Annotated in this window: 240 protein-coding genes, 4 pseudogenes, 1 riboswitch and 1 other annotated feature (2 of these 246 only partly in view); of the genes and pseudogenes, 89 read left to right on the top strand and 155 right to left on the bottom strand. The window is 41.3% G+C overall.

Translation table 11 applies throughout. The annotated features are described in order from the left end of the window. Positions 1-507 carry the 5' portion of a peptidase T gene (gene pepT / locus ABC361_RS16615; protein ID WP_413074967.1) on the bottom strand. The gene continues 723 nt to the left of window position 1, outside the view, so 507 of the gene's 1,230 nt are visible here — the first part of the coding sequence; it begins with the start codon at positions 505-507; its stop codon lies beyond the left edge, outside the window. Positions 508-719: 212 nt separating this feature from the next. After that, positions 720-930 (top strand) — a binding site (T-box leader). Positions 931-1,218: 288 nt separating this feature from the next. On the opposite strand from pepT, the gene thrS reads away from it, so the two are divergent. Next, positions 1,219-2,397, top strand: coding sequence for a threonine--tRNA ligase (thrS, locus tag ABC361_RS16620; protein WP_413074968.1), 1,179 nt, complete (start codon positions 1,219-1,221; stop codon positions 2,395-2,397). 22 nt (positions 2,398-2,419) lie between these two features. On the opposite strand, the gene ABC361_RS16625 is transcribed toward thrS, so the two are convergent. The 7 genes from ABC361_RS16625 to ABC361_RS16655 form a co-directional block, all read right to left on the bottom strand. Beyond that, positions 2,420-3,100, bottom strand: a complete 681-nt coding sequence (locus tag ABC361_RS16625) for an ABC transporter ATP-binding protein (protein WP_413074969.1) — start codon at positions 3,098-3,100, stop codon at positions 2,420-2,422. Further along, entirely contained in the window at positions 3,097-4,179 is a 1,083-nt protein-coding gene (locus ABC361_RS16630) for an ABC transporter permease (RefSeq protein WP_413074970.1), read from the bottom strand. The genes ABC361_RS16625 and ABC361_RS16630 overlap by 4 nt, the downstream gene beginning before the upstream one ends. Before the next feature lie 68 nt (positions 4,180-4,247). Further along, a complete protein-coding gene (locus ABC361_RS16635) occupies positions 4,248-5,627 on the bottom strand; it encodes a sensor histidine kinase (protein WP_413074971.1) in 1,380 nt (459 codons plus the stop codon). After that, positions 5,624-6,301 carry a response regulator transcription factor gene (locus ABC361_RS16640; protein ID WP_413074972.1) on the bottom strand — a complete coding sequence of 226 codons (678 nt, stop codon included), beginning with the start codon at positions 6,299-6,301 and terminating at the stop codon, positions 5,624-5,626. The genes ABC361_RS16635 and ABC361_RS16640 overlap by 4 nt, the downstream gene beginning before the upstream one ends. Before the next feature lie 118 nt (positions 6,302-6,419). Next, positions 6,420-7,307, bottom strand: a complete 888-nt coding sequence (locus ABC361_RS16645) for a carbohydrate ABC transporter permease (RefSeq protein ID WP_413074973.1) — start codon at positions 7,305-7,307, stop codon at positions 6,420-6,422. After that, complete coding sequence (locus ABC361_RS16650; protein WP_413074974.1) at positions 7,288-8,169, bottom strand: carbohydrate ABC transporter permease; 882 nt, start codon at positions 8,167-8,169, stop codon at positions 7,288-7,290. The genes ABC361_RS16645 and ABC361_RS16650 overlap by 20 nt, the downstream gene beginning before the upstream one ends. Positions 8,170-8,228: 59 nt before the next feature. After that, positions 8,229-9,509, bottom strand: a complete 1,281-nt coding sequence (locus ABC361_RS16655; protein ID WP_413074975.1) for an ABC transporter substrate-binding protein — start codon at positions 9,507-9,509, stop codon at positions 8,229-8,231. Between the two features lie 201 nt (positions 9,510-9,710). Here ABC361_RS16655 and ABC361_RS16660 point away from each other — a divergent pair, with 201 nt between their 5' ends. Together ABC361_RS16660 and ABC361_RS16665 are read left to right on the top strand one after the other, a co-directional pair. Further along, complete coding sequence (locus ABC361_RS16660) at positions 9,711-10,607, top strand: AraC family transcriptional regulator (protein ID WP_413074976.1); 897 nt, start codon at positions 9,711-9,713, stop codon at positions 10,605-10,607. Positions 10,608-10,793: 186 nt separating this feature from the next. Continuing rightward, entirely contained in the window at positions 10,794-11,849 is a 1,056-nt protein-coding gene (locus ABC361_RS16665; RefSeq protein ID WP_413074977.1) for an acyltransferase family protein, read from the top strand. 23 nt (positions 11,850-11,872) lie between these two features. On the opposite strand, the gene tenA is transcribed toward ABC361_RS16665, so the two are convergent. The 17 genes from tenA to ABC361_RS16750 form a co-directional block, all read right to left on the bottom strand. Next, entirely contained in the window at positions 11,873-12,544 is a 672-nt protein-coding gene (gene tenA, locus ABC361_RS16670; RefSeq protein ID WP_413074978.1) for a thiaminase II, read from the bottom strand. A 73-nt stretch (positions 12,545-12,617) separates the two neighbouring features. Beyond that, positions 12,618-12,720: riboswitch (TPP riboswitch) on the bottom strand. Between the two features lie 80 nt (positions 12,721-12,800). Next, the gene (locus tag ABC361_RS16675) at positions 12,801-13,580 is read right to left on the bottom strand and encodes an SDR family NAD(P)-dependent oxidoreductase (protein WP_413074979.1); all 780 of its coding nucleotides are present in this window, start codon (positions 13,578-13,580) and stop codon (positions 12,801-12,803) included. A gap of 110 nt (positions 13,581-13,690) precedes the next feature. Continuing rightward, the gene (locus ABC361_RS16680) at positions 13,691-14,896 is read right to left on the bottom strand and encodes a thiolase family protein (protein ID WP_413074980.1); all 1,206 of its coding nucleotides are present in this window, start codon (positions 14,894-14,896) and stop codon (positions 13,691-13,693) included. Continuing rightward, positions 14,883-15,734, bottom strand: coding sequence for a 3-hydroxyacyl-CoA dehydrogenase family protein (locus ABC361_RS16685; RefSeq protein WP_413074981.1), 852 nt, complete (start codon positions 15,732-15,734; stop codon positions 14,883-14,885). Before ABC361_RS16685 ends, ABC361_RS16680 begins: the two co-directional genes overlap by 14 nt. Then, the gene (locus tag ABC361_RS16690; protein WP_413074982.1) at positions 15,731-17,848 is read right to left on the bottom strand and encodes an acetate--CoA ligase family protein; all 2,118 of its coding nucleotides are present in this window, start codon (positions 17,846-17,848) and stop codon (positions 15,731-15,733) included. Before ABC361_RS16690 ends, ABC361_RS16685 begins: the two co-directional genes overlap by 4 nt. After that, complete coding sequence (locus ABC361_RS16695) at positions 17,838-19,019, bottom strand: acyl-CoA dehydrogenase family protein (protein ID WP_413074983.1); 1,182 nt, start codon at positions 19,017-19,019, stop codon at positions 17,838-17,840. Before ABC361_RS16695 ends, ABC361_RS16690 begins: the two co-directional genes overlap by 11 nt. A 175-nt stretch (positions 19,020-19,194) precedes the next feature. After that, positions 19,195-20,247 (bottom strand): Gfo/Idh/MocA family protein, encoded by a 1,053-nt coding sequence (locus ABC361_RS16700; protein WP_413074984.1) that lies wholly within the window; start codon positions 20,245-20,247, stop codon positions 19,195-19,197. Further along, the gene (locus tag ABC361_RS16705) at positions 20,244-21,689 is read right to left on the bottom strand and encodes an NAD-dependent succinate-semialdehyde dehydrogenase (RefSeq protein WP_413074985.1); all 1,446 of its coding nucleotides are present in this window, start codon (positions 21,687-21,689) and stop codon (positions 20,244-20,246) included. The genes ABC361_RS16700 and ABC361_RS16705 overlap by 4 nt, the downstream gene beginning before the upstream one ends. Positions 21,690-21,706: 17 nt before the next feature. Beyond that, the gene (locus ABC361_RS16710; RefSeq protein ID WP_413074986.1) at positions 21,707-22,729 is read right to left on the bottom strand and encodes a zinc-dependent alcohol dehydrogenase; all 1,023 of its coding nucleotides are present in this window, start codon (positions 22,727-22,729) and stop codon (positions 21,707-21,709) included. Beyond that, positions 22,726-24,048 (bottom strand): MmgE/PrpD family protein, encoded by a 1,323-nt coding sequence (locus ABC361_RS16715; protein ID WP_413074987.1) that lies wholly within the window; start codon positions 24,046-24,048, stop codon positions 22,726-22,728. The genes ABC361_RS16710 and ABC361_RS16715 overlap by 4 nt, the downstream gene beginning before the upstream one ends. A 15-nt stretch (positions 24,049-24,063) precedes the next feature. Then, on the bottom strand, positions 24,064-25,353 hold the full coding sequence (locus tag ABC361_RS16720) for an MFS transporter (protein WP_413075793.1): 1,290 nt from the start codon (positions 25,351-25,353) through the stop codon (positions 24,064-24,066). A 128-nt stretch (positions 25,354-25,481) separates the two neighbouring features. Beyond that, positions 25,482-26,045 (bottom strand): NADPH-dependent FMN reductase, encoded by a 564-nt coding sequence (locus tag ABC361_RS16725; protein WP_413074988.1) that lies wholly within the window; start codon positions 26,043-26,045, stop codon positions 25,482-25,484. A gap of 24 nt (positions 26,046-26,069) precedes the next feature. After that, entirely contained in the window at positions 26,070-27,164 is a 1,095-nt protein-coding gene (locus ABC361_RS16730; RefSeq protein ID WP_413074989.1) for an LLM class flavin-dependent oxidoreductase, read from the bottom strand. Between the two features lie 149 nt (positions 27,165-27,313). Beyond that, positions 27,314-27,703 (bottom strand): PaaI family thioesterase, encoded by a 390-nt coding sequence (locus ABC361_RS16735; RefSeq protein ID WP_413074990.1) that lies wholly within the window; start codon positions 27,701-27,703, stop codon positions 27,314-27,316. A 4-nt stretch (positions 27,704-27,707) separates the two neighbouring features. Beyond that, a complete protein-coding gene (locus ABC361_RS16740) occupies positions 27,708-29,138 on the bottom strand; it encodes an aldehyde dehydrogenase family protein (RefSeq protein ID WP_413074991.1) in 1,431 nt (476 codons plus the stop codon). Between the two features lie 9 nt (positions 29,139-29,147). Further along, complete coding sequence (locus ABC361_RS16745; RefSeq protein ID WP_413074992.1) at positions 29,148-29,924, bottom strand: enoyl-CoA hydratase/isomerase family protein; 777 nt, start codon at positions 29,922-29,924, stop codon at positions 29,148-29,150. 137 nt (positions 29,925-30,061) lie between these two features. Further along, positions 30,062-31,966 carry a sigma 54-interacting transcriptional regulator gene (locus ABC361_RS16750; RefSeq protein ID WP_413074993.1) on the bottom strand — a complete coding sequence of 635 codons (1,905 nt, stop codon included), beginning with the start codon at positions 31,964-31,966 and terminating at the stop codon, positions 30,062-30,064. Positions 31,967-32,189: 223 nt separating this feature from the next. Here ABC361_RS16750 and ABC361_RS16755 point away from each other — a divergent pair, with 223 nt between their 5' ends. The 4 genes from ABC361_RS16755 (at position 32,190) to ABC361_RS16770 (ending at position 36,158) form a co-directional block, all read left to right on the top strand. Then, a complete protein-coding gene (locus tag ABC361_RS16755; RefSeq protein ID WP_413074994.1) occupies positions 32,190-33,944 on the top strand; it encodes a thiamine pyrophosphate-binding protein in 1,755 nt (584 codons plus the stop codon). Positions 33,945-33,960: 16 nt separating this feature from the next. Further along, the gene (locus ABC361_RS16760; protein ID WP_413074995.1) at positions 33,961-34,773 is read left to right on the top strand and encodes a sugar phosphate isomerase/epimerase family protein; all 813 of its coding nucleotides are present in this window, start codon (positions 33,961-33,963) and stop codon (positions 34,771-34,773) included. Positions 34,774-34,899: 126 nt separating this feature from the next. Then, positions 34,900-35,991 carry a response regulator aspartate phosphatase gene (locus ABC361_RS16765; protein ID WP_413074996.1) on the top strand — a complete coding sequence of 364 codons (1,092 nt, stop codon included), beginning with the start codon at positions 34,900-34,902 and terminating at the stop codon, positions 35,989-35,991. Next, positions 35,988-36,158, top strand: a complete 171-nt coding sequence (locus ABC361_RS16770; RefSeq protein WP_413074997.1) for a hypothetical protein — start codon at positions 35,988-35,990, stop codon at positions 36,156-36,158. The genes ABC361_RS16765 and ABC361_RS16770 overlap by 4 nt, the downstream gene beginning before the upstream one ends. Positions 36,159-36,216: 58 nt before the next feature. On the opposite strand, the gene ABC361_RS16775 is transcribed toward ABC361_RS16770, so the two are convergent. The 5 genes from ABC361_RS16775 to ABC361_RS16795 all read right to left on the bottom strand — a co-directional run bounded on the left by ABC361_RS16775 (position 36,217) and on the right by ABC361_RS16795 (position 42,620). Next, on the bottom strand, positions 36,217-37,869 hold the full coding sequence (locus ABC361_RS16775; RefSeq protein WP_413074998.1) for a BCCT family transporter: 1,653 nt from the start codon (positions 37,867-37,869) through the stop codon (positions 36,217-36,219). 215 nt (positions 37,870-38,084) lie between these two features. Further along, positions 38,085-39,149, bottom strand: coding sequence for a dual-specificity RNA methyltransferase RlmN (rlmN, locus tag ABC361_RS16780; RefSeq protein ID WP_413074999.1), 1,065 nt, complete (start codon positions 39,147-39,149; stop codon positions 38,085-38,087). 184 nt (positions 39,150-39,333) lie between these two features. Beyond that, positions 39,334-40,275 carry an NAD(P)-dependent oxidoreductase gene (locus ABC361_RS16785; protein WP_413075000.1) on the bottom strand — a complete coding sequence of 314 codons (942 nt, stop codon included), beginning with the start codon at positions 40,273-40,275 and terminating at the stop codon, positions 39,334-39,336. 16 nt (positions 40,276-40,291) lie between these two features. After that, the gene (locus ABC361_RS16790) at positions 40,292-40,948 is read right to left on the bottom strand and encodes an MOSC domain-containing protein (RefSeq protein WP_413075794.1); all 657 of its coding nucleotides are present in this window, start codon (positions 40,946-40,948) and stop codon (positions 40,292-40,294) included. A gap of 10 nt (positions 40,949-40,958) precedes the next feature. Then, a complete protein-coding gene (locus ABC361_RS16795; protein WP_413075001.1) occupies positions 40,959-42,620 on the bottom strand; it encodes an FAD-binding dehydrogenase in 1,662 nt (553 codons plus the stop codon). Between the two features lie 291 nt (positions 42,621-42,911). Between ABC361_RS16795 and ABC361_RS16800 the strand changes: the two genes are divergently transcribed. The 4 genes from ABC361_RS16800 to ABC361_RS16815 are packed head-to-tail and all read left to right on the top strand — an operon-like array spanning position 42,912 to position 46,843. Next, positions 42,912-43,370, top strand: a complete 459-nt coding sequence (locus ABC361_RS16800) for an RNA polymerase sigma factor (RefSeq protein WP_413075002.1) — start codon at positions 42,912-42,914, stop codon at positions 43,368-43,370. Positions 43,371-43,372: 2 nt separating this feature from the next. Then, a complete protein-coding gene (locus ABC361_RS16805) occupies positions 43,373-44,551 on the top strand; it encodes a hypothetical protein (RefSeq protein ID WP_413075003.1) in 1,179 nt (392 codons plus the stop codon). A gap of 13 nt (positions 44,552-44,564) precedes the next feature. Further along, complete coding sequence (locus ABC361_RS16810; RefSeq protein WP_413075004.1) at positions 44,565-45,887, top strand: MFS transporter; 1,323 nt, start codon at positions 44,565-44,567, stop codon at positions 45,885-45,887. Positions 45,888-45,931: 44 nt separating this feature from the next. Continuing rightward, positions 45,932-46,843, top strand: a complete 912-nt coding sequence (locus ABC361_RS16815) for a ketopantoate reductase family protein (protein ID WP_413075005.1) — start codon at positions 45,932-45,934, stop codon at positions 46,841-46,843. Positions 46,844-46,896: 53 nt separating this feature from the next. Here ABC361_RS16815 and ABC361_RS16820 read toward each other — a convergent pair whose 3' ends face one another. The 4 genes from ABC361_RS16820 to ABC361_RS16835 form a co-directional block, all read right to left on the bottom strand. Beyond that, positions 46,897-48,327: a four-carbon acid sugar kinase family protein gene (locus ABC361_RS16820; RefSeq protein WP_413075006.1), complete on the bottom strand. Its 1,431-nt coding sequence runs from the start codon at positions 48,325-48,327 to the stop codon at positions 46,897-46,899. Then, the gene (garR, locus tag ABC361_RS16825; protein WP_413075007.1) at positions 48,327-49,229 is read right to left on the bottom strand and encodes a 2-hydroxy-3-oxopropionate reductase; all 903 of its coding nucleotides are present in this window, start codon (positions 49,227-49,229) and stop codon (positions 48,327-48,329) included. Before garR ends, ABC361_RS16820 begins: the two co-directional genes overlap by 1 nt. Positions 49,230-49,318: 89 nt before the next feature. Continuing rightward, positions 49,319-50,683, bottom strand: a complete 1,365-nt coding sequence (locus ABC361_RS16830; protein ID WP_413075008.1) for a GntP family permease — start codon at positions 50,681-50,683, stop codon at positions 49,319-49,321. Positions 50,684-50,733: 50 nt separating this feature from the next. Then, positions 50,734-51,579: a MurR/RpiR family transcriptional regulator gene (locus ABC361_RS16835; RefSeq protein WP_413075009.1), complete on the bottom strand. Its 846-nt coding sequence runs from the start codon at positions 51,577-51,579 to the stop codon at positions 50,734-50,736. Positions 51,580-51,739: 160 nt separating this feature from the next. Here ABC361_RS16835 and ABC361_RS16840 point away from each other — a divergent pair, with 160 nt between their 5' ends. The 6 genes from ABC361_RS16840 to ABC361_RS16865 all read left to right on the top strand — a co-directional run bounded on the left by ABC361_RS16840 (position 51,740) and on the right by ABC361_RS16865 (position 57,884). Then, complete coding sequence (locus ABC361_RS16840) at positions 51,740-52,573, top strand: class II fructose-bisphosphate aldolase (RefSeq protein ID WP_413075010.1); 834 nt, start codon at positions 51,740-51,742, stop codon at positions 52,571-52,573. Between the two features lie 95 nt (positions 52,574-52,668). Continuing rightward, positions 52,669-54,180, top strand: a complete 1,512-nt coding sequence (locus ABC361_RS16845) for a spore germination protein (RefSeq protein ID WP_413075011.1) — start codon at positions 52,669-52,671, stop codon at positions 54,178-54,180. A gap of 17 nt (positions 54,181-54,197) precedes the next feature. Then, positions 54,198-55,397 (top strand): Ger(x)C family spore germination protein, encoded by a 1,200-nt coding sequence (locus ABC361_RS16850; RefSeq protein ID WP_413075012.1) that lies wholly within the window; start codon positions 54,198-54,200, stop codon positions 55,395-55,397. Continuing rightward, positions 55,397-55,618 carry a hypothetical protein gene (locus ABC361_RS16855; RefSeq protein ID WP_413075013.1) on the top strand — a complete coding sequence of 74 codons (222 nt, stop codon included), beginning with the start codon at positions 55,397-55,399 and terminating at the stop codon, positions 55,616-55,618. Before ABC361_RS16850 ends, ABC361_RS16855 begins: the two co-directional genes overlap by 1 nt. Then, positions 55,615-56,721 carry a GerAB/ArcD/ProY family transporter gene (locus ABC361_RS16860; protein ID WP_413075014.1) on the top strand — a complete coding sequence of 369 codons (1,107 nt, stop codon included), beginning with the start codon at positions 55,615-55,617 and terminating at the stop codon, positions 56,719-56,721. Before ABC361_RS16855 ends, ABC361_RS16860 begins: the two co-directional genes overlap by 4 nt. A 2-nt stretch (positions 56,722-56,723) precedes the next feature. Further along, positions 56,724-57,884: a GerAB/ArcD/ProY family transporter gene (locus ABC361_RS16865; RefSeq protein WP_413075015.1), complete on the top strand. Its 1,161-nt coding sequence runs from the start codon at positions 56,724-56,726 to the stop codon at positions 57,882-57,884. Between the two features lie 42 nt (positions 57,885-57,926). Here ABC361_RS16865 and ABC361_RS16870 read toward each other — a convergent pair whose 3' ends face one another. From ABC361_RS16870 to ABC361_RS16890, 5 genes are all read right to left on the bottom strand, one after another. Beyond that, the gene (locus ABC361_RS16870; RefSeq protein ID WP_413075016.1) at positions 57,927-60,527 is read right to left on the bottom strand and encodes an ABC transporter permease; all 2,601 of its coding nucleotides are present in this window, start codon (positions 60,525-60,527) and stop codon (positions 57,927-57,929) included. Next, positions 60,524-61,207 (bottom strand): ABC transporter ATP-binding protein, encoded by a 684-nt coding sequence (locus ABC361_RS16875; RefSeq protein ID WP_413075017.1) that lies wholly within the window; start codon positions 61,205-61,207, stop codon positions 60,524-60,526. The genes ABC361_RS16870 and ABC361_RS16875 overlap by 4 nt, the downstream gene beginning before the upstream one ends. An 82-nt stretch (positions 61,208-61,289) precedes the next feature. Further along, positions 61,290-62,288: a sensor histidine kinase gene (locus ABC361_RS16880; protein ID WP_413075018.1), complete on the bottom strand. Its 999-nt coding sequence runs from the start codon at positions 62,286-62,288 to the stop codon at positions 61,290-61,292. Further along, on the bottom strand, positions 62,288-62,971 hold the full coding sequence (locus ABC361_RS16885) for a response regulator transcription factor (RefSeq protein WP_413075019.1): 684 nt from the start codon (positions 62,969-62,971) through the stop codon (positions 62,288-62,290). The genes ABC361_RS16880 and ABC361_RS16885 overlap by 1 nt, the downstream gene beginning before the upstream one ends. A 161-nt stretch (positions 62,972-63,132) precedes the next feature. Next, positions 63,133-64,179 carry a serine hydrolase domain-containing protein gene (locus ABC361_RS16890; protein ID WP_413075020.1) on the bottom strand — a complete coding sequence of 349 codons (1,047 nt, stop codon included), beginning with the start codon at positions 64,177-64,179 and terminating at the stop codon, positions 63,133-63,135. 109 nt (positions 64,180-64,288) lie between these two features. On the opposite strand from ABC361_RS16890, the gene ABC361_RS16895 reads away from it, so the two are divergent. Beyond that, on the top strand, positions 64,289-64,747 hold the full coding sequence (locus ABC361_RS16895) for a GNAT family N-acetyltransferase (protein ID WP_413075021.1): 459 nt from the start codon (positions 64,289-64,291) through the stop codon (positions 64,745-64,747). Between the two features lie 76 nt (positions 64,748-64,823). Here ABC361_RS16895 and ABC361_RS16900 read toward each other — a convergent pair whose 3' ends face one another. Both ABC361_RS16900 and ABC361_RS16905 read right to left on the bottom strand, forming a co-directional pair. Further along, positions 64,824-67,796: a beta strand repeat-containing protein gene (locus tag ABC361_RS16900; protein ID WP_413075022.1), complete on the bottom strand. Its 2,973-nt coding sequence runs from the start codon at positions 67,794-67,796 to the stop codon at positions 64,824-64,826. Positions 67,797-67,943: 147 nt separating this feature from the next. Beyond that, entirely contained in the window at positions 67,944-68,567 is a 624-nt protein-coding gene (locus ABC361_RS16905) for a TetR/AcrR family transcriptional regulator (protein WP_413075023.1), read from the bottom strand. Between the two features lie 166 nt (positions 68,568-68,733). On the opposite strand from ABC361_RS16905, the gene ABC361_RS16910 reads away from it, so the two are divergent. After that, complete coding sequence (locus tag ABC361_RS16910) at positions 68,734-70,206, top strand: MDR family MFS transporter (protein ID WP_413075024.1); 1,473 nt, start codon at positions 68,734-68,736, stop codon at positions 70,204-70,206. Between the two features lie 227 nt (positions 70,207-70,433). Next, positions 70,434-71,174: a DUF2087 domain-containing protein gene (locus ABC361_RS16915; RefSeq protein ID WP_413075025.1), complete on the top strand. Its 741-nt coding sequence runs from the start codon at positions 70,434-70,436 to the stop codon at positions 71,172-71,174. Positions 71,175-71,180: 6 nt separating this feature from the next. Here the strand turns inward: ABC361_RS16915 and ABC361_RS16920 are convergent, their stop codons facing one another. Beyond that, complete coding sequence (locus tag ABC361_RS16920) at positions 71,181-71,570, bottom strand: DoxX family protein (RefSeq protein WP_413075026.1); 390 nt, start codon at positions 71,568-71,570, stop codon at positions 71,181-71,183. 300 nt (positions 71,571-71,870) lie between these two features. On the opposite strand from ABC361_RS16920, the gene ABC361_RS16925 reads away from it, so the two are divergent. Further along, on the top strand, positions 71,871-72,314 hold the full coding sequence (locus ABC361_RS16925; RefSeq protein ID WP_413075027.1) for a VanZ family protein: 444 nt from the start codon (positions 71,871-71,873) through the stop codon (positions 72,312-72,314). 71 nt (positions 72,315-72,385) lie between these two features. Then, the gene (locus ABC361_RS16930) at positions 72,386-73,081 is read left to right on the top strand and encodes a metallophosphoesterase family protein (protein ID WP_413075028.1); all 696 of its coding nucleotides are present in this window, start codon (positions 72,386-72,388) and stop codon (positions 73,079-73,081) included. A gap of 51 nt (positions 73,082-73,132) precedes the next feature. Here ABC361_RS16930 and ABC361_RS16935 read toward each other — a convergent pair whose 3' ends face one another. Then, on the bottom strand, positions 73,133-73,432 hold the full coding sequence (locus tag ABC361_RS16935) for a hypothetical protein (protein ID WP_413075029.1): 300 nt from the start codon (positions 73,430-73,432) through the stop codon (positions 73,133-73,135). A 289-nt stretch (positions 73,433-73,721) separates the two neighbouring features. On the opposite strand from ABC361_RS16935, the gene safA reads away from it, so the two are divergent. Then, positions 73,722-74,348, top strand: coding sequence for a SafA/ExsA family spore coat assembly protein (gene safA, locus ABC361_RS16940; RefSeq protein ID WP_413075030.1), 627 nt, complete (start codon positions 73,722-73,724; stop codon positions 74,346-74,348). A gap of 92 nt (positions 74,349-74,440) precedes the next feature. Then, positions 74,441-74,872 carry a hypothetical protein gene (locus ABC361_RS16945; protein ID WP_413075031.1) on the top strand — a complete coding sequence of 144 codons (432 nt, stop codon included), beginning with the start codon at positions 74,441-74,443 and terminating at the stop codon, positions 74,870-74,872. Positions 74,873-75,195: 323 nt separating this feature from the next. Here the strand turns inward: ABC361_RS16945 and ABC361_RS16950 are convergent, their stop codons facing one another. After that, the gene (locus ABC361_RS16950; protein ID WP_413075032.1) at positions 75,196-75,912 is read right to left on the bottom strand and encodes a hypothetical protein; all 717 of its coding nucleotides are present in this window, start codon (positions 75,910-75,912) and stop codon (positions 75,196-75,198) included. Positions 75,913-76,042: 130 nt separating this feature from the next. On the opposite strand from ABC361_RS16950, the gene ABC361_RS16955 reads away from it, so the two are divergent. The 3 genes from ABC361_RS16955 (at position 76,043) to ABC361_RS16965 (ending at position 78,155) form a co-directional block, all read left to right on the top strand. Further along, positions 76,043-76,855: an MBL fold metallo-hydrolase gene (locus tag ABC361_RS16955; protein ID WP_413075033.1), complete on the top strand. Its 813-nt coding sequence runs from the start codon at positions 76,043-76,045 to the stop codon at positions 76,853-76,855. Between the two features lie 77 nt (positions 76,856-76,932). Further along, positions 76,933-77,430, top strand: a complete 498-nt coding sequence (locus ABC361_RS16960) for a L,D-transpeptidase family protein (protein WP_413075034.1) — start codon at positions 76,933-76,935, stop codon at positions 77,428-77,430. An 80-nt stretch (positions 77,431-77,510) separates the two neighbouring features. After that, the gene (locus tag ABC361_RS16965; RefSeq protein WP_413075035.1) at positions 77,511-78,155 is read left to right on the top strand and encodes an SGNH/GDSL hydrolase family protein; all 645 of its coding nucleotides are present in this window, start codon (positions 77,511-77,513) and stop codon (positions 78,153-78,155) included. Positions 78,156-78,193: 38 nt separating this feature from the next. Here the strand turns inward: ABC361_RS16965 and ABC361_RS16970 are convergent, their stop codons facing one another. Further along, positions 78,194-78,466, bottom strand: coding sequence for a hypothetical protein (locus ABC361_RS16970; RefSeq protein WP_413075036.1), 273 nt, complete (start codon positions 78,464-78,466; stop codon positions 78,194-78,196). 62 nt (positions 78,467-78,528) lie between these two features. Then, positions 78,529-79,461 carry an acetamidase/formamidase family protein gene (locus ABC361_RS16975; protein ID WP_413075037.1) on the bottom strand — a complete coding sequence of 311 codons (933 nt, stop codon included), beginning with the start codon at positions 79,459-79,461 and terminating at the stop codon, positions 78,529-78,531. 199 nt (positions 79,462-79,660) lie between these two features. On the opposite strand from ABC361_RS16975, the gene ABC361_RS16980 reads away from it, so the two are divergent. Next, entirely contained in the window at positions 79,661-80,011 is a 351-nt protein-coding gene (locus ABC361_RS16980) for a VOC family protein (RefSeq protein WP_413075038.1), read from the top strand. A gap of 37 nt (positions 80,012-80,048) precedes the next feature. Here the strand turns inward: ABC361_RS16980 and ABC361_RS16985 are convergent, their stop codons facing one another. Beyond that, positions 80,049-80,660 carry a hypothetical protein gene (locus tag ABC361_RS16985; protein ID WP_413075039.1) on the bottom strand — a complete coding sequence of 204 codons (612 nt, stop codon included), beginning with the start codon at positions 80,658-80,660 and terminating at the stop codon, positions 80,049-80,051. A gap of 298 nt (positions 80,661-80,958) precedes the next feature. Between ABC361_RS16985 and ABC361_RS16990 the strand changes: the two genes are divergently transcribed. Continuing rightward, positions 80,959-81,162 (top strand): cold-shock protein, encoded by a 204-nt coding sequence (locus ABC361_RS16990; RefSeq protein ID WP_035395033.1) that lies wholly within the window; start codon positions 80,959-80,961, stop codon positions 81,160-81,162. A 45-nt stretch (positions 81,163-81,207) separates the two neighbouring features. On the opposite strand, the gene ABC361_RS16995 is transcribed toward ABC361_RS16990, so the two are convergent. From ABC361_RS16995 to ABC361_RS17035, 9 genes and pseudogenes are all read right to left on the bottom strand, one after another. Next, positions 81,208-81,975 carry a nucleotidyltransferase domain-containing protein gene (locus ABC361_RS16995; RefSeq protein WP_413075040.1) on the bottom strand — a complete coding sequence of 256 codons (768 nt, stop codon included), beginning with the start codon at positions 81,973-81,975 and terminating at the stop codon, positions 81,208-81,210. A gap of 75 nt (positions 81,976-82,050) precedes the next feature. Beyond that, a complete protein-coding gene (locus ABC361_RS17000) occupies positions 82,051-82,596 on the bottom strand; it encodes a pentapeptide repeat-containing protein (protein ID WP_413075041.1) in 546 nt (181 codons plus the stop codon). A gap of 1,206 nt (positions 82,597-83,802) precedes the next feature. Beyond that, a pseudogene (locus ABC361_RS17005) lies at positions 83,803-84,223 on the bottom strand (peptidoglycan recognition protein family protein); the annotation flags it as partial. A 304-nt stretch (positions 84,224-84,527) separates the two neighbouring features. Beyond that, complete coding sequence (locus ABC361_RS17010; RefSeq protein WP_413075042.1) at positions 84,528-85,082, bottom strand: tetratricopeptide repeat protein; 555 nt, start codon at positions 85,080-85,082, stop codon at positions 84,528-84,530. 62 nt (positions 85,083-85,144) lie between these two features. Then, the gene (locus ABC361_RS17015; RefSeq protein ID WP_413075043.1) at positions 85,145-87,166 is read right to left on the bottom strand and encodes a copper-translocating P-type ATPase; all 2,022 of its coding nucleotides are present in this window, start codon (positions 87,164-87,166) and stop codon (positions 85,145-85,147) included. 85 nt (positions 87,167-87,251) lie between these two features. Continuing rightward, positions 87,252-88,604, bottom strand: a complete 1,353-nt coding sequence (locus tag ABC361_RS17020) for an amino acid permease (RefSeq protein ID WP_413075044.1) — start codon at positions 88,602-88,604, stop codon at positions 87,252-87,254. Positions 88,605-88,714: 110 nt separating this feature from the next. After that, positions 88,715-88,936, bottom strand: coding sequence for a hypothetical protein (locus ABC361_RS17025; protein WP_413075045.1), 222 nt, complete (start codon positions 88,934-88,936; stop codon positions 88,715-88,717). Between the two features lie 123 nt (positions 88,937-89,059). After that, a complete protein-coding gene (locus ABC361_RS17030) occupies positions 89,060-90,433 on the bottom strand; it encodes a 5'-nucleotidase C-terminal domain-containing protein (RefSeq protein ID WP_413075795.1) in 1,374 nt (457 codons plus the stop codon). Between the two features lie 48 nt (positions 90,434-90,481). After that, a pseudogene (locus ABC361_RS17035) lies at positions 90,482-91,816 on the bottom strand (bifunctional metallophosphatase/5'-nucleotidase); the annotation flags it as partial. A 1,089-nt stretch (positions 91,817-92,905) separates the two neighbouring features. Here ABC361_RS17035 and ABC361_RS17040 point away from each other — a divergent pair. The 4 genes from ABC361_RS17040 (at position 92,906) to ABC361_RS17055 (ending at position 95,787) form a co-directional block, all read left to right on the top strand. Continuing rightward, a complete protein-coding gene (locus tag ABC361_RS17040; protein WP_413075046.1) occupies positions 92,906-93,703 on the top strand; it encodes a lytic polysaccharide monooxygenase in 798 nt (265 codons plus the stop codon). Between the two features lie 158 nt (positions 93,704-93,861). Continuing rightward, positions 93,862-94,245 carry a hypothetical protein gene (locus ABC361_RS17045; RefSeq protein WP_413075047.1) on the top strand — a complete coding sequence of 128 codons (384 nt, stop codon included), beginning with the start codon at positions 93,862-93,864 and terminating at the stop codon, positions 94,243-94,245. A 68-nt stretch (positions 94,246-94,313) separates the two neighbouring features. Further along, positions 94,314-94,889 carry a TetR/AcrR family transcriptional regulator gene (locus ABC361_RS17050; RefSeq protein ID WP_413075048.1) on the top strand — a complete coding sequence of 192 codons (576 nt, stop codon included), beginning with the start codon at positions 94,314-94,316 and terminating at the stop codon, positions 94,887-94,889. A gap of 136 nt (positions 94,890-95,025) precedes the next feature. Continuing rightward, the gene (locus ABC361_RS17055; protein WP_413075049.1) at positions 95,026-95,787 is read left to right on the top strand and encodes an SDR family oxidoreductase; all 762 of its coding nucleotides are present in this window, start codon (positions 95,026-95,028) and stop codon (positions 95,785-95,787) included. A 63-nt stretch (positions 95,788-95,850) separates the two neighbouring features. Here the strand turns inward: ABC361_RS17055 and ABC361_RS17060 are convergent, their stop codons facing one another. From ABC361_RS17060 to ABC361_RS17085, 6 genes are all read right to left on the bottom strand, one after another. Next, a complete protein-coding gene (locus tag ABC361_RS17060; protein WP_413075050.1) occupies positions 95,851-96,333 on the bottom strand; it encodes a GNAT family N-acetyltransferase in 483 nt (160 codons plus the stop codon). Between the two features lie 18 nt (positions 96,334-96,351). Then, positions 96,352-96,759, bottom strand: coding sequence for an NUDIX hydrolase (locus ABC361_RS17065; RefSeq protein WP_413075051.1), 408 nt, complete (start codon positions 96,757-96,759; stop codon positions 96,352-96,354). A 3-nt stretch (positions 96,760-96,762) separates the two neighbouring features. Beyond that, entirely contained in the window at positions 96,763-97,749 is a 987-nt protein-coding gene (locus tag ABC361_RS17070; RefSeq protein WP_413075052.1) for a phosphotransferase family protein, read from the bottom strand. An 87-nt stretch (positions 97,750-97,836) separates the two neighbouring features. Beyond that, a complete protein-coding gene (locus ABC361_RS17075; RefSeq protein WP_413075053.1) occupies positions 97,837-99,063 on the bottom strand; it encodes an MFS transporter in 1,227 nt (408 codons plus the stop codon). A gap of 61 nt (positions 99,064-99,124) precedes the next feature. Next, complete coding sequence (locus ABC361_RS17080; RefSeq protein ID WP_413075054.1) at positions 99,125-99,697, bottom strand: DUF2087 domain-containing protein; 573 nt, start codon at positions 99,695-99,697, stop codon at positions 99,125-99,127. Between the two features lie 73 nt (positions 99,698-99,770). Beyond that, on the bottom strand, positions 99,771-100,667 hold the full coding sequence (locus tag ABC361_RS17085; RefSeq protein WP_413075055.1) for a DUF2268 domain-containing putative Zn-dependent protease: 897 nt from the start codon (positions 100,665-100,667) through the stop codon (positions 99,771-99,773). Between the two features lie 387 nt (positions 100,668-101,054). Here ABC361_RS17085 and ABC361_RS17090 point away from each other — a divergent pair, with 387 nt between their 5' ends. Both ABC361_RS17090 and ABC361_RS17095 read left to right on the top strand, forming a co-directional pair. Further along, positions 101,055-101,279 carry a hypothetical protein gene (locus ABC361_RS17090; RefSeq protein ID WP_413075056.1) on the top strand — a complete coding sequence of 75 codons (225 nt, stop codon included), beginning with the start codon at positions 101,055-101,057 and terminating at the stop codon, positions 101,277-101,279. A gap of 249 nt (positions 101,280-101,528) precedes the next feature. Continuing rightward, positions 101,529-102,428, top strand: coding sequence for an EamA family transporter (locus tag ABC361_RS17095; RefSeq protein ID WP_413075057.1), 900 nt, complete (start codon positions 101,529-101,531; stop codon positions 102,426-102,428). Between the two features lie 14 nt (positions 102,429-102,442). On the opposite strand, the gene ABC361_RS17100 is transcribed toward ABC361_RS17095, so the two are convergent. The 6 genes from ABC361_RS17100 to ABC361_RS17125 form a co-directional block, all read right to left on the bottom strand. After that, positions 102,443-102,898, bottom strand: a complete 456-nt coding sequence (locus tag ABC361_RS17100) for a GNAT family N-acetyltransferase (RefSeq protein WP_413075058.1) — start codon at positions 102,896-102,898, stop codon at positions 102,443-102,445. A gap of 143 nt (positions 102,899-103,041) precedes the next feature. Next, positions 103,042-103,719: a hypothetical protein gene (locus ABC361_RS17105; RefSeq protein WP_413075059.1), complete on the bottom strand. Its 678-nt coding sequence runs from the start codon at positions 103,717-103,719 to the stop codon at positions 103,042-103,044. Between the two features lie 4 nt (positions 103,720-103,723). Then, a complete protein-coding gene (locus ABC361_RS17110; protein ID WP_413075060.1) occupies positions 103,724-104,812 on the bottom strand; it encodes an ABC transporter ATP-binding protein in 1,089 nt (362 codons plus the stop codon). A gap of 8 nt (positions 104,813-104,820) precedes the next feature. Further along, positions 104,821-105,564, bottom strand: coding sequence for a carbohydrate ABC transporter permease (locus ABC361_RS17115; protein ID WP_255225408.1), 744 nt, complete (start codon positions 105,562-105,564; stop codon positions 104,821-104,823). A 153-nt stretch (positions 105,565-105,717) separates the two neighbouring features. Then, a complete protein-coding gene (locus tag ABC361_RS17120) occupies positions 105,718-106,623 on the bottom strand; it encodes a carbohydrate ABC transporter permease (RefSeq protein ID WP_099303866.1) in 906 nt (301 codons plus the stop codon). 62 nt (positions 106,624-106,685) lie between these two features. Beyond that, positions 106,686-108,008, bottom strand: a complete 1,323-nt coding sequence (locus tag ABC361_RS17125) for an ABC transporter substrate-binding protein (RefSeq protein ID WP_255223953.1) — start codon at positions 108,006-108,008, stop codon at positions 106,686-106,688. A gap of 249 nt (positions 108,009-108,257) precedes the next feature. On the opposite strand from ABC361_RS17125, the gene ABC361_RS17130 reads away from it, so the two are divergent. Beyond that, on the top strand, positions 108,258-109,217 hold the full coding sequence (locus ABC361_RS17130) for a bile acid:sodium symporter family protein (RefSeq protein ID WP_413075061.1): 960 nt from the start codon (positions 108,258-108,260) through the stop codon (positions 109,215-109,217). Positions 109,218-109,326: 109 nt separating this feature from the next. Continuing rightward, positions 109,327-110,058, top strand: coding sequence for a polysaccharide deacetylase family protein (locus ABC361_RS17135; protein WP_413075062.1), 732 nt, complete (start codon positions 109,327-109,329; stop codon positions 110,056-110,058). A 36-nt stretch (positions 110,059-110,094) separates the two neighbouring features. Here ABC361_RS17135 and ABC361_RS17140 read toward each other — a convergent pair whose 3' ends face one another. The 10 genes from ABC361_RS17140 to ABC361_RS17185 all read right to left on the bottom strand — a co-directional run bounded on the left by ABC361_RS17140 (position 110,095) and on the right by ABC361_RS17185 (position 120,205). Then, positions 110,095-111,198 carry a D-alanyl-D-alanine carboxypeptidase family protein gene (locus ABC361_RS17140; protein WP_413075063.1) on the bottom strand — a complete coding sequence of 368 codons (1,104 nt, stop codon included), beginning with the start codon at positions 111,196-111,198 and terminating at the stop codon, positions 110,095-110,097. 130 nt (positions 111,199-111,328) lie between these two features. Beyond that, positions 111,329-112,072: a class B sortase gene (gene srtB, locus ABC361_RS17145; protein ID WP_413075064.1), complete on the bottom strand. Its 744-nt coding sequence runs from the start codon at positions 112,070-112,072 to the stop codon at positions 111,329-111,331. 20 nt (positions 112,073-112,092) lie between these two features. Continuing rightward, positions 112,093-112,869 (bottom strand): ABC transporter ATP-binding protein, encoded by a 777-nt coding sequence (locus ABC361_RS17150; protein WP_413075065.1) that lies wholly within the window; start codon positions 112,867-112,869, stop codon positions 112,093-112,095. Beyond that, entirely contained in the window at positions 112,856-113,839 is a 984-nt protein-coding gene (locus tag ABC361_RS17155) for a FecCD family ABC transporter permease (RefSeq protein ID WP_413075066.1), read from the bottom strand. The genes ABC361_RS17150 and ABC361_RS17155 overlap by 14 nt, the downstream gene beginning before the upstream one ends. After that, positions 113,836-114,738 (bottom strand): heme ABC transporter substrate-binding protein IsdE, encoded by a 903-nt coding sequence (gene isdE, locus ABC361_RS17160; protein ID WP_413075067.1) that lies wholly within the window; start codon positions 114,736-114,738, stop codon positions 113,836-113,838. Before isdE ends, ABC361_RS17155 begins: the two co-directional genes overlap by 4 nt. A 14-nt stretch (positions 114,739-114,752) precedes the next feature. Further along, positions 114,753-117,137, bottom strand: coding sequence for an NEAT domain-containing protein (locus ABC361_RS17165; RefSeq protein WP_413075068.1), 2,385 nt, complete (start codon positions 117,135-117,137; stop codon positions 114,753-114,755). Between the two features lie 19 nt (positions 117,138-117,156). Beyond that, positions 117,157-117,843, bottom strand: coding sequence for a heme uptake protein IsdC (gene isdC / locus ABC361_RS17170; RefSeq protein WP_413075069.1), 687 nt, complete (start codon positions 117,841-117,843; stop codon positions 117,157-117,159). Positions 117,844-117,879: 36 nt separating this feature from the next. Then, positions 117,880-118,209 (bottom strand): heme oxygenase, encoded by a 330-nt coding sequence (isdG, locus tag ABC361_RS17175; RefSeq protein ID WP_413075070.1) that lies wholly within the window; start codon positions 118,207-118,209, stop codon positions 117,880-117,882. Between the two features lie 66 nt (positions 118,210-118,275). Then, on the bottom strand, positions 118,276-119,280 hold the full coding sequence (locus ABC361_RS17180) for a FecCD family ABC transporter permease (protein ID WP_413075071.1): 1,005 nt from the start codon (positions 119,278-119,280) through the stop codon (positions 118,276-118,278). Further along, on the bottom strand, positions 119,273-120,205 hold the full coding sequence (locus tag ABC361_RS17185; protein WP_413075072.1) for an ABC transporter substrate-binding protein: 933 nt from the start codon (positions 120,203-120,205) through the stop codon (positions 119,273-119,275). The genes ABC361_RS17180 and ABC361_RS17185 overlap by 8 nt, the downstream gene beginning before the upstream one ends. 339 nt (positions 120,206-120,544) lie before the next feature. Here ABC361_RS17185 and ABC361_RS17190 point away from each other — a divergent pair, with 339 nt between their 5' ends. After that, positions 120,545-120,997, top strand: a complete 453-nt coding sequence (locus ABC361_RS17190) for a flavodoxin (protein ID WP_413075073.1) — start codon at positions 120,545-120,547, stop codon at positions 120,995-120,997. A 42-nt stretch (positions 120,998-121,039) separates the two neighbouring features. Here the strand turns inward: ABC361_RS17190 and ABC361_RS17195 are convergent, their stop codons facing one another. Together ABC361_RS17195 and ABC361_RS17200 are read right to left on the bottom strand one after the other, a co-directional pair. Then, on the bottom strand, positions 121,040-121,378 hold the full coding sequence (locus ABC361_RS17195; protein ID WP_413075074.1) for a cupin domain-containing protein: 339 nt from the start codon (positions 121,376-121,378) through the stop codon (positions 121,040-121,042). A gap of 19 nt (positions 121,379-121,397) precedes the next feature. Continuing rightward, the gene (locus ABC361_RS17200; protein ID WP_413075075.1) at positions 121,398-123,590 is read right to left on the bottom strand and encodes a type IA DNA topoisomerase; all 2,193 of its coding nucleotides are present in this window, start codon (positions 123,588-123,590) and stop codon (positions 121,398-121,400) included. Between the two features lie 414 nt (positions 123,591-124,004). Between ABC361_RS17200 and ABC361_RS17205 the strand changes: the two genes are divergently transcribed. Beyond that, entirely contained in the window at positions 124,005-124,472 is a 468-nt protein-coding gene (locus ABC361_RS17205; protein ID WP_413075076.1) for a hypothetical protein, read from the top strand. A 163-nt stretch (positions 124,473-124,635) separates the two neighbouring features. On the opposite strand, the gene ABC361_RS17210 is transcribed toward ABC361_RS17205, so the two are convergent. Then, a complete protein-coding gene (locus tag ABC361_RS17210; protein WP_413075077.1) occupies positions 124,636-125,526 on the bottom strand; it encodes a YitT family protein in 891 nt (296 codons plus the stop codon). A gap of 147 nt (positions 125,527-125,673) precedes the next feature. Continuing rightward, positions 125,674-126,009 (bottom strand): DUF1904 family protein, encoded by a 336-nt coding sequence (locus tag ABC361_RS17215; protein WP_413075796.1) that lies wholly within the window; start codon positions 126,007-126,009, stop codon positions 125,674-125,676. A gap of 505 nt (positions 126,010-126,514) precedes the next feature. On the opposite strand from ABC361_RS17215, the gene ABC361_RS17220 reads away from it, so the two are divergent. The 5 genes from ABC361_RS17220 (at position 126,515) to ABC361_RS17240 (ending at position 132,550) form a co-directional block, all read left to right on the top strand. Then, entirely contained in the window at positions 126,515-127,057 is a 543-nt protein-coding gene (locus ABC361_RS17220) for a hypothetical protein (protein ID WP_413075078.1), read from the top strand. Positions 127,058-127,125: 68 nt separating this feature from the next. Next, positions 127,126-128,223, top strand: a complete 1,098-nt coding sequence (eutH, locus tag ABC361_RS17225) for an ethanolamine utilization protein EutH (RefSeq protein WP_413075079.1) — start codon at positions 127,126-127,128, stop codon at positions 128,221-128,223. 412 nt (positions 128,224-128,635) lie between these two features. Then, a complete protein-coding gene (locus ABC361_RS17230; protein ID WP_413075080.1) occupies positions 128,636-129,631 on the top strand; it encodes a LacI family DNA-binding transcriptional regulator in 996 nt (331 codons plus the stop codon). A gap of 30 nt (positions 129,632-129,661) precedes the next feature. After that, positions 129,662-131,068 carry a sucrose-specific PTS transporter subunit IIBC gene (locus ABC361_RS17235; RefSeq protein WP_413075081.1) on the top strand — a complete coding sequence of 469 codons (1,407 nt, stop codon included), beginning with the start codon at positions 129,662-129,664 and terminating at the stop codon, positions 131,066-131,068. A gap of 18 nt (positions 131,069-131,086) precedes the next feature. Further along, positions 131,087-132,550: a glycoside hydrolase family 32 protein gene (locus ABC361_RS17240; protein ID WP_413075082.1), complete on the top strand. Its 1,464-nt coding sequence runs from the start codon at positions 131,087-131,089 to the stop codon at positions 132,548-132,550. 51 nt (positions 132,551-132,601) lie between these two features. Here ABC361_RS17240 and ABC361_RS17245 read toward each other — a convergent pair whose 3' ends face one another. Then, complete coding sequence (locus ABC361_RS17245) at positions 132,602-133,087, bottom strand: FixH family protein (RefSeq protein ID WP_413075083.1); 486 nt, start codon at positions 133,085-133,087, stop codon at positions 132,602-132,604. 304 nt (positions 133,088-133,391) lie between these two features. Here ABC361_RS17245 and ABC361_RS17250 point away from each other — a divergent pair, with 304 nt between their 5' ends. Then, complete coding sequence (locus ABC361_RS17250) at positions 133,392-134,273, top strand: cation diffusion facilitator family transporter (protein WP_413075084.1); 882 nt, start codon at positions 133,392-133,394, stop codon at positions 134,271-134,273. A 63-nt stretch (positions 134,274-134,336) separates the two neighbouring features. Here ABC361_RS17250 and ABC361_RS17255 read toward each other — a convergent pair whose 3' ends face one another. Together ABC361_RS17255 and ABC361_RS17260 are read right to left on the bottom strand one after the other, a co-directional pair. Further along, positions 134,337-135,110: an SDR family NAD(P)-dependent oxidoreductase gene (locus ABC361_RS17255; RefSeq protein ID WP_413075085.1), complete on the bottom strand. Its 774-nt coding sequence runs from the start codon at positions 135,108-135,110 to the stop codon at positions 134,337-134,339. Between the two features lie 164 nt (positions 135,111-135,274). Continuing rightward, positions 135,275-136,474, bottom strand: a complete 1,200-nt coding sequence (locus ABC361_RS17260) for a GTP-binding protein (RefSeq protein WP_413075086.1) — start codon at positions 136,472-136,474, stop codon at positions 135,275-135,277. Between the two features lie 281 nt (positions 136,475-136,755). On the opposite strand from ABC361_RS17260, the gene ABC361_RS17265 reads away from it, so the two are divergent. Then, a complete protein-coding gene (locus tag ABC361_RS17265) occupies positions 136,756-138,936 on the top strand; it encodes an anthranilate synthase component I (RefSeq protein ID WP_413075087.1) in 2,181 nt (726 codons plus the stop codon). 57 nt (positions 138,937-138,993) lie between these two features. Here ABC361_RS17265 and ABC361_RS17270 read toward each other — a convergent pair. After that, positions 138,994-139,395, bottom strand: a pseudogene (locus ABC361_RS17270) (DUF2500 domain-containing protein). 264 nt (positions 139,396-139,659) lie between these two features. On the opposite strand from ABC361_RS17270, the gene ABC361_RS17275 reads away from it, so the two are divergent. Then, entirely contained in the window at positions 139,660-140,997 is a 1,338-nt protein-coding gene (locus tag ABC361_RS17275; protein ID WP_413075797.1) for a hypothetical protein, read from the top strand. A gap of 49 nt (positions 140,998-141,046) precedes the next feature. Here ABC361_RS17275 and ABC361_RS17280 read toward each other — a convergent pair whose 3' ends face one another. Further along, positions 141,047-142,129, bottom strand: a complete 1,083-nt coding sequence (locus ABC361_RS17280) for a citrate/2-methylcitrate synthase (protein ID WP_413075088.1) — start codon at positions 142,127-142,129, stop codon at positions 141,047-141,049. Between the two features lie 110 nt (positions 142,130-142,239). Here ABC361_RS17280 and ABC361_RS17285 point away from each other — a divergent pair, with 110 nt between their 5' ends. Next, positions 142,240-143,115, top strand: coding sequence for a LysR family transcriptional regulator (locus ABC361_RS17285; protein WP_413075089.1), 876 nt, complete (start codon positions 142,240-142,242; stop codon positions 143,113-143,115). Between the two features lie 37 nt (positions 143,116-143,152). Here ABC361_RS17285 and ABC361_RS17290 read toward each other — a convergent pair whose 3' ends face one another. The 3 genes from ABC361_RS17290 to ABC361_RS17300 form a co-directional block, all read right to left on the bottom strand. Beyond that, positions 143,153-144,367 (bottom strand): MFS transporter, encoded by a 1,215-nt coding sequence (locus ABC361_RS17290; protein WP_413075090.1) that lies wholly within the window; start codon positions 144,365-144,367, stop codon positions 143,153-143,155. Between the two features lie 381 nt (positions 144,368-144,748). Beyond that, on the bottom strand, positions 144,749-145,465 hold the full coding sequence (locus ABC361_RS17295; RefSeq protein ID WP_413075091.1) for a class I SAM-dependent methyltransferase: 717 nt from the start codon (positions 145,463-145,465) through the stop codon (positions 144,749-144,751). A gap of 12 nt (positions 145,466-145,477) precedes the next feature. Continuing rightward, positions 145,478-145,975 (bottom strand): GNAT family N-acetyltransferase, encoded by a 498-nt coding sequence (locus tag ABC361_RS17300; protein WP_413075092.1) that lies wholly within the window; start codon positions 145,973-145,975, stop codon positions 145,478-145,480. Between the two features lie 91 nt (positions 145,976-146,066). Here ABC361_RS17300 and ABC361_RS17305 point away from each other — a divergent pair, with 91 nt between their 5' ends. Further along, on the top strand, positions 146,067-146,354 hold the full coding sequence (locus ABC361_RS17305; RefSeq protein ID WP_413075093.1) for a hypothetical protein: 288 nt from the start codon (positions 146,067-146,069) through the stop codon (positions 146,352-146,354). Positions 146,355-146,456: 102 nt separating this feature from the next. Continuing rightward, the gene (locus ABC361_RS17310) at positions 146,457-146,609 is read left to right on the top strand and encodes a hypothetical protein (RefSeq protein WP_413075094.1); all 153 of its coding nucleotides are present in this window, start codon (positions 146,457-146,459) and stop codon (positions 146,607-146,609) included. A gap of 73 nt (positions 146,610-146,682) precedes the next feature. Here the strand turns inward: ABC361_RS17310 and ABC361_RS17315 are convergent, their stop codons facing one another. The 3 genes from ABC361_RS17315 to ABC361_RS17325 form a co-directional block, all read right to left on the bottom strand. Beyond that, positions 146,683-147,096: a DUF6841 family protein gene (locus ABC361_RS17315; RefSeq protein ID WP_413075095.1), complete on the bottom strand. Its 414-nt coding sequence runs from the start codon at positions 147,094-147,096 to the stop codon at positions 146,683-146,685. 163 nt (positions 147,097-147,259) lie between these two features. Next, positions 147,260-148,156 carry a sulfurtransferase gene (locus ABC361_RS17320; protein ID WP_413075096.1) on the bottom strand — a complete coding sequence of 299 codons (897 nt, stop codon included), beginning with the start codon at positions 148,154-148,156 and terminating at the stop codon, positions 147,260-147,262. A gap of 162 nt (positions 148,157-148,318) precedes the next feature. After that, a complete protein-coding gene (locus ABC361_RS17325; protein WP_413075097.1) occupies positions 148,319-149,086 on the bottom strand; it encodes an SDR family NAD(P)-dependent oxidoreductase in 768 nt (255 codons plus the stop codon). Between the two features lie 128 nt (positions 149,087-149,214). Between ABC361_RS17325 and ABC361_RS17330 the strand changes: the two genes are divergently transcribed. Beyond that, entirely contained in the window at positions 149,215-149,736 is a 522-nt protein-coding gene (locus ABC361_RS17330; protein ID WP_413075098.1) for a type 1 glutamine amidotransferase domain-containing protein, read from the top strand. Between the two features lie 46 nt (positions 149,737-149,782). Here the strand turns inward: ABC361_RS17330 and ABC361_RS17335 are convergent, their stop codons facing one another. From ABC361_RS17335 to amaP, 12 genes are all read right to left on the bottom strand, one after another. Then, entirely contained in the window at positions 149,783-150,460 is a 678-nt protein-coding gene (locus ABC361_RS17335) for a hypothetical protein (protein WP_413075099.1), read from the bottom strand. A gap of 22 nt (positions 150,461-150,482) precedes the next feature. Next, entirely contained in the window at positions 150,483-151,163 is a 681-nt protein-coding gene (locus tag ABC361_RS17340) for a hypothetical protein (RefSeq protein ID WP_413075100.1), read from the bottom strand. Beyond that, entirely contained in the window at positions 151,160-152,029 is an 870-nt protein-coding gene (locus ABC361_RS17345; protein WP_413075101.1) for an ATP-binding cassette domain-containing protein, read from the bottom strand. The genes ABC361_RS17340 and ABC361_RS17345 overlap by 4 nt, the downstream gene beginning before the upstream one ends. Beyond that, positions 152,026-152,400: a GntR family transcriptional regulator gene (locus ABC361_RS17350; RefSeq protein WP_413075102.1), complete on the bottom strand. Its 375-nt coding sequence runs from the start codon at positions 152,398-152,400 to the stop codon at positions 152,026-152,028. The genes ABC361_RS17345 and ABC361_RS17350 overlap by 4 nt, the downstream gene beginning before the upstream one ends. Before the next feature lie 468 nt (positions 152,401-152,868). After that, positions 152,869-153,843 carry an HD-GYP domain-containing protein gene (locus ABC361_RS17355; RefSeq protein WP_413075103.1) on the bottom strand — a complete coding sequence of 325 codons (975 nt, stop codon included), beginning with the start codon at positions 153,841-153,843 and terminating at the stop codon, positions 152,869-152,871. 187 nt (positions 153,844-154,030) lie between these two features. Beyond that, entirely contained in the window at positions 154,031-155,140 is a 1,110-nt protein-coding gene (locus tag ABC361_RS17360) for a CAP domain-containing protein (protein ID WP_413075104.1), read from the bottom strand. Between the two features lie 287 nt (positions 155,141-155,427). Beyond that, entirely contained in the window at positions 155,428-155,613 is a 186-nt protein-coding gene (locus ABC361_RS17365; RefSeq protein ID WP_413075105.1) for a hypothetical protein, read from the bottom strand. Positions 155,614-155,662: 49 nt separating this feature from the next. Then, positions 155,663-156,922: an MFS transporter gene (locus tag ABC361_RS17370; protein ID WP_413075106.1), complete on the bottom strand. Its 1,260-nt coding sequence runs from the start codon at positions 156,920-156,922 to the stop codon at positions 155,663-155,665. A 66-nt stretch (positions 156,923-156,988) separates the two neighbouring features. Continuing rightward, positions 156,989-157,591, bottom strand: a complete 603-nt coding sequence (locus tag ABC361_RS17375; RefSeq protein WP_413075107.1) for a TetR/AcrR family transcriptional regulator — start codon at positions 157,589-157,591, stop codon at positions 156,989-156,991. A 118-nt stretch (positions 157,592-157,709) separates the two neighbouring features. Beyond that, positions 157,710-158,177: an Asp23/Gls24 family envelope stress response protein gene (locus ABC361_RS17380; RefSeq protein ID WP_413075108.1), complete on the bottom strand. Its 468-nt coding sequence runs from the start codon at positions 158,175-158,177 to the stop codon at positions 157,710-157,712. A gap of 26 nt (positions 158,178-158,203) precedes the next feature. Then, positions 158,204-158,413, bottom strand: a complete 210-nt coding sequence (locus tag ABC361_RS17385; protein WP_099303940.1) for a DUF2273 domain-containing protein — start codon at positions 158,411-158,413, stop codon at positions 158,204-158,206. A gap of 11 nt (positions 158,414-158,424) precedes the next feature. After that, the gene (gene amaP, locus ABC361_RS17390) at positions 158,425-158,970 is read right to left on the bottom strand and encodes an alkaline shock response membrane anchor protein AmaP (RefSeq protein ID WP_099303942.1); all 546 of its coding nucleotides are present in this window, start codon (positions 158,968-158,970) and stop codon (positions 158,425-158,427) included. A gap of 206 nt (positions 158,971-159,176) precedes the next feature. On the opposite strand from amaP, the gene ABC361_RS17395 reads away from it, so the two are divergent. Further along, positions 159,177-159,407 carry a hypothetical protein gene (locus tag ABC361_RS17395; protein WP_413075109.1) on the top strand — a complete coding sequence of 77 codons (231 nt, stop codon included), beginning with the start codon at positions 159,177-159,179 and terminating at the stop codon, positions 159,405-159,407. Positions 159,408-159,459: 52 nt separating this feature from the next. Here the strand turns inward: ABC361_RS17395 and ABC361_RS17400 are convergent, their stop codons facing one another. The 3 genes from ABC361_RS17400 to solA all read right to left on the bottom strand — a co-directional run bounded on the left by ABC361_RS17400 (position 159,460) and on the right by solA (position 162,179). After that, on the bottom strand, positions 159,460-159,876 hold the full coding sequence (locus tag ABC361_RS17400) for a YhjD family protein (RefSeq protein ID WP_413075110.1): 417 nt from the start codon (positions 159,874-159,876) through the stop codon (positions 159,460-159,462). 114 nt (positions 159,877-159,990) lie between these two features. After that, on the bottom strand, positions 159,991-160,974 hold the full coding sequence (locus ABC361_RS17405; RefSeq protein WP_413075111.1) for an aldo/keto reductase: 984 nt from the start codon (positions 160,972-160,974) through the stop codon (positions 159,991-159,993). 68 nt (positions 160,975-161,042) lie between these two features. After that, complete coding sequence (gene solA / locus ABC361_RS17410; protein WP_413075112.1) at positions 161,043-162,179, bottom strand: N-methyl-L-tryptophan oxidase; 1,137 nt, start codon at positions 162,177-162,179, stop codon at positions 161,043-161,045. A gap of 145 nt (positions 162,180-162,324) precedes the next feature. On the opposite strand from solA, the gene ABC361_RS17415 reads away from it, so the two are divergent. Continuing rightward, positions 162,325-163,365, top strand: coding sequence for a choloylglycine hydrolase family protein (locus ABC361_RS17415; protein ID WP_413075113.1), 1,041 nt, complete (start codon positions 162,325-162,327; stop codon positions 163,363-163,365). 291 nt (positions 163,366-163,656) lie between these two features. Here ABC361_RS17415 and ABC361_RS17420 read toward each other — a convergent pair whose 3' ends face one another. The 7 genes from ABC361_RS17420 to ABC361_RS17450 form a co-directional block, all read right to left on the bottom strand. Beyond that, entirely contained in the window at positions 163,657-164,064 is a 408-nt protein-coding gene (locus tag ABC361_RS17420; RefSeq protein WP_413075114.1) for a GNAT family N-acetyltransferase, read from the bottom strand. 57 nt (positions 164,065-164,121) lie between these two features. After that, positions 164,122-164,871, bottom strand: a complete 750-nt coding sequence (locus tag ABC361_RS17425) for a class I SAM-dependent methyltransferase (RefSeq protein ID WP_413075115.1) — start codon at positions 164,869-164,871, stop codon at positions 164,122-164,124. 184 nt (positions 164,872-165,055) lie between these two features. Next, positions 165,056-165,883: a GNAT family N-acetyltransferase gene (locus tag ABC361_RS17430; RefSeq protein WP_413075116.1), complete on the bottom strand. Its 828-nt coding sequence runs from the start codon at positions 165,881-165,883 to the stop codon at positions 165,056-165,058. Between the two features lie 49 nt (positions 165,884-165,932). Then, complete coding sequence (locus tag ABC361_RS17435) at positions 165,933-166,832, bottom strand: Ppx/GppA phosphatase family protein (RefSeq protein ID WP_413075117.1); 900 nt, start codon at positions 166,830-166,832, stop codon at positions 165,933-165,935. 17 nt (positions 166,833-166,849) lie between these two features. Continuing rightward, complete coding sequence (phnE, locus tag ABC361_RS17440; RefSeq protein WP_413075118.1) at positions 166,850-167,647, bottom strand: phosphonate ABC transporter, permease protein PhnE; 798 nt, start codon at positions 167,645-167,647, stop codon at positions 166,850-166,852. Then, positions 167,644-168,414 (bottom strand): phosphonate ABC transporter ATP-binding protein, encoded by a 771-nt coding sequence (phnC, locus tag ABC361_RS17445; RefSeq protein ID WP_375079416.1) that lies wholly within the window; start codon positions 168,412-168,414, stop codon positions 167,644-167,646. Before phnC ends, phnE begins: the two co-directional genes overlap by 4 nt. Continuing rightward, complete coding sequence (locus ABC361_RS17450; protein WP_375079417.1) at positions 168,414-169,310, bottom strand: PhnD/SsuA/transferrin family substrate-binding protein; 897 nt, start codon at positions 169,308-169,310, stop codon at positions 168,414-168,416. Before ABC361_RS17450 ends, phnC begins: the two co-directional genes overlap by 1 nt. Before the next feature lie 260 nt (positions 169,311-169,570). Here ABC361_RS17450 and ABC361_RS17455 point away from each other — a divergent pair, with 260 nt between their 5' ends. After that, positions 169,571-170,767 carry an MFS transporter gene (locus tag ABC361_RS17455; protein WP_413075119.1) on the top strand — a complete coding sequence of 399 codons (1,197 nt, stop codon included), beginning with the start codon at positions 169,571-169,573 and terminating at the stop codon, positions 170,765-170,767. A gap of 24 nt (positions 170,768-170,791) precedes the next feature. Here the strand turns inward: ABC361_RS17455 and ABC361_RS17460 are convergent, their stop codons facing one another. Further along, positions 170,792-171,670: an oxidoreductase gene (locus tag ABC361_RS17460; RefSeq protein WP_413075120.1), complete on the bottom strand. Its 879-nt coding sequence runs from the start codon at positions 171,668-171,670 to the stop codon at positions 170,792-170,794. A 150-nt stretch (positions 171,671-171,820) separates the two neighbouring features. Here ABC361_RS17460 and ABC361_RS17465 point away from each other — a divergent pair, with 150 nt between their 5' ends. Further along, positions 171,821-172,342 carry a TetR/AcrR family transcriptional regulator gene (locus ABC361_RS17465; RefSeq protein ID WP_413075121.1) on the top strand — a complete coding sequence of 174 codons (522 nt, stop codon included), beginning with the start codon at positions 171,821-171,823 and terminating at the stop codon, positions 172,340-172,342. Here ABC361_RS17465 and ABC361_RS17470 read toward each other — a convergent pair. The 7 genes from ABC361_RS17470 to ABC361_RS17500 all read right to left on the bottom strand — a co-directional run bounded on the left by ABC361_RS17470 (position 172,339) and on the right by ABC361_RS17500 (position 176,403). Beyond that, positions 172,339-172,734 (bottom strand): GNAT family N-acetyltransferase, encoded by a 396-nt coding sequence (locus tag ABC361_RS17470; protein ID WP_413075122.1) that lies wholly within the window; start codon positions 172,732-172,734, stop codon positions 172,339-172,341. The genes ABC361_RS17465 and ABC361_RS17470 overlap by 4 nt on opposite strands. Then, positions 172,731-173,351, bottom strand: coding sequence for a putative glycolipid-binding domain-containing protein (locus ABC361_RS17475; protein WP_413075123.1), 621 nt, complete (start codon positions 173,349-173,351; stop codon positions 172,731-172,733). The genes ABC361_RS17470 and ABC361_RS17475 overlap by 4 nt, the downstream gene beginning before the upstream one ends. Further along, positions 173,320-173,790 (bottom strand): GNAT family N-acetyltransferase, encoded by a 471-nt coding sequence (locus ABC361_RS17480; protein ID WP_413075124.1) that lies wholly within the window; start codon positions 173,788-173,790, stop codon positions 173,320-173,322. Before ABC361_RS17480 ends, ABC361_RS17475 begins: the two co-directional genes overlap by 32 nt. 19 nt (positions 173,791-173,809) lie before the next feature. After that, positions 173,810-174,310 carry a DNA topology modulation protein gene (locus ABC361_RS17485; RefSeq protein ID WP_413075125.1) on the bottom strand — a complete coding sequence of 167 codons (501 nt, stop codon included), beginning with the start codon at positions 174,308-174,310 and terminating at the stop codon, positions 173,810-173,812. Between the two features lie 53 nt (positions 174,311-174,363). Next, a complete protein-coding gene (locus ABC361_RS17490; RefSeq protein ID WP_413075126.1) occupies positions 174,364-175,419 on the bottom strand; it encodes a transglutaminase-like domain-containing protein in 1,056 nt (351 codons plus the stop codon). Positions 175,420-175,448: 29 nt separating this feature from the next. After that, the gene (locus ABC361_RS17495; RefSeq protein ID WP_413075127.1) at positions 175,449-175,739 is read right to left on the bottom strand and encodes a hypothetical protein; all 291 of its coding nucleotides are present in this window, start codon (positions 175,737-175,739) and stop codon (positions 175,449-175,451) included. A gap of 85 nt (positions 175,740-175,824) precedes the next feature. Continuing rightward, positions 175,825-176,403, bottom strand: coding sequence for a hypothetical protein (locus ABC361_RS17500; RefSeq protein ID WP_413075128.1), 579 nt, complete (start codon positions 176,401-176,403; stop codon positions 175,825-175,827). A 466-nt stretch (positions 176,404-176,869) separates the two neighbouring features. Here ABC361_RS17500 and ABC361_RS17505 point away from each other — a divergent pair, with 466 nt between their 5' ends. Together ABC361_RS17505 and ABC361_RS17510 are read left to right on the top strand one after the other, a co-directional pair. Continuing rightward, positions 176,870-177,709, top strand: coding sequence for an aminoglycoside phosphotransferase family protein (locus ABC361_RS17505; RefSeq protein WP_413075129.1), 840 nt, complete (start codon positions 176,870-176,872; stop codon positions 177,707-177,709). Positions 177,710-177,773: 64 nt separating this feature from the next. Further along, complete coding sequence (locus ABC361_RS17510) at positions 177,774-178,964, top strand: UDPGP type 1 family protein (protein ID WP_413075130.1); 1,191 nt, start codon at positions 177,774-177,776, stop codon at positions 178,962-178,964. A 42-nt stretch (positions 178,965-179,006) separates the two neighbouring features. Here the strand turns inward: ABC361_RS17510 and ABC361_RS17515 are convergent, their stop codons facing one another. Together ABC361_RS17515 and ABC361_RS17520 are read right to left on the bottom strand one after the other, a co-directional pair. Further along, a complete protein-coding gene (locus ABC361_RS17515) occupies positions 179,007-179,258 on the bottom strand; it encodes a hypothetical protein (protein ID WP_413075131.1) in 252 nt (83 codons plus the stop codon). Positions 179,259-179,590: 332 nt separating this feature from the next. Then, entirely contained in the window at positions 179,591-179,956 is a 366-nt protein-coding gene (locus ABC361_RS17520; RefSeq protein WP_413075132.1) for a hypothetical protein, read from the bottom strand. Between the two features lie 190 nt (positions 179,957-180,146). On the opposite strand from ABC361_RS17520, the gene ABC361_RS17525 reads away from it, so the two are divergent. Beyond that, positions 180,147-180,674, top strand: a complete 528-nt coding sequence (locus tag ABC361_RS17525) for a GNAT family N-acetyltransferase (RefSeq protein WP_413075133.1) — start codon at positions 180,147-180,149, stop codon at positions 180,672-180,674. Between the two features lie 60 nt (positions 180,675-180,734). Here the strand turns inward: ABC361_RS17525 and ABC361_RS17530 are convergent, their stop codons facing one another. Further along, entirely contained in the window at positions 180,735-181,451 is a 717-nt protein-coding gene (locus ABC361_RS17530) for a 3-ketoacyl-ACP reductase (RefSeq protein WP_413075134.1), read from the bottom strand. Between the two features lie 124 nt (positions 181,452-181,575). Here ABC361_RS17530 and ABC361_RS17535 point away from each other — a divergent pair, with 124 nt between their 5' ends. Further along, positions 181,576-182,205, top strand: a complete 630-nt coding sequence (locus tag ABC361_RS17535) for a LysE family translocator (RefSeq protein ID WP_413075135.1) — start codon at positions 181,576-181,578, stop codon at positions 182,203-182,205. Between the two features lie 38 nt (positions 182,206-182,243). Here ABC361_RS17535 and ABC361_RS17540 read toward each other — a convergent pair whose 3' ends face one another. Next, positions 182,244-183,434 carry an RtcB family protein gene (locus tag ABC361_RS17540; protein WP_413075136.1) on the bottom strand — a complete coding sequence of 397 codons (1,191 nt, stop codon included), beginning with the start codon at positions 183,432-183,434 and terminating at the stop codon, positions 182,244-182,246. Positions 183,435-183,848: 414 nt separating this feature from the next. On the opposite strand from ABC361_RS17540, the gene ABC361_RS17545 reads away from it, so the two are divergent. Next, on the top strand, positions 183,849-184,565 hold the full coding sequence (locus ABC361_RS17545; RefSeq protein ID WP_413075137.1) for a Type 1 glutamine amidotransferase-like domain-containing protein: 717 nt from the start codon (positions 183,849-183,851) through the stop codon (positions 184,563-184,565). 39 nt (positions 184,566-184,604) lie between these two features. Here ABC361_RS17545 and ABC361_RS17550 read toward each other — a convergent pair whose 3' ends face one another. Next, the gene (locus ABC361_RS17550; protein ID WP_413075138.1) at positions 184,605-185,552 is read right to left on the bottom strand and encodes a ring-cleaving dioxygenase; all 948 of its coding nucleotides are present in this window, start codon (positions 185,550-185,552) and stop codon (positions 184,605-184,607) included. An 84-nt stretch (positions 185,553-185,636) separates the two neighbouring features. Here ABC361_RS17550 and ABC361_RS17555 point away from each other — a divergent pair, with 84 nt between their 5' ends. Next, positions 185,637-186,251: an alpha/beta hydrolase gene (locus ABC361_RS17555; protein WP_413075139.1), complete on the top strand. Its 615-nt coding sequence runs from the start codon at positions 185,637-185,639 to the stop codon at positions 186,249-186,251. After that, a complete protein-coding gene (locus tag ABC361_RS17560; protein ID WP_413075140.1) occupies positions 186,248-186,688 on the top strand; it encodes a MarR family winged helix-turn-helix transcriptional regulator in 441 nt (146 codons plus the stop codon). Before ABC361_RS17555 ends, ABC361_RS17560 begins: the two co-directional genes overlap by 4 nt. Positions 186,689-186,726: 38 nt before the next feature. On the opposite strand, the gene ABC361_RS17565 is transcribed toward ABC361_RS17560, so the two are convergent. Continuing rightward, positions 186,727-186,954 carry a hypothetical protein gene (locus ABC361_RS17565; RefSeq protein ID WP_413075141.1) on the bottom strand — a complete coding sequence of 76 codons (228 nt, stop codon included), beginning with the start codon at positions 186,952-186,954 and terminating at the stop codon, positions 186,727-186,729. A 141-nt stretch (positions 186,955-187,095) separates the two neighbouring features. Continuing rightward, a complete protein-coding gene (locus ABC361_RS17570; RefSeq protein ID WP_413075142.1) occupies positions 187,096-187,407 on the bottom strand; it encodes a hypothetical protein in 312 nt (103 codons plus the stop codon). Between the two features lie 155 nt (positions 187,408-187,562). Between ABC361_RS17570 and ABC361_RS17575 the strand changes: the two genes are divergently transcribed. Beyond that, positions 187,563-188,816, top strand: coding sequence for an MFS transporter (locus tag ABC361_RS17575; protein ID WP_413075143.1), 1,254 nt, complete (start codon positions 187,563-187,565; stop codon positions 188,814-188,816). A gap of 11 nt (positions 188,817-188,827) precedes the next feature. Here the strand turns inward: ABC361_RS17575 and ABC361_RS17580 are convergent, their stop codons facing one another. Next, complete coding sequence (locus ABC361_RS17580; protein WP_413075144.1) at positions 188,828-189,121, bottom strand: hypothetical protein; 294 nt, start codon at positions 189,119-189,121, stop codon at positions 188,828-188,830. Between ABC361_RS17580 and ABC361_RS17585 the strand changes: the two genes are divergently transcribed. Beyond that, positions 189,115-189,528 carry an NUDIX hydrolase gene (locus ABC361_RS17585; protein WP_413075145.1) on the top strand — a complete coding sequence of 138 codons (414 nt, stop codon included), beginning with the start codon at positions 189,115-189,117 and terminating at the stop codon, positions 189,526-189,528. The two genes, ABC361_RS17580 and ABC361_RS17585, sit on opposite strands and share 7 nt — an antisense overlap. On the opposite strand, the gene ABC361_RS17590 is transcribed toward ABC361_RS17585, so the two are convergent. Then, complete coding sequence (locus tag ABC361_RS17590) at positions 189,525-189,704, bottom strand: DUF4177 domain-containing protein (protein WP_413075146.1); 180 nt, start codon at positions 189,702-189,704, stop codon at positions 189,525-189,527. The genes ABC361_RS17585 and ABC361_RS17590 overlap by 4 nt on opposite strands. A gap of 215 nt (positions 189,705-189,919) precedes the next feature. On the opposite strand from ABC361_RS17590, the gene ABC361_RS17595 reads away from it, so the two are divergent. Further along, positions 189,920-191,113 (top strand): multidrug effflux MFS transporter, encoded by a 1,194-nt coding sequence (locus ABC361_RS17595; RefSeq protein WP_413075147.1) that lies wholly within the window; start codon positions 189,920-189,922, stop codon positions 191,111-191,113. On the opposite strand, the gene ABC361_RS17600 is transcribed toward ABC361_RS17595, so the two are convergent. From ABC361_RS17600 to ABC361_RS17620, 5 genes are all read right to left on the bottom strand, one after another. Continuing rightward, entirely contained in the window at positions 191,110-191,850 is a 741-nt protein-coding gene (locus ABC361_RS17600) for a DUF5694 domain-containing protein (RefSeq protein ID WP_413075148.1), read from the bottom strand. The two genes, ABC361_RS17595 and ABC361_RS17600, sit on opposite strands and share 4 nt — an antisense overlap. A 197-nt stretch (positions 191,851-192,047) precedes the next feature. Continuing rightward, the gene (locus ABC361_RS17605; RefSeq protein WP_413075149.1) at positions 192,048-192,353 is read right to left on the bottom strand and encodes a hypothetical protein; all 306 of its coding nucleotides are present in this window, start codon (positions 192,351-192,353) and stop codon (positions 192,048-192,050) included. 111 nt (positions 192,354-192,464) lie between these two features. Continuing rightward, the gene (locus ABC361_RS17610) at positions 192,465-193,226 is read right to left on the bottom strand and encodes a GTP pyrophosphokinase (RefSeq protein ID WP_413075150.1); all 762 of its coding nucleotides are present in this window, start codon (positions 193,224-193,226) and stop codon (positions 192,465-192,467) included. Positions 193,227-193,338: 112 nt separating this feature from the next. Beyond that, positions 193,339-193,998, bottom strand: coding sequence for an ABC-2 transporter permease (locus tag ABC361_RS17615; protein ID WP_413075151.1), 660 nt, complete (start codon positions 193,996-193,998; stop codon positions 193,339-193,341). Next, on the bottom strand, positions 193,995-194,852 hold the full coding sequence (locus ABC361_RS17620; protein ID WP_413075152.1) for an ABC transporter ATP-binding protein: 858 nt from the start codon (positions 194,850-194,852) through the stop codon (positions 193,995-193,997). The genes ABC361_RS17615 and ABC361_RS17620 overlap by 4 nt, the downstream gene beginning before the upstream one ends. A gap of 177 nt (positions 194,853-195,029) precedes the next feature. Here ABC361_RS17620 and ABC361_RS17625 point away from each other — a divergent pair, with 177 nt between their 5' ends. Together ABC361_RS17625 and ABC361_RS17630 are read left to right on the top strand one after the other, a co-directional pair. Beyond that, entirely contained in the window at positions 195,030-195,254 is a 225-nt protein-coding gene (locus tag ABC361_RS17625) for a hypothetical protein (RefSeq protein WP_413075153.1), read from the top strand. 265 nt (positions 195,255-195,519) lie between these two features. Further along, positions 195,520-196,605, top strand: coding sequence for a response regulator aspartate phosphatase (locus tag ABC361_RS17630; RefSeq protein WP_413075154.1), 1,086 nt, complete (start codon positions 195,520-195,522; stop codon positions 196,603-196,605). Between the two features lie 148 nt (positions 196,606-196,753). Here the strand turns inward: ABC361_RS17630 and ABC361_RS17635 are convergent, their stop codons facing one another. The 4 genes from ABC361_RS17635 to ABC361_RS17650 form a co-directional block, all read right to left on the bottom strand. Then, entirely contained in the window at positions 196,754-197,533 is a 780-nt protein-coding gene (locus ABC361_RS17635; RefSeq protein WP_413075155.1) for a class I SAM-dependent methyltransferase, read from the bottom strand. Positions 197,534-197,824: 291 nt separating this feature from the next. Then, on the bottom strand, positions 197,825-198,154 hold the full coding sequence (locus ABC361_RS17640; protein WP_413075156.1) for a hypothetical protein: 330 nt from the start codon (positions 198,152-198,154) through the stop codon (positions 197,825-197,827). A 154-nt stretch (positions 198,155-198,308) separates the two neighbouring features. Beyond that, on the bottom strand, positions 198,309-198,518 hold the full coding sequence (locus tag ABC361_RS17645; RefSeq protein WP_413075157.1) for a 2-hydroxymuconate tautomerase family protein: 210 nt from the start codon (positions 198,516-198,518) through the stop codon (positions 198,309-198,311). Then, positions 198,499-199,662, bottom strand: coding sequence for a YbfB/YjiJ family MFS transporter (locus tag ABC361_RS17650; RefSeq protein WP_413075158.1), 1,164 nt, complete (start codon positions 199,660-199,662; stop codon positions 198,499-198,501). Before ABC361_RS17650 ends, ABC361_RS17645 begins: the two co-directional genes overlap by 20 nt. Positions 199,663-199,809: 147 nt before the next feature. Between ABC361_RS17650 and ABC361_RS17655 the strand changes: the two genes are divergently transcribed. From ABC361_RS17655 to ABC361_RS17665, 3 genes are read left to right on the top strand one after another with little or no spacing between them, the layout of a single operon-like run. Then, complete coding sequence (locus tag ABC361_RS17655) at positions 199,810-200,670, top strand: LysR family transcriptional regulator (protein WP_413075159.1); 861 nt, start codon at positions 199,810-199,812, stop codon at positions 200,668-200,670. Continuing rightward, positions 200,671-201,180 carry a GNAT family N-acetyltransferase gene (locus ABC361_RS17660; RefSeq protein WP_413075160.1) on the top strand — a complete coding sequence of 170 codons (510 nt, stop codon included), beginning with the start codon at positions 200,671-200,673 and terminating at the stop codon, positions 201,178-201,180. A gap of 13 nt (positions 201,181-201,193) precedes the next feature. Continuing rightward, positions 201,194-201,589, top strand: coding sequence for a GNAT family N-acetyltransferase (locus ABC361_RS17665; RefSeq protein WP_413075161.1), 396 nt, complete (start codon positions 201,194-201,196; stop codon positions 201,587-201,589). Positions 201,590-201,599: 10 nt separating this feature from the next. On the opposite strand, the gene ABC361_RS17670 is transcribed toward ABC361_RS17665, so the two are convergent. Both ABC361_RS17670 and aroA read right to left on the bottom strand, forming a co-directional pair. Next, positions 201,600-201,800 (bottom strand): hypothetical protein, encoded by a 201-nt coding sequence (locus ABC361_RS17670; RefSeq protein WP_413075162.1) that lies wholly within the window; start codon positions 201,798-201,800, stop codon positions 201,600-201,602. A gap of 102 nt (positions 201,801-201,902) precedes the next feature. Continuing rightward, positions 201,903-203,249, bottom strand: a complete 1,347-nt coding sequence (aroA, locus tag ABC361_RS17675; RefSeq protein WP_413075163.1) for a 3-phosphoshikimate 1-carboxyvinyltransferase — start codon at positions 203,247-203,249, stop codon at positions 201,903-201,905. Positions 203,250-203,338: 89 nt separating this feature from the next. Here aroA and ABC361_RS17680 point away from each other — a divergent pair, with 89 nt between their 5' ends. The 7 genes and pseudogenes from ABC361_RS17680 to ABC361_RS17710 form a co-directional block, all read left to right on the top strand. Beyond that, entirely contained in the window at positions 203,339-204,217 is an 879-nt protein-coding gene (locus ABC361_RS17680) for a LysR family transcriptional regulator (RefSeq protein WP_413075164.1), read from the top strand. A 73-nt stretch (positions 204,218-204,290) separates the two neighbouring features. Further along, positions 204,291-205,343, top strand: a complete 1,053-nt coding sequence (locus ABC361_RS17685) for a 2,3-butanediol dehydrogenase (RefSeq protein ID WP_413075165.1) — start codon at positions 204,291-204,293, stop codon at positions 205,341-205,343. A gap of 102 nt (positions 205,344-205,445) precedes the next feature. Beyond that, on the top strand, positions 205,446-205,685 hold the full coding sequence (locus ABC361_RS17690) for a hypothetical protein (protein WP_413075166.1): 240 nt from the start codon (positions 205,446-205,448) through the stop codon (positions 205,683-205,685). Between the two features lie 51 nt (positions 205,686-205,736). Continuing rightward, a complete protein-coding gene (locus ABC361_RS17695) occupies positions 205,737-205,985 on the top strand; it encodes a GlsB/YeaQ/YmgE family stress response membrane protein (protein WP_413075798.1) in 249 nt (82 codons plus the stop codon). A gap of 174 nt (positions 205,986-206,159) precedes the next feature. Beyond that, positions 206,160-207,023 (top strand): hypothetical protein, encoded by an 864-nt coding sequence (locus ABC361_RS17700; protein WP_413075167.1) that lies wholly within the window; start codon positions 206,160-206,162, stop codon positions 207,021-207,023. A 73-nt stretch (positions 207,024-207,096) separates the two neighbouring features. Then, positions 207,097-207,396, top strand: a complete 300-nt coding sequence (locus ABC361_RS17705; RefSeq protein ID WP_413075168.1) for a hypothetical protein — start codon at positions 207,097-207,099, stop codon at positions 207,394-207,396. 369 nt (positions 207,397-207,765) lie between these two features. Then, positions 207,766-208,035: pseudogene (locus tag ABC361_RS17710) on the top strand (NADPH-dependent FMN reductase); the annotation flags it as partial. Positions 208,036-208,096: 61 nt separating this feature from the next. Here the strand turns inward: ABC361_RS17710 and ABC361_RS17715 are convergent. From ABC361_RS17715 to ABC361_RS17740, 6 genes are all read right to left on the bottom strand, one after another. Further along, entirely contained in the window at positions 208,097-209,002 is a 906-nt protein-coding gene (locus tag ABC361_RS17715; protein WP_413075169.1) for a DUF6612 family protein, read from the bottom strand. A gap of 174 nt (positions 209,003-209,176) precedes the next feature. Next, positions 209,177-209,833 (bottom strand): class D sortase, encoded by a 657-nt coding sequence (locus ABC361_RS17720; protein WP_413075170.1) that lies wholly within the window; start codon positions 209,831-209,833, stop codon positions 209,177-209,179. Positions 209,834-210,023: 190 nt separating this feature from the next. Beyond that, entirely contained in the window at positions 210,024-210,860 is an 837-nt protein-coding gene (locus ABC361_RS17725) for a C40 family peptidase (protein ID WP_413075171.1), read from the bottom strand. A gap of 271 nt (positions 210,861-211,131) precedes the next feature. Continuing rightward, on the bottom strand, positions 211,132-212,025 hold the full coding sequence (gene galU / locus ABC361_RS17730; RefSeq protein WP_413075172.1) for a UTP--glucose-1-phosphate uridylyltransferase GalU: 894 nt from the start codon (positions 212,023-212,025) through the stop codon (positions 211,132-211,134). Between the two features lie 390 nt (positions 212,026-212,415). Continuing rightward, positions 212,416-213,528: an NADH:flavin oxidoreductase gene (locus tag ABC361_RS17735; RefSeq protein ID WP_413075173.1), complete on the bottom strand. Its 1,113-nt coding sequence runs from the start codon at positions 213,526-213,528 to the stop codon at positions 212,416-212,418. Between the two features lie 221 nt (positions 213,529-213,749). Next, positions 213,750-213,935, bottom strand: coding sequence for a hypothetical protein (locus ABC361_RS17740; RefSeq protein ID WP_413075174.1), 186 nt, complete (start codon positions 213,933-213,935; stop codon positions 213,750-213,752). Between the two features lie 776 nt (positions 213,936-214,711). Between ABC361_RS17740 and ABC361_RS17745 the strand changes: the two genes are divergently transcribed. From ABC361_RS17745 to ABC361_RS17760, 4 genes are all read left to right on the top strand, one after another. After that, positions 214,712-215,737, top strand: a complete 1,026-nt coding sequence (locus ABC361_RS17745) for a YcjF family protein (protein ID WP_413075175.1) — start codon at positions 214,712-214,714, stop codon at positions 215,735-215,737. Positions 215,738-215,808: 71 nt separating this feature from the next. Continuing rightward, entirely contained in the window at positions 215,809-216,123 is a 315-nt protein-coding gene (locus tag ABC361_RS17750; RefSeq protein WP_413075176.1) for an ArsR/SmtB family transcription factor, read from the top strand. Positions 216,124-216,220: 97 nt separating this feature from the next. Further along, the gene (locus tag ABC361_RS17755; protein ID WP_413075177.1) at positions 216,221-216,652 is read left to right on the top strand and encodes a DMT family transporter; all 432 of its coding nucleotides are present in this window, start codon (positions 216,221-216,223) and stop codon (positions 216,650-216,652) included. A 12-nt stretch (positions 216,653-216,664) separates the two neighbouring features. Beyond that, on the top strand, positions 216,665-217,135 hold the full coding sequence (locus ABC361_RS17760; RefSeq protein ID WP_413075178.1) for a DMT family transporter: 471 nt from the start codon (positions 216,665-216,667) through the stop codon (positions 217,133-217,135). Here ABC361_RS17760 and ABC361_RS17765 read toward each other — a convergent pair. Next, positions 217,132-218,112: a tRNA dihydrouridine synthase gene (locus tag ABC361_RS17765; protein ID WP_413075179.1), complete on the bottom strand. Its 981-nt coding sequence runs from the start codon at positions 218,110-218,112 to the stop codon at positions 217,132-217,134. The two genes, ABC361_RS17760 and ABC361_RS17765, sit on opposite strands and share 4 nt — an antisense overlap. A gap of 261 nt (positions 218,113-218,373) precedes the next feature. Here ABC361_RS17765 and ABC361_RS17770 point away from each other — a divergent pair, with 261 nt between their 5' ends. Both ABC361_RS17770 and ABC361_RS17775 read left to right on the top strand, forming a co-directional pair. Continuing rightward, positions 218,374-218,547, top strand: a complete 174-nt coding sequence (locus tag ABC361_RS17770; protein WP_413075180.1) for a hypothetical protein — start codon at positions 218,374-218,376, stop codon at positions 218,545-218,547. Further along, the gene (locus ABC361_RS17775) at positions 218,547-218,726 is read left to right on the top strand and encodes a hypothetical protein (RefSeq protein ID WP_413075181.1); all 180 of its coding nucleotides are present in this window, start codon (positions 218,547-218,549) and stop codon (positions 218,724-218,726) included. The genes ABC361_RS17770 and ABC361_RS17775 overlap by 1 nt, the downstream gene beginning before the upstream one ends. Positions 218,727-218,764: 38 nt before the next feature. On the opposite strand, the gene ABC361_RS17780 is transcribed toward ABC361_RS17775, so the two are convergent. Next, complete coding sequence (locus ABC361_RS17780) at positions 218,765-220,405, bottom strand: BCCT family transporter (protein WP_413075182.1); 1,641 nt, start codon at positions 220,403-220,405, stop codon at positions 218,765-218,767. Positions 220,406-220,879: 474 nt separating this feature from the next. Further along, a complete protein-coding gene (locus tag ABC361_RS17785; RefSeq protein ID WP_413075183.1) occupies positions 220,880-222,430 on the bottom strand; it encodes a BCCT family transporter in 1,551 nt (516 codons plus the stop codon). 451 nt (positions 222,431-222,881) lie between these two features. Between ABC361_RS17785 and ABC361_RS17790 the strand changes: the two genes are divergently transcribed. Continuing rightward, positions 222,882-223,028: a lmo0937 family membrane protein gene (locus ABC361_RS17790; protein ID WP_413075184.1), complete on the top strand. Its 147-nt coding sequence runs from the start codon at positions 222,882-222,884 to the stop codon at positions 223,026-223,028. A 238-nt stretch (positions 223,029-223,266) separates the two neighbouring features. Here the strand turns inward: ABC361_RS17790 and ABC361_RS17795 are convergent, their stop codons facing one another. Then, positions 223,267-223,401 carry a hypothetical protein gene (locus ABC361_RS17795; protein WP_413075185.1) on the bottom strand — a complete coding sequence of 45 codons (135 nt, stop codon included), beginning with the start codon at positions 223,399-223,401 and terminating at the stop codon, positions 223,267-223,269. 172 nt (positions 223,402-223,573) lie between these two features. On the opposite strand from ABC361_RS17795, the gene ABC361_RS17800 reads away from it, so the two are divergent. The 3 genes from ABC361_RS17800 to ABC361_RS17810 all read left to right on the top strand — a co-directional run bounded on the left by ABC361_RS17800 (position 223,574) and on the right by ABC361_RS17810 (position 226,113). Continuing rightward, positions 223,574-223,948: a hypothetical protein gene (locus ABC361_RS17800; RefSeq protein ID WP_413075186.1), complete on the top strand. Its 375-nt coding sequence runs from the start codon at positions 223,574-223,576 to the stop codon at positions 223,946-223,948. 63 nt (positions 223,949-224,011) lie between these two features. Further along, a complete protein-coding gene (locus ABC361_RS17805; protein WP_413075187.1) occupies positions 224,012-225,274 on the top strand; it encodes a hypothetical protein in 1,263 nt (420 codons plus the stop codon). Positions 225,275-225,396: 122 nt separating this feature from the next. Further along, the gene (locus ABC361_RS17810; protein ID WP_413075188.1) at positions 225,397-226,113 is read left to right on the top strand and encodes a dihydropteridine reductase; all 717 of its coding nucleotides are present in this window, start codon (positions 225,397-225,399) and stop codon (positions 226,111-226,113) included. A 44-nt stretch (positions 226,114-226,157) separates the two neighbouring features. Here ABC361_RS17810 and ABC361_RS17815 read toward each other — a convergent pair whose 3' ends face one another. Beyond that, positions 226,158-227,510, bottom strand: coding sequence for a GntP family permease (locus ABC361_RS17815; protein ID WP_413075189.1), 1,353 nt, complete (start codon positions 227,508-227,510; stop codon positions 226,158-226,160). A 45-nt stretch (positions 227,511-227,555) separates the two neighbouring features. Further along, a complete protein-coding gene (locus ABC361_RS17820) occupies positions 227,556-228,692 on the bottom strand; it encodes a glycerate kinase family protein (protein ID WP_413075190.1) in 1,137 nt (378 codons plus the stop codon). Positions 228,693-228,861: 169 nt separating this feature from the next. Here ABC361_RS17820 and ABC361_RS17825 point away from each other — a divergent pair, with 169 nt between their 5' ends. Beyond that, positions 228,862-229,959 (top strand): CdaR family transcriptional regulator, encoded by a 1,098-nt coding sequence (locus ABC361_RS17825; RefSeq protein ID WP_413075191.1) that lies wholly within the window; start codon positions 228,862-228,864, stop codon positions 229,957-229,959. Between the two features lie 222 nt (positions 229,960-230,181). Further along, positions 230,182-230,686 carry the 5' portion of an SDR family NAD(P)-dependent oxidoreductase gene (locus ABC361_RS17830; protein WP_413075192.1) on the top strand. It continues 212 nt past the right edge of the window, so 505 of the gene's 717 nt are visible here — the first part of the coding sequence; its start codon is at positions 230,182-230,184; its stop codon lies beyond the right edge, outside the window.

Genomic DNA, 230,686 nt, shown 5'->3' on the forward strand with positions numbered 1-230,686 from the left:
AGCAACGCGAATCTTCCCGTGTTTTATTGATGGGTTATCGATCAAATATTCCATCGCCGTCATAATTTCCGCAATGCCTGCCTTGTCATCAGCACCCAGTAAAGTCGTTCCGTCTGTTGTGATAAGCGTATGGCCCACATAATTTTTCAGCTCTGGAAATTGACTCGGAGATAACGTCACATTCTCGTTTAACGGAATATCGTTGCCATCATACTGTTCATGGACAAGTGGGTTAACCCCTTTTCCTGTAAAATCTGTTGCCGTATCGACGTGGGCAAGAAAACCAATAGTTGGTACATCTTTGTCTGTATTCGCTTCAAGGGTTGCCATTACATAACCATTATCATCCATCTCAACATCCGTCATGCCAATGTCGATTAATTCATTTACGAGTACTTGTCCGAGTTCAAGCTGCCCTTTAGTCGTCGGAACCACGCTACTTGCTTCTGAAGATTGTGTATCTATTTTTGCATAACGTGTTAAACGATCAATTAACTTCTGCTTCATTTTTTAACTTCCTTTCAAGCTTTTCTCCTATTATAGCAAATTCCATTTTATTCGTAGATTGTTTTTACTTGAGTCCATTTCATCAATTAAGTTAGATGCGGACATGACTGCTACTATTTGTTATGACCTTCCTTCAATTAGCACAAAATGATCGATTTTTATGAAAAGACTTGCTTTTTATTGTCAAAATTCTTATACTACTAAGAACTATACAAGAAGCACTGATGAGGACAAGACGTTCCGTTCCACTTTTTACTAGAGAAAAAAGGGCTTAGGCTGGAACCCTTTTAAAAAAGACGTGACGTTACCACCTCTGAGCTAGCATAGGGACAATCTATGCTCGGTCTAACCGTTATCGATTGAAGCGTGCAAAGATTAATTTTGCAAATGTAGGGTGGAACCGCGACCACATTCGTCCCTTAAGAGGGATGAGTGTGGTCTTTTTTTTATATGAAAAAAGCATGAAAGAGGACATGTGATAAAAGGAAGAATGCGTTACAGAGAATGAGGCATGAGCTGAGAGCCTTGTCGCCAGCCTTTTAGCATACCACCTTGGAGCTGGTATAGGGACAATCTATACCCGGGAGACCGTTATCGTAATGAAGACAATTGCATGCGCAATTAATTGAGGGTGGAACCATGACCACATCGTCCCTGTTCTATAGGGGATGGTGTGGTCTTTTTTATTTAGAATCATAAGGAGGAACAAACATGAATTCACACAAATCACATCAAGATATCGCAAAAGAAATGGATCTATTTGTCACAGTAGAAGAAGCTCCTGGGATGCCCTTCTTCTTACCAAATGGTATGGTGATCCGCAACGAATTGGAGCAATTTTGGAAAGACCTTCACGCTAAAAATGGGTACGAAGAGGTCAAAACACCCCTGTTATTGAAGCAACATTTATGGGAACAGTCAGGGCATTGGGCTCATTATAAAGACAATATGTATTTTTCTGAAGTTGATGGCCAAGCATATGCGATTAAACCTATGAGTTGTCCTGGCGCATTGCTTATTTATAACCAAAAACGAAGAAGTTATAGCGACCTACCCATTCGTTATGCTGAGCTTGGTCACGTGCATCGCTATGAAAAATCGGGGTCTTTAAACGGCTTGCTGCGTGTTCGCTCCATTACACAAGACGATGCGCATATCTTCGTTCATAAAGATCAAATCGAAGCGGAACTCATTCGTATTCTCGACCTTGTTCATCAAGTGTATAAAACATTTGGTTTTGACTACCGTGTTGAGCTATCTACTAAGCCTGAGAAAGCGATGGGAGACGCGAATCAGTGGGATCACGCGGAAGCTGTTCTCAAAAACGTTTTAGAGAAACAAAGGATTTCGTACGTCATTAATGAAGGCGATGGTGCTTTTTATGGCCCCAAAATCGACTTTCATATTACGGATTCGAGAAGTCGAAGTTGGCAATGTGGAACGATTCAATTAGATTTCCAAATGCCGGAGAAGTTTGACTGTCTCTTTAGCAATAATCAACAACAACTCAAACACCCTATTCTCATTCATCGTGCGATTTACGGTTCTGTTGAGCGATTTATGGCGATTCTAATTGAGCATTATGAAGGACGGTTTCCATTCTGGCTTGCACCTGTACAAGTCGAGATCTTACCCATTCATGAATCACAACATGAATATGGAGCAATGGTCTTAACACGTTTGAAGGAAAAAGGCATTCGAGCACGGTTAAACGTAAAAAATCAATCGTTTGGTGCCAAAATCCGTGCATCACGCATGAATAAAACACCCTATCGAATTATCATTGGAAAGGAAGAGATCGACCAACAACAAGTAACGTTGCAAGACCGAGATGGCCAGCAACGATCTCTACCACTAGACGATTTGCTACCTGCATTGGGGCAAGAGTGAGGGATAAAAAAGACGAGCAACTTCAGCTCGTCTCTCTTATCCGCCCATCTTCTAAATGGATGACCCGATCACAATGATCAAACATGCGTTGGTCGTGGGTAATCATAATAGCTGCTTTCCCCTTTTCCTTTACTTCAGATGAAAGGGTTTGTACAATTTCTTCTGCTCGCTTTGCATCAAGGCTAGCTGTCGGTTCATCTGCTAGAATAAACGCTGGGTCATTCATCCATGCCCGTGCAATTGCCACACGTTGTTTTTCTCCGCCGGATAACTGTATCGGATATTGCTTCAAACGATGACTTAATCCTAAACCGTCAAGAAGAGAGCGAGCTCGTTTTTTCGCTTCAGCTTTATCCATTTTTGCTAGTTTGGCTACATACAATAATTGGTCTTCTACTTTTAAAAAAGGAATGAGGTGTGCAGATTGGAATATAAACCCAATTTGAGTCAACCTCACATGGCTTCGTTCTTTCTCACTAAGCTTCGTGAGAGAGCGACCATTTATCGCCATCTCCCCACTACTTGGAGAAAGAAGGGCACCAGCAATGGAAAGCATTGTACTTTTCCCAGAACCTGATGGACCGGTTATACAGATCAACTCACCAGCCTTTACCTCTAAAGAGATGTCTTTTAATACATCCACTTTCCCCTCGCCTTCACCAAACGATCGTGTAATGCCATTAAATTCTATCATTGTACTCATTCTTGTCCTCCTCCAATCGCTTTTAACGGATCGATCTTCATCACTTTTACAATTGACAGAAGAGATCCGATCATGGCAACACCAAAGAACAACAAGGCAAGCAATCCAATTAATTCAACATCTAAGTGAAATGGCAAACCTTGCGGTAAAAGACTTCCTACAAGTAATGTTACGCTTATGCCTAGACCAACACTTATAAAGGATAGAACAATGACCTGAAGAAAGACGGCCGTTGCGAGTTGGCTTGATTTCGCTCCAATGGCTTTTAAAATTCCAAACTGCGTCAATTTTTGAATGGTAATGACATAGAAAAACGCAGCTAACACAAATGCCGAGATAATAAAGAGAAACACAATCATCATGGTGAGCGACCCTTGTTCCGCACTATAGCCAGGAATACCAGATAGGACATCGTCATGCGTAACGACTTCAGCTGATTCTAGCTGTCTCGTTAAATCTTCCGCTTCCTCACCGGACGTTGTCGGTAAGATATAGGCACTCACTGTGAACGCATCGCTCCTTCCCATTTCAATCCAATCCTCTTCCGAAACATGTAAAATAGGCGAATGACCAAAACGTTGGTTTTCTGAGAATCCTGTTATTACAAATGTCATGTCACTACCAGAGTCAATGACAGTTGAACCAACGTCGAACCCTTCTTCTTTAAGTGATTTATCCGCAATGAGTTCCCCAGTTTCTTTTGGTTGTTCACCTTCTACAACGTCAGGAAACCAAACGCTGTCTTGAGAAAAAGACATGAACGCAATATCTGCTAACGCCTCTTCACCATCTTCAATTTGAGCCATATGGATGCCAAGTTTTTCAGCATCTTCACTAAATGCTTCAATAGTTTCTTGGTCCGTTTTTTCTATAAGTGAACGGGTTAATTGGTAATCGGCTTCTTCGTCCACTACAAAGGAATCTGTATTCATATTCATAATACCTGCTGCATTATCAGCAGCAAGTCCTTGTGCTAGACCTGATACAAACAAGACTAAAAAGGAAAGCAAGAACATGATTAGGGCAACGAGGGCATAACGGAGCCGTGCATACATCAGTTCTTTTATCGCTAAAAACATATCATCACTTCTTTCTTTGTTTGATATGCTTACCTTACTGCGCCATTATGAATGGAACATGAACACGTCTATACCTTTTTACGTGGTAAGCGCACAATGAATGTTGTTCCAACACCTTTCTCACTTGTCACATCAATCATCCCCCCATGTCGTGTGACAATTTCATGGACAATGGCTAATCCGAGCCCATTGCTTTCTTTTTTACTCGTTCTTGACTGATCCTCTTTATAAAATCGTTCAAAAATCTTAGGAAGCGCCTCTGGTGAAATGCCTTCTCCATTATCTTCAACCTTGACGATTACATCTTGGTCTTCTTGGTAACCATTGATACGAATGGTCCCTTCAGGTTTTGAAAATTTCACCGCATTCGTAAACAGATTTAACCACACTTGGTAAAGCAGCTGTTCATCCCCCTCTACGATAAGCGATTCAGCGAAGTCTGTTTGAACAAATAACTCTTTCTCTCGCCACCTAAAAGCATGGGTACGAACAATATCCATCCACTGCTCGGCCACACGGCACTGATTCCTATTTAGTTCTCCATGTTCAAGAGAAGCTAACGTCAAAAGCTGCCTACTTAAACTTGATAATCGCTTACTTTCCAATTCAATCTGTTCAACATATTGCTTCCGCTCAAGATCTGTGCGCTCCTCATGTTTTAACGCGTGGGTCATTCCTTGAATTGTCGTTAAAGGGGATTGAATCTCATGCGATACATTTGCAACAAATTCTCGTCTAAGACGTTCCTGACGTTCAATTGTTTGGGCCATTGAGGAAAAATGATTCGCTAATTGGCCTATCTCATCTTTCCGTTTTGTCGGCAATTCCAATTCGAATTCTGCCTGCTCCATTTTCTTTGTTGCCCTTGTTAATTGCTCTATGGGCGCAACAAGGTATCGTGTTGATACAAATACGACTAATACACTAAACAACAGAATAAATACAACTAAAACAGCTAAAAATGAGCGAAATTCTCCTAATTGCTGTTCCACATTTGGACGAAGAAAAAGCGCAGCCATATCATCTTCGAATAGGACTGGAACACCGACTGTATTTCTTAATTCATTATTAAAAAAACCTGTTACAAACAATTGCCCAGACGTTTCCCCAACTCCGTTGTACGTTTGCCCTAACATCACACGCTGAACATCGGATGTAGGTAATTGTTCATCTCGAAACGAACCACCATAAAATTGAGGCTCCTCACCATCAACAAACAACGCCATCTGATAGCCAAGTTGTCCAATATGATTCAGATATTGTTCATCAGACGTCAGGTTCTCTTCTAGAAAGCGTTGCACTTCTTCTGCCACTTCCGTTATTCGTTCACTGTTTTCTGGTTTAAGATAGAGTTGATAGTATACATTTGTTAATACGAACGAAAATAAGCTGCTCAAAGCCATCACGCCAATGATTGTTAGCACGACACGCACATAAAGGGATCTCAAGAATGCACCTCCAGTTTATAGCCAACACTTCTTACCGTTTGAATCGTAAAGCCCGCATTTTTTTCTTTAAACCGACTTCGCAATCGCTTGATATGCACATCAACCGTTCGTTCGTCTCCATCAAAATCAATTCCCCAAACGCGCTCAATCATTTGTTCACGGGTAAACGTTCGGCTAGGATGTGCTGCTAAATAATGAAGCAGTTCAAATTCCTTTAGCGGCAGCATCAGCACCGATTGATGAAGACGAATTTCATAACTTGACGTATCAATGATGACATTCCCTACTTGTATCGCTTCTTGTTGTTCTTTTTGGTACCGTCTGAGCAAAGCCCGAATCCGAAATAACAGCTCTTTTGGTTCAAATGGTTTTGTGACATAATCATCGGTTCCAGCTAAAAATCCCTTTGTCTTGTCTTGTAGCTCTGATTTAGCCGTTACCATTAACACAGGGATATCATAAAATGAGCGAATTTCTTCGCACAATTCATACCCATCCATGTTTGGCATCATGACATCGACAATGGCTAAGTCAATGGGTTGTTGCGCTAGCACATCCAGTGCTTCTACTCCATCACCGGCTTCTAGGACATCATAGTGATGTTCGCTTAAATCTTTCTTCATGAACGCACGAATTGTTTGATCATCATCAACAAGTAAAATTTTTTCGTTCATTCTTTATTCCTCCAACAAATCATACTCTCCTTACTATTGCCAACTCCCTCTAAAAAATCAAGTGACAGAAAAAAGCTCATCGACTTTACTAAGTCGACAAGCTTTGCAATCGGTTGCACTATCCTTTTACCCCTGTAAGAGCAATACCTTCAATAATTTGTCTTTGTGCAAAGAAATAAATAATGAGCACAGGTACAACCGAAATGGTTGCCCCAGCCATCAATAATGGCCACTGCGTCACGTAAAGCCCTTTAAACATTGCGAGTAAGAGCGGCACTGTAAAGAGTTCAGTACTACTTAAGAACGTTAATGGCTGAATAAAGTTATTCCATATTCCAATGAAAGAGAAAATCCCGAACGCCGCAAGTGCTGGCTTAATTAATGGCAACATGATTCTCAAGTAAATAAAAGCTGGATTTGCACCGTCCATCACTGCAGCTTCTTCCATTTCTTTCGGAATACCAAGCATAAACTGTCTAAGAAGAAAGACACCAAAGGCATTAAACAGCGCGTTTGGAACAATAATTGATAGGTGCGTATTGACCCATCCTAAGCTATCAAGGATTAAGTAAAGAGGAATAAGCGTTACTTGCATCGGTACCATCATTGTTGCAAGAAAGGCTATAAACAGGAATTTCGATCCCGGAAATTTCAATTTCGCGAACGCATACGCCGCCATTGAACACGTAATGATCTGGCTCACCACAACAATCGTTGAGATATAAAAGCTATTCCAATACGCCCGACCAAACGGCATTGCCGTTAACGAGTCTGTGAAGTTGCTCCACATAACGGGATCTGGAATAATCGTCGGCGGAACTGAAAACATTTGTTCAAATGATTTTAAACTACTCAGTCCCATCCAGATAAAGGGCCCTGCCATTACAAGTGAACCAATAATGAGCGCAAGATGGAGAAGAATGCGAGATGGTCGTAGCGTACGCTTCTTCTTATGTTGTACAGGAGGTTGCGTGTTTGGTTGCGTATTATCTGCCGCCGTCTTCATAATGCACCCACTTTCTAGAAACCGTAAACTGAATTAGCGTAAAGATTAAAATGATGACAAATAAAATCATTGCTGCGGATGTACTTGTGCCAAACGAGCTTCTCGTAAAGGCTTCATCAAAAATGTGGAGGACGAGTGTGTAACTGGCGTTTCCCGGTCCCCCTTGCGTCATCACATAGGCTTGGTCAAACACTTGGAACGAACCAATGACCGTCATGATGGCTACAAAAAACGTTGTTGGTGATAGCAGCGGCATCGTAATATTTTTAAACTTTTGCCAAGCAGACGCACCATCGATTTCTGCTGCTTCATAGTAGCTTCTGGAAATGCCTTGTAAACCAGCTAAGAAGATGACCATATTCGTCCCAAGTCCCCACCAAATACTTAGCATCGCGATAGAAGGAAGAACAAAGCGACGATCGGTTAACCAGTTTGGACCTTCAATACCTACTGCCGCTAACATTTGATTAATCAAGCCGAAATCTCCATTCAAGAGCCACATCCAGATGACCGCTATTGAAACGGAGCTAGTGACAACCGGCATAAAGAAAAACATCCGATAGAAATCTTTGCCCTTTACTTTATTTAGAGCAAGTGCAGACAGAAGAGCCGCTGCAATCCCACCTGGTATGACGATTAATGAATAAATGGTTGTGTTTCGCATAGCGGCACGAAAATTGCTATCTTGAAACTGAGTAATATAATTTTCTAATCCAACAAACGTCCGTTCACCGAACCCATCCCACTGCATGAAACTGATTCCAAAGGCAAACATGAGCGGGAGCAAAGAAAAGAGAATCATGCCAATCATTTGTGGTGCAATAAACGCGTATCCCCACCATTTCTCTCGTTTTGTAAACAACACGGCCCCTCCTTTTAAAAGAAGGAGGAGAATCACTCTCCTCCACTTTTATTCTCTATTTAGTCTAAATCAAGCGCTTCTTTCGCTTTCGCTGTGGACTGTTCTAACGCGTCCGTTGCATCAATATCCCCAAGCATCATTAGCTCATAAATATCTTCCAAGTCTTCATTTAGACCTGGGGAAGTAAACTCTAAATCAATGACTCGACCAACGCCACGCGCGTCCAGCAAGTATTGCCCGTGTTCTGGGCGATCTTGATTCAGAACAATCTCATCGATTCCCTCAACAGAAGGAACGGCATTTCCTTCACCGTCTAATCGCACTTCTTGCCCTTCAGTTGACGTGTAGTATGAAATAAATTTCTGCGCTTCCTCAACGTGATCTGAATTAGAATTCACCGCCATGTATGCAGTGGCAATTGCTGCTGTTTCAAGTTGTTCCCCTGTATTTGATGGAAATGGGATGTAGTCAAACTCAAGACTTGAATTTAAAAACATCGGCGTTAACCAGCGACCTGCAGAGACAAAGCCCACTTGCCCTGACATGAACATGGCTTCTATGCCTTGCCCTTCAGGCATGGTTCCAGCATACGTAAAGTTGCCTTCATCGACCATTTCATCTACAAATTCAAATGCTTCTTTCGTATTTGGATCAGTATCCGCCACAATTGAATCCGCGTCTGCAAACTGCCCGCCATTTGTCCAAATCCAGTTAATCATCGCCACATGCCCGCTCTCCTGCATATAGCCATGGTTCCCTGCTTCATTTAACTGACCTGTCACTTCCGCAAAGGTATCCCAGTTCCACTCGCCATTTTCGTAATACTCTTGTGGCGATGTAATGTCATTTTCCTCTAAGAGTGCTTTATTGTAATAGAGCAAGAATGGGTTACAGTCAACTGGCAAGCCATAGATGACGTCTTCGTCTCGTGAAGCTCCCCATATATCATCTGTAAACTCATCTTCCGTTACAAAGGATTCATCTGTTTCCATAAATTCTGATAACGGTTCAATCGTTCCATTCGCCATCAAGGTCGAAATATTCTCTGCCCCCACATAAAACACATCAGGCGCCTGACCACCTTGTAAACGGGTTGTTAAAGTCTGAAAATAGCTATCGTTTGGTAAACCAGTTAACGTTACTTCAATGTCGTCTTGCATCTCGTTAAACGCATCGACCGCTCGATTATATACGTCTAACTCTGCTGGATTCCCCCAAGCTGAAAACGAAAGCTGCACGACGTCCCCATCGCCACCTGTGCCTGAAGAACCAGAGCTACAACCTGCCATTACAGACATCGCTACCGCTGATACGAAGCCAATACCAAAGATTTTTTTCATTTTTTTCACTCCCCCGATTGATTGAAAACGTTTACAAGTTGTACTATTGAAAAAACAGAGAAAACGTTTGCCCTTATCTCTAAAACTTCTTCATACTTTTATTATAAATCAGCGAGAAACGAATCGATTCTGGAATATTTTTAAGGATAAGGGTAATTTTTTGCGGTCTATACCATAATCACATCAAAGGAGGTAGTTCTTTTGGATGATAAATCGTCCTTTATTAGAGGTTCGCATTCGTTCACGTTTCAGTTTTTACCTGAAACCGGCTTGCTTAGCTTATGGAACATTGGTTGGGAAGTAAGAACAGACCCCTCTTACTATTGGGATGGTCGGACTAGGCTTGTGGATCATAACACGTTAATTTTCCAATACACAATTTCAGGAAAAGGCATATTAGAAATCAATAATCAAACCTATACGATTAATCAGCATGAAGCATTTATTATTTCCGTTCCTGGTAATCATCGCTACTATTATCCAAAAGATGCGACAGAACCGTGGGAGTTTATTTATATTGCCTTACAAGGACCAACTGTAGAAGATATCTCAACACGCTTAACGAAAGAAACAGGACCTATTGTCGAGCTATCTCCAGACTCCTATTTAATTCGATCGCTTTTTTCTATTTACAATGAAACGAAAGCCGATCGACTTCGAGATCCTTACCAAGCCGCAGCACATGGCTATCAATTTTTACTCGAATGTTTTCGGACACTACACACAAACACACCAAAAGGCGACTCTTATTATTATCAACAAGCGTTCGCTTACATCGAATCAAATTTTCATAAGCAGATTTCGTTAGATGATGTTGCTGAACAAATCGGGGTGTCACGCTATAGCCTAACACGATTATTTAAGAAACAAACAGGCGCTACGCCGATGGAATTTGTTCGCGAACTTCGCATTCGGAAAGCGTGCGCAATGTTAATTCATACAAGTCGCCCTATCAAAGACATTTCGTGTGAAGTCGGCTTCCTTGACGTGAATTATTTTCATAAAGTATTTAAACGCTATACCGGATCAAGTGCTAGTTTTTTTCGGAAAAAAGGAGATTTCTCACAAATTTATTTGCGGAAAACAAGAGGAGAATAAGATTACAAAGATAACAAATGAGTGTCTTTTTTCGTAATACTCTTCAAAAATAACGGCAAAGCGCGGTGAACTAACCGCATGTTCATAAAGGTCTGTGTAAAGTTCTTTGAATCCCTTCTCACTAGTCTTTTTTCACGTATACTAGCTTTTACAACACAAGAGACGACGTAAAGGCGGTGTACGAAAATGGACAAACGGATTCATTGGATCGATGCGGCAAAAGGGCTCGGGATCATCTTGGTTGTAATGAGTCACGCACCGATGAACCCCGAATTAAAAGCATTTTTGTTCGCATTTCACATGCCATTATTCTTTTATTTATCCGGGGCCGTATTTAAACCGAGTAACCAATCACCAGTGACATTTATAAAGAAAAAGGCGAGGGGACTGTTGTTACCTTATTTTCTTTTCTCTGCCATGACCTATCTCACGTGGTTTCTCATCTTTCGTCATTTGTCGTTTACACCTGGCGAAAATGTAGACCCTTTAAATCCTTTCGCAGGGATCTTTCTTTCAACACCTGAGAATTATCAATTAACCTACAATCCGGCCATTTGGTTTCTAACATGTTTATTTTTAGTCGAACTTTTATTCTTTTTCTATTATCGCGTAAGTCGTGGCAAATGGATTGGGTTATTTCTACTAACCGCAGCAGGCTTGGGCTATGCTTCAACTTTCTTTACCTTTGCATTACCTTGGAATGGGTTCGTTGCGTTGTCAGCAGTTGTCTTCTACGGACTTGGTTTTTTAACAAAACATTTGTGGAAAACTTTTTCTTGGAAAGTGGTAATCCCACTATCCACTGCCCTGTTCACGCTTATGTACCTCATTCAATCTGTTAATGAGCGAATTGATATGCGCGGGAATATACTTGGTGAACCATACGTGTTTTACCCAGCTGCACTACTAGGAATGATTGCATTTCTATTGTTTATCCAAAAGGTACAGCACTCAAAAGGCCTATTATTCTTAGGATCAAATTCAATTGTCATCTTGCTTGTGCATATGCCTATTCTGAATACAGTTCGAGCCGCTATGCATTATGGACTCGGTGTCAATCTCGACACCGCGAATACTCTTCCTTGGACGTTATTATTTACAGGCTTAACGCTTGCTTTGACAATTCCGTTTATTTATTTCTTCAATAAACACCCGTGGTTCCTAGGAAAAAAACAGCCAAAAGAAGCCAAAGCGAAACGAACATCGCCACGTATCTCTCTACACGAAAAAGCCGTCCCATAATGTAGGGACGGTTTTTTATCTCCTTATTCAACGGGCCAACTCTCTTGTTTATACGCCATATCCCAAAACATATATTCATAACGGCTCGTATTCATAAAGATTGCTTCTAAGCGATTAAGCTCTTCTTCTGACTTAGAATCAGCAAGGGCATCTAGTGTCTCAATAAGCCAGTCTGCAATTTGACCAAATTCATCTGAAGAATACATGCGTACCCATTCTCCGTAATATTCATGATCTAAGGCGCCTGGAATTTTTGCCAACTCAAGGCCAATTTCGTAATAATTCCACGCACAAGGTAAAATGGAAGCAATCAGTTCTGCTAACGATCCTTTTTGCGCTTCCGCTAGCATCGCACTGCTATATGCTAACGTAACAGGTCCAGGAACGGTAGCTTCTAGCTCCTCGCGACTAACGCCCAGTCGCTCAGCATATGAACGGTGTAGTTCCATTTCCGTATTCAGCGTTTCATCTAATGCGGCAGCAAAACCGGACATGGTCTTTAGATCAGGGGCGAGCACCGTGCCCATCGCCATGACTTTCGCATACTCAATTAAATACTTATAATCTTGTTTCAACCAATGTTGAAACGCTTCTTTCGGCAATGTACCGTGACCAATTCCTTGGACGAAAGGATGGTTATGGCTAGCCGTCCATACAGCATCCGCGTGTTGACGAATTCGTTGCGTAAATGACATAAAATCGCTCCTTTAAGCTTCATTTAAAAAACCACTTTCTTTGATTAGGAAAGTGGCTTCACGTCATTGATGGACGAGCTAGCATACACTTCCCTACGCTAGTTCAAACTAGATCAGGTGATAAGGGTTAAGGTCTACTGCCTCTCTCAGCCAAAATGGCACCCCTAGTGGTCTTTTATTCTCTTTCTACTATCATAGATGAACGACAAACTTTGTGCAAGAAGGACGTCCATCGTTCTCCTAGCAAAAAACAAGCCTAGCGCATGACGCTTCCGCCAGAAATTTTAACAGACTCCCCTACGATATTTTTGGCTGCATCGGTTAAGAGATAAATAATCGTGTTGGCTACTTCTTCAGGTTCTGTAATTCGACCAGACGGCAAGTTTTGTTCAACTTCATTTAATTGTTCCTCATAAGAACGGCCGTTTTGCTTCGCTTTTCGCTCAATTGCACCTTTGCCCATCTCTGTATTAACAAAACCTGGACAAACAGCATTGACGCGTACTTGATTTTCAATCGCTTCTAGCGCAAATGATTGCGTAAACCCAATTAAGGCAAATTTACTACCTGCATAAGCAGAATTTCCATAGGTTCCTCTTAAACCAGACAGCGACGATACATTCACAACCGCTCCTTCTTGCTCTTGTTTCATCGATTGATAGACTTTCTGGGTTAAAAGAATAAGAGAGGTAAAGTTTGTATGCATGATGCTTGTCATCGTCTCTTCGTCCAACTCTTCCACAATCGCTCCACCGCTCATCCCAGCTGAGTTCACCAGTCCAAAAATCGGACCATGTTTCTTGATGGCTTTTTCAACGAGTTGGTTACGCTCATCTTCTACATTTAAATCTGCTGGAACGATCAAGATGTCTTGATATTCTTTTTGTAGTGCGTTTAATTTCTCTTCGTTTCGACCAGTAACCGTTACGTTAGCGCCTAGTTTAGTCAGTGTTTTAGCCGTTGCTGCACCAATACCACCAGTAGCTCCTGTTACCAAGATATGTTTGTCCTGTAACACGTCATTTGCAAAAACCATTCTGTCGTCACTCCTCGATTCATCTTTTGTTCTCTAATAACCGTTTCAGCTTCTTCTTAAACGAATGAACTTCATCTGGTAAGCTCATAACAAAAGAGAGTCCCTAATGATTAGGAAACTCTCTCAATAATGGTGCTTATTCCAAGCCCTCCCGCGATACAGAGTGAGATGAGGGCATACGTTCCTTGTCTTCTCACTAATTCATGCAGAGCTTTTGTTAATAAAATTGCCCCCGAAGCTCCAATTGGATGACCTAATGCAATCGCTCCGCCGTTTGGATTTAAACGCTCATCATCCATTTTCATTCCCCACTCATGTAAAACCGCAAGGGCTTGCGCAGAAAATGCTTCATTCAATTCAATTACATCTAAGTTTTTAAACGTTAAACCCACCTGCTTTAAGGCTTTAGCTGTTGCTGGAACAGGACCCAGTCCCATCTCTTTTGGAGAGACCCCTGCCGCTGCTTGTGCGATAATTTTTGCTCTTGGTTTGGCTGATAATTGCGTTAATCCCTTTTGTGATGTTAATAAAATCGCAGCAGCTCCATCGTTCCGACCTGAGCTATTGCCCGCCGTCACTGTGCCACCTTTTTTGAAGACAGGCTGTAAGGTTGCCAATTTCTCAATCGGCGCTAGGCGTGGATGCTCATCTTCAGAAAAGAGCAGTGTGTGCTTCTTTTGCTTTATTTCAACAGGTGTAATCTGAGACTGAAACCGTTCTGCCTCAATCGCACGGGCTGCTTTTTTTTGACTAGAATACGCAAACAGATCCTGATCTTCGCGGCTAATCCCATACTTTTCTGCTAAGGTTTCTGCAGTAAAGCCCATCGTAAATTCACCGTACTGCTCTTTTGGCTGTGACCGTGGCTGACTCTCCGTGTTCGGATCTAGCAATACGCCATTGCCTGCCCCTAACCCGAAACGAGCACCACGCAGATAGTATGGAGCCGTACTCATACTTTCAACCCCACCAGCAACAACAACATCTGCAAGCTGACTCATAATTTGCTGGGCCCCACTATTTACTGCTTGAAGCCCTGAACCACATTGCCTGTGAATTGTGTAAGCTGGAATCGCTTCAGACCAACCTGCTTTTAACAGCCCTATCCTTGCTATATTCGGCGAATCAGTACTTTGTTTTCCTTGACCGACAATGATTTCGTCGATGGCATCTAACTTTCCATCCACTCTTTTGACAAGCGACTCAAGCGTGTGGGCAAGCAATTGATCATCGTAATGTTGGGCTAGCGAGCCGCCTATTTTCCCAATAGGGGTTCGAACAGCTTCCACAATGTAAACGTCATTACCTTTCGTCATACGTATAAAACCCCCTTCCAGACTTTCGGCCAAGCCTTCCTGCTTTAACGTACTTGACGAGGAGGGGACACGGACGATACGTTTCCCCGAGTGTTTCATATAAATAAGTCATATTTCGCAAGCGTGTATCAAGCCCGACTAGATCGGCTAATTCTAATGGTCCCATTGGGTGATTTAAACCGAATTTCATCGCTTTATCCACATCTTCTACAGACGCAACACCTTCCATGACAAGATTCATTGCTTCATTACCGATTAGTCCATTCATTCGACTTGTCACAAAACCTGGAAACTCGTTCACCTCCACTGTCTCTTTGTTCAGGCCTTCTGCCACTTGTTTCACTTGCGCAAACGTCTCGTCTGACGTATCCAGCCCTCGTATAATTTCCACAAGCTTCATTTTGTGAGCAGGATTAAAGAAGTGCATCGCAATGCATTTTTCTGGACGCTCGGTTTGTGCGGCAATTTCTGTTGGACTCATGGTTGATGTATTTGTTGCAAGAATCGCTTCTTGTTTGCAAAATCGATCAAATTGTTGGAAGAGCTTTATTTTTAATGCGATATCTTCAAGAACGGCTTCAATCACGAGGTCGGCATTCCTGCATGCTTCTTCTAACGAAATCGTATACGTAACACGCCGAATTAATCGCTGTGCATCTTCTTTTGATACCTTCCCTCGCTGCAACGCTTTCTCTGCTTCAATTGCGATAAACTGCTCCGCATCGGTTAACGCTTGATCTGATTGATCGGTGATCATAACGGGAAATCCATGCTGAGCGGCAGTATAAGCAATACTTCTGCCCATGACACCTGCACCAACAATTGTTACTTGTTTCATTTGCTATTCCTCCGTTTCGCTTCAACCAAGCCACGTTCTACGACATAACGCATCACGTTTACAACTCGCTCTGGTGTGGGATAAACGGGAAATTGATGTTTTTGATAAAGCGACATTGCCTGAGGGGCAATCATGTCCGCACCCAATCGACCAACGACAATCGGTTTATTCGTTAATTCAAATACATCTAGGATGGCTTGTGCAATGACGGTTGCACCTGGATCGGCATTCGTGGTTAACATCACAATCACCGCGTCAATGTCAGGATCATTTGCTAGCGCTTTCAATACTTGTTTAAACATTTCTGGTTTCGCAATGACCTCAGCAGTCACATCAACTGGATTTTGTGGGGAACCAAAAACAGGAATTAGCGAACGAATTTCTTCCATTGATTGGGTTAAGATCGGAACTTCTAGATGCTTTTGCGCGCATAAATCTGCAATAACGCTACATGCTCCACCAGATGCGGTCATAATCCCAATTCGATTCCCTTTCGCTAGGGGCTGAATAGCAAGTGCGCGGGACACATCGATCAAATCATCAATTTGCTGCACACGAAGGATACCATGCTTCTTAAAAAATGAGTCATACACATCGTCATCTCCAGCAATTGAACCAGTATGAGATTGAACTGCCCGCTTTCCTACATCCGATTTCCCCGTTTTGTAGATTAATACTGGTTTGTTGGCGTCCGCCGCCTTCTTAGCAGCTTCTTCAAACGCAGGTCGATTTTTCAACCCTTCCATAAAAGCCGTAATGACTGAGGTTTGTTCATCCTCTGCTAATTCTTCAATAAAATCGGCTATAGACAAATCGGCTTCATTGGCAACACTAATCCATCGACTAAACCCTGCCCCTTGCTCCCAAGCTCTGCTTAACAATGCACTTCCCATCGCCCCACTTTGGGAAATAAAGGCGACACTTCCTCCACGCTTTACATTTGATTCAAGTGCAGCACCGAAAGCTGTATAGACGTGGAGATCTGGGCTTGCAATGCCAATGGAATTAGGTCCGAGCAGACGGATGCCTCCCTGTCTAGCAAGAGCAAGAACGTCTTCCTGCAGCTGCTCACCTTTTTCCCCTACCTCCGCAAAACCAGAAGAATAAATAATCGCTGCTTTTATCTTTTTTTCTATACATTGTTTCATCACGTCTGGTACAAAAGAGGCAGCAACAATGATACAAGCTAAATCAACTTGTTCATGAATCGCCGTTAATGATGGATACGCTTTATACCCTTTAATTGAGTCTGCTTTCGGGTTAACTGGGTAAAGCTCACCTTTATATCCATTTTCCACAATGTAGCGGAATAATCGTCCTCCATTTTTCTTTTCATCTGTTGAAGCACCAATGACTGCAATCGATTGGGGATTAAGCATTTGCTGTACGCCATCGCGAGACTGGACTACGTGTTGAACGTCTAGATTTGATCCGAATCGAATACGCACATCACAAATTGTACCCTTATGCGCTGTGAACTTTACGGGATTCAAATCCAATTCTTCTAAGTTTGGATAATCCGCTACGAGCCGATTAATCGCTAAACAAATAGTCTTTAACTGCTGAAATGGAATACCCGCTTGTTGCCGATAACCGGCTAGCAATTCATAGCCCTTTAACTCTTGCACCATGTCGTCAACCTCTTCTTCCGTAACAGGTAACATTCGCATGGAATAGTCTTTTAATAATTCAACGAGGGTGCCCCCCATGCCAATCATTAATTGATGACCAAAAACCGGATCCTGCTTCACACCAATTAACAATTCGATTTCCCCTTGTGCTAGTGATTGGATCAGTACACCATCAAGAACGACATTCGAATCGTATGTTTTTGCATTACGCTCGATCTGCTTATACGCTTCATGGAGTTGGGTTGGATTTTGAACACCGACTTTCACAATTCCTGCTTCTGTTTTATGCGTAATCTCTCTAGACATCCCTTTGAGTACAAGTGGATAGCCAATCTCATTTCCCGCTTGGACTGCCTCTGAAGGTGTCTTTGCCAAAACAGAAGAAGGGAGCGGAAACCCATACTCCCTTAAGATTTTCCCTCCTTCAAATTCCGTTAAAAACTCACTGCTTTTGCTTGTATCAATCATTTCCTTATTTGGCACCGACTTTCTCACCTCCAGATTGCTTGTTTCGCTGACTGAACCGCATGCCAAACACTTCTTCAGCAATTTTATTTTTCAGCATTTCTGGGGTGCCTCCAGCAATCATCCAGCCACGTACTCGACGGAAAATATACTCAAGTGGATAGTCTGTTGAATAGCCATACCCTCCAAAAATTTGTACCGCTTCATGGGCAACTTCAAAAGCCGATGTGTTAATAAACGATTTTGCCATTGAAGCGTCAAGAGGACTAACCTCTCCTTCGTCTGCATTTGTCGCTGCGCGATATAAAAGCAAACGCCCTGCTTCTAGCTTCATTTTCATCTCAGCAACTTTCCACTGAATCCCTTGAAATTCAGCAAGTGGACGACCAAACTGCTTTCGTTCCTTCGCGTGTTCAACCGCTAAGTCAAACGCCGCTTGCGCTAACGCCAGCGAGCGAGCAGTATTGCCCATACGTTCGATATTAAAGGTTGAAAACAAACGTTTAAAACCATTGTCTGGAATTAAAATATTGCCCACATCGACTTCACAGTCTTCAAAATACAGCGCACAGTGCTCCTCTCCAGACATATGCGTTTCCGTTTTACCTACAGTGAAACCAGGGGCATCCCGTTCAACTAGAATAGCACCAGAACTTTTTACATCATCCCCAAAGCGCACCCATACAACATAATAGCTATTATGCGGGCCGTGGGTATTAAACACTTTTGAACCATTGATGATGACTTTATCCCCTTTTACTTCTGCTTTTGTTTGTAGATCCGTTGTAGCTGAGCCTGCATTCGGTTCTGACATCGCAACAGAAATGAGCTTCTCACCAGCCAAAATGCCAGGTAAAACTCGTTTTTTCAACTCTGGCGATCCATATGCAGCTAATTGTTTAATTGCCCCAAAATTTCCGACTTGCAACATATCAGCAGTGCTTGGGCACACTTTCGCCACTTCTTCCATGACAATGATTGACTCCATTAAGCCCATGCCTTGACCACCATCTTCAACAGGTAAATTCATGCCCATTAAGCCATGATCAGCCAGTGCTTTAGCATTCTCCCAAGGGACTTCATGATTGTGTACCCACGTATACGCTTTTTCAGCAAACTTCTCTTTTGCAAAGTTTTTCGCCCATTTTTGCAATTCCACTTGATCTTCTGTTAATTTAAAATCCATCATACTCGCTCCTTCTACTTACAAATTTTCTTCATGTCTATTTAGAAGCAAGAAGTATGCCAACCTGATGTAAAGCAGTTCACCAACTCTTTTCAGAGTGCGCAAGCTACCATTCGTTCATTTTATTAACGAATCGTTTCTCTTTCGTACTCTATTTTTTATCAACATCAAACGTGTTCTATTCTTGAACATACGTTTTATTTTTCAACGCTATGGTTTGTTTTAACGCGGCAGATTGTTGAATGGTTAGCAAGACTTCCAGTGTTGCTAGCGCGTCTTCACCTGTTATAATCGGCTGGACCTCGTTTTCAATCACGTCTAAGAAATGATTCCATTCCGCAAAGAAGGGATCATTTTTCTCAACGGAATGCGTCTGTTTTTGTAATGGATGGGCCCACCCATATGCATCATCGCTATACGAATAATGTTCCATGCTTGGAAAAGAAATACTTCCCTTTGTGCCAAAAAAAGCGTAGCAATCAGCTTCGTGATGGTAAAAGCGATCATTTTCGTTCAAATTGAGATCGTACGCCCAAGGCGCCGGAATCCCATCTGTAATAAAATAGGTCACAGTTGCTCCGTCTTCAAGTTCCAGCAAGATGGAGGCTGAATCCTCAACTTGGTTGCCTCGAATCCGATTCCGGCTGGCGGCATAAACATTCGTAACTTCTTGCCCAGTAACAAAACGCAGCGTATCAATATCGTGAATGCTATTAATTAATAGGGGACCCCCACCCTTTTCGATTCGCCACGATTCATTGAAATACGCTTTATCTTTGCATAACGCACATGTCATCGTTACCGCTACAAGTTCACCAATTGCTCCATCTTGTATCAATCTGCGCATTTCAAGAACATTTTCAGCTAAGCGACGATGGTGACCGACGAGCAAATGAACGTGATGACTTTTGCATAGATCAATCATGGCCCTTCCTTCTTCTATCGTTGGAGCAATAGGTTTTTCAACAAGAACATGAATACCGAGCTTTGCACACGCTTCAACTGCTTCAAGATGGAGCTGATTAGGCAATGTAAGAATTGCACCATCGAGGTGGTTTGTTTGTAGAAGCTGCTTATAATCTGAATAGATCGGCACCCCAAGCTCGTTCGCTCTCTGAATCGATTGTTCATCATTGCCAGCTACAGCAACGAGCTTCACCCGGTCTGATTGAACCATTTGACTGGCAAACGTATAGCCGTGATTTAATCCAAGAACAGCGACTCGCATCATAGTTGATCACCATCACTTGAATGAATTTTTATCGCCACAGAAATAAATTTTTCTTCTACATACTCGTCAATGCCGTGACCACCTTCTCGGCCTAACCCACTCTCCTTCAATCCTCCAAAAGGAGCTTCAACAGTCGATGGTGTGGGATCATTAATCCCAACAATGCCATATTCAAGTTGTTCTGAAAGTCGGTACATTCGAGATAAGTCGTTTGTATAAGCGTATGAGGCAAGACCGAAATCAAGATGATTCGCTTTGTCGATCACTTCTTCTTCTGTTGAAAAACGCATCAGGGGTGCGACAGGACCAAACGTTTCATGAACTAAAATGTCCATTCCTTCTTTTACATCCGTTAGGACAGTTGGCTCATAATAGGCACCATTTGCGTACTTTCCTTCTGTTAATTTCCGACCTCCGATTTTAACGGTCGCCCCTTTTTCACGTGCATCCTGTACTTGTTCATCGACCTTTTGAACAGCGTCGTGGTTAATAAGTGGACCAATGCGGCTGCCTTCCTCAAAACCATTGCCTACTTTCAAAGCCTTGACTTCTTCTAGAAAGCGCGTTTCAAACGCATCATATATACCGTCTTGAATGTAAATTCGGTTTGCACACACACATTGTTGCCCAGAGGAGTTAAATTTTATGGTCAATGCCCCTTTTACAGCTAAGTCGAGATCTGCATCATTAAATACAATAAAAGGAGCGTGCCCTCCTAGCTCCATTGATAAGCGCTTCACGGTTTGTGCAGAATCTCGAATCAACTTCTTGCCAACCTCTGTCGAACCAGTGAATGATAGTTTTTTGATTGTACGGCTTTCCATCATCGTGTTTGAAAGTTCACTTGCTGGACCAATGATTAAGTTAACAACACCTTTTGGCACACCGACTTCAGCTATAATTTTCAGCAACTCAATCGCACTACACGGAGCTTGAGAAGAAGGGCGCAAGACAACGGTACATCCCGCAGCAAGAGCAGGAGCTAGCTTTCTAGCAATCATTGAAAGTGGGAAATTCCAAGGCGTGATGGCACCAACAACACCGAGTGGTTGCTTGATTACATGCAGGCGCTTACCTGCTTCTGCCGAAGGGATTGTCTCGCCATACACCCGTCTCGCTTCTTCAGCAAACCACTTGAAAAACGTGGCTGATTTCGCTACTTCCCCTCGGGCATTTGCTATTGGCTTGCCCATCTCACTACAAATTACTTGCGCAAGCATTTCCTTTCGTTCTTCAATACTTGCTGCAACACGCTCTAAATACTGCGCGCGCTCAACGGCTGGTTTTTTTGACCATATCGCAAACGCTGTTTCAGCTGCATCAATTGCCATAAGCGTTTCTTCTTTTCCTACTAAACCAACTGTGCGGTAGACTTCACCACTTCCAGGATTGCGTACATCTAACGTTTGATTCGTTTCAATCCAATCGCCGTTTATAAACATGGTCTCTCTCCTTCTATTTAAAATTCAATTTGTACTTTTAATGTTGTAGGCGAAACTTGCATGCGTTGAAACCCTTCAGCCAGTTGCTCCAATGTGAGTCGATCTGTAATAAGCGGAGCCAGATCAAATTGTTTTTGCGCGACTAGCTCAATGGCCTCTTTAAAATCTTGATGGGTGTAGGCCCTCGTACTTTTTATCGTTAACTCTCGGTTTTGCATCGCCAATAAATCAACCGGAGCAGGTTCTTTATATAAACTAATGACAAGTATCGTTCCTTGCCGTTTGATAATTCGTGTCATTTGCTTTGCTGTATGAACCGTTCCAGCAGCTTCAAATACAACATCCGCACCAAATCCGTTTGTATCCGCTAGAATCGCTTCTTCAACATCTCTTTGCTTAGCGTCAATGGTAAGAAAGCCAAGATCGTTCGCTACTTTTAAACGATAGTCATTAATTTCTGATACATACACCTTTTCAGCACCCGCTTGCCTTGCCGCCATTGCTAGTAGCAATCCTATTGGACCGCCACCAAGCACAACGACAACATCACCTTGTGCGACATTCGCTTGTTTAACGCCTCGAACGGCTACAGCAACCGGCTCCATTAAAGCAGCTTCATCACTAGGCATTTCTTGCGGAACCGGGTAAACCGCTTCGATTGGCGCAACCGCATACTCTGCAAATCCACCGTTTTGTTCAATTCCTATGACTCTTGAAGACAAACAAACTTGCGTCTCCCCTTTCATGCATAGCGGACATGTTCCACAGCCTAACATTGGTTGAATAATAACTTTCTGACCAATATTAATAGAAAGGCTCGGGTCTTTTTCTACGATAACCCCGCAAAATTCATGCCCCATTACGAGAGGAGGTTTTATACGATGAGCCATTTTCCCAAGATAAATCGCTAAATCCGTTCCACAAAGACCTGCATGCAAAACTCTTATGAGCACTTCACCTTTGCCAATAACAGGGCTTGATATCGACTGTTTAGTGATTTCCTTTCCAGTAAATAAAGCTGCATCCATTTCTGTCTTCATTTCCTCACTCCTTCAAGCTGATAATGTCCTTTTGAAATTTGTGCAATGAGTTGATTCACTCGTTCTAATCCAAGAGTTGGCTCACATTGAATCCGTAGTTTTTCTTCCAGCTCCGTTGTCGAGATCGGGTTACTCGGCTCTCCTAATGGTTGCCTGACACGACATTCCAGCCGTTTTCCATTTTTCAACTGAATCGTCACAATAGCCCCACGTTCTTCCGGGTAAGTGGCTTGCGCTTCTTCATCCACAAAAACGGAAATGTTTTTCATAAGAAGTTTTCCATTAGCGGATAGATTAGCGGGGATCAACGCCTCCACCGTTATCGTCGATGATTCACAAGCCGCTGCGACTACGAAAGGTAAACTCATCTGCGCATCTAACAGTGTGGTACAAGTAGTATGGTCGTGACAGCTGGCGATTTCATACACACCGACTTCTATTGAACGAATCTGTTCAATAGAGAAAGCCTCTCTCTTTTTCAGTTCAAAGACAGCGTCGATCGCTGAATGCAGATGGCGGCAGCACGGATACGGTTTAAAATAAACTTCATGGATCTTCCACTCTTGCGAACCACTCGTTGTTTGTTGTTTCCCATTTCCAAACACACGGAAAAAACCATTCTCATTTTCAAATCCAGTCTTCGGTCCCGTAAGTCCAGCTTTGGCTAAACCAGCAGCCACAATGCCATCACGGGCAGCTTGACCAGCATGGATCCGCTTGACCTCGGTTCCACTTCCTAAAAAAGCGAATGTCCCACCAGCAAAACTAATCGCAATGGTAAGCGCATGCTCTAGCTCTTCCGCGTTATATGACTGTAAGACACCGACTGCTGCACAAGCCCCAAACAGACCAGCCACCGACGTATTGTGATAGCCCTTTTTTCTCGACGATGGATGGATGGTTTCTGCTACATGAATGCACGTTTGGTATCCAGCGATAATAGCGCTTTGTAAGTGCTCCGCTGACACGTCTTCTTGAGAAGCAACTGCCAACAGAGCAGAAAGAACAGGTGCCCCCGGATGAACCGAACCTTTTGTATGGCCATCATCTAAATCAAGCGCATGAGCAGCTGTTCCATAAACAAATGCAGCTTCACTAGGAGGAAGCGTCAGGTCTGAGCCAACGAGCTCACATTTTCCTGATATGCCACTCTTGCGGTAATAATGTTGGACTTGCTGTACGACATCTGTATTTAATCCGGGGATGAGTGCAGCATAATAATCAAGAACAACACGATTAACCTGCTCCCTCATTTCCTTTGAATGATTCTCACGACAGATGTCGCTTATCTGATCCGCTAATTGTTTTGCAAAACTCATTTGATCGAATCCTCTCTAACTCGTTTTTTGCATCCGTTCCTGTTCTGCTTTCCAATTGGCAGGCGGTCTAACGAAGAACATTAAGAACATTCCGATAAAAGCAATGCCAGCTGCGACGAAAAACATTGAATTATAGCCGTATAAAGCGACTAAAATACCTGTAGCTGTCGGAGCAATAATACTGGCAGATGTTATAATTCCATGCGTTAATCCACTAAACGTCCCAACGGTTCTTTTAGAAGAAGCATCAAGTACGATTGACCAATATACAGCTTGCGGCAACGAATTAATCGCGTTTCCAATTGACATGAGTGCCAACACAACCCATGCATTTGGAGCAAATGGAATAAAAACAAAGCAAATGGCTGTTAAAAGCATACTTGTGATAATGACACCAGGCTTTGCAATTTTGAAGCTACCTGTTTTCTGCAATAAATACTGGGATAGCTTTCCACCTAAAAAGACTGTAAAGACGGCCCCGACCCACGGGATCATACCGACATACCATAATGAACGAAGCTCAAAGCCATACATTTGCTGAAGATAAAGCGGTGTCCAAGTTAAGATAAGAAAATTAATGTAGTTAAAGCCGAAAAAAGAAGCCGCATTTAAAACAAGAGAAGGATGTTTAAAAAATTCAAACCAGGCTGTCTGTCCTTTTTGAACGTCTTCAGGCTCTTCCTCCACCTGGTCTTTTCGAATAATTGCTAGCTCTTCTTTTGACACGTAGCGATTATCTTCAGGCATATCTGTAAACAATTTGTTCCAAACCACAACCCAAATCAATCCAATTACACCAAGCGTAATAAACATCCAGCGCCAATCTGCAATGGATAGTAATCCAACTGCAACAGGGGCTGTTAACATTGCACCTAATGGAGTTCCGATTAACCCAACTCCTACGTAGAAGGTACGGTCTTTTGTTGGAATCCAGTTCGCAATTGTCCTGTTCATATTGGCATACACAGGGCCTTCTGCTAGACCAAACAACACTCGACATAGTGCAAACCCAGCTACTGCTGAACCAAATAGCCATACCCCAATTTCTCCGGCAAAGGCTGTTGCGATTGCAAGTAGAGACCATGATGTACAAGCAAAAATCCAGACAAATTTTGGTCCTTTCTTGTCAGCTAGGGCACCACCTAAAAACGTCCCTACGATATAGCCATAACCAAAAAACCCTAAGACATAGCCCCAGTCAGACGCAGACAGATTAAATGCATTCATAATCGGCTCTGCAGCGTAAGCAAGCGCACCACGATCAATGTAGTTAACAGCAATGATAAAAACCATGACACTCATCATAATTTTCCGGTAAGCAATTTTTCGATTCACTACGCTTCCCCCTACGCCTTGTTAGCGCTTACAAATTTTGCATTTCTTTCACTTCTTTTTTCTAGAACTCTCGTCGATACGAGAGCTCTAGATGCGATTTACGTTTGCAACAGGGACGACTGACGTTTTTCTCCCATAGTTGATTGCATAAAAACGAGCTCATCAGCCAATCGGTCAATGCGGATTAACACGTCTGGGTCGACTACTTGATTCATGTCGTCAAAATGTTCACTATTTGCATAAATATAGCTTGGTGCTGTGAATGCACGGAAGTACCCTGCGATCGGCTTTAATTGATTTTCAATAACTAAATAGTGTTGATACGTACCTGCAGTTGCTATGAATCCCATCACTTTATAGCGAAATGCGGATACAGGCGCTAAGTCAAAAAGATTCTTCAGCGCACCAGTCATCGATCCTTGAAAAATGGGTGTGCCAATTAAAAAGAAATCTGCTTCACAAATACGTTGAATGACATCTTTTGTGTCCCCTTCATACGTACTAGGATCCCGACCATCGCAGAAATCAAGTTGATAGTCTTTAAGATTTAGAATCTCAGCTTCTACTTCTGGGTGTTCTTTTTGGATTCGATCCACTGTTTTCTTTATCATCGCTAATGTTTTTGATCCTGTAATCGTGCCCGATATCGCTAAAAGCTTCATGATTGTCCACTCCCTTTTTACAGATTAAATCGTGACTTTTCGTTGATGCTTCATACGTGGCACAACTTCTTCTTTCAGTAGACGAAGAGAATGATTGAATTTCTCCCGATCGGGTCCGTAATCATAACCAGTAACAAGCAATGTGCCAAATCCTCCGGAAGCTTCATACAATGTATCTAGCTTCTTTGCAACGGTTTCAGGTGAACCTACATACCAGTAATGGTCAATTAAATATTCTGCTGTTACGTCTTCATCAGCAACGCTGTCATCGTGTTTAAACTTAGATAACATTTTTCCTTTTTGATACAAATAAAAGAAATATTCATTAAATGAACGACCCATCATGCCATTGAGCGCCAAATCTTTCGCCTCTTCATCTGTATCAGCTACAAGAACATGATGAGCCACTTTCCAATCGTCTCGATTAGCTGTTTTCCCACTTGACGCAGCTCCTTCTTCAACCGATTCCCAGTGAGACGCGATGCTTCTTGGCGTGACATTTAAGCTCATTGGTAAAAAGCCGTATTGTCCTGCAAGTTTTAACGTACTTGAATTAGCACTAGATCCTGCAACTCCAATCGGTGGATGAGGAGTTTGATAAGGTTTAATATGCAAGTCAAGTAATCCGTTTAAAGCAGGCTCAGGTCGACTAGCTCCCCAATACTTACCTTTGTAACTAAAAGGCTTTTCCTCCGTCCAAATCTTAAACATAATCTCAAGGGATTCTGCCATCATTTCCCTATGTTCACCAGCTTTGCCGTCCACATTGTACATTTGCCAATCTGTCGGGACTGCTCCTGGCGCTACCCCAACCATTAATCGTCCTTTTGCTAAATGATCTAAATACGCTAAACGCTGCGCTAGTTCAACTGGATGATGATATGGCAATAAATGAGCACCTGCTGCTAATTTGATTTGATTTGTTTGCATTAGCGCTTGTGCAATAACAAGGTCAGGAGAAGGAATCGGCTCCCATTTCGCTGTATAATGCTCACCAATCCAAGCTTCTTCATATCCTAATTGATCCGCAACTTTAATCATATCAAGCACCGTTTCTGTTGCTTCATAAAGTGTTGCCCCGGGATCTACTGTTGGCATTAAAAATAATCCTACTTTCATTTTCGCGTCCTCCTTCTTATTCCTACCGAATTACGTATCTTCTTGCAAGACTTATGCCAAACCATGATCACCTTATTTAAGGGAGTCATAGAATGAGTAAGCGTCCATTATTAAAACGCTTACATAATCTACTGTACAAAATGTTAACTTCACGTTCCAAGTAACTTGTAGGTGGCTTTTCCGTATACAACCATTTGTCCTGTTTCATCAAAAATTTCTGCTGTTCCAAACGCGATTGAGCGGCTCTTATGAACGAGACTGCCTTTTGCAACGAGATACGTTCCTTTTCCAGGTTTTAAATATGACACGTCGAGATCAACGGTCGCCGCTGCTTGATCTTCTGACAAAGTCGAGCGAATGGCTGAACCGACTGCCGCATCAATTAATGTTGCCAATACACCACCATGAGCAGAACCACGCCGTTGCAGAAGCTCACCTTTTAAGGGCAGCTCAAGTACAGCTTTTCCGTCTCCGAGTTCTTTTTCTACCATCCCAAGATAATCCCAAAATGGACTCATTCCTTTTTCTGTTTTTCTCATGACGTTACTCCTCTGCATGATACACAATCATTTTGTAGTCCACCATTTCTTGGATCGCATAACGTGGACCTTCTTTTCCAATCCCACTCTTCTTCACGCCACCGTAAGGAAGGTGATCTAAACGGTAATTGGATGTATTATTAATTTGCACACCACCAACATGTAGTGCAAGCGATACTCGGTGTGCAAGCGCTAATTGATTTGTAAAAAGACCAGCTTGCAAGCCATAAGGGGAAGCATTTACTTGTTCAATCACGTCGTTAATATCGGTATACGTTAATAGACAAATGACCGGCCCAAAGACCTCTTCACAAACAACGCGACTATCAATAGGAGGATCAACGAGTACAGTCGGCTTCACTTGCGCGCCACTCGCTTCACCGCCAGATAAAAGCGTCGCACCGCCGTCTTGCGCTTCATGAATCCATGTTAAGATCCGTTCTGCTGATGCTGGAGAAATTAGCGTTCCTACGTCTGTTTTTGCATCCATCGGATCTCCGACTCGAAGCGTACGAATTTCTTTTTCGACCTCTGTTAAAAAGACGTCCTTCACGTTTTCGTGAACATAGATACGCTGCACTGATATACAGCTTTGACCAGCGTTACTAAACCCTGTGCGCACGCATTGTTTTGCAGCTTTTTCAATAGGTGCATCATCATGCACGATCGTCGCTGCATTTCCACCAAGCTCAAGAAGAACTTTCTTTATACCGGCAACTTTACAAATTGCTTCGCTTGCCGGAACACCACCTGTAAATGAAATTAGTGATACTTTATCGCTTTTGACAATCTGCTCTCCAACTTGAGCGTCACCAAATAATAGGGCAACTCCATTTTTAGGAAACCCAGCTTCAAGAAGGATGTGAATCAGTTCTTTTGCAATACGAGGCGTTTGTTCAGCAGGCTTATAAACAATCGTATTTCCAGCTGCAAAAGCAGGACCGATTTTATGGCAAGCTAAATTAAGCGGCGCATTAAACGGGGTAATGGCAGCAATTGTCCCAACAGGTACTGGATACGTCGATACATAGCGTTGTTCGCCTCTCGTCGAGACATCTCCAGACATGGTTTCTCCAACAAGTCGATTGGCTTCTTCAGCAGACAATCGAAACGTTTCAACCGAACGGCTTACTTCATCCATACTGTTTTTAAGCGCTTTACCTGTTTCCATTGTAATAATTTCTGCTAATGAGGATTGATTCTCATTTAATAAACGAGCTACCTCCATTAAAATCCGATAGCGTTCATGAGTTGGGAGACTAGCGACTTCCCCTTGTGCATTCTGTAGTGTTGTTAGCGCGAGCTCTACATCCTCTCGACTTGCATAATAAAAATTGGACGTTCGTTCACCTGTGTATGGATTCAGTTGTTCCACACATTTCCCTTTTGAATCTGAGCTCCATTTGCCTGCAATAAACGAGTACAAGTTCATCATTTTCTCTCCCTATCGATTAAAGACCGGAAATCGTTTTTCTTTAAAAGCTTGAACACCTTCTAAATGATCCGTTGTGTTTCTTAGCATGACGTGCGCCATTTTTTCTTGCTCCATTATTTGTGCAAATGCTTCTTGATGTAGTTGGTTCATAATGAGTTTTGATTGGGCAAACACGTCTCTCGGACCCTCAACAAGCGCTTTCGCCAACTCATACGACACGTGTTTACCTGAACCATCCTCTACTAGTTCATTAACCATCCCAAGTTGCGAAAACGTTTCTGCCGACCATGATCGATTGCCCCACAATAGTTCTTTCGCTTTCCACGGACCAACTTGCTGGCATAAATGATAGTGTAGCCCTAAATCAGCTACGAGCCCTACTTGTTTAAATGAAAAGTGAAAGGTCGTGCTCTTTTCTGCTACCACTAGATCACATGCCAAGGCAAGGCTAACGCCTGCACCTGCAACTGGCCCGTGCACCAAAGCAATCACTGGCTTTTCTAATGACTGAATGAAATCAATGATTGCTATTGATTGATTCATATTTTCGTTGATCCCTTTTTCGCTATACGGAGCTTCCATCGCTTTGACGTCTCCACCAGCACAAAATCCTTTTCCATTTCCAGACAATACAATTACTCGAGTTTCTTCACACGCTTTCACCTCTAAAAGCGCTTCTTGAAGTTCTTGCTTTAATTCCAGCGTCAATGCATTTCTTCGACTCGGATCATTTAATTGGATAAACCCTATGCCATCACTTTTCTTTACAATGATTCTTTTACTCATAGGAACCTCCTTTACAATCGTCTCTTAATTGGAATTGCAAGTTTTGTGCCAAAGAAAAATGCACGTACCTATGCACCTGCACTTCATAAGATGTTTCGTTTTTAATCACCACCGTTCAATATCTGAACATTATTGCTTTATTCATGTGGTTCATTCAATTTTTTCCATAAAGTCGTTCGGCTTATCTTTAGCTTCTCAGCAACAACGGTTCGGTTTTGTTTATATTTACTAAGCATCCAATCAATAATCTGTCGTTCCATTTGATCCATTGACCCTTCGTCTAACACCACATCTCCCTGTTGCCGATTTTCCTGTTCACTTTCTCCTCCCGTTTCATTTAGAACATCCTTCATAAAAGCAGACTCATTCGTCGAGTATTTTAAACGAATTGCTAATCGCTCCAATACATTCTCAAGCTGCCGTATGTTACCTGGCCAATGATACGACTGCAAAAATTCTTGCAGTTGTTTTGATAACTGCTTCCAACTGATGCGCTCTTGTCGCTGCTGGAGTAGGTAATCCACTAGTACTGGTATGTCTTCTTGCCGCTGTCGGAGTGCAGGTAGTTCCAAACGGAGAACACCAATTCGAAAGTATAGATCAGAGCGGAATGCACCCTCGTTAACTAATTCCCAAAGATTTTTATTCGTTGCTGCTACAACACGAATATCGACAGGCACCATTCGATCTCCACCTAATCGCATCACTTCTTTTTCTTGTAACACTCTTAAGAGTCGTGCCTGTAAATTCGGTTCCATTTCCCCAATCTCATCTAAAAAAATGGTTCCTTTATGAGCAAGCTCAAATACACCTTGTCTTCCACCTTTTTTCGCTCCTGTAAATGCCCCCTCAACATAGCCAAACAATTCACTTTCGAGTAACGTTTCAGGTAAAGCGGCACAATTAATGGCCACAAACGGTCCATCTTTTCTGGAGCTCGCGTTGTGAATCCCTTGCGCAACTAACTCCTTCCCTGTGCCACTCTCGCCGTAAATTAAGACCGTCGAATTCGCTGCAGCATATTGCTCCGCCAGTTGGACGATATCATTCATTTGCTCCCCTTTGTATTGAATATCTGCCAAAGATACTTTCGCTACGAGCCCTTTTTTATGTAGATCACGACGGATTTTACTTTCGAGTTCTTGAATTTGATGAATTTCTTGGCACGTGACCACCGTCCCGACTCGTTGACCATTTACAAAAACCGCTTCATGTTGAACGAGTAATTTCTCAAACGTCATTCTTCCTTGACCAATGTACAAATCTTCTTTTTCTAAAAGTGTGCGTAGTGGCTTACACGTAATTTGCTGAGGCTGTTTTTTAAGAAGTAAATGTGCTTTCACACCAAAGATTCGCTCTGCAGCTGGGTTGCATACTTCGATTTCCTTTTGCTTATTTAAATAGAAAATCCCCTCTTCTGACACATGTACGACTGCATTTAAGCGTTCGGTATTTTCTTTTATCGTGTAAGAATTCTCTGCAGCTTGTTTGGCTCGTAAAAATGAACGGCGAATGGTCCGTTCACTTGTAATAATGTGCATACTCTTCATGCCATACTCACTAGCAAGCTGTTTCACACGGATTCCACCACCAACAATGACATCCATGCCCATTTCTTTTGCTACTTCAATTTGCGCCAGCAACGTTTCTTGCGTGGTATACGGGAGCAAGGTGACGTTGAACCCGATCATTTTTTCAATCTTCTCAAAGTTGAACTGGAACCCGGGCTCTTCAAAATTAATATAGCAAATCTTTTCGCCTTCTTTTTTTGCTTGAAGAAACGATTGGATTAAGTCAAAATCGCTGGATTCACTATAAATAAGCGGTACGTTTACAACGTTCGCCAACATTTTTGCCGTACCAGCACGACTAATTACCACATCATAACTTCCGTTCGCCAGCAATTCTTGTACAGGCTCTACCGCTTCATCTAAGACGCCTTCCACGACCGTTACATTGTATTGTAATTCTCTAGCAAGCCGGTGAATCATTTCCGTCATTTCTGGATAACCCGACGTCATAATCATTCTAAACTCATTCATCTACATACCTACCTCACTCATTGAACGTTTAATAAGTTAAGATTAACGCAAATAATCAAACTTTTCATCGGTTTTTGCCATTTTTTAAAAAACGTCGTTTGATTTTTAAACAACGTGAACGGTTTGTAAGTGAAATATGAACAAATGATTCTCAATCTGTAGACTAATTCGTTGGCATGAACATTGCATTCATAAAATCATCTTACCTATGGAGGGGTTACCAATGCAAAACGTTGCAGAGTGTTTAGTTAGTGATTTAGAGAAAAGAGGGGTATCCCACATCTTTGGGTTATGTGGCCATACAAATATTGCTGTTCTTGCCGCACTTGAACATTCTTCCATTCGCTTCATTAGCACGACACATGAACAAATAGCGGCACATATGGCTGATGGGTACGCTCGATCCTCTCATCAAGTTGGTGTCGTCCTTACTCACGTCGGGCCTGGATTAACAAATGCAGCTACAGCAGTAGCCACTGCAGCGTTAGATTCCACACCACTTCTCGTTCTTTCAGGTGATATTCCCAGTCATTTCTATGGAAAAAACCCACACCAAGAAATTAATTTACATCACGATGCTTCTCAACATGAAATTTTCCGACCGTTTGTTAAACGAACATGGCGAGTCGAAAAACCAGAGCAGCTACCTGCCATACTTTCAAAAGCTTACCAGCTTGCTCAATCTGGAAAACCAGGACCCGTCCTCATTTCCGTCCCGATGGATATCTTCTCTGCGCCGATGTCGGAAGATTTATTCGCTACTCACCATACGCCAGGTTTACCTCCAGCAAAACCTAGCTTGTCCACATCGACCGCACAAGAGATTCTTACAACTTTAAAAGCAGCAAAAAAACCATTACTATTCGCTGGAGGAGGCGTCATTGCAGCTCAAGCTACCAATGAGTTGAAAGCGCTTGCTGAACACTTGAATATTCCCGTTGTCCATAGCGCAATGGGCAAAGGCAGTTTACCTGATGACCATCCACTATCTGCAGGGTTAACAGGATTTTGGGCACCACCTTTTGTGAATGCGATGTGTCTTGAAGCGGACGTCATTTTCGCCTTAGGAACTCGCTTTAAAGAAGCCGATTCAAGCTCGTGGAAAGAAGGCGTCACGTTTGATTTTTCCAAAACAAAACTTATCCAAATCGACATAGATTCACAGGAGTTAGGACGTAATCACCCTGTTCATATCGGTGCCGTTGCAGATATGAAAGAATCACTCAAGCAAATCGTAGAGCTCGCAAACAATCAACCAAGCGAATTCGATCATTCACATCGGGAAATCACGTTTATTGCGCACGAAAAAGAGCGGTTTTATGAAGAAAATACTGAACACCTTATGAGCAATGATTTTCCCATGCGCCCACAACGAATCTTAGCAGAAGTTCGTCACTGTTTACCGAAAGACGGGTTTATTACAACCGATGTTGGCTGGAACAAAAACGGTGTTGGCCAACAGTTCCCTATTTATACTCCAGGCACTGTCTTAACACCAGGAGGATTTGCCACAATGGGATTTGGCTCCCCTGCCGCCTTAGGAATTAAAATTGCCCATCCAGAGCGAGTCGTCGTTTCATTAGTCGGTGATGGCGGGTTTGGACAAAATCCCTCGTGTTTAGCAACCGCTGTTCAAGAAAACATTCCGATAATCTGGATTGTGATGAACAATCAATCGTATGGGGTCATTGCCGGCTTACAAAAAGCTCATTTCAACACCACCCATGGTACGATGTTTGAAAAAAATGGCGAGCCCTATTCACCTGATTTTGTTGCACTGGCAAATAGTTATGGGGTTGAAGGCTGTAAAATTCAATCAGCAGAGGATTTTAAACCCGCTTTAGCAGAAGCGATTGCTAAACAGGTCCCGTTTCTCATTGATGTCGCAACCATGAATATCCCTACTCCAACATCAGGTCATTGGGACATTATGGACATTTATTCGCCTGGGGAAAAGAAAAGTCATAGCGCTTTATAGAAGGAGGAACTAAGGAATGAAACCACGTTTTTCACTTGCCCATCTGACTGTATTACACTATTCACCACCAAAGATGATTGAGTTGGCTGCACGAGCTGGCTTTGATTATGTCAGTTTAAGACCAATTGCATTAGGTACTAAAAACGAACCCGTCTACCCACTTGCAACAGATCGAACCTTGTTTAACAATACAAAACAAGCCCTTCAATCAACCGGTTTAAAATTGCTTGATATTGAAATGGTTCGAATTTATGAAGGAGTGGATGTGACGCACTATTTACCTGCGTTTGAAATTGCAGCAGAACTAGGCTGTAACCACGTGTTAACAACTGTTCAAACGACAGATGAGGATTTTGCTGTTGAAGCTCTGCATACACTATGTGAATTGGCAAAGCCCTTTAATCTAACATTAGATGTTGAATTTATCACTTGGTACGAATTAGGGACGCTCACTCAGGCAGAATCAGTCATTCGAAAAGTAAATCATGAAAGATGCGGACTCCTTATTGATACGCTTCACTTTCATCGATCACACACCAATTACGATCATCTCGCTTCTCTACCAAAAGAATGGTTTCATTATGCTCATCTATGTGACACAAGGGGTCCAACACCAACCATAAAAGAAGACCTAATTTATACCGCTCGCGAAGACCGCCTCTTTCTAGGACAAGGGGACATACCACTCCAGAAAATCATACAATCCTTACCGGACATTCCATACTCCCTCGAAATCCCTAATAAACAGCGTATGCATGAGCTTGGGGCTGAATTATATGTGAAGCAATGTTTAGAGTCAGCCCATCAACTTTTCAACGAGATCTTGTAAACCGACTGGTCAACTGACCAGTCTTTTTTATGCGAAATGTTGGGAAATATCTGTCTTTTGTTTTCAATGTGGCTTTTTAACGGTATACTATCATAAACCAACCGATCAGGAAGGGAGCTTGACCACATGTCACCGTCCGTAGCCGCACCAGAAGTTGGAGCTAAAATTGTTGAATGGTATAGCTGCATTATCACGTACGATCGTGAGCAAGCAATTTTACTAAAACATGACGTTCAACGGATGATGAACCGAATGAATCATGATGATAAAGTGATCGCTTATTTTGAGCTCGTTAACTTCCGCCATGAACTCTTTATAGAAGCTGACGGGGAGCAGAAACAATTTGCTGAACTTGAATTAGCGGAGAAAGCAACAGATGAATACATGCAGTTCATGTACTACTTCATGTATGGCCAAAACGAATTTCATAATGGCAGGTATAAATCAGCTGTTCGCTCATATAAAATAGCAGAAAGACTTTTAGAGCAAGTACCTGACCAAATTGAAAAAGCAGAGTTTTATTATCGCTCAGCGATTAGCTATTACCGCGTTGACCAGTACATCTTTGCCGTTTCCTATTTTGAGCAAGCACTTGAAATTTTCGAGAAAAATTCAGAGTATGAAGAAATTGTTCTTAATATCTATATTTTTTTAGGAGGCATTAGCACAGAACTCTATAAGTTTGAAGAAGCGGAGAACGTTTTGCAAAACGCCCTCAGGCATGCAAAAGCGTATCCAGTGACAAGGGCTTTACTCTTACGCATATTAGGTTTAAATCGTGTGAAACAAAATCAACCAGATCAAGCGATTTACTATTTTGAAGAAGCATTAACGATTGATGAACATAAACAATCCGCTATCGGAGCTAAAACGGAATATAACTTAATCAATGTTAAGTTAAAAAAGAAACCTTCTAACAAGAAAAATCATGCACAATTAGAAAAAATTGCAGAAAAAGTCGCTTCACTAAAGATGACTGAATATGTAATTCGTTGCGAAGTAAGCTTGGGACTTTATGTTCTAGACGACCTTGAACAAGTGAATAAAGGGTTAGAAGAATTAGAGAAACAAGAGCTTTATTTTGAAGCTTCCGAATTAGCTGAGGAAGTTGTAGATGTCTATTCTGAAAAAGGTGAATTTGAAACTGCACTGCATTACATGAGAATGGCACATCGAATGCGCATTCATCAATCTTGCATAGGAGTTGAACAAGAATGAAAAAGAAACTAGTAGGTATCATCGCTTTAGGTATGGCAGTATCCATCGGTAGCTTTAATTTAGATGCAATCGAATCAGCAGATAAAGCTGATGGACGCTCTGTTCCAGCTCATGACAAAGCTGACGGACGATCCGTTACACCATTAGACAAAGCTGACGGCAGATAAAAAAAGACGTATCTCTAAATTAGAGATACGTCTTTTCTTCTGTATAGCTGAAACAGTGTCACTTCTTCTCGTTCTCTGTATTTCCCTCTTCTTCCTCACCAGCAAAGTCTTGTTCCTCGGGCATGGTTTTATCGAATTCTTCTTTCATTTCTTCTAGCTCTTGATGAGATTCTTCTTGATATTCTGGGTCCCACTCTCTGTGCTTGCTTTCTAGTTTCAGAATATCGTATTCACTGCTTAACGCTTTTAAAAGCGAGATACACATTAAGATTACGATAAACACAAATGGGAAAGCGGCAATTAACATAGCCATTTCTAAAGCTTGTAATCCTCCAGATAACAGAAGTGCTGCAGCGGTTCCTGCCAGAATAAGACCCCAAATCAATTTCACTTTTAAGGTCGGATTTAAACGACCGCCAGATGTCAACATGCCTAGTACAAATGTGGCAGAGTCTGCTGAAGTAATAAAAAATGAAGAAATTAGTAGAATGGCAATCCCCATTACAACCGGTGCCATTGGATACGATTCTAAAAAGGCAAATAAAGCTACTTCATTTCCTTGTTCATTCATTAAATTATAAATTTGCCCACCAAGGTCAGCGTCCATTTCCATTCCAGCTACACCAAATATTGAAAACCAAAGTGCGCTAAATAGAACAGGCACTGCTGTCACACCTAAAACAAATTCACGAATGGTTCGACCGCGCGAGACCCTCGCAATAAATGTCCCTACAAAAGGCGCCCAACCAATCCACCAAGCCCAATAGAATAACGTCCAAGCATCTAGAAACTCTCGTTCACCCGTAAAGGCATTCATGCCGAGCGTCATACTTGGTAAATTTTGAACGTAATTCCCTAGGGTTGTTGTGAACGATTCAATCATTTGAATTGATGATCCTAACACAAACACAAATGCCATTAAAGCAATGGCAACAACGATATTTGTCCAGCTTAGATACCGAATTCCTTTGTCTAACCCAGTAATAGAAGAGATTAAAAATAAAACCGTTACAACAGCAATGACAATTAGATTCACTGTCGTTGTATTGTCAATTCCTTCAAAACTAAAGCTTAAACCGGCTGTGATTTGGGAAGCCCCAAGTCCAAGTGAAGTGGCGATTCCAAAAACCGTTGCAAATACAGCCAACACGTCAATACTATGACCAATTCCACCTTGGGCGTGCTTCCCAATTAACGGTGTAAATGCGGAAGAGATTAAAGCAGGTGCTTGATGCCTAAATTTAAAATAAGCAAGTGTTAGTGCTACAACCGCATACGTAGCCCATGGATGAAACCCCCAGTGAAACAATGTATACATCATGGATTGCTCAGCTGCTTGAATGGTTTCACCCTCTGCGTTTGGTGGACTATAAAAATGGGTTAACGGTTCAGTGACACCGAAAAACACAAGCCCTACACCCATTCCAGCGGTAAATAAAAACGCAAACCATGTAAAATAACTATATTCCGGTTTTTCATCGGGTTTCCCAAGCTTAATCTTCCCGAATGGACCAAAGATTAAAAAAATCGCTAAAAGAACAAAAGCGGTTGTTGCAATTATGTAAACCCAGCCTAGATTTGTAGAAATAAAGCCATCCACTATTCCTAGAACACTTTCAACATTACTCGGAAAGAATACGCCCCATAGAATAAAAACACTGGATATCGCCAATGAAACCCAGAAAACTAATGTCAATGAACTTTTCTTCAACTATACTCCTCCTTAGGTATTTCGCCTTACTGAATCGACAAAATCCTTAATAGACTTAGTTACCTTTTCCTCATTTTTCGGAATCTAAACATATTTTTCTGCAATTCCGTCAATTTTAATTTGAAGATCAGACGGGAAAGCCCCAAGGTAACCTAAGTGTGCAAACAAGAAAAAAGCCTGTCGAATTTCCTCGACAAGCTTCTTGTTACATCGTTTTATCCGACACGTTTCTTCTCTTGTTTGCTTCGTAGTTGTCCACATGCCGCATCAATATCGGTTCCTTGTTCTAAGCGAACGCCACAGTTAATGCCTTTCTTCTTAAGCGTTTGGAAAAATTCTTGAATCGCTTCAGGCTCACTACGCTGGTATTGACCATGTTCATCAACTGGGTTATAAGGAATTAGATTCACATATGAAAGGTGACGCTTTTCCCCGATTAATTCTGCCAATTGAAGGGCTTCTTCCTTATGATCGTTCACATCTTTGATAAGAATGTATTCATACGTAACTCGACGATTGGTTTTATCCAAGTAGTAGTTTACCGAATCCATTAGCTTCTCAATTGGGAACGCTTTGTTGATTTTCATGATCTTCGAACGTAATTCATTATTTGGTGCGTGAAGCGAAACAGCTAAATTCACTTGGCTCTTAAGATCTGCAAATTCTTTAATCTTATGAGCAAGACCACTCGTTGAAACAGTGATATGGCGCGCTCCAATGGAAAGACCTTTATGGTCTTTTACAATGTCTAAGAAGTCCACTGTATTATCGAAGTTATCAAACGGCTCACCGATGCCCATCACGACAATATGGCTCACGCGCTCTTCATTTTTCCGTTCATCAAGGAAAAGCTGTACGTTCATAATTTGCTCGACAATTTCTCCACTTGTAAGATCTCGATTCTTTTTCAAAAGCCCGCTCGCACAGAAGCTACAGCCAATATTACAGCCTACTTGTGTCGTGACACATACAGAAAATCCGTACTTGTGCGTCATCAAAACAGTCTCAATTAAATTCCCATCATTAAGCTGGAATAAAAATTTCACTGTACCATCTTTTGACTCTTGACGGATATGCTCTTTTAGCGAACCGAACACAAAATGCTCTTCTAATAAAGAAACCGTCTCTTGATTTAAATTCGACATTTCTTTAAAACTTGTTACACGTTTCCTATAAAGCCAGTCCCACACTTGGGTCGCTCTGAATTTTTTATGGCCCTGCTCAACAAACCAGTTAGATAATTTCTCTATTGTCAGACCATAGATTGATTGCTTTTGCATATGATCCCTCTTTTCTACATTTCTTTTTTCCATATATATGAATCCAAAAACTCGGTAAATTAAATACGTTCTACAATCCTTTATTCTATCACACTTATCATAAAAAAGAAAAGAAAGATTACACAAAAAATCTTGATGAGGGTCAACTCATCAAGACCGGTATTCATACACGAGATTGATTCTCTTAGATAACAGGGGTTAACGCTTCGCCTTTTTCTAAATAGAAGATGATATTAGTAGCAGCAAGTTTTGCCATTTCATCCCGTGTTTCAACGGTTGCATTCCCAATATGAGGTGTTAAAACAACGTTTGGTAATAATTTTAATTCGTCATGAATGTGTGGTTCAAACTCAAAAACATCTAACGCCGCACCTGCGATTTCTTTGTTTTTAAGTGCTTTTACTAATGCTTCTTCGTGCACAACCGGACCTCTTGCAAGGTTTAAGAGCACGGCTTGCTTTTTCATTTTCTTAAATGTAGTCTCATTAAATAAATGATAGGTCTCATCGGAATAGGCTGTATGTATAGAAAGGACGTCTGCTTCTTCAACTAATTGATCAAACGAGCGATACTGAGCCCCAAGCGTATTGTCTTTTTCCGTACGAGCGGTGTAAAGGATATTCATTCCAAACGCTCGCGCTCTCTCTGCAACGGCTTGACCAATTTTGCCAAAACCTACAATTCCGAGCGTTTTTCCTTTTAATTCTCTCCCTAAGAAAAAGAGCGGGGCCCAGCCATTGAATCCTTCTGTGCGGCAGAGCTGATCGCCTTCTGGAATTCTCCGCATTAAGCCGAGCATTAAACCTAATGTTAATTCAGCAGTAGCGTCAGTGGATACCTTCGGTGTATTCGTCACAACAATGCCGTTTTCTTTCGCAGCTTCAAGATCAATGTTATCAAACCCTGCACCATAATTTGCAATAATCTTCAGTTCTGGCGCTGACTCGATCACTTTTCTTGAAACTTTTGTGGAGAGTGGACAAAGCAATGCCGTTGCGTCTTTTACACCATTTATTAATTCTCCTTCACCAATAACGTTTTCACCATGGTATACATGAACAACATAATCCTGTAATACACTGTATCCAATAGCCGGTATTTCACCTGAAATAAATATCCGTGTCATGATGCTCCCTACTCTCTCATCGTTGTTGTTTTAATCGATCAATGCGTTTAGCTAAGCGCCTTTTCCAATCAGCCGCGAGTGGTTCAATAGATGCAATCTCTTCCATTGCAAGCCAATCCTCATTTGCGAAATACACATGGTTACAAGCAAGGACGGACTTTCTTTGGGCATGCTCTTCAAGTAATTTAATGGATGAGGTCGATGAAATATAGCCTTCTTCGAGCACACGAGCTAAATAACCTGTAAATCCTGTTTCAATCGTTCGCTTCAAGAGCGTATCTGCTTGTGTATAGTTGTCAATCGTGCTACAAGGGATTCGCCCTTGAGTAATTTGAATCACTGCTTCTCCAATTTTATACACATTCCCAATGTATACTTTTTCCTCTAACATATTCGTTACGGTTAAATTCTCTCCAAACGCTGCGTTTGGAAGTGGACGATGAAGCTCTTTTTCCCACTGTGGATAATGTTCTTGTGGATAAAAACAAACTGCTCGGTCAAGACCGCCATGATTTTTTTTATCCCCAACACCATCGCCTTTAAAGCCGTCTTTCGTTAAATAGACACGCTCTACTTGCGTTTTCTTTATTCCAGTCACCAGTGGTTTCTTCATGGACCCTTGTTTTAATTCTTGCGGTAAGCCTGTGGACAATGCACTAATCTCCATCACAATTCAGCCCCTTTTATTCTTGAGTTAAGATCGCTTCTGCGGCAACTTTTCCAGTAAATAAACACCCTCCTAAAAACGTTCCCTCAAGCGCTCGATAGCCATGAACACCTCCACCGCCAAAACCTGTCGCTTCGCCAACTGCATAAAGTCCTTCTATTCGTTCACCTTCTTCACTTAACACTTGAGCCGAATCATTTGTTTGTAGACCTCCTAATGTTTTTCGGCTTAACAGATGGAGTTTCACTGCAATTAACGGACCATTTTTTGGATTAAGGATTTCGTGAGGCTTTGCTACACGAACAAGCTTATCCCCAATTGAATGACGTGCATGGCGGATCCCCATAATCTGAGCGTCTTTAGTAGAAGAATGACGCAAGCCGAGATCTCTTGCGTATATCTGTTGGTAAATATGGTTCTCATCTAGAAAAGGGCCTTCTCCAAGTTGATTCATTTTGTGAACAAGATTCTGAATGGAGTGTGCCGTAATAAAATCTGCTCCCTTATCAATAAACGTTTGGACGGGAGCTGTAGGTCCTGGTAAAAGGCGCTTCAGCACTTTTTTCAAACTTTTCTCTGTCAGGTCTGGATTTTGTTCTGACCCTGATAATGCAAACTCTTTTTCAATAATCTTCTTTGTGAGAATAAACCATGAATAGGAATATCCTGTTTTTTGAATCGCTTCCAATGTGGAGAGCGTATCGTAACCTGGAAAATCTGGCGAGGGAAAGCGATTTCCGTTTGCGTCAAGCCAAATGGATGAAGGGCCAGGCAAAATACGAATGCCATGCTTGTCCCATACCGGTTCAACGTTTTGTATCCCCTCTGTATAATGCCACATTCTATCTCGATTGACGAGTCGTCCTCCAGATTTTTCAGTAATTTCAAGCATTCTTCCATCAACATGAGCAGGAACTCCATGAATCATATTTGTTGGTGGTTGCCCTAACCGACTTGGCCAGTATTGCCTAATTTGGTCAAGATTCCCGCCAATTCCTCCGCTCGCCACGACGGTTGTTCGAGCAAAAGATTCAAATGGCTCAATTTCCTCACGATTGCTTGCTTCTCCTCGATTAGCCGTCGATGACCGCAAGATCTGTCCAGCAACCCCTACGATCCTTTTCCCTTCTCGTAAAAGTTGGTCCACACGATGTCGAGGCGCATAGTGAATCTGCTGCTTTTTTCTATACTGAACGAATTTCTCTAAGAATGGTGCTAGGATACCAGGTCCCGTTCCCCAAACAATGTGAAACCTCGGTACCGAATTTCCATGACCTGTGGCAAGACTGCCTCCACGTTCTGCCCAGCCGACAACTGGAAAGAAACGAATTCCTAATGTTTTTAGCCACTGTCTTTTTTCATACGTTGCAAATCGCACGTACGCTTCAGCCCATCTCTGGCCCCAATAATCTTCACTTTGCTTCGACCCTAATCGGTCAAATTCAGCCGAACCCAGCCAGTCCTGCCAAGCCAAGTCGTAAGAATCCCGGATACCTAACCTTCTCTGCTCTGGCGAATTCACGAGAAACAAGCCACCAAATGACCACCATGCTTGTCCACCTAACGATGATTCTGGTTCTTGATCAACGACCAAGACCACCTTGCCGCGATCTGCTAATTCGGTTGCCACGACTAAACCGGACAAGCCTGCACCAATTACAATTGCATCATAGTTCATCCATCTTCACCTCTCTTCATTCAATACTCCATGACGAAAGAAAACTCCTGTAAAATAAAGCGTGAGTCCATTCCCCATTATTCCAATTTGATGCGAAAATGACGTACAATCTATGTAATATGGCGAATGCCACAAAAACAATATTGCTGTTTTCATTCGTAAAAATAACTACCACTACTTATGATGAAATTCATTGCGTAATGACCTTTTTTCGAAAAATTTAACATATTCCCAACAGTTTCGCTTAGTCAAACGTTATCTTCATGAAAAACGCTACGAGAGGAGGCAGCAATGTTTGACATTCACCACCATCCATTAGAGCAAGATATTCGACCGTTTGCTCTATCCATAGCAGTAAATAGACACGAAGCGGAAGATTTAATGCAATATGCGTGGGAAAAATCACTCCACGTTTTGGACTTATCTGATTGGCCGTATTACAAACAAAAAGCTTGGTTTTATCGCGTGATGAAAAATCACCTCATTGATATACGACGAAAAGATAAACGACAAGCAGCACTTAGTGAAGGTGATGAACCTGTGTTTTTACCAACAGAATTTCATACGTTCGAAATAATGGATCTCCTAGACAACCTGTCTCCAACCCAAAAAAACATAGTATTTAAACGCTATTGGCTCGGATTCACAAGCTTAGAGATTGGAAGAGAGTTAGAAATTCCTGCTAGTACCGTGCGCTATCAATTAACAAAAGCCGTTCAACGACTAAGAGACCTTTTAGAGGAGGAATAATAATGGGAAGAACAATAGGAAATGTGGCATTGCTTGATCTTACAGAGGCTACAGAGGAAAGTATTGCTTCAATAACTCATATTAAAAATGTTGCACTCTTGCTTTACACTGCTGAAACCGCCTCACTCGTGCCGAAGCTCTCCATCGGGAACCTCGCGCAGTCACTTAAAATTAAAGAAGATATGCAAGTCATAAATGGTTACCTAACAGTGGATAATCAGTATCTCGAACACGCAAAAATTAATCAAGTTGTGATTGTGAATGGATTGCTTGTATTTAAAGACGATATTCAATTCGAAACAATTAAGAAATCAACTTGTGCGTTTATCGTTAATGGCGTCGTTTACGCACCTACTTCGTTAAGAGGAGCCGTTGCACCACTTATTACAAAGCAATCAGGTACAACCTTAGGATACAGTGGACCAGAACCAAAAATTATCTCAGGCACCACACATTTAACGACTGAATTCGTAAAAGGCTTGCCAGATCAAACCACTTTATTATGTAACGGAAAAGTAATGGTAGACGAAAGCCTGGATATAGACGTCTATCGTAAAAAACTGGATATGCTATTTGTTAACGGAAAAATAGAATTATATGAACATCATGTATCAACTTTACTCGCAAACGCAACTGTAAATGGAACAACACACACGATTCCGACAAACTTTAAACGCTTAGAAAAGACGTTTCACCTTTCTAATCGGTCCATTAAACGTTTTAAGCAAGCGAACGTATACACGGCCACACCATTAATCTTTGAAAAAGACGTGACACGAGATTCACTGGATCAAGCATTCACTTCGATTCACTCTCATTCTTTTATCTTTTGCCACGAAGAAGTTGAGGATTTAATCTATGAGAAGCTTGATCGTTTTGAAACAGATGTCTATACCTATTCTGATCAATTTTTGTTTATCGAAAAAGAAACATGGCATCAAGAACGATTCTCGCAGCTAAAATTACCAACCACCATTCTAGTAAATCAACACTTAACGATTGAACATCCTATTTCTTCTCAACACATTCATAATCACTCGATTATTTTATTAGGTGACATGACTGTTCACGATCAAGAGACAAAAGCTGTCTTTCAACAAGCGCTAGTTGAAAACAAGGGACGAATTCAATGCGCGACAGACGTTCAAGAGAATACAAACTACGCAGAGTTAAGTCTCTAGAGGGGGAATATCAATGCATCCCCCTCATGACCATAATGATTGCCTTCGTAATGAGGCATATGCAAACAATCTAGCAAGAGGGATACAGACTAACAGCCAACCAGATTCAATCTGGCAAATCCGTGGCTATCGTTCCCTTTTTACGTCGTATAGTATCTCAGTTACAGGCCAGTGGTTTGATTCCATCGCCATCATGGTCATCTTTGCTTATGTTTGGCAATCAAGTCCAATTTATCTTGGCTTCATCCCATTTGCCTTAGCTTTGCCTCAAGTCCTTTTTTCACAATTGGTTGCTCCGTTAACACGTCGTTTCAATAAACTACGCATAATGGCGTTTGCAGACATCCTAACCGCTTGCTTTACCATAGGACTGTTCTTTTCACCACACCCTTGGTTTGCCTTATTGTTTCTGGCGTTACGTAGCACGGTCAATGTCGTGCACTTCCCAATTCAACAAGAACTAGTTCGACAGCTCGTCCCAGAACCTTTACGGTTAAAAGCGGTAACATGGAATGGTTTAGTAAGCCAAGGTGCAAAAATTATCGTCCCGTTTGTTGGTGGGTTGTTTCTAACGATCGTCGCTCCACAAACCTTACTGTTACTTAATGCGGTCGCGTTTGTCATTTCAGCTTTTATTCTCTTTTCCATCCAACACCTCTTTCAAGACCAAATGAAAAAGACGCTCTCTCCATCCACAAAACCGATTTTTAAAGAACTTCGCGCTGGGTGGACGACATTGTTTTCCCATCCCGTTTTAGTTGTCTTATTTAGTCTTTTAGTTGTTGGCCTCTTCTGCGTACAATTTGTTGATTCGCAGTTTCCAATCCTCTTTAGAGAATTAGCACCTACTGAACCTCAACGATTAACTTGGGTCATATCAGCTATTGGCATTGGTGCCGTTACGATTATTTTCATCCTAAACAAATTTAAACAGATGAATCATTTCTTTGCATGGATCAGTTTGGCACAAGCGCTCATTGCCGTGGCTTTTATTGGTTTTAGCTTCCTACAGCCAAGCAGCCCACTTTTCTTCTTTTTAGGGCTTGGATTTATTTGCGGTATTGGCACAGGGATCTCTATTACAACAATCAATTACGCGATTCAAACCATACCTGCAGACGAGGATGTTGCCACGATTGCTGGGATTTCCCAATCCTTATCTAGCCTTGTTATTATTGTCGCTCCACTTACTGGTGGCTTCCTTACTTCCATACTAGGCGTTCAAGTGATGTTTGGCTTATCCGGGCTCTTTTTAATCATCAGCATGATCCTTCCGTTATTTTTAAATATAAAAAAGACGTCAAAATCCCCTTCACATCCGCAGCAGATAAGGTAATTGTTGCGGCTTTCCTTTATACTAAGATGGAGAGGAGCGTGCTTATGCGAATATTAACAGTTGGAGCAGGCGGTGTTGGTGGCTATTTTGGTGCAAGACTTGCTGAAAAAGGCGAGGATGTCACGTTTTTAGTTAGAGAGAAAAAGAAAGCACGTCTTTTAGAAACAGGGTTAAAGGTTGAAAGTATTCATGGCAACATCGAACTTACCCCCTCATTACTTACGACAAGTGAGCATGCAGAACCATTTGATCTTATTTTATTTACAACGAAATCGTATCAATTGCAGCAAGCGATTGAAGATGTTCGTCCATTTGTAGCCGAACATACATTACTCTTACCTTTGTTAAACGGCGTTGCCCATTACGAAATTTTAGACCAAGCGTTTGGACAAAACGTGATTGGTGGGCTTTGCTTTATTGAAAGCGCTGTCGATTCTGATGGGACGATTCAACAAACAAGCCAAGTGCATCGACTAGTGTACGGGAGTAGAACAGCACACCAAGAACAAAAGGTAGAAAAACTGTATAAACATCTTTCTGGAACAAACGCAGAATTTACGCTTTCCACTAAAGTAGATCAAGAAATTTGGCAAAAGTACCTTTTTATTACCGTCGCTTCAGGAATTACATCCCTTTTCCGTTCAAGCATTGGTCCGATTCGCGCATTTGAAGAAGGCAAATCATTTATTCGTAGACTGTTAACTGAGTGTACAACCATTATGAAAGCGGAAGGTGCACCATTGCCTCCAACCATTATCGCCGACCATATGCACACCTTTGAATCAGTTGGATATGACATGAAATCATCAATGCTTCGCGACATGGAACGTCGCTCCACAACAGAGGCGGATCACCTTCAAGGTTATTTAGTCGAGAAAGCCGCTAAACACGATATGGACACCCCTTCATTAATAGCGGTTTTCACGAATCTTCGCCTTTATGAGAATCAGCTGTAGGATTTTATAGCAGACAAAAAAAGACATGGGAACCCCCCCATGTCTTCTTCACCTTATTCTTTTCCTTCTAAGATCGCAACAGCTTCTTTTAATGTTTCTGGTTGCCCAACGTTTCCTGGGAAAATTACATAGGCTTTTCCAGGAAACTTACTTTCTTGTCCAGTTTTCCAAACAGGGATGCCCGGTTTAATTTGTCCAGCCACTTCTGCTCGAGAAACATGTAAACCAACGGTTCCAATACTGCTTGATGTAATGCCACCTTTTGCAACGATATAACTTGGTTCTACTTGCAAATCACGGACGATACTTGTTACCGCATCAGAAATTTTCACTGATTGCTTTAACTCTTCTTCTTGCATATTGTCACCAAGGTCTAGGCGTTCACGACGTGTGTAGTACACAACAGACTCACCGTTTTTAATCGCTTCTTCACAAGCTAATCGCACACGTTTTGTTTCGTGGGCAAACTTCTCGTCATCTTGAACGAGATGAACATCAAACTCAATGCCTTTTACAAGACCGCTCTCTAACAAATGTTGAAGTTGCTCTGTTGTTTTCTTCACATGAGAGCCTACTGCAATTAACCCACCATGGTTTCCTTTTGTTACCATATCATCTCTTTTTAAAAGCGGTTTATCTGCAATACCACCAATAACTTTTGTAAATGCCGCAGCACTGCGGGCCATGTAATGCTTGCCTTGTTTTAAAGCTTGCATAAATGCAATCGTAAACACTTCTACATCTTCATAACCTACTGCATTAACAACAATCTTTTGGAAGTCACTTGCTTCAAGTAATTGCGTAGTAATTTTTTCAATCGCAACATTTCTTAAGTCTTCGAGTGAGATATAGATCGTATTCTCTTTCGTAAACCGACCTTCTGTTTTTTCTTCAATGTACTCACCTAAGTGAGACGAAGCAAAACCGAATGTGCGATCATTAGCAAATTCTGTTTCCCCTGCCGGAATCAGTTCTTCCCCACTTTGCACATAGTGAACGTTATCTATGGTAAAGCGTCCACCCTCTTTGAAGAACGGCATAATAATTTCGCCATCAAAACGCTTATGACCCATTGCTTCAATTGTTGTTTTTAACGTTTCCGTTTCTAATGGAAAATGCCCTCGTAACGTTGAATCTCCACGGCTGATGAGTACATACGGTGTGTCTTCTTCATCTGCTACTTCTTGTACACGCTTGGCAATGTCTTCGTGACACGCTTTCGTTTCTGTTTCTGTGAATCCACGTGAGTTCGTTAAAATAAAGAACATGGACTTGTCCTCTTGAAAACCAGATTGAATCGACTCTTTCGTCCAATCTGTAAAAACCGATACACCGTGAACCGTTTGAATACCAGTCGGGTCATCGTCTAATACAACAATTTTGTATGGTGAGCCTTCCTGCTCTTTCTTCAACAATGATTGAATCTCTTCTCTATTAACTGCTTTAATGCCTGCAAATGTTTCTTCTGCGTGTAAATGTTTCATTATTGGTCCTCCTTGCGTTGCACGATTACATTCGCCATTTTCTCGTAGTGTTGCACGATTCCACCGTGATCAATTGCCTGTTTTCCATCGGCACTTAAGGAATGGAAGATTTCTAAAAGTTGGCTTGAAAGTGGCAGCGGTACATGCATCTCGTGTGCCGTGTTCATCACGTTTGTTAAATCTTTCATATTAATATCAATGCGCCCACCTGCAACAAAATTACGATCAAGGATCATTGGAATTTTTGCGTCCATCACCGTACTTCCAGCCAGACCACCTCGAATGGCTTGATACATTTTCTCAATATCAATTCCAGCTTTTGACGCTAGCACAAGCGCTTCGGAAACAGCTGCAATATTAAGGTTTACAATGATTTGGTTTGCTAACTTTGCTGTCGTTCCACAGCCAGAGTCACCTACAAGCACAATGTCGGTTCCCATCGCTTCTAGAACTGTTTTTGCTTGAGCAAATACTGCTTCTTCACCGCCAACCATAATAGCAAGGGTACCGTCAATCGCTTTAGGCTCTCCACCACTTACAGGAGCATCTAAGAAGTGCACCCCTTTTTCAGCTGCATGTGTTGCCATTTGCTTCGAATCAACCGGTGATACAGAACTCATATCAACTACGATTAATCCTTCTTCTGCGCCTTCAATCACGCCATTTACGCCAAATACAGCCGCACGGACATGCTCACCTTTAGGAAGCATTGTAATGATGACATCGCTACTTTCCGCCACTTCTTTTCCTGTTGAAGCAGCTGTCGCTCCTTCAGAAGCAATCAAATTGACTGCATCTTGATTTAAGTCAAAAGCTGTTACTTGAAAGCCAGCTTTAATTAAGTTACGAGTCATTGGCATCCCCATAATGCCTAATCCAATAAATCCTACGCGTTTTTTCATGTTTTTCTCCACCTTATCGTTATTCTACTTTTTCTCTATTAGGAAACCTGGAAAAAACCAACTATTGTAGTCGGTTTTTCCATTTTGTTTTATAGTCCTGGTAAGAAACCAGAGATTGCACTTAGTAAGAAGATGAATACAAGTGCTGTCACACCTGCAACAAAACCACCTAAACTCCATACTCGTAATGTTTCAGAAACCGTTAAGCGACCAAATTTTGATACGACCCAGAATCCGGAATCGTTTGGTAAAGAAAGTCCAATACCGCCGGCACAAATAGCAAGTCCAAGAAGAACTGGTGATACACCTAACTCAATTGCCATCGGCCCCAAGATACTTGCCGTTGTGACAAGAGCAACAGTAGCGCTTCCTAGAGACGCTCTTAGAATTTGTGCGAATAAGAATCCTAGTAGTAATGCTGGCATGTTTAATCCTTGCATAAGATTAATCAGTAAATCACCAAGTCCTGTTTCTTGTACCACTCGGCCGAACGCACCACCAGCACCTGTAATTAGGACAACCATACCAGATGCTTCAAAAGCTTGACGGAACACAGTCGATGTCGATTCTTTTATATATTTAGGTAATACGAACATCGCCACAATAACACTGATCAAGAGTGCCATGTTTTTGTCACCTACGGTAGCGAATAAAGTAGGCAACCATTGATCTTGCGCATCAGCAAACACAACATTATTCATTAATGTATTTGACAAAATCAACACAATAGGTAATGCAAGCATGGCATATGCAAGCCATGTTGGAATTTCACTCGAAACCGCTGTGTCAACGTTCTCTATATCTTCAATCGCGTCATCCAAACGATTGCCTGTCGGGATACGTTTTCCGATAAATTTCCCGTAGAGTACACCACCAACTAATGTAGCCGGAATTGCTACAAGAAGACCGTAGATGAAAAAGATACCGATATCTGTTCCCATTTGGTCTGCTACAACAAGTGGTCCTGGTGTAGGGATAATTAAACTATGCGAAACGATTAAACCGATTGCAAGAATCGCTACAAACGTTGCAAGCGAAATTTTTGTTTTAATGGATAAGCTTTGTACAAGTTTATTTAAAATAATGAATGCAGCGTCAAAGAAAACTGGAATCGCTACAGTAGTTGATGTTGCCGCGAGTGCATATGGCGAATTTTTGATTCCAAATGCTCGTAACATCGAACTAGCAATTTTTTCAATTGCGCCAGATGCTGCAAGGAATTGTCCGAAGATAATCCCTAAACCAATTAAAATTCCGACACCTGTCAACGTAGCGCCAAATCCTTCGGCAACAACGTTCGGGACATCTCTTGTTGGGATGGCTGACACGAGGCCAAGTCCAACAGCAATTAATAGTAAAGAAATGAATGCATCCCATTTAAATTTAATAATAAGTACGAATAGGATAATAAGAGCGACTAGAAAGCCGATAATTAAGCCATTACCTGTTAACATAAGGTCACCTCAGTAGTAGTTTTTCATCTATCGTTATCGTTCGTAAAAGTTTATTTTTTCATGCGTGTTACAGCCAAACGGGCTTGGTTTATTTTCTTTTTCCCCTCGTCCCCTGCTTCAGCAGCAACTCTTGTATAAAGCGTATCCATTAATACGAGTTGGACAAGCCTAGAGATCATCGCATCGGACCGTTGCTTTGTTTCATGAGCCTGTGTGAGAAGGACATCATCGGCAACACTTGCAATGCTTGACGATTCATTTGCTGTAATGGCAAGTGTATAAGCACCACTCGCTTTTGCCATTTTCAAGACTTCATAAATGTTCGTTGTTTCACCTGAATGAGAGATGGCAATGACGACATCGTGTTCATTCATATGGCTAGCGTAGATGGCTTGGTAGTGAGGGTCTTTCACCGCTAAAACGTTTCCACCTAAGCGCATAAATTTGTGGGCACCGTCCTCAGCCATTGTTGCTGACAGACCTTGCCCAAAGAAGTAAAGCCGTTTGGCTTGAATGAGCTTTTGAACAGCATATTCAAAGGCATCATTTGAAAGCTTTTCTTTTGTTAATGCCATGGCTTGAAAAAGTTGATCACCCATTTTTTCAAAAATCACATCAGCAGAATCGTCTTTTGTGATATCGATAATTTCTGAAGAAGACGGTTTCATATCAGCCATTTCTTGGGCTAACGCAACTTTTAACTCCTGATACGATTGATACTCTAACTTTTTATATAAACGAACAACACTCGGTTCACTCACTTGACTAAGCATCGCCAGTTCTCCCATTGATAATAGAAAAGGTTTGTCTTGTACTTTCAACTGGTGAATAATCTTTTCTTCTGTTGTCGTAAGCGATTTCTTTTTTAATTCAATGCGTTCATCAAACCGAAGCATCCTCTTCCCTCCTCATTTCTGTAGTAATATTACTACATATGTAACGCTTACACAACAGGAATTTTTTGTTTTTCTACATAATTCGACTTGATTTGTACAAAATAGAAGCTTATTATGTGCTTATCATGTAGTTTTAACTACACAATAGGAGGAATTGGGAATGTTTACTACAACAAAAGAGGTGTTGGAATTCGCTGAAAATACGAACACAGCGATTGCTGCCTTTAATTGCTATAACGCTGAAACGATTCAAGCTGCTGTAAAAGCTGCAGAAAACCAAAACCAGCCTGTTATCATTGCATACGGTGAGCGTTACAAAGATTATATGAATTTAGAGGCTTTCGCTGCTTTCACGAAAACGATTGCTGAAAACGCTACAGTTGATGTGGCTCTTCACCTTGACCATAGCTATGAATTTGATACAATTCGTCGTGCCGTTCACGCAGGTTTTACATCTGTTATGTTTGATGGTTCGGCTCTTTCATTAGAAGAAAACATTAAACAAACGAAGGAAGTCGTCGATTTTGCCCACGAACATGGTGTACATGTCGAGGCTGAGATCGGCTCCATGCAAAAAGGCGCATTTTCTGATGAGGAAGAAGGCGATGGTCGCTTAACGGATCCAGATGAAGCTGCTGATTTTGTGAAGCAAACAAATGTTGATTTTCTCGCAGCGTCTATCGGAACCGTTCACGGCATGTACGACGGTGATCCTGAAATTCGTCTAGACTTACTTGATGCTTTAAAAGAGCGGATGGACACACCGCTCGTTCTTCATGGAGGATCTGGAACACCAGAAAAGGAAGTATTAGAAGCCATTCAAAAAGGGATTCGCAAGATCAATGTCAACACGGAAATATCATTAACGGCAGTTGCGAATATGGCAGAAACTTTATCTACAAAACCAAAGACACACCTTAGTGTTGTAATGGAAAACGCGCAAAATGCGATGATCAGCCATATGGAGAATGTTGTTAAACTATATAAAAGCTAAATAAAAGCGACCTTAAAAAGGGTCGCTTTTTTTATGTATGTTTTGCTTTTTGTTTCACATAATAAAGTTCATTCAGGGAAAAAGGGGCAATTACCGTGGACAAAAAAGGCAATTCCTCATCGGTTTATGTACAACCAGCAAAAGAACTTAATGAGAAGCTTACATATCTAACACAAATTATCGGAAAAAGTGATGACCTTGTCTTCCGACCATTTTCATTTGGACAAGAACCAAAAATAAAGGCCTCCATGGTTTATATAGATGGCCTCGTTGATGACCGAGCACTGCAAAAAATGATTGGCGGCGCCAAAAACGTCGATATTTCACAAGGTGAGACCTTAACGGTGATCCAACTAAGTCTTGAGGAGATTGGACATACAGAGGTGGCACTCGAGTATGAAACGCTTTTAGAAAAGTTATTAAAAGGAAACTGTATTTGCGTTATGGAAGGCTATTCTACCTGTATCGCAGTTGCCATTCCGCAGTTTTCTGAGCGGCAAGTAGCTGAACCTACAACAGAAACGGTCGTCCGTGGTCCCCGTGAAGGCTTTGTTGAAAACATGCGGGTCAATACGTCGCTTATTCGTAGACGTCTTGCAGATGAGAACCTATGGATTGAGTCTTTGAAATTAGGTAAGCGGTCAAAGACATCCATCTCAATTGCTTACGTAAATGGTATTGTCGATAAAGACCTTTTAGCTGAGCTCCATCAACGTCTGGCTCGCATTGACACCGACAGTATCTTGGAAGACGGCAGCGTTGAAGAACTTATCCAAGACTCTTTTTACACGCCTTTTCCAACGGTTTATACGACAGAACGCCCGGATACAACAGTTTCTCACCTACTTGAAGGAAAAATCGCGATTATCGTTGATGGCTCACCAATGGTGATGATTGTACCGGCTTTATTCGTTCATTTCTTTCATAATACCGAGGATTACACACAACGAACGGATATTAGCACGCTCATTCGCATCTTACGTTTTGGCTGTATTCTTATTGCGCTTCTTGGGCCATCGCTCTATATTGCTGTCACAACTTTTCATCAAGAGCTAATCCCTACAGGTTTATTAGGAAACTTAGCTGCCCAGCGAGAGGGAACACCCTTTCCTACTTTTATCGAGACACTCATTATGGAATTAACGTTTGAGATTTTGCGCGAAGCAGGAATTCGCATGCCACAACCTGTTGGTCAAGCCGTCTCGATTGTTGGCGCGATTGTCATTGGGCAAGCTGCTGTTCAAGCGGGCATCGTATCAGCAGCGGTTGTGATTGTTGTCGCTATTACAGCCATATCAAGTTTTGTATTTCCTAGTTACACGATCGGCATTCCAATTCGAATATTGCGATTTGGCTTCATGGCATTATCAGCCTCATTCGGTTTAGTAGGAATTTGTATTGGCTTTACCGCTCTACTACTGCATCTTTCTAGTTTGAAATCATTCGGAATTCCTTATATGGAAGGCTTTACGCCATTTATTCGTAAGAATCAGCAAGATATGATCTTCAGAGCACCAAAATGGATGATGAAGGAACGACCAACACCCGGGAATAAAAATGATTTAATTCGTGATCGAAGTAAACAACCAAGTCCAGACAATCAATAGATTTAGGGGGGAACACGATGATGAAAGACAAAAAATTAATAATCCTGTTTCTTGTGCTATGCCTTTCTTTATCAGGTTGCTGGGATCGTTGGGAACTAAACGAATTGTCATTAATCGTTGGAATGGCGATCGATAAAGATGAAGATGAATACATTCTTACCATGCAAGCGATGAACCCAGCAGAGATTGCCTCACAAGAGACTGGACGCGGTTATGCACAAGCGATGAATGTGCAAGAGCGGTCAAAGACCATTCACGAATCCTTGCGCAAAATGGTGCAGAAATCACCACGACGTTCCTTTATATCTCAATTAAAAGTTCTTGTTATAAGTGAAGAAGTCGCTAAAGATGGGCTTGAGAATGTGCTGGATTTCTTCTATCGCGACCATGAATCACGTTCTGACTTTTATATCGTCATTTCTCATGGCGATCAAGCACATGATGTGCTGGATATCATTACGCCTTTAGAAACATTACCATCGCAAAATATTTTTGATTCCATCAGCTTCTCTTTGCGATCTTACGGTGGTACAAAAGCGATGACTCTTGATGAACTATTTCAAGAAATGATGGCGGAAGGAATTGAGCCCTCCATTATGGGGATTAAAATTACCGGAGATTTAGAAAAAGGGAAAACGAAAGCAAATGCTGAGGTTAACAGCCCAGCCGCCATGTTGCGTATTAATGAAATTGCGTTGTTTAAACACAATAAGCTAGTTGGTTGGCTAAATACCGATGACAGTAAAGGGCTTGATTATTTAACGCAAGATATAAGCGACAGCGTCGGCAGTTTCACATGCCCTGGTGGGGGACAAATTGCTTTAGAGGTTCGAGATGTTCACCGGGAGTTAGAAACGGAAATTATTCAAGATATCCCTAAAGCGTTTTATCAATTTGAAGTTGAAGCGACTATCTCTGAAGTGGATTGTGAGAGCCTAGATCTCGCGATGCCGTCTTCCTATCAAAAAGTGGAACAATTAGCAAGCGAAGAATTCACGAAAACGCTCTATAGCACAATTGATAAAACAAAAGAGTGGAAGACAGATGTACTTGGCATCGGGCAGAACATCTACCGTACTCATCCTGATTATTGGGAAGCCAATCGAGATCAATGGGACACGTTATATCCACAAGTTGATATTGATATTGAGATAGCCATTCACATTACAGACAGCGGCAGTATTATTAACTCATTTCTGAATAAAGGAGATACGTAATGCTTATTTTTCAATTAATCGTTTTGCTTGGTATCGCGTATCTCATCTATTTAAGTCAGAAAAAGAAATTAAAAGGCGACCGAAAAATGAGCATTTTATTCTTTACCATATTAGGAATTGGACTCATCTATGGTTCGGCTTATCTTTTGCAAATTGAAATACCCAGTTTTGCCAATGGACTGACACGGCTTGTTAAAGCGATTCAAGGCATTCAAACATGATTCGAGACAAGTTAACAGCTAATCAGTTTCGGTTTCTTGTTTTGTTTAGTACATGCAGCACGTCTTTACTCAGCCTTCCTTTAATCATTGGCACAATGGTTGGTCGAGACGCATGGTGGATCGTGCTAATTGGAACGGTTTTAGGCTTACCGTTTATTTGGTTGTTTACAACGATTGCTCGCTGGTACCCAACCAAAGACATCTTTGAAACGAGTAAAGTCATCTTCGGTAAAAAAATGGGCACATTCATTGTTTTGTTAATTACAGCTTTACCATTGTTTACGGTATCTACAAAACTCCACTACTCACTTACGTTTATCGACAACCACCTATTACCTGAAACACCCGTCGTCATCGTAATTAGCATTTGCATGTCAATTGTCGCAATGGGCGCTTATTTAGGGATTACAACACTCGGACGAACAGCCGAAATGTTAAGCATCTTCTTCTTCATTCCTCTCATGACGCTTTTCATTTTTAAAGTAGCCGATGTATCAATCGAGTTTGTGCAGCCGTTTTTTCGCGGAGAGGAAAACCAATACCTATCGGCCATCATGTTTTACTTTGCCATAACTGCTTGTAATAACTTTTTACTTTTAAGTTTTTTCCCAAAACATGTGCAGGATACAAAAAAGGCAGCGAGAGCCTTTTGGGAAGGTCACTTATTTGCTTGTCTCATCTTGTTTCTCATTACCTTACTTAGCATTGCTGTACTCGGACCTGAATTAATGACAAGTTCCTATTATCCGCTCTTTTCTTTGTCTCAACGTGTGTCATTTGGGGACTTTGCGGAACGGGTTGAAGCGTTACTGACCATTATTTGGTTTATCACGATTTACTTTAAAATCACGCTCTATTTATATGTCGTCGCTAGAGGGATTGGCAATGTATTCGCGCTTAAAGACCCAAGCCCTTTAACCGTACCACTTGCTTTACTGTTTGTATTCATTCCCCTACAAGCGTTTGATGATTCTGCTGCCGATTACGAATTTTACATTGGCCCAGCTATGTGGTTATCGATCGGAATAGGTGGGCTCATTCCATTACTGTTATTTTTCATTGGTACCGTAAAAAGAAAGCGAAAATGGATCAAGGAGGTGTAGAGATGGAATCCAATCAATCATTTACAGCGGTAGCCTATACGTTTATTGTGATTTACGCTACTTGTAGCACAGCATTACTTGGCATACCCGCTTCAATGGCATACTTTGTATCTCAAGATGCTTGGCTTGTCCCTATTATTGGCAGCTTAATTGGAGTTCCAATTATTTTTTGTTACACAATGCTCGCACGGTGGATGCCAAATGGGACAATCTTTCAAATGAACGATTATATTCTAGGTAAGCCACTTGGTACGTTTGCATCTGCTGTTTTTCTCCTTTTTCCTCTGTTTCATTTCCCAGCAATTATTTCGTATAACGTGGGGTTTATGGCTAATTTCTTATTACCTGGAACGCCTCTCTTTGTTCTGTTTTTACTATGTATGCTGACGATTGTTTACGGTATCTATTGTGGAATTGAACCAATTGCTCGAACCGCAACGTTGATAAGTATCTTTTTCATCCCTCCTTTAATCCTATTAATTGGCTTAAACACACCGGATGTAGACGTTAAGATGCTGCAACCTATGTTGAGAATGAGTGTGTCAGATGGTGCAAATGCCCTTGCTTTTTTTATGGGGAATGTCGTCTGCAACGTCGTTATTCAATTAACTGTTTTCCCCCGTTACCTCACGTCCAAAAAATACGGGGAGCGTGGTTTATGGATCGGCTATTTAATTGGCTGCACGATTTTAACCGTACTTACGTTTCTTTGTATTACGGTTCTATCACCACAAGTAACAGGGAGAGATTTTTACCCAGCTTTATCTTTAGCACAGAGAATTGAGTTAGGTGAATTTCTTGAACGAATTGAAGCGACAATTACGATTCTCTGGTTTATTTCTATTTACTTCAACTTATTGCTTTATTTGTTTGCCATTATGGAAGGAATCTCACACTTATTTAAACTGAAAGATAGCAAAGCCTTACTTCTTCCTGTCGGGATGTTGCTCTTATTTGTCAGCTTAACGATGTTCGACAGCGTTGTACAAGAACGGGAATTTTATCGATTTGTCAGTATCCCGCAATCAATTCTTGTTGGCTTTGTCTTTCCTGCTTTTCTCGTCTTCATTGGTGCAATTCGACGGAAAAAGAACCATCTTCCTCTTTATCCAAAACACCAAACGACATCAAGCAAAAGTCAATCTACCACATCAAGCACATAAGAAAACCGGAGACTCTCTCGTAAAGCGTCTCCGGTATACCTATTATATATTTTCTTGTTTTAAGCCATCAATAATGCTTTCTTTTTTTATTTTTGAAACCGCATACGTCATGGCAAGGGTCACGATGACAAACACGGCGACAATAACGGAGCCAAGGGCAACCCATGGAACAGTAAAAGGATAATAAAAACTTCCAAGCATTGTCCGATACATCAAGTACATAACGCCAAAACTTACGGGCAAGCCGATAGCCAATGCATTGATGCCATAGAAAAGACTTTCAAATCGGATCATCTTTCGAAACGCACGTGGTGTCATTCCAATGGAACGATACATCGCCAATTCTTTTTTTCGTAGACCAACGCCAGTAGAGATGGTGTTAAAAATGTTCGCAACGGATATCAGCGTAATTAAGGCAATAAAACCGTACGTAAACACACTTAGGACGAACACCATTTGCAGGTCGCTTTCAACCCGTTCATACTGATTCCACATGCCTAATCGTTCGTTTCCAATGCCCTCAATGGCAGCCTCCGTTTCATTGGGGTGCTCACTTTTTAAATACAAGGTTCCATCGTCTGGCTCAAACTCATCCGTTTCTGTTAACAATTGATTTAAGTGCTCCTGTTCCATAATGAGCACGACATCTCCAAGATATAAATTCCCTACATTTAAAGGCAATTCATCTGTTAAGCCCACTACCTCAACAGAATCAACGCTCACTTCTTCTTCTTTCTCCCAATCATACACTTCTAACGATAGGGTGTCTCCAATTTCTGTATGAATTGCCGTTGTTTCTACATACTGACCCGCTTCGTCATCAGGGTATTGTATTGTTTCCACCACGATTGCTGGAGCATGATCAGACAAGCGTTGCTCTCCAGTTTGATTCGCGTTCTCCATCATGTCCGAATAAGATGCTTCATCTAGTCCAACGGCACGAACGTTAAAGGTAAATGATTCAGCAGTTGCCTCTAGCTCCTGAAATTGTTCATTCATACGTTCTGGAATCTGTTCTACTCTAGGTTGACCAATTAATGGTAGTTCCCTAGCAATTTGCGTCTCACGAACGAATTCCATGACGTCTTCATCATTTAAGAGCTGCTCATAGTCGCTCGTTCCTTCCGATGAATAGACCGATAAATCGTACTGCGGATCTTGTTGCGTCAGCGTAATCGATTGCGTCATTGTAGATGTAAAGAACGTCACAGATAAGAATAAAACAATGCTAATAATAAGGGAAAATACCGTGATGTAGTATCGCTTCTTATTTCGTTTAAGATTCTTAAGTGCAAGTTCTGCTTCCATGCCGAAAAGCCACGTGGTGAATCGCGATGTTTTAATCGTTTTCTTTGTTAACTTCACATCATTTGATTGACGAATGGCATCAATGGCTGAAATACGCGAGGCTCGTCGCGCTGGAATATAAGAGGAGAAAAAGATGGTTAATGATGAGACTGCAACAGCAATCAAGACCGCCATTGGCTGAATGACAACATATAATTCTTCTGAAATGCCCATTGTTGTTTGAAACATATCATTAATAAAGTAAAAGGTAATAGCCAAACCTACAAAACCAGCTACAAGTCCAATTGGAATACTAATAAGACCGATAATAAGCCCTTCAAAATAAACAGAGTTTCGTTTCTGTCTTTTTGTTGCGCCTACACTCGAAAGCATGCCGAGTTGTTTTGATCGTTCTGATACCGATATCGCAAATGCATTAAAAATTAAGGAAATCGATCCAATCACAATAATGACCATAATAATACCAACAATGGAATAAAGCGTTGTTTGCAACGTATCGTTTGGTGTTAACCCATGGTAACGCAAAATATCATCATTAAAGACTGCATCTTGTCCTAGCATTTCATTTAATGGCTCGACGTCGTCAAACAGGGATCGATTCACACGATCAGCCACAATCCTTGCATCTGTAACCGTTTCGGAGACTAGCTGCTTCTCATCGTAAAACGTAATTGCCGTATGGACTGGTCCCCAAGCAGGTTCCCATGATGGGGGTTCAACAAAGCCGACAACTGTAAATGTTCGCTCCCCCACCACTTCAAACACTTCTTCCGCATCAATGTACTCATTGGTTTCTTCATCATAAACAGATTCGACGACCTGATGTTCATCTAAATAGCTTCCATCTTCAAGCACCCGGTTGCCATATTCAAGGACCACGGTTTCACCAAGTTCATATTCATCAAGAACACCACGGACTGCGGTGGATAACACCAGTTCTTTTTCAGATTCAGGTAAACGACCTGATTCTAACTCTAACGGGAAATACGAAAAACCTTCTTCATTAAATTCATTAATAAACAAAAACGGTTTTCCCGTCTCTTCTAAAAAAGCTTGCTCTTCTACAAAACCTAAGCGATTGTGCAGAATTAAATCCCCTGTCCTGTCAAACGATCGTAGCTCCTCAATCTCTGGACCACTGACATCACTATACGACACGTGCCACTCGCCACTATTAGAAGCGGCATTACGCTGAAGCAAATCCATTAAGGATGTACCAATTGTCGCTACAGCAAAAATCATTGCCACAGACACGATGGTGCCAAATAATGTCACGAGCGTGCGTTTTTTATTTTCCCGCAAGTTGCGAATGGTTAACTTGTTGATAATAGTCATCGACCAGTCACCTCATCACTGGCAACCTTCCCATCTTCAATTGTGATAATGCGATCTGCTTGTAAAGCAATCCGCTCATCATGAGTAATCACAATTAACGTTTGCTTCAATGAACGGTTAAAATACTTTAATAAATCAATGATTTCTTTACTGTTTTTACTATCTAAATTCCCTGTTGGTTCATCGGCAAGCATAATGGCGGGGTTACTAATTAACGCCCGTCCAATTGATACCCGTTGCTGTTGCCCACCAGATAGCTGATTCGGTAAATATTGTAGCCGCTTTTCTAAACCGAGACGTTCTAGCATATTCGTTAGTTTTGCGTCATCGACTTTATGTCCATCAAGCAACATAGGCAACGTAATATTTTCTTCAACCGTTAAAATCGGAATCAGATTGTAAAATTGATAGATGAGCCCAATTTGACGTCTTCGAAAAATCGCCAGTTGGGTTTCGTTAAGTTGATACATATCTGTCTGGTCAACCGATACGTGGCCACTTGTTGGACGGTCAACCCCACCTAACAAATGAAGCAATGTCGATTTTCCAGATCCTGATGGTCCAATAATCGCAACAAATTGCCCTTTCTCCACCGAAAACGATATATTATCTAACGCTTTCACCGCGGTATCACCTTTACCGTACACTTTAGACAAGTTTTGAACGTTTAACATTTCCATTGTTTCGCCCCCATATGACTTTGTTACACTTAGTATAGTTGTCTAAAGTGACGGGTCCGTGACTTGTTAAGTGACAGTTTTGTCATGTTCCTTTGTAAAATCGAACACTAAAACTGGTCCCATCTCGTTTAGTCGATTCAACATGTATGGCACCGTTTTGCTTTGTCACAATATGATAAGTTAAAGCAAGTCCAATTCCTACACTTTGCTTATGCGCATGATTACCTTGGTAAAAGCGTTTAAAAATGTGCGGCAAGTCTTTGGGCGTGATCGGCTCGCCTGTATTATGAACCGTCAGCTCTGTAAACAGCACGTTTTCGGTAACTGTCATTGTCACCTTGCCTCCACTATCCGTGTGCTCCACTGCATTTTTGAGAATATTACTAAGAGCTTCCTTTGTCCAACGGAAATCAGCAGCAATAAACGCGTCCAAATCCCCAACTGTCTCGAAATGAATATGCTTATCTTTCATTGGAATCGTTAAAGGAGACACTGTCTCATGGATTAAGCGCTCGACACTACTTTCCTCCTTTGTAAATGTAATCGTCCCAGCATCAATCTTTGATAATTTAAGCAAAGACGTAACAAGCCATTCCATGCGGCTTAATTGACTGGATATATGTCCAAGAAATTCTTCTCGTTTCTCTTTTGGCAACTGATCTTGCGCAAGCAAATCCGTCATAACCGTCATTGATGTTAATGGTGTTTTCAACTGATGAGAAATGTCTGCCAGTGCTTCTGCCAGTTTAATTTTGCTATCGTCAGCTTGACTTTTTTGCTCCGATAAAAGTTGAGTCATTTTATATATTTCATTTTTTAAGATACTAATTTCCCCTTCATCATTGTCACGTACATCAAGTGAAAACGATCCACTACTTATTTTTCGCAAATAAATAGAGAGGTCTTCCATTTCGTTGTATCGATTATAGGAATAATAAAGGTGGACAGAAATCATAGCCATGACGACTAATGCTGTACTCCCTACAAACCATAACGACTGGAAGCTTGCAATGATCATTAAGACAAGGCCTAGAACGATCATCCATGCTGTGCTATGTCTTAGCTTTTTATTTCGAAACATTACTCTCCCACCCTGTATCCTAAGCCCCGAACCGTTTGAATTAACGTCGGTGTTTGAGGGTCATCTTCAATTTTCTCCCTTAATCGTTTGATATAAACCGTTAACGTATTGTCATTAACGAAGTCACCTGCAGAATCCCAAATCAAATTGAGTAACTGTTCTCGTGTTAATATTTGACCACGGTGTTTAGCAAAGATCATTAATAACCGATATTCCAACGCGGTTACATGGAGTTCTTCATGGTTTTTAAATACTTTTCCTTCAAGTGAATGAATAGAGATCGAACCAAAATTAACGGTTTCCTTCGCTTTTGTTTGACGCTCATACCGTCTTAAAACTGTTCGAATTCTACTTAATAGCTCTTTGACACGAAAGGGCTTTGTAATATAATCATCTGCTCCCATATCAAGGCCTTTGACAACATTTCCTTCATCATCAATAGCCGTTAAAAACAAAACAGGGATATCTCGGTTTTGTTTTACAAGAGAACAAAGTTGATAGCCATTGCCGTCAGGTAGATTCAAATCAAACAAACAAACATTTATATGCTGAATTTGATGGTTAAGTATTTTTTTCGCCTCTTCAACGGTATTGGCGACAAGAACATCATAGCCTTCTTGCTGTAGCGTATATTCCAAACCAGAAACTATAATTTCATCATCTTCTACTAGTAATAAAGTCAAAACGAACGCTTCCTTTTTGCAAAGATTTTATTCAAAATACTCTTACATCTTATTTCTTTACATATTGTATCGTATTACAGCCTACACATTTCTACAATGATTATTTAGCCAAACTTCTATTCCGCCTCTTCGAACGACAAAAAAAACTGAAAGGATATCCTCTATATCCTTTCAGTTTTTCGCTTGATTAAGTCATGCAGTTCTGCACGAATCCGAATAATTTCTTTGTTTTCTCTACCATAGTGAACACGGTTTGTTAAGAAAATGACGCTTAATCCATCCATTGGATCAAACCACATACTCGTTCCAGTAAAGCCTGTATGCCCATAGGAAAAATATGTAAACTGATCTCCACATGAGGCATAGCCGTGATCTTTTAACATCCAACCGAGACCACGTCGTTCATTTAAACCTTCTGTCGTAATTTGTTTTGATTTCTTGATTATTTCTTCACTTATAAGCTGATTTCCGTTATAAAAACCGTTTTGCTCAATCATCTGTCCATAAGACGCTAAGTCTGACATCGTTGAGAATAATCCTGCGTGACCACTCACACCACCAAAGTACCTTGCGTTTTCATCATGCACCACACCATGTAAATACTGTTGCCTGCTCTCATCCCATTCAGTAGAAGCAAAAGGTCCTGTTGTTGGCGAAAAGGACGTGTGTTTCATATTTAAAGGCGTAAAAAGTTGCTCGTTCGCAAAAGTAGTTAAGTCTGTTTTGGTTACGGTTTCGATAATATGATGCAAGAGGATAAAGTTTAAATCACTGTAGATCACACGCTTGCCAGGGAACGCCAGCAGAGGCATCAATGCAATCTTATCTGGTATGCTGCTTGCACGTTCTTCATGATAAAAAGGGTGATGTGCTTTCAAACCAGACGTGTGCGTCAATAAATGGTGAATCGTGATCGCTTCTTTCCCTTCATTCTGGAAAGATGGAAGAAATCGACTTACCTTTGTATCGAGGTAAAGAAACTGCTTATCGAGCAACATTAACGTCAGCGGCAAAGTCACGACCACCTTTGTCAGTGATGCTAAATCAAACATGGTTTCAGTCGTCATTCGTTTTTTTTCAGGATATACAGAAGCATAACCAAACGCATTCCGGTAACAGCTCTTTCCTTTTTTCGAGATGCTTAGAACCGCTCCCGGAAGCGAACGTTCATCAACCTCTCGCTGAAGATAGTCTTGAATCTCTTTCATTCGTGACACTCCTTTTCAATCTATTGATAGAAACAATGACATCAAGCGCTCTTTAAAAGGAATTTGTTTTTACATGGCGAATTAAAGCTTAAAGAAAGGTGGGATTTTTATGAGTGATATGCTTGTCGCTTTGTATGCATTACCAGAAGAAGAACCATCACCAAAAATGGTCATCCGTCGCGCTTTAGCACCTGAAAAGACGACCGTCTTGGAATGGATTCGCAAACACTTTAGTCAGGGTTGGGCAGATGAGTGTGATGTTGCTTTTAGTCGCGAACCAATTTCTTGCTACCTTGCGATTCAGAATGATGAATTAATTGGATTTGCTTGTTATGATGCTACAATGAAAAATTTCTTTGGACCAACTGGCGTCCAAGAAACATCCAGAGGGCTCGGGGCTGGGAAAGCACTGTTGCTCCGAGCTCTTCACGGCATGAAAGAGTCTGGATATGGATACGCCATTATTGGTGGTGTTGGTCCTGCAGATTTTTACGAAAAAACAGTCGGTGCTACTTCAATCAAACATTCCAGCCCAGGTATTTATAAAGGAATGTTAAAAACAAAATAATCATCCTATTATCCACTCTATACCTTTTTTTATCTTTTCCTACACGTCAACCTTCACAAAAAGAAAAAGCGAGTGATCACTCGCTTTTTCTTTTTTTTCGGCTCCTACATCCAATAAGTCCTTTTTTCTTTAGAAGTCGACAGTAACGTGCTTTTAAAATATAAGGAGGTGGGTTTGGTCTTGGTGGAACAGGAATCCAAATGGCAAACAGGTTAAGGTCAGTTTGTAGATTCGGAATGATTTGACCTGGTTGATACGTGATGCCCGATCCGTCTGGACTTGTATTCCAGCCACCAAAGCGGAAACCAGGACGAATTGGAATTTGCAATGGAATCATAACGTCTTGCCCTAATTCAAACGTAATTGGATCTGGAATATTGGTTGCTGGTGGTCCTCCTGCATCATTTGGAAAGAACGTGACTGTACCCATATTTATAATTGGTGAAAATCGTGCTGTTAACACAATGTTCCCTGTTGTTCCCACTGGAATCACCGTCACTTGATCCCCCGCCTCGTTGAACCAGCCTAAAAACCTTTGACCAGGAATTGGCGATGGGTCTTGCAAGACGATTGGTAACTGCGTCACATTGTAAGTCGTCGGATTAGGGTTTGTTTGGCCAGGAAACAGCCCTAAATACGTAATGGTAAACGTAATCGGTGCGATTACGACTTGTGTCGTTCCTTCTAACCGCACTTCCCACCCATCAAAACCGACTGGCGGTTTAATAAAGGCTGCTGCATCAGCTGGTGTGAGCGTTGAATACGCAGGAGTCGCTACGGCAACAACGATCGGTGTCCCCTGCTCATTTGGCGTTACGTACGGCGTATTGTTAAGTTGAATAGTCGAACCAGTAAGGGGGCCAATAATTTGGGCTACATTAGGAGCGTCAACAATATAAAGACCATTCGTTAATTCTCTAACTCCTGCCAAATTAATGGTTCCGCCATCAAAGATACCTGGAGCAAGAACAGACCCTGTGTTTCCCGTAATGGTAGAACCACCCGTAACCGTTAGATTGCCGCCAATGTTAATATATACTGCTCCACCTCTTTGAGCGGTATTGCCTTGGATACTGCCACCATTTAGCGTAGCCACGCCATTTTCAGTTAAATAGAGTCCCCCTCCATTAATCGTCGCTGTATTAGTTTGTACAATACCATCATTAACGGTAAGGGTTGTGACGCCCGTTTGATAAAGGCCTCCACCATTGATTCCAGCCGTATTGTTTTGTACAGTACCACCATTAATTACATTCGTTCCAACACCATTGTAGTACACACCACCACCATTTCGACCTGCGGTGTTATTTGCGATTAACACATTTCCATCAATGACGGAGCTACCCGTTATGACATCAATCCCTCCGCCGTTACTGCTAATAATCGCTCCAACAAACCCAGCTTGGTTCCCTGTTACCGTTACATTATCGGTTACTGTTAACGTTCCAGTGGCGGTATTAAAATAAACACCGCCTCCACTACCCATTGAGCTCACATTATTTTGTACAACTGACGTGCCATTTAGCAAAAGCGTACTATTATCCCCAGCAAACCACACACCACCACCATTCACTTCTGATACATTATCTTCAACCGTACTATCGGTTATAGAAGCAGCTAAAATACCAGGTCCACCATTAATCCTTAGACCGCCACCTTCATTACCAGACGTATTTTGGTTGACCAATGAATTTGTGATATCAAGATCGTTGTCTCCACCTAAATTTGAAGCAAAAAAGAAGCCGCCTCCAAATGACCCTGCTTGGTTTCCGGTAAACGTATCATTCGAAATGATTACAGACGAGTTTGCCACATTTGTATACGTTAAACCACCACCACTTTGACCAGCAGAATTCCCGAGAAATCTGGAGTTTGTCACATTTGAGTTGATTTGGGCTTCCGTACCAGAAACAAACATGCCACCACCATTACTTCCTGCTTGATTTAACGTCGCGGTCAAGTTATCCACGTTAACCGTAAGACCATTTGTTGCAGAAGTATTGTTCACAAACAGCCCACCACCAGCACCCGTTAGTGCTACATTCGAAGTAAGCACAGTATCGTTGACTGTTACAGTTCCCCCATTAGCTGTTGCAACACCGAGACCACCAGCTATAGAAGCACGATTATTTGTAAAAGTAGCTCCATCCACGATTACATTTGCTTGGCTTGTATCCGTAATGACAGCGTACACGCCACCACCATTCGCTCGAGCTTGATTGTTTGTAAACGTTGTGGCTCCTGTAATTGATAATGTATCATTTGGGTTTCTCGAAGCAAAATAGACCCCTGCACCACTTGAGGCGTTATTGTTAGCGATGTTGACCGTATTCGAAATCGTTAGTGACACAGTTCCGGGATTTGGTACTGCACCACTATTATTCGTTACGAAAACACCCCCACCATTTCCACCGGCAGCATTGTTAATAATTTGGACGTTTCCAGTAATCGGTATATCTCCTCCAATCCCATCTGAGAGAACGTTCGAATAAATGCCACCACCTTGATTTGCCGTATTCCCCTCGATAACTGCATTATCCGTAATAGAAACCGAATCACCAGGGTTCCTTCTCAAAATTGTGACACCTCCACCACTCGTACGTGATACACAACCAGTAATAGTCGCATTCCCATTCATCAGCAAACCACTCGGGGATCCTGCGATCCCACGCATATAAAAACCCCCACCTTCTTGAAAGGAATAATTATTTTGTAGCGTTGTCCCCTGACCTAAAATAACAAATGCACCTTGGGGGCTTACTAAACTTCGATTTGTCGTTATTCCAACAGGATTTCCTGCAAGGTTTCCATCAAGGGTAATATTTTGAAATATGACCGCTGCCCCATTTGTAATGGAAAACATATAGCCTGGTAATGGAAATCCAGCAATCTTCGTTAACGTTTGTATATCTGCACCAGCACTTGTCACGGTAGCACTGTAGTTTACATTTAGTTGACTTGAAATGATGAAACTTGCCCCTATCTCCAGCGGGGTTTGCTGAGCAGCAATTGCATTACGTAATTCTGTTTCATTCACCACTAACACCATTTTTACACACGCCTCCATTCTACCTATTCGTTCTATTAACCTATGCAGAACGAATAAAATGGTATGGTGATGCACCCTAATGAAATGGAAAATAAGCCAAACACACAAAAAACTTGCCGAGAGTATTCGACAAGTTTAAAAGGCTAATTATTCTTCATTCATAAATGGGGTTAACATCGGGATGAGTAACGTATCAACAATTCGTTCAACGTAAGCACGATTAAACGGCTTCCCTATTAAAAATACTCGGTACGTAATAAGCGCTGGCCCTATGTCAGCTAATAAATCTAAATCCGCATGTTTTAAATGACCATCTTTTAAAAAGGGTTTTACAATGGATTCAATCGTTTGCCTATGGCGCTGGTAGAAATCATTGTGAAGCCCTTTTTCTAATTCTTTATGGTGCGGTACGGCTGAGCCTATAGCAGTTAGCGCTTTTTGATGGTGATCATGCTCTCCTTGAAACACGAGACTAAGTAAATCGACTAGCTGATTTCGCAAGCTTTGTTTTGTATCTAGCTTTTCGCTCAATATTTCAAACGGACTCACTGAAGCAGAAGCATCGATTACGAGCGCAACTTTAGATGACCACCGTCTATAAATCGTTGCTTTCCCAACTTTTGCTCTCGCAGCAACCGCTTCGATCGTTAGCCCTTCATATCCTACTTCAGCTAAAACATTTAACGCTGATTCCAAAATCACTTGATTGCGGCTTAAATCTAACGGTCTTCCTCGCTTTACATCTTCCTGTTCACTTTCCGGTGTGCTCAATGCTGACTTCCCTCCTAACAATTATTCTTTCTTTTTAGTTTAGCACTCCATTTTTCTTCTGACAATTAATTACGAACCTATTGCGTTTCGTAATTCGTGGTGATAAGATAGTTTAGCTATACGAAGAAGTTTTGTTATTTTTTAGATTATGAGGGGGTATTTATATATGGCAATCGTCGCTGAAGGCAGTGGTGCAGCCAAACAAACAAACAAACCAGAACTAAACCCAATACCAGTCATTGCCGTTCTTCTCTCCGGTGCATTTGTAGCGATTTTAAGTGAGACCATTCTTAATGTCGCTTTAAATGCAATTATGGCTGACTTCGGTGTTCAATCAAGTACAGCGCAATGGCTTGTCACAGGATACATGCTTGTAATTGGGACACTCATTCCGGTATCTGCTTATTTTATGCAGCGTTTTACAACGAGGCAATTATTTATAACCGCGATGGCATTATTTTCTATTGGAACGCTAATATCAGGATTTAGCCCTGTATTCTCTGTCTTACTTATTGGTCGTTTAACACAAGCTGTGGGTACGGCCATTATGATTCCGTTGCTAATTAATATTATTCTAGCAGTCATCCCTGTTGAAAAGCGTGGAGCCGCAATGGGAATGGTTGGACTCGTGATTATGTTTGCTCCTGCAATTGGGCCAACAGTGTCCGGTCTCATTGTTGAAAATTTATCATGGCGCTGGTTATTCTTTATCATTTTACCAATTGCGCTAGGTTCGCTTTTATTTGGAATGAAAGTGTTAACCAATTTGGCAGAAGTGTCAAAACCAAAGTTAGACATTCTCTCTTTCTTACTTTCAACGCTTGGTTTCGGGGGGATTGTATACGGATTTAGTGCAGCAGGAAAAGGCGATGCAAGCTTTGCAGATCCATCTGTCTTTATTTTTCTCGTCGTCGGTTTCGTTTCACTCGGCTTATTCGTCTACCGTCAACTCAAACTAGACTCACCATTATTAGATATTCGCGTTTTCCGTTACCCTATGTTTGCTCTCGGACTTGTGATGGCCATGATGGTTATGATGACGATGTTTGCGATGATGCTCGTCATGCCAATCTACATGCAAGGCGCGTTACTTTTTACACCAATCGTTGCAGGTCTTGTTATGCTTCCTGGTGGTCTATTAAACGGGGCCATGTCACCTATCATGGGACGTTTGTTTGATAAATTTGGTCCACGACCATTATTAATACCAGGAACAATTATCCTTGCCGCTGTTGTCTTTTCTTATCGATACACGGTTCCAGGCATACCTGTTTGGATTGTCATCGTTCAACAAGCGGTCCTCATGGTTGCTGTGGCAATGATTATGATGCCGGCTCAAACAAACGGATTGAATCAAATTCCGGAAAAGCTTTATCCACATGGTACAGCTATTATGAACACACTCATGCAAGTGTCAGGCGCTATTGGTGCAGCACTCTTTATTTCCGTGATGGAGACAGGTCAGCAAAGTTATTTAAGCGACCAAGGCATCTCGCCAAGTGAAGCAACCGACTCACAAATGATGGATGCCTTAACGTACGGCTCGCAGCAAAGCTTCTCCACTGGATTTTATATTGCACTTGCTGCTGTCGTTCTTGCTTTACTCGTAAAACGAACGTCTCAGACGAGAAAACAATAGAAGGAACAACATTCTTCGAAAGAATCTACAGGGTTGATCGTACACGATCCCTGTAGATTCTTTTTTTATATGAACGGTGTGAAGAGATAACCGTTGATGCAGAGAGGAAAATCGTCCAAATGATCCAAATTAAGAAGCTCCTTAAGAACCATTTTGTATTGCTTAATTCATAACTTTATCATATTATGTTTATAAATAAGCAAACAAAAAGGGGTATCGTTTATAAAATGACTAAAAACGCACGTTGGGATGCAACTATAGCAGAACTTCAAGTTGGATTTCGTTATAACAAAAAGCACGAGGAGTACCAATGCCTTTTTTGTGATCAAACATTCTCTAAAGGGGTGATCTATCCATATCATGAGCTTTTGCTTGAAGCACAAAAAGCCATTGAACTTCATATCCGAACGCAACACGAATCGCCTTTTAACCAGCTTATACAGATGGATAAAAGGTATACCGGCATATCTGAACAACAGCGGGATATTCTTAAGTACTTTTATGATGGGCTCGATGACAAGAAGATCGCAGAAATCGTTGGAGGAAGTCCGTCAACCATACGAAATTATCGATTTAAGCTCAAAGAGAAAGAAAAGCAAGCGAAAGTATTCTTAGCTTTAATGGCATTAACACGAGACCCTCAAAAAGAGCCATTTATACATTTCCACGAAGGAGCGAAGATGATGGATGAACGGTATGCCATAACTGCAAAAGAAGAAAGCCAAATATTAGAAACCTATATCATCGATGGAAAGATGACCGTCTTTCCTAGGAAAGAAAAAAAGAAGCTTGTAATTTTACGCTACTTGATGAATGATTTTGAATTTGATCGCATCTATTCTGAAAAAGAAGTAAATCAAATCTTACAACGCACATACGCTGATTTCGTTACCCTCAGACGTTATTTAATCGAGTATGGGTTTATGAAAAGAGACAAAGAAGGATCTCAATACTGGAAAAACCGCTAATGTGTATTAGCGGTTCTCTTCTTTATGTACATTGTGAGAATGCGTTAATTTTATCGCTCCATAAATTAATGGCAACTGCATTGGTAATCGCGCCCACAATGCCCACTGAGGTACTTTTTTGTTACCAATTCTCAAATTATCCTTGTACGTCGAATAAATATTCGCTGGAAAAACGAGAATCATAAAGAGCGCTAATAATTTCCCAACGATTGATTGGCCCTTTCGAACCCAAAGTAAGACGGCAAAAAGAAGCTCCGCTACACCTGTGATCAAAACTGCGGCTTTTCTAAAAGGCAATGCAGGTGGAATAATTCTTCTGAAGACTTTCTCATGGGTAAAATGAAGAATACCTATTACGGTCAGCATAACGGAAAACATGATTCGAAGCCCTTTCATTCCATCCCTCCTTAAAAACTACTACCTACCTCTTCCCACCGTTCTAAAAATCAAACATTTTTGATAAAAAGAAAGCCAAAAACCTTGTACTTTATTTAAAACCCTACTAATGTAGAGCATAATGATTGTCGAATATGCATATCATTCCCATCCACCGTTTGACGATTTCCTCTCTTTGCAAGAAATTTCTTAATTATTTCCTGGGGAATACCGTCGAACCTTTTCCTTCTTTAAAATTTGTGAACAAATCGACACGAACGCTTGTCGAGTTTGTCGTTTAAGCGTGTGAAAGGACTGACTATGATACGTACAATGATTGCCTGGAGCTCCATTCTCTTATGGATGGGTGTCATCTTTTATTTATCTCATCAACCGGGTGGAGATTCTTCTAACCTTAGTGGCGGAATTCTTGATTTTATTGATTCATTTGTTCCTTTTTTCAATCTCACGGAACACGAATGGATTCACACATTGCTTAGAAAAGGGGCTCACATTGGAGCCTATTTTATCCTTGGATTTCTTGTTATGCTTGGTTTACGTACGACACACATCGCATATAAGCGGCAGTTGCTGATTGCTTTTCTTATTTGTGTACTTTATGCGATTTCAGATGAAATCCATCAACTTTATATTCCTGGCCGAAGTGGTCAAATATCTGATGTACTCATTGACAGTATAGGTGCTGCAGCAGGTATCACCTTTTACTGGCTCATCTCTCTCTTCACTCAGAGAACGCACCAATAATTAATGCGGTTACATCTGTTACCAATCGTACATTTTTTGCTATAATAAAAAGAAAAAAGGACGGGTTCCATTTGGATAATGTATTTGTTGTAGGCGATATTCACGGTTGCTATGATGAACTCATCGAATTGCTACAGCATTGGGATAAAAAAAAGGATCAGCTCATTTTTCTTGGAGATTACATTGATAGAGGGAAAGATTCTCGCAAAGTCGTTGAGTTGGTTCAACGTCTTGTTAACGAACAATGGGCAATTGCATTAAAGGGCAATCATGAAGATATGTTTATAAATTGGTTAAACGAATGGCAGACAGAACGATTTATTCGAAATGGTGGAAAAGAAACCATCCATTCTTTTTTAGGAACGTCAGACGAAATTGACGAACGAAGAGCGATCGCAGAAACGTTTCCACAAATCATCCACTTTCTAAAACAACTCCCTCTTTATTATGAATGGGGCAACTACCTCTTCGTTCATGCGGGTATTAACCCGGAACGTGCCGAATGGAAAGAAAATACGTCTCACGACTTCTTATGGATACGTGATGAATTTCATCAACAAGCAAACCCAACGAACAAAACGATTATTTTCGGGCACACCCCTGTACAAATGCTTCATTCAGAACCGCATGCAACACCTTGGTATTCTGAATGTGAAACGAAAATTGGCATGGATGGAGGCCTTGTGTTTGGCGGGAAGCTCTTAGCCTTACGCATTAACCAATCAGGTGCATTTACGTGGTTTGAACAAAGCAAATTAGCTGAATAAAAAAGAAGCCTGAGAGACCGTAGCAAGTAGGCGTCCTCCCAGGCTGTTTTTTTATCCTTCAAACGGGGCAATAAAAATGGTCTCTTGGGCTTGAAGTTCAACAGATTCCAAACTTAATGAAAGAAGCGCTGAGAGAATCTGCACTAAACTTAAGTTATTCAAGTCAGCTAAATACGCAACAAGCGCTACTCTTCTCGTTCCACATGTTGCGGCTAAAAGTGTTCCATCTTTAACGACGATAACCTCTGGTCCAAGCAGAGGAGCCGAGAGGCATGAGGACCGCACAACATCTTCACTTCCAGTTAACACATTAACAGACCCAAGACCCGGGACCGGAATAATAATAGCCATTGGTACTCTCCTTTCAACTTAAGATAGAAAGTTGTACAAGGTAGACTATGACGTCATCATCCACATCGTTTTAACAAGGACCTATTTATCAAAAAATTACGCCTTTATCTTTATAAATGGAATTAACCGGAATTTATGCATGAAATTAGTCATTATTTAATTGCTGTGTTACACTGTTGTAAAGAAACTGAAATGAAAGATCCTTTCTTCTCCATTTTTACGCATTCTTACAAATTCACCCAACTCTCTCCTCTTTTTTTTCCTTTTATTCGGCTTTATAGTAAAACCTATGAAAACATTACTTACTTTTTTCACTACACTTTTATTGTCCGTCACTTTTGTCTATGGCTTTTCATCAGATGCGAAAGCTGCTTCATCGCACACTGTTCAATCTGGTGATACAATGTGGAAAATTGCCGTTCGTTATCAAGTCGGTGTTTCCGATATTATTGATGCGAATCCACAACTTTCAAACCCTAACGTGATTTATCCAGGGCAAACGATTCAATTACCTGGTCAAAACACGCAAAACCTATCTATGGAACAAGAAGTGGTACAACTCGTCAATGCAGAACGAGCGAAACACGGTCTTCAACCATTAAAAGAAAACTGGGAGCTTTCTCGTGTAGCACGCTTTAAATCAGATGACATGCGTGACCGTAACTATTTTAATCACACATCCCCTACATACGGCAGTCCTCATCAAATGATTCGTGATTTCGGGATTAACTACCGCGCTTCTGGAGAAAATATTGCAGCTGGTCAAACAAGTGCTCAAGCTGTCTTTAACGCTTGGATGAATAGCGCCGGCCATCGTCAAAATATTCTTTCATCTAATTATACCGAGATTGGAATTGGGTATGCACAAGGAGGATCGTACGGTCACTACTGGACGCAGATGTTCATAAGCCGTTAATGTAAAAAAGCGTGGATCATTCGTGATCCGCGCTTTTTTCTGTATACGAATAGACTAGCCACAATAGGAGATCGTAATAAAGAGGTGGTTTTGTGCGTTTTTATAAAAAAGTCATTTGCATGCTCTTATTATGTACATCAATCTTCATTCACCAAGACGCATTCGCCTCTTCTCCTATTGAGGTCTTTTCAATCGACGAGGAAAAGGTTGTATTCCAAACAGAGTCTACAGCAAAGGCAGAAGATGTTGCAAAAGAATTACTGACATCAGTTGATGGCTTGGTTACAAAAATAAATCCCTTACCGTCTAGCGGTTTATTAGTGAAAATTCATTTTTCCGAACCTTACCATGTTCATAATTATTGGTTTGATGCTGACGTGACTCAAGCAGTGTTTGTTTACGAAGAAGATAACCCTAGTTCGGTTATGTTAATCAATCAAGAAGGTCAATCTGTTTTCTTTACAATGAATCGCTCTACCCTCGATTTATTTGATGCTATTTATTATGAGCCGGGTACATCCTAAGATGTTATCATTTAAAAAAAAAGCCTATTTTCATTAGGCGCTTGTCTCATTTTTCAAAATAGTAGGTGTTTGGTCGTTCAAATCGTCACTTACGGTCATATAGTGCTAATGTGAGCTTGACTTAGGGCTCACCCGGATGAACAAAACTGCCAGCGTAATGAAAGACCTTTTTATCATAAGAGCCTGAATGTATTCCCCTCTTTTTACAGAAAAAGATTCTTTCTCGCTTCTATGTTATGTAAGATCTTTTGTCCATGCTACCCATCTTGCAAACTCATGTTAAAGGACCTCCTAAAGAGGAAGCGAACCGCCTTCGCTTCCTTTTATATTGGTTGAAGGATTGTAATTTTGCGCTTTCCATGTTTGACCATCTTCTTTCGTTGATATCGCGGATGGTCCACAACCACTGACTTCTCACTTACAATCGCAACAATCGCATTTGATTGATCTAACCCTTCATAAACATTCGTTAACAATTGCTTAACTGGTGTTTCTTCTTCACTCACCCATTGAACCAGTTCTCCATAAGGCAAGTCGGTTATGACAAGATTAATGTTAGACAAAGGAGGTGCTTCTCTTCCTGTAATATCAAAAGGAAAAACCTTCCCATTTTTTTCATCAACTTGGTGCAAATCAGCCTTAAATCGCTGTACGCTTTCTAGCGCGTCACTATGGGCTTCTTTTTGATAAGCCAAGTAGTCAGATCTAAGCTTTTCTTCTCGCTCTGTTAAGCCTCGATATGTGAGTAAATCAAGGTTTTTTTGTCCAATTTTCACAATATCAGCATTGATATCTGATCCATAGATCTTGCTAATGTCTGACCCATGAAGAAAGCCGATAGCTGTCAACATATGCGCGCCTCCACAGCAAGGGTCATAGATCATTAAGTCTTTCTTTTTATTCAAAAACGACTGACATAGTTGAAAGACTTCACTCGTTAGCCGCACCGGGAACGCTGTAGTACCTGGGGCGTTGTAAAGCACTCGACCACTAGCAAAATCACTAAAATCTTTCTTTTCTTTTTCAAATTGATACGACATCGTTTGAGTCCTTTCTTCTCTACATCCACTTTCATTCGCAAGAGACAAGCATTGTTAATTAAAGCCTGTTGGGCTATACTTAATAAAATGAACGGCTATTCATTTTTAAAAAAGAGAGGCTTGTCTAATTATGTTTAAAAAAACAATAACCGAGCACTCCACACATAACGTCCATATGGCGAATGGTAAAATTAAATTTCGAAACGTTCAATTAAACACTATTAGCTTTGCAACAGATGGCATTATGATCGATGCAGCAGGTGCATCCTTGCATTCTCTCTTTGCGCCTTTTTGGCAAAAACACGCGACAGATGCGCTCTATTGTACACATATTCATGAAGACCACACAGGCTGCGCAAACTGGTTTCAACAGACCCAAAAGGTCCCCGTTTTTCTAAATGATCGCTCACACAAAGAAGCCCACCAACCAGGCTCATACCCCATTTATCGTCGCTTATACTGGGGAAATCGCAAGCCATTTCGTCCTCACCCTATGCCAGCACAGTTTCAAAGTCGTACATCCTCATGGAAAAGCATTTACACACCAGGACATTCTTATGATCATTCTGCTCTTCTTAATGAAACAACAGGCCAGCTTTTCTCTGGAGATCTTTACGTCCAAACCAAAACGAAAGTTATGATGCGAAGTGAATCAATTCCAGAAATTATTCGCTCGCTCGAACATGTATTGCAGTATGATTTTGATGATGTTTTTTGTTGTCATGCAGGCTATCTTCCAAAAGGAAAAAAACAGCTTCAGAATAAACTTGACTATTTATACGACCTCACCGAGCTCGTAAACTCCCTACATGTGCAAGGTAAATCTGTTAGCGATATCCAAAAAAAATTGTTTCCACGAAAATATCCGATTACTTTTTTTTCATTTGGACAGTGGAATTCAAAGCATATTATTACCTCTATTTTAAAGGAGCCTACAAAATAATTGAAGGTTCTTCTTTTTTTCTGTATTGCCTCCTACTATTCAAACATAATTATAGTACAAAAAATAAAGGTGATGTCATGTATACCCACACTGTCCAACCAGGTGAAACGCTTTATAGCATCTCAAACGATTTCCGAATCCCTTTCGTTCAGCTCATTCAAGCCAATCATTTACATCCTACGAGCCAGCTAGGAGTCGGTCAGTCAATACGAATTCCGTCATTACCCGATCCTGAGTCCGTTCCATACGCCATTCACATTTCGCTCTCTAAACATCAACTAACCCTCTACCATAATGGTCAACAAATCCATCAATACCCCATTGCGGTCGGAAAAATGCTAACGCAAACACCAGTTGGGCGCTATGTCATTATTAATAAAGCGCCTAACCCTGGAGGTCCTTTCGGTACAATGTGGATGTCTCTGTCTAAGCAGCATTACGGCATACACGGAACGAACGACCCTTCTTCTATCGGGCATTCTGTCTCACACGGTTGTATTCGAATGTTTAATCACGATGTTGAGCAGCTTGCTGCGACTGTACCCATCGGCACCCCTGTGACCATTGAACCATAAGTGAGTTGATTCGCTTCCATCCATTGAGATTTCGCTTTCGTTCTATTAAAATAATTCTAAAACGAAATGAGGGGAAGCGTATGTCAGTACTTGATTATGACCGTATTCTTTTTATTGGTGATTCCATTACAGATTGTAACCGGAATCACTTAGAAAGAGAAGATGATCCTGACAAACTTGGAAATGGCTATGTTTCTTATATTCACGCTTTACTCCAGGCCACCTATCCTGAAAAAAAGTATCAGATCATAAATAAAGGCATCAATGGTCATACAATTCGTGATCTTCGTCAACGCTGGCAAGAAGACGTCGTAGATTTAAAACCTGACATGCTAATCATTATGATTGGAATTAATGACGTATGGCGTCAGTTTGACCAATCAGAAAAGGGCTCCCCCCATGTAGATCCTGACGAATTTAAAGAGACGTATGAAGAGCTCGTTACACGATCCAAAGCAAAACAAACGGTCTTGTTGTCACCATTTCATATTCAAAGTAATCTAGACGACCCTATGCGCCAAATGATGGATCAATACGGGGGCCTTACAAAAGCAGTTGCAACCTCGACAGGGGCTAGTTTTGTCGATATTCAGAAACACACCTTCGACCCATTGATGCAGGGATTAGACGACATTGAGATCGCACAGGACCGCATTCACCCAACATCTGTTGGCCACATGGCGATCGCTAGAACCGTCTTAACTCACCTAGGCTATTCATGGTAAACCATAAAAAAGTTGAAGCTCGCTTACAAAAAGCCGCTTCAACTTTTCTCAATTCCTTCGTTAACACCGAATAGGATTTTTTCCATTTTATCTTCATCTACTTCGAAATCGTGTACTTTTCCGACACCCAATTCCACTGGTCGTTCAACAAGTGCACCTTCTTTAAACAAATTCGCGAGTGCATAACGGACGGTCTCATCTTCAAAACCACTTGCTACGGCACGATCAACCACATCTTCTTGAGCTCGAATTTTCTGTGCACCAATTATCTCATGAAGTTTATTTCGTAACGCTTCACTGTAATGGTTCATGTTAAAACTCCTTTACGCATGCTTTTGCTTTTGTTCATCTATGTTCCCCTCGATTGATTCAGCTAAACTACTCGCTTTGGATTCGCCGTCCAACTTGCATCGTTCACTTCTAAGTAGCCTGCTTGTACAAGAATTTCTTTCCTCATAACCATCCTCACTGTTTTTAATGGATTGACGACTTGACAAATTTGAACATCGGCACAAGCACTTAAGAGCATCATACTCTCATCAAAAGATAGCATCGTTTTCGCAACAAGATCATCTGCCCATGTTTTTGTAGCATCGTGAATCGCCTCTTCTAAAGTTGTGGCAGAAGCGATAACTTGGATACTCTCCCTATTTTCTAACCAAGGGGTCTTAATGGTATTTTTTACGACGGAAAGTCGAACCGTCACTTCTGCTGGTATTTCCACACCTGTCACACACACTTCACCGTCTCCCATTGCTGCATGAACATCGCCTAACGCGAATCGAGCCCCTTTACAAGAAACAGGCAGATACAGCGTAGCACCTTCTGTCACCATTGTATTATCCATATTTCCACCATGAGAGCCAGGAGTCCCACAAGAGATCGCCTTTCCCTCTGGCGCAACACCAATTACCCCAATCATCTTACGAAGCGGGAGTGTAATTGAATCATTGAAGATGACGCCTTGCTCTGTTACCTTCATTATTTTTGATACAAATGCCTCGACTTCATCTCCAACGACACCTAGATTAGGGGCTACAGCCATAACGCCTTGTTTTGCTAATTCTATTGTTAACACTTCAACCTTTAACGTATCTCCAACCTCAGCTTCATGCACATAAATCGCACCGGTTGCAGGGTTCACAGCATTCATATCAATTTCTTGAAAAATAGAATCACGATCTTGAATCTGATTTGAAAACGCATCGAGGGTTTCGATTGTAATTGATTCACCTGAATGAATGGATGCCGCTATTTGGGCTTCATCTGAAAAAGCATATAGATAGTCGTTTGTATTCAGCTTCATAATAATCCACCGCCTCTCCTTTCTTTTTATATTAATAGAATTTTCTAAACAAAACAACTAGATCGATCACCTCTTACAATGCACCCCCTTAAAATGAAGGTTCCATTTATTTTTTTCGCTTCATAAACACGCATTGTATTCCGATATAAAGAATAACTTTACACGCCTGTAAAAGCTACGATAAGAGAGGGAGAAAGAATTGATACAAGCTGTACCTAGTTTACCCATAACGGATCTTTCACTAAGCCTTCTATTTTATAAAGAACAGTTCGGGTTTAGATTAATAAGGAGAACCGACACCTTTCTTCTTCTTAAAAAGGGTCAAGTATACTTAAGGTTATATAAAACGCATATTCACACACCTATGTATTGCGGCTTTTTTGTATTAGATATTCACGAACACATGCCAAAAGATTGTTCTCTAAAACAATTAAAATCAATTGGCAAATTGGCCATCAATCAATTAGGGGAGCTGTCTTTTACATTAAAAGATCCTGATGGCAACACCCTAGAAATGATTGAAACATCGGTCAATTCTAATGATTCATAAGAAAAGACGGACATCATTCTGTCCGTCTACATGTCTTCTAACTTGCTAATTCCACTGTAAATTGAAGATCTTCTCCCACTTGATCGCCACCAACTTCTGTACTAGGCCCATTCATCGTTACGACAACTTCATTAAGGCCTTGTACCGATTCAACAGGAAAGAGAAGTTGAACGGTTTTTGCGTCACCAGCAGCAAAATCAGGGTCAATTTCATCACTTAACACAATACTCGGTGTTTCAATCGATTCGCCTGTGTTTGTTTCAACACTTGTTTCTCCATATGGAAAATAGACAGCGTCTCCAGATGTATTCTCGATCTCCATTTCTACTTCCACATACTCAATCTGCTCTTCTCCAGTCGTCGCTGCAACGAAGCCAACTAGTTCAGCAGAACCCAAATTAACTTGGTTTACGCTAATGCTCATTGGACCGTCCTCATAAGAAGTGAGATCTTGATAGCGTTCGTAAATGGAAAATGTGCCTTCTTCCGTTTCCGTTTCTTCCATCACTTCCATTGATTCAGAAGATTCCTCAACACCTGCCTCAGTCCCTTCCTCCGCATCCGGTTGAGGGTCTGACTCTGTCGTGTCGCTACAAGCTGTAACAAATAAGAACGTCACAAACATTCCGTATAACCCAATTTTATTCATCTCGTCTACCTCCATCGGTTGTCCTACACACGATCCTACCATAGGAATAATTGCACTGAGAACCTGCACAATCCAATTTTAACTGAACTGTAACGTGATGATAATTAACTCGATTTTTTATGCAACTCCTTCCAACTTCTAAGAAAAATCCGAAAGCACTTGCAAATTTAAGACCTATCTGGTAAGATTAAGATTGCTTATTTTTGTTCGTGTAATAGCTTAAGTCTTTCGTCTTGAGTTTCGCTTTGAGCAAGGATAGGAATACAATTGTGCGATAGCGCACTAGGAGGCAACAACAATGGAAACAGGTACAGTTAAGTGGTTCAACGCAGAAAAAGGATTCGGCTTCATCGAGCGCGAAGGTAACGACGATGTATTCGTTCACTTCTCAGCGATCACTGGCGAAGGCTTCAAGACGTTAGAAGAAGGTCAAAGAGTTTCTTTCGAAATCGAAGACGGCGCACGTGGCCCTCAAGCTGCTAACGTAGTTAAAGAAGGTTAATCTTCTTTTCATAAAAACAGACTCGGTCTACCGAGTCTGTTTTTTTCATGCTAATTCCTGAATCATCCGCTCCCAAAACCGGGTGACTTGACTGGACGCTCCCATTTCTTTACGTAGCCAAGATAATTCTTGCTCCATAATCGACAAAATCACAACCACCGCTTTTTGATGGTCTTCTGGTGTAGAACAGTCCATCGCTTCAATAAAAGGTTTTACGACCGTGACTGGTACATCCCCTTCTAAAGCTTTTATACCAAGCTGACCTCGTTCTGGCGCATAATGATGAAGCAACACTTTTGCTAATCGCGCATGCACATAGCTGAGCAAATGGGCAGCCCAAGCATGACTCCCTCTTTGAATCGCTTTATAATATTGAAACAAGAACCAAGCAACATCATACGCTTCATCATAGAATTCTTGTTCCGTTAAGACTAATGTTTGGCGATCCTTAAACGTTTCCATAAGATCATTAGGATCATAGACTACCGTAAAAAAGTCTTTCGCCACAAATGATTGTTCTGTTACAGTGTAAAAATCCACGTGCAAGAGATCATCATAAACCGCTATGATCTGTGGCGCTATAATAAAGAGATCCTCATGAAACAGTAGCTCTCTATATGCCGATAAATGGTTTAACCGATCTTTCATAAATGCCGTTTGATCTTCTTCTCGAATCAGAACATATAAATCAACATCGGAATGTACATCGTGCTCATTTCTTCCCATTGAACCTTTAAGAAAGACCGCCATTACTCGCATATCCGCTTTAAGACTTTCAGTAATTTTTTTAACAGCCGTCTCTTGTCTCTCCATTTGAATTCCTCCTACACGCTTTACTCTACCCAATGAGTCGGTCTTACCAAGTAACTTGGCACAATCGTTTCTTTATCATATTGCAGCATTTAATTGCGATTGTGTTAAAAAAAGTGCATCTGATAGATTCGCTCTTTTTAATTGTGTATCTCGCATATCTGCGCCTAGGAAATCCACTCGGTGAAAGTTTGCATGATTTCCGTTCGCACCAATGAGTAACTTCCCACGGAGCGACTGTCCCGCTAAAGAGCCACTTATACGCATGCCAATATAATTCGATTTTAACTTTTTTTGTGAGTATGCTTTTCGATAAGTACGACTTACTTCTTCAAGAGAAGCTCCCACACGACCACGGTAATGTGACACATTAAAATTACGTATGGATGACCGGCTACTTGTCTGTTCAAGCAACTCATCCTGTAAGAATGAGAGTGAATGTTTATGCTTGTCCTCTGCCACTTCCAATGCTTGGGATAAATAAAAAAGCATTTCATGTATTTGCTGAACAATTGGAAAAACTATAAACATATCAACAGCTAAATCCTTATTTTCACGCCAGCTTTCACCACTGTAAATGACTTGCGAAACATATTGTCCTGCGCCAAAACATTCATACGTCACGCAACCTTTGAAACCACAACCTCTTAGCCGATCATGAATTTGACAGTCATTGTTTATTGATAAATTTTCACAAGGAACACCGCTTGGTTTATCTTTCGGAACGATTTGCCGTAAGGCAGTGCTACACAACATAAACCTAAGCATCGACTACAATCAGACGATAACTCCCTCTCCACTGTGCACAACCTTTCTACATGATATGAACAACTAATTTCCTAATTATAACATTGCTCGCATATTATCGTTAAAAACAATGAATCTTTACGACAAAAAAGGCTTAAGTAAAGTCAAATGACTTCTTAAGCCTCAGCATCAATTACCTTGAAACCCGATTTAACAATTCCGAATTCTGCGCTGCCGTTCCTGTGTAATTACGAATGCCATATTGCGCTGCTAAGCGGGAACGATTTGAATAAGAAGAATTCACACCAATTCGGTTTAAATAATCCACAATCCCTTCACCTTGGCGTGGTCGTGGTCTCGTGCTTGGTTTTGTCGGGCCACCACTTCTGAGTAGTTGCAGTAATTGTGTATTCTGCGCAGCCGTTCCTGTGTAGTTACGAATGCCATTTTCTCTCGCTAAGCGTGCGCGGTTGTCATAACTAGAGTCAACACCAATACTATTTAAATACGTGACAATACTTCCTGTTGTCTGATTTCCACCGCCTGCAGGTGGTCGATTTGATGATTGATCACGATCTCGTAATAGTGATAGCAATTGCGTGTTTTGTTCGGCTGTGCCACGGTAATTCGTGACGCCATACTGCACAGCTAAACGAGCTCGGTTTTGAAAACTTGAATCTTCTCCAATACTATTTAAATACGTCACAATGCTTCCTGTTGTTTGATTACCCCCACTTGAAGGTGGAGCTGGTGTTGGCGTAGGCGAGACATTGTCATTAGACTCTTGTCCACTTCGAAGGATCTCAAGTAACCTCGTATTTTGAGCAGCTGTCCCTGTATAATTACGAATACCATTTTGTACAGCTAATCTAGTTCGATTCTCAAAGCTTGAATCTACACCGATGCTATTTAAATAGGTCACGATGCTTCCAGTTGTTTGATTCCCTCCACCTGATGGCGGTGTAGGAGCTGTAGTAGGTGGCGCCGGTGCAGGTGTATTCTCTTCCTCATCAATTGGAATGTCTGTTGCATTTGGAATCAACGCGTGAAATGCTTCGATCCCCCCGGCGTTAATGATATTCGCTGGACAACGTTTGCCACTCCAACGTTGGTGTGGAACGACACGATCGATTGCAATCGTAAATTGATCCATTAATTGTCGAGTTAATTGTGCGGCATTACGCATGGCTTGCTGAAAATCTCCATCACGGTTTACACAAATTTCAATACCGATCGATTGACGGTTGCCTGTACCGCTACCGCCATCACCTGCATGCCACCCATTTTCATTTAAAGGTAAGTGTTGATAAATCGTTTGCCCATCGTCTACGGTAAAATGCCAACTTGCCGCCGTACTAGGATTTTTTACATACCGAGCATGCATCTCTGCGTCAGCGCCAGCACTTGTGTTGGCCGTTTCATGAATCGTAATATACGTTGGGTTTAACTTGTAACCAGGTCGATTCCCATTAGATGCAGGAATAAAGTCTTGGATAATATTCATAACTTTCTCCTTTCTTCATGTTATTTAATACTTTATTCACTAAATCTAAAAAGAGATCCGCATACGCTGAAAATCAAACTTTTTGTACGATTGACTATTATTTTTTTGAAACGAGTAGTCTGTGAGTCATTGTTTAGTCAAATGCTCGTTGAAAAATTGCCGGAAGTCTAGCATGGAGCATCGGTTGAGCCACCGTAGACTGCGTTCTGCTAAGCGTCAGCACCCATTTATCTTAACGTTTAAAGCATCAGATAAAAAAACCTTATGTTTCAGCATTAGAACAACGTGCCTTGGCCTGGTATGATCAGCAATAATCTATATTTACGAGCGTAAGTGCTTGTTTTGTTGACGAAATTAGCGCTTTGTCTTTTTTTACTAACCGTAACTGGTAAGCTTCTTCAAAACATGCCTTCGCTTCTTTTAATTGATTCATTTCCCATAAGCATTTTCCCTTATGTTGCAAAATGAAATCATCGTATTGTTGGGTCTGATGTTTAATGGCATAGTCTTTTGCTTGTTCGAACATTCGTAAAGCCTGATCATGTCGTTCCGCATATTTTAATGTTTCTCCTATGCGAATAAGAGTGGCCATGATTGCGTGATTCTTTTTTTGTTTTAATACGATTGAATAACAGGTATGATAACAGATAAGTGCATTTTCCAGATCGCCTAATACCCTATAGAAGTAGCCAAGCATGGATTGAATGCGATACACCGCTTCTTGGTCATCAGGTTTATGCGCATGTAATACCGCGATTGCTTGAATCAGCTTTTCAGGCTCATCGGATCGTTCGCGTAAAAAATGACTCTCATCAAATTTGATCGTTGTGATTGCTACTTCTACGACCTTATTTTTCATCTGAATCCCCCCACATCCGTATAAAAAAGACTTCTAGCATAAATGTTAAAAGCCTTCTTCCGTTACGATTTCATTTTCAAGGACTGCGCGTTGATGGCCACAATAATGGTGCTTAAAGACATTAAGATTGCGCCAACAGCTGGATCAAGAATAATCCCCCATGGCGCCAGAACACCTGCTGCTAGCGGAATAGCAGCAATATTATATCCTGCTGCCCACCAAAGGTTTTGAATCATTTTTCGATACGTAATTCGAGATAAATCAATGATTGAAACAACATCACTTGGATGACTATTTACGAGAACAACATCTGCTGTATCCATTGCTACGTCCGTTCCTGCGCCAACCGCAACGCCAAGATCCGCATTGGCAAGAGCTGGAGCATCGTTCACCCCATCACCTGTCATCCCCACCTTCTTCCCTTCTTGCTGCAAACGTTTAATCTGCTCTGACTTTTGATGAGGAAGCACTTCAGCAATCACATGGTCGATTCCAATTTGTTTGCTCACCGTTTCTGCTACTCGTCGATTGTCTCCTGTTAGCATTTGTGGACTAATACCTAAATCTTTTAAACGAGTGACCGCATCTTTCGCCGTATCTTTTACTTGGTCCGCTAATGCAATCGCACCAATAACATGTTTGTCTTTCACTAATAGAATAACTGTTTTCCCTAATGTCGTTAGTGATTCAATTTCGGTTTCATCAAATTGAATCGACTCTCTTTTCACATAACCAGGACTAACAACATAATACGTTTCTCCATCGATTGTTCCTTTAATCCCTGAGCCAGTAATTGAATCGAATTCATCAACAGAATTTATTGCATAACCTTGATTTTTTGCATGATCCACGATTCCAGCTGCAATCGGATGCTCTGACTCCGTCTCGAGCGATGCAACACGTTCGATAATTTGTTTTTCCGATAGATCAGAATAAGAAATGACGTCTGTTACCCCAAATGTTCCTTCTGTTAAAGTCCCTGTTTTATCAAAGACAATGGTATCCAAATTCCGCGCTTCCTCAAAAGCAAGCCGATCTTTTATAAAAAGCCCCTTTTGCGCAGATAGAGCAGTTGATCGCGCCACAACCAAAGGAATCGCTAATCCTAATGCATGTGGACAAGAAATAACGAGTACCGTGACCATTCTTGTCATAGCCGTTCCAATTGAATAGCCTAAAGCCATCCAAATAATAAACGTTAGCAATCCTGCCACAATGGCTACGTAAAAGAGAAGTTTCGCAGCACGATCTGAGAGCATTTGCGTTTTCGACTTACTTTGTTGTGCTTCTTTCACAAGTTCGACTACTTGTGAAAGATAGCCATCTTCACTTAATTTATTTACTCGAATCGTTAATGATCCAGATGAGTTGATGGCGCCACCGATTACTTCATCTCCACTATTCTTCTCGACTGGTACCGATTCACCTGTAAGCATAGATTCATTAACAGAAGATGACCCTTTCTCTACAATGCCATCTAGGGGTATTTTTTCTCCTGGTTTAATAAGAAGGTGATTTCCTACTTCTACTTCCTTTACTGAAATGGTTTGCACATTGCCTTCAGATGTTACAAGATTCGCTTCTTGCGGCATTAGATCAACAAGAGATTCAAGTGAGTCTGAAGCTTTCATTACCGATTTCATTTCAATCCAGTGCCCAAGCAACATAATCGCAATTAAAGTGGCCAATTCCCAGAAAAAGTCCATTTCATTGACCCAAAACACCGTTGCCATACTATACAAATACGCAACACTAATAGCGAATCCAATTAGCGTCATCATTCCTGGAGATCTTTGTTTTAATTCAGAGACCATCCCTGTAATAAATGGCCACCCACCGTAGAAGAACACAATTGTTGCAAGAATGACTTCAATTGCTGTCGCTCCAGGAAAAGCCACCGTATAATTAAAAAACATTTGAATCATGTCTGACAAAATAATAATAGGAATCGCAAGGATAACCGTTACAAAAAATCGTTTCTTAAAATCTGCGATCATTCCTTCATGCCCGCCATGACCATGATGATCATGATGGGTATCATTGTGATGATCGTGCGTATGATTGCTATGTGTATCATGGTTCATATTAACCCCTCCTCACTCCTTTATATACCCAACGGGGGTATTGTAAAACATTTTTTAATTTAAATATCGATAAACTCAAAAGCGTTTATTTTCGCGGATAGCCGTTCCATATTTTTGGTTTAACATGCTTCTTCTTAAAAATAAGTGCCATAAATGTAATCAATCCGAGAAAAATCATGCTGACATAAAGACCTGGTCGTCCTGTATCTTCTAGTGCAATGCCCGAGATTGCCGCTACCATGAGCGTTATTCCGATAACATGTCCAACTTTCCTCCATACCGACGTTTGTATAAGTCGCCAATTAGATAGCAAAATGACCATCCAGTTCACTAAGATTAAAATCCCAGCTGCAGTTGTAATGTATTCAAACAATCGTCCAGGTAAAACGAGAGCTGCGACAACAGCGAGAATTAAGCCACATACCGCAAGTAGTAAAGAGGCCAAGGGTAAGTCATGGAACGATAGTTTCTTTTGAAAGAAAGCTGGAGCGTGTTTTCGTTTTGCAAGCTGAGCCAATAGCGTAGTCACACCGAAAAGAGAAGCGGTCATAGCAGAAAAGCCAGCAACAATGATGGCACCATTAAAGACATGTGGAAAAAAGGAGAGCCCGTATGCAGACATGGCTGTCACGAAAGGACTTTCAGAATCGTTAAACGCAGTAAATGGAACTAGACTAACTGCAAAGCCTAACGAAAGTGTATAAAAAATAGTGACACCGATTAACAGGACTTTCCCAGCTTTAGGTGCTTCTTCTTTTTTCTTTAACTGCATGGCCATTAAGCCAATTACTTCGATGCCACCGAAGGCATAAAAGGCGTAGATAAGCGACCCCCAAAATCCAGTAATACCCCGTGGGAAAAATTCACTTAGACTGCTAGGAAGAGCAGGCTCTTGCCCTGTATGGTCAATTACGTGGAATACCGCCAATATCCCAAGCACAATGAACATTAAGATCGCAGCAATTTTAATAACGGAGAGAATGTTCTCCACTCTGTCAAAGCCTTTTGTGCCAAGAATAACAACAAAAATAGCTAAGCATGAGTAGATCGCCGCAAACACCCAAAGAGGTGTTGTTTCAAACCAAAATTGAGATAGGATGGATAGAGCTGTAAGTTGGCTTCCAATTATTAAGATATTCGACATCCAGTAATTCCAACCAGAAGCAAATCCTAGTTTTGCTCCAAACGCCTTCTCTGCATATACACTAAACGATCCCTCTTGCGGATCGTTCGCTGTCATTTGTGCAAGGGCAATAAACACAAGATAGGTACCAAGTGCAGCAATTAAAAACGATAAAACAACCGCTGGCCCTGCAAGTGAAATCCCAATGCTCGCCCCTAGAAAGTAACCTGTGCCAATGGTACAGCCAATACCAAGTAAAGAGAGTTGCCACCAAGCTAACGCTCCTTTTGTTTTTAGACGCTTCTGTTTAGACATAACCGCTCCTTTTTTCGTTATTGTGTGGCAAAGAACGGTTACTTATCCAGAACCTCTGTCATGGAACAAAAAAACTGCAGTTGGACATGATGCCCAACTGCAGTCGACACTTACTTGTATTGTTCGTTTAACTTAATTTCATCATCTTGAATGCCTAGTGTTCCTACTTTTTCAATGACACCTTTTTGCTTTAATTCCAACATAACCGTGCCGATGGAATGAGCGGGGTAACCGTTAAAGCCATCTAAGCTTTTCTCAAACTTTACGCTTGATACAGTATCTACTTTCTTTAACTCTTCAATTATTTTTTCTTCAATTTCTTTTTTCGGCATAAAGGCGCCTCCTTTAAAACATGTTTTCTATTGGTATTCCACGGTTTTCTCCTTTTCAATCCTTATATTTCATTTTCAAAAAATAAAAAAGAGATGCGGTCTCCCACATCTCCCTGCTGTTGTTTATTCTTCAATCTTCTTCCAAACGTCCCATTGACCAGAGTTTCGTGGATCTTCGCCTTGCGTCCACCATTTCGCTTCATATAATTTTCCTTCTACCGTTACTTGATCTCCAGCCACGTAAATTTGTTCGCTGTTCCACTCTTGTGGACCTTCTGGGATTTCATAACAATCAGCGACTTTCTTCCATACATCCCACTGCCCAGACTTACTTGGATGTTCTCCTTGTGTCCACCACTTCGCTTCATAGAAATCCCCGTTATACGCGACTTGATCTCCTGCTGTGTATACTTGATCGGCTTTCCATTCATCAAATGAGCAAGCTGGTACTTCAGGTTCTTCCGGTTCACCACTGTCTACCCACTGGTAATCACTTGGCGCCCGCATCCCAGGCGTAGAGAAATAGGCTTCTAACGACCCAGTAATCCTTACAGGTTGTCCTAAATTATCTGGATTTTGAACTAAATTTAAGCCATTTCGAACTGCTGTTCCGTTAACAAGCTGAACGGGCAACATCTTGTTTCGATCCGTTTCATCTGGTGAATCCGCTAATAAGAGGTTTGAAGGTGCATGTGTTCCTTCGCCAATCACTGGTTGCTGATTCACAATGGAACCAACAATATACCCTTGAACCGGGTACACACCGTTATTGTTTGCGATCGCTTCTGCAACGGACCTTGTGCCGCTCGGATCACCTGGCTCTTCTTGTCCTTCAATTTTAATACGTGTACCCTCTTCGTAATTAATCGGCTGTGTTTGCTCGGCAACATAGTCTACAACTGCTTGCCATACTGGCCCAATCTGATCTTCAAGAGCGTCACCTAATTGATAAAAGCTATTTCCGTGCATGTAGTCATTGTAAGCAACTGTATAAACTGCGTTATCGTCAATAGGTTCACCTTGAACTTCAACATTTGCTAAGTCATACCCATTCCCATTTGGTACAAGTGTATACGTTAAGCCTGAAGCTTGTAAGTCAACACCATTATGATAACGTGATTGCTCTTCAATTACTTCTTTTAAACGCGCCCCTGTTGTTTCCGCAACGACAATTGCATTCCCAAACGAATCAAGCGCTTCAATTTGGCGATCCGTAATGGTACCTGGAGGAATTTCTCCCGTTACCGATGACCCATTTAATAACGCAATCTCGCTGTCTGTTTTTGCTCTAATGGCATCAGTATATAAATTACCTAAACCTACATCTTGCTTCTTTTTATTTGCAGAATATAAACCCGTTTCTGTTGATCCAACAATCTCTCCTGGGTTTGGCCCACTTGGATCGACTTTAACTGAAATTCGTCCCTCTTGATAATAATTGATCGGCTCTCCTGCGTCTGTTAACTGTAAAGCGTACTGTTCCATTGCTGTCGTCATTAATCCAACCGTTTCATGGATGACTTCCCCTTCAAACTGGTAGCCTGAACCACCTGTCCCGATATAATCGGCAACAGCAACTGCATACGTCTCCTCTTCTTGCACAGGTTCACCATCGATTGTCAGATCGACACCTAAATAATTTCCAGTTGTGCCAGTTGTAATTTCATAATGTAAGCCTGATGTTTGCAAGTCAATTTGATTTCGGTCGCCTCTTTAATAAGAAAATTCGATTACTTCTTCAATCGCTGAACCTGTCATCTCAATGACCATAATTTCATTTGCAAATGGCTCAACTGTATAAATATCATTCAAGGTAATATCGCCAGGAGAAATGCTATCGCGCAAGCCACCATTATTCGTTAACGCAACATCAGCCTCAGCAAAGTCACGCATTGCATCTGTCCAAAAGTTTCCCAGTGGCGCATCACCGTTATAACGACCATCCCGGGTTAAACCTGTATCGCTGTAGCCGACCACTTTTCCTAACACTTCTTCCATTTCTTCTACATATCCGTCGATAACCGCTTGTACGTCTTCATCAACATCAGTAAGAGAAGAAACCGCAGTTAATCCGCCTGTTACACGATTGACTTCATCCGTTTCTTCATCATATACAAGCGTAAGCTCACCTAAATTTGCTAAGTTTGCACCTGTTTGTACGATAGGTGTACCGTTAACAACAGCAGGCTGGCTTAATGTCGTATGTGAATGCCCCCCAATGATGACATCAAAGTAATCAACTGCTTCTGCTAATCGTCTGTCCTGGTCGTGACCGATATGGGTTAACGCAACAATGACATCCGCCTGCTCTTCTAGCTCATCCTGATAAGCCAACGCTGTCGCTGCGTAATCTTGATCAAATGTCATCCCAACCACATTCGCTGGCGCTGTAGCTGGTGGAGCTTGTGTAATTCCAAGGATTCCAACATCAACCCCATCAACATCAATGATGACATATGGATCAGGGTTGTCTACACCTGTATCCCCACTGTCCATATTGGCACCAAGCCATGGAAAAGAAGAATCCTCGATGTTCTCTTGTAAATGCGTTTGCCCGTAATCAAATTCATGATTCCCGATAACAAAACCATCTAACCCAGCAAGATTAAACACATCAATCATTGGTTTCCCAAAGTTTAAATCAACGACAGGGTTTCCACTTGCAAAATCGCCTGCGTCAAGAAACAACACATGGTCAAGGGCTTCACGCTGTTGTTTCACGTAAGCCGATACTTTCCCGTACTCTTCAAAAGATGCATGGATATCATTTGTATGAAAGATATTTAACGTCTTCTCTTGCGCATGTGCTTCCCCACTAAAACCAATCGGCAGCGCAAGTGCAACAAGACTCGCACCTACCCATTTTTTCCATTTCTCCATCCCTTATGAATCCTCCTCAACCATTCTCTTCGTTATGCATGTCTCTAAAAGACAATTCTAGCGTAGCAAATAAAGAGAGCTAATTTTGTCGAAATCACTAATATTTTTGTAAATCTTGTAATAAGGTAAAAAAGTTCTAAAATTTCGTCGTTCACTATGTAAAAATCGGGAGAAAACTCCATTGATAGTCCTACAGAAAAACGAAGAAAGGAAGAGTTACCTTATAAATTATCAAACAAATGTTTGTTTTAATGATTGGATTGGTATTCTGTTTCAAAAGAGGGGATGGCACATAAAAAATACTCTGGTATGTCCAGAGCATTTCAATAAGGGGGGATGACAAATGATCCGTTCATTCGAAAAACATCTCGCATTAGTTTTTCGTTAGATTTATCATAGCATAAGCTGTTTCAATATCGTATTGGGATAATTTTAGCGATTAGATAAACATACAGCGCTTCTTCACTTTAGTTCACTAAATCACTTTTCCATTACACCTTCTATTTAAAAGTGATTTTGTCGAATCAGATCGAGCTCATGTCGAAATACCGTTTAAAACGAAATAATCATATTGGGAAACATGATAAATAAATCGGGAAGTCTTTCTAACATCTAATGTAAACGCTTTACTTTTTTTGTGATTTTATAAATATCGGTCATTAAATCCATACCTTGATTAATTTTTCCAATGAAAAAATAAATTAAGTACGAATTTCAGCAAAAACCACATATTTTTATAACGACTTTCCCAACCTATTCTATACAAGAGAATCATTTCGAGAAAATCACAGTATATCCGCTAATTCCGAACGTTTATCGTTATAAGAAACGACTTAACCTCTTCACGTATCACTAACCTTCAATCCCATTTCTTGATAAATATTCAGATTTTTCAATCCATTGTTCGTGTCTTACTCTACTCCCCTCCTTCCCAACCATTCACTTTAATGATCAATTATGCACCTACCTGCGTCTAAACATGCGAAATTTCTTAAAAACCAACCTTCTTTTTCCCAATTTCTTTTTCTACAGTCCCCGTTACAATGTAGGTACGCAAGCTCTACTTGCGAACAAAAAGGAGGAGTTCGTTTGATTGCTAAAAGGAAAAGTCACACGTTTCTTCAGTCAATTGGTTTCACTGTTCTTGCTTCTGTACTATTCGTTTTTGCCAATGCAGAATCGGCAAGTGCACACGGCTACATTGAATCTCCTAAGTCTAGAGCCTTACTTTGTTCAGAACGAGTAAACACAGATTGTGGTGGTGTCGTTTATGAACCGCAGAGCCTCGAAGCGCCAAAAGGATTTCCTGGAACGAGTATTCCAGATGGCCAAATTGCTTCAGCAGGCGGTGTTTTCCCACAGCTAGATGCACAAACATCAAACCGATGGACAAAAGTAAACATGAACAGCGGTCGACAAACCTTCACATGGCACCTTACAGCGATGCATTCCACTGCAAAATGGCATTACTACATTACAAAACCTAACTGGAATCCCAATCAACCACTTACAAGAAATCAACTTGAGCTTGTCCCATTCTATGAAAAATTTGACGGTGGCGCACGCCCAGGTCAAAAAGTAAGTCATGAATTAACTGTGCCTCAACGTTCTGGGTATCATGTTATTTTAGGCGTATGGGATGTTGCAGATACAGCAAACGCGTTCTATCAAGTTATTGATGCTCAGTTCAGCGGTGGAAGTAACCCTACTCCTCCAACGAATCCTGACCCAGGCAACCCAGAACCACCTGCTCATCCTGCTTGGAATTCAACCGCAACGTATGTTGGTGGCGATCATGTCACACACAACGGCCAAGTGTACCGTGCAAAATGGTGGACGCGTGGTGAAACACCAGGTCGTGCTGACGTCTGGGAACCAATCCGCTAAGCTTTTTCTACTTACCCCTCTATTATAAAGCAGATCATTAGGAGTGAAATCCTATTGGTGTGCTTCTTTTTTTGCCTAATCCTTTTGACGTTTGATCATTTACAGTGAAACAAATTCCCCTTTATACTGGAAATAGATTGAAAGAAGGAGAGCTCTATATGGAAAATCGCCGAACATTACAAACCGCCTATATTCTAGCTGGTGCCCTTTTTACTTTAGTAGGTCTTTTTTTAATTGTACTTCAACTTTCTACAGAAGGTGGTTTTAGTAGCTACAGCCTGACTCCTCTGGCTATGGGATGGATGCTTCTTTGCCTCGCCTATCTTGTCTCGCAATCAACAAACGGAAAGGCAGACTTAAAAGCCATTCGTGGTCAAGCAAGCTTTTGGTCAATCGTCCTCACTCTCGTCTATATCACCGTCGCTCTCATTTTAACAGAAACCAATGTTGTGAATTGGTCCGTTACACAGTTGTTAACAACGTTATCAAGCCTTATTATAATCACACTGTTCACGTTTATGGCGTTGTTTTCCAGAAAATGAGCAGCGTAGCTTCGTGTTTTCTCTCATCTATTCAGGTATACTGGGTTTAGGATGGAGGTGCACACGTTATGAGCCAATCATACCCCGATTTACGGGTTATGCGAACTCGCCGGGCGATTAAATCAGCCTTTACACAACTTCTTTACGAAACTCCACTTGAAAAAATATCCGTAAATACGTTAGCAAACCGTGCAGAGATTAATCGCGTAACGTTTTATGCCCACTATCACGATATTTATGACCTCGCCGATCATTACATTTCAGATCAGCTTACGGATATTCGTTCTGCTTTAATAATAGAAAAAACGGACGCCACACAAAATCAACAAGCGACGGAATCACTCACACGACTATTACAATATATTGCGATCAATCAAAACATCTATTATATGCTTCTCGTAGACAAACGACTTCCTGGGTTTACAAAAAAGCTGAACGACTTGCTTCATTCACTCATTTTAGAACCAACTAAAACAGAGACTTTTTACACCGTTCAAACTCCAACAGATATTGCAAAATGGTATGCTTCCTCTGCACTATTAGGTACCATTTCAATGTGGCTAGAGCACAACATGCCGCATAGTCCTGAGATACTAGCGAAACAACTAATCATCCTTAATCCATTTCGTAGCAATCATTCGTGAGATAACGTTCATTTACACTTTTTACGTATCTGTTGTTTTACTTACAATCAAGCCGTAATTGTCAATTGTCTAATTGATTCATAAAAGCTAGGATGAAGGGGAAACAAAACAGTCTAACGAAAAAGGGTGAAGATCTATGAAACTCGAACAAAAAGTCGCAATCGTTACTGGTGCAGCTTCAGGTATGGGTGAAGCGATTGCAAAACTCTATGCACAAGAAGGAGCAAGCGTTGTTGTCGCTGACTTAAATGAAGAAGGTGCAAAGACCGTTGCCTCATCCATTGAAGAACAAGGCGGAAAAGCAATTGCTGTTAAAGTAAATGTAACGAACATAGACGAGATCGACAACATGATTCAAACTGCAATAGATTCTTTTGGTACACTTGATATTCTAGTAAACAACGCAGGCATTATGGATGGGTTTGAACCAGCTGGCGAAATTACAGACGAAAAATGGGACCTTATCTTTGATGTAAATACGAAAAGTGTTATGCGCACAATGAGGAAAGCGCTTCCTCACTTCCTTGAAAAAGAAGCTGGCGTGATTGTAAATATTGCCTCATCTGGCGGCCTAAACGGGGCTCATGCTGGTGTATCGTACACGGCGTCTAAACATGCCGTAGTCGGTATGACGAAAAACACTGGTTATATGTATGCAAACAAAGGCATTCGCTGTAATGCGATAGCACCCGGAGGCGTTCAAACAAACATTGCTTCATCTCTAACAAATGCAAGTGAGTTTGGTGGCGCACGTCTACAAGCACCTCGTTCTGTTATGCCTCGTGTTGGTCAAGCGCAGGAAATTGCAAAAGTAGCTTTATTCCTAGCTTCTGACGATTCCAGCTTTGTAAACGGAACTGTGGTAACAGCTGATGCAGGATGGACATCTGCCTTTTAAAAATTCACTAAAGATCTTCATGCACATTCTGTATGAAGATCTTTTTATGTTAGAACCAGCCCATTAATTGTTTTCCTGCGTAAAGTATTGCGTCACTTTTTTAAAACTTACTTGCTCCCTATATTGACCATCTGTCCATTCATCGATGACACTCCGCCAAAATGCTTGCGCTGGCTTGTTCTCTTTTAATTGAGCGACATGCCACCTGCCCTCATAATCTTGGAAAACCTGTCTCGCAACCAACCTACCTAAACCTTGACGGCGATACCTTCTCATCACAAAAAATTCAGCGATTGAATGATACGGCTGTTGCCTTAGCTGAATTTGTTTAACGAGAACGAAACCCGCATAACAATCATCCACCACAATAAAATATGGATCATGTTTCGGTTTTGTCCAGTAATCAAGCAACGGGTAATCTGCGTAACGACCGTTCGACTCCACTTCAATATCAATATAGGAAGAAAAATCATGTAAATAAAACTGAACTAAGTTTGAGAGCACTTGTTGTTGTTCTACCTCTGCTTTTATTAATTGAACCTTCATCTGATACCTTCCTTTAAATTAAAGATCATGCAAGTAATTCCCATGCCCTCGGATTAAGTCATTTGAATCATATGGATCAATCCAGTAATAATGAAAGCAAACTTGGTCCTCGGCTCCGCCCCCTGTTGGAGCGAAGGACCATTCATCCCTCAACGGTTGATCCACTTGGACATGATAAAAAATGCGACGCTGAACCTGCCCGTCATCATTTTCCCACTCGTCTTCGGCAATTCGTTTCATCGATCTAAAATTCCGTAATCCTGTCTCTTCGGTAATTTCTCTTTTTATCGCATCATCCAACTTTTCATTACGCTCCACTGTTCCTTTTGGGACTTGAACACCTGCTTCTGGGTTCGAATGACGGAACACAAGGACCTGTTTCACTCCATCTTGATACCTTGTCACGTACGCATACACTTTTTTCACCATCTACTCGTCTAACCCAAAGCGAGCCAATAGCGTCTTGACCCATTTTTCAAAAGAGATGTTAATGGGGTTTCCCATCGCATGAAAGAATCCCCAATCAAGGACAAGCTGATGCAGAAGATGGATCCGCAAACGCTGTTGAACTTCTAGTTGGTCATTCGTTACATATTGTGAAATGAAAAACTTTCCAATCTCAACTTGCTCATGTCGGTCATAGTAGAGGATCATCTTCGTTAAATCGGTTAGTGGATCAGCAAAATAGCTATTGGTAAAATCAAAGAGACCACTAACTGTCCATTCGTCATTCTTTTGTTCGAGCAGGAAATTCCCTGGTTTGAAATCGCCCATAATAAAGCGCGGGTCCTTTGCTTTTGTGAAGGCTTCTTCTGCATTGAGGAGTTCGTTCATCAACCAAGTTTCATCTGCTTCCATTAAGGTTGAGTATTGTTTGGCATCATGAAACCAGTAGACGATTCGGTTAAAGAGCCAGTCTCTATAGCTGGATTCGAACGGTACAGTGGTATGTTTAATAGGGTCTAACTGACCATACGTTTCACCCTGCCAAGCATGCATTTCTTTTAACAAATTCGCTAACTTTCCTGCTATGCTCATCCGATCTTGATCGGTAAGTTCGCTTTCCAAATCATGTAGATGCTCTCCAGGTAATGTAGGCATGATACTGCAAGCAAACCCGAGTGGTTCCGCATCATGGTGAATCCGATATGGAATTGGTAGATTTACCGTTGTTTTTTCAGCTAAAGCATCAATGAAAAACTTTTCTTCTTCCAGTTGTCCTTCATAAACCGGGTTTCCCTTGAAGATCCAATTTCCTTTTGTGGATGAAACCGAAAGCGTCTGCTTCATCGCACCTTCCTTTGTTTCATTAACTTGAAGAAGCGTTCCTAAATGATGGATGGCGAGTAGTTGATTGATATTCGTTTCTGTTGGAAGTCCAATCGTTTTTGAAGTAAATAAGAGATTTGCGGTCAACTGAATCACGTCCTTTTTCATGCCAGACGATTGTATTCTACACAAATACATAAATTCCTTTGAAAACATGACGCTCCGTTTCTCCATTTATCTCTTATGACTTTGCTCCATCCCTCTTAGCTGACGCATAGAAGTTTTGATATCTAATCCATACACCAGTACGAAAAAAAACAGCGAAAATCCAATATACACAAGGCCAATTACAAAGGAGAGTTGAAAAGCAGTAAAACGTTCTGACAGAAAACCTCCAGCCACCATAGCAAGCCCTATTGCACTCGTTTGGACCATCGATAACGTTCCTGAGAGTACACCTCTTTTTGATGGAGGCAAGATTTTCATGACAACCGTATCAAAACAAATGTTACTAATGCCACCTACAAATGTGATGCTTATTGCTAAAAATAACGCTTGAAAAAAGAAAGAGGATTGGCTTAGTAAGAGATGTCCGATCCCTTCCAGTGCAATCATCATTACTCCGATAGATAAATAACTTCTAAGCCATTTCGTCACCTTCGAACTGAGTACAAATCCTAAACCTAGCGCCGCATACATCAAGCCAACACCCAGTTCCCCCCGCTCGAATTCATCAAGGGCAATCATATTCATAATGACATTATCTATACCATTCGCTAGTGGCATGAGTAGCATGATAAGAAAAAACACTTGTAGCGCGCGAATACTCGTAAACCATTTTAACGTATGAAAGAAAGAGAAATCGTCTTTTGCAAAAGGACGTTGTCGGTCCGTTTTTATATGTAAGATTGGTTTTAATACTAGAGCCGATACGAGCAAACAACATGTGTGTATTGCAAACAAAACCGATGTTTCAAGCCAAAAAGCAAGGATGCCACCCATTAAAGAACCAATTACGAGGGTATAGCCGACTAAATTTTGTTCCATCCCGTTAACGTTCAAGAGATTTTTCCTTCCCACAAGATCAGGAATGCTTGCGTAACGTACAGGCTTATAAACCGCGTTCCCAGTTGCAATGAGTAATGTACTTATGTACAACCATATCACCTCATCGTAAAGAACAGCTGCTAAAGGAAGGAGAGCAAAAGGTGATCGAATGATCGTTGACCAATATAAGAGCTTAATTTTATGATAACGGTCCGCCAACATACCACTAATAGGCGCAATCAAAATGGTTGGCAATACTTGTAGCGACAGCAATATGCCTAGCGCAAATCCTGATCCTGTTAGATAAAAGACAAGTGCAAAAGAAGCGACTTGAGCAAACCGATTTCCTATCTCAATTAAAAACAAACTCCAAAATAAAAACGAATACTCCTTTTCTTCCTTTAGCACATTCATGAGTTTCTACCTCCACCTAATTAGATAAATATCGAAATAGATAACAAAAAAGAGAACCTGCTTAAACAGGCCACATCTCTTTCGGATTTAATTCATACAGCTGATCATGACGGTACATAAAGTGGGACATAATAAGCTCTCGTCTTATCGTTGCGTAATCCTCGTGAAACGCTTTAAGGATGCTGTTTACGTCTGTCTCCTCATACTGTCGTCCTTCATCAAATTGTTGTGCCAACACTTCTAGAATAATAAGTCTCTTTTTTCGTTGGGCAGGCAATTGTGTCAACGTTCCGCCTCGATTAAAGAAATGTTTTCGTACAGATGCTTTATCTTCATTGGAAACGTCAAAGTACTCAAACCGATTATCTCCACCAATGCGTATAATTGCCTCTGCCATTTGCTTTAACTTTGTTTCATTTAAGTGAAAATAAATGGTGTTTTTCTCTCTTCGCTGGTAGATGACATCAATTTCTTTAAGTTTCGTCAAATGATGGGAAATCGTTGGTGGGGTTAAACCTAGCTTTCCAGCAATAGCGCCATTATGAAGAGGACCCGTTTTTAGCATACTAATAATTTGAATTCTCGTCTTATCCCCAACGGTCTTATGAAAATGAACCATTCGACTTAACTGCATTTTCACACCTCCATCTATTTAGATAATAATCTAATTAGATAAAAAAGAAAAGAGGAACGTGAAACTTGTTCCTCTAAAAAATCTTTGAACCTGCAAGAATTTCATCACTTGAACGTTTTGTCGCTTCAAAAATGGTCATGCCTGTTTGCTTTAAAAAAGCTTTCACGACGACATAGCCAACCGCATATCCAGCCGCAAATGACAGACCTACTGGTTGATATCCTTTTTCTCTCGCATATTGATCACCAAACATGTAGCTACTTACTTCCGCAAATCCTTTTACATTCAATGCATCTTTCATCACGGAAATTGAATAAGCTAAATCCTCCTCTTCTAAACCAATTGCCCAAGGACCTAGTTGATCGCTACCGTAAAGTTCTTCAGCAAAAACGTCTGCCAAGCCTTCAATAACAAGATATTCGCCGACCGTTACATCACCATGACTCCAGTCAAAATAAGAGAAACGAATATTATGATGGAACTCATGAGCAAGCAACCCTTCAAAACGGCTGGTATTTTGCTCATTCGGAAAAAGATGCACCATTATATAACCTGGTATACCACCAAAACCTGTGTATGCATCATGATGACTTAGTTTTTCAGCATCAGCTACATAAATGCCTAATTTAATAGCTTCAGCATTCACTTCTAACTTTTGATCTGTGGCGATGTTCAAAATATGCTCTAAAGCCTTTTTTCCACGAACATATGCATTCATCTTGCTTAACCGACTTAATCCTTCTTTTAATGTATCGTGATCATCTAATGATGCAAATCCCAACATGTTGGCAGCAAACACAACGTCATAACCATTTTCTTGCTTAGCCTTCATTGGGACCTGTAAGTAGTCCCACATTGGTTTTAATGACTTCATCATCTTATATCGAAAATAATCCTGCCTTTGCTCGACTGTCTCTATATGCATCAATTCTTCATATTGTTGCATTGTGTTTAGTACATGTATGACCATGGTATCCCCTCCTTTCATCACCATAATGGTTTACGTAACGTTAAGGTCAAGACGAATATAAGGCTGTCTTGATAAATTTGATTTACTTTTTTATACGCTTTTGCTATAGTAAAACCACTCCTTACGACGAGGAGAATTGTCTAAATAATTAATTTATATTATTTGGATCATCTTACAATCAAAATCAACAAAACCCCTATTGGTTCGCTAAAGGAAATAAACGTAAAAAAGCGAATACCAAAGAAGGCATCTTTTTTTATCTAAATAGGCATGAATTTACTTTTAATTGCCTAAAATGAAGATATGGCAAATCATCACAAAAGCAAAAGGTTTGCGATGATGCGAAAACAGGTACACACTAGAGTGAAAGGCGAAAGGGTGATAGGAATGGAACAAGCCATTGTTTATGATCTTCTAAATCAACAATTTTTACATGCCTTAAAAGAATTGGCCGCTCGACCAGCTGATGACGACCAAAAGATGGCAGCTGATATCTTGCGCTTAGTGACGGACAATCCTCAAGCCATTCATGTGATTGATAGCGACTATAAGGAAGCAACAATCATGGCATGCTGGACCCCTCAAATAAGCAGCCAATCTCATTGCTCCTAATACTTAAAGAAAAATAGAAGATTGTACCTTACGCTCATCGACGATGTTGATGAGCTTTTTACGAGCGTCTGTTTTACAGTTGTCTTTTTCAATGAGATCGTGTACAATCAAAAACGGTTAAACCTTATACAACGAATAAAAGTTTTTTATAAACTTTGTGGACCTTTTCAGAGCGATATTCGCTCTTTTTCCGCCACACTGGGCTTTTTGCCTGGTGTGGCTTTTTCTATGTATCAAAGGAGGGGAATTATGAAATCAACTTGGCTTTATTCATTAGCCGTATTAATCGGTGGTGCTTGCTTCGGCATTCTCTCCACTTTCGTAAAAATTGGCTATGCACAAGGCGCTGACCTTGTCCATGTAGTCATGACGCAATTCTTTTTTGGCTTTATTATTTTAGCTATTTTGCTCGCTTTTTCTACTCGTAAAAAAATCCCGCTGAAAACAGTATTAGCATTACTAGCCTGCGGGATCCCAACGGGGCTTACTGGTATTTTCTACTACCATTCGTTGCAAACATTGGATGCGTCGCTCGCCGTGATCTTTTTGTTTCAGTTTGTTTGGATCGGTTCCTTTTATGAATTTATATTCGCAAAGAAAGTTCCTTCAAAAAGAAGATTACTATCGATTGTTATTTTAATTGGTGGGTCAATCTTGGCAGCTGGCGTCTTACAAACGGCTGTGCAATTTGATTGGGTAGGCGCGTTCTGGGCATTATTGAGTGCGTTTTGTTCCGCATTATTCATGTATGTAACAGGCGTTGTTGGGACAGAGGTTCCAGTAGTTCAGAAGGGATTTATCATTTCAATCGGTGGATTTCTTTTATCGGCTCTTATTCTAGTTCCTAGCGCCGAGACACTCTCATTTGCTGGAATTGAATCAGGCTTCGTTGGGATTGCCTTTTTACTTGGCTTGTTTGGCATTGTGTTGCCACCTCTTATGTTTTCGATTGGAATGCCCAAGATTGGCTCAGGCCTTGGAGCGATTCTTTCAACCGCAGAATTACCTGTAGCGCTCATCTTATCAATCGCGTTACTAGGAGAGACCATTTTACCGATGCAGTGGGTCGGTGTCGCGATTATTTTCGCGGGGATCTTCTATGGCAATATTGAGCGCAAAAAAGTGCGTTATACGTACGCAAGGGATTAACCTTGCGTACTTTTTTAGTCTTTGATCGTTTTTGTCATTTTCACAATTTCCTGTTGATAGCCTGCATATTCATAGAAACGAACGGCATGCTCATTTGCTTTAAACACATCTAAAACGATTGTTTTCACACCTTGTTCTCTTGCCCACTGCTCCGCTTTTGTCATCAATTCCTTTCCTACGCCTCTTCCTTGAGCTTCAGAAGTTGTAGCGATGCCCGCTATATACACCTGCTGTTCTTTCGTAAAAAAATCTTGTTGTAAACCAACCTCGAGATAGCCTAAAAATTGGTCATCTTCTTCTGCCACAAATAGCTGGTGCGCACGATGTTGAATCGCATCTTCTAATAGTTCATTTTGTTTCTTCTCCATTGCCAGCTTATCTCGATGGTGCAATAAATCAAAATCCAAGAATCGACTCGACACGTCCAGAAGCTTCTCTTTATCTCTCATTTCAAACGCTCGTATGTGCATGTGACTGCTCCCTCGTTTTTAAGACTTTTCATTCTACTTTATTGGACGTGCTAAATATTTTCAAGAGGAGTAGGTACAATCGAAAAAACCTCCATGAATGATTGTTCCACTCATGAAGGTTCTATCTAAAGTTGTTTTAGCATTTAAACTGCCTCTTTCAGCTCGTTATCTGCAAGTAAATCGGTCTTACTGATCACGGCGCTCGTCATTCGGCTTAAGAAAACAGCAATCACACCAGGCAGCAACAGGGCATTCCCGACAATCGTAAACGCGAGTAAACCTGCGAACAACACAAGTTGGAGAAAACACCCCATTGTATACAGTGGATATTTCAACAATAATTTAAGACTCATGCCCATTGCTTTCGCTAAGCGGACGTTATATTTGATGAGCAGAGATACGGTATATAGCTGGCTTAATAGCACCATTCCTGCAAAATAGGTTTGGAAACAGGCAATCGCAAACGCCATATACGTTTGTTCTACAGACCAATGCCACCACGAAGCGACTAAAATAAATGTAAATCCTCCAAAAAGAAACGAGAGTCCTAGTCCTTTAAAGTACGATTTTCTTAATGCTTGTAGAAAAGTACGGATGAGCTTCACATTGTTATTTGATAATACGGCTTCCATACTCGCGGCTGCCGCTAACCATACTGGCCCGCCGATAAAGAGAATAAACCCAATCGCGAATTGCCAAGGTAAAAATAAAATAAACGGTACGCATAAAAGAGAAACGAGAAGGCTAATCGAGATGATTGAAATAATATGATGGTACATGTCTTTAGCCGTAATTCGTACTATCGACGTTACTGAAAACATTTCATCACCCTATTCTTTGTCTCGTGTCTATATCAAATAGATGCATTTTTTGCATTTGTAGCGTCATCTTCACACGCTCTCCTGCTTTCACAAAATTTTCTCCCGATGTTTTGGCAATAACAGAACAATGATTAAAAGAAAAATAAAGCAGGTTTTCAGCGCCTAAATGTTCAAATACGTTAACCGTCACTTCAACATCACCATGTTCATCAATGACCATATGTTCCGGTCGAATACCGAACATCACTTCACGGTCGACATAAGCTCGAACGTAGTCCCGTCGATCCTCTGGAATGGAAAAAATCGCTTCACCAATCTTTAATTCACTCTCAGAACGTACATAGGCTGGAATAAAATTCATTGCTGGCGAGCCGATAAATCCGGCAACGAACATATTTTGTGGACGCGCATAAAGTTCTTGAGGGGAAGCAATCTGTTGAACCTTCCCTTCATTCATGACAACAATTCGCTCTCCGAGAGTCATCGCTTCTACTTGATCATGAGTAACATATACAATGGTTGCCCCTAAACGCTGATGCAGTTCAGCTAGTTCAATCCGCATCTGCACACGTAATTTGGCATCTAAATTGGATAAGGGTTCATCAAACAGGAACACTTTCGGGTCTCGCACAATTGCTCGCCCTAATGCAACTCTTTGACGTTGCCCACCTGACAACTCTCTAGGCTTACGTTCCAACAATTTTTCAAGCCCTAAAATTTTTGATGCATACGCCACCTTTTCATCAATGATGGACTTATCAATTTTCATATTTTTAAGTCCAAAGCTTAAATTTTGCTCAATCGACATATGCGGATAAAGCGCATAATCTTGAAAGACCATGGCAATATCTCGATCTTTTGGATGAACATGGTTCACCACTTGCCCATCAATATAGATATTGCCTTCTGTTTGTTTTTCAAGACCGGCAATCATGCGTAAAGAAGTCGTTTTCCCACAACCTGAAGGACCAACAAACACCAAAAACTCTTTATCTTTAATTTCAAATGTGGCTTGATCAACAGCTGTAAACAACCCACCTTTTTTCGAGTCAGAAAACGTTTTTGTAATTCGATCGAACACAATTGTCGCCATTTTCCCACCTATCCTTTCACTGCACCAATCGTAATGCCTTGTAAGAAATACTTTTGTAAGGAGAAGAACAAGATAAACATTGGCAATGCTGCAATAACCGAGCCAGCCATCATTGCTCCAAAATCAGTCGCTTCCGCAAATTTAAAGCTCGCTAGCCCAATTTGAATGGTTCTCATTGAACTTGTTTGTGTGACAAGAAACGGCCAAAAGAATTCATTCCATGTTGCAACAAACGTAAAAATCGCTAGTACCGCAAGACCAGGCTTCGAGATTGGTAAGATAATTTTATAGAAAATGCGCCACTCACTACAGCCATCAATTCGGGCTGCTTGGATAAGCGTTGATGGCAATGTTGACATGTACTGTTTCATTAAAAAGATATTTCCTACCGTCGCAAACATCGGTAGCATAATCGCTGTATACGTATTTCCTAATTGCAGTGTGTTCACGACGATAATATAAACAGGTATGAGCGTTACTTGAGCTGGAATCATCATCGTGCCAAGCAACATCCAGAAGATTGTGTTTCTACCTGGAAATCGTAATTTTGCAAAAGCATAACCTGCTAGAGAACAGAACAATACATTCGTAAATGTTAGAACCGAAGAAATGAACAAGCTATTGCCGAGCCACCTCATTGCATCCGTTTCAGTGAAAAATCGGATGTATGTAGCAACAGATGGGCTTCGAGGGAACCACTCTGGCGAGAAAGAAGCACTGACAGCTGTATCTTTAAACGACATGACGAGCATCCAATAAAGCGGAATAAGTGTAATCACAATCCAAAAAATGAGAACCGCATAGCTTACCACTCGTGCACTTATACGCTTGACGTCTGTTCGCTTTTGCGCTGCGTTTTTTTGATGAAAAGTAGGCTGATCCATCTTATCGACACGCCCCCTTTTTTAAAATTCTACGTCGCTCGACATTAATTTGAACTGAAAAACCGACGCTAAGATGATCACAATTCCTAGAGCAAAGGATTCCGCCGCTGCTAAACCAAACTGGTAATATTCAAATGCATGTACATAAATTAAATACGCAATCGTGGTCGTCGCAAAATTCGGCCCCCCTTGTGTCATTAAGTAAATACTCATAAACACTTGAAACGACCCAATTACCCCCATCACTAATAGATACAAGGTTGTCGGTTTTAATAACGGCATTGTAATATTACGAAACTGTGACCACGCACTGGCATGATCAATATCTGCCGCCTCGTACAATGATTTTGGGATGCCGCCAAGCGCTGCTAAATACAAGATAATTCCTGCACCATGGCCGGTTAACCAACTCATGAGAATAAGTGAAAACAGTGCTGTACTTGAACTTCCTAGCCACATCTGATTATCAAGACCAATAGAGCCGAGTATCATATTTAGAAGCCCCATATTGGTAGGGTCATAGATCCAAAACCAAACCAGCGCCATCGTTACCCCTGAAGCAACCGTTGGCAAGTATAAAGACGCTTTGAAAAAGGTCTGCACTTTTTTCCCTCTAGGAAAAATGAGAACCGCAAGTACAAGCGTAATGCCCACGCTGACAGGAACAGTGGCAACTGTAAAAATAAAGGTATTGCGCATAGAGCGCCAAAATATATCGTCTTGAACCATAGTTTGATAGTTTTCTAAGCCAATAAACGTAGAACCCATTACGTGGTACTGTTGGAAACTCATAATAAATGCGTATATGACCGGGATAAACGTAAACAGTAAAAACACGAGAATCGGAACGAGAATAAAGACGTAACACCAGCCATAATCCCTTAAAAATAACGTTAATTTAGATGGTGCCTGTACGGTTTCTGCCATAAAAAGCACTCCTTTATAAAAAAGTAGAGGAGGTTCGAACATCCTCTACTTTTTCCTGTTGATTACGGTTGATAGTTTGCAGATTCTGCTTCTGATTTAAACTTATCTAACGCTTCTTCAGGTGACAATTCACCACTAATCAACCCTTGGAATGTCGGCACAACAACTTGTGTCTTAAACATATCGTCTTTCGCTGCAAGTTCACTAGAGATTGAGTTTGGTGGCAAGACACTGCTAGCAAGCCTTTCAGCAGCTACTGTATTTTCTGGAGATAACGGCAGTTCATAGTTATCGGCAGCACCTTTGTGAATAATCGGTAGAGCCAAAGCTGAAGACGTTTTTCCGATTGCGTCTTCTCCTGCTAAGTGTTCAAGCACCTTCACACTATTCTCGACATGTGCATCATCCGCGTTGTTTTGTTTAAATAATAAGTATCCTTCTGCGCCACCTTGCGCCACTTCTTCTTGCCCTTCCTGATGGGGAATTGGCAGCAAGACAAAATCTAATTCTTCCCCTTCCGTTACACCATCTTGAATTTCTTGATTACGTAGTTGCACCATCGCATCTGCATAAGGAATGGCTCGACCGTAAAAAAGAGCTTGGTAGTTGTAATACATTTCTTGTCGTTTGGCAGCATCAATCGCAGCCGTTTCAGCTGGCATAATACCGTCATCTCTTAACTTCACGATGAACTCCATTGCCTCTAAAATTTTTTCATCGTCCCACTGTACGCCTTCTTCAGTCATGCGATAAGGGATGCCATTATTCCGAGCTAGATGATCCAATAATTCTTCATCTACACCTTGAAACACAAATCCATATTGAGGATCACCTTGATCGTTTTCTTGTTCACCAATCGATGCGAGTTCATAAAACTCATCCCATGTCCAACCTTCTGACTGAATTTTCTCATAATCGACGCCGTATTCTTCAAGGAGTGCTTTATTTCCACCCCATACATGCAAGTACTGATAAAGCGGTAAGCCGTACATCGATCCTTCTAACGTCATATGGTCAAGCGCAATGTCATCATAATCGTTTAAATCTATCGATAGTTTGTCATCTAAAGGAACTAATAGACCGGTCTCCTTATATTTCCCAAGTGGTCGACCAAAATATAAATCAGGTGGACTCCCTGAATTTAACGCAATATCAAACTTTTGTAGGCCTTCCGCCCAAGATAAGATCTCATATTCGACTTTAATCGAAGGGTTTTCTTTCTCAAACTCTTCAATTGATTCTTTTAGCTCTCCTTCATATTCACCATGAACAGGATACGTCCACACTTTAACGACATCTTGCTTTTCTGCATCATCCCCGCCACATGCCGTTAGTGCGACAAGCATCATGCCAGTAAACACCGATCCTCCGAGCAACTTTTTCACTTTTTTCTCCCCCTTTTCATCTAAAGCAAGCCCGCTATTTTGCCCCTCCTTTTAAACGTAGATAGTAAAGTGTATGTCTCACACTTTGCGTACATACCATTTTAAACGGAAACAATATAATGTTATCGAACTAAATGAATGAATTACTATTTCAAAAAAATGATGACGGTCAACCTAACTATCTGTATAATGTTGTACACACAGAGAGAACAAAAGTATTCTCAAAAGAAACTATTTGGGGTGAAAGTCATGAAGTATGTAGAAACCGTTAGTTCATTCGCAGGAAAATATTTTGTGTTTTTCGTTATTGGAGCAAGCATTCTTGCGTTCCTAGTACCTGAACCATTCTTACCTATAAATAGCTACGTTCCTATTCTTTTAGGAATTATTATGTTTGGGATGGGCATGACCATTAAACCAGTTGATTTTAAAATGGTAGCGAAACACCCACTACCCGTTATGCTTGGACTGATTGCCCAGTTTACGATTATGCCGTTAACGGCTTTTGCGATTGCTTTTTCATTAAATCTTCCGGCAGAACTGGCAGCAGGCCTTGTTTTGCTTGGTTCAGTACCAGGAGGAACGTCCTCAAATGTCATGGTGTATCTCGCAAAAGGAGATTTACCTTTGTCGATTACCATGACATCTATTTCAACACTCGTAGCACCTGTCGCAACGCCAGCGATTCTTTATGTCCTTGCAAACCAATGGATGCCTGTGCAGTTTTGGGATATGTTTACAATGATCGTACAAGTCATTATTATACCTGTTGCACTCGGGGTCACCATTAAACGATTTTTGCCGATTATTGCGCGACAAACAGAAAAAGCGATGCCTCTTGTTTCCGTATTGGCAGTTCTTGCTATTTTATCGGCTGTTGTTGCAGCAAATAACGAGACGCTTGCTTCAACAGGACCTGCAGCATTCATCGCTGTCATGCTACACAATGCGTCTGGTCTAGCACTTGGCTATGGCGCAGCTGCCGCCTTTCGTCTAACACCCAGCCAACGTAGGGCTGTTTCGATTGAAATTGGTATGCAGAACACTGGTCTCGGTGCGACGCTTGCGACAGCCCATTTATCACCTCTCGCCGCCATACCGAGCGTGATAGGTGCCGCTTGGCATAATTTCACTGGAACCATTATGGCAACTTATTGGTCACGTAAACAGTTAAACAAGAAGGACGAATCTGTTAAGAAAAGTGCATAAAAATAAAGCGGGCCATTCAATAGGCTCGCTTTTTCATCTTTCTTTTAACACAATGAATAAGGATGAATTTTCCTCACATACTACATATATGAATGAGGAGGGCTAGAGAATGAAACGACAGATAGCACTAGTCATGTCAATTGTGATTGGAATGATATTCACATGCTCACCAATCAGTTTTGCTTCTGTAAAAGAACGCCATGAGTATGAACAGACAGGAAAAGTGTTTTGGGAGGCCAATACAGAAGAAGCCAACATTGCGTTAACATTCGATGATGGCCCTCACCCTGCCAACACACCTGAACTCCTTGATATTCTTAAGGCCTATAATGTAAAAGCAACCTTCTTTGTCGTTGGAAAATGGGCTGAAGAATACCCTGAAATTGTACAGCGAATGATTGATGAAGGACACGAAGTCGCAAATCACACCTATTCTCATAACTACGATGAAGCGGTGACAAAAGATGTTTTAATGGAGGAAATTGATCATACGAATCAAATTTTAGCTGAGACCGTCGGCATTCGCCCGTCCTACTTTCGTCCTGTTGGTGGCTACTATACCGATGCCATTATTGACGCAGCCCTCGATTTAGATCAGAATGTGTTGCTGTGGTCGTGGCACCAAGACCCTCGAGATTGGGCAGGTACCCCCACAAAGAAAATTGTGAGCCATATTATCGAACATGCGCAAGCAGGAGATGTCGTTTTGCTTCATGATGGTGGCGGAGATCGACAGGAGACGCTACGAGCGGTTAAGTTAGTCATTCCAATTCTAAAACATCAAGGCTATCACTTCGTTACAGCATCAGAACTTCTTCAGCCAAATCCATTGATGGAATAAAAAAAGCAAGGCCTCCCCTTAGTAGGCCTTGCTTTCTTACTTCAAATGAAAAAATTGTAGCAGGCGGTCAACAAATGTGAGCTCGTCATCCTTTTCTTCAGGACGTTCAGCTTGCTTTTCAGCTTGCTCATCTACAACCTCTTTTAGTGGCTCCGAACGAATGATGTGATCGTCGTCTTCTATAATGAGCGCACCATTGCGGATATCAAACTGCAAGTCTGCATCTTTCTCATACGTTACGGATGTAGCATGCTCAAGAATATATTCATTCCCGTCTAAATCTTCAAAATGCCGTCCCTCTTCCATCGTCTTTGTATCAAACGTCTCCATACCGTACTCAAATAGTAATTTTGTATCATTATATATAGCTGTATTTGTTGGCGCATTAAGGTTAACGGCTATCAGTTCGTCATCCTCAGTCTCATACGTCGTCACTAACGTAAAGCCAGACTGTGACACAAATCCATTTTTCACACCTGTTATCTCATCGTGATCACGAACGAGTTGATGATGATTATAAAGAGTGGTTTCCCATCCTTCTCCTTCCCAATCTAACTCTTCTGTCGCGACAATGTCTCGGAACGTCTCATTTTGCATCGCATATCTTGTAATCTCTGCCATATCTGATGCTGTTGTGTAATGATCGTCATCGTAGAGACCATGTGGATTGGTAAAATGTGAATCGTCCACACCAATCTTTTCTTTAACGAATGTGTTCATGTCTTCCGCAAATGCCTCTTCGCTTCCTGCCATATGCTCCGCAATCGCCGTACCAGCATCATTTCCTGAGTTGATTAACAAGCCTTGAACAAGTTGCTCGAGCTCCATCTCTTCATCTTCAAGTAAAAAAACGGATGTTCCAACAACATCGACAGCCTCTTCACTGATTGTAACGACATCATCAAGCTTACCTTGTTCAATCGCCATAATACCAGTTATGATTTTGGTAATGCTTGCCGGATACATTTTTTCATTAGCTTGTTTATCATAGAGTACATCCCCTGATTTAGCACTCATTAATACAGCCGATTGACTATGTAGATTCGGCTCATCTCTTGTTTGAGCATTGGCCGAAGTTGTTGTAGCAAGTATGACGGTGACCATCATTCCACAACACATACTAAGTAATTTGTTTCTCATGACGTTTTCCCCTTCGACTTTATTCTACAATTTCCCCAACTTATATTAAAGCAGAAGAAGATCAAAGGAATGTGACAATGAGATAACAATTTTGTTTCATCTTTTTCAAACAGTTCGTTTGTGTTTCCTTTTAACTATTGACTTCAACAAGCTTGCCATGAACGACAAACCGACCATCCTGACCTGCACCGTCATCACAAGTAGAAAATGTAATGATACGATCGTTATTTGTGACCTCGATCGAAGAAGAGTGAATGGACCGCTCCTTAATATCCTCTAAAAAGCTACCGTACGCTTTGTCATTTGCAAAGTCCGTTTCGATGTAATAGAAGTCTGTCGTTGTGTAATAAGCTGAAAAAATCTCAATGTTATATTGCGATTCCTCTATATCAAAAAAGTGGTCATTCGTTTGCGAAAAAAAAGTCTCATCCGCAAATTGTTCTAGATCATGAAACATGGTTCCATCACGCATATGGTGCCCATAAAGAATTGTATGCTGGCTCTCTTCAATGGAACGATTGCGATAATCCATAAAGATACTGCCAGCTCTGTTTCGTTCATCTTTATAATTTCGATTTAAGTAGTAGTCATTATCATCCGCTCTCATAACAGGATATTCAATCGCAGTACCAGCAATTGATAACCAACCAACGATATGTTCATTAACGGCGTGAAGGGAATCAAAGGGATTTTCTCCAACCACCTCGGCTTCACTCTGTCTAGCTTCTCGAGGCTGACTATACAGCTCTTTCGCATCTAGCAGCGTTTGCTTGTTTTGATAAGAGTCATAGCCAATCCATAGAAGATGCCCAGTGGCGTAAAGAAAAATAAGCGCAAAAAGAACGGTAATGCTTCTATTTATGATCCGTTTCATCGTTCACACTCCTTCTTTTTTTACACTTTGCCTGTTGGAATGAGCAATGGTTTTCTTGTTTCCTGATCTTCAACAACTCTTGCTTTCACCCGAAACACCTCTTCAATTAATGAGGAGGTCATTACCTTCCGCACGTCCCCTGCAGTAACAAGCTTACCCTGTCTCATAACCCAAATGTCATCGCTATATTGTAAAGCTTGGTTTAAATCGTGGATCACCATTACAATCGTTTTTCCCTGCTCTTCTTTTAACGATTGAATTAAATCGAGCAATTCATACTGGTGATACAAATCCAAATAGGTCGTTGGTTCATCTAATAATAAAAAAGGCGTTTGTTGAGCAAGAGACAACGCCAGCCAGACCCTTTGCCGTTCTCCACCAGACAAATGCACCACAGGCCGATCTGCCATCGCTGATAAGCCAGTCACCGCAAGCGCTTCAGACACAGCTCCTTCATCTTCTGTTGACCATGGTTTAAAACGATCACGATGTGGAAACCGTCCATATGCGATAAGACTTCGGACACTCAAATGCTGCGGGATTTCATTTTGTTGATGCACAACGGCCAATTGTCGAGCCCATTCTTTGGTCGAATATGTGTGAACTGCTTGTTCATAAAGGCTAATCTCTCCTTGTTTGGCTTTCAATTGTCTTGCCAATAGAGAGAGCACAGTTGACTTGCCACTGCCGTTCGGTCCGACAATGGAGGTGATGTTCCCAACTTGAATCGTTGCGTTGAATTGGTTAATAAATGATTGATTTTTCGCATAGGAAAAAGACACATTATGTATGTTCATGATGCATCCGCCCCCTCACAAGTAAAAAGATTAGAAATGGTCCGCCGATAATGGCAATCAAAATGGATGCAGGGATTTCATTTGGTGCTAGCACAAGACGTCCTAACGTATCAGCAAGCAACAAAATGGAAGCTCCTGCTAACGCACAAAATGGGATGAGTACACGATAATCGGACCCAACACATTGTCGACCGATATGCGGAATGAGCAATCCTAAAAAGGCAATGACGCCTGCTACAGCCGTTGCAATTGAGGCTAAGACAACCGCTACAACGGATACAAGAATTCGTGTTGTCGTTACTTTCATTCCAATACTTAACGCGGTTTTATCGCTTAATAGCAGACGGTTGCATGCACCATATAGAAACATCGATACTAGGATTGCTACACCACCGTAGAACATCATGATGGTTGCATCTGTCCATGTTTTCATTGAAAGTGTGGACGTTGTTGCGGCAGAAATGCTCGTAACCGAGTAACTACCACGGTAGTTGAACACTTCAGACAAACCTGTAAACGTGGCGTGTACCGCAATCCCGATCAAGATGAGTTTTAAAGGATTCAAGCCCCCTCTGTATGCAAGACTATAAACAAGCATAAATGCAAAAAGCCCACCCATAAAAGCAAATAACGGCATAAAGAAATACAGCTGTGGATAGATCGTCACAAATAGCAATGCTGTAAAACTAGCTCCTGACGAGATGCCGATAATACTCGGATCAGCAATTGGATTTCTCATGACCGCTTGCATAAGTGCGCCTGAAATCGCGAGTGCTGCGCCTGCAAAACTTGCAATAATAATACGAGGGAACCGCAAATCATAAATAACGTTCACTTCTTCATCTGTTTTTGTCCACACACCTTCAATTAGTTGCGGAAGAGGGACACGGATACTCCCGCTCATAACTGACACATACAAAAGAAGAAGAAAGGTACTGACTAAAATCGTGAAGATGATTGTCTTCTTCACCCTTCTCCTTCCTCCGGATAGAGCATTTCCTCAAGCGCATCCAGTGCTTCGAGCACCGCGATGTTTCCCGTTGTTCCAAATAATGATTCCTCTAAATCATAGACGCGCCCTTTTTCCACTGCACGGAAATGCTTCCATACATCATTACTCTTAAACTCTTCATCAAACATTTCAATCACCTCTTCTGGCATCCCATGAGCCGCACGTAAAATGATATCTGGGTTCGCTTGCTGTAAATATTCCGTATTTGATGCCAAGTACTCGACATTCTCATCTGCTTCAACAGCTAACGTTCCACCTGCTAATTCTACTAAATCACCAATGTATGAGTGCTCTGTTGCCACTAAATAGCTCCCAGGTACACCCATCAAAATGAGAACAGAAGGTTCATCACGATCCGCTCTCTTGTTCTCCAGCTCAGCCAATCGCTCATCAAAACGTTCTACTAATGCCGAAGCCTCATTTTCCCGGTCATAGCGTTCTCCAATTCGCTCAATCTCACGACTCATCTCTTCCACACTTTGAAAATTTAAAAACTCTGCTTCAATCCCTGCTGTTCTAAACGATTCTTCTAAATCAACTTCTAAGGTTGTCACACTCCAAACAACATCTGCTTGAAGTTGACGAATTTGTTCAACATCAGGACTCATGGGATTTCCTAATTCCGTGACATGATCATAGCGTTCTGGTAAAGCCTTATAACTACTAGGGACTCCAACAAGTTCTAAATCTAACGCATCTGCTAACTCCGTGGCGGAGACGGTTGTTGCTACAATCCGATCTTCTTGAACGGCAGCAGATGAAGGGGGGACTCCCCCTTCAATTGGATCACTTGCTGGTTGACATGCTCCTATCATAAAAACGCTAGTAAGCCCGACGCCCAAAAGTGCTTTCTGCATGCAAATCCCTCTTTCTATTCCTGTTTAAGCGTCAATTGTTTTGACCGCTGCCATTTCCATACAAAGAACGATAATGAAAGGAGAAGCATAGCCACATACATACTCACTAGTGAATGATCCGATGTTTGTGGATTTTGCTGTTGGATGTCTGTGGAGTTCCCATTATGATCAACATGTTGAAGGCGATCATAGGCTAGATCTTGATCGTCCGTCTTATTATGATCCCGATTGTTACCCGCACCGTCTCCTGTTTGGTTATCATCGTTACTCCCATCACCTGTAATCGGCGAAGGCCCTTCCTCTGCTTTAACTAATGTTAGACTCTCTGGAGAAAACTGAATATCAACATCGTATTGATTGTTATAGTCAAAACCTGGAATACCCGTCACGATAATATGAACCCATGCATCTACTGCTTCTGACAGTTGATCGGTTTCAAAGCGAACCGTTTTTTCTTGTTTTGCACGATCCTCATGAACGATTTGCGGACGAGCTCCATTAATCGTTAGGTCTTCATACCAATCACTATTGGTTAATGTAAGATCAATTGTATACAAGCCATCTTCAACAAAAACAGATGCCGGTTTTTTGGTATAGTCATTCATCACAGAATGCTCCGTCGTCCCTTTTTTATAGACTGAAAAATCAATTGTATATTCACCATTTACAAGCTCATCTTCATCAATTGGCTTGGGATCGTTTGGTTTATTTCCATTGTCATCATCTTTTGGTTTTTCTTCTTCCTTGGGCAGTTCTCCACCATCACCACCAGGATTTCCTTTTCCATCCTCATCAATTGGACCCGGAAGATGATCTTCTTCAATGAGTGTAAGAGATTCATAGTCAAATACAAGATCTGCATCATACTGATTGTCATAATTAAAACCAGGAATACTATCTACACGAATATGAACCCATACATCAGCGATATCTTCTAAACTTGAGACATGAAAACGCACAACGCGCTTGTCTTCCTCTTCATTTATACGAACAACCTCTGGTTGATCACCATTAATTGTTACATCACGATACCAACTCTCATTAAGTAACGTTAAATCAACTGTATACGTACCATCCTTCACATAAACGGTTGCTGGTTTTTCTGTATAGCTATCCATAACAGAAACATCAGTAGACCCAGCTTTTAACATGCTGAAATCAATTGTATATTGACCATTTACAAGTTCATCTCCAGCTGGATCCTCAGGTTGTTGAGGCTCTTCTGGTGTTGGTACTTCTGGTTCTTCAGGTAATTCTGGTTCTTCAGGTACTTCTGGTTCTTCAGGTACTTCTGGTTCTTCAGGATCTGGTGTCCCAGGTACTTCCGCTACTTTTTCTGCATTATTTAAATCAAACACCAATCGAAAATCTTGTGTGTTTTCATATACCATTCCATTTGACATTTCAACACGCATGGAAACTTTTGCCGCAGTCGGATTGTGCAATTCTTTTTGGGTAAATGTATAGGTTCTCGTATTTTCTTCATTATTGTCTACAACTGAAGAAGCTTCTACGACTTCACCACTTGACAACACAAGATCCGTAATCTGATGGCCTTCTTTTACGGTTAACGCTAACGTGCTTTCCAATTCATCAATGACAACGTGTGCTGGATTAACAAGGTAACGGCTCATTGCAGAATCGCGGTCCTCCGTTGCATGTTTCGCTGCAAACGGGACATTGTACGTTCCAGTTTCCAGTGAACTCCACTCTGGTGTTGACGGTTGTTCTTCTTCTGGCTGTTCCGTTTCTGGTTGTTCAGGTTGTTCTTCCTCTGGCTGTTCCGGTTGCTCTTCTTCTGGTTGCTCCGTTTCTGGCTGTTCCGGCTGCTCTTCTTCTGGTTGCTCCGTTTCTGGCTGTTCCGGCTGCTCTTCCTCTGGTTGCTCCGTTTCTGGTTGTTCAGGTTCTTCTTCCTCTGGCTGTTCCGTTTCATCGAGTTCAATGAGTGTTGCATCCTCATAGTCAAACGCTATGTCTACGTTATAACTGTTATCGTAATTAAACCCAGGGATACCTGTAACAACAATATGAACCCAAGCCTTTACGGTTTCTTCGTTTGTTGTAAAACGTACCGTCCGCTCTCCAGCTTCAGGATTATCTGAGATGACTTCCGGTTTCTCTCCTTCAACGGTAAAGTCTTTATACCAGCTGCTATTGGTCATTGTGAAATCGATTTGGTAGCTTCCATCTTTTATAGTGACCCTAGCTGGTTTTTTCGTATAACCATCCATAACAGATGCTTCAGAAGATCCCTCTTTTAACACTGTGAACGGGACATCGTACACACCATTCGCTAATGCACTTCCTGCCGTAGCTGCATAGCTAACTGATGGGGATACAAGGCTAAAAATTAACAAAAATGCTAACACACTATTCACAATACGGTTATGAATTTTCACTTTGTTACTCCTCCTAAATTCACGCTTGTTTTACTCGTCTGCGAAGGAGTACAATAGCACTGACAATGACTAAACTGAGAAGTAAAGCAATGGGTGCACCATCATTTGTTTGTGGATTGTCCTCCCTCTCTGTTTTCATTTCCTGTTCGTTTTTGGTGTCGTTGTCACTAGACGATTGAGCTGCCTCCAGCGGCTCTTCGTCTTCTTTTATTTCATCAACATGTTCAGTTTCTTCAGCCGTAGCAGTCTCTAGAGCTGTTAATGTGTTCTCATGAAAATCAAGGCGAACTTTGTAATCATGGTCATAGTTAATGTCAGGTACAATGACATGAATATTCGCCACAGTCATCTCGTTAATTCCATCGATTGGAAATTTAACAATGCGTGTATCTGCCGCTGTATCTTCAGAAACGACAGCTACATTTGAAAGACGTCCATTTGCTTGCGATTGATACTCCACAATCCACGAGCTGTTGTTTAAGGTAAGCTGTGTCGTCATCTCACCATTCTCAACTGTTAACGTTGCAGGCTTTTCCCAGTAGTCATTCGCGATAGACGCCGATGGGTCACTACCGTGCATGACGGTATAATCAATTGTGTACGTACCGTCTGCTAACTCTGCTTTACTTACTGATGGAAAGACTATATACAGAAATAAAAAGGTAGCTCCTAAAAGAAGACATACCTTTTTCCATTGACCTCTCATTGCATCTCTTCCTTCTCTCTTTATATCGTTTTTCTTTTATGCTTCTTGACTTCTTGGCATTGGCATACGGACAATCTCGACCTGGTAAAATTCAATCTCATTTCCAACAATATAGTCTGGACGAGCATTTTTTCCTGAATGGGCCTCACGAAATGCTTCACTTTTGGTCCATGCGTGAAAATCTGCTTTTTCTTCCCAACGCGTGCTAATCGTAACTTCGTCATGTTCTTTTTCTTTTGAGTTCACTAACACCTCTAAGCCTAAAAACCCTTTTGCATACTCAATCTTGCCAATCTTGTCAAAACGTTCAACAAGCTTATGACCTTCTCCCTTACGAATGAATGTCTTATTTGCAACAATAATCATTAATATTCCTCCTCAAAATGTTTTGGACCGTGCGCTTTACAATGTCACCTCCTTTAATTGCTACACTTACAATCGAATGTTATTTTTCTTTAAAAGATAGAGAAAAAATGGTGCGCCTAGACAAGCGAGCAAAATCCCTACTGGCAGTTCAATCGGATCAAAGACAGTTCTTGCTAATGAGTCTGTGAACACAACCAGCGCTGCTCCACCGACAATCGAAAATGGAACGAGATACCGAGAATCACTGCCAATAAGTAAACGAATCATATGAGGTACAACAAGACCTACAAATCCAAGAAGTCCCGCAACACTTACTGCCGCTCCAGCTAATAGCGCTGCAAGCAAAATGAGTGAAAAACGAATACGTTCAACAGGTGCACCGAGAAGTTTTGCTGTATTGTCGCCTAATAACAAGAGATTAAGAGGACGAATGGCAAACAACGTTAGAAAAAGGCCGCCCACGACATAGGGCCAAACAAATTCAACATGATACCATCCTCTCCCTTGAAACCCTCCTGCTAGCCACGGCAAAATCGCTTGAACGCGATCACTGTAAAGAATCATAATTCCGCTTTGCAGTGCGCCACACAGCGCATTAATTGCAACTCCAGCAAGAATAATTTTTAACGGTGAAGCCCCCCTCTCCCACGAAAGCCCATAAATACAGAGCACCGCAAGAAAGGCTCCAATGAAAGCAAAAGCTGGTGTTAAAAAACCAAATTGCGGTAATGCAACCATCGCCACACTGGCAGCTAATCCCGCCCCTGCCGTCACGCCAATAATACTTGGATCAGCGAGTGGGTTTTTCATTACACCTTGCAAAATCGCTCCTGCCGCAGCTAAGCATGCACCAGCCATAGCTGCAACGAGAAGTCTTGGTAGCCGAACGTTAAACAAAATCAGCGCATTTGCCTCACCTTGTTGTTGAAACGCACCAACTAAGTCAGAAAACGTAAACGGTATTGCGCCAAAAAAGATGCCTGCAATCATTGAAGTGGCTAAAAAAATCGGTAGGATGATTGCTAATAGCTTTCTCCTTCGATTTCTTACAAGAATCGTTAATTCACTCACTATGAACCTCTTCTAAGCGCTCACGCATATAGGAGATGGCCTCCGTAATTCGACTCCCTGGATTTGTGCCAAATAGATCAGCTGGTAACACGTCCATGTTCCCTTCTTTTACAGCAGGTAATTGCGACCAGCCTGCATGTTGCGCCATCTCTTGTACGAAACTTTCCTCTATAGCTGACGGATCACCGTGTGCCATAAAGAAAACAATGTCTGGATCAGCCTGGATGATGCGCTCAGGTGATAACGCCGCATATTGAGGATAATCTTGTAGCTGATCAAAGTCTGCCGCAATATTTAATCCTCCTGCCGCTTCTAAAATATCACCCGACAAAGAATTTGGTAGAGCAACTAGATTTGAGCCTGGAGCACCGTATATGAGCAAGGCTTTTGTTTCTTTATGTAAAGGCTCATTTTTCATCTCAGCTTCAACCAACTCTACTTCATCAATCAAATGATTTGCAGACGCTTCTTCCTGTACAACCTCGCCAATTAGAGAAATCTGGTCTTTAATGTCTTCTATCGCATTAGCCTTTGTTAAGACAACCTCCGCTCCTGTCCCTTCAATAGCCGAGAGATCTTTTTGATTCATTGGATCATTTGCGAATACCACATCCGGTTGCGCAAGCGTTAAGCGCTCGGTATCGACTTCATGATAGGAGCCAACTTGTTCGGCTTCTACGGCTTCTTGCACAACGGGAACATCTTGACTGGATGGTCTCCCAATTACGTTTTTCCCTAGCGCGTACACAATATCTAACTCTCCATTACCTAATACTGCAATACGCTCAGGTTCATTATTGAAAGAAACCTCTCGCTCTGCAAAATCAGTTACGACATGGCTTTTCTCCTCAGTATCTGCCCCAGTTGCTTGACAGCCAACCAACATGAGCCCACATAACCCTAATAAGAACGATTGAATTTTCACGCTTAAAACCCCTAACGATAATGAGAATCAATTTCATTTAACTTAATATTATTGAGAATGAATCTCATTGTCAATTATTTGTTTGAGATTTTTACAACTTTTTTCAATGAAGCTGTTTGTTTCCCAACTTGTTTTGAGTCTTTCCTTTCAATCATTAAGCTCAATAAGCTAGACGGGTCGCCACATTAACCTTCCTCGAAATAGTGTCAAATTAGCCGAAAAAATAAATGTACATGTTACGCCTTTCAATTCAAGAAATGAGATTTTTTAAAAAAAGTAATTGAAAATGATTCTCAATATCATTTAATATCATACATATCCCTATAAGGAGTGAACTATATGCGAATTTGTTTAGTCTTTGCTTCCATGTCTGGGAACACGGAAGATATGGCCATTTTAATAAAACAAGAACTCGAAAAAGAAGGCATTGATGTTGTAATGGAAGAGATGGATGGGTATTCTGTCGACCAATTGATCAACTTTGATGGGGTTATTCTCGGTAGCTATACATGGGGAGATGGTGATCTACCTTATGAAGCCGAAGAATTTGAAGAAGAACTTGTTACACTCGATTTAACGGCAATGCCTGCAGCCGTTTTCGGATCAGGAGACCGCATTTATCCTGCCTACTGTGAGGCTGTGAATCTTTTTGAAGTGACCTTACAAAAAGCTGGCGCTACCCTCATTTGCGACAGTTTAAAAAATGAATTTGAACCTAAAAACGAAGCTGAAGAGGAAGCATGTCGTCGCTTTGCCCAGCAGTTTTCTGCAGCATTAAAACAAAGGGTTTAATGAAAAAACAGTCTTCTCTAAGAAGACTGCCTGCTTTTTGTTTCATCCTTCCACTCGATCGTCTCTTGTTGATGGCTGTGACGTAACGAGAAAATGAGTATTCTCATTCGAACGGTTCTGCACTTGATGTGGGATCGTTGGAGCGACTTCATAGCCTTCACCTTCTAAGAGATTCGTGACTTGCCCGTCTATGACAATGGTAAGGGTGCCTTTTAATACATAGAAGAACTGTCTAGCAAACTGATGATAGTGACGAACTTCTTCTGTTAGAGGCGGCATCTGTTCCGAAATCACACTAAGTTCTGCCTGATCCACCAGTCGCCACCCATCACAGTCTTCTCCCCATTTGTAGTGCGGGGCTGTCTGATGTGTCTTCTTCATGGCTTTTTGACCTCCGTTTTTATTTTGTTGACGAGCGTTTTCCTGCTGGACGTTTTCCATTCGTTTTTCGATAGGTTGGCTTTTTCGTGAAATCAAACTCAATTTTCCCTTCTTTTAGAGTGAGTGCTGCTGAGAACGATTTGCCCTGTTTGCTTTTAAAGCCTCTTAGTGGAGCCGTTTCGCCTTTTGTCAGCAAACGCTTTACGGTTGCGTCGGTTAACTTTTTCTTTGCAAGCGTTTTGACGATAACAAACTTGCAGCTGTTTTCCTTCGCTTTCGAACATGCATAGACCGGTCCTCGACTTAGGACTGCCCCACCACAAAGTGGACATGGTCCGACACCTGACTGATCCGACTCCGTGATCGCAGATGTGTCGATTGACAACGTTTGTAAATGACCAGGCGCATCCTTTAATAAGCGATGAATATACGCGTGAATGTTGCCAATGAACGTGGCCCCATCTTTCTCTCCTTGTCCAATTTTCCGTAAAAAAAGCTCCCATTGTGCCGTCATGTCTGCTTTACTTAAAAGATTGCCTTCTACAGCTTGGCATAAAATCCGTCCTTTTTCCGTTACATGGACTTTGTTTTGTTTAATCGTCATATACTCGCGGTTCTTAAGCGTCTCAATAATACTTGCCCGTGTAGCGCCTGTGCCAATCCCCGTCACTTCGTTTAAAACAGCTTGTTCTTCCTCATCTTCTACGAACTTTCCTGCGGTTTTCATTAAAGGAATCAATTGTCCTTCTGTGTACAAGGGTGGAGGCTGAGTCTTCCCTTCTGTTGCTTTAACAGTAGCCATAACTCCTTCTCCTTGTTGCAAAGGAGGTAGTACCGGTGGTTCATCGCTTTTTTTATTTTTGGTAGGCGTGTAGGGAAATAACACTTTCCACCCTATGTCTTGCTCGACTTTTCCTGTTGTATGAAACGGTAAGCCATTAATATCAACGGTTACCTTTGTTTCTTCGTACTTATACGTTGGTGCAAACATAGCCAAAGTTGTTCGTAATACTTCAAGATAGAGATTCTTTTCATCTGGCTTCAACTTCTCTAACTGAAGCGGAGTCGGCACTTTTTTTGTTGGGATAATCGCATAGTGTTCCTGTACTTTCGCGTCGTCCACATAGCGCTTTCTTGGAAATAAAAACGCCGGTTCAAATTGCTGTTCCATAAGCTGCTGGTACTGATTTATTTGTTTTCGAAGGTACGTAAACTCTGCGTTTGTAATATGGTTGGATTCTGTTCGCGGATACGTTAACCACTTCTTTTCGTAAAGTCTTTGCACCACGCTTAATACTTTTGACGGACTGTATTTCCATTTTCGGTTGGCGCTCGCTTGTAATGTTGCCAAGCTATGGAGCAGCGGCGATGGCATCTCTTTATTTTTCTTCCCTAATTCCGCAATTGTACTAGCCGTCTTCCCTTTAATTCCGTGCTTGTCCATAAGGGTGCTTACGTCTTCTTTTGTTTTCAAACGGTGTTTATAGGCTGCTTGAAATGTACCTGCTGCCGCCTCCACTTTCGCTTTCAATTCAAAAAATGGTTTTGAAACAAACGCTTCAATTTCTTTCTGGCGCAAATAAATTAAATACAGCGTAGGTGTTTGTACACGTCCAACTGAGAACGTGTCTTGAATCCCTTTCGTTCGCAATAAGAGCGAATAAAGGGGACTCGCATTCATACCTACAAGCCAATCCGCCACTTGCCTGGCTTTTGCTTCTTCGTACATTGGCTCAAATTTTTCACCGGGTTGAAGATTCAAAAAACCTTCCCTGACGACATCATTTTCTTGAGAATTAATCCATAGTCGTTTGATTGGCACATCGCTTCGAACACCAGCCTGTTTCATAATTGAACGGGCGATGTTTTCCCCTTCTCGGTCAGGATCCGTCGCAATAATAATGAGCGAGGCTTTCTTAAGTAAACTTCTTACGATTCGGAATTGTTCTTGTTTACTTGCTGGAACCTGAAATTCTACTTCTGAAGGTAAAATTGGTAGGTTTGCTAAGTTCCAGCGCTTCCATTCTTTTTTATAATGACCGGGTAAACAGAGCTCTACTAAATGGCCAATTCCCCAAGTCATAATCGCTTCCCCTTTAAAAAAGCGGGAATCATTTATCGTAATATATCCTTTTTGTTTTGTTGTTTGTTTAAAAACAGCGGCGTAACTTCTTGCCTGATCAGGCTTTTCCGCTAAAATAACAGTCGTCATCGTTTCCCTCCTGTTTACCCTTTGAGGTTAATCACTTTATTTATGAGAATAGTTGTTAAAGTCCTTCAGTTAACATTCTTTTGCTCTACCACCTAGTGTACAATACAATCAAACATGATGAAGGGATGGATTTTCATTAAGTATTTATATGAGTCAATATGGCGTACGCTTTCACCACAGGCACAAGCACGACATCCGTTTGCACTACGTTATCAATTGCCTCCACAGTTTCTTCTTTGCCTCTGGCACGGCTTCAGCCATTCCGCAAAAAACGCTCCATTGCCTTCTGACATGTGCTGTTCCCGTAGAAGTCGACGCCATCAACTGTTACAACCAATATTGCTATTATCATTCGTAAAAATGACTATTACTTCCTATTATAAAAATTCTTTCAAGTACTTGTTTGCATTGCTTATGATGACCTTTTTAGTTGCTTGCTCGCAGCAGCCTTCATTACCAGAGGAGCAACCAGACGATTTTCAATTTCACCTACTATACGGTTTCGGCGAATCGCCTACAAACGAGATCAATACATTTGATCAGACATTTACAAAAGATCTGGTGCAAGCAGGTACGGAAACCATATCATTTGAATGGACCGACGAGCAAATGGCCACTTTTTATAACCAGTTTCGCGACAACCATGTACTTCAACTTCCTAGCGAGAGTGAAAGCGCCCGCGCCCCCTGCACGATTCCTTACAGACAGTACGACCTATATTTCGTTGCTCAGGGTGAAGCGTATAGAGTGAATTGGGATTCAGAATGTTCGACTGACGCTATTGACCAATGGGAACAATTTATCGAGAACGTGTATGAGGACATGCTTACTCCATCAGACGCCTATCAACAATTACCAGATGCAGTTGGAGGGTATGATTAACAAAAAAAAGAGAGCACTGCCTCCATTCTGAGGTGTGCTCTAACCTATTATCGCTTTACACGAGGCTCTTCTTCTAGTCTCCAATCACATAACCGTTTGACTCGACTCATTAATTGACGGTGTTGTCTCCAGCGTTCTCTTCTTGATTTTCGTTCCATATCGATTACTCCTCTGCTCGGTTTTTGTAGTATTGCTTTTCCTTTTTCGGACTACTAAACGTTTTTTGCGTTGGATAATGGGCTTTAGTAAACGAACCGCCACTAACATCTTTAACCGTATGAACAACCGTAAATGCGTCATCATCAATATCACGAATAAGCTTTTTCAAGTAGAATAACTGCTGCTTGGCAACGGATACGTAAATCAAATTTTCATCAATACCGCTTTCATCATTCTTCCCTTGAAGAATAGTCGTATGGGCACCTAAATTTTTGCGTATGCTTTTCGCAACCGCTTGATGCTGGTTTGAAAAAATATGCACGACTTTTTTTGACTCAAAGCCTTCTAACACATAATCCGTCACCTTCTTCCCAATAAAGAGCGCAACAACGGTATATAACGTCAGCACAGGACCAATAACAAATACACCTGCAACAACGATGGCCGCATCGAGAATAAAATTGGTACCTGTTAATTCCCAGCCAAACTTGTAATTAAGCATCCGCGCAATCGTCGATGATCCGCCAGTTGTGCTCCCAGAGCGAAAAATAAAGCCAAATCCAATTCCAGTGAACACCCCTGTATATAAGGCAGCTAGTAATGGATCATTGACCGGTCCTGCTACGTCTTCAAGTAAAAATAAAAACAACGAAAACAGCGGAATCGTAACGGTTGATTTCACAATCATCGAACGAGGCAAATAACGATAGCCTAGTAACAAAACAAGTCCATTTGCCACTAAGGTAACAATTGCTGGTGACCAACCAAGACCAAAATAAAGCAATAGAGAAAGTCCTGGTATACCACCTTCCGCTAGCCCGTTCGGCATCGCAAAAACAGCAACCGAAAGCGCAAAGAAAAACGTACCTAACACCATAAATCCATAGTCTTTCATACGCCACTTCCCTTCTCTCTGTCTAAAGTGTGCGCTGTGACATACAGCTTTTCTTTCTTTTTAGATGTACTAGCAACATACCCGCTTTTAAAAATATTAGTCAACGAATCAAAAAAAAGTGATTCCTCATCACTTTTTTAATCGTCATTATTGTTTAATGGATCGCTTTATGGGCTTGCCATTTTTATAGTAGCGTTCTGGTGACAAGAGAAGAAAGTAAATGTGTACATGATCATACCCTTCTTCTTGGAATAAAGCGGTAAAGGTTTCTGCAATGTCATCGTGAACATCCTGATCTCTAGGAAACATTCGAATCTCAAGTGTGAGAGGGACGTTTGCAATCGGCTCAGACATAATCCGTTCTATTTTTACCTTTTCTTTTGAAACGTGCACAATTTCAGTAAACACATCTATGATTGCTGGTGCAAGCGCTTGTAATGTTTCCGTTGAAAAACCGGTAAAGCGTAAATATGGCAACCCCATCACTTCATTTCTTCTAGTTTCTACTGAATAAGTGTACTTGTCTCGTTTTTAAATTGCAATAAAAGTGCGTCTAGCACGTTTAATTCAGGACATAGAGCAAACCGCACTCAAGGGGGAAGTGCGGTTCAGTGTGTATATTCATTAAGGAAGGGGGGAGAAACAAATCTTAGGCATGCCTATGATCTGTTGTAAATTAAATAGCCCATTCTCCCCTTACTTAAACCTATTTCAATAAAAAATTTAAAAAAACTTCAATTGGTTATTTTCACCAGTGAGTCGTTAAGTTTTTTCTGAATAAGGCCGGTGCTATTGATCGTAAACAATCATTAGTAAATTATGCCATTCAATCAATTGTAAAAAAGTGTAATCGTTGATTAAACCGGGTACGGAAAAGTAAAAACGAGGAGGGTCTCCATGATAAGGCTCACAACATGTTAAATGGAAAGTTAGCAATGTATTACCTACTGATGTCCAATAATGTTTCCATTTAGAAAGGACGTTCGCCATGTATAAAACGATCTTGTTCATTTCTTCTTTTATGACCTTAACGTTTCTCTTAGCAAGCTGCGTTGAAGATGATATTGTTCTTGAGCAAACTTACGAATCTCCTCTAGTAGAAGGATTACCTGACGAGCCCCCAGAAGTTTCGTTACTCGTAAATGGAGAAGCACAGTCGGATTTGCAGTATGAGCTTCTATGCTGGGGAACGTCATGCAGAGACGATGTGACTCATGAAATGAGTGCAACAGAAGCGGTAGAGGATCTTCCTTCAATTGAGATGTATCCGGGTGATACCATAACCGTTCAAAATGAAGACCAAGATTTGCTCAACCAGTTTGACTCCCATCATTCCATTAGCTATCGCCATCGCGGAAATTATTATGCGGCAACACCTCTCTCTACAACTCATATTAATGTAGATGATCTTCACAACACATCAACACCAGGAGAATACATCCATCAAATTCATCTTGAGTGGCTTGATGATCATGAAGAAACAGTCGGTTCAATCGTTCTTTATTACACCATTGAAATTATCGAGACATAACTAGAAACGGAGTTGTCTAAACTTTTTTAAATTGATATGTTTAGAGAAAAAGAGATTGGACCACACACATGACAATAAATGAATGGATTATGATTCTACTCGCTCTCTTTCTTGCGGTTGGTGCTTTCGACTGGTGCATCGGCAATCGATTTGGGCTAGGGGCCGAATTTGAAAACGGAATTATGAGTATGGGAAGAGTTGCACTTGCAATGGTCGGCATTATTACACTTGCACCACTTGTTGCGCAGTGGCTTACGCCTGTAATTACTCCGCTCTATACCCATCTCGGTGCCGACCCTGCCTCTTTTGCTAATACGATCTTAGCACTTGATATGGGTGGCTATGCGCTTGCACAAGAGATGGGTATAAACGATGAAGCCAGTTTGTTTTCCTGGGTCTTCTTAGGCACTATGCTTGGACCAACAATTGTTTTTACGATTCCGATTGCCTTGCGGATGGTTGAAAACAGCGATCAGTCCGCATTAGCGAAAGGAATGCTTATAGGCCTGAGCACGATTCCGATCGGGTGCTTTCTAGGTGGCTTTTTCGCAGGTTTTAACCCAGAGATGATGATTCGCAATCTTATTATTCCTACTCTGTTTTCAATCATCGTCATTCTCGCACTACGTTTTCAGCCAAAACGTTCGATCAAAACATTTCTTATGTTTGGGAAAGGGATTCAAATCATTGGCGTCGTAGGCTTAGCTATAGCTGGCATCACACACATTACCGAAATTAGCGCTTTTACTCAGCTAGCACCGCTTGAAGAGAGCTTAATGATTGTCGGCACTATTGCAGTTGTTTTAGCTGGAGCATTCCCGCTAGTGGCAGTATTAAAAAAAGGGATGCAGCCCTTTTTTGTCACGATTGGTCGATGGTTAAACGTCGATGGGTATGCGATTACTGCCATTGTGACCTCTCTCGCCCATGCCATACCGGCTTTCTTATTACTTAAAGACATGACGACTCGAAGCAAAGTGGTTGCGACGTCTTTCATGGTTTCAGGCGCGTTCGTCCTCGGTGGTCACCTTGGCTTTGTTGCGAGTATTGAGCAGCACATGGTTGTTCCAATGATGATTGGAAAGCTTGTAGCCGGACTATTAGCCGTGATCATTGCGCTCATGATAGAGCGTGATGATTCCTTCAGCACAGCCGGTAAGGAATGAAAATTGCGATTTCTTCTACTTTCTGTACAAACAGTAATAAATAGCTGTCCCAAATTTCTTGGGGCAGCTTTTTTATTCAGATAATATCTGAGTCAATTCCATATTTCGAGTTAGACGTAATATGGCGAACGCTTTCCCCGGGCACGGCCTCAGCCATTTCCGCAAAAACGCTCCATTGTCTTCGGACACGTGCTGTTCCCGTGGGAGTCGTCGCCACTTAATAAAAGGAATGTTACAAACAATCTTTCTATTATCATTCGTAAAAAATATTACTACCTATTAAGGAATTTATTTATCTGTAAAATCTCATTTTTAATGAATCCTTTGACATCCTGGATACTTTCGTTATAGTATACACGTAAACGGTTACGTAAACGATTACGTCAATGAATAGTTAAAGGAGATGACCAGCATGGCCCGTGTCAGCATTAAAGATGTGGCGCAGGAAGCAAACGTTTCCACTGCAACCGTGTCCCATGTGTTGAACGGCACACGTTTTGTAGCAGAGTCTACAGCAAAACGCGTCCAGCAAGCGATGAAACACCTTGGTTATACGCCAAATTTCGCTGCCAAAACACTACGTAGTCAAAAAACGTCAACGATTGGATTAATCGTCCCTGATATAGGAAACCATTTTTTTACTTCGGTTGTGAAAGAAATTGAAGCTGTACTCGGGCAACACGCCTATCAGCTTTTAGTTGGAAACACCGATGAATCCCTTGAAATTGAGCAAAAAAAAATTCAAGCCTTCATCTCTCAACAAGTATCCGGTTTAATTATCGCTTCGAGTGCGGAGAACTATAATGAGATTTCAGATGATATTCCTGCGGATATGCCGGTTGTATTAATTGACCGCCTTCCACAAAACACACCGAGAAGTTCAATTGTTGTTGATAATGAAAAAGGTGTGCAAGAAGCGGTAGAACAACTAATCAAAAGTGGCCACCGAGAAATCGGTCTGATTACAGGAATTGATACATTAAGTACAACAAAGGAACGGGCAGCGGGCTATAAGGCTGCTTTAGCCCATCATCAAATCCCATACAACGAAGCATTGGTGTTTAATGGCGATTCAAAGTTTGAAAGTGGCTACATGGGGTGCGAACACTTACTTGAAACCACAGCCATAACCGCACTTTTTGTTGCAAATAACTTAATGAGCATTGGGGCAATGACCTATTTGAAATCCTTTCAGTATTCAATTCCACACGATATTGCTTTTATCGGTTTTGATGACTATAAATGGGCAGAAATCACCTCTCCTCCCCTTACCGTTATTAAACAGCCTGTTGAACAGATTGGTACAACGGCCGCACAAGAATTATTAGAACAAATTCATGCTGGACAACCACGACAGAAAGCGTTTCGTTTTGAGACTGAATTGGTTTGTCGTGCCTCGCATGCATAGTGTTTATTTATCACAAAGGAGTGTCTTGCTTTGAAGAATAACCGTAAGATTGCAGAAGAAATTATTGCCGCTGTCGGTGGATCAGATAATATCAAATCCATCGCTCACTGTGCGACTCGTCTTCGGGTCATGGTCTATGACGAGGAGAAAATAGAGAAAGAAAAAGTGGAAGACATCGATAAAGTTAAAGGGGCTTATTTCAACTCTGGACAATATCAAATTATCCTTGGAACAGGAACCGTCAATCAAATCTACGAGCAAATTGAAAAGATCGGTGTGACTGGTTCTTCTAAAGAAGATCAAAAACAAGAAACCAAAAATCAAGGCAATTGGTTTCAACGAATGATACGAACATTTGGTGATGTCTTCGTTCCCATTATCCCTGTTCTTGTTGCAACAGGTCTTTTTATGGGACTTCGAGGCTTACTTATGCAAGAGCAAGTATTAAGCTGGGTTGGTTTAACACCTGAAACGATTCCAGACAACTTCCTCCTTTTCACTGAAATCTTAACGGATACAGCATTTGCCTTCTTACCTGCACTCATTGCTTGGTCGGCGTTTAGGGTATTCGGCGGAAGTCCTGTCATTGGCATTGTGCTAGGACTTATGCTTGTCAATCCAGCCCTTCCAAATGCATGGGCTGTTGGTGATGGATCAGCTGATCCGATTACATTCTTTGGTTTTATTGATGTGTCAGGCTACCAAGCTTCCGTATTACCAGCGTTTATTGCTGGGTTCCTTGGGGCAAAACTTGAAAAAGCGATTCGTAAACGGGTTCCAGAAGCACTAGACTTAATTATGACGCCGTTTTTCACGTTATTAATTATGATTACTCTTGCACTCTTTGTCATTGGTCCTGTGTTCGGTGCTGTTGAAAGCATCGTGATGAGCGGTGTGCTTTTCTTACTTGAAGTACCGTTTGGAATTAGCGGATTAGTCATTGGCTTCTTCCACCAGCTTATTGTTATTACAGGCGTACACCATATCTTTAATTTCTTAGAAGTACAACTGTTGGATCAGCTTGGCGCAAATCCATTTAATGCTATTATTACCGCGGCTATTGCTGCACAAGCAGGCGCAGCGCTTGCTGTCGGCTTAAAAACGCGTCATAAGAAACTTAAGGCCCTTGCGTTACCTTCATCATTCTCTGCCTTTTTAGGCATTACAGAACCAGCCATTTTCGGGGTGAATTTACGCTATGGAAAACCTTTTGTTATGGGGTTAATCGGTGGTGGCGCTGGTGGGTTTTTCGCATCACTGGTTGGTTTGGCAGGTACAGGTATGGCCATTACTGTTATTCCAGGAACCCTTCTTTATCTTGATGGTCAATTATTGCTTTACATTCTTACTAACGTGATTGCAGCTGGTGTAGCCTTTGGACTCACATGGTTCTTTGGCTATAGTGATAAAAAGAAAGCAGAAATCGAAAACGCATAAACGGGAGGCTGATTTTGTATGGAATGGACTAAAGAAGCACGCTATCGTCCTTATAGTAAGATGACTGAGGAAGAAAAGACCGCGTTAACCGAAACCATTGCACATTCACCTTGGCGACAAACCTTTCACATCCAGCCGCCTACTGGTCTATTAAATGATCCGAATGGCTTTAGTTATTACGATGGCATGTATCATTTGTTTTATCAGTGGTTTCCATATGGAGCGGTTCATGGATTAAAGCATTGGTATCACGTCGTCTCGAAAGATTTAGCTACTTGGACTGAACAGGGATTAGCAATTGAGCCTGATCTTCCTTATGAAAGTCATGGCGCATACTCAGGAAGTGGATTTGTTCACGATGACAAACTCCACCTCCTCTATACAGGCAATCAACGGACGGAGAAGTGGGAGCGAGTACCGAATCAAGCTTTAGCCGTTATGAATTCAGACGGGTCCATTGAAAAACGACCACTCCCTCTTATCGCTGATTCACCTGCAGGGTATACAGAACATTTTCGTGATCCAAAAGTATGGAAAGATGGGGACACCTTTTATTTTGTAATCGGTGCTCAAAGAGACTCGCTTACAGGCTGTGCGTTGCTCTATAAATCGAGTGACGTTCTCAACTGGGAGCTCATTGGTGAGATAAGCACGACGTACGCAAATTTCGGTTATATGTGGGAATGCCCAGACTATTTTGAGCTAGATGGAAAAGGCATTCTTATCTTCTCGCCTCAGGGCGTGGAGGCAGAAGGAACATTTTATCAAAACATTTATCAAACAGGTTATTTAATTGGCAATCCGCTCGATTTAAAAACAGGCGCATTCCATCATGAGTCTTTTCACGAGCTCGATGCTGGTTTTGATTTTTATGCGCCACAATCAACTGAAGCAAAAGATGGTAGGCGTATTGTCGTCGGTTGGATGGGCTTACCTGATATTCATTATCCAACAGACCGCTACGACTGGGCACACTGTTTAACGTTGCCTCGGGAAGTCACATTAGCTGACGGAACGCTCATTCAAAAACCTGTTAAAGAATTAGAAAAACGTCGGGGCAAGCGCACAGCATTCAAGCATTCTACTGGGGAGACAGCGATTGACGCCGGAACTGCCTATGAGATCAAGCTTGAATTCAGCTCGATTGAATCGCTGAATTATGGCATTCGTCTTCGAACAAGCGAGACAGAACAAACGACGCTTACGTTTGATCAAACAACCAACATGCTTACCCTTGATCGAAGCAAATCTGGAGAGGTTCCTGCTCAAGAATATGGCACAACTCGATCGGTTTCATTACATGGAGAAAAACTCACTTCTTTACAGCTTTTTGTTGATACTTCTTCGGTTGAAATCTTTGCCAACAATGGCCAAGTGGTCTTTACAAGCAGGATTTTTCCTCAAGAAGAATCGACTGGGTTTCAAACATTTGCAAATCAAGGTACAGTAAACGTTACAGGTACGCATTGGACAATCAGCTAACTTAAAACGAACCCCTCTTTTACGCTTCATGGGCAAAAGAGGGGTTGTTTATTATTCATTTTCACCGTGTTCAAATTGACTTTCTTCATCGTCTGTATTTGAATGCCCTGCATTATGAAAGGCTTCAACCTCATCTTCAGGTACATCCCCTACAATCACCGTTTGGGTCGGCATCACATGCAAGTCTCTTGCGGTAACATGGGTTTGCACGATGTAAATTCCGTCATCTCCAAATGAATAAGGAATCGTATAGACACCGTTCGCATCTAGCGTTCCCTCGATTAAGTCACCGTTCTCTCTTTCCTGATTACGCCAAACTTCAAAAACAACCTCGTCTGCGTTATCTACATCTTCTTCACCTTGAGATACATACGCACGTAATTCCGTTTCAGAATGGGCTGGTATATGCTCTTCAACCTGTATATCGACATCAACTAGATCGGGCACGTCCCATTGCCCTTCCTCGTCTTGACCACAAGCACTAAGGAACAAAGGAACAAGTACCAATCCCAATAAAAGCGATTTCACTTTCACCATGATCTTCCTCTCTTATTCGAACTCTTCTTTTTATTCTACTAAAAAAATGTGTAGTTCGCATGAAGTTTTCATGGTTTCATGTCTCTACAGTTAGATTGGAAAAATATTTTTTTCGCAAAAATGTTTCATTTCTCGCCTGGTATTTATATAAAAAACGTAGATAAAGCTTGTTATATCAACGACTTTCCCTTGGGCAATTTTATTCCGATAAGGCAATAACTTTAGGGAAGCCAAAAAAGATTTCTGTAGACCCACATGGAAGCCACTTGGTATAGTCATACTACTGTTTTGTAGGAGGCGAAGTATGGAGGAAAGATACAGTGAGCTAAAGCAAGGAGAGCGTGGTGCTAAAGTTAGTTTAGTTGCGTACGTGATTTTAGCCATATTAAAACTAACGGTTGGTATTTATGCAGGTTCTGTTGCTTTACGAGCCGATGGGTTGAACAACGTGACCGATATTGTTGTATCCATAGCGGTGCTTATCGGATTACGAGTATCGCAAAAGCCGCCAGATAAGGATCACCCATACGGCCATTGGAAGGCAGAAACCGTTGCCGCTCTCGTCGCATCCTTCATCATCATGGTCGTTGGCATACAAGTAATTATCGATGCATTCACATCGTTTTTTAGTGGAACATCCGAGCCTCCTGATACGATTGCAGCATGGGTCGGAGCATTTGGTTTTTTTGTGATGCTTGGCGTCTATTCATACAATAAAAAACTTGCAAAACGAATCAACAGTCACGCCGTTGATTCAGTGGCAAAAGATAATTTATCAGATGCGTTAGTCAGTGCTGGAGCAACACTCGGCATTATCGGATCTCAATTTGGTTTGCCTTGGCTCGATCCACTCCTAGCACTTGTCGTCGGATTTATTATTTGTCATACCGCATGGGGCATCTTTTCAAAATCATCTTTATCGCTAACAGACGGAGTCGATGATCAAGCACTTGATGACTTAAAAGCAACTGCTTTATCGGTTTCCAAAGTGAATCAAGTCAAAGACGTAAAAGCCCGCTATTATGGAAGCAATTTAATTGTAGATCTCGTCATTCAATTAGACCCTTCCCTTTCTTTTACAGCGGCACATGATGTTTCCACAACCGTTGAAAATCAAATTAAAGAAAAGCACCGTACCATAGATGTGCATGTTCACGTAGAACCTGAAGGCAAAACCAATCATTGAATAAGAAAAACTCTTTATGAATGTTCGTTTCTCATCCATAAAGAGTTTTTTAATTTCTGCTGTTTATACAGATGTGGCCCCTTGCCCACCATCAATTCGGTAATAAGACCCTGTAATAAACGAAGCTTCATCTGACGAAAGAAATTTAATTAAATCTGCAATTTCCTCTGGTTTAGCGTAGCGATTAAGAGGAACAGATGCTTCAAATTGTTTTCTTGCGTCAGCTTCACCGCCAGGCATACTGTTTGTTTCAATGGATTTCATCATTTGTGTATCAACGCCAGATGGACAGACCGCGACCGAGCGGATGTTATGTTCGGCTCCTTCAAGTGCAGCGGTTTTATTCAGAGCAATAACCGCATGCTTTGACGCCACGTATGCACTCATACCAGGTGCGCCAAGCAAACCACCGTTTGAAGCAATGTTTACAATGACACCAGATTTTTTCTCCATCATTTGTTTCATCACATGTTTCAAGCCAAGAAACACACCTGCTACATTCACATTTAACACGTTCATCAAGTTTTCAACGGTACCTTCTGTTATCGTCTTAAAATCTCCGTTAATGCCAGCGTTGTTAACAAACACATCAATTTGACCATATGTCTCAACCGTTTTCTTTACAAATGCCTCGACCTCATCTTCATTCGTGACATTTGCACTTACCAATAATGCGTCAGACAAACCCGCTTGTTCGGCTTCTTTCTTTAATACATCTTCTTTTAAATCAACAAGAGCAATATTGGCGCCATGTTCTTTAAACACCTTAGCCGTAGCAATGCCAATTCCACCTGCACCACCTGTAATCAGTACTGTCTTTCCAGTAAAATGACTCAATTCAGTTCATCCTTCCAATCTAATGAATTAAGAATAGATTGTCCCAAATTGTGACGTTTTATTTTCCCAATTGACGATTAAATGAATTCTGTCTTAAATTGGATGTATCCCCTTATTTTCCTCTCTTTGAGGATTCATCCCTCTGCTTGTGCAAAGGGACTTTTTTATGTTCGTTGTTCGATCACCCAATCAAATAGATCGGGTAAGCCTTGCCAATCCTGATGATATTCCTCTTCTGTCAATAAGCAGGCCTCTAACTCGCTCGTAATTTGCTCTTTATCCATGTCGATCCCAATCAGAACGATTTTCGTATGTCGATCCCCAAATTGCCGATCCCAACTTTGAGCTACTTCTTGATTTGTCTTTAAAATTTGTTGCTGCTGAGCTTCTGGTAATGCTGCCACCCAAAAGGTAACAGGTTCAATTGAAACCGCTGAACCTGCTTGAGAAAAAAGTAAGGCTACATCATTTCTTGTTGCACACCAGACAATGCCCTTGGCCCTCACAATAGATAGTGGCATAGATTCGCACCATTGATCCAGCCGTTCAGTATGAAAGGGTCGATTTCGTTCAAACACGAAAGACGAAATGCCGTATTCCTCAGTTTCTGGTGTATGATTTTCATGCCCCAACTCTAGTTCTTTTAACCATCCAGCTGATTCACTTGCACGGTCAAAATCAAATCGTCCAGTGTTGAGAATGACATGAAGGTCTACTTTCGATTGAGTTGTTCGAACAATGTGTGCTTCTGGTTGAAGTTTCCTTAACACTCCTTCTAGACGCTGAAGCTGCTCTTCTGAAACTAAATCACATTTATTTAAAAGTAACACATCACAAAATTCAATTTGATCGATCAGCAAATCAGCAACTTCTCGAAAATCTTCTTCGCCGACGGCTTGTTTTCGCTCTAATAAAGATTCACCTGATTCAAAGTCATGCCAAAACCGGTTCGCATCTACAACTGTTACCATTGTATCTAACTGACAAAATTGATTAAGGTCAATATCAAGTTCTTCATCAACATAACTAAATGTTTGCGCAACAGGAATTGGCTCGCTTATGCCTGATGATTCAATTAAGATGTAGTCAATATCCCCTTGTCGCGCAAGTCGCTCAACTTCCACAAGCAAATCTTCACGTAACGTGCAACAAATACATCCATTTGAAAGTTCAACTAGTTTTTCATCAATACGAGAAAAACTCCCTTGCTTTTCTACAAGTTCTGCATCAATGTTCACTTCACTCATATCGTTCACGATAACCGCAATTTTAAGACCCTCGCGATTATGTAAAACATGATTTAACAATGTGGTTTTGCCTGAACCTAAATAGCCACTTAGAACAGTAACAGGAATTTTTTTCATAAAAGACACCCTTCCTTTTTCAAATCGTAATTATTACGATTTATAATATCGAACAATTTTGTTCATGGCAAGTCTTTTTTTAGAAATGAGTTCTTGTGTTTCCTTGAGAGCTGTAATAAAATGTGTTACAAGCACGGGGGAGCTCGTGTCGTTGAGATGAGCAGAGTGTAGATAGATGAGCAGAGATGAGTAGAGCAAAAAATGAAGACGAAGGGTACTAGTCCCTTTTATTTGCTGATGCTTTCTCTGTATACCCAAGTATACAAAGGAGGTTTTTTGTTGTGAGTATTCTTGCCACACTTAAAACAAAAGAGAAATCGAAGCAGTATCTTACCGATAGTGAACTTCATGTCACGAGACACATACAAGCCGTGTCTCCATCAAAAATAGAAACGGACATCTTGCCCCATCTGGATACCACAAAGGGTGCGATTTTTTCGAGTAGCTTTGAATTCACTGGTCGTTATTCAAGGTGGGACGTCGCATTTCTACGCCCTCCGCTGGAACTAACGTATTCGGCTGACCGTTATACGATCCGCGCACTTAATGAGCGTGGCAACGTTCTTTTAAATGAAATTCGTACACATTTTTCCAAAAATGACATTCCTTATATTCAAAATTTCACGAACCAAGAAAGTTATATAGATGGCTCCATTCCACTAGGAGAATCCATACAAAATGAAGAAGACCGCACAAAACAACCTTCGATCTTTCAAGTGATTCGAGCGATAAAAGAACTGTTTTCTTCTGAAGAGGATCAATTTCTTGGCTTATACGGTGCATTCGGCTTTGATCTGATTTATCAATTTGAACAGCTTGCTAAAGCAAAAGAACGCCCTGAAGATCAACAAGATGTCGTTTTATATATACCAGACGAAATAACGGTTGTGGATCACCATTTAGCCATTGCCTACACGTTGTCGTATGAATTTCAAACAAAACAAGCGTCCACAGCATCCCTAGAGCGAACCGGGACAGAAACTCCCTATAATATGAATGTAGTGGGCAAAGAATCACCTTATAAAAAAGGATATTACGCAGATTTAGTCCGCAAAGCCATTCCTTCTTTTCATGCAGGTGATTTGTTTGAAGTCGTACCTACACAAGTGCTACAAAAGCCACTTTCCTTAGCACCGACAGACATTTTCAAACAGCTTCGAGAGATTAACCCAAGTCCATACGGGTTTATTATCAACCTTGGAGATGAGCATCTTGTTGGTGCTTCGCCAGAAATGTTCGTGCGCGTGAACGGGCAACAGGTCGAGACTTGCCCTATTTCTGGAACAATTCGAAGAGGCAAAGACCCTCTAGAAGATGCACAAAACATTAAAACGCTTCTTAACTCAAAAAAAGATGAAACCGAGTTAACGATGTGTACAGATGTTGACCGAAACGATAAAGCACGCATTTGTTTACCTGGTTCAATCGAAGTGATTGGCCGTAGACAAGTGGAGACATACGCCCGACTGTTCCACACTGTTGATCACATTATCGGCGAGATGCGGGAAGAATACGACGCCTTAGATGCGTTCATGACGCATATGTGGGCCGTTACCGTCACAGGCGCGCCTAAGATTGAAGCACTCCGCTGGATTGAAAAAAATGAAGAAACGCCTCGGGGTTGGTATGGAGGTGCAGTTGGTTGGTACGCGTTTAACGGCGATTTAAATACAGGTTTAACGCTACGAACAACGTCGATTAAACACAACACGGCTACACTGCGAGTCGGTGCAACCCTTCTTCACACATCCGATCCAGAAGAGGAAGAAGAAGAAACACTCGTAAAAGTTTCAGCGTTAGCCGAGGCTGTATCGCTACAAAATCAAACACCAAAAACACCTTATGTCGCACAACAGCCAGGAAATCAGAAACATGTCCTCATTGTGGACCATGAGGATTCCTTCGTTCATACGTTAGGAAGCTATTTTAAACAAACAGGCGCAACGGTTTCCACGACGCGATCCGTATATGCCCTCGATTTTCTAGAAAAGTATCACTACGATCTCGTTGTGCTTTCTCCTGGCCCTGGTACTCCAGAGCGCTTTAAACTAAGCGAAACGATTGCTTCTTGTGTAGAAAAGCAAATCCCTATCTTCGGGGTATGCCTCGGCTTTCAAGGAATCGTAGAATACTTTGAAGGTGAGCTTGGCTTGCTTGAAACACCTTGCCATGGGGAACAGTCGGAAGTGACGGTTCATCAAAGAGACGGGATGTTTACAAGTCTCCCCGCCGTCATTAATGTTGGTCGGTATCATTCGATTTATGCCAAAGAACTGCCTGACTGTTTACGCTTAGAAGCAGAAACAGACGATCACGTTCCAATGGCCGTTCAGCACAAACACTTACCGATATCAGGGGTTCAATTTCACCCAGAATCAATTTTAAGCAAATCAGGAGAAGTTGGCTTGCAGCTCATTCAAAATGTGATGGCAAGACTCTTCATAAAAAAAGAGGCCGATTAATTTCGGGCTCTTTTTTTCCTCCACTCGCGTAAGTAGTTAAACGATAAGCTGTGTTTCCTATCCATTCTCTTTACGATATCTTCCAAACGCCAAAAACCTTGAACCTTGAAAATTCAGTTCTCCAACATCCCCTTCAGTCAATAATCCATATGTTCGATTTGGAACCGAAAACTCCATTCAATCCCTGCTATCAAATTCAAACGTAGCATAGTACGTAGTCGATGAGTGGCTCGAAGGATGATCATGACGATGGGAAGTGCGTCGACTAACATCTATACGCTTAGACGTTAGTGTCGCCATCACTCGTAAATTGGGTGATTGATTGTTGTGATTCCATTCTCGTAACCCTTTGAAGGCTACACCGATAAAGACCATTAAAATGATGGCAAAAACGATAAAGAATAAAACCGGAAATACAGTAAAGAACCAATCTCCATCAGACCCATAAACCTCATACATACGAACCCCTCGCTTTCTCTATTCTCTATTAACATACGTATGATTTGTGAAAAGAGCTTCAAAAAGGGCACAATCTCACTAATTAAATCTAGTTTTATTTCTCTCTTTTATGAACCGACGCTTTTCCCCTCTTACCTCCGCACTCTTCCTTAGGCTACCGCATACGCTACAGCATCAACTTTATTTTAGAAAGGACTCTGATGAAGGGTGTTGACGCTTCCTCACTGGCTTTATCTTATAGGTGTGTTACTCATTATTGGCACCATGCTTATTCGAAAAAATGTTGTGGTACCAGCCATTCTTATGACCTTTCTACTAGGTCTTGCTTATACGGGTTCTTTAACTACTGGTGTCCAAACCGTCTTTACCGCAAGCCTCGTTGCTGCTGGAGAGCTTTTTAGTATTTTTCTCATTATTGCTGTGATGTCTGCTCTTTTACAAGGGCTCGAATCAATTGGAGCGAACAAGCAAATGATTCAGCCAATTGGAAAAGTCATGATCAACGGCCCGATTTCGTATCTTATTATTGCACTCGTTACCTATATGATCTCTTTATTCTTTTGGCCAACGCCTGCTGTTCCTCTAGTCGGTGCCCTTCTCTTACCGGTTGCCATTCGAGCAGGGCTTCCACCTCTTGCTGGGGCAGCTGCAATTGTTCTTGCTGGTCAAGGAATGGCCTTATCTTCAGACTATATGATTCAAATCGCACCCATGCTTAGTGCAACTGCTGCAGGGGTAGACGTGCAAGCTGTCGCAGATCAAGCGCTCATTTTATCCCTCATTACAGGTATCACCGCCCTTTTATTCGCTTACCTATTCTTTCGGCGGCAAATTAAACCTAAAGACGATCATCACCTCGAAAAGTGGATGAAAGGGCGTCAGCAAGAAGCAAAAGAAGTCATCGTAACATGGAAGTCAAAGCTCTTCGCGATTCTTGTTCCCTTATGTTTTTTCATCGTTGTTAGCTATATGCTTTACACAGCGTTCTTTACAGACTTAGCACTGGAAGGTGGCGCAGGAGCTGCTTTAGTTGGTGGGCTCGCCTTGCTCTTACTTCTCCTCACCAGTTTCGTTTATCAACCGAAGAACGTTTTTGATTCGGTTAGCGATCACCTGGTTGATGGATTTTTATTTGCTTTTCGTGCCATGGGTCCGGTTATCCCGATTGCTGGTTTTTTCTTCTTAGGGAGCAGTGACTTTTCTTCCTCAATCCTGCAAACAGATACGTCACCAGCGTTTTTGTTTGAGCTTGTCACAGCAGGACAGCACTTTATTCCTGAATCGGGAGGGTGGACAGCATTCGGTATTCTGCTTATTGGTATGGTCACTGGCCTTGATGGCTCAGGCTTTTCAGGGCTACCCCTTACTGGCGCATTAGCAGGTGCCCTTGGTCCTGTTTCAGGCATTGATCCTGTAACATTAGCAGCAATTGGGCAGATGGGCGCCATTTGGGTTGGAGGCGGCACACTAATTGCTTGGTCTTCTCTTGTGGCAGTTGCAGGGGTCTCAAAAGTTCCCGCTCAAGAAATTGTTCGGGTCTGTTTTATACCCGTTATGATTGGCTTACTGTTATCAACACTCTTCGCACTATGGTTCTTCTAACGTTATTCATAAAAAAGAACCACGGCCTTTTGCCGTGGTTTTCTCAATTTCAAACAGATTGCGCTGGCATCTCCCCGGTATAGCGATGAGAAGGGCGATAAATTCGATTATCATTTCGTTGTTCCATAATGTGCGCACTCCAGCCAACAATCCTGCTCATTGTGAACGTAGGTGTAAACAATCGTTCATCTAGCGCTAACGCATCCATTAGCGCAGCTGCATAAAACTCGACATTCACATAAAGATCTCTACCTGGTTTGTACGTTGCTAACATTTTGGTAGCCAATCGTTCAAATTGTACGGCACGATTCATTGTATCATTCGACTGTCCAAACCTTTCCAAAACCCCTTTTAACGCTTGTGCACGTGGATCTTTTGTTTTGTACACGCGATGGCCGAATCCCATGAGCTTTTCACCGTTTCTTAACTTCTTTTCAATAAACGGTTCAATCTCTTCATCTGTTTTGACCGCTCGCAACATTTCTAGTACACCTGTTGGCGCCCCGCCATGAAGAGGACCTTTCATGGCACCAATCGCACCAGTGATGACCGAAATATAATCTGCTTCCGTTGAAGCGATGACCCGTGCGGTAAAAGTAGATGCGTTCATGCCATGTTCCATTGTTAAGATCATATATGTTGTTAAAGCTTGAACCACTACATGTGTCGGCATTTCGCCTGTCAGCATGTATACATAATTCTCCACATGGTTTAAATCAGTTCGGGGTTCAATTGCATCTTTTCCTTCAATGAATCGAAGTCGCCTGGCAATAATCGTTGGCATGGTTGCCGTTAGCTTCATCGCTTCTTCTTGCGACGCTTCTTTTTCTCCCATAGCAGAAATACATGTACGTAAAACGCTCATTAAATCGATCTCCGCTGGAAGTTTGGTGATCATCGCATCAATTTCTTCTGGAAGAATACGCTGTTGTTTAAAGAGGTTCATTACGATCGCTTTTTCCTCATCTGATGGAAATGTTCCATGTAAAAGGAAAAATGCGACTTCTTCAAACGTAAAGTCCGTAAGTTCCCTCACTCGCTTTCCTCTATAAATACATTCGCCACTTTCCCCATCAACCTGACTAATAGCTGATTCAGCTACAACAACGCCTGCTAATCCTTTTTGTATCATCTCATAACCTCCTCTGTTCTTTGACTTCATCTTACCTTATACTTGTTATAAAAATAATTAAATTATTCTTATTAAATTGATTACTTATATTAATCATTCGAGGTGTCAATATGAATATGAACTGGATTCGCACATTTATTGTTGCTGCGCAAGTCGAAAATTTTTATCAAACTGCTGAAATGCTCTATGTCTCACAGCCGACGATAACCGTACATATTAAACAATTGGAGCAAAGCCTCGGTGTATCCCTATTCTCTCGTGAAGGTCGAAATATCTATTTAACCGACTATGGAAGAGCGTTCCTCCCTCATGCAATCGACATCCAAGATAGAATAAGGCAAAGCTATATTGAAATGGATAAGAAAAGGCAAGGCTACCACCGCCTTCTTCGTTTGGCCGTTTCACCGTTAATTGCAACGACCTATCTCCCTTATTGGATGCGGACATTTGTGAAGCAATATCCATCAATAGAAGTGGTCGTAGATGTTGTAGATTCTACGTTCATTGAACACAAAATTAATCAGCACGAAGCCGATGTTGGACTTACAAGAAAGCATCCTTTGTCACAGTCCCAAAACATAGCAGTTCTACAAAGTGAACCTCTTTGCTTTGTGGTGCCTCATGACGGTGGAGATTCGGAATCAAGTCCACCTATTTCATTAGAAAATGCACTACGTACCTATACGATGCTCACATACAACCATCCCGACTACTGGAAGAACCTTTTGCTCGCCTGTCGCGCAATTCAACCTCGCATGCGGGAAATGAAAGTTTCACACATTCATGTAACAAAGCGTTTTATTGAAGAAGGAATCGGTTGCTCCATTTTGCCCCGTTCCGCTGTTAGAAGAGAATTAGCTGAAGGAAGAATGCTGGAGGTGGATACTCAATTATTACATACACCTTTCGTCTCAACTTACTTTATCGAAAGAAAGCATTCAGAAGAAGCTCGTGCCTTTCGTTCTTGCATCGAAAAAATCACTTAAAAGAGGAACAGCGCGCTTCACCATTCCTCTTTTTACATCATTCAGGCATTGAATCGTAATAAAACTCTTTCTTCTCCCTGTTCATCACAACCTTGAAAATATAAATTCCCAGCAGCAGGAAAACAACTGAACTAAAGATATACACCGGACGAATTGCAAGCCATTCGGCAAAAACACCAATCAACGCAACCATGATAATCGTCAGTCCTGCTTCAACCATACCAAGCAAATTCGTAAATCGACCCATGATCGATACAGGAATATGATTTTGATAAAACGTAAGGAAACCGACATGGGCAAACGTAATCGCAAACGTCACGATAAAGACGCCAACTGAAGCAGTTAGAAATGAATGAGAGAAGGCGAAAACCAAGTAGCCGATCGGCGTAATGATTGCGCCAACGCCAATTAACAAATTGATTTTTAGCACCTTCGCAAACCAAGCATTCAAGAGAGAGCTTACAACCATTCCGAGTCCGGCAATTCCGACAAGAAAGCCATACGTACTTTCTGAGAAAAGAAGCACTTTTGTCGCGAATGCCGCTTCAATTGAGTCAATTCCTGCTAGAAAGACAACAAACCCACCAAATAACAGATAGACCCACGTCACATGGGTATGTTTACGACCAAAAGCGAGTACCAGTTTCCAATCTTTTTTCACAACCGCAAACGTCACTCTCTCATAAACAGCTTCTTCGTCTTTAAAATCAAGATTCGGCAATAACATAATGACAAATGCCGATAACAGTAAGGCCACTGCATTCACGAAGATCGCCATATTTGGTGAACTGACGATAAAGAGAACACCCGCGATTGATGGTCCGAGAATAAACCCACTGGACTGAATGAAATTACGTAACGAGTTGAAGCGCTGCCGCTTCTCTTTCGGAATTAACTTTGTCATATAGACGATTGAGGTTGATTCAAAGATCGAGCTGCCCATATTAATCAACAAGACAAGGGCATAAATCATAAACAACGAATCGATAAACGGTAAACAGAAGATCAGGCACGCTCGCACAATATCCAACGTTATCATAAGCGTTCGTTTGTTTAAGCGATCAATGAATGACCCCGCCCAGACGTCGGTAATGAGCGACGCGACCGGAATGAGCATATATAAAACCGCGACGGCTAAAGGCGAACCTGTCATTGTTAACACCGTTAAATTTAAGGCGAGAAGGTAAACCCACGCACCAATATTTGAAATACCAACACCAACAAGCAAAAGCACCGGGGCTTTCCAATTCATGTAGCACCACTCCTAACCGATTTTTTGAACAACGAAAAAAAAGTCTCACCCCCAAGGTTCTAAACCTTGGGGGCGAGACTTCGGATTAGAAGTTTCGCGGTGCCACCCCAGTTTGTTGCTGTATCGCTACAACAACCTTTTCAAGTACGCCACAGCTTTTTAGATGTGGTTATACTCTATCTCAATAACGGGAGAACCCGGTACACCATCACCTTCCGCAGAAAGATCCTTTGTACAGCTCAGAGACTTGTTTCCTCACGCCATTACATCCTCCATTCCCACCATCAGGAGTTCTCTGTTATGCTTGTGCGCAAGTACTCTTCTCATCGTCGCTTGTTTCGTTTTTTTATTATAGGTAATTTTCAAAATAAAGTAAAGAGATTATTTTACAGCATGAAAAATAAATGAAGACGATTGAACTGTTGCTTCTTCAAATGTGAAATCTCCATAGCTCTGAACCGTCGCAAAACCAGCTTTTTGAAGTGATTGCTGTAGCACTTCATGTGACCTAAACCTCAGCTGAATTTTTTCTCGCACATACATCTCACCAGTTTGTGTGCCTTTGACCGTTTCACAAAACGTGTAAACTTCATTTTCAAATCCATCATAGCTTGTCCAGATTTCCAGCGGCTCCCCTGTCAGTTCATTCACAGCAAAATCGGGGGTATCATCTTGCTCCCACTGTTCCCATACTTTCGATTCGGGATTACGTGCGTCAAAAAGAAGATGACCACCTTTTTTCAATGCGCGAACGACATCTTGCAGCATGTTTTCCCAGCTTTCATCTGTTAAAAAAACCTGGGCGACATTTGCCGTTAATACTACCGCATCATACGTGTGGTCGTTTAACTGAGAGCTATCACCTAAAATCCATTGTACGCCATCGCCAAACTGCTTCTGCTTGGCATAAGATAGCGCCTCTTCATTCGGTTCAATTCCCGTAACCTGGTAGCCTTTATCAATAAAATGAGCCGTTAATCGCCCTGTCCCACACCCTAAATCTGCGATCGTCCGCACTGGCAATGTCTCTAATAAATCGAGAAAAAATTGATCATTTTTTCCAAACCCATTCAATTGGTCATAAACGATTGGAATCATAGAAACCTCCTACTATTCTAATAGTTTGTACATGTAATACTCATTAACTGGCTTTTCATCCACCATAAGCGAATGAATTTTTTCACCCTCTACCAAAAATCCAAGTCGCCGGTATAAGTCGTATGCTTTTTTGTTTTCCTTTATCACAGTTAATTCAAGTCGGCTAATTTTCATATCTCTCGCCCAAACAAAAATCTCTTCAAAAAGCTTCGTCGCTACTCCCTGCCCTCGATACGCTTCATCTATGCCTACAACAATGTAAGCAGAATGTCGATTTCGCCTTACTGTACCACCAATTGCTAAAATAAAACCGACCAGCCCCTCGCTATCATCTGCCACAAACAATGCGGTATTTTTCGTTTGTATTACTCGTTCAATAAACGCTTGCTGTTGTGTGACAGTCAGTTGTTTTTCACCAGGCTCATGCAACATAAAACCAGATTCATCGATTCTCTTATTCAGTAATAAATAGTGTTCCGCGTCTTTTAATTCTATAGCTCGAATCTCCACTTAAGCACCGCTCCTTTCCCAAAGCAAATGAAATTGAAAAATTACCTTTCCTCGCTTACAATAAATAGACTAGTTTATTGGAGGTATACCCATGGCGTTTCGTCTTACCACACTTGTTCTTCATAGTATTGTTTTGATAATGGCTCTTGTCATTGGATTAACGGCACTTTATAACCCTAGCAATATGTATGCAGTCCCTTCCCAAAGCGTTTGGTTGACACTACTAATCTTCTTTTTAATTTTAACGATCGTATCAACTGTGTTTCAACTTAAACGACCAAGCGGAGCTGCATTAGCCTTATCTATGCTTGGATTAGTCGCTCTTTTTTTCTTTATTCCCGTTGCTACTGCATTCATTGAATATTTCCTTAATCTCTAAGAGGGTCCTGACACGACTCTCTTTTTCAATTTAGATCTTCCGTTTTAAAAAGGCATAGAAACGGGTAAGGTAGTACCATTACAATACTACAGGAGTGTTTCTATGCTTGAACATGAAGAATTGCAATTATTCCAGCGTGAAATGGATTACCTTGAAACGTTAAAAACCAAACATAACCATCCATCTTGTCCTCTTTACCACATGCTTAAATCACAAATAAACGACCTTCAATTAGTTATAAAACAAGAAGCGTAACATGCCTAAAACATCCTTCATCGGGAATTTCGGTTTTAAATACGTACCTGCACCTAACTATACCATGTTCCTTTTACGTGGAGGCTCCATCACCTGTTATCGAGCCAAAAATACGTAATTTCTCTTCTTGCATTTTCACAAAATACTGGATCGAAAACGAGACGTGTTCACCCTGCTCTCCTTTCATGTATACGCCTTCCCATTCAACTTTAGCAAGTGCATGAAAGTCGTCTAATTCCTGAACCGAAACAGCCGTTGCAATCATTTTTTTAGTCCCCATTGAACGATAATAGCTAAAGTCTTCTTCCACCATTTCGACTAACACCTGATCATTTTTTGCTACGTTAATATGAGTAGGAGTCGTCTGAATAAATGCGTCCGCATAAAACTGCGCAACCTCGGTTAATGATTTTTCTCCAGCCAACGCTTCATTTAATTGTTTCTCATATAATTTAAAGAAATCTTCTACTTGAATTTTATTAATCATGTAAGTCACCTCATTAATATTTCTTCTTCTCTCTATTACCTTCATGTTGTTCATAGAAACCTATCAGACAATTAAGAACTATGCACAAAGATGCTATATGATAAGCAAAAATCCCTATAGGAACAGCGGTTCACCCGTCCCCATAGGAATTCATCTTGAAGCTCTATTCGTTTGACGTAGCTAGTGGAGCTTGTTCATCCTGAACCCATTCTGTCATCGAGCCATCGTACACGGCAACGTCTTTTCTACCTAAAAGGTAGAGAATAAATGCATTCCACGTTGCTGCAATCCCACCACCGCAATAAGCAACAACACGCTTAGATGAATCAAACGCACCTGTTGGTTCAAAAATACTGCGCAACGTTTCTTCATCTTTAACTTTTAACGTTTCGTCATCAGATAGAGTGGCAAAATAAACATTTTCACTACTTGGAATATGGCCTGGACGACCATACGTGTTCTTTTCCCCACTAAATACTTCAGGAGATAAGCAGTTCAGTAAAATCGTATCTGTGTCTTTTGTTGCAGCAAGTACATCTTCTTTTGTTGCTACTAATTCTGGTCGACGTGTTTTCGTAAATGTTCCTTGAGGATACGATTCCTCACCACTTTTCGTCGGTCTTCCCTCTGCCTTCCACTTACGAAATCCGCCTTCTAGAATGGAAATGTTGTCAAACCCTTCATAACGAAGCTGCCACCATACGCGAGATGCCCAATCTGAAGCAGAATTGGCAGATCCCACCTCCGCAATGCGGTCATAAATGACGACATGGGTTTGGTCATCTACACCTAGCTGTTGGATTTTCTCAACAAATCGCTCTCTACTCGGTAAAGTAAAGGCTTTTTTATCATCAGGATCAGCTAATTCGTGCAATACGTCGGCATGAACAGCTCCAGGAATATGCTCTTCTTTATAGGCGTCAAATCCACTATTAATCGAATACAAACCATCACCGTCAGGCAATTTTAAAAACGTCGTTGCATCTAATAGGCGAATCTCTTTATCGTTTAAATGCTCAGCAAGCCACTCAGTGGATACTAAAGGTGAAATCGTTGTCATGATGAACATCCTCCTCAATGTTTCGAAACTATATTAATCCTATCACTTTAAACGGAAATAAAAAAGAAAAACGATTTGCTCGTTCTCATTTTATTGTTTCCTTTCATCCCAACATCTCCCTACTGAACGTTAGCTTTCTCAAACAAAGCCCAATCACTCTTATTAGCTTCGAGCGGTTATTCCTCCATCTATAGAAATAACTTGCCCAGTCATATACGAACTGTAGTCAGAACAAATCCATAAGGCCGTATTTGCAATCTCTTGAGTGGATGCGATTCTACCTTGTGGAATGATAGCCTCGTAATCTTTTTTTGCTAATTCGGTTTGACGAAAGACCTCTTCCAACAGTGGCGCATCAACAGGACCAGGGCATAAGGCATTAATCCTAATTTGATCTTGTGCATGTTCAAGCGCGGCGGTTTTCGTTAGATGATTGATAGCTGCTTTTGAAGCGGCATAAATAGAGATACGTGGCGTTCCTCCAATTCCATTAATTGATGAAACGTTTAAAATAACGCCCGATCCTTCGTTTTTCATATGTAATAATTCGTATTTCATGCAGAGCCAAGTTCCTTTTAAATTGGTTCCAACCACTTGATCAAAATCTTCCTCCGTTACATCTGGTAGATTCACCAAGTCTGCGACAGTTCCAGCACTGTTACAAGCAACATCAATCCGACCAAATTGAGCAATAATTGTTTCAAAAAACGTTTTGACTGCATGACTTGAGCGTATATCCACTTGATAAGCGTGGGCTTCCCCTCCTTTTTCAATAATTGAGTGCGATACATCCATTAGCTTTTCCAATCTTCTTCCACCAAGGACGACGCGTGCGCCTGCCTCGCTAAACCTTCGAGCCAGCGCCTCCCCAATTCCAGAACCTCCACCAACGATTACAACCGTTTTCCCTACATAGTTGAGCTCAATCAATTTAACCCCTCCTTTACTGTTCTTTAATTCTTGTTGATTCACGCATCTCCTGCTCATCCCTTTTATGTTTACTCACAATAAAATCGGGAATTTTAAGTAAGAACACTTATTTGAAAGGATGTTTCACCATGGGCAAGCGTATTGCCGTACTAATAACGGATTTATTCGAAGACATTGAATACACAAATCCGAAAGAAAAACTTGAAGAAGCCGGTCATACACTCGTGACCATCGAGAAAAAAGCCGGTAATCGCGTAACAGGAAAAAAAGAACAAGCAACTGTAACGATTGATAAGGGAATTGACGATGTGACGCCTGAATCGTTTGATGCCCTGCTTTTACCAGGAGGGTTTTCTCCAGATAAACTGCGCGGGGATGACCGATTTGTCGCCTTTACAAAAGACTTCGCAGATAACGGCAAGCCGATTATGGCCATCTGCCACGGGCCACAGCTTCTCATCAATGCGGATGCGTTAGTTGGAAGAACCGTGACTGGTGTAAAACCAATTGTGCCGGATCTCGTTAACGCTGGTGCACGTTTTGTTGACCAAGAGGTAGTGGTTTGTCAAGATAACTTAGTTACAAGCCGTACCCCTGATGATTTACCTGCTTTTAACCGAGAATGTTTAAACGTTCTTGAAAGAGTATAGTGACAAAAGTAGACCGCTAAGTCCATTCGACTTAGCGGTCTTTTTTTTACCGGAGGCTCGTTCGTTTTAAAAGGAAATGACTTGCTGCGAGTAAACCCATTATCGGCAGAATAAACCAATAAATCGTGAATAGCGCTTCACCTTGATGCAAGGTTGTGACGTAAGTGATCATCGCTTCTTGAACAAATGGAATAAGAAAGAGAACGCCCACTCCAGCTAAGAAGAGATAAACGGCTTTTGTTCCGAAGCGTTGACGGACACTGGCAATAAAGAATACAATCATGGCAACAAAAAGAACGGCGATCAGTTCGTACACGAGTACGAATGATGGTGACAAGGCTGGCAAGAATTCCGCAAACCCAAGTAAGAGAATCTGCTCCATACCGACGATTGAAGCCACCCAAGGCAAAAGCTGGATTAAACTGTGATGAACGGCGGCTCCCATCACGATAAAAACCAACACAAGTAGCATACTAGCAAGCACAAACTGTTTTCGTGTTGCCCCTAATTTTAGTGCGTAATGAAAATCGTTTTTGATGATGTTAAAACTAACCGATCCTATCCAAAAAAGAAAGATCGGCCAAACAAATAAGAACACTTGGGTTGAAGCCAACGTTGTAATGACATAGCCACTTATTAAAATCCCTGTAAGAATAAGCCAGAAGATCGTAAATAGTTTTGCTAATTCTGGAAATATTGATTGAAAAATAGATCCTATTTTCATACATAAATCCTCCATCTCTTCATTATCGTAAGGTCATTTGCCTCAACACAGGTTGACTAGCTAGGCAAGCTAATACACCAATGATGCCTAATAAGAAAAACGTCCCAAGCGCCTCTCCCTGGTAAAGCATCCGTAGCCAACTTGTCACCCCATCTCTCGTCATCGGTAGCAACAAGAGTACGCCCAGAGAACCAGCGAGAACGTAAACAGGCACAATGCCATACTGATAACGAATCACACCGATCAGATAAAAAATTCCTACTAAAAAGAATGCAAATGTTAGATCATAGCCAAAGGCATATAAAGTAGACAGTTCTGGCAAAACTTCTTGAAATCCAATGAGCGTGACATTCTCAATTGATAAGGCCGCTGCTACATTTGGTAGGACAAGCAAATACACGCGATGGATCAGCTGGCCAACGAGAACCGTGATTAGTAAGATCAATACACTTCCCGCAAAAAATTGTGTGCGTGTCGCTCCAAGTTTAAGCGCATAGTTTAGATTATTTTTCGTTATCAGAAAACTATTCGCGCACAACCACACAAGAAAAATGGGCCAGACAAGCAAAACAATCGACGTCCCCATAAATGATGCGATTACATATCCAATGAACAAAAAGCCAGTTAAAGTAAGCCAAAACATCGTAAATGCTTTTAGCATGTCTGATAAAATCAATCTTTTTATTTCGAAAACTTTACTCATTGAGGCAACGGCTCCTTTGATGTATAGTCAATAAAAAATTCTTGTAGGGATAAAGGCTGAACGCTGCAACCACTTGGAATGTCTGGCACATCCCCTTTACTATATAAAACAGCTACTGTCGCTTCTGATAAAAGGGATTCTCTTGATAGCACGTGTTGCCCAGTCAGATCTAAGTGAGCTAGTGCGTCTTTTGATCCACTTATACGTAACGCTCGTTCTGCTAAATCTTCTACCGGTTCTTGCAACAGAATTTCCCCGTTATTCAAAATGATCGTATGTTCAAAGATTGCTTCTGTTTCTTCAATAAAATGAGTCGAGAACAGAATGACGCGCGGGTGCTCAACATAATCCTCAATAATCTCTTTATATAATTTCTTTCTCGCTGTTGCATCCATCCCAATGTAAGGTTCATCGAAAATGGTTAATGGAGCTCTACTAGCTAGGCCAATACTCATGTTTAAAGCGGAATTCATCCCCTTTGAAAGTTCATTCAAACGTTTGTTTAACGGTAAACGATACTCCGACACTAAGCGAGCTAATAACTCTTCATTTAATTGAGGATAAAATGCTTTTACATGCTGAAGGACATCTTTGACTCTTAACGTAGGCTTAAAATTATCACTTTCTTGAATGAAGCTAATTTTATTTAACGTTTCGCTATGATCAAATGGATTCTTGCCATCAATCTCAACAATGCCATGATCCCAATTCGATAACCCAGCAAGAATATGCATCATTGTCGTTTTTCCTGCACCATTCGGTCCAAGCACAGCATAAATACCTACCTCATCAATTGTTAGATCAATGTTATTTAATACGGATTGGCCTTTGATTTCTTTCGAGACTTGTTTTAGTGTAATATTCACTTTCGTTTACCCCTCTCCTCGTCAATTAACTGCTTAATTTGTTCATCACTTAATTCTATTTGATTGGCTTCATTTAACATGGGGGCAATATACGTTTCTCTAAACGAATCTTGACGTTCTTTAATGAGTTTCGCCCTTGCTCCCCCCGAAACGAACATGCCGATTCCACGTTTTTTATATAAAATTTCTTGATCAACTAATATATTAATGCCTTTTGCTGCGGTTGCAGGGTTAATTTGCAAAAGTTTCGCAAATTCATTTGTTGAAGGCACTTGATCACCTTCTTTTAATTCTCCATTGACGATGTCATTTGCAATCCGAACCGTAATCTGTCTGAAAATCGGTTGATCACTGGAAAATGAGAACACCATAAATTGCATAACCTCCATGGTTCATTACTTATGTAACTAACCATATAACGGATGAACAAGATTGTCAACGAAATAAACTGAATAAAATTAAAATTAGTCGCTTACAATTAGGCTATAACGATCATTTTCGCGAATTGGTCTTTGCATATGTACATATCAAAAAACAAGGCATCAGTCGCCTTGTTTTGATTCTTCGCGCTTTTGGTCTTTTCTTTCTACATAAAAGAGACATCCATGACTAGCCATAAGTAATAGCAAAGCCACAAAGTTCCATTGTGGTGGAGTAATAAAAATAATGAGCAATCCTATAATAAGAGTCGGAATGACAATCTTATTGTATCGCTTTAGTCGTTTACGGGCACTGGGTTCGATGAAGCTGATGCAATCACGCCTTTCAATAACGTTGTGGCAAATCTCATATGTCGTTCAAACCTCTTCAAGTTTAGCCTCAACTTTTCCTGCAATTCTTTAAGGCAAATTGAGAATATCATGAATAAATAACGTTGGCTCCTTAACTAAATTAATCATTTCTGACTCACTCCCGTACCCTACCTGATGAGTTGGAAGCGTTCGCACAAAAGGTCGATGAGGAATCCCTATATTTTGTGCTGTCACAACACCTGTCTGCTTATTTGATAAACGGACATGACTACCAACTGGATAAAGCGAAATGGAATGCAGAAAGACAATCATAATATGCCAGTCATAGTTCATGGTAATTCCAAATATGTACTCAATTGCTTCGATCGGGCGTCGTTTAACGTGTGATCGACTTTGATGCAATAACTCATCATACTGGTTCGCAATTGCAATAATCTGGCCCGCTTCTTGAAGATGACTTTGCGATAAATGGATCTCCGGCAAACGATACGCTTGTTCCTTCGCGACGCTTTTCGTAATGAAGCGCACTTCTCGCAACCATTCAGCTTCTCGATACGGGGCAAAATCAGCCCAATCCAGTCCCCGCCTTCCATCCTCTATGCCATGTAGCAACGCAGCTAGAATCAAAGTCGTTAACTTCTGCTCATCATATTTTAATTTTTTTCCTACATAAGCCGATAATACGCTTACCTTAATCGAGTGTTCGAATAAATGATTATCTTCAGTTTTTAATTTATGAAGCCACGAATTGATGGCCGTGAACTCAATTAATTGCTGAATAGAAGCCAACACGGCTTTTTTTTCATTCTCAAGATCCACTAAAAGCCAATTAAACGATTGAATAACGACAGGCATAATCGTCTCTACTTTTTCCCGTTCTTCTTCTTGTAGCTTATCATCGATCGGAAGCTGGTAGATACCAAAATTTTTTAACCGCATAATGAGCCGATGGTTTAATACTGTACCCTTTCTTAAAAGAAAATGCCCATTTTGTGAATGCACCACATCGCCTAAAACCATTCCTGGGATTACATGATCACTTTTTATATTGGTGATTCTCACATCCCTATCCTCCACTTCTAAATAACTAGGATTAAAGTCGCTTTATGTTTCCATAATAAACTAATCTGTCCTAATTGACCATCTCAACGAACGGATCCTTTCAACTTTTTTAAAATAGACAAATTAGAGAACGAAAAAAAAGCGCCTACAACAGGGGTTTTCCTGTCATAGCCGCTTTTCAGTTGCCTCAACGTCTAACATATTTTTCAGTAAAGAAAGGCTCGCCGTTCTCACCAAAATCAACACCTACACCTAACTGGCGAAACTCTTCCCTAAGAATCACATCTCGATGTCCCTTAGAATTCATTAACCCTTCATGGGCATAAATACTACTAAACTGACCCATTGCTAAGTTTTCTCCCGCGCTTCTAAAGCGAATCCCATCTTCATTCATTCGATCATATGGCGATTGCCCCTCTAAATTCGTATGACTAAAGTATTGGTTTTCAGCCATATCGGCGCTATGATCTCTCGCTGTATAACGGACATCTTCATGCCATTCGAGAATAGGCAAGTCATGCGCAACACGCTCAGCATTCGTTAAGTCAAATAGCTGGTATTCAAAGCCATCACGCATGTCATCCGTTGGCTCTGTGTAAAGCGAGCGTTTGCTCTGCTCCACTCCATGATCAATGATCTGCATACCCGTCACCATGAGGTCTTGATGCTCATCATAAAAGACCGTCACATAGCTATCGTCTAATTCAAACATATCATAGGCTTCTTCTTCATTTAACTTATAAGAAAACGCCCCTTTACGGAGAACATCAATCGGCTCCTCAAACGCATCACGAACCTCGCTCTGATCTGTTCCATAGCCAATGCCAATGTCGGAAGAAATCAAATCTTGATTCGTATAGAGCCCTCTAACCACATCTTCATCATCAAAAAACACCATGATAAAATTTTGGTAATCTGTATGATACGCGTGCCACTCTTGTCCATACTCATTCGTAGACACTCGTTCTGGCTCACCAACCTCTTGCTCAACATCGCCTCGGCCATCACCTAACTCGATATTGTGGATTGAAAAAATTTGTTCTTTAGGTTGATCAAGTTCAACCGCTTCAACAGGTACAGCTTCTTCTGCCTCACTTATCTCCATGTCTTCCATTGGTAAAACTGCTCGCAAGAAGTCATCGAAAAACTCAAACGACATATCAAAAGTTGTCTCCTCGCTCCATGTTTGAACAGATTCTACCGATGAAGCAACGGCGTTTTTCGTTGGCTCCACCCAAAACTCTCTTGTACTATATGCAAAGATTACGACAACAAGAATTGCAAGTAATCGTTTCATCATTCACGCCCTTATATACCAGTCATTCTATTCTATTAATCAAGATAGCCAATCTAGAACAACTTCAAACTAAATCTAACGTCAGACATCTCTTGTCTCTCTATTATAAAAGAGAGGGTCTTGCGCAATCAAAAGGAAAATAATAGAACAATGTGTGAGGAAATCGTGACTACTATGGTAAACTTCTCTTAAGTTAATAAATGATTCTTTCTCTCCCCAAAATTGTTCATCGTTGTATGTGCTCTACGGAAAAAAGATATAAAAAAGAGCTTCCTTGACGGATGCTCCTAAGCTTCAGTATCAACATGGTCCTTTATAAGCTGTAACAATACGAAGCATCCAATCGCCACACCAGATAGAGATAAAATCATTAACATCCACAAACTACCTGTTAGTGCCGCAAATAGAGAAAATAGATAAGCCATGATCACACAAAAGAGTAGCGTTCCAATCATCTTATATGCATGCTTCACTTGCTTCATCCCTCTCGAGTTTTTACTACCATTCCCATTAGGAGAGAAACTAAACCTGTTCTTCGATCTCCACATGACGTTCTCTGTCCATATTTTCGTGAAAGACTTGAGAAAACAAACCTATACTTACGAAACCCATTACACTAAATATGGCTGTCATCGTTAATGGAGATAACCAGTTACTGATAATCATAACAATACCGGCGCTACTCACCCCGAGTAACAACGCCACATGATACCATCCCATATACGTACTTCGCTTATCATCTGGGATAAGAGTTGCAAGCATTGCTTGTTTTACAGGGATGTGAAGGACTTCTCCTACGGATGCGATAAACATCGCACCAATAAGAATAATAGGTGTCGTGCTCATACTAAGCACCACGTAGCCGCTGAAAAAAAGAAACACACCTCCTATAAGCGTCACACGAGGAGGCCATTTCCTTGTCAGTGTCGCGATACCAAGCGTCAGAAAAAGAACAAGAATGGTGTTTTCAACTTTCAGTAACCCGAGCATTTCTACGCCTCCTGCTTCTTGAGAGAAGAAAGAAAGAATTGTTTCACCAGCTTGTATCTCCGTCGAGAGTCGAACACCTATATACGTAGTTAATTGCTCTTCCATTGCTACCACAAGTAAACTAGCAGAGCTGAAAATGAGAAACACCCGTTGACTTAAAAGAACCACCAAAGGTTGCCTCTTTTTCGTTATAGTTAAAAGGGGTTGCACTTTTTTAGGCGTATATGTTTCTGCTATAAAGAAATAAGTCACAATGATGGTTACTAAACTTGCGCAGGCTACAGTGAGCAACAGGAAAAATAAATACTCAAAAAATAGAAAAGCACCGATTACACTCCCAATTGCCACGCCTAGATTTCCCAACCAATATGAATATGTATAAATTTCTTTACGCTCGTTTGGGTGGCTACAATCCAGAATAAGCGCCTGATAGATTGGATGAACAGCTCCCATACAAAATTGAGCAAGTATAAAAAAGAAAAAAGTAATCAGCGCAGAATCCCCCCATGGACCATTGGCGAATGCGGCTCCAATGTATGCCAAAACCGTCCCCGCTTCGAAGAGAAGAATGAGCTTCTTTCGCCCAATTTTATCAGAACTCGCCCCTCCAATCACTGATCCAGCAACACTAGCAAGCATGACGCCAATAAACATCAGACCACTTCGAACCACCCCTAGCTCCGCTGAAAAGTAAATAATGAGGTAAGGTAAAACCATCATAGTTGTTAACTTTGACACGGACATCAACCCTAAACGAATCTGAATCGTACGTGAAAAAGATCGAAAAGACATCTTATTATCATCCTTTTTTAATTAATGACTGATTAATCAATCATTAATTAGTTTATTTTTTTGGACCTACTGTTTTATAGGCCCAAATAATTGCATCGTGGTTTCGTTGAAAGACCCCTGGAAAGCACTATACCTTGAATCGACTGAGTTTATTCGTAAGCCTGATAGCAAACTCGTATACATTGTTGCTACAGTCATCGGATCTTGGTCTATCAGTACTTGCTTGTTCTGGCCGTTTTCTACTAATCGTTTAACCTTTTCTCGAAATTGATCGTGAAAGGCGTCCAATTTAGCGAATGCTTCTGGATATTTGTTGTGCTGACCAATAATTTGCACAACAATCATTAAATAATTTTGTAAACTGGCGTATATGGTCATGTGGCGATCAATCATTATTTTCAGTTCAATTAGTGGTTCTTCTGATTCTGGATTAAATGACAACACATCGTTTTTAAACGCTTCGATTGGTTCCACAACGACTGCATAAAACAATGCTTCTTTATCTTTAAAGTATGTAAACACACTACCAAAACTAATTTCAGCAGCCTCAGATACTTTCTTAATAGTTGTACCTTCATACCCAAGTGTCGCAAATAATTCTGTCGCTACATCGAGAATCAGGGTACGCTTTCTCTTCATGTTCTCTCGCTGCTTTTCTGATAAAGGCATGTTAATCTCCTCCTTAACGAACGAATGATTGATTAATCAATTGTTATAAGAAGTATAGAGGATTTTTCATTTTATGTAAACAAAAAAAGACCGCCATTCGAGGCAGCCTTTTAAACGATTATTCAACACGATCACTGTTCGTGCGATTTTTTGTTCCATTTCCATCGTTAAACTCTTCTCTCGTAAAGACATCTGCAACATTCATATTAAACTCAACAAGCTCTAAACCTGTCATTGTTTTGATATTCTCTGCTACTTCTCTTTTAATTGACTGATAGATGGCTGGAATTTCTTTTCCATATTCTACGTAGACTTCTAAATCAATAGCCGCTTGTTTTTCACCAACATCAGCACTAATACCTTTCGTAATATCTTCGTCGCCACCAAACGTTTCTTTAATACTTGAGAAGAATGAACCACTCATCCCTAAAATGCCTTCTGCTTTCATCGTTGCAATGGCCGTAATTTTTTTAATTACTTCTGTGTCGTATGTTAATCTGTCGCGATTTTGGCTCTTTTCTTCTTGCTCTCTTTTTTCTTTCATGTACGTTTCATCTGTTTTTGTCGTTGATTTTACGTTACTCATTTTCATCATCTCCTAATTCGTCTAATTTATTGTCTTTTACTAAATAGAGCATCTAAATAGCCAGAGGCATTTAAATCACCATCAGCCCATTTACCAACTAAGAAACCAATTGTAATGAATAGTCCAACGGCAACGGTGTACCAAAAGCCAATCGTAAAAAAGAGAACACTGAACACCGCTGCAATCAAAAGACCTACAATCCGTCCGCGATAGCGTTTTACAGTTTCTGGATTCATGCGCACCCTCCTTAAATAACACGTTGCCGCTTATTTTGATTCGGTTGATTCTGTTTCACAAATACTTTCACTTCAGAAACAGCTACTTCTAGCCATGATTCAAGATCTTGCTTTACCCGATCCTGTAATTTTTTTGCATTTTGCTGAACAGGGTTTGGCCCAAAAGGCGTATACGTAATTTCCAGCGCTACTTGATTTGAATCTCTAGAGATCCGTGAATGGATTTCTAACGAACGCATGCCATCGAGGGACCGTGCGCTTTTTAATGCAGTTGATTCAATTGACTGCTTTGAAATTCCAATTTCCCCTACCTCAGTAGAGACGTGATAGGAATGAATCTCACTTTCACTTCTTCTGAAACTAGCAAAAAACAAAATCAAGGATAGCAAAATCAGAAAGGCGAAGACACCGATCAAGACCCAAAAGTACGGTTCACCAAGGGCAAGGATCTCATCAAACACATTATACACATTTGTTATTTGAAGAATGAATCCTACAGAAACAACAAGTGTTAGTAAAGCAAACAGTGCCATAAAAAAACGAAGAACGCCATTCATTCTCTCACCTCCTTCAAAAAACTCGACATCTATCTTGCAAGATTAGTCTCGCTATTTTTTTACCCCCACTGTATAAAGCTAAACCTTCTTTTCTGCAACTTTATAACTATATAACTTAACTTTTTCAGGAAATGAAATAACCAGGTTAACTTTCTTTAAAATCGGGTATAAAGGAGCTATACACAAACTTTACAAGGAGTGATTTTTTGCGTAATGTGTATGAGCTAAAAATGAAGTCTGGTGAGACAAGGTTATATGGCACAAATATGAGGCTAGAAACGGTTTTACGAGAAGGTGTTCATTTAGAGGAAGTTATGTACGAATTCGGTTATGAACGTGATTTTATTTATACATACATTGAAGATATTAAGCGTGATTGCCTATACTATACACTTGAAGAAGCCTTATTACATAAAAGACCTATGGAACATTTCTAAAAAGAAGATGACCTTTCATTTCTAGCTTATCAATTACGATGGATAAGCTTTTTTATCGTGCCTCTCCCTCTCTATTCAAATAAAACTGAACGTAGCGCAAGACTTCTGTCTTAAGTCGATTAGAAGGCCCACCCGTATAAAGTATTTTCCCATCTAACCAACACGCATACGTGTACGTTCGATCCGCCTTTATCTTTGGACTTAAATTCACTCGCATGTTTCGCTTCGCCATGACCATTTGAGTTTGTAGCAAATCCCTCTCTAAAAAAATTAATGCTTGCTGAATGACTTTTACATAAGCTTCAGGAAATGTCACTTGAATGTTTCGTTTTAAAAACGATTGTTGCTCTGTAATTAGAATTTTTTTTGCAAGTACGGTAAAAATATATGTACGGAAAATGAGAATAGGCTCTGTTTTCACGGTAAGCAAGTGAGAAAAGTCTAACTCTTCATCTATTCGTGGATTCATTTCCCTCGCCACCTTTCTTTCCGCTCATTATATACGAATGTATGTTCTGTTTTCAAGTAAAAAGAAAAGCTGACAACGATTGATTCATTGCCAGACTCTTTGATAATCCCTTTCTTATCTTGCACCGACAACGGGATGCGGGACATAAAGTTCTTCTAGGTAGTGCATGTCTTGAGATGTCAGCGTGACATCCAACGCCCCAACCGCACTTTCCAGGTGTTTCTCTTTTTGTGCACCAATGATCGGCGCCACTACAGGATTTTTATTTAACAACCAAGCTAGCGCCACTTTATCTCGTGAAACTCCATGTTGATTAGCTATTTCTCCTACACGCTCTATAATCCCTCGGTCCACTTTCTCCATTGGGTCATACTTTGATTTTTGCGTTTGGTCGGTTTCCGAACGATGTGTGGATTCAGATGAATTCCGAGTTAGGCGACCTGCCGCTAGTGGGCTATAGGGCGTGACCGCAATTTGTTGATCACTGCAATAAGGCATCATTTCACGCTCTTCTTCTCGGTAGATCATATTGTAATGGTTTTGCATCGACACAAATGGCGTCCATCCATTTTCCTTTGCTGTGTACTGTGCCTTTTGGAATTGCCATGTAAACATGGCGCTCGCTCCAATATGTCGCGCCTTACCTGCTTTCACCACATCATGTAAGGCTTCCATTGTTTCTTCGATCGGTGTATGATAATCCCAACGATGGATAATAAACAAGTCAACATAATCCATTCCTAGCCGTTCTAAACTATGGTCAATTTCCGTTAAAATTTCTTTTCTAGAAAGACCTCCACTATTTGGACGTTCAGGCCGCATTGGCATAAATACTTTTGTCGCCACCACAATATCATCTCGGTTTGCGTACTCATTAAGCACTTTTCCTAAAACTCGCTCACTTTCACCCATTGAATAAATATTTGCTGTATCAAAAAAATTAATTCCAAGATCAAGAGCCTTTTTAATAACCGGTCGACTTTTCTCTTCATTTAAGATCCATTTATGAATCCAATTATTCGGGTCCCCGAAACCCATCGCACCTAAACAGAGTCGCGATACGTCCATTCCTGTGTGGCCGAATTTAACATAGTCCATCGCTACAAACCTCCCTTACATTTATACAAGTAGTTTACCCTCTAGACTGAACTCCAACGCAATCTATATTACTCGTTACGATGAAAACGTCGGCAAGAAAATGCTGACAAGTCGATTTCAGTGTCTCCAGAAATAATTAGCTGACATAATGCTTGTCCCACTGCGCTGCTAAATTTAAACCCGTGACCGGAAAAGCCTGCTGCGATTGCTACATGATCGTGCTGTGGATGAAGATCAATAATGAAGCGATCATCTGGTGTCATCGTATACAGACACGTCTTTCCGTATTTTATATTTCCTACATCAGGAAAAAATTGGTTCAGGAACCCATCAAGATCTTCCTGATCCCCTCTCACTGTCCCAAAAGAATCGAGAACATCATCCGGTATAACAGGCATACCTCCATCGTGACGACCAACTTTTAAACCAGCGCCGTTGACACTAGGAAAGCCATAGTACAAACCATTTTCCGTATCAAACGCAAAAGCTGGAAACTGCTTTGAACCGTAGAGTCGTTCTTCCGCATCGTACCATGCAAATGTTTTACGAAGAGGGGTCAAAGGAACTGTTATATGAAGCTTTGTTAGCAATTCCTTCGCCCATGCTCCTGAGGTAACGACGAGCGAATGGGCATGATAGGTATGTGTTTTTGTAAAAACAGTCACAGAATCTTTGTGTATCTCTACATCTTGAACGCTCGTACCTCCAATCATAGTGGCTCCGTATGATTCCGCTAAGGTACGATACGCATCAATACTCTCCTCACACTTCAGCACACCCGAGTTTGGTTCGTAGCAACCGATATAACCTGGCTGTATGTCGACACCGGGGTAACGATGACGGACTTCGCTGTCGTTCATTACCTCTAATGGAAGTTGGTACGTTTCGGCACTTTTCAACGTTCCCTGAACCAACTTACTTTCTTCTTTTCCCACACTTAATACACCTGTTTTTAAAAACAACGATTTCCCGCTCTCTCTTTCAAGTGACGTCCACAAATCTTGCGCTCTTAGCACAAACGGAACGTAGAGCGATCCTTCTGCGTAGGCATGACGAATGATTCGTGTCTCTCCATGGTGACTTCCCCTTTGATGAGGTGGATGAGACGAATCTAGTAACAACACTCGTTTACCACTCTTCGCCAAAAAATAGCCTGCCGCCATTCCCATTGAACCGGCACCAACAACCACAACATCATACTGCATCTGCTCCCCACCTTCATTGCATGAATTTTCGTACTAGTATACGATAATTAGATGAAGAGCGAAAGAGGGTCACGTCAAACGCATACTCTTCTCCCTCAGCCATATACTGTATGGATTTGTTCTAAATGGAGAGGGGAAATGACGGATGTGTACATCGGTAACGATAAACACAAAAGACGACCATCATTTTTTAGCAAGAAATTTTGATTTCTATGAGTTGCCTGCACCTTATGAAGTAACGGTCTTACCGAGAAAGTATAGGTGGCTTAATAAACAAGATAACCGGACTATTACAAGTCGATATGCGGTTGTAGGAATGGGCGCACAAGCGGATGACCAGTTCGGCCTTTTTGATGGATTTAACGAAAAAGGATTGATGGGTGTGACCCATTACTTAGAAGGATTTGCTCAATTCGAAACGCAACGACGCAGAGATAAGATTAATCTTGCTGCTCTTGACTTCATCTTATTCGTACTTACACAATTCCAATCAACCGATGAAATCGTTCGATATCTTGGCGAGTTGAATTTGATGGAACGGGACTTAGAACTAACAGGCGGTCCTCCTCCAATCCACTGGATCTTTACAGACAGCGCCAAGAAGACAATTGTCATTGAGAGTACGAAAGACGGTGTGAAGGTATACGATAACAAAGTTGGTGCTTTTGCAAACAGTCCTGATTTTCGCTGGCATCTCATTAATTTAAACCAATATGCAACACTCTCATCCATTCAACCGAGTCAAGAAGTTATCTGGGGAGACTACCCTCTCGTGCAGTCACCTGAATTATTAAGCGGTAATTTCGGCATTCCTGGCGATTACACGTCTCCCTCTCGATTTGTTCGAGCTGCCTTCCTCCGTAATCATATTGAAGAAGCCGAATCGGCGCAAGACGGCTTACGCAATTGCATACGCACACTCGATTATTGCAGTGTCGCTAAAGGAGCAGATATTGAGGATGGTGATGCTTCTTACACCTTATACACAAGCGCGATGTGTGCCAAAACTGGCTACTACTATTATTATACGTATAGCAACAACCAACTAAATGCCGTCAACCTGTTTCATGAAGATTTATCTGGGCAAGAGAAAATAACCTTTCCAGTGAACATCAAACAATCCATTCATTATCAGAATCCCAGAGAGCGGGAGGAAGAAAAACATAAAGATGAATACGATGAATAAGTCGGCTATTGCCGGCTTATTCATTTATTTTTCGAACAATTTGAATTATAATCACCGTTAATCAAACGTTTAATTAAGGGAGTGAATTTGCATGAAACCTGTTATCGAGAAGAAGATAAACACCGTGTTCACATGCTCTCCCCTCCTCCTTATCGACACAGCTTCATCGGGTATTTTGCATTAACGTTTGCTTGTAGACACCGACTTTTTCAAGGAAATTTAATTCATTGCTGTTGTCTTGATCATTCACTTGATGCTTCATTCCCCAGGATTGATCTTTTCCGGCTTTCTTTATACACCTGATTGATTTCTGTAATGCCTTACGATCATGCCATTACTTCTTGTCATTTGAAACTGCTCGTAATAACCAACTAAATCATCATCACAACATAAATCGACCATATAGTGATCGCTTAATTGATCCAACATCCTCGAGACTAATTTTTTGCCGACTCCCTGATTTTTGTATGCTGGCAGCACTTCTAAAAACGGAATGTAGGCGGCAAGAACACCATCGCTAATTGCTGTCGTGTACCCAACTACACGATTCTTCTCTTCGTCTATTGCTAGAACGATATAGCTACTTTTTTCTAGAAGCATCCTATGCTTTTCGGGTGTAGGGTGTTTATCCCCCCAATCCTGAAAAAAGCCTGTTAACATCTCTGCTGATATACTGTCTAGCGTGGTTTGATAACTCATTCTTTCTCCCCCATATCGTTTAAAAAGGAATCTCCGTAAAGAAGATTCCCTCTCGTTTCACTTTCTGGCTATGATCATAAATCGTTTTGAATTTGTTTGAATGCCTTTTGACGTTTGATAACGCGCAATAAATGTTTGGAATTGTTTTTCATCATCTGCCATTTCACCGAATTTATCTATGATCGGAGTATGTGTCAGCAAAAAGCGTAAATCTTCTTCTGATTTATAGTACTCAACTGCGTTATAGTCTTGGGCGAAAACTTCTTTAAATCCAGCTGCCTTCAATGCGTCGATATACGTTTCTTTTAACGTTCCATCTTTGACACCAAATGCCTGCCCTCTGCCAAAGCACTCTTTTAGATTAACCTTATCGCCTTCACTAACTTGTTGAGTAAGAAAAATCCCGTTCTCACTTACTACACACTCTACTACATTTGCAGAAAAGGGAGCATGACAGCAGGAGACCATTTCATACGATTGTTTTAAAACCTCTACTTCTTCAGACGCCATCTCGTGAAACGTAACATTTTCAACTGCTAAACGCTGTTGATTGCTTCGCGCTGTTTGTATCATTGTTGGCGATTGATCAACGGCATCAATATGAGCCACGGCTGGGGCCAGCTTTAAAATGTTTTCTCCTCCACCGGTTCCTAAGTCTAGTATTGTGTCTGTTGGCTTTGACAGTTGCTTTACTCGTTCATAAAAATTCCATTTCACACCTGTTAACGTTGTATTTACTTGACTGAAATCCCAGCCTATTTCTTTTCCAATTCGATTGTAAAATTGATGTAATTTTTCACTCGTCATTTTTGTTTCCACCTTTCAACACGTAACGTAAGCGCTTGGATCATTGTTCAAAAAAAGACAGACTTCTTCCTTGGTGGCTAGTACGCGTTTTTTCTAGCCCGAACAGGAAATAAATCGAACAAAATAAACCAACATGTTACGCTCACTCCTTTGAAAGATTACAACTAGTATACTACAAATCGTTTTAATAGAAAGAATATTTTAACGATAAACTCAAACGTTCTTTCCCTATAGGAAACTCAATCATATAGGCTTGAAAGAACACGTCAAACCCAAGTGTTTCATAAAGACGAACGGCTGCTTTATTATGAGCAAGTACCGACAAATACACGTTTGGCGAGCAATGTAATCCAATTCGAACTAACTCACTCGTCACAGCTTTTGCGTACCCTTTTCCACGGTTTGATGGACATGTCATAATGTTTCCAAGCTCCACAAGTTGTTTGTCAAAGAAATGAAACCCACCAACAGAGACAAACTCCCCCTCTTGCTTGATCGCACAAAACGGATTTGTTTCTAGTTCCGCAGCAAGAAAATAATTCATTCCATTCTTTTTGATAAATGTTGCACAGGCATCATAGTCAATTTCTTTAACTCGCTCAATGTCTGTCGCCGAAATGAGCTTTGATTTATCTACGTGCCTCATTGTGATGAAATCAATTGGCTGACCCGTTAATTCAAGCTGTTGCCCAAGCAACTCCTTATCTTTCCCTGTTAGAATGGTACCGCCAATTTCACCAGGATTAAGATCTAGGTCAACTGTTGCAAACGCTAGTAAGGAACGAAAATCTACTACATCTCTATTAATCGGTAAGAAAGAAAACGCAGGAAAAGGTAGTTGATCTGTATAAGCAAGTACCCCTATTAGCTCTTCGTCCTCATATTGACCATAGAATGTTGCTTCCTTTTTGCGGACGGTCACATACATGTAAAACAAGAAGTTCTCCTCTTTTTTAACCTTTTTTGCCACATCATCAATTACATCTAAATTAAGCTTTCGATTAACGGACACTGCTTATCCCACCTTTTCATCCTTTCGTTCTACTATAACGAAAAACACCCTATACGTGTAGCAAGGGTGTTGATCTTTTGTGACTAGCGTTTAATGCCGCGATTAATCCCTCTGTAATGGTTAAGCGATGAAACGTTATTTCAGAAACCGGAAAGACATCAATGACTGCGAGCAACGGAAGCAGTCCACCTTTAAACGAGGCAATGCGATGCTTTGGAATCCACTTTAGCTGCACAAACTCTTCTTCGGCTTTTTCGAGAAGCTCATAGAGCTGCTGTTTAAGCACATCCGTCGAAAATGAGTCGGTTTGCACGTGCTCTTTTAAAAAATGATGAGCGCCACCAATCGTAATAAGGGAACGCATGGGCGCAGTATGGAAAACTTGATCCTTTGCAAGATGTTCTTTTAGCTGTCCGACAAACTGACGCCAGTCGGCTGTTTCTGCACAGAAAAAATCATTGCTTAACGTCAGCGCTCCAAAAGGGTAGCTTTGAAAGTAGGTTGCGCTCGATTTTGATACCATTGTTAACTCCGTACTTGCGCCACCAGTATCTAGCACGATCCCTGTTTCGAGACAAACCCGCTCCTTTAAGGCAAGGTATCCGAGCAAAGCTTCCACTCGTCCAGACAAAATTTGAATACTAGAATGAATTTGGCTTTTAATTGCATGTAGCACATCCCCTTGATTCCTCGCCATTCGTAAAGCACCAGTTGCAAACACGAACGACCCACGACACACATAAGCTTCTTCAACCTTTTTAAACTGCTGGAGCGCCCATATGATTTTTTTTACTGCTTGCTCTTTTAAGATTCGATCTTTCGTTAAATGCTTGGCGAGATGAACTTGAGCCTTCTTTTTCGTCACAATACACCATAGCCCTTTATCTCGTTTGCAAATCGTACATTTCATAGAGTTGGAGCCGATCTCGATCATGGATACATAGTGCATAAAATGCTCCTCCTCTACTAAATTAGTCGCTTGCGAATGCGTTGCGAGACTTGCTCAACTACTATGACAACGACCAGGATCAAGATGATAATCATCAACGCTTCATCAAACCGTCTGAGCGTCATCGACGTGGACAGCTCTACACCAATCCCGCCAGCACCTACTAGACCAAGGATTACAGCGGAGCGAACTGCCTTCTCTACACTAAAAAGACTTGTGCCAACAAAAGAAGCAAACCCAATTGGTAGAATCGATCCTGACATGACACCTAGCTTCGAGCCACCTGTTGATTCGAGCGCTTCAGAAGGACCCTTTTCAATTTCTTCAATTCGCTCCGAGAAAAACCGTGCGCAGAAACCGATTGTATCAACGGTAATGGTCAATATCCCTGCTAACGGACCAAGACCAATCGAAATCACAAAGATTAAGGCCCAAACTAAGTCTGGTATCGTACGCAACACAGATACAATCCCTTTTGTTGCATAACCAACAACCGGATGAATCGTTGTGTTCCTAGATGCTAAGAGGGCAACAGGCAAACTGATGATAACACCAAAAACCGTGCCGACTAAGGCAATTTGAAACGTCTCATACATCGCCGCAGATATAGAAGAAAACCGTGATGGATCAGGCGGAAAAGCCGTTGAGATAAAATGAATCATGTTGACAAAGCCCGTACTTAAACGATCAATGGAAACACCACCGTGCTGAATGCCCATTATAAATAATGTTAAAAATACCAGCCACCCCAACCAAGTAAGAAGAGAAGGACGCTTAAAGCGAGGAGGCATATGGCTGTTGGTCATCTCGCTCATGATACCTCTTCCTCCTTCTCCTCAACGTCATAGAGCCATGAGAGTTGGCGTTGATCCATTTTCTGGACCGAAGCATCTAACACTTTCTTTCCATTTTTCAACGCAATAATTCGGTCACCAAACTCTAGTGCAGCCTCAAGCTGGTGAAGAATACAAATCATCGTCATTCCTTTTTTTGAGGCAATCTTCGTAAGCAGACCCATGATTTCTTTTCCTGCTTTTGGGTCAAGGCTTGCGATCGGTTCATCGGCAAGTATGATTGAAGGTCGCTGCATCAACATTCTTGCGATTGCAACTCGTTGTTTCTGACCGCCAGATAAAGCATCTGCTCGACGACCGGCTAAAGAAGCAAGTCCAACTTGTTCTAAGCAATCCATCGCTTCTTCCCTTAAAGAGTTTGCGGCAAACGGAGCTAGAACGTGAATAAACGTTGTTGTTCGCCCCATCGCACCAAATAAAACATTTTGTAAGACCGAGACGTTGTACACAAGATTAAAATGTTGAAAAACAATTCCCATTTGCTTTCTGTACCCTCGTACCGTTTTTTTGCTCAACGTTGGCAAGTCTGCACCGTTCACATACACATGTCCTTGAGTTGGTTTTTCAAATTGACTTACGCAGCGGAATAACGTCGATTTTCCCGATCCATTATGGCCAAGAAGGACAACTTTTTCTCCTTGTTGGACGTTAAAATCAACAGACTTTAGGGCAGTCACACCGTTATCATACGTTTTTGTTAGACCCCTCACCTCAATCATCGCACTCATTAGTCAAGCTCCATTCCAAGAACGCGGTACGCTTCACGCATAGAATCATAGTCGCTGTCCTCCGCGTCAACAAACTGACCTTCCATGTATTTATCATTCTCACCCGTCTCAAGAATGCTTGATAGGATAACATCTTGATTTTCAAGAATGGCTGCTGTTAATTCTTCCACGAAAGCATCATCTAGCGCCGGGGAAGCAACAAACACATCATTCGGAAGAGGCTCTCCTTCAGCAAGTAAGCGATATTTCCCTTCTCCATCCTCTTCTACCATCTGTTGATAATCTTTTATTCCAGTTGCTAAAACATCCACATCGTGATTCTTAAACGCTTCAATTCGTGCACCATCTAGAAGTTGAATCGACACATCTTGATCAAGATCAAATCCAGCTTCGATTAAGATTTGACTAGGCCCGATGTGACCACTTGTTGAACCTGCATCTTTCATCGCAATCGAAGCACCTTTTATATCATCTAGCGTTTCGTACTCACTATCCTCATGGACAATAATCGCCGCGTGATAATCAGCTCGTTCAATTCCAACAATTGGCTCTGCATCAGGAACAACCGATTTAATTTGTGCATATTCCGACGGACCTGCAAGCAAGACATCCACTTGATCATACTCTAGTGCCGTTGCGCCAATGATACGGTCATTCACCGCAAAAAATTCTATTTCGAGATCAAGCACCTCTTCAAGCGCATCTTTAAAAGGACCAAACTCACGCTGTAATTCTTCAAGACCTTCCAAACCCGTATCCGCAAATCGTAATGTCTCCGGCCAATCTTGCTTTTCATCCGTTTCGTTCTCATTTTCTTCAGCCGTTACCTCACTTGCAGCTTCTCCACACCCGACTAACAAAAACGACAAACCCGCCAAAAGGAAATACTTTTTCATCCCACTCACTCCCTATGTATGTTGTTAGCTCTAACGATACAGGGAAAATATGAAGCGACTATGAGGCTGAGATTAAATAATCATAAAATTTGTAAAAATAATGTATCGTTTGTAAATGGAGTTATCGTTTTTAATTAATAACTTTCTTGCATCGATCTTATGCAAAAGAGTCATTAGAGCGTAGTTGACGGAAGGCGTATGATTAAAGAGAACACAATTGTCTTAGTTACTAGTAAATTCAATCCGCAGGAGCAGATCAAATGACAGACATACATCGTGGTACAACAGCATTTAAGAAGATCAATGCTGCTCTTTTTATTGGGGGCTTTTGTACATTCGCCATTCTTTGGGGCATGCAATCACTACTTCCAGAAATTGCAGAAGAATTTAGCGTAAGCCCTGCCTTATCAAGCCTCGTTCAATCTTCAACAACGCTATCTCTTGCCATTACGTTGCTGATCATTGGCGCATTTGCACATAAATTTGACCAAAAACATTTAATGACGACTTCTCTTGTTGTTTCATCGATTCTCGTGATTTTCTCTGGCTTTTTATCCAGTTTCGGATTGTTAATCTCTTTCCGAATCTTACAAGGTATTACATTAGCTGGTATTCCTGCTGTGGCAATGGCTTATTTAGCAAATGCCATTGAAGGCAAGAGTCTCGGATTTGCAATGGGGCTTTACATTAGCGGTAGCTCCATAGGAGGCATGACTGGAAGGATTGTTAGTGGATTTTTAACGGATTACTTTAGTTGGAATGTAGCTGTAATGGGTGTCGGCCTTATAAGTTTGCTGGCTACTGCATTATTTTGGTACCTGCTGCCTAGAGTTGAAAAGAAAATTGCACCTGCTCAAAAACAAACTGGCATGATTCGCTCCTTTCTCTCTTCTTTCAAAGTGCCTGGTTTACCTTATCTATTTTTAAATGGGTTCTTGCTCAGCGCTGGGTTTGTCTCATTATATAACTACATTGGCTTTGTCCTAATGGATTCGCCCTATTATTTAAGTCAAACATTAGTCGGCTTTATCTTCGTCGTCTATCTAGTTGGAACCTTTAGCTCAACGTGGATGGGCATGCTTTCCGATAAGTACGGAAAAGGAAGAATCCTCAAGCTTTCCATCAGTATTTTATTTATCGGCGGTGCGCTTACTCTTCATCCAAATTTATGGTTAATCGTCCTTGGCATTGCGATCTTTACGTTTGGATTCTTCGGGGCTCATTCCATTTGTAGTAGCTGGGTCAGCAACTATGGAAACGAGAATAATACACAATCTACCTCTATTTACCTATTCGCCTACTATTTTGGCGGTAGTGTGGTGGGCACGCTGTCAGGAACCCTTTTTTACGCAGTCGGCTGGTCGGGCATCGTTGCCATGATTGCCGCGTTAGCCGTCTTGTCCTTCCTCTCCGCTTTTCGCGTTACAATCATAAAAAAGCACCAGCAACCGGCTTAAGATAAAGGCCGATTGTTGGTGTTTTTATTTTTGAAAAGGATAACGCACACCGGTTAACTGTTCCGAAACCTCCCAAAGTCTTTTCATCACATCTTCTTCAACGTACCCGTTCTTAGGTGTAACAATGATCGGATTTCCTTTTCGCTCTCCTTTTCCATCTGGACCAATAAATTCTCCGCCGATCAATGATTCCTCCATCGCCGCATAAATCGTTGGGAGGCTCCCCTTCTCAGCAGGCTGTGTGAAAAATTTCATGGCGGAACGAACGTACCAAGGTGTCTTACCTTTACCAAACTGGAACAAGTTCGTTGCGGAAAAACCCGGGTGAGCCACAGTACTAATCGTTTTATACTTATTTTCTTTTAAACGTCGATCGAGTTCCTTCGCAAATAGTAAGTTCGCCAATTTACTTTGTCCGTAAAATTTTTGTGCGCTATACCCTTTCTTTCCATCTAGATTATCAAAGTTGATTTCACCAAATCGATAAGCAATGGAGCTTAAAGACACCACCCGCGCGCCCTCGCTTTTTTCTAATAGAGGGAGAAGTTGTGCCGTTAATGCAAAATGACCAAGATGATTACTCGCAAACTGTAGTTCAAATCCATCTTCCGTAATTTCATGTGGCGGCATCATCACCCCTGCGTTATTTACAAGGATATCAATTGCCACATCGTCTCGCAGCATTCCTTCACTAAACGCGTGCACACTCGATAGCTTAGATAGATCAAGCTCTCTTAGTTCAGCATGTCCGCTTGGATGAAGCTGCATTAATGCTTCTTTCGCAGACTTTCCTTTATCCAAATTTCTCACTGCCATCACGACACGGTAACCTTCAGCAAGAAAGTGCTTCGCTGTCTCATAACCAATGCCGCTGTTTGCACCGGTGATAACAATTGTCTTCATATTCAATCGAACTCCCTTTATGATAAAATAAAATTGTGACAGTTGTAACATTATTGTGCAGTTATCGTACCAACTAGTCTACCATCAGTCAACGAACGAAAAGGAACTGTGACAAATCCATTTAGATGTAACAGAAAGGACGAGTTTAAGATGCTCCAAAACCGTAATCGCACATATAAAAAAACACGCTATGCCCTCATACAAGCGCTTTTAACATTAATGGACAAACACGCCTATAAAGAAATTACCGTTAGCGAAATTGTGGATGAAGCAGTCGTTTCGAGACAATCGTTTTACCGCCACTTTGACGGAAAAGAAGACGTCATTCAAAGTTATTTTGACGAGCTGTGCGAGCAATTTCTCTCATTGATCAATGAAAAAAAGGACATGCACATACATGATGTCCTCTTAGCATATTTTCAGTTTTGGGCAGACCATCGCCTACTTGTGTTAACCCTTTATAAACATGGTGACCGTACCATTGTAGACATTAGCCATTATTTAAAAGCATTGGCCGATCTGATGTTCCAGCATAAGACCATGTCTTCTTATGAGCAGCAATTTATCGTCGGCGGCATTTTTTCCGTAAAGCTTCACTGGATTCAAGAAGGGATGTCCCTTTCTCCTGAAGAACTAACAAGCCACATCATCAAGTCGATCCCTTCCAATTAAGACGTTCTCGGAATGACGAAACAATTGTCCACATGGTCAAACCCAATTTTCGGATAGTATGTCATCGCTTCTTCTGATGCTCGTAAGATTAGTGCAGTCTTTTCACCAATCTCTTCTTTCGTTTTTTCGATTAACTTCCGGCCAATTCCCTGGGCTTGATAGTCTCGATCAACAGCTAAATCAGATAAATAACAGCAATAACTAAAATCCGTTAAGCCTCTCGCCACTCCAACTAATCGATCTTCATCCCAAGCCGTCACTAGCAAATTGCCGTGCTGAAGCATCGTCTCCAATCTTTGTAAATCTTCGGTTGGACGATTAATCGCTGACGCTTTAAAAACCTCCGCAAGTTGCTTCGGCGTAATGGCCTGTCCAGTTTTCAATGTAATCATTGGTGGTCTTCCTCTCTTGTTTGGTGTGGATACACTTGGTTGAAATAAGTAGGATACGCTAATACAAAACCTTGATCATCCACTGTAAACACGGTTTCAAACTGTCCGCTTTTATAATGGAACGTTTGTGTATCCTCTCTCTTATGGATCCTTTTGTAAGATTGCTTTACTTTTTTATACGTTAAGTTCTCATGATCAATATAGACAACGTCAATTAAAGCTGGCTCTACCCGTTGTTCCCAATTCAATCGTTTAATTGGCAGTGAATTTGTTAGTGGTGTACATGACAAATCGACATCAACGGCTTCAGTTAAATCAGGAATGTTTGTTCCATCTTTTAAAAACCATTTCCCTGCCTTATCCACTGTTAAAAATAATCCACCATCTTGTCCTTTTTTGCTCACTTCCAAATTTTCGACTTCCCAGTTCTGGTTCAAACGTAGCGTATACTCTATACAGGTTGGCGAATGATTCTCAAGAGTCATCACTGTACTGCACACCTTTATCCCCGCTTCTCCCCTTTCAATATGAGCAATTTCTAGACCGGTGTACTCAATGTTTTTCCAAACACGCTTCGTCTTCATATTATTCATTCGCTTTCCCGGAAAGAAATTCAAGTGGTTCGGCACACCTTTGATAGCCATTGCGCTTGTAGAAAGGCACGGCTTCATCACTTGGCCAAACAATTGCAAATTCAAACTGATTGTCCTTGATCCACTGATGAATGGATTGAAGTAATTGGCTTCCAATTCCCTCATTTCGAACTTCAGGTGAGGTGTACACATTCGTCATAAAAAGGAACGGATGTGTCACTCTTCCTGGTCGCGGTACTTTATGTACAAGTTCAGTATAGGTATGGGAGACAATTCTCCCCTCCTTTTCTGCAACCCAGATAAACCAACGATTATTGGTTAAAGCATCTTTTAAAAACGTTGTACATTCCTCTTCAAACTCAAGAAATGATGCTTCGCCCTTTGCTGGGTCACCCTCAATTGTAAAATCCCAACGCATCGTTACAAGACGAGCAATATCTGCTTCTGTAGCAAGTCGTATCATCGTTGCGTTCCACGCCCCTTCACTTCGCCATAAATGCCTCGACTTCTCGCTTCGATTGCAGAATGAAAACCTGCCTTCCTTCTGAATAGCGTTCAATCATCTCTAAAATAGCTGGTCGCTTCTTTTTCGGGAAATCCCAAATCCATTTTAAAAATGCTGGGTCTAATTTTTCTTCGCATCCTTCATGCATATCCGGCCTGGTTTTGTGGCGATACATCCGATACCTTTTGATGGCTCGATAGACACAGACACTTCTTGGCATATCTAAATAGATAATCGTGTCGCATGCTTGTAATCGAATCGGCAACGTTCCACCGTAGTGCCCATCAATAATCCACTCATCTTTTTCGACCAGTGAATGTTGCGTCTCTTCCTGCTCTTCTCGAGAAGTCATTTCCCAATTTGGTTTCCAATGAAGAGCATCAAGATGAAAGACTTCTATGTTCAATTTTTCACTCATCCGTCTCGCAAGTGTCGATTTTCCAGCTCCTCCTGAACCAATAAGCACGATTTTTTTCATAGAACCTCCCCAAAATGACCAACTATTTTCTTACTATGCTAAATAAATTGACTTCAATCACCCGAAAAGCCTATACGTATTGTCGTTTCCGATCCTTTAATCCCTTTTTGATTTACGGATGACACCTCCACTTGGTTCAACCCTTCTGACGCATTCCAATCAACTGAATTGCCTGAAATTTGAACAGGTTCACTCTCATTCAAACGCACTTCAAATGTTTCATGACCAGGATGAATGGTGTGGAACGTCAACGTAAAGTGAGGTTCCACAGCGAACAAGTGCATGTTGTTCTCAAAATCTTTATGCTCCTTCAACCCATAAGTTGTAATAATGTCTTCGGGAATCACTGGATCTTTATAATTAAAAAGGATAGTTGTTTGCGTGGGATCGGCATAAAACCGTTCTGTATCATTTGTAAAAAGAGCATGTGATAACTGCATGAATTGAAATGCTAGAAGCTGACGCTCACTTCTTACGTGTAAAAACAGGTCTACAGTTTGTTGATTCATCCAAATAGATGTACTGACATAGCCAAAATAATTTTCGATAAAATCTTTATACTGTTTGACCGATGGACCATCCATAGATAAGACATGGATGGATGCATCTTGGAAGGAACGAGAAAATTCCTCGTAATTTAACGGGATGTCTTTCACTGCGGCATAGCTGTTGAATTGTGGATCTAAAAAGAGCCATTTTTTTAAATGAACAGACCATACTTCTACCACAACATGGGACTGGCCAATTCCACCATAATCTGCTACTTCACTAAACACGCGAACAACACGAGCGACGTACCCTAAAGCGAGCAGGATATCGCTCGTTACTTTCGCGTATTCTGCACATCGAAAGGATTTGCCTGCCTCCGCTTCATTCAGAATATTGAAGGATGAGAAATGCTCACCAGTATTGATTCCATCGTGATCAAAGCGTTGATGGACCCAGCTCAATATTGTAAGAAAGACTTCCCATTCGTCCGTTGAACCGATGTCAAGATGTCCATGTACATATTCTCGTAGCTGTTCTAACTCTTCGTCACTCGTTCGAAGATGCGTAAGGTTTGATAAAGACAGGTGATTGTTTGATTCTAAAATTTTAATTTTTTTCAAGCAAACATCCCCTTTTTCTTAAGATTGGTTTATGTATGCATCAGTCCAATAAAAAAGAAAAATCCTATTACACCGCAGTTAATTAATGTAATGATTAACGCGACTATCGCCAGTTTCGAAGGTTCATTTTTTGAAATCAATACGAGCAAAATTCCGATAACGGTTACAACCGTGCCAATAAAAATAAAGAGCATCATGGGAAAGCTAGCTGCTTCACTTGTTGCGGAGGCAATCGGGTCTAAGAGAATCATGGTTAGTGTCACAAGGATGCTTAACCCAATGAGTCCGTAAGATCGCCATGAATAGGTGCGCGCTTCCATATTGATCCAACTCCTTTCTTAATATTGTCATTGGTTAAAATATAGCATAAAAAAAAGCGCGCCACATTAAGTAGCGCGCTTTTTCTTATTGAAACACTAAAATGATGCCCATCACTGCTATGAACGAGATCGCGCTACCCCAAATTAATTCTGAAAGCGTATGTCGCTTCATTTTTAACGATGCCCAGTAGACCAGGGCAATGAGTAGCAAACCGATGAAAGCAATGGAACCAAGAAAATAAATTAAGAAACTGATTGGTCCGACGACCCCACATGCATGACCGCTAGCACGAATGCGAAGGACTTTATTAAAAACGACAATACCTACACCAGAGAGGAAATAAATCCAATAAATCATTGTCGTTCCTTCTGGGGCATTTGTCACATAGGCAAATAGAATACCAAAGACATAACCTAAGACACCCATGAAAATGGCGAAATTACGTTGTCCTTCCCTTCCTTTATGCCGAAATCCTGGCACAATAGGCTGAAGAGGGTAAGCCATTACCGGCAACACCACTAAAAACAGAAGGGCAAAGCTAAATTGAAACCAGCTATCAAAAATAGAGGGTTCCGCAACAAATAAAAGGAGTAGTGCTACGAAAGCCATAAGTGGAGCAAGGGTTGCTATACGAATACCTTTTGCACATTTCAACGAATTCACTGTGTCACCTACTTTAGTACGAGTCCTATTAAGTATATTTTATGTCCACAATAGACACAACAAAAAGCACCTCTTCGATCGAGATGCGTTTGCTTCTACTTTTTCAGGAACCACTATATACACTTTTCGTCTATAAATCACACCATCTCCCCCTCCCTTGTTACGTTAGCATATATTATTAAAATTTTCTTGCATATTAAACAACTTTTCGAGTAAGATGAAAACATTACACATCAAAAAGGAGATGAGATTCATGTACTTGTTACATCGAAAATGGAAAAACCGTAACTTCATAGCCATCGAGTCTCGTCGAACCTGTAATGTGTTTAACTAACACTACTTTTTCTCGGACTCGTCATGAGGACCGATTGCATATGTGTGAGAGACGTGCGGCGTAACCGTGCGTCTTTTTTTGCTAAACGTCCCCTCTGGCAAAAGTCAGAGGGATCTTTAAAGGAGCAGAATGATGAACATCAAAGATTACTTACAACCCTTACAACAGCAAGGCATTCTCCCTGATAAGGAGATGACTCTTCAAAAACTAAGTGGCGGAACGGTTAGTGAAGTCTACCAATTGGACATTCACGCAAAAAGATTTATCTTGAAAAAACATTCCCCTGGCCAAATAAAGGCAGAAGCACAATTTTTCAATGCCTATGAAGGCTCTGACATCCTCCCTACGCCCATTTATGTCGATCCTTTATTTGAATTTGCGGTCTATCCTTATTTAAAAGGAAGTTGCAACAATCGAACCATACAAAAGGCTGATTTTCTTAAATTCCTTGTGCGAGAGCTTTTTTCTACATACAAACCTGTAGAGACCGGTTGGGGTTGGGCAGGAGCTACTGTTGACTCTTGGTTCCATTTTTTACAACAGGAAGTGGCGGAAGCAAAACCATCTCTTCTCCCTTTTTTAGCAGAAGAGGACCATCTGCTCGTAATTAAAGCGATCCAAATCGTAACCGAGCGGATGCCTTTAACGAAACCGTTTTTGCTACATGGAGACTGCGGAATTCATAACGTCATGACTACAGGGGACGATCTAACAGGCGTTATTGACCCAGATCCTGTTCACGGTCCACCTTTATACGACCTGATCTATGCCTTTTGCTCGTATCCTGCTGATTTATCCCGACAAACGATTCTGCAAGCAGCACAAGAACTAGAAGGGGTGCAAGTTCAGGCCTACCTAGATTCATTTGTACTCGTCTGCCTTTATCTGCGAATGGACACTTGTATGCGCCATCATCCAGAAGACTTCCCTGCTTATGAAATCAGTTGGGCGCATTGGAAAAGATATCTATAGATGAGAGATGCACATGAATATGCTAGGATAAGAGGTGATTACTTGAACATGAGGAGGTCCAACCATGGCGACCTATGAAACCATAAAACAAACATTATTAACCTATCAGCAAGAACACCTGCTGCATTTCTACGACCAATTAACAGAAACAGAACAGCAAAGCCTACTTACACAAATTGATCAGATTGATTTTGAGAATCTAAAGGAAACGAGCCAACAGCAAGAGGAACGTGCAACCATTTCCGCCTTACCTAGTCATTCTGCGGAGATGTTTACCACGACAGAATTAGTAAACATGCATGAACATGGCCTCTCCCTACTTGCAGATGGAAAAGTAGCTGTCGTTCTGCTCGCAGGCGGTCAAGGAACACGGTTAGGTCATAATGGACCAAAAGGAACCGTCAATATGGACGGAACCGCTGCTACCTCTTTATTTGCTTTACAAGCAAAGCGTATCCAAGCATTACAACAGGAAGTGAAAACAACGATCTCTTGGTACATCATGACAAGCCCAATTAATGACGAAGAGACGACAACTTTTTTTAAAGAAAATGGTTACTTCGGTCTAAAACCGGAGCAGATCACGTTTTTTCTCCAAGATGTAAGTCCAGCTCTCACCCCAGAAGGGAAAGTGATGCTCGAAGATAAAGGTACTGTCTTTCAAGCACCGAACGGAAACGGTGGGGTATTCGCATCGATGCAAAAAGCTGGTATTCTAGCAGAACTTAAAAACAACCATGTCAAATGGGTCTTTTTTAACAACATTGACAATGCCCTTGTTCAAGTAGCAGATCCATACTTTCTTGGCTATGCAGATCAACAAGGAGCGGCCATTTCAAGTAAGTCTGTAAAAAAAGCTGATCCCAATGAAAAGGTGGGTGTGCTAGGTCAACGAGACGGGAAACCTTCCGTCATTGAATATTCAGAGCTAACCGAAGAGCAGCGCCATCAACCAGAACTGCAAGATGCGAATATTGGTATTCACCTGTTTGATGTCGAATTTCTAGAACAAACAGCAGATCAAGTTCTACCGTACCATCTAGCTCATAAAAAGATCTCAACTATTAAAGAAGATGGAACGACTGTCCAACCTTTAGAGCCAAACGGCTACAAGTTGGAGAAATTCTACTTTGACGTCTTCCCTTATGCATCAAACATGTCTATTTTTCAAGTCGAACGAGCAAACGAGTTCTTGCCAGTTAAAAACAAAACAGGCAAAGACAGTTTAGAAGAAGCACAAAAACGTTTTAATTAGAAAAAAAAGAAGTCAAGAGACCTTCGTCTCTTGGCTTCTTTTCTATACTTTCACCCATTGTGTGAAAACGTAGTAGAGCGTAACAATGAACCCAGTAACCATAAAAACAATACTCATGATGTAAGGAAACCAGCCATTAATGTCTGACAAAATTGCGCCGAGTTTACTCTGGGAAACGGATTCCCAATTCACAAATACAGGTGAATACACAGCAATAGCAAGATGCATCAATCCGAATAATAAGACCCCTAACCCTAAAAACACATAGCCGAATAGTAAGTGTTCTTTTTTCAACTACTCTCCCGCCTTTCTTCAGTTTAAGCGATATGAGCCTATTCACCCTGAAATAATATCTTAATATTTAAAAATTAATGAATTCAATAACCAAAAACTGGTTTGAAAAAACGAACGATTTAGTTAAATTGGCGAACTTCTTTTATTATAGATGAAAGGCAACTTATTTTGTTAATTAATTTTAATGAATGACTATAGATTTACTTTGGTGTAGTTTTAAAGGGAGTACGCTCAAACGAAGAAAGCTTGGTTGAATGATTGAAAGACACTAAACGGGTCTTTCACGCAAATTCAATCAACGTTTTCCGATATGACAAATGTAGACAAAGGAATCACGTACAAGAAAAATCGGCGCCATCTATTGCCGTCTTTTGAAATTTCGTTATTTCCCAATCCCCATAAGCCGTCCCGCCATGAGCAAACATCATTTTCACCTTGAAAGCCTGTTTATGATTATACGCCACCATGTCTACAAGAAATTGTTCTCCCTCGATTGTTTTTTTGAACGAATGACTGGTTACACATCGAAATTGCATAGGTTGGTCAAATCTCATTTTTATTTCATTTGAGAGATATACAAATAATAATGATTCAATGATTTGCTCTTGATCACTTTGGGTACTTCTTTCTGCATGCGCCACTGCTGGAGCGGAGAGAATACATACAGCGAGAAGGATGGACTGTAAATATGGTTTCATGATTTAAATGCCCTCTTTTTCATTTGATTAGGCATAGTATCTCCAACTTTGTTGGTTTCATGAAACTCAATTAGGCGATCATGAAAAAACTCCCCAGTATGAGAGCTTATTTTACCGTTTGGACATGAACGTTTAAAATAAAGGGTACGATGTAAACAGAGCATTTGTTTAGGAAAAAGGAGAATGATGGATGACGATTACGATTAGACAAGAAACCGAATTAGACTATCCGATAACGGAAACAGTTATTGAAGAGGCTTTTAAAAACGAACAACAGAGTGATCAGCAGGAGCACGTACTAGTAGCAAAAATTCGCAAGTCGGATGCGTTTATTCCACAACTTTCACTAGTAGCGCTGGATAAAGAAATTGTTGGCCACATCCTACTTTCGCACATTACGATTGTGAATGAAGAGAACGCCGTCGACTCGTTAGCACTTGCCCCTGTATCTGTTACCCCTTCTTACCAAAGTAAAGGCATAGGTAGTCAATTAATTCGCACTGCCCTACAACAAGCTAAAGATCTTGGTTACGAATCCGTAATTGTCCTTGGCCACGATGCCTACTACCCCAAGTTCGGGTTCAAAAGAGCGAGTGCGTTTAACATTAAAGCACCCTTTGATGTTCCAGATGACGCATTTATGGCTCTTGAGTTAACCCCTCATGCGCTCGATCACGTAACAGGAATTGTTCAATACTCTAAACCGTTTACGGAGTAGATTTTGCAGAAACGTCTTTAGCAAAAAAAGCACGACTCTAGTTGAGCCGTGCTTTTCTTATTATGGGTTGTTTGACCATAAGCCAGCATGTTTAAGAACAACACGCGGGTGCAGCTTTAACTGGGCGACCATGAGATCGGCCATGTCTTCTGGCTGCATCACTTTTTCAGGATTTCCGTCAGTTAAGTTTAGATCTTTTGCCATATCCGTTGCGACTGTACTTGGCGTAAGGGCTGTCACACGTACATTCTGCTTGCGCACTTCCATCATGAGCGATTCAGTCATCCCAATCAAAGCTGCTTTTGAAGCCGTGTAGGCGCTCGTAGCTGGCGCGCCTTTTTGACCGGCGGTTGAAGCAATGTTAATGATGTCTCCTGTTTGGCGCTCGACCATTTCTGGTAAAACCGCGCGGGTTGTGTAATAGACACCTTTCACATTCACATCAATAATATTTGTCCACTCTTCTGGTGTTAAATCCATGAAGCCACCGAATTTTGAAATACCCGCATTGTTGATCAACACATCGATGGGACCTAATTCGGTGCGAATGCTTTCAACGGCGCTTGTAATAGATTCCAAATCCTCAATGCTTGCTGCGGCAATGGCAACGTTGACGTCGTATGCTTTTAACTCCGCTGCTACGTTTTGCAAATTTTCGAGGGTACGACCAACAAGACCAACGTGCATGCCTTCTTTCGCAAACGCAATAGCGGTAGCGCGTCCAATCCCTCGACCCGCTCCTGTAATTAACGCGACTTTTCCTGTAATGGATTCCATCTTCTTTCACTCCTATAAATTAGATTGTTCTATTCTAGCCTATCTAAAATCGGAACGCAAAAATGAATAATTTACTCATGATTGTCCAGCCCACTTCATATAGTGGACAAGGAGGTGAGTATAAATGGTCGTCAGTGTCATGGTTAGCTTTCTTATTCTTGGTTTAAGCTTGGGTGCGCCAATCGGTCCTGTCAACGCTGCCAGAATTGAAAAAGGGATTCAGAATGGATTCGTTCATTCGTGGATGGTTGGTTTCGGAAGTCTAATGGCTGATGGCATTTTCATGGCCTGCGTTTATTTAGGACTCCATCACTTTATTGACACACCATTTATCCAATCATTCCTCTGGCTATTCGGTGCGTTTGTGTTGCTTTACTCAGGAATTGAAGGAATGATGCGTTCAAATCGATTTTCGATCATCGAAAATCGAAATAAAGATAGCCTCATTCACTGTTTTTTTAACGGCTTCCTAATCTCAATATCCAACCCAATGTCGATCATGTTCTGGCTTGGTATCTATGGCTCGATTATGGTAAAAACAGCTGAAACCGCAACAAACCAGCAGCTGCTACTCTATACACTAATGATTTTCATTGGCCTAACCATTTGGGATCTCTTTGTTGCTTCAATGACAAGTGGTGGAAGGCGCTTCCTCACACCAGCAACCTTAAAGCTTATTGCGCTTTTGTCAGGTCTATCCCTTGTCGCATTCGGGGTATACTTTGCGATACACGGCATTCAACTGTTTTTATAATTCAGAAAGACCTTTCGGATCAACCAAAAGGTCTTTTTCTATTTTGCTTTAAAATTATAAAGTGGCTTCATCATTTGATTCACTTCAACTGTCGCATCAATTTGCTCAAGAATCTCTTTCATTGGTTTGTAAACCATTGGCGCTTCATCAATGGTTTCTTCTGATAAGGACGTCGTCCATATTCCCTTCATGGTCTCTTGAAACTCATTTAAGTTGAACCGTTCTTTTGCTTTTCTTCGACTCATCAACCGACCTGCGCCGTGAGGACCAGAGTAGTTCCAATCCGGGTTCCCTTTTCCTGTCGCAAGAATGCTACCATCTCGCATATTTATCGGAATGATGACACGCTCTCCTTTTTTTGCGGAAATGGCCCCTTTTCGTAACATGTTATGATCTAGATCAATATAATTATGAATCGTTGTAAAGGATTCTGCGATGGTCCAACCCATCTTATCCACTATCTCACTTACCATTGCTTTGCGGTTTAGCAACGCATAATGTTGAGCAATCCCCATATCGTTCATATAGTCAGCAAATCCCTCACCTTCAAGGAATGCCAATTCTTTTTTTATACCCGGATGCTTATAGCTAGAAAGGGCTTCTTCAATTTCATGATTGCGGTTTTCCTTTTTTAATTCGGCAATAAGTGCATCCCGTTCTTGTTTATACGCCATTAACTCATCATAGGCCCGATTTTGATAGTGCTCCGCAATTTGCTTACCTAAATTTCTTGATCCTGAATGAATGACAAGGGCGATTTTATCCCCGTACTCATTTAACTCGACAAAATGATTGCCTCCACCAAGGGTCCCAATGCTGCTCAATGCACGATTTAGATTAAATGGCGCGCGAATCGATGCAAATTTCACTTCTTTTGCATAGGCATGGCGTTTGTTCTGTGCCCTAATTTGAAAGCCATGAGGGATATGCTTGCGAATAACCTCATCCAACTGATCAAAGTTCACGCCTTCCTCTGGTTTATGTAGAATCGCAACTTCTAGTCCACACCCGATATCCACACCAACAAGGTTTGGGACAATTTTATCTGTGATCGTCATGGTCGTGCCAATTGTACACCCCGCTCCTGCATGGGTATCAGGCATGATTCGAATGGTTGAACCTTCAACAAACGATTGATTACATAACTCCACGATTTGATCCATTGCAGATGGATCAATGGTGTTTGTGAAGATTTTTGCAGTATTATAGCTTCCTTTTGCTTCAATCATTTGATTCAGCTCCTTTCTCTTATTATATGGCGACAATTGAATAAATCGAGAATTTTTTTACAATTCATTGACGGTAATCTACCATTCCTTTTAAAATAAGCAAAAACCCTCATTCTTATGAACGAGGGCTACAGGTCGAGATCGTGACAAATCCCTTTATTTATCTTCCTTTTTTCAAAAGCACAATCGAGATGACGAGCATGAGTAGCGAAATGACAAACGAGGAGACAGTCGCACCAACTGCAATAATTAGATTTAATGCTTCATAGGAAGACAATGCCCCACCCCTTTCCATCATCACACACGACAACGTACCTGTACGTATTAATGAGAAACGAATGAATCATGATCCTAATTTTTGCTTGAAACACTACTTTGGACTTGGTTTCCCAATATGCTTAGGAGGCTTAATCAATGAGACAAATTATCGCATTAGGGGGCGGCGGATTTTCAATGGAACCTGATCACCCGTTCCTTGACGACTACATCTTGCAGCAAGCAAATATGGCAAACCCAAAGATCTGTTTCCTGCCAACAGCAAGCGGCGATTCAGCTGGATATATTGAGCGTTTCTACAATGCTTTTGAATCAAAACCATGCACGACAAGTCATTTATCTTTATTTAAGCCCCCTACTCGAGATTTACGATCATTCATTCTCGAAAAAGATGTTGTATACGTTGGTGGAGGGAACACAGTGAACATGCTTCTACTTTGGAAGCATTGGGGGCTGGACAAGATTCTTAAAGAAGCCTATGAACAGGGCACGATTCTTACTGGATTAAGCGCTGGGTCCATTTGTTGGTTTGAAGAAGGAATAACTGATTCTTATGGAGCTGGCTTGGAACCCATCAACGGATTAGGATTTTTATCAGGAAGTCATGCGCCTCATTACGATGGTGAGCACGAGCGGCGACCAACATTTCACCGATTGATTAATGAAAAGAGGATCAAACATGGGATTGCCGCAGATGATGGCGTTGGTCTGCATTATCAAAACGGATCACTAACCACGATCATCAAGTCACGCAAGGATGCACATGCCTATTCTGTACAAATCAATCATGGTGATATTGAAGAAAAACAACTAGAAAGCACGTATCTAGGTAATAAACGCAAAAAATCTTCATGAATGATGGTCAATCACTCATGAAGATCGCTTTCACCACTATTACGTGCGTAATGGCTTTAATTTCGCTTCAATTTCTTTACGCTTTGGCTCAAGAAATGGCGGCAACGACAACTCCTTGCCTAAATCCTCTAACTTTTCATCAATATCAAAACCTGGTCCATCAGTAGCTAACTCATACAAGATGCCATTTGACTCTCTAAAATAAAGCGATTTAAAATAGTACCGATCCACAAAGCCGGACGTGGTGAAACCTTCTTTTTCAATATGATCGACCCACTGACGAAGCTCTTCTTCCGTCTCGACACGAAATGCAATATGATGCACACTGCCTCTACCTTCCCGCGCTTTTGGAAGATCTTTGTTTTCTTCTACATGAATTTCACTTGAAAGACCATTCTCACCTATTGCGAATACAAGGACCGTATAATCACCATTGGTATATTGCCCTGTTTGAGTAAAGCCTAATACATCAGTCAATACTTGTCCTGTTGGTTCTGCATAGCGAACTTGTAACGTTGCTGGACCAAGGCCGATAATCGCATGTTCCCCAGACACTTCATCTGTACCGTTTTCAAGAACAGGCGATGCGTCTTGGTCCACAACAAGACTCATTCGATGACCGTCAGGATCTTGGAATGGTAAAACAAGCACACCATTACGCTCGCGAATCTCTTCGTGCTTAACTTGATACTTGTTGAAACGCTCAGACCAGAATTGAAGTGCTTCATTGGATGGAACGAGCAACCCAATTTCATAAATACGGTTTGTTCCCTCTCGCTTTTGAGCGAGTAATGGAATTTCAAAAAATGTAACCTCTGTGCCTGGAGAACCTTTTGAATCGGCGTAAAACAAATGATAATTTGACGTGTTATCTTGGTTCACTGTTTTTTTCACTAATCGCATACCGAGAATGTTTCTGTAGAAAGCTAAATTACGTTCTGCATTTGCCGTTAGAGAAGATACATGGTGATGACCTTTAAGTTTCATGGGTGTCACTCCTTTTTCTAATCTTGATTTATTTATAGTTTACAGGTAAACTGAATGTGAGTCAATTTTAAGGGAGGGTTTTTCATGCGTTATTTCTATCATCGTAGTCAAACGACAACAGATACATTCATTTTGCTTCACGGAAGTGCTGGAAGAGAATCCGATTTACTTGAAATTGCAGGTGATTTAGATGTCTCTTTCTCCGTCATCGGCTTACGAGGAGACGTCCGGGATGAAAAAGGCTTTCGCTATTTTTCTCGTCCAACGAACGGAGCGTTTGATTATGATGATATCAACGCTCGTACGGAAGACATTCACGAAACCATTAAAGATCTTCTAAAAAAGAACGGCACGAAGGATGCGCGCCTTCATTTGATTGGATACTCCAATGGAGCGAATGTTGCAACAAATTTAATTCGACGGTATCCAGAAGACTACACAAGCGCCGTGTTGTTCCATCCGAGTCACCTGTTTCGTGATGCACGTGACATTGACCTAGATGGTACAACGATTTTTATTTCCGCTGGTGCAACAGATACACTCGTTTCACCTGGAGATGCCTTCGCACTTGAAGCACAACTACAATCTTATGGTGCGCAAACCAAGCTCGCCTTAACCGATTATGGTCACGCCCTTACAACTGCTGACATCGAGGAAGCAACGAACTGGTGGAAAATCGTTCAAGGAAGCTCATTATGAAACAAAATGATAAAACAAAAGAAGAAGTGCTCGCACTCCTCGTCTGGTTTCGATTGTCGCGAACGTACCACCAAAGTCTAAAACGTTCAAATACCTTTTTAAAAAAGTGGGGTCTTACAGTTGCACAGTTTGATGTACTCGTCCAAATTGGCACGCATACACGTTTATCGCAACTTGATTTAGCGAATACCCTACTTGTCACGAAAGGCAACATAACAAAGCTACTTATGAAAATGGAAGAAAACGATTGGATCATACGGGAAAAAGAAAAAAAGTCCAAATACCTTTCGCTAACGTCAAAAGGCCAAGATCTGTATAACGAGATTGTCCCACAACAGGAACACCAACAAGCCGCCTATTTCGAACGATTAGATGGCGAAGAGTTAAAACAACTCCATGATTTGCTTAAAAAAGTAGGCGAACCAGAAGAAACGTAAAAAGGAGCGGACAGCAGTCCCGCTCTTTTTTCACGTCGTTAAACCGTAGCCGTTTTCTTTTTGAATACGGCTAACGATACACCATATGCCATCGTTGCAGCTATAAAACCATTTATGTAACCAACGATAGGATAGTAAGCCGTACCATTTTCAACTATAGAAATCCAACCTTGCACGTACAGCATGGTCAGAACGTATCCAGAAAGAATGTCTAAAGCAAACAGTAGTACGATAAACACAGCAATAAATAGTAAATAAGGTTTCATGATTGTCCCTCCTCCCCTCTATACGAACCCAAGATGAGAGTCGTTTCAAAATAAGTCTATGTGACGGTTCTTTATGCTCGATCTACGTTTATAAAACTCATTTCTGCTTTTCGATCCACGTCGCATACCTCCACTAGCTTTTTAAATCATCTTATCATTTTTTTCATTGCGGCAAAATCTGCTCCATTCGAGCGCCCATTGAAAATAGACCATCATGCTCAAAGCAATAAAAATGGCGCTAACGCTATAGTGCCAAACCATTGAACTCATAACGACTAGCAAGAAAGTGAGCGATAAAACACCTATGGCCCCAGTGACAAATCGTAGTTTCGAACGTCTCGTTAATGAGATTTGTTTCTTACAATGAGGGCACGTGATACGAAATGCCTTCATCCGTAGCCAAGCGAGGGCATTTAGTTGCTCGTTACACATTGGACAAACAGGTTTTTGCATGGTTTTACTCCCTTACGTTGAAAGGATATTTCCTAAAAAAAGCGAAGTACTCTATGACGAAAGGATGATGCAGGATGTTCATCGTAAGTGAGGATTAATTAAAAACTAGATTAAAAAAGGATGGTGGTATAAATCAAAACGAGAATGTGAGCTGAATGAACGTGAGTCGTTTTTTTATTACGATTGATTTTTCAAAGATGTGGATCCATACCTTCTTACGCATTTTTCATGACCGCTTTAAAGAACTGGCCCTTCCTCTTGTTACGCTGGCTTTAACGCAATCACCACTTGTGACCGCGTTAGTCTTATTATCTCAACAAGTGGGCACAATCTTTTTTTCTATTCCAATTGGAACGTGGGTGGAGCGACGAAACCCAGTCATTGTCTCTTCTTGCGGTTCAATCTTAACAGGCTTGTTCATGTTTGCGCTTGCTTACGCTGTGAGTTTAGACCATACAAATGCGGTCGTCATCAGCTTTCTATTATGTGCATTGGGCATTGTTAGTCTGTTTCATTCAACTGCTTTTCATATAATGGTTCCTAAAATCGTTGGTCGGCATCGATTATTACGTGCCCACACCTTACTTGAAATGGCAGATGCCATAGTTACGTTACTAGGCCCTGCTTTAGGGGGCTACCTTTTAGCGACCTATGGCGCAAGCACGACATTAGCAATCTGTGGAGGAATTCTATTAACAGCGTCCATTTTTTTAATCTCTTTACGCTATGATTATACGAAACCTACATCTAGAAATAGAGAGCCTGTCAAAGCACGCCTTCGTATGTTTACCATTCAATCTGTTGAAGGTCTGACCTTTTTATTTAAAAATTCGGCGCAACGAGCATCCACGTTAGCTTTGACAACACTAGGGTTTTCAACGATATTTATTACGCTAACGCTAATCTTCCATGCTTCAAGCACGCTCCAGTTTTCCGAACAGGAAGTTGGTTTGCTGTTATCAAGCGCAGGTCTCGGAAATATCATAGGCGTACTAATCATAAACCGATTTAAACAATCCAACTGGCTCTATTTATTAGTCGTATTGTTGGTACTATCTTCTCTCGGTGTCATGCTGCTGCTCACCAGCTCATTTTGGCTCATGTGCTTTGGTATGATGCTGTTCGACGGCGCCCTTTCTATGGGATTTGTCGTTCAAGTTGCTGTTCATCAAGGCATTACCCCAGATTCATTGCTTGCACGAGTACGAAGCGCAACCTATGTAATTGGAGGGCTTGTTTCCATGATTGCAACAATCCTCTCTGGTTTATTAACAGAATTGAATTCCCTTGTAGCTTTAGGATTTGGCAGTCTCATGTTGATCGTTCCAGCCTTCCTCTTACTCCGCTATCGGCACGCTGGCGTAGGGCTTCATGAGCTGCAACCACTTGAAAACGTGATGACAAACTAAAAAGGAGAGTCCTACCCTCTCCTTTCTTCTGTGATGCCCCAAATGGAAAAGAGGATACCAACGACGCCTACAACGATCGAGGTAGTAAAAATAGCAGACGAATAAACCGTCTCTCCTTGCAGAATCGTGCTAAATTCAACAGCAGCGGGCACTTCATTGCCATAGCCACCTGCTAACACCGCCGCAATTAGATAGTGACCAACAAATAAAATCGCAGCAGCAATCATAAGTCCTGAACCAACAAGTGCTTTAACCATAAACGAAATCCCTCCGATCTTTCTAATAAAAGGAGCAAACCATGCCAAATCACACACCTAAACATATTATTTCCGCCGCAACCATCATCCTAAATGAAAAAAACGACATTCTTTTGATCAAAGGACCTAAACGAGGCTGGGAATTTCCAGGTGGACAGGTGGAAGAAGGGGAATCCTTAATTCATGCTGCCATTCGCGAGACAAAAGAAGAAACCGGTTTAGATGTGGAAATCACTCAATTTTGCGGAATCTTCCAGAACATTCGTTCATCAATTTGCAACACCCTCTATTTAGCAAAAATCGTTGGTGGTGAAATGACCACAACCCCAGAAAGCTTAGAAATTGGTTTCTTCTCCATTGAAAAAGCGTTAGAAATGGTCACATACACCAACTTTCGAGAACGAATCGAATACTGCCTAGATCCAACAAAACAACCATTTATCGTACCGTTTTAAAGGGTACGAATGAAGATGGCTAAATAGGAACTCGTTATGCCAAAGAATGTCTTGGCAGTTAATTGATCAAGCTGCCACCCGTCCTTTTGATACTCGTTGAGCGTCATTTCTAGCTGACTTTGTTTCTTTTTCTTCGTCATTCCGGAAGGCGACAGTTCGACAACTTTATAGGTCATGAAAGATTCAGTCCTTTTTCTTCACACTTACCCTGGAAAAAAGATCCATAAACGTTATATTTCTGAGGGAAGCGTTCAACAGTAATCGACTTCAAATTTATCGAACCTTACCATTTTTTCTTGACTTGGAGTTACTCAAGGGTGATACCTTTTACATACCAATTATAAAGGTGTGATGCGACATTAATCAGCCAACCCCTGCTCATCAAGTACAGATGACAAAGCCTTTCTTCTACATACTTGCGCTTTTATTAGCGTACGCTTCAATCTCGACGGATCTTTATTTGCCTGCACTTCCAGAAATGAGTGCGGCTCTTCGTACGACGCAAGGTGCATTAGAAATAACGGTTTCCACCTATCTCTTAGGATTTGCATTCGGGCAACTCATTTGGGGGCCCTTAAGCGATCGATTTGGACGAAAGCTTCCTCTTGCGGGCGGGCTCGTTCTTTTCGTCATTGGATCTGTAGCATGTGCCTTCTCCACTGACGTGTGGCATTTAATTGTTGGTCGAACGGTTCAAGCCTTAGGAGCAAGCGCAAGCGTTGTGCTAGCTCGAGCGATGATACGGGATCTTTTTCAACGCGAAGAAGCAGCTCGAGTCTTGTCTACACTCACTGCAATTATGATTATTGCTCCCATGCTTGGTCCTATAATCGGTGCACAAATACTAGCGATCTCATCATGGCCCGTTATTTTTATGGTGTTAGCGTGCATTGGTATGGCTACTTTGGCTTCTTTACCAAAAGTAATTCCAGAAACACTGCCCGCAACTTCGCGTGAACAGATCTCCCTTCTTTCCACTTTGAAACACTATTGGTTATTATGCACAAATCGCCTGTTTCTTTCTTATGCTTTGGCATGCGCTACCTTAAATGCTGGAATCTTTGCGTTTGTCGCTGGTTCCCCTTTTGCCTACATTAGTTATTACAACGTATCTCCAACTGTTTACGGAATTCTATTTGCACTCAATTCATTAGGGATTATGGCGGTCAATATGCTCAATCGCAGACTCATTCCTACCTACGGAGGAGACCGTCTCCTTTTAATAGGTGCGAGCTGCGCCACTATCGTAGGTGGTTTACTCGTGCTGATGACAATAACTGGATATGGCGGTCTGTTTGCTTTCGCACTCTTGCTGTTTTTGTTTGTATCTTCAAGTGGCTTCATCGTTGCCAACTCCATTTCTGGAGGCCTAGCAGCGGTTCAGACTGGTACAGGTTCAGCTTCTGCGCTGTTGGGGTTTGCTCAATATGGAGGAGGTATGCTTGGATCAGCTCTACTTGGCCTGGTTGCATCTGGTACACCCATTCCCTTAGCCGTTATCACCTTTGTAGCAGGAAGTACCTGCCTTCTTGCAACACTCGTCATTGTTAAAGAAAGAAAGCGACATGTCAAAAAGGCAGCTTAATGAGGCTGCCTTTTTAGATCTTCTAGCATTTGAACATTCACGAGACCACCATCTTCAAATAACTGTTTAAGCGGGTAAATATGACTCGCTCCATATAAAACGAGAAGACGTTCATCTTCTCGAGCCAGATGAAGAATATGTTGATAGATTCGTAAGTTGCGATACATCCAATAATGGGTAAGCCACTCGATTCCAACGGGGTTTTTTTCCGAACCGATTGAAGCAAGATGTAAGTGCCCTCGATGCATCGCTTTTAAGCGCTGAAGCTCATTTAATTTATGTAGATATTCAGCCATGGTCTGATTGTATAAATAAGCTCCCAGTTCGTCTTCTGATCTTTTAAAACCATCAAGAATTTCTTGAAATTTATCTGTTTGATAGGTTGTACCGTAATGGAAAGGATCAGCATGAACCTCACCTTGCCAGTCCACCGCTTCAATCGTTGAAAGATTCATTTGCTTTGCCAGCCGAAAGCCAATCTGATCAATTTCTCCTATCCGTAATGCTTGCTCTCCAAAAAGATAATCTTGATAGTTTCGAGTGAGCTGATCCTGCTTTTCTTTTACGCTCTCTACGCAAATTTTTGTTGGTGAAAAGGAGGAAAGCTGATTGACGAATTGCTTGATTTCATTCTGTCGACCTTCTTCAAGAACGTCAAATTTATTTCCTATCAATATGTCATTCACATTTGACTTATCAAAGTGGTCAACACCGACAAGTAAAATGGTTGGTTTCACATGCTACCCTCCGATTCATAAAACTGATATATGGATAAATTCAGAAAGACGTACGTCACTCATCTCAACCTCTCTTCACTCTGATTCTAAAAACAATAAACGTTCTTTCCTAAAGCGAAAGCTAGAAGTGAAAGAACGTCGCTAGTAAAAATAGAAAAACACAAGGTAACGTAGACAAAGTTAACGCAAATCCTCTCTTACCCTCTTGATCTCCTAGGAGACACCTGACGTACAAGAAACGAAAAGAATTCAATGATTAGAGTCAAAACGAAAAGCACAATCATCCAAAAAAGGATAGCATTTGAGATAAGATGATCAAACGGCGCAAATTCTTGTGTGAACATCGTTTCAGGTAATAAGCCAAATAAGTACAATCCATTTGATCCACTTTCTGCACTATCTTGTAGATTCGGATTAAACCCCGCTAGATCAAGTAAAAAGAAAACGACAAACACAACACCTAACGTCAGCGCACCTGATAAAAAACTTCGTAAAAATGACATATGTTTCCTCCTCTCTTGCTCTATATATACACGTATTAAAGCAGGAAGAAACCTTTTTTTACAATTTTTTCAATTAAAAAAGCTCCCTCTCGTTTAAGAGGGAGACGCTCATTACTTCTCGTCGTTTTGCTGAAAGGAAGACAGTGATTGCAATAATTCATTCGGAAGCTTCAATTGCTCTTGATCAATACTTAATGCTTTAAACAAATCGCCTTCATCACTTTTGGTTGTAAAGCTTAACGATTGATTATGAAGAGCCTCCATTTGCTTATCAAGTGCCGCAGATTGGTCGGCTACTTTTTTCAGTTCATCTAGCATTTGCGATGGAACAGCTTCCTCAAATTTGTAAAAGATCTTATGTTCTAAACTAGCCCAAAAGTCCATAGCTACTGTACGAATTTGAATTTCGACGGGAATATGTTCACGACAATTTGATAAGTAGACGGGTACTTCTACAATAATGTGCATGCTGCGATAGCCGTTCGGTTTCGGTTTTGAAATATAATCTTTTACATCAATGACTTTTAAATCGTCATGGGATTCTAGCATCTCTTTGATCGCAAAGATATCTTTTTGAAACGAGCAATTAATTCGTACCCCTGCAATATCTTTTATATTTTTTTCAATGACGTTTATGTTCAACGGAATCTGTTTACGTTTCAACTTCTGCAGTAAGCTCTCTGGCGTTTTTAATCTAGATGAGATGCTTTCAATCGGATTGTAGTCATGAACATAATTAAATTCTTCTTCTAGAATTTCAATTTTTGTTGTCATTTCATCTAAGGCAAACTTATACTTCATCATAAAGCGTGTGAGTTCTTTTTTTGCCTCTTTTAATTGATGCATCGTAATGGCATTTCCTTGATTACTCATATGCGCGAAATCCTTTCTCACTGCTCAAAAGTCTACATCTATCATTGCACCTCTCCATCAGTATGTCAAAAGGTGTTCCAATGTAAACTTGTGGGTTAGTGTGAAACGCATATTAAAATTCTTTTCGTTTATAAATACCCAGTGCAACAACAAACGAGATAAGAAATAAAATAAGCGTAATCGCAAGCATACCACCACTGAACACAAACCCTGAATCCCAGCTAGAAAATGGCTCTAACCAGCCTCTTGCGTAGGCTTCTTCAAATGCCCAACTCGAAAGGAAAAAGAGCGCGAGCGCCGCAAAAACACTAATAATGAGCACCATATCCGACTTTTCTGTTCCAAGAAAATACGTAAGTGGAAACGCGATTACCGCTAGTAATAATGCCACTGCAATTGCGCCAAGAAAGGTATAAAGCGTTTCCGAGGTAAGAAGACCACCGTTTAGGAAATCACCAACAATAAAGACGGCAGCTGCCACGAGCATTCCTACAAACATAAACAGCAGGAATAAAAGGTAGTGGCTTTGCACAACATTCCCCCGATTAACAGGCGTTGTTAACACAAATTTGCCCCAGCCTGATTTCGCTTCGTGCTTTAGCACTTCTAAAGCAGGTGAGACCATAAAAATAATAGGAATAAAAAGCGCAAACGATACGAGAGATTCGCTTCCAAAGGCTATAAGTAATGCAGAAAGCAACACACTTAAAGCCAGATAACCCCAAAAGCTACGACTGACCATATAATAATTGGTTAGCAATAATCCACTCATCCTTTTTCACCTCGCATCAGCAGTAGTGCAATATCGTCGATTGTAAACGGCTGTTCCTCTACATGATTCGGGACTTTTTCTTTATTGGACACCAGCACGTCCATTCCCTCATTCTGCCTCCTATATGTGATGAGCATGTCGTCTTCAATTTGCGCACATTCCTCATCTGTACAATGAAAAATGGCATAGTTCTGGAGTAAGTCCTCTTTCTCTACTTTCAAAATAATTTGACCATTTTTTATAAAAATAAGCGAATCGGCTATCTTCTCGATGTCACTTGTAATATGACTGGATAACAAGATTCCCCGCTTTCCATCCTTCACGAACTCTTGCAACACTTCAAGTAATTCTTCTCTTCCTGATGGATCAAGACCTGCGGTAGCTTCATCTAAAATGAGTAAACGTGCTTGATGGGATAATGCGATGGCGACAGAAATTTTCATCGACATTCCTCTTGAGAAGGTGCCAACTTTTTTGTCACGAGGTAAAGAAAAAAGATCAATGTAATAAGCGAACGTATCTAAGTCCCATCGTGTATAAAGCTTCTTAAACACTTTCCCTAGTTGGTTAATCGTTAAGTCGTAAGGTAAGTTCATATCATCAAATACAACACCAATGTCTTCTTTAATTGCTGAATCTTTCACATCCATGGGATTACCAAAAATATGGATTTCTCCATCATCTTTTTGCAATGTCCCGATAATCGAGCCCATCGTTGTTGATTTTCCCGCACCATTTTCTCCAATAAACCCAACAATTGAACCTGCTGGGATTGAAAAAGACACATTCTGTAAAGCAAAGCCGTTTCCATCGTAGCGCTTAGATAGATCCTTTACGTCTAAAATTTCTGCCATTCCACTCGCCTCCAGTCATCTTCACACTTATTTCTGTCTAACTATCCAATATATACCAACTTTATATCTAGGCTAAACCTCATAATTGGAAAAGATGGATTTAATCAAACGTTTAATTACATTCGTGTAATCAGGAAGAAAACCGGGTATGGCGTAAGTAAGGGAGGGCTGATTCAATTGACAAAAAGAGTGACTCGAATGTTCATCCAGCTTGTTTTGTTTGTCGGTAGCTTTATCCTCATGCTTTGGCTTATTACACCACTCATTGACTACTTATTTGCAAACAGTAGTCGAGGCGTCACATTCTCTATCAACATTCTCCTGTTCCCACTTCTGCTTGTCGCTTCTTTCCTTCTGACCACGCTCATTTACGAAAAATTAGAAGACTTGTTCTCACCTTAACTCTTTTCTAAGGGTTATCAAACATGGAGTGTCAGCAGGAGGAGTACGCTAGTGATATATCCACATTGCTGCTTTATTTGTTGTATCAAATTCTCCAGAAACCCTCGTGGCGCTTTGTTGTTATAACATAAAATCGTTCAAATACGGATTGGATCGCTCATCCAAATCTCCATCAAAAGTCGGGAAAATTAATTTTTCATACAATTCTTTGAAATATCTGCTACAATGACGAATAAGCATATACTTGAACAAGTAGGTGATTACCGTGCAAGAAACTTTAACACCTGAAGAAGTAGGTGCAAAGATCGTTGAATGGTATAGCTGTATTATCTCGGCTTCTTACGAGCAAGCGATCCTGTTAAAAGAAGAAGCCCGCCATTACGTTGTTCACATGGAGAAAAACGACAAGATCTTAGCCTATTATTCGCTCGTAGAATTTAGACACAATATGTTTGTTGATGAATTTAATAAGAAGCATGAGTTAGGTGATACGTTTCATTTCGTGGAAACAGAGGTCGATCGCTACCTTAAGTATTTATACTACTTTGTAAGCGGTCAATATGAATATACGCAAGAGCGTTATCGTTCAGCGATTAAATTGTTTCGAAAAGCAGAACGTTTGCTTGAGCACGTTAATGATGACGCTGAAGAATCTGAGTTTTATTTGTACATTGGCCTTGTCTACTATCGACTAAATCAGTACCTAATGGCAAGTTCGTATCTTGAACAAGCAGCGACCATTTTTAACCGTTTAAAATATTATGAACGTGCCTTGAACTGTCGACAGGTGTTAGGCGCTATTCGTTCGGAGCTACATGAATTCGAAACAGGGGACGCCATTTTGCAAGAAGCATTTAAAGAATCAACGTTTCCACGGACATCTGCACTTATCCTTCGTACGTTAGGATTAAGTAAGTTCCGGCAAAAAGATTACGAAGCAGCGAAAAGCTATTTCTACCAAGCGCTTGAATATGAAGAACACCAGAACCATCAAATTGGAATGAAGACAAAGTACGATCTTTCCAATACCTTATTCAAACTTGGGGAACAAGAGCAGGCACTGGCGCTTTTTAGCGATGCACAAGCAGGCGCAAACGCCTACAACAACAAAGAATATAAAGCCCGTTGCTTGTTTTTAGACGGACTTTATATTGAACAGGACGTTTCGTTAGTGGATGAGTCTTTAACGCAGTTGACTCGTCACGGCTTGTGGTTTGAAGTGTGTGAACTTGCTGAAGAAATGGTAGACCTTGCAGACCAGCAACAGGATGAATCAACCTCTTTAAAGTACTACCGCATTGCTTATCAAGCAAAAGCAAATCAAAATCGATTAGGAGCTGATCAAGTATGAAAAAATTGATTGCTGCACTTATCATTGTTTTGGCTGTATCATCAACAAGCCTCGTAGCCAATGCTGATAGTGAACCTACTTTCTCACCTCTAGGAAAAACTGAAATCGTTGGTTAACATTTTCTCCCCTTACCTTAACGTAAGGGGCTTTATTGTTTTTTCGCAAGAATAAGGGTCCAGCGATCTTTCTCGACGATGCTTTTTTTACTTTGAATGGTTTGATCCAAATAAGCGACAAGCTTCTTTAACTGCTGATCAGACAATTCGTGAAGCAAGCTTCGCCCCGTGCGTAATTCGATATCGTCTAGAAAGTGTTGCTTCGTTTCATGTGTCGTTCTCGTCTCCCAAAGATGCCACGTTTTTTCGATTTGAAAACCTGCCCCTTGGAGCGCTAAATGAATGGCTTCAACTTGATGACGCCGTTTCTTTTCTATTTCTTTTAAGTGTGGAAAACAATCAAAGAAGTACCCACGAAGATGCTCAGAAGTACCAGGTAAAAAGCAATCCTCTGGCGTGCGAGTTTGAATGAAGTATAGGCCATCTTGTTTAAGCACACGGTTCCCTTCTTCAAAAGCTGGGTCAAGGAATTCCAAATGATGAATCAACGCTCGGGCGAACACCATGTCGGCTTCCTGACTCCCTAAATTCATCCTTGTGGCAGAGCCTACTTGGTAGGAGATCGCCTCACACGTATTCGCTTCTTCCTCTGCTGTTTTTATCATCGTTCTCGAACTATCTACTCCTGTTACGTTTCGAATGCCCATTTCAGCTAGTGCTCTTGTGTAAATGCCTCCACCACAACCAAGATCCACGATATGCTCAGGTCCATATGCCCTCAGAATCGCGTTCATTTCTTCCATCCATGATGGGTCCGCTTCTCTATTTGTGTAACTATACCGATTCTGTTCATTCTGAAAATCAATTGCCATTGTCCATTCCCCCTTTTCCTGTCATAATTTTATTATAGAGCGACAGGAAAACGTTGGATAATACCAAAACTGAATCATCAACGATTTGTTTTCTTAATCAAACAGAAAAGGACTTCTTGAGCGTCAAGAAATCCCCTAACTTTCTTATAATAATGTAAACATTGCCTTTTCAATGGGTACAGCCTGCGCATGGTGGAGGGCGTGTTCTTCTAGAAAGTGAATATAGTGTCGTTCTGTTAACGCCCATGTACGTGATTTCATAAACGCATAGTCTTTCCCATTCCAGACTTCCTACTTTATGCTTTCATAAAGGGAATCAACATGGCAAACAATTTTTCTACTTGCGAAATCATTAATGACGTTTACCTTCAATAGACCAACTTCATTAAAATCATGATCCAATAATGCAAAGCGGCGATAATCTTCGGAAATACAGCGATTTTGAATGATTAAGGGCAGATATTGCTGAATGTGCGTACACATTTGTGTATGCATATCTTCTTCCGATGTTCGGTCTTCATTAAACGTAAACTGGAATGTATATTTATGTTTATAAGGTGTGGGGCAATCCATTTGAAAATGTGTATATGTGAGCATAATCACCTTTCTTTCTTTAATCATTCTTTATCAATCTTACCTCATTTGTGAATTTATGACTATTCTTACGGCTTTGTAATTCTTTCCTAATATGGAGGGTGCACCAAAATGCACGACCTATCGTTCCGAACGAAAAAAATCACATGGTTTCTTATACCCATGCGATTCCGTTCTTTCGCTATTCACCTCGTTTACGACGTTCAGAAATTTGTTCTGCACCAAGTCCGTAGTTGTCCATATCAATCTCATCTATAACGACAACAGTAGAAGCTGGATTTTTGTTTAACGTATCTTGCAACAAACTCGTCACCCCACTAATTAACGTCGCTTTTTGTTCTTTCGTTAAACCACCATGTTCTTTTGTTACTTTAATATTCACGTATGGCATGTTGCCCACTCCTTTTTAAATAAGATAAACACACGAACATTAACGCAATCGTTACAACTCCTGCTGATATTGCGAAAGCAATTGTTTCAACATGTACCATAAGGAGCATCCCCGCTATAAAAGGTCCTAACAATTGACCAAACGCGTAAGCCGCCGTGAGTTGACTCACAACCGGTTTCGTTGATTGCTGTTCCTTCGCGAGAGCAATCGTTAAGACCGTTATCCCCATAAACGTTGCACCAAAACCAAACGCAGAGAGAATAATAAAGAAAGCGTCTGTTAACCCGATTGGAAGAATGAGACTCACAACTTGAATGAGATACGCAAGAATCAGTGCTGTTTCTTTTCTAATTGTTTGACCTAACCAAGCCCAAAATAAGCAAGATGGCATCGCCCCGATGCCTACAATCGCCCAGATCCACACGACATCGAACGAAAAAGATGCGACAGTTGCAAGAACACTTGTGATAAACGTTGCATAGATGATGTAGCCAAACCCTTCCAGAAAGTAAGACACGAGTAACACATTCATTGATAATAGTGGCTTTGTTTTTCCAACGCTATTTGTTGGCGCCGGAAGTGAACGAGTCGTTACATGCTTTGTTGATTGATAAATAACACCGATTAAACCAATGCTTACAACTCCTAAAAAAACCCAACCAATTTGCCACGTCGTTATCGGCAATAAAAGGGGAAGCGCGATCCCTGTAAAAAGAATACCAAACCCAACGCCACTGTATAACAACCCGACACCTCGTGTCCTTCCGTCTTCTGCTAAGCGGCGGATAAGCCATTCGGACATATAAACAAACACAAAGCCACTGGCAACACCTGAAAGCAACCGCAATGCCGACCATATTGACATAGATTCTGTCACGCCCATACTATACGTGGTCATTGCGCTGACAATTAAAAAAACATAAAACCATCTTACGTGGAACGTTCCACGTCCTGCTAAAAGCGCGCCTAAAAAGTATCCAATATAGTTCCACGTTGCCAGAAGCCCTGATGAGAACGAAGAAAGACCTGTCGCTTCCTCCATATACGGTAGTAAAGGCGTATAGGCAAAACGACCAATTCCCATCACAACAGCCAAACTTAAGAACCCACCAATAATCAAGCGCAGATGCTGCTTGTTGTCCATGCCATCCCCACCTTGCAAACGCTCTCTTTCTAGCGTACTATGAAAGAACCATTTATAAAAATGCGATTATTTGATGAAAGCTATTCGTTTTTTTGATAGCTGAATGACGATCTTACAGTATCTCTCTTAGATAAGGATGGATGATCCATGAAATTCGATGATTTACGAGCATTTGCCGAGGTGGCGAGATTGCAAAATATTTCAAAAGCAGCAACGAAGCTTAACTATGGACAATCCAATATCACAATGAAAATAAAGCGATTAGAAGCTTATTTTGACACTATCCTTTTTCATCGAACAGCTCAAGGCGTACAACTTACAGCAAAAGGACACGTATTACTAGAACAAACAAACCGAATTCTTCAGCTTTGGGAAGAAACAAACACACGGTTACGAGACGGCGATACCGTCGGTTCTATAACAATGGGTTCAATGGAAACAACAGCAGCCGTTCACCTCCCAACACTGTTCGCTCACTTAAAAGAAACTTATCCACATGTATCCATACATCTTAAAACCGGGCCAACAGATGAATTAATTGACCGTGTACTCCGCTATGATATTGACGCGGCTTTTATTGCTGGTCCGATTAAACGAAGCGGGTTAAAAAGTGTACCAGTGTTTCGTGAGACGATGATGCTCGTAACAAGCAACGCTTTGGCAAAGCAACTTGATGCCTCGTATCAACAATTGGATACGCAAGATATCATTACTTTCCGTAGCGGGTGCGCGTATCGAAAGCATTTAGAGCGCTTTTTTGATTCTCTTCAATTTATTCCACAAAGGAAAATGGAGCTTGGTTCACTCGATGCCATTCTTGGTTGTGTGGCCAATAACATGGGTGTGTCAATGTTACCTCAATCAGTTGTTGCCCATCACCCTTCTGTCACAAGCATCCCTTTACCCGCACCTTTTCAACATATTGATACACATTTTCTTTATCGGGAGAACGAAGAGCATCCTACCTTTTCCTTTTTCAAACACTACTCTCATAAGGAGGACGAATAAATGATCACCATTCAACAAGCTGATCTCAGTCATGTGCACGGAATTATGTCTGTCTGTCAAAAAGGATACTGGGCCACCTATCAAGGGCTTATGTCAGATGAATATATTGAACGGGTTTGCAAAGAATTTTATAATGAAGCACGGGTTACAAAAGAAGTTTTGGAACGAAGCAAACATTGGGGCGGCTATATGGTTGCTTTAGATGGAGAGCAAGTCGTCGGTGCAGGAGGGGGCGGCTTCCTCAATAATGATCAAGCCGAATTATTTGTTCTTTACTTGTTACCGAATCGACGAAATGAAGGCATTGGCTCAAAGCTCCTAGCAGCCATTACGAAACAACAGCAGTCGTTTGGAGCGATTGAACAGTGGGTATCTGTTGCAAAAGACAATGATAAAGGCATCCCGTTTTATGAAGCACGAGGTTTCCGCTTTCAATATGAACAAGCTACATACGGAAACGAACAGCAAGACAATTACAGAAGCTGTCGGTATCGACGATTTATTACGTAAGGAGAGATCGCCCATGAATATATACACGTACACACCAACCATGGAACAAGACCTTTTTGCTTTAATTGCGTCTGAGGGTGAAGAGTGGCACGAGTATTTGTATAACGGCGGGAAAGAAAAATACCTTCAAACGTTAGCAAGCTCAATAACTCTTGTCGCTTACGAAGAGGGAAAGCTTATCGGCTATGCACGGGCCATTGTTGACGGTGCTTTTCATGTCTATGTATGTGATTTACTTGTCCACAAGCAAGCGCGCGGACATAAAATTGGTAGGAAACTGATGACCGATTTTTATGAACGATATCCGTCACATGTTGTTTTGGTCATGTCGGATGTGGATATGTACTATGAAAAACTTGGTTACCAAAAGGAAGGCACGATCTTTACCGTCTCAAAACCTTCTTTATAGAATAGCCCATTTATTCCTCTTTCACTTTCACGCCACCAAACGTATAAAATAGTGCAATAAGCGTTGAGACAACAACCATATGTGGCAACCGTTCGAGGACCATTGAGTGGTCATAGATTAAATGTCCAAGTAAGTTTGCCACAAACATTGTGTTAAATACGTTCATTCCAAATTGAAACAAACGATTTTTCGGTACTTCCTTCACATGCATGACGACACCCTCCCCGTTTCTTGTATAAAGCGTATCATGTCGTCCTCCTTCTTTAAAGAGGGCAATAAACGCAAACATAAAAAGAGGGGCTCTCCCCTCTTTTTATGCTTTTTCTTCGATTTGAACACCAAATGAAGCGAGCAATTCAAAGAAAGATGGACACGTTTTCGATACACACCCAGGATCGGTTAGTTCAATTCCCGCAATTTTTGTACCGATTAAGGCAAGCGACATGGCCACACGATGGTCATCATACGTATCCAGTTTTGCGGCTTTCGGCGTTCCTGGAAATACTTTTAATCCATCATTGTACTCTTCTACTTGAATCCCTAACGTCTTTAACGAATCTGCAATTACCTTAATTCGATTCGATTCGTGGTAGCGAATGTGTTCTACTTCTGAAATCGTAATTGGTCCATCAGCAAAAGGCGCAAGCGCAGCAAGGGTTAATGTTTGGTCGGACATTTCACGCATGGAAACGTCGAAGCCACCTTTTAACTGCTTCGGTCCTTGCACTTCAACGTACGATTCCCCTCTTATAACGGTGCAGCCCATTTTTTCTAAAATCGTTAAAAAACCAATATCAGGCTGTTTCGTTTCAGCAGTTACATTTGTTACGCGTACACGACCTTCGTTAAGTGCCGCCAATGCGAAAAAGTAACAGGCTGTCGAAGCATCTGCCTCCAGTGTGAGCGATTGAGGCCTGTAAGTAGATGGGGAGACCTTCATTGTCTTCAATGCTTCATCATACGAAACAGTTGCGCCAAATGCCTCCATTAAATCGAGGGTTAAGCGAACATACGCATGCTGGACAATATGGTCGGTAATCGTAATTTGTAACGGCGACTGAAAATAGGGTCCTGCAATCAACAAGCCACTAATGTATTGACTTGAAATCTTTCCAGACAAGTCTACATTTCCCCCTTTAAGTGGCTTCCCTTTAATTTGTAGCGGATAGTGCCCCTCTTTTTCAAGGTGAGTAATTTCCCCACCAAGTGCTCGAAGCGCATCAATTAAAGGAGCAACAGGACGCTTCGTCATGCTTTCACTCGCTTCAATCGTCCATTCTCCTTGCGCCGCAGTTACAAGACTTCCGGGTAAAAAGCGGGCAACGGTTCCAGCAGCACCAATATAGAGATCATTACTCTTCCACTTTTGCCCTGTTCCATGAACGGAAGCTTCATCTCCATTCACGACAATATCAACACCCATTTTCTTTAAAGCATCAATGCACCAATACGCATCATCGCTACGCAAAAATCCTTTTAATGTCGACGTTCCCTCTGCTAACGCACTCATGATGAATGCTCGATTCGTTAAACTTTTGCTTCCAGGGATTGTCACTTCTCCGTCAATGACACGTTCACCTGGACCGACTATGACGCTATGTATCCCTTTCAAAGGCGTCCACGGACTTCTCGCTCGTTGATCAACATGACCATTCTTCACGTAATCATCTCCTTTATTCCATTCTACTTCCCTTTATGTTATAAGTTAAATAAATTATATCATCATCAGACATAAGTGAGGATTATAACATGAAAATGGACGCCTACTATCTCTTTTATATCACCGCAATAGAGCGCAATTTCAGTAAAGCTGCCAAACGATTATACGTCACCCAACCTAGCGTCAGTCAAAGTATCGCACAATTAGAAGCACGACTTCAAACACAGCTTTTCCAACGCCAGTCTAAGGGCGTATCTCTTACAAAGGAAGGACAACTGCTATTCCAACAACTTGAACCCGCCTTCCAACTTATTCAACAAGCAGAAATAAACCTAAATGAAAGACGTCATCTAAAGCATGGTTCTGTCGCGATTGGTGCAAGTGATTCTGCATGCAAGCATCTTTTATTACCAACCGTTCAATCATTCCAACACGAATTCCCAAATATACAAATTAAACTGCAGCATGGTTCAACTCCACAATTAATAGAAAAATTACACCAAGGTGTCATCGATCTGGCATTAGTCCACATGCCAATTGATGAAGAAGCCTATGCCATTCATGGCGTTTTTACCATTCATAGTACATTTGTAGTCGGCGAACGCTATCAATCGTTAGCTCGCGAACCTCAAACCATCGAAACCTTGGCTCATTACCCTGTCTTGAGTTTTTCTCAACAGAGTCATGCAAGACACTATTTACATGAACTCTTTGCCACACATGGCGTGACCGTCACACCAGAAGTTGAAGTAGGGGCGATGGACGTCTTACTTGAGTGTGCTCGTATTGGAATGGGTGTGGCTTTTGTTACGAAAGAATTTGTTCAACAAGAGCTCAACGAGCACACCTTGTATGAAGTTTCTTTAGCCGAACCACTAAAACCTCGACAAATCGGGATCGTCACTAGTAACCAAGCCCGACTCAGCCACGGTGCATCCATGTTTTTAAAGAAACTTGAGCCACATTAATAAAAGTACAAATGATCTTCATCTTTTCGGGCAAACTAACGAAGAAATTTTTTTAATTAAAAGGAGTGTTCGCATGCGCGCAGCTGTATGGCATAATGCAAAAGATGTACGTGTAGAAGAAAACTGGGAAGTAAAAGAAGTCACTAACACTGACGTTAAGATAAAAGTTGCATGGGCAGGTATTTGCGGAAGCGATTTACACGAATACTTACATGGGCCCATTGTCATTCCAGCAAACGGACCAGACCCATTAACTGGTGACACGGCCCCACTCGTGATGGGCCACGAGTTTGCAGGTATTATTGATGATGTCGGAAGCGATGTCTCCGACTTTAAAAAAGGCGACCGTGTCGTCGTAAATCCACTTTATACACATGGAGTAAAGCCACCGACCCTCGACCTTTATGACGGGTTTGCCTTTGCAGGTTTGGCAAGCGATGGCGGATTCGCTGACTATTGTGTCATCCCTGAGTCCATGGTTCAAAAGATTCCAGAGGGGATGACGTTAGAGGAAGGTGCACTTGTAGAGCCGATGGCCGTTACGGTTCAAGCATTAAAGGAAGCAGATTTTAAATTTGGACAAACATGTACGGTTTTTGGAGCTGGACCAATCGGCTTATGTACAATTATTGCTGCAAAGGCTGCTGGTGCCAGCAAAATCATTGTCTTTGATTTATCAGAAGAGCGATTAAAAAAAGCAACCGAAGTAGGCGCCACTCATGTGTTCAACTCTGGAAATGTTGACCCTGTTGAAGAGGTTAAAAAGATTGAACCAGAAGGTGTAGATGCCAGTTTTGAAGTAGCAGGTGTTGGTGTTACCCTAAACCAAGCGATCCACACAGCAAAATCTCGCGGAACCGTTGTAATCGTCTCTATTTTTACGAAAGGTGTAGAAATTAAACCAATGGATCTTACTGTATCCGGGGTGAAAATTACGTCTTCTCTTGCTTACGAGCCGGAGGTCTTCCAGCGTACCATTGACTCCATCGCTGCTGGTTCCCTTGATGTCAAAGGCGTCATTACCGATCACATTGAACTTGAAGCCATTGTAACTGATGGATTTGAACGCCTTTCAGAAGACAAATCACAAGCAAAAATCCTCGTAAAACTGAGCGGCGAATCTTAACATGTATTGAGTGAACTGGGTGTAGGTCACCCAGTTTTTTGACAATCCATGTTTATTGCCCCATTAAAAAAGGTAAAGAGGGGCAATAGGAGGCGATAAACGATGGAATCAACACAACAAAAGAAACAATCAACTGGAACTGGGTCCCTTGTTTTTGGTATTTTATCTTTACTTATCCCATATATCGGACTAATCCTTGGCATTGTGGCTGTTGTGATGGCATCAGGCGTAAATACAGGGATGGCAATGGGCGGGAAAGTCACAGGGATCATTGGCATCGTCTATAACGGTCTTATGTTGCTTTTACTTGCTGCAGGCGTCTTTGTACTTTTTAGCTTTTAAATCGACCTAAACACATAAAACGAGGAACAAACGAGGAGGAAAACAATCATGATGAGTTTTATTTGGAGTTTAATTATTGGTGGCCTTATTGGGTGGGCTGCAGGTGCGATTACTGGAAAAGGTGTCCCATTCGGCATTATCGGGAATATCATTGCTGGTTTTATCGGAGCGAACATCGGAACATGGCTCCTAGGAAGCTGGGGTCTTAGTATTGGCGGATTTGCCATCTTCCCTGCTCTTATTGGTGCAATTATTCTAGTCTTAATTGTCAGCCTCGTGCTACGAGCATTTAAATCATAAGTAAAGCAAGACGCCTATTCGATTGGGCGTCTTTTTTATATAGGCCATAAGGTATTAAGCTATGACTAAAGCATCAACGTTAAACTCACTGTCTTTCGTAATTAAATGTTTCAAACTTCCTTTTTAAGGTAAAAGAAGCAGTAGATAGAAAATTCTTGAAGATAGGGTGAGTCGATGAAAAAGACATGGCTAGTTGCGTTATGCAGCACAACCGTCCTTTTAGCTGCTTGTATGGACGGAGAAGATGAAAACACAGACGAAAACGCAAACGGCAATGCGGAGACAGAAGAGACAACCGATCAAGCTGCAGAGGACGATGAGTTAACAGCTGAAGACATTCTGCAAGAAGCGATTGCACTTTACGATGGGTTAGAAGGTCTATATATGGAGACGGTTGGTGAAGGAGACTTCGACTTTAGTATAGACGAAGAAGACATAGAAGATGAAATTGATGAAGAAGCAAATTCAACTGAGCTTGGTTTAGAAATGAACATCCGCCAATGGACATTCGTTGACAGGGATGACTTCTACGATCGTTCCGAACAAGAAATGATTATGAATATGGAAACAGACAGTGAAGCAAACACTGAAGAAAGGATTTCGTATAGCTTCACGGACTACGATGATCCTGCATATGCGATTATGTACGATGAAGGCGACGACGAAGCCATCCGCGTTGAACGTGATCTTGACTTTGACTTTTCACAAATGGCGCAGCGTTATGAAGATCTACTCGAAAATGCAGATGAACTGACGCTTGTAGGAGAAGAAGAAGTGAACGGCTATCAAACGTATCACGTTGAAGCAGAAATGGACGGCGAAACAATGGCGTTCTACTTCGATCAAGACACGTATTTTTCGGTTCGAGATGAAATTGTAGGCGGAAACGACGACATGGACACAACCCTCGATGGCGGTTTTCAAGCAGAAGATGACGTCATTGACTACGAATTAAATCCAGAGTTTGATGAATCACTTTTCCAAGCACCTGATGATATGGAAGTAACAGATGGCGACATAAGCGATACGATTGGCTAATCTCAGCATAAAGCAAAGAGCTTCTCACATATAGTGGAGCTCTTTTCAATCTTTCAAAAAGGGTGACAATCTTATGAGCACAGGTTTTTTTGAGTTCTTCACAGGAATTCCAGTTTTATTAACGATTGGATTAACCCTCTTTTTGCTTTTCAACCGCAAAACCACTTCCTTTTACATTTGCGGTGCCATCCTATTTGCATCTGCGCTACTTGTATATGTTTCAACCGCACTTTCCCTAAGACTGTTTGACCACAATGAAGGTGCCGGTCCCATGTTTGGCGCGGTTTATTCAGGGGCGATCGCGATCTCCGCAAGCTTTGTCATGATTATTATTGGAATCATTCTTGGGGTCGTACGCAACAGAAGTTCGTAAAATCGTTGCGTTCGATTAGAATCTCGTTTCGTTTATACCACAGCGTACTACTTGGACATAACTCAACAGTTACCTTCACATCACGTCTGAAGCTTTTCTTTAATTTGATTTCGCCAAGTAAACAAACTCACCCTGATTTAAATACACATCGATCGCTTCCCCATAATAACGTCTGTACACGGGTTCTTCTAACTTTTTTGTATCAAAACAAATCACTTCCCTTTATTTCAGAAACAATGTTGATTCACAGTGTATTACTTTTCATTCAAAAGCTTTTGATATTCTGGATTTTTCTCAGATTCTAAATTGACGAACAGACATAGTTGACACTTATTCAGTTTACAAATAAACTGATTTTATGATAGACAATCGTTAGAGGCATGGAATAATAAAGCTGCTGGAATTGTCAGTTATGGTGCAGCTGGCGGGGCAAGGGCAGTCGAGCACCTTAGAGGAATATTAGGGGAACTTATGATAGCAGATGTACGGACACACCCAACGTTATCAATGTTCACAGATTTTGAAAGCCTTGCAACCTTTAAGCCGCAAGACCTCCATAAGCCAAATGTAAATACGATGCTTGATCAAGTAAATAATTGGAGTGAAGCATTTAAGCCATTAAGAAACCAAACACCATAATGGAAATAACCCAAAAGGATAGTCTCACGTATACGGAGACTATCCTTTGTTCAACAATCAATTATGTCGTACGAATTCTTCTACGGTATAACGCGGATAATCCAAATCCACCTGCAGCAAGAGTCAAGCCACCCATTGCATATAGAAGATTATTGCTTGCTGTGTCTGGCATTGCACCGCCAGCATCAATGGGCTCAGCATTCTCCATTACTTCGTCAGGAACAACAATGGAATCAACACCATTAAAATTACTAACGGATTGCTCCATGGCAATATGCATTTCTAAGCTTTCTTCGCCATCGTCAATCATCATTGTCATATCCATCATCATATCGGTCATATAGTACGTATCTTTTTCAATTGTCATTTCGTAGTTTAAATCACTGATTTCAAAAGACTCAAGCAACGCTTCTCCACCTTGCATCTCTTCTTCCATCATTAACTCACCAAGAAGGTCATTTATCATTTCATTTAAATCTTCGCCATTCCCTTCGTAAGTTAGAAGATACGTATCTCCCTCATCACTAACACTCATATCTTCACCTAGCATTTCCGCTTGCTCACGTGTCGACGTTGCTTGAAGCAGTTCCATCATCTCATCACTGCTCATACCTTCAAAAACGTACCACTCACCGTCTGGTCCCTGCTCGTACATGCCATCCTCTGTCCAATAGAGTGTGGATTCTAAGTCCCCATCTGGTGTGCTAATCGTTGATACTTGATGCATGGCAAATGGATTCATGATGACATCTTCCATCGTATGTACCGAAAGAGTAATGTCTTCGCCAGACATTGGATCTGGCATCGTCATGTCCATCATTGTCTCACTAGAATAACTATCAAGACCTAACATCGCTTCATTTGACTGATGAATAATGTCAGCGGCGCTCTCTTCATTTGCAAAAGCATTTCCTGTAATTGCTACGACAAAGAAACTTGCTACTGTGACTGATGTTAATTTTTTCATATGTACACTCCTAAATATAAGTTTTAGGAAGAACAGCTTTCTCTAGGCTGCTTGATAATCATGTTCGTCTTCTGCATTTCCTATATGTAGAAGTAGTTACCCTGTCCCAACCAAATGAAACCGCTTTTCTTGAAAAAACTTCAAAAAAACCATGAAGATGGGATTTCCTCATGGTTAAATCGCTTCGCTATGGACGAGCTTAGACTCAATGATATAGCGGTCTGGCGCATCCCCTAGATATTGAAACGGGTAACAAGTTGTTAAGGTTAATGTGGGCTCATCTTTTTTGACAATAACCGTCAAATCGTCCGCATCCGTAATCCAAATCTTATTAATTTCATATTCGTACTTCATCCCCTGGTATTCAATCAGCATCCGATCGCCATCTTCAAGGTCACCTAGCTCCGAAAACACGGTATCCCGATGACCACTTAACACGGTGTGACCACCTTCATCTGGGTTTGTTGTCCACTGGCTTACGTATATGCCAACGCCTTGACTCAACGTCCGATCATCAGTCCCCCAGTAGGTTTCATATGCTGTTTCCAGTCTCGGTATGTAGAGGCGTCCTACGGTATCACCAGGATCATAAAGATCAAGCTGGTCATTTGTAACGGGTTCCGATTTGTTAACATGGGTTTGAATGGATTCACTTATATCGTTTACAACACTTGTTTTTCCCTCAACTGGAGACGTGTCCACTTCTTCTGCAGCAACCATGTCCTCAGACGGAATATGCTCAGTTGATTGAGTTCCATTCCACCATTGGTAAAAAAAGAAAACCGCTATCGCCAGTCCAACGACAATAAACGAATTAAAAAGCTTTTTCATAAGATCTCCTTTCCGAAAAAAATCATTATTCTTACTTCTTTACCCGTATACATATTCAAATAATCGTTTCCTATGTAATCATGATACCAGACACGACAAAATAAACAAACAAACAAAAGGCTTCCCTACCATATTGGTCAGAAGAAGCCTGATGAATAGATGTTTTGAATCTACTAAAATCGGTTAAAGATTAATAGAATCGTTTTACACCGATAAAGTGTTGTTGCCAGTAAGAGCTATTGATGTCTGCGTAAGAAACGCCTTCACTTCCACCACCAGAGTGGATCATTTGGCCATTCCCTACATAGATTCCGCTATGAGAAGCACCTTGTGTATTGTATGTGCCTTCATAGAAAAGAACGTCACCAATTTGAAGATCACTTAGGCTTACATGAACACCTGTGTTTGCCCACATTCCAGCATGCGTTCGTTCAACAGAAATACCGTTGTTTTGGAATACATAGTTTACAAAACCACTGCTATCCATACCTGCAGTAGATGCACCGCCCCATGCATATGGTGTACCTAATACACTTGTTGCCGTATCAGCAATTGATTGGCTTAAGTTAGAAGACGTGCTATTATCTGTAGTCGTAACAGCTGGTTCAGAAGACTCTGTGCTTGTCTCTGTTACCTCAATGTCAGACTCTTGTCTAGGTGTTGAAGCATCAACATTCCCTAAAGCACCTTGAGTAGCAGGTCCAGCAATCCCGTCAACTTGAAGACCTTGATCTTGTTGGAATGATGTTACCGCATTTTCTGTTTCAGAACCATAAATACCATCATCCGATACTGTATATCCTGCATAAATTAAATCTTGCTGTAAATTTCTAACGTCTTGTCCACGATCATCTACGCGAAGTACATCCGCTTGAATTGTTGTTGTTTCAGATTGATCTGGTTGTGGGCTATATTCAGAAGGGTCTGCGAATGCTGACGCCTCGTTATTATTTGATACGAAAAGAAGACCTACGACAAACGAAGTTGATAGAACTAACTTGCTACCTGTTGATTTTAAAGTTTTCATAATGACCTCCTAGTAATAGTCGACCATTAATGTAACATTTGAATGATAGAATTTCCATTTCAATTAGATTACAATCATTTGACAAAATCACAAAACATTGCCAGATATTCGTCAATTTTTCCCTGTAATGCCTACAGTAACCGACTTTTTTCGTCCCACACTCTTTTACAATTACTAAGTATTATTTTATCAAATTTAATAGATTTTCGCGACATAGGTGCTACAAAACAGAAAAAAATGCTACGCAAACGCAGCACTTTTCACATTTCTATTAATTTTTTGACCCTTGACTAACTTCAAGATCTTCAAGATAAACCTTCATTTTCTTAAGAAGATCATCGCGAATTTCGTTATTCTGCAAAGCAAATTCAATTTGCGTTAACACGAATCCTAATTTCTCACCCACATCATAACGTTTTCCTTCAAAGTCATACGCATAGACACTCTGGAATTCATTTAATGCTTGAATCGCATCCGTTAATTGAATTTCGCCACCTGCGCCAGTATCTTGTTTCTCTAGAAAATCAAAGATTTCTGGTGTAAGGATATAGCGTCCCATAATCGCTAAATTCGAAGGAGCCGTTCCTTGTTCTGGCTTCTCAACAAATTGGGACACGCGATACAATCGATCATTATTTGATTCTGGATCAATAATCCCATAGCGATGTGTCTGATCACTTGGAACCGTTTGAACACCGATAACAGAACGCTCTGTTTCATCATACTGATTCATCAACTGTTTCAAGCAAGGCGTTTCTGATTGTACGATGTCATCACCTAAGAGAACCGCAAATGGCTCATTACCAATGAATTTGCGTGCACAATGAACAGCATGTCCAAGACCTTTAGGTTCTTTTTGACGGATATAGTGAATTTCTACTTTCGCTGATGCTTGAACTTTTTCAAGCATTTCTAACTTCCCTTTGTTGAAAAGGTTTTGCTCTAGTTCAAACGAGTGGTCAAAATGATCTTCAATTGCGCGCTTCCCTTTTCCTGTAACAATAATAATATCTTCAATCCCTGCTTCAACCGCTTCTTCTACGATATATTGAATCGTAGGCTTGTCTACAATTGGCAACATTTCTTTTGGCATTGCTTTTGTAGCTGGTAAAAATCTTGTTCCCATACCAGCTGCTGGTATAATGGCTTTTTTTACTTTAGTCATATAAAAGCTCCTTATTTATTCGTTAGTTTGTTATGTGAATAGTACGGAATAATGCTGTTAATAGTACCCGGAACATCATAAATTAAAACCTCAAGCACATTTCTTTTTAAAAGGTGTTATTAGTATAGCTTACTATACGTTCATTTGCATTCTTTGTTTGAATTCCCTTGAAGTTTAATAAGTAAAAAGACACAGTATCATTTACTCCCCTTCCACACACTCCTGACATGCTATCCTCAATCATTTCATTATATCTATAGAAGCAAATTTGAGAATAACAATACATAACTTTACACGAAAATAGCATAATACCTTTAGAATTAAACAATTTGCCAAGACCTACTAATAACCCCTCCATCTACTAAAGATAGAGGGGTTTTATCACATTCATTAATAAAGCTTTTTCTCCGCTTCTTTCGTGTATAAAATGGCTTCGTCTTGCTTTCCTTCTCGAACTTTTTCTGCCCATTCAGGGTCAGCAAGCAATGCTCGGCCAACTGCTACATAATCAAACTCTTCAGCACGTAATTTTTCCTCAACAAGTCGTAAGTTCTCATCAATGGACTGTTCGTCGTTTCCTTTTTTGCTTAAAAACGCATAATCGACCCCAAGAGAACCAACAGAAATGACAGGCTTTCCAGTCAATTGTTTTGTCCAAGCCGCCAAGTTTAATGGTTCTTCTCCTTCAAATTCAGCTTCCCAAATTCGACGCGTGGAGCAATGAAAAACATCTACTCCAGCCTCAGCAAGCGGTAGCAGAAGTTGTCTTAATTCAGCTGGTGTGCGTGCAAGCTTGGCATCATATACGCCACCTTTCCATTGAGAAAACCGAAATACAATCGGGAAATCAGCGCTAACTTTTTCACGACACGCTTTCACTACCTCAACAGCAAAGCGGGTTCGACCTTCTAAATCACCGCCATATTCATCTTGACGCTGGTTCGTTCTCTCCCAAAGAAACTGATCAATTAAATAGCCATGGGCACCATGAATCTCGATCCCATCAAAGCCAAGATGTTCGGCATCCGCAGCAGCTTGTGCGAAAGCTTGAATCATTTCATGGATTTCTTCTTTCGATAAGGCAACACCGTTTTCACTTCCATCTACGGCTAAACCTGATGGACTGACTGGTGGCGCCTCTTCGTTTGGGCCATTTCCTTGCTTCCTTGCAGACCCAATATGCCAAAGTTGAGGAATAATTTTCCCACCAGCTTCATGTACTTCATCGACTACTTGCTTCCAACCAGCCAAAGCTGCTTCCCCATAAAAACGTGGAATATCCTTATGCATAACGGCTGAAGGATGATTAATTGCCGTTCCTTCTGTCACAATCAACCCTACACCATGCTCTGCTCTTCTTTTATAATAAGCCGCAACCTCTTTTGTTGGTACACCGTCAGGAGAAAAGACTCTCGTCATTGGTGCCATTACAATTTTGCTTTGGAGCTCACCTTTACCAAAAGGGCTGTTTTCAAACAATGTCGGTGCTAATGATTTTTCCATCTGTATCGTCTCTCCTTTTCCATTTTCAACCATTGATTTCATAAGCCATTTTAAATCTTTTGTGTCTCGAAGGAAAAAGATACGACTTGACTGCTAGTTGGGAAATAAACATTACGCTTTTAATTAAAAGCAAAAAAAGAGCGCCTGATAGGCAACTCCATCGGAAAAAGCGATTCTTATCGGCGCATTAGAAATATTTAGGATACATAAGTTCGCTCAGATCATTGTAAGCCATTACAATTGCGATCGTGCTTAATATCACCATTTTTCGCTCGTCTCACAAGGACTAACCGATGCCCCGTTCGTCGATACAGATTGTTTTCTTCATCATAATAATACTTTGCTCCAATAATAGATAAAGGACGAATTGTACGCTTCCAGCTTTTATCCATATGTGAATACCCCATGATATTTCCCCCATAAAATATAATAAGGACTTACATCCTAATTATTTACTAAATACGAGGGAACTTCAATAATTATTTCTGATATTACAAATATATTTATTTTTCAGCACGATAGAACTTTTTTCGATATTCACTTTAACAGAGGCATAAATGAACCAATCCAACTATATTATAAAGAATAATTTATACTTCATATAGTAATAAAGACTCACTCCTCTTTCAGGAAACAACTCACGCATTTTAGGTCAAAAAACCTATTAATAATCCCAGATTTAAATTATTCGCGACGAATCCCTTCTAAAACAAGAGTATTTCTATAAAAAAAGAAACGAAATTAAACTATTTTAAAATAACATTAACCCTATAAAAATTATCACTGCGCACGTTAAGATTGCCACTAAGGTCTACTTCCAACATAATAAAAGAATCCAACAGGAAAAGGAGTAGATTGTTCATGCTTCACTTCAACCCTATGAGCTATATCGCTTTTTCCATTGGCCTAGTTGCAACAGAATATAAACGTGTTTCTCTTTTTCCTGGCTCCTTTTTCAATTATCTCGTTCTGGCTATCTATGGTTACAGTCGCTGGAACATTCTTTTTTAATACTCGAAGCTGCTCGCACTATAGAGAGTTAAAATCTCCTCATATGTAATTCGATCTCCAGCCTCAATTGTCGACTCCTTATTTCATCTTGCGCTCCATCTTGTGACGAATGAAGCAACTCGTAGTATAATGAGAAGAGACACCTATTAGGATGAAAACGGAGGTTATGTAGATGGCTTCGGAATTCGATGCAGCATTTAGTCAGACGTTTGATGAACAAATGGAGAAAATGAATCAATCGTTAGAACAAGATGTGCTGTTTGCCTTAATTGGCGATATTAATACAGGGAAATCAACGACTATTAACGCTTTATTTGGCGCCGACGTTGCTCCTACATCTGGATTACCAGGAAAAACCGTTCAAATTAAAAAATATTCCTATAAAAAACATATTAAGTTTGTTGATACACCAGGCTTAAATGATATTGTTCAAGCGCATTCCAACGAAACGACGGATTTTTATAAAGAAGCCGATGTTGTGCTTTTCTTTTTAAATGCTGCCGGGACCGTTCTTTCTGATACAGAAGCAAAAGAGCTTGAGAAATTAGCGAAAATCAATAAAGATATTCTGATCGTGTTAAACAAAGTCGACATTGCCGACGATGTCCCAAGCTTACTTCACTACATTCAGGAAAAAACGAGCTTTCGCTTTAAAGTCATCCCGCTCTCATCAAAAACGGGGTTTAATATTGAGGAATTAGAAGACAACATAGCAGACATTCTTCAAAAAAAAAATAAAGAATTACAGTTTGCGAAAGCCTTAAACGATAAATCTAGAATTGCGAACAAATGGATTAATCGCTCATCTCTTGCGGCCGCGTCTGCTGGTGCAATCCCCGTTCCAGGATCAGATATTGTGCCAATTACTGCGGTGCAAGTTGGATTAATGATCAAGTTAGCTAAACTGTACGAGAAGACGATTACAAAAGATCGAGCAAAAGAACTTATTGTCACAAATCTCGTGAGCAACATTGGTCGAACGGCTTTCCGCCAACTGTCAAAATTTGTTCCAGGCTGGGGCTCAGCCATTAGCGCTGGAGTTGCCGGATCACTGACGTGGTCACTTGGAAAAGCCATTAAAAAGATTTATGAAAAAGGCATGGACTTAAACGTCGAAACCCTAGTGCACTACACCAAAAAATATAAAGCAGAGCGTGATGCTGCTAAAAAAGAATCAAACCAAACACCATCCTCATGATGGTGTTTTCTTCTTTATACACAAGCCCCAAAACCTTGACTTATCGCGATAATCCAATATACGATAGCATTATGGAACCTATTACCGTTTTTAAAGCACTCTCAAATGAAACAAGACTAAATATATTAAAATGGTTGAAAGAACCTGAGAAGAATTTCCCTGTACAACAAGCGCACTTGCCGAAGGAGGTCAATATCAAAGGAGGCGTTTGTGTCGGTGATATACAAGCAAAGGTGAATCTTTCTCAGTCTACTGTCTCTCAATATTTAGCGACGTTGCAAAAAGCTGGTTTATTGGAGTCTGAGCGTTATGAACAATGGACGTACTATAGAAGAAACGAGCAAGCGATTGACGCTTTAGCCAAGTACATTAAAGCCGACATATAAGAAACGTGGTTCAATCTTTTCTATTGACCACGTTTTTTATATGCTGTATATTGTATATCGGTAATTCTAAATATACAAATATACAGGAGTGAACATCATGCGTGTCTTATCGCTTTATTTACTTGGTCTTATCGCTGGCATTTCCTTAAGCATTGAAGCTGCACTTGGCGGCGCCTTAGGACAAAACATCGGCAAGCTTGAAAGCACCTATTACATCTTTATCGTCGGTGCGCTGAGTTTATTTATTGGGGTTTTATTCTTCGGCAAAGGAAATCTTGGTGCGATGTTCGACGTCCCTAAATGGAATTTAACAGGCGGCATACTTGGCGCCACGTACCTATCACTCCTCATCATAAGCGTCTCTCTTGTGGGAGTAGGGCTTTCGATAACGGTCGTTATTATCGGCCAGCTTGTTGCAAGTGTCATCATTGACCACTTTGGTTGGCTTGGATCAAAACAGATTAAAATCGATAAAAATAGATTATTCGCAGTCGGGCTACTCGTACTCGCTCTGTTTTTTATTTTTTAGGAGGGCACAACAATGGATCTCATTTACTTACTCTTGCCACTTATAGCCGGAATGGGGCTAAGTATTCAATCAGCCATAAATGGTACCCTTGGCGGGAAAATCGGCTCACTGGAAAGTGCATTTCTTACCTTTTTTACTGGAGCCATTCTCTTAACGATCGTGGTTATTTTCTTCGGACAAGGAAATATTCTTGATGTCGTTCATGCTCCATTTTCTGAACTTCTCGCTGCTGTATTTGGCGTACTATTTCTATCAATCATGCCCTTTGTTGCACCACGAATTGGTGTAACCAACGCGATGATTATGGTCATTATCGGTCAACTTCTTGCTAGTGTAACGATTGATCACTTCGGTCTATTCGGCACCGTACAAATTCCATTTGATCTGCAACGAATGATCGGTGTCGCATTACTCATCACCGCGGTGTATTTTATCTTCAAAGGACCAAGAAAAACACCTGCAAAAAACAGCTCCCCTACTTAATGGGAAGCTGTTTCTTCTTGTTCTGCTTGAAATGCATCAAGGAGCGCACGCACCTCATCTGTTGATTTCGAATTCATTAGTTGATTTCGAAGCTCACTAGCACCACGGAAATCACGCACATAAATTTTAAAGAAACGATGAAGCGGTTTAAATGCTCGAGATTCCATTTCATGATACTTATCGTGAAGATCAAGCTGCAAACGCAATAGACCAAGCAATTCTTCACTCGTATGTTCACGTGGCTCTTCTTCAAACGCAAATGGATTGGTAAAGATTCCGCGACCAATCATCACACCGTCTACCCCATATTTCTCAACAAGTTCTAAGCCAACTTGTCGATTTGGAATATCACCGTTAATCGTCAAAAGCGTATCAGGCGCAATCTCATCACGAAGTTTTTTAATCTCAGGGATCAGCTCCCAATGGGCATCCACTTTACTCATTTCTTTCTTCGTGCGTAAATGAATGGACAAGTTCGCAATATCTTGTTGCAACACGTGCTTCAACCACTCAAACCACTCTTCTACATACGTATAGCCAAGACGGGTTTTGACACTTACTGGCAAGCCACCTGCTTTGGCAGCTTGAATCAGTTCCGCTGCAACCTCCGGACGGCGGATCAGTCCACTGCCCTTTCCGTTCCCGGCAACATTTTGCACGGGACAGCCCATATTCAAGTCAATCCCTTTAAACCCTTCTTCCGCCATCCCGATACTCATTTGCCTAAACAGCTCAGGCTTGTCTCCCCAAATATGAGCAACCATCGGCTGTTCGTCTTCTGTAAACGTCAAGCGACCACGCACACTCTGCTTTCCGTCTGGATGACAATAGCTCTCTGAATTCGTAAACTCCGTAAAAAAGACATCCGGTCGCGCCGCATGGCTAACCACATGGCGGAATACCACATCCGTCACGTCTTCCATTGGTGCAAGTATAAAAAATGGCCGTGGCAAGTCACGCCAAAAATTAGCTGTCATAATGATGTTTCGTTCCTTTCTTCCATTGCTTCCTCTATTTATGCGTTCATTAGTCGTTTTCAGATGGTCTTATAATAAAAAAGACCCTGCATTCGATTTTACCGAAAGTTAGGTCACAGTAGCAAGTATATTTTCATTGGAAATATGGCGACAGCTATAAAATCAATATCATAATTGTTAAGCCCATATGATTAAAAATGACTTTCTCTCCCTCTAATAAATCGCTATACTAATTGAAATGATATAGAAAGGTGAAGTGACATGATGAAAACAAAAACAGCTTATGCTGGCGTGCTCAGCTTTTTAATCCTTGGCGTCCTTCAATTGCTAAATGGTCCGCTCACATTCGTTTACATCTCTTTCGGCATTGCTTCACTGTTTTTAATAACAGCTCTTATTCTCACCGTTCGACATCGTTCAAAAGAGAACGTATAATGCTTCAAAAACCTATTCCTTTCCTTCTTTTCTCAGGCGTGATGATGGTCGTCGCCTATACGCTGCTTGTTTATGTATTTGATTACCACGATACATTTTCAATCGCTTGGGCGATTTTGTTCTTTGTGTTAGGACTGATGATGGGTGGCATCACACGTTTCATGGACGCTCGCAAATAAACAAACAGCCGCCCTTTTATATGGACGGCTGTTGTCTATTAATCCTGTTTATTTCCTTCTTCGAGCTCTTCATCGTACACTTCATCTGGCATACTTTGCTCAAATTCTTCTTTCATTTCTTTTAGCTCTTCTTTGGATTCCTCTTGATACGATTTTTTCCATTCTTTTTGCTTATGTTCAAGTCGCAGAATGTCATATTCGCTGCTTAAAGCTTTCAAGAGTGAAACCATCATCAGAATGACGACAATTGTGAATGGAAATGCGGCGATTAGCATGGCCATCTCAAGTGCTTGTAGTCCACCTGAAATAAGTAGGACTGAAGCTGTACCAGATAGGATTAAGCCCCAGATAACTTTTACATTAGTAGATGGATTTAATCGTCCCCCTGTTGATAACATCCCTAACACGACAGTAGCCGCATCGGCAGACGTAATAAAGAACGACGAAATTAAGATAATGGCAATTCCAAGAATCACTGGTGCAAACGGGAATTGTTCTAGGAAGGCAAACAATGCCACTTCATTTCCTTGTTCAGAAATTAGCTCCCAAAGCGCACCCATTGATGCTTGGTCCAGTTCAATCCCGGCAATACCGAACACTGAGAACCATAGTGCACTGAACACAACCGGAACAGCCATAACACCGAGTACAAATTCACGAATCGTACGCCCTCTAGACACACGTGCAATAAACGTACCAACGAATGTTGACCAACCGATCCACCAAGACCAGTAGAACAACGTCCAGTCATTTAAGAACTCTCTCTCACCTGTGAAAGCATTCATTCCAAGCGTCATGCTTGGTAAGTTTTGAATATAGTTCCCGAGCGTTGTCGTGAAACTTTCAAAAATACGCACCGGTGAACTTAATACGAAGATAAAGAGCATAAGCACAACAGCAATAATAATATTGGACCAGCTTAAGTAACGAATTCCTTTATCAATTCCACTAACCGCTGATGCTAAGAAAATTACGGTAAACACAGCAATGACGATTAATGTTGTCACAATTCCGTCCGAAATGCCTAGCGTATAGTTTAAACCAGCTGTAACCTGAGATGCACCTAGTCCAAGGGAAGTAGCGATCCCGAAGATCGTTACAAAGACAGCAAGAACATCGATACTATTCCCTAATACACCATTTGTGTGCTTGTTACCAAAGATCGGTGTCAACGCCGAACTAAGTAAAGCTGGCGCTTGGTGTCTAAATTTAAAATAGGCCAACGTTAAAGCGACAATGGCATAAGTCGCCCACGGGTGAAAACCCCAGTGGAATAATGTATATAGTGCTGACTCTTCAGCAGCTGCGGTCGTTAGCGGTTCAGCAGAAGGAGGATTGTAATAATGGGTTAATGGTTCGGCAACACCGAAGAACACAAGCCCTACACCCATACCAGCTGTAAATAAAAACGCAAACCATGTAAAATAACTATATTCCGGTCTTTCGTCAGGCTTTCCTAAACGAATGCGACCAAATGGACCAAAGATCAAAAATATGGCTAATACGACAAACAATGTGGTTGCAATAATATAAACCCAACCAAAATAATTGGCTAAGAAGCTATCGATCGTCCCTAAAACTGACTCTACATTCGCTGGGAAAAATACACCCCAAAGAATAAATAAACTTGCGATGGCTAACGAAGCCCAAAATACGATTGATAAATTACTTTTTTTCATAATGTCTCCTCAGTTACACGTAACTTAAGAGCTCACACCCCTCATTTTTATAAATTTCGTGCTGTCGACTCTTATTCACATTAGTATCCCTAGGAATTTATGTAGACATGCATCGTTTTGAATAAGAATCCGTTCTCTTTCAACACACATCCATCTAAAACAATTGTTGATTCTAAATTGAAATGTGAATCTTGTCAAACAATGTAGTAATTTGTGGAACCCCTTTCACATTCTTTCTCTCAAAACCTTTATCATTACCCTTTCTTTATCCGTTTAAATCATTGAAGAAAATGGAAAACGGAAAAATTTCTCCCAAACTACTTCTTTATAGAGCGCATATCCCCCGTCCCATACCGTTTTTCACTTGTTACAGATTCAGATAGAAGCCATAAAAAAGAATCTTCATGAAAGATGTTTTTACTCATAAAGATTCTTTTTTTAACTGTCAATGAAAGCAACATCGACATGATTTATTTATTTTTCGTTTTGCTTGTTCGGTAAAATTCCTTGCTCTCTCGCTAACGTCATCGCTATTTTTGGCGCGCCCCATAATAATGGGAACAGCACGAGTGAAACAGGCACCGCCGCGATCACAACGAAGGATTGAAGGGCATTTACGCCTCCATTTCCAAAATTAATGAGGATCACCGCAATAAGCGCCATGATGATCGCCCAGAAAAACCGTACCGCTTTCGGTGGATTCCCTTTTCCAGTCACGCTCATTGCAAGCGAATAAGACATCGTATCCACCGTTGTCACCACAAATAAAACAGTGAGTAATAAGAAAACAAACGGCATAATGGAACCAAGCGGCATTTGACTTGCAATCGCAATAATTGCAGCAGGTAGTCCATTTTCCGTCAGCGGTTCGCTCACGGACCCTGGCGTATTAATTTCATAAAATATACCGGATCCACCTAAGATCGTGAACCAAAGATTGGTAATGAGTGGGGTAATAATCGCCACAACGAGAAACAGTTCTCGGATTGTACGCCCTCGGGAAATCCGCGCGACTAATAACGCCACCATTGGTCCAAAACCAATAAACCATCCAAAGAAGAACAGCATCCATGCTCCAGACCAGTCGTTATCCCCTCGAAATGTACTCATTTCAATGAAGTTTGATACGTACGTTCCAGTTGATGCAATATGGGCATCAATTAAAAAGATCCCAGGACCAAATAATACGAGGAACGCCCCAATAAATAAAGCTGTATTCACATTTAATTTACTTAACCATTGAATCCCTTTTTCAAGTCCTGTCAGCGTGGAAATAATGACAATGGATGTGAGAAAAAGAATGATTAGAACTTGCGTCACATACGTATCTGGCCAACCAAACAGCGCATTTACGCCATAGCTTACTTGTAAACCAAGAAAGCCAATTGGACCGATTGTACCTGCAGCTGCTCCAATAATACAAAACACATCAACCGCTACGCCCCATTTACTATCTTTGATTCGATCTCCTAAGATCGGATAGAGAATCGTCCGAGGTTTCAGCGGCATTCCTTTATGGTTGTGTGCATAAATCATCACAATAGAACAGATAGCACCGTAAACCGCCCATGCACCAAATCCCCATGATACGAAACTTTGGGCTAATGCAACTCGCACAGTGTCGCTTGTTGTTTCCACTAGTCCACTATAGGTAGGTGGAACATCCATAAAATAATACAACGGTTCAGCAGCCGCCCAAAAGACGCCTCCAGCACCAAGGCCAGTCGTCACAACAATCGCTACATACTTAAAAAATCCCATTTCTGGCTTCTCTAATTTCCCTAAACGAACAGCGCCTAATTTTGATACAGCTAGAACAGCTCCCACCAAAAAAGTCGCAAGTAAGAGCACTTGCCAGTACCCACCGAAGTACGTAATCGCAAATGAAAATCCTTTATCAACAAGAGATGACGTCATCTCCATATTTGTAAAAGCCATCACAACAAACAGCAGCAAAAACCCTCCGCTGATTAAAAATACTGGCCAATTTACGGTCTTTAACGCATGATGCGGACCTTTATCCATTTTTTTCCCCTCTCGTGTTGCCAAAACAATAAGACCTTACTTTAGCAAAAAACAGAGGCGGTTTGGGCAAAGGCTAAAATCAATTTTGCCTAAAGTAAATAAAAATCCTTATCTAGACGCTGAAAAACAAGGATTATTACATTTACGTTACAAGTTTGAAAGCGACAGACAAAACAGCCCCCATTGTAGACTGTTATCTCATTCATTCATCAGCTGCTTTATTAATCATAACGTTGCCTTCTTCATCCAATAGTGGCGTTAAGCTGACAGATCCCTTGTTCTAATCTTCGTCCAGAAGAATACCTATATAACAATGCAGCTAACCGCTGCACAAGCTACGCTGACTAGATCTTTTACATTTTAAAGGGATTAAATGAGGAGGTTCTTCTCAGTTTCACCTTTTCCACAAAGGGAAAAGATACGTAACTCTTTAAGAAGGGAGGAACGCAACATGCTTTGGACAGTATTAGTCGTTTTATTAGTCTTGTGGTTGCTTGGTTTCATTGGCGAAATCGGCGGAAACCTTGTACATATTTTATTAGTTATCGCACTCGTTGTTCTTATATTCCAACTTATTTCAGGTCGCCGGAGACTATAGCTGTAGAAGCGAGGCGTAAAGCCTTGCTTTTTCTTGTTTAACAGACGTCAGACGCAACTCTCGTTTGTTAGAAAACACCGATTGTTCCCCATAATTAATGGGAAAGAACCTCATTTCCCTTATTTAAAAATATAATTCTATATTTAATAAATAGATAATCCAATTGTCACCGTTTAGGTGATCGACTCTTTTCTAATGAAAAACTCTGCAGACATATCGTTGTCTGCAGAGTCATTTATTAATTCACGCGCTTTAGTTTGTTTCCTACTTTTCGATAAAGATTACCGTCTTCATCATGAAAGTATTTAAAGCCGATTATGGAAAGCGGTCTCCACGTTTTTGTCCACTTTTTTTCAGAGTGTATGTACCCCACACGTCTTCCTCCTCTAGTGATCGTCGAACTATCAATATCATTATCTTTATAAAACGTTCAAATTACCAGTGAACATTTACAGAAAATAATGGTAAGAATGTCGCGTTCAACCACATGTCTTTCATCTTTTTTGATACGATATGGCTAACACCTTTTCATTGGAGGGGAGATCATGAAAAAGTATGGGCAATCGTTGGTTTTAACGCTTTTTAGTTTGCTTGTATTAAGTGCGTGCACCATAAACGAGTCGACTCATTTCACTGATCTAGAAGGATTCCCTTCTCAAGACGACATTCGTTCCATAACCGTCATTTCGTTTACTGAAGAAGAGGGCTTGGAACTTGGTATAACCCGACTGGACTCTGAAGTAGCAGCTACATTTTATGCCTTGCTCACTGATGTGGACATACGTAAGGGTACCTACGAGGGCGGAGAGGAATATTCCGTGCGAATACAAACAAATGAAGAAACATTCCGCTTCTTACTCAATGAACATGGCAACATCTTGATTAACGGGGAAGCCCTTCATGGTACGAATACGGAATAGCTTGTATCTTTTATCCAGCATGTAGACGACTGGGATTACCTTGAGTAAAAACACGGAGGTTTCATGAAAACACAATTTATTCCTATAGGCTTAGCCGTTGCGCTCTTATCTGCTTGTTCGTCCCAAGACCAAAACGAAGAACTGGTAACGTACAGCTATGACTACCATGTCTATAACCGTACGCCAGACTTAAATGTGGATGATCAGATGCGCCAATACATCATCCCCTCTGCCTATGAAATGACGATGGACGAGTCATTCGAACGGGTGACCCGCTATAACTCTGGGCTCCCTCCATCCAGTATGTTGTTTTGGCATGAACAGACGTTCAACGAAATGAAAGCAAACATCGAAACGACAACTTCCCTCGATGACCTTAAAACGGAGTTGCCGACATTAGAAATACTGACTGAAAACAAGTACCAGCAATTCATCTTAACGAATGTGGATGACGTCCTTGATCAGCCAAACGATGATGAGATCGAACAAATTTTAAATGAGTTTTTAGAAACAGTAGAAAATCCACCAGATGAGCACTTGGAGCAGTATATCGATGAAATGCTGTCATTCAGTTTAAAAGACGCTACATTCACGGAAATGGACGAGCCAATTGGCTTGTTTTCACATCAAATCGATTACGATGAAGATTCATATGAACATGTTGCCTTTGTTGGGGAAACAGACACCACGTATGTCACAGCTACCGTAACGATTCCGAACAATGAAATCGAAGAATATCAGCCAATCATTGATGATGCTCTCCATCATCTTACATTCGATCCAACTGAGTTTAGAGACAATCCGAACTACGACTTCGTTAACCCGATTACGTATGATCCAGAAGAATTTGGAGACAGTTTCCCTGACGCAAAATTCTCCTTTCGGGCACCGTCTATGGCACAGTTTAGCCATTCATCACCCAGTGTGAACCCGTACAGCTTCAATTTCTCTCATTATTATTCAGACGCTGAAACGTTGGATCAACAAAACAATGTGTCGAGCTTGTCAGTAAGCGTAGACGAACGTGGCGCACAAAGCCGAGAAACAGAAGCTAGAGCTCAACGCCCCCGGGACTTTGTTGTCCATGAGGAAGATGAAGTCGTTAAAATTGACGCTATGCACGAAGATGAAACAATCGATAGTGGTCTCTTCACGACCGCTATGCGAATCGAGTATAACAGTGGCTTCGAAGAGTATCAGTTTCTTTATGAAACGAATGACTATGTGTTTGAAATTGAATTTACTCTCTCCCCTGATTCCAACGAGGCTGATGACCTTTTACATGAATACATGCATGTTGTACAATCTTTCGAGCTAGATAGATAGCCGGCCTCTTTTTTCGAGGTCGGTTTTTCATGTTAAAAAATACGCCAAACTTAATTGATAATGATTATCATTTTTAGTATACTTAGAACTAGCAGATAGCTCATTTAAAAGGAGACGATCACATGCAGATTTATTGGACGAAAATTAATCAGATTATTGACGAAACACCGGAAGTAAAAACATATATGCTTGATACCCCTGAGGGATTTACGTGGGAAGAAGGCTCTCACACCCACTTTGCTTTTGAAGGCTTTAATGCTGGCGAAAAACCGAACCGCAGCTTAATACGCCACATGTCGATCTCCACATTGCCGCATGAACAATCGATTGGGATTACGACACGTATTAAAGAACAATGCTCAGAATTCAAGTCGATCTTACGAAATCTTGGCATCGGCGATGAAGTCGCGATTTTTAAAACCCATTCTAATGTGCCGTTAAAGCGGGAAAACAAAAATGTTTACTTATTATCAGCAGGCGTGGGCCTTGCGACATTCCGCCCGCTTGTGCTCGATTATTTTGACCGTGTCGATCACGTCAATCAGATTCATTCCCTTAATGTTGATTCATCGAAAGACTACTTATTCCCAAGCATCTTCAAAACAACAGCAGACAAGAACTTCACCGCACAATTCGTTGACAATCGCAAAACGTATTATGAAGAAGTGGAAAAACTCACGTCTGACGAAAATGGCCTTTTCTACATTGTCGGTAGCGATGAATTTCTACAAGAGACGATTAAACTGCTCCGGGCAAACGGCGTTCAACCAGAACAAATCATGCTTGATAAGCACGAACAGCAACTGGCCACTTTTTTATCAGAAGAAGTGACGAATTAAATCATGAAAAAACCAGCAGAATTTAGCATCTGCTGGTTTCTTTTTTATACGAGAAGCACCCATAAGATCATTGTAATGACAATGGTGACAATTCCTTGCAAAAGCGTCGCCATTGTTTGTGCTTTATACGCATCGTTTACCTTCATGCCGGTAAATTGCGTCACGACCCAGAAGTAACTGTCATTAACGTGCGATACCGTCATCGCACCGGCGCCGACAGCCATCACGACCAGGGCTAATGGAACCGCTCCTTCAATTCCCATTACAGGCAACATCGGTGCAACCAGGGATGACGTGATGACGAGTGCGGTTGTGGAGGAACCTTGCGCTGTTTTTAACGCTGCGGCAATGAAGAATGGCACCAGCAAAAACATCGCGCCAGTAAACATTCCGCCGATCTCCCAGTTTTGAATAATTTCTTCCACACCTGAGTTTCGAATGACCGTTCCAAATGACCCGCCGACTCCTGTAATTAACAACACAGGCGCGACATCTTTTAAGGCTTGCCCGACCCAGCCATTTAGGGTCTCCTCATTAAAAGCTGGAAGTAAAGGCAGGGCTGCAATAACCCCTACTAACAGCGCAATGACTGGTTTTCCTAAGAAAACAAAAAACGCGGCTACAGCGTTATCAACTTCGGCGACGGTTAAAATCGAGCCTGCTGCAATTAACAGGATCGGCAAGAGAATGGGTAAAAATGCTGAGAAGGTTGATGGCATTTTTCCAAATGAAGCAACGACCTTATCGTAATCGAATTCTTCATCGGTTGCCGACACATCTTCTGGTACCTCAATCTTCGTTGCCACTTTAATCGCCCAGAGATAACCAACTAACGTTGCAGGGACGGCAACGATGAATCCAATAAAGATCACCGTGCCTAAGTAAGCATCAGCGCCAATATTCCCTGCCGCCGCGATTGGTCCTGGCGTAGGTGGAACAAGGGTATGAGTTGCATAAAGCCCTGTTGCTAGTGCAACAGACATGGAAGCCATTGAAACCTTCGCTCGTTTTGATAGCGCTTTCCTTAAACTGTTTAAAATAATAAATCCAGAATCACAAAATACAGGAATCGATACAATAAATCCAATAATGCTCATCGCAAGCTGAGGATGCTTTGGACCCACAATTCGAAGGACGACCTCTGCCATTCGATACGCCGCACCTGCTTTTTCTAAAATGACCCCAATGATTGTACCGAACACAATAACAAGGCCGATACTCATTAACAGATTTCCAAAACCGGAATTAATGCTTTCAACGATTAAATCAAATGACATTCCAGATGCAAATCCAACAAATAAGGTCCCCATTAATAAGGATAAGAACGGATGAACTTTAAATTTAGACGTTGCGACGATAATGAGTAGAACCCCTAAGGCAATAATCAAAAATAACATCAACCTAACCCCCTTTTAGAGCAGGCATGTTAACCTGCTCCTTATTTAGTTTCGAGATGCAAAAAACGTTCGAACGACTTGCTCTGTTGTAAACGCGACATATTCCTCGCAATGCTCAATCGCTTGCTGCAATTCCATTGGTCCTTTTACAATGCTGAAGACACTTGTCATCCCATATTGATAGAGTTCTTCAATCCCTTGACCAACGGAACCTGCTATCGCAATAACCGGAATTCCCTGCTTGTTCGCCGCTTCCGCTACGCCCATCGGTGTTTTTCCAGAGGCGGTCTGGTAATCAATCTGCCCTTCTCCTGTTAACACAAGATCAGCGCCTTCAAGTTTTTGCTCCAAACCTGTATACTCAATGACAAGATCAATGCCTCGCTTCATAGATGATGGGAAGAACGCTTGAAAAGCTCCACCAATCCCGCCAGCAGCACCTGCCCCTGCACGATCATGAAGACGAATCGTCGTCTTTTCTTCAATTAAATCAGCCCATTTTGTTAAGTGGCGATCCAGCGTCGCAACCATTTCTGGCGTCGCGCCTTTTTGCGGGCCAAACACTGCTGATGCCCCTGTTGGACCAACAAAAGGATTCTGCACATCTGATGCAATCATAAAAGTCGATTGGGCAATTCGTTTATCAAAAAGAGAATCGTCAATAGAAGCGATGCGCCCGAGCTCTTCCCCGCCAAATCCAACAGCTTCTCCATCTCGATCTAACAGCTTCATCCCAAGCGCCTCAAGCATGCCCGCTCCTCCATCATTGGTCGCGCTACCGCCAACCGCTAAAATAAACGATTGATAGCCAGCATCTAAAGCCGCCTTGATAAGCTCACCTGTTCCGTATGTCGTTGTCACCATCGGGTTGCGCTCATCGGCCGGAATTAATACAAGTCCTGACGCACTCGCCATTTCAATCACACACGTCTCGTTATCGCCTAATACCCCATACTCGGCTTTTACCGGCTGACAAGTAGGCCCTTGCACCGTAACGGCGGTTTTCTTACCACCTGTTGCGGCAACAAGGCTATCCATCGTGCCTTCTCCTCCATCAGCAGCAGGAACTAAAACCGCCTCAGCTTGCGGAAGCGCTTTCGAGATGGCGCGTTTCATGACTTCTGCCACCTCTACAGCGGACAAGCTTCCTTTAAAAGAGTCTGGTGCAATCACTAGTTTCATTTTGTAACCACCTTACCTATTTCGTATATGTTCCATTATATGTTGCATAGAAGGATTAATCATCGTGTATGATAGACAAAAAAGATGTATTTTTTGTATCATTATTTGTGTATGAATGAATTTCTTTCTTAAAAACAGACTACACACCCTATGTGAAGGAGGCATGCACATGTTAACAAATGACATTGCGATTGAAGTAGTGGAACAGACAACAAAACGTTTAAAACGACACATTAACATTATGAATCATACAGGGATGATCCTTGCCTCATCGGATTCGACGCGCGTCAATCAAATCCATGACGGTGCCGTTCAAGTGTTAAAAACCGGCAAGAGCTTAACGATCCACAAAAAAGATTTGGCGAAATGGATGACCGCCAAGCCTGGAATAAACCTGCCGATTGAATTCCAAGGAAAGATCATTGGTGTGATTGGGATTACAGGTAATCCAGATGAGATATGGGAGTTTGGCGAACTTGTCAAAATGAATACCGAGATGATGATCACCCAAGCCCATGTTTTTGAACAGTCCGAATGGAAGCAGCGCGTACGTGATCAACTCTTTCATGAACTGATTCAAGAAAACGTGTCGCCACAAGTAATTGAAGATCAGGTGAAACAAGCACCGTTTCAGCTTGTTCCACCTTTTCAAGTAAGCCTGATTCGTGCAAATGCCATAAACATGAAGCGGAGCGCGTTGCTGAACTACATTTCAACGTTTTTTAACGAACACACCACATTAATTGGCTATGTAACAGTAGATCAAGTTTATCTGTTAACGACGGCACAGGCTTCTGACACCCTATCAAAAAAGATGCAAAAGCTTCACGGTCTGCTCCAGCAAAAGAACGTCTCGTTTCACATCGCTACAGGTACTGCGCGAAATGACCTTTTTTCAATTGCATCCTCTTATCATGAAGCGAAAGCTGGGCTTGAGTTAGGAACAGGTCCTATCACTTCCTTTCAAGATGTTCAAACTCGAGCGTTGTTGCGTGAAACCCCTTCGCACTCGCAAAGGCACTACTATGAGTCGATTTTAGCTGATCTTGCAGAAAAATACATCGACACCCTTGAACACTTCTTTACCCACAACGGCAATATTGGCGAGTGCGCCAAATCAATGTTTATTCACCGCAATTCACTCGTGTATCGTTTAAAGAAGATTCAAGACAGCACAGGCTATGACCCACAACTTTTTGACGACAGTGTTCCCTTGCAGATCGCAATCTGGCTGAAACGATTGGATGAAGACGAGATACGCCTTTAAAAAACCTCTAACGACAGACGAAACACCACCGTTCAGACTGCTGCTCTAAGGGAGTCGCCGTCTAAGGCCTTCATCAACACAAGAGTTTAATCGCCCCCTTCTACGACTTTTGTCTGAGTTGTCCTCATGCAAATTTCTTACTTCCCCCTCCCTCTTTTCAACGATTCAAAACATTCTCCTCTTTCGTACAATGAAAGGAACAAAACGAAGGAGTTGGATAAAATGAAAGAAGTGATCGTCATTACAGGTGCATCCAGAGGACTGGGGCGTACGTTAGCGCTCCATTTTGCAAAGAAAGGCTACCGCTTAGCCCTTTGCGCAAGGAATGAAGAAGCGTTAGCACACGTAACAGAAGAAGCACGACAACTTGGCGCTGAAGTCATTGCTGTTCAAGCAGACGTTGTACATGCACAAGACGTGGATCGGTTTGTCTCCGTCGTGGAAGCCACCTTTGGAACCATCGATGTATTAATCAACAATGCGTCCATCTTCGGCTCTGGCCCGCGCCAATTAGCTGATTATGAGGAGCAGACGTTTCAAGAGGTGCTTACCACCAATGTGCTGAACCCTTTTCTCATGACAAAACGCGCTCTTGCAACAATGCTCGCAAATAATCAAGGACTGATCATCAATATCACGTCCGCCGCCGGTAAGACTGGTTTTGCAGAATGGGGAGCATACGGCGTATCCAAATTTGCGCTAGAAGGGTTAACCGAAACGTGGGCAG

Origin of the sequence: Shouchella phoenicis (genome assembly GCF_047238345.1) — a bacterium.
Lineage (GTDB): Bacteria > Bacillota > Bacilli > Bacillales > Bacillaceae_D > Shouchella.

Bases quoted from the DNA above. Each gene is read 5' to 3' on its own strand.
- ABC361_RS17690 (WP_413075166.1), top strand. From the start codon at position 205,446: ATGGAATCAACACAACAAAAGAAACAATCAACTGGAACTGGGTCCCTT.
- ABC361_RS17210 (WP_413075077.1), bottom strand. From the start codon at position 125,526: ATGAAAGACTATGGATTTATGGTGTTAGGTACGTTTTTCTTTGCGCTT.
- ABC361_RS17425 (WP_413075115.1), bottom strand. From the start codon at position 164,871: ATGACGAGTGAAAAATTACATCAATTTTACAATCGAATTGGAAAAGAA.
- ABC361_RS17725 (WP_413075171.1), bottom strand. From the start codon at position 210,860: ATGAAAACTTTAAAATCAACAGGTAGCAAGTTAGTTCTATCAACTTCG.
- ABC361_RS16835 (WP_413075009.1), bottom strand. From the start codon at position 51,579: ATGCTTCGGTTTGATGAACGCATTGAATTAAAAAAGAAATCGCTTACG.
- ABC361_RS17520 (WP_413075132.1), bottom strand. From the start codon at position 179,956: ATGAAACCATATTTACAGTCCATCCTTCTCGCTGTATGTATTCTCTCC.
- ABC361_RS16705 (WP_413074985.1), bottom strand. From the start codon at position 21,689: ATGTTTATAAACGGCGATTGGATTGAAACGAATCAAACGTTAGATGTA.
- ABC361_RS17310 (WP_413075094.1), top strand. From the start codon at position 146,457: ATGCTTGAACATGAAGAATTGCAATTATTCCAGCGTGAAATGGATTAC.
- ABC361_RS16745 (WP_413074992.1), bottom strand. From the start codon at position 29,924: ATGAGTAAAAGAATCATTGTAAAGAAAAGTGATGGCATAGGGTTTATC.
- ABC361_RS17770 (WP_413075180.1), top strand. From the start codon at position 218,374: ATGATGAAAACAAAAACAGCTTATGCTGGCGTGCTCAGCTTTTTAATC.
- ABC361_RS17660 (WP_413075160.1), top strand. From the start codon at position 200,671: ATGATCACCATTCAACAAGCTGATCTCAGTCATGTGCACGGAATTATG.
- ABC361_RS16850 (WP_413075012.1), top strand. From the start codon at position 54,198: ATGATGAAAGACAAAAAATTAATAATCCTGTTTCTTGTGCTATGCCTT.
- ABC361_RS17095 (WP_413075057.1), top strand. From the start codon at position 101,529: ATGAAATCAACTTGGCTTTATTCATTAGCCGTATTAATCGGTGGTGCT.
- ABC361_RS17010 (WP_413075042.1), bottom strand. From the start codon at position 85,082: ATGAAAAATAAGGTCGTAGAAGTAGCAATCACAACGATCAAATTTGAT.
- ABC361_RS17640 (WP_413075156.1), bottom strand. From the start codon at position 198,154: ATGATTAAAGAAAGAAAGGTGATTATGCTCACATATACACATTTTCAA.
- ABC361_RS17400 (WP_413075110.1), bottom strand. From the start codon at position 159,876: ATGAATCCACGAATAGATGAAGAGTTAGACTTTTCTCACTTGCTTACC.
- ABC361_RS17550 (WP_413075138.1), bottom strand. From the start codon at position 185,552: ATGAAACTTAAAGGTCATCACCATGTATCTTCTCTAACGGCAAATGCA.
- ABC361_RS16810 (WP_413075004.1), top strand. From the start codon at position 44,565: ATGCATCCCCCTCATGACCATAATGATTGCCTTCGTAATGAGGCATAT.
- ABC361_RS17025 (WP_413075045.1), bottom strand. From the start codon at position 88,936: ATGCCGAAAAAAGAAATTGAAGAAAAAATAATTGAAGAGTTAAAGAAA.
- ABC361_RS17820 (WP_413075190.1), bottom strand. From the start codon at position 228,692: ATGAAACTAGTGATTGCACCAGACTCTTTTAAAGGAAGCTTGTCCGCT.
- ABC361_RS16955 (WP_413075033.1), top strand. From the start codon at position 76,043: ATGTTTAAAAAAACAATAACCGAGCACTCCACACATAACGTCCATATG.
- ABC361_RS17545 (WP_413075137.1), top strand. From the start codon at position 183,849: ATGAGACAAATTATCGCATTAGGGGGCGGCGGATTTTCAATGGAACCT.
- ABC361_RS16965 (WP_413075035.1), top strand. From the start codon at position 77,511: ATGTCAGTACTTGATTATGACCGTATTCTTTTTATTGGTGATTCCATT.
- ABC361_RS16890 (WP_413075020.1), bottom strand. From the start codon at position 64,179: ATGAAAGAGATTCAAGACTATCTTCAGCGAGAGGTTGATGAACGTTCG.
- ABC361_RS17385 (WP_099303940.1), bottom strand. From the start codon at position 158,413: ATGAATCCAGAAACTGTAAAACGCTATCGCGGACGGATTGTAGGTCTT.
- ABC361_RS16815 (WP_413075005.1), top strand. From the start codon at position 45,932: ATGCGAATATTAACAGTTGGAGCAGGCGGTGTTGGTGGCTATTTTGGT.
- ABC361_RS17780 (WP_413075182.1), bottom strand. From the start codon at position 220,405: ATGAAAAAAAGTAATTTATCAATCGTATTTTGGGCTTCGTTAGCCATC.
- phnC (WP_375079416.1), bottom strand. From the start codon at position 168,414: ATGAGTGCGATGATTGAGGTGAGGGGTCTAACAAAAACGTATGATAAC.
- ABC361_RS17525 (WP_413075133.1), top strand. From the start codon at position 180,147: ATGACGATTACGATTAGACAAGAAACCGAATTAGACTATCCGATAACG.
- ABC361_RS17685 (WP_413075165.1), top strand. From the start codon at position 204,291: ATGCGCGCAGCTGTATGGCATAATGCAAAAGATGTACGTGTAGAAGAA.
- ABC361_RS17480 (WP_413075124.1), bottom strand. From the start codon at position 173,790: ATGATACGACTTGCTACAGAAGCAGATATTGCTCGTCTTGTAACGATG.
- ABC361_RS16975 (WP_413075037.1), bottom strand. From the start codon at position 79,461: ATGAAGCTGAATACAAACGACTATCTATATGCTTTTTCAGATGAAGCC.
- ABC361_RS17190 (WP_413075073.1), top strand. From the start codon at position 120,545: ATGCGAATTTGTTTAGTCTTTGCTTCCATGTCTGGGAACACGGAAGAT.
- ABC361_RS16630 (WP_413074970.1), bottom strand. From the start codon at position 4,179: ATGTTTTTAGCGATAAAAGAACTGATGTATGCACGGCTCCGTTATGCC.
- ABC361_RS17645 (WP_413075157.1), bottom strand. From the start codon at position 198,518: ATGCCATACGTGAATATTAAAGTAACAAAAGAACATGGTGGTTTAACG.
- ABC361_RS16740 (WP_413074991.1), bottom strand. From the start codon at position 29,138: ATGATGAACTTGTACTCGTTTATTGCAGGCAAATGGAGCTCAGATTCA.
- ABC361_RS17810 (WP_413075188.1), top strand. From the start codon at position 225,397: ATGCAGATTTATTGGACGAAAATTAATCAGATTATTGACGAAACACCG.
- ABC361_RS17755 (WP_413075177.1), top strand. From the start codon at position 216,221: ATGCGTGTCTTATCGCTTTATTTACTTGGTCTTATCGCTGGCATTTCC.
- solA (WP_413075112.1), bottom strand. From the start codon at position 162,179: ATGCAGTATGATGTTGTGGTTGTTGGTGCCGGTTCAATGGGAATGGCG.
- ABC361_RS17360 (WP_413075104.1), bottom strand. From the start codon at position 155,140: ATGAAACGATTACTTGCAATTCTTGTTGTCGTAATCTTTGCATATAGT.
- ABC361_RS17200 (WP_413075075.1), bottom strand. From the start codon at position 123,590: ATGACGACTGTTATTTTAGCGGAAAAGCCTGATCAGGCAAGAAGTTAC.
- ABC361_RS16830 (WP_413075008.1), bottom strand. From the start codon at position 50,683: ATGTTAACAGGTAATGGCTTAATTATCGGCTTTCTAGTCGCTCTTATT.
- ABC361_RS17785 (WP_413075183.1), bottom strand. From the start codon at position 222,430: ATGGATAAAGGTCCGCATCATGCGTTAAAGACCGTAAATTGGCCAGTA.
- ABC361_RS17670 (WP_413075162.1), bottom strand. From the start codon at position 201,800: ATGCATGTGAAGGAAGTACCGAAAAATCGTTTGTTTCAATTTGGAATG.
- ABC361_RS17805 (WP_413075187.1), top strand. From the start codon at position 224,012: ATGAAAACACAATTTATTCCTATAGGCTTAGCCGTTGCGCTCTTATCT.
- ABC361_RS17320 (WP_413075096.1), bottom strand. From the start codon at position 148,156: ATGACAACGATTTCACCTTTAGTATCCACTGAGTGGCTTGCTGAGCAT.
- ABC361_RS17375 (WP_413075107.1), bottom strand. From the start codon at position 157,591: ATGCCTTTATCAGAAAAGCAGCGAGAGAACATGAAGAGAAAGCGTACC.
- ABC361_RS16675 (WP_413074979.1), bottom strand. From the start codon at position 13,580: ATGGTTTTTGCAAATGACGTGTTACAGGACAAACATATCTTGGTAACA.
- ABC361_RS17740 (WP_413075174.1), bottom strand. From the start codon at position 213,935: ATGGGGTATTCACATATGGATAAAAGCTGGAAGCGTACAATTCGTCCT.
- ABC361_RS16665 (WP_413074977.1), top strand. From the start codon at position 10,794: ATGGACAAACGGATTCATTGGATCGATGCGGCAAAAGGGCTCGGGATC.
- isdE (WP_413075067.1), bottom strand. From the start codon at position 114,738: ATGCAGAAAGCACTTTTGGGCGTCGGGCTTACTAGCGTTTTTATGATA.
- ABC361_RS17590 (WP_413075146.1), bottom strand. From the start codon at position 189,704: ATGACCTATAAAGTTGTCGAACTGTCGCCTTCCGGAATGACGAAGAAA.
- ABC361_RS16720 (WP_413075793.1), bottom strand. From the start codon at position 25,353: ATGATGAGTGTCATGGTTTTTATCATTGCTGTTAACTACATTGATCGT.
- ABC361_RS17020 (WP_413075044.1), bottom strand. From the start codon at position 88,604: ATGTCTAAACAGAAGCGTCTAAAAACAAAAGGAGCGTTAGCTTGGTGG.
- ABC361_RS16900 (WP_413075022.1), bottom strand. From the start codon at position 67,796: ATGGTGTTAGTGGTGAATGAAACAGAATTACGTAATGCAATTGCTGCT.
- ABC361_RS17815 (WP_413075189.1), bottom strand. From the start codon at position 227,510: ATGTTATTTTTGATTATTGCCTTAGGGGTTCTACTCATTATCGTCGCA.
- ABC361_RS16750 (WP_413074993.1), bottom strand. From the start codon at position 31,966: ATGAATGAGTTTAGAATGATTATGACGTCGGGTTATCCAGAAATGACG.
- ABC361_RS16655 (WP_413074975.1), bottom strand. From the start codon at position 9,509: ATGAAAAAAATCTTTGGTATTGGCTTCGTATCAGCGGTAGCGATGTCT.
- ABC361_RS16800 (WP_413075002.1), top strand. From the start codon at position 42,912: ATGTTTGACATTCACCACCATCCATTAGAGCAAGATATTCGACCGTTT.
- ABC361_RS17700 (WP_413075167.1), top strand. From the start codon at position 206,160: ATGAAAAAGACATGGCTAGTTGCGTTATGCAGCACAACCGTCCTTTTA.
- ABC361_RS17485 (WP_413075125.1), bottom strand. From the start codon at position 174,310: ATGAAAAAAATCGTGCTTATTGGTTCAGGAGGAGCTGGAAAATCGACA.
- ABC361_RS17205 (WP_413075076.1), top strand. From the start codon at position 124,005: ATGATGACCTTTTTAGTTGCTTGCTCGCAGCAGCCTTCATTACCAGAG.
- ABC361_RS16865 (WP_413075015.1), top strand. From the start codon at position 56,724: ATGGAATCCAATCAATCATTTACAGCGGTAGCCTATACGTTTATTGTG.
- ABC361_RS17090 (WP_413075056.1), top strand. From the start codon at position 101,055: ATGGAACAAGCCATTGTTTATGATCTTCTAAATCAACAATTTTTACAT.
- ABC361_RS16765 (WP_413074996.1), top strand. From the start codon at position 34,900: ATGTCACCGTCCGTAGCCGCACCAGAAGTTGGAGCTAAAATTGTTGAA.
- ABC361_RS16880 (WP_413075018.1), bottom strand. From the start codon at position 62,288: ATGTTTCGAAATAAAAAGCTAAGACATAGCACAGCATGGATGATCGTT.
- ABC361_RS17295 (WP_413075091.1), bottom strand. From the start codon at position 145,465: ATGATTCCAATCGTTTATGACCAATTGAATGGGTTTGGAAAAAATGAT.
- safA (WP_413075030.1), top strand. From the start codon at position 73,722: ATGAAAACATTACTTACTTTTTTCACTACACTTTTATTGTCCGTCACT.
- ABC361_RS16710 (WP_413074986.1), bottom strand. From the start codon at position 22,729: ATGAAGACAGAAATGGATGCAGCTTTATTTACTGGAAAGGAAATCACT.
- galU (WP_413075172.1), bottom strand. From the start codon at position 212,025: ATGACTAAAGTAAAAAAAGCCATTATACCAGCAGCTGGTATGGGAACA.
- ABC361_RS17405 (WP_413075111.1), bottom strand. From the start codon at position 160,974: ATGGACTATGTTAAATTCGGCCACACAGGAATGGACGTATCGCGACTC.
- ABC361_RS16770 (WP_413074997.1), top strand. From the start codon at position 35,988: ATGAAAAAGAAACTAGTAGGTATCATCGCTTTAGGTATGGCAGTATCC.
- ABC361_RS16995 (WP_413075040.1), bottom strand. From the start codon at position 81,975: ATGGAGAGACAAGAGACGGCTGTTAAAAAAATTACTGAAAGTCTTAAA.
- ABC361_RS16875 (WP_413075017.1), bottom strand. From the start codon at position 61,207: ATGGAAATGTTAAACGTTCAAAACTTGTCTAAAGTGTACGGTAAAGGT.
- ABC361_RS17245 (WP_413075083.1), bottom strand. From the start codon at position 133,087: ATGGTGAAAGTGAAATCGCTTTTATTGGGATTGGTACTTGTTCCTTTG.
- ABC361_RS16895 (WP_413075021.1), top strand. From the start codon at position 64,289: ATGAGTGATATGCTTGTCGCTTTGTATGCATTACCAGAAGAAGAACCA.
- ABC361_RS16760 (WP_413074995.1), top strand. From the start codon at position 33,961: ATGAAACCACGTTTTTCACTTGCCCATCTGACTGTATTACACTATTCA.
- ABC361_RS17230 (WP_413075080.1), top strand. From the start codon at position 128,636: ATGGCCCGTGTCAGCATTAAAGATGTGGCGCAGGAAGCAAACGTTTCC.
- ABC361_RS17060 (WP_413075050.1), bottom strand. From the start codon at position 96,333: ATGAAGGTTCAATTAATAAAAGCAGAGGTAGAACAACAACAAGTGCTC.
- ABC361_RS17735 (WP_413075173.1), bottom strand. From the start codon at position 213,528: ATGGAAAAATCATTAGCACCGACATTGTTTGAAAACAGCCCTTTTGGT.
- ABC361_RS17030 (WP_413075795.1), bottom strand. From the start codon at position 90,433: ATGACGACAGCAATGGAACAGTACGCTTTACAGTTAACAGACGCAGGA.
- ABC361_RS16860 (WP_413075014.1), top strand. From the start codon at position 55,615: ATGATTCGAGACAAGTTAACAGCTAATCAGTTTCGGTTTCTTGTTTTG.
- ABC361_RS17470 (WP_413075122.1), bottom strand. From the start codon at position 172,734: ATGATTACATTGAAAACTGGACAGGCCATTACGCCGAAGCAACTTGCG.
- ABC361_RS17260 (WP_413075086.1), bottom strand. From the start codon at position 136,474: ATGAAAAAAATTCCTGTTACTGTTCTAAGTGGCTATTTAGGTTCAGGC.
- garR (WP_413075007.1), bottom strand. From the start codon at position 49,229: ATGAAAAAACGCGTAGGATTTATTGGATTAGGCATTATGGGGATGCCA.
- ABC361_RS17305 (WP_413075093.1), top strand. From the start codon at position 146,067: ATGGCGTTTCGTCTTACCACACTTGTTCTTCATAGTATTGTTTTGATA.
- ABC361_RS17530 (WP_413075134.1), bottom strand. From the start codon at position 181,451: ATGGAATCCATTACAGGAAAAGTCGCGTTAATTACAGGAGCGGGTCGA.
- ABC361_RS16855 (WP_413075013.1), top strand. From the start codon at position 55,397: ATGCTTATTTTTCAATTAATCGTTTTGCTTGGTATCGCGTATCTCATC.
- ABC361_RS16685 (WP_413074981.1), bottom strand. From the start codon at position 15,734: ATGAAACAAGTAACAATTGTTGGTGCAGGTGTCATGGGCAGAAGTATT.
- ABC361_RS17015 (WP_413075043.1), bottom strand. From the start codon at position 87,166: ATGAACCATGATACACATAGCAATCATACGCACGATCATCACAATGAT.
- amaP (WP_099303942.1), bottom strand. From the start codon at position 158,970: ATGAATGGCGTTCTTCGTTTTTTTATGGCACTGTTTGCTTTACTAACA.
- ABC361_RS16920 (WP_413075026.1), bottom strand. From the start codon at position 71,570: ATGAAAGGGCTTCGAATCATGTTTTCCGTTATGCTGACCGTAATAGGT.
- ABC361_RS17695 (WP_413075798.1), top strand. From the start codon at position 205,737: ATGAGTTTTATTTGGAGTTTAATTATTGGTGGCCTTATTGGGTGGGCT.
- ABC361_RS17505 (WP_413075129.1), top strand. From the start codon at position 176,870: ATGAACATCAAAGATTACTTACAACCCTTACAACAGCAAGGCATTCTC.
- ABC361_RS17150 (WP_413075065.1), bottom strand. From the start codon at position 112,869: ATGAACATACATAATGTGTCTTTTTCCTATGCGAAAAATCAATCATTT.
- ABC361_RS17055 (WP_413075049.1), top strand. From the start codon at position 95,026: ATGAAACTCGAACAAAAAGTCGCAATCGTTACTGGTGCAGCTTCAGGT.
- ABC361_RS17450 (WP_375079417.1), bottom strand. From the start codon at position 169,310: ATGAAAAAGTATTTCCTTTTGGCGGGTTTGTCGTTTTTGTTAGTCGGG.
- ABC361_RS16960 (WP_413075034.1), top strand. From the start codon at position 76,933: ATGTATACCCACACTGTCCAACCAGGTGAAACGCTTTATAGCATCTCA.
- ABC361_RS17765 (WP_413075179.1), bottom strand. From the start codon at position 218,112: ATGACAGCTAATTTTTGGCGTGACTTGCCACGGCCATTTTTTATACTT.
- ABC361_RS17605 (WP_413075149.1), bottom strand. From the start codon at position 192,353: ATGTCATTTTTACGAAGTTTTTTATCAGGTGCGCTGACGTTAGGTGTT.
- ABC361_RS17135 (WP_413075062.1), top strand. From the start codon at position 109,327: ATGAAACGACAGATAGCACTAGTCATGTCAATTGTGATTGGAATGATA.
- ABC361_RS17140 (WP_413075063.1), bottom strand. From the start codon at position 111,198: ATGAGAAACAAATTACTTAGTATGTGTTGTGGAATGATGGTCACCGTC.
- ABC361_RS17760 (WP_413075178.1), top strand. From the start codon at position 216,665: ATGGATCTCATTTACTTACTCTTGCCACTTATAGCCGGAATGGGGCTA.
- ABC361_RS17215 (WP_413075796.1), bottom strand. From the start codon at position 126,009: ATGGGGTTGCCATATTTACGCTTTACCGGTTTTTCAACGGAAACATTA.
- phnE (WP_413075118.1), bottom strand. From the start codon at position 167,647: ATGAGCGAGATGACCAACAGCCATATGCCTCCTCGCTTTAAGCGTCCT.
- ABC361_RS17620 (WP_413075152.1), bottom strand. From the start codon at position 194,852: ATGGCAGAAATTTTAGACGTAAAGGATCTATCTAAGCGCTACGATGGA.
- tenA (WP_413074978.1), bottom strand. From the start codon at position 12,544: ATGTCATTTACGCAACGAATTCGTCAACACGCGGATGCTGTATGGACG.
- ABC361_RS17610 (WP_413075150.1), bottom strand. From the start codon at position 193,226: ATGAGTAATCAAGGAAATGCCATTACGATGCATCAATTAAAAGAGGCA.
- ABC361_RS17560 (WP_413075140.1), top strand. From the start codon at position 186,248: ATGAAACAAAATGATAAAACAAAAGAAGAAGTGCTCGCACTCCTCGTC.
- ABC361_RS17555 (WP_413075139.1), top strand. From the start codon at position 185,637: ATGCGTTATTTCTATCATCGTAGTCAAACGACAACAGATACATTCATT.
- ABC361_RS17565 (WP_413075141.1), bottom strand. From the start codon at position 186,954: ATGAAACCTTATTTACTATTTATTGCTGTGTTTATCGTACTACTGTTT.
- ABC361_RS16735 (WP_413074990.1), bottom strand. From the start codon at position 27,703: ATGAGAAAAACAGAAAAAGGAATGAGTCCATTTTGGGATTATCTTGGG.
- ABC361_RS17595 (WP_413075147.1), top strand. From the start codon at position 189,920: ATGACAAAGCCTTTCTTCTACATACTTGCGCTTTTATTAGCGTACGCT.
- ABC361_RS17415 (WP_413075113.1), top strand. From the start codon at position 162,325: ATGTGTACATCGGTAACGATAAACACAAAAGACGACCATCATTTTTTA.
- ABC361_RS17105 (WP_413075059.1), bottom strand. From the start codon at position 103,719: ATGTTTTCAGTAACGTCGATAGTACGAATTACGGCTAAAGACATGTAC.
- ABC361_RS17455 (WP_413075119.1), top strand. From the start codon at position 169,571: ATGACAGACATACATCGTGGTACAACAGCATTTAAGAAGATCAATGCT.
- ABC361_RS16990 (WP_035395033.1), top strand. From the start codon at position 80,959: ATGGAAACAGGTACAGTTAAGTGGTTCAACGCAGAAAAAGGATTCGGC.
- ABC361_RS16795 (WP_413075001.1), bottom strand. From the start codon at position 42,620: ATGAACTATGATGCAATTGTAATTGGTGCAGGCTTGTCCGGTTTAGTC.
- ABC361_RS17585 (WP_413075145.1), top strand. From the start codon at position 189,115: ATGCCAAATCACACACCTAAACATATTATTTCCGCCGCAACCATCATC.
- ABC361_RS16935 (WP_413075029.1), bottom strand. From the start codon at position 73,432: ATGGCTATTATTATTCCGGTCCCGGGTCTTGGGTCTGTTAATGTGTTA.
- ABC361_RS17650 (WP_413075158.1), bottom strand. From the start codon at position 199,662: ATGGACAACAAGCAGCATCTGCGCTTGATTATTGGTGGGTTCTTAAGT.
- ABC361_RS16700 (WP_413074984.1), bottom strand. From the start codon at position 20,247: ATGATGCGAGTCGCTGTTCTTGGATTAAATCACGGCTATACGTTTGCC.
- ABC361_RS17655 (WP_413075159.1), top strand. From the start codon at position 199,810: ATGAAATTCGATGATTTACGAGCATTTGCCGAGGTGGCGAGATTGCAA.
- ABC361_RS16820 (WP_413075006.1), bottom strand. From the start codon at position 48,327: ATGAAACATTTACACGCAGAAGAAACATTTGCAGGCATTAAAGCAGTT.
- ABC361_RS17330 (WP_413075098.1), top strand. From the start codon at position 149,215: ATGGGCAAGCGTATTGCCGTACTAATAACGGATTTATTCGAAGACATT.
- ABC361_RS17370 (WP_413075106.1), bottom strand. From the start codon at position 156,922: ATGTCTTTTCGATCTTTTTCACGTACGATTCAGATTCGTTTAGGGTTG.
- ABC361_RS17115 (WP_255225408.1), bottom strand. From the start codon at position 105,564: ATGCTCGTCATGTCGTTTAAAGATACAGCTGTCAGTGCTTCTTTCTCG.
- ABC361_RS16910 (WP_413075024.1), top strand. From the start codon at position 68,734: ATGGCAATCGTCGCTGAAGGCAGTGGTGCAGCCAAACAAACAAACAAA.
- ABC361_RS17315 (WP_413075095.1), bottom strand. From the start codon at position 147,096: ATGATTAATAAAATTCAAGTAGAAGATTTCTTTAAATTATATGAGAAA.
- ABC361_RS17350 (WP_413075102.1), bottom strand. From the start codon at position 152,400: ATGGTGTTCTCATTTTCCAGTGATCAACCGATTTTCAGACAGATTACG.
- ABC361_RS16680 (WP_413074980.1), bottom strand. From the start codon at position 14,896: ATGACGAAAGGTAATGACGTTTACATTGTGGAAGCTGTTCGAACCCCT.
- ABC361_RS16925 (WP_413075027.1), top strand. From the start codon at position 71,871: ATGATACGTACAATGATTGCCTGGAGCTCCATTCTCTTATGGATGGGT.
- ABC361_RS17615 (WP_413075151.1), bottom strand. From the start codon at position 193,998: ATGAGTGGATTATTGCTAACCAATTATTATATGGTCAGTCGTAGCTTT.
- ABC361_RS16805 (WP_413075003.1), top strand. From the start codon at position 43,373: ATGGGAAGAACAATAGGAAATGTGGCATTGCTTGATCTTACAGAGGCT.
- ABC361_RS16640 (WP_413074972.1), bottom strand. From the start codon at position 6,301: ATGAACGAAAAAATTTTACTTGTTGATGATGATCAAACAATTCGTGCG.
- ABC361_RS17680 (WP_413075164.1), top strand. From the start codon at position 203,339: ATGAAAATGGACGCCTACTATCTCTTTTATATCACCGCAATAGAGCGC.
- ABC361_RS17100 (WP_413075058.1), bottom strand. From the start codon at position 102,898: ATGCACATACGAGCGTTTGAAATGAGAGATAAAGAGAAGCTTCTGGAC.
- srtB (WP_413075064.1), bottom strand. From the start codon at position 112,072: ATGAAACGGATCATAAATAGAAGCATTACCGTTCTTTTTGCGCTTATT.
- ABC361_RS16950 (WP_413075032.1), bottom strand. From the start codon at position 75,912: ATGTCGTATCAATTTGAAAAAGAAAAGAAAGATTTTAGTGATTTTGCT.
- ABC361_RS17540 (WP_413075136.1), bottom strand. From the start codon at position 183,434: ATGATTGAAGCAAAAGGAAGCTATAATACTGCAAAAATCTTCACAAAC.
- ABC361_RS17715 (WP_413075169.1), bottom strand. From the start codon at position 209,002: ATGAAAAAATTAACATCAGTCACAGTAGCAAGTTTCTTTGTCGTAGCA.
- ABC361_RS17775 (WP_413075181.1), top strand. From the start codon at position 218,547: ATGCTTCAAAAACCTATTCCTTTCCTTCTTTTCTCAGGCGTGATGATG.
- ABC361_RS17495 (WP_413075127.1), bottom strand. From the start codon at position 175,739: ATGGAAGCGCGCACCTATTCATGGCGATCTTACGGACTCATTGGGTTA.
- ABC361_RS17280 (WP_413075088.1), bottom strand. From the start codon at position 142,129: ATGATACAAAAAGGATTAGCAGGCGTTGTTGTAGCTGAATCAGCTATT.
- rlmN (WP_413074999.1), bottom strand. From the start codon at position 39,149: ATGCAAAAGCAATCAATCTATGGTCTGACAATAGAGAAATTATCTAAC.
- ABC361_RS17080 (WP_413075054.1), bottom strand. From the start codon at position 99,697: ATGCAGTTAAGTCGAATGGTTCATTTTCATAAGACCGTTGGGGATAAG.
- ABC361_RS17075 (WP_413075053.1), bottom strand. From the start codon at position 99,063: ATGAATGTGCTAAAGGAAGAAAAGGAGTATTCGTTTTTATTTTGGAGT.
- ABC361_RS17045 (WP_413075047.1), top strand. From the start codon at position 93,862: ATGGAAAATCGCCGAACATTACAAACCGCCTATATTCTAGCTGGTGCC.
- isdG (WP_413075070.1), bottom strand. From the start codon at position 118,209: ATGATTATTGTTGCAAATAAGACATTCATTCGTAAGGGAGAAGGTCAT.
- ABC361_RS17570 (WP_413075142.1), bottom strand. From the start codon at position 187,407: ATGCAAAAACCTGTTTGTCCAATGTGTAACGAGCAACTAAATGCCCTC.
- ABC361_RS16715 (WP_413074987.1), bottom strand. From the start codon at position 24,048: ATGAGTTTTGCAAAACAATTAGCGGATCAGATAAGCGACATCTGTCGT.
- ABC361_RS17745 (WP_413075175.1), top strand. From the start codon at position 214,712: ATGGCTTCGGAATTCGATGCAGCATTTAGTCAGACGTTTGATGAACAA.
- ABC361_RS17720 (WP_413075170.1), bottom strand. From the start codon at position 209,833: ATGAAAAAGCTTTTTAATTCGTTTATTGTCGTTGGACTGGCGATAGCG.
- ABC361_RS17110 (WP_413075060.1), bottom strand. From the start codon at position 104,812: ATGGCGACAATTGTGTTCGATCGAATTACAAAAACGTTTTCTGACTCG.
- isdC (WP_413075069.1), bottom strand. From the start codon at position 117,843: ATGAGAGGTCAATGGAAAAAGGTATGTCTTCTTTTAGGAGCTACCTTT.
- ABC361_RS17335 (WP_413075099.1), bottom strand. From the start codon at position 150,460: ATGAAAATAGGATCTATTTTTCAATCAATATTTCCAGAATTAGCAAAA.
- ABC361_RS17575 (WP_413075143.1), top strand. From the start codon at position 187,563: ATGAACGTGAGTCGTTTTTTTATTACGATTGATTTTTCAAAGATGTGG.
- ABC361_RS16730 (WP_413074989.1), bottom strand. From the start codon at position 27,164: ATGAAAGTAGGATTATTTTTAATGCCAACAGTAGATCCCGGGGCAACA.
- ABC361_RS16625 (WP_413074969.1), bottom strand. From the start codon at position 3,100: ATGAGTACAATGATAGAATTTAATGGCATTACACGATCGTTTGGTGAA.
- ABC361_RS17240 (WP_413075082.1), top strand. From the start codon at position 131,087: ATGGAATGGACTAAAGAAGCACGCTATCGTCCTTATAGTAAGATGACT.
- ABC361_RS16840 (WP_413075010.1), top strand. From the start codon at position 51,740: ATGTTTACTACAACAAAAGAGGTGTTGGAATTCGCTGAAAATACGAAC.
- ABC361_RS17250 (WP_413075084.1), top strand. From the start codon at position 133,392: ATGGAGGAAAGATACAGTGAGCTAAAGCAAGGAGAGCGTGGTGCTAAA.
- ABC361_RS17380 (WP_413075108.1), bottom strand. From the start codon at position 158,177: ATGAGTAACGTAAAATCAACGACAAAAACAGATGAAACGTACATGAAA.
- ABC361_RS17130 (WP_413075061.1), top strand. From the start codon at position 108,258: ATGAAGTATGTAGAAACCGTTAGTTCATTCGCAGGAAAATATTTTGTG.
- ABC361_RS17665 (WP_413075161.1), top strand. From the start codon at position 201,194: ATGAATATATACACGTACACACCAACCATGGAACAAGACCTTTTTGCT.
- ABC361_RS17750 (WP_413075176.1), top strand. From the start codon at position 215,809: ATGGAACCTATTACCGTTTTTAAAGCACTCTCAAATGAAACAAGACTA.
- ABC361_RS17120 (WP_099303866.1), bottom strand. From the start codon at position 106,623: ATGGCAGAAACCGTACAGGCACCATCTAAATTAACGTTATTTTTAAGG.
- ABC361_RS16755 (WP_413074994.1), top strand. From the start codon at position 32,190: ATGCAAAACGTTGCAGAGTGTTTAGTTAGTGATTTAGAGAAAAGAGGG.
- ABC361_RS17285 (WP_413075089.1), top strand. From the start codon at position 142,240: ATGAATATGAACTGGATTCGCACATTTATTGTTGCTGCGCAAGTCGAA.
- ABC361_RS17050 (WP_413075048.1), top strand. From the start codon at position 94,314: ATGAGCCAATCATACCCCGATTTACGGGTTATGCGAACTCGCCGGGCG.
- ABC361_RS17420 (WP_413075114.1), bottom strand. From the start codon at position 164,064: ATGAGTTATCAAACCACGCTAGACAGTATATCAGCAGAGATGTTAACA.
- ABC361_RS17510 (WP_413075130.1), top strand. From the start codon at position 177,774: ATGGCGACCTATGAAACCATAAAACAAACATTATTAACCTATCAGCAA.
- ABC361_RS17535 (WP_413075135.1), top strand. From the start codon at position 181,576: ATGGTCGTCAGTGTCATGGTTAGCTTTCTTATTCTTGGTTTAAGCTTG.
- ABC361_RS17460 (WP_413075120.1), bottom strand. From the start codon at position 171,670: ATGAAGACAATTGTTATCACCGGTGCAAACAGCGGCATTGGTTATGAG.
- ABC361_RS16970 (WP_413075036.1), bottom strand. From the start codon at position 78,466: ATGAACCATTACAGTGAAGCGTTACGAAATAAACTTCATGAGATAATT.
- ABC361_RS16785 (WP_413075000.1), bottom strand. From the start codon at position 40,275: ATGACACGGATATTTATTTCAGGTGAAATACCGGCTATTGGATACAGT.
- ABC361_RS17275 (WP_413075797.1), top strand. From the start codon at position 139,660: ATGCTTATTCGAAAAAATGTTGTGGTACCAGCCATTCTTATGACCTTT.
- ABC361_RS16985 (WP_413075039.1), bottom strand. From the start codon at position 80,660: ATGAATAAAATTGGGTTATACGGAATGTTTGTGACGTTCTTATTTGTT.
- ABC361_RS17220 (WP_413075078.1), top strand. From the start codon at position 126,515: ATGTATAAAACGATCTTGTTCATTTCTTCTTTTATGACCTTAACGTTT.
- ABC361_RS16870 (WP_413075016.1), bottom strand. From the start codon at position 60,527: ATGACTATTATCAACAAGTTAACCATTCGCAACTTGCGGGAAAATAAA.
- thrS (WP_413074968.1), top strand. From the start codon at position 1,219: ATGAATTCACACAAATCACATCAAGATATCGCAAAAGAAATGGATCTA.
- ABC361_RS17790 (WP_413075184.1), top strand. From the start codon at position 222,882: ATGCTTTGGACAGTATTAGTCGTTTTATTAGTCTTGTGGTTGCTTGGT.
- ABC361_RS17465 (WP_413075121.1), top strand. From the start codon at position 171,821: ATGCTCCAAAACCGTAATCGCACATATAAAAAAACACGCTATGCCCTC.
- ABC361_RS17705 (WP_413075168.1), top strand. From the start codon at position 207,097: ATGAGCACAGGTTTTTTTGAGTTCTTCACAGGAATTCCAGTTTTATTA.
- ABC361_RS17435 (WP_413075117.1), bottom strand. From the start codon at position 166,832: ATGCACTATGTATCCATGATCGAGATCGGCTCCAACTCTATGAAATGT.
- ABC361_RS16725 (WP_413074988.1), bottom strand. From the start codon at position 26,045: ATGAAGCTTTTAGCGATATCGGGCACGATTACAGGATCAAAAACATTA.
- ABC361_RS17635 (WP_413075155.1), bottom strand. From the start codon at position 197,533: ATGGCAATTGATTTTCAGAATGAACAGAATCGGTATAGTTACACAAAT.
- eutH (WP_413075079.1), top strand. From the start codon at position 127,126: ATGACAATAAATGAATGGATTATGATTCTACTCGCTCTCTTTCTTGCG.
- ABC361_RS16695 (WP_413074983.1), bottom strand. From the start codon at position 19,019: ATGATGGATTTTAAATTAACAGAAGATCAAGTGGAATTGCAAAAATGG.
- ABC361_RS17800 (WP_413075186.1), top strand. From the start codon at position 223,574: ATGAAAAAGTATGGGCAATCGTTGGTTTTAACGCTTTTTAGTTTGCTT.
- ABC361_RS16915 (WP_413075025.1), top strand. From the start codon at position 70,434: ATGACTAAAAACGCACGTTGGGATGCAACTATAGCAGAACTTCAAGTT.
- ABC361_RS17825 (WP_413075191.1), top strand. From the start codon at position 228,862: ATGTTAACAAATGACATTGCGATTGAAGTAGTGGAACAGACAACAAAA.
- ABC361_RS16645 (WP_413074973.1), bottom strand. From the start codon at position 7,307: ATGAAGACGGCGGCAGATAATACGCAACCAAACACGCAACCTCCTGTA.
- ABC361_RS17195 (WP_413075074.1), bottom strand. From the start codon at position 121,378: ATGAAGAAGACACATCAGACAGCCCCGCACTACAAATGGGGAGAAGAC.
- ABC361_RS17340 (WP_413075100.1), bottom strand. From the start codon at position 151,163: ATGAGTAAAGTTTTCGAAATAAAAAGATTGATTTTATCAGACATGCTA.
- ABC361_RS17085 (WP_413075055.1), bottom strand. From the start codon at position 100,667: ATGGTCATACATGTACTAAACACAATGCAACAATATGAAGAATTGATG.
- ABC361_RS17290 (WP_413075090.1), bottom strand. From the start codon at position 144,367: ATGAATTGGAAAGCCCCGGTGCTTTTGCTTGTTGGTGTTGGTATTTCA.